The organism is Paraburkholderia hayleyella (assembly GCF_009455685.1).
Lineage (GTDB): Bacteria > Pseudomonadota > Gammaproteobacteria > Burkholderiales > Burkholderiaceae > Paraburkholderia > Paraburkholderia hayleyella.
Genome location: NZ_QPES01000001.1, coordinates 1,498,904 through 1,729,589, shown reverse-complemented (window position 1 = coordinate 1,729,589; position 230,686 = coordinate 1,498,904). Strand labels below are relative to the sequence as shown.

At 60.5% G+C, this 230,686-nt stretch carries 188 protein-coding genes, 5 tRNA genes and 3 pseudogenes (2 of these 196 cut by a window edge); 58 read left to right on the top strand and 138 right to left on the bottom strand.

Annotated elements, in window-relative coordinates; genetic code table 11:
- A protein-coding gene (locus GH657_RS07840; protein WP_153100182.1) for a ketopantoate reductase family protein crosses the window boundary here: on the top strand, positions 1-481 show its 3' portion. Its footprint begins 452 nt before the window's first position; 481 of the gene's 933 nt are visible here — the last part of the coding sequence; its start codon lies beyond the left edge, outside the window; the stop codon is at positions 479-481.
- Here the strand turns inward: GH657_RS07840 and GH657_RS07835 are convergent.
- On the bottom strand, positions 478-999 hold the full coding sequence (locus GH657_RS07835) for a GNAT family N-acetyltransferase (protein ID WP_153100181.1): 522 nt from the start codon (positions 997-999) through the stop codon (positions 478-480). The genes GH657_RS07840 and GH657_RS07835 overlap by 4 nt on opposite strands.
- Before the next feature lie 180 nt (positions 1,000-1,179).
- Positions 1,180-1,515 carry a YcgJ family protein gene (locus GH657_RS07830; RefSeq protein ID WP_220094859.1) on the bottom strand — a complete coding sequence of 112 codons (336 nt, stop codon included), beginning with the start codon at positions 1,513-1,515 and terminating at the stop codon, positions 1,180-1,182.
- Positions 1,516-1,520: 5 nt separating this feature from the next.
- On the opposite strand from GH657_RS07830, the gene GH657_RS07825 reads away from it, so the two are divergent.
- Together GH657_RS07825 and GH657_RS07820 are read left to right on the top strand one after the other, a co-directional pair.
- Entirely contained in the window at positions 1,521-1,772 is a 252-nt protein-coding gene (locus GH657_RS07825) for a hypothetical protein (protein WP_246174028.1), read from the top strand.
- On the top strand, positions 1,769-2,062 hold the full coding sequence (locus GH657_RS07820; RefSeq protein WP_153100180.1) for a type II toxin-antitoxin system RelE/ParE family toxin: 294 nt from the start codon (positions 1,769-1,771) through the stop codon (positions 2,060-2,062). Before GH657_RS07825 ends, GH657_RS07820 begins: the two co-directional genes overlap by 4 nt.
- Positions 2,063-2,324: 262 nt before the next feature.
- Here GH657_RS07820 and GH657_RS07815 read toward each other — a convergent pair whose 3' ends face one another.
- Together GH657_RS07815 and GH657_RS07810 are read right to left on the bottom strand one after the other, a co-directional pair.
- The gene (locus GH657_RS07815) at positions 2,325-2,606 is read right to left on the bottom strand and encodes a helix-turn-helix domain-containing protein (RefSeq protein ID WP_153100179.1); all 282 of its coding nucleotides are present in this window, start codon (positions 2,604-2,606) and stop codon (positions 2,325-2,327) included.
- Positions 2,603-2,941, bottom strand: coding sequence for a type II toxin-antitoxin system RelE/ParE family toxin (locus GH657_RS07810; protein ID WP_153100178.1), 339 nt, complete (start codon positions 2,939-2,941; stop codon positions 2,603-2,605). Before GH657_RS07810 ends, GH657_RS07815 begins: the two co-directional genes overlap by 4 nt.
- A 145-nt stretch (positions 2,942-3,086) precedes the next feature.
- Here GH657_RS07810 and GH657_RS07805 point away from each other — a divergent pair, with 145 nt between their 5' ends.
- The 3 genes from GH657_RS07805 (at position 3,087) to GH657_RS07795 (ending at position 5,598) form a co-directional block, all read left to right on the top strand.
- Entirely contained in the window at positions 3,087-3,437 is a 351-nt protein-coding gene (locus GH657_RS07805) for a hypothetical protein (protein ID WP_220094837.1), read from the top strand.
- Positions 3,434-4,102, top strand: coding sequence for a recombinase family protein (locus GH657_RS07800; protein WP_246174027.1), 669 nt, complete (start codon positions 3,434-3,436; stop codon positions 4,100-4,102). The genes GH657_RS07805 and GH657_RS07800 overlap by 4 nt, the downstream gene beginning before the upstream one ends.
- 317 nt (positions 4,103-4,419) lie before the next feature.
- A complete protein-coding gene (locus GH657_RS07795; RefSeq protein WP_153100176.1) occupies positions 4,420-5,598 on the top strand; it encodes a hypothetical protein in 1,179 nt (392 codons plus the stop codon).
- Positions 5,599-5,677: 79 nt separating this feature from the next.
- Here the strand turns inward: GH657_RS07795 and GH657_RS07790 are convergent, their stop codons facing one another.
- Together GH657_RS07790 and trbL (GH657_RS07785) are read right to left on the bottom strand one after the other, a co-directional pair.
- Positions 5,678-6,331, bottom strand: a complete 654-nt coding sequence (locus tag GH657_RS07790) for a hypothetical protein (RefSeq protein WP_153100175.1) — start codon at positions 6,329-6,331, stop codon at positions 5,678-5,680.
- A 425-nt stretch (positions 6,332-6,756) separates the two neighbouring features.
- Positions 6,757-7,515: a P-type conjugative transfer protein TrbL gene (trbL, locus tag GH657_RS07785; protein WP_246174026.1), complete on the bottom strand. Its 759-nt coding sequence runs from the start codon at positions 7,513-7,515 to the stop codon at positions 6,757-6,759.
- 85 nt (positions 7,516-7,600) lie between these two features.
- Here trbL (GH657_RS07785) and GH657_RS07780 point away from each other — a divergent pair, with 85 nt between their 5' ends.
- From GH657_RS07780 to GH657_RS07770, 3 genes are read left to right on the top strand one after another with little or no spacing between them, the layout of a single operon-like run.
- Positions 7,601-7,756, top strand: a complete 156-nt coding sequence (locus tag GH657_RS07780; protein WP_153100174.1) for a hypothetical protein — start codon at positions 7,601-7,603, stop codon at positions 7,754-7,756.
- Entirely contained in the window at positions 7,746-7,922 is a 177-nt protein-coding gene (locus GH657_RS07775) for a hypothetical protein (RefSeq protein WP_153100173.1), read from the top strand. Before GH657_RS07780 ends, GH657_RS07775 begins: the two co-directional genes overlap by 11 nt.
- 17 nt (positions 7,923-7,939) lie before the next feature.
- On the top strand, positions 7,940-8,110 hold the full coding sequence (locus GH657_RS07770; protein ID WP_153100172.1) for a hypothetical protein: 171 nt from the start codon (positions 7,940-7,942) through the stop codon (positions 8,108-8,110).
- Between the two features lie 57 nt (positions 8,111-8,167).
- Here the strand turns inward: GH657_RS07770 and GH657_RS18265 are convergent, their stop codons facing one another.
- The 15 genes from GH657_RS18265 to GH657_RS07700 form a co-directional block, all read right to left on the bottom strand.
- On the bottom strand, positions 8,168-8,356 hold the full coding sequence (locus GH657_RS18265) for a hypothetical protein (protein ID WP_246174024.1): 189 nt from the start codon (positions 8,354-8,356) through the stop codon (positions 8,168-8,170).
- A gap of 229 nt (positions 8,357-8,585) precedes the next feature.
- Positions 8,586-9,035, bottom strand: coding sequence for a hypothetical protein (locus tag GH657_RS18520; protein WP_425495733.1), 450 nt, complete (start codon positions 9,033-9,035; stop codon positions 8,586-8,588).
- 40 nt (positions 9,036-9,075) lie between these two features.
- Complete coding sequence (locus GH657_RS07755; RefSeq protein ID WP_153100171.1) at positions 9,076-10,797, bottom strand: ABC-three component system protein; 1,722 nt, start codon at positions 10,795-10,797, stop codon at positions 9,076-9,078.
- A complete protein-coding gene (locus tag GH657_RS18465) occupies positions 10,794-11,045 on the bottom strand; it encodes an ABC-three component system middle component 6 (protein WP_343031264.1) in 252 nt (83 codons plus the stop codon). The genes GH657_RS07755 and GH657_RS18465 overlap by 4 nt, the downstream gene beginning before the upstream one ends.
- Entirely contained in the window at positions 11,042-11,962 is a 921-nt protein-coding gene (locus GH657_RS07750) for an ABC-three component system protein (protein ID WP_153100170.1), read from the bottom strand. Before GH657_RS07750 ends, GH657_RS18465 begins: the two co-directional genes overlap by 4 nt.
- Positions 11,963-12,008: 46 nt before the next feature.
- On the bottom strand, positions 12,009-12,200 hold the full coding sequence (locus GH657_RS07745; RefSeq protein ID WP_153101685.1) for a type II toxin-antitoxin system RelB/DinJ family antitoxin: 192 nt from the start codon (positions 12,198-12,200) through the stop codon (positions 12,009-12,011).
- 130 nt (positions 12,201-12,330) lie between these two features.
- Positions 12,331-12,591 carry a hypothetical protein gene (locus GH657_RS07740; RefSeq protein ID WP_153100169.1) on the bottom strand — a complete coding sequence of 87 codons (261 nt, stop codon included), beginning with the start codon at positions 12,589-12,591 and terminating at the stop codon, positions 12,331-12,333.
- 17 nt (positions 12,592-12,608) lie between these two features.
- Complete coding sequence (gene trbL, locus GH657_RS07735; RefSeq protein WP_153100168.1) at positions 12,609-14,135, bottom strand: P-type conjugative transfer protein TrbL; 1,527 nt, start codon at positions 14,133-14,135, stop codon at positions 12,609-12,611.
- A 5-nt stretch (positions 14,136-14,140) separates the two neighbouring features.
- Positions 14,141-14,317, bottom strand: coding sequence for a hypothetical protein (locus GH657_RS07730; RefSeq protein WP_153100167.1), 177 nt, complete (start codon positions 14,315-14,317; stop codon positions 14,141-14,143).
- A gap of 14 nt (positions 14,318-14,331) precedes the next feature.
- Complete coding sequence (gene trbJ / locus GH657_RS07725) at positions 14,332-15,066, bottom strand: P-type conjugative transfer protein TrbJ (RefSeq protein ID WP_281349408.1); 735 nt, start codon at positions 15,064-15,066, stop codon at positions 14,332-14,334.
- Between the two features lie 433 nt (positions 15,067-15,499).
- Positions 15,500-16,225 (bottom strand): nucleotide-binding protein, encoded by a 726-nt coding sequence (locus GH657_RS07720; RefSeq protein ID WP_153100165.1) that lies wholly within the window; start codon positions 16,223-16,225, stop codon positions 15,500-15,502.
- On the bottom strand, positions 16,225-16,635 hold the full coding sequence (locus GH657_RS07715) for a TraK family protein (protein ID WP_153100164.1): 411 nt from the start codon (positions 16,633-16,635) through the stop codon (positions 16,225-16,227). Before GH657_RS07715 ends, GH657_RS07720 begins: the two co-directional genes overlap by 1 nt.
- A gap of 4 nt (positions 16,636-16,639) precedes the next feature.
- A complete protein-coding gene (locus tag GH657_RS07710) occupies positions 16,640-16,876 on the bottom strand; it encodes a hypothetical protein (RefSeq protein WP_153100163.1) in 237 nt (78 codons plus the stop codon).
- Positions 16,877-16,891: 15 nt separating this feature from the next.
- Positions 16,892-17,173, bottom strand: a complete 282-nt coding sequence (locus GH657_RS07705) for a helix-turn-helix transcriptional regulator (protein ID WP_174769907.1) — start codon at positions 17,171-17,173, stop codon at positions 16,892-16,894.
- A gap of 838 nt (positions 17,174-18,011) precedes the next feature.
- A complete protein-coding gene (locus GH657_RS07700; RefSeq protein WP_153100162.1) occupies positions 18,012-19,004 on the bottom strand; it encodes a replication initiator protein A in 993 nt (330 codons plus the stop codon).
- A gap of 115 nt (positions 19,005-19,119) precedes the next feature.
- Between GH657_RS07700 and GH657_RS07695 the strand changes: the two genes are divergently transcribed.
- The gene (locus tag GH657_RS07695; protein ID WP_153101683.1) at positions 19,120-20,091 is read left to right on the top strand and encodes a LuxR family transcriptional regulator; all 972 of its coding nucleotides are present in this window, start codon (positions 19,120-19,122) and stop codon (positions 20,089-20,091) included.
- 36 nt (positions 20,092-20,127) lie between these two features.
- Here the strand turns inward: GH657_RS07695 and GH657_RS07690 are convergent, their stop codons facing one another.
- From GH657_RS07690 to guaB, 4 genes are all read right to left on the bottom strand, one after another.
- Entirely contained in the window at positions 20,128-21,327 is a 1,200-nt protein-coding gene (locus tag GH657_RS07690) for a tyrosine-type recombinase/integrase (protein WP_153100161.1), read from the bottom strand.
- A gap of 307 nt (positions 21,328-21,634) precedes the next feature.
- On the bottom strand, positions 21,635-23,218 hold the full coding sequence (guaA, locus tag GH657_RS07685) for a glutamine-hydrolyzing GMP synthase (RefSeq protein WP_153100160.1): 1,584 nt from the start codon (positions 23,216-23,218) through the stop codon (positions 21,635-21,637).
- A 202-nt stretch (positions 23,219-23,420) separates the two neighbouring features.
- Positions 23,421-24,053, bottom strand: coding sequence for a hypothetical protein (locus tag GH657_RS07680; RefSeq protein ID WP_153100159.1), 633 nt, complete (start codon positions 24,051-24,053; stop codon positions 23,421-23,423).
- A gap of 5 nt (positions 24,054-24,058) precedes the next feature.
- Complete coding sequence (gene guaB, locus GH657_RS07675; RefSeq protein ID WP_153100158.1) at positions 24,059-25,519, bottom strand: IMP dehydrogenase; 1,461 nt, start codon at positions 25,517-25,519, stop codon at positions 24,059-24,061.
- A gap of 269 nt (positions 25,520-25,788) precedes the next feature.
- On the opposite strand from guaB, the gene GH657_RS07670 reads away from it, so the two are divergent.
- Complete coding sequence (locus GH657_RS07670; RefSeq protein ID WP_153101682.1) at positions 25,789-26,781, top strand: DMT family transporter; 993 nt, start codon at positions 25,789-25,791, stop codon at positions 26,779-26,781.
- A 73-nt stretch (positions 26,782-26,854) separates the two neighbouring features.
- On the opposite strand, the gene GH657_RS07665 is transcribed toward GH657_RS07670, so the two are convergent.
- A complete protein-coding gene (locus GH657_RS07665) occupies positions 26,855-27,187 on the bottom strand; it encodes an RnfH family protein (RefSeq protein ID WP_153100157.1) in 333 nt (110 codons plus the stop codon).
- A gap of 7 nt (positions 27,188-27,194) precedes the next feature.
- Positions 27,195-27,632: a type II toxin-antitoxin system RatA family toxin gene (locus GH657_RS07660; RefSeq protein WP_153100156.1), complete on the bottom strand. Its 438-nt coding sequence runs from the start codon at positions 27,630-27,632 to the stop codon at positions 27,195-27,197.
- Between the two features lie 100 nt (positions 27,633-27,732).
- Between GH657_RS07660 and smpB the strand changes: the two genes are divergently transcribed.
- A complete protein-coding gene (gene smpB, locus GH657_RS07655; RefSeq protein WP_153100155.1) occupies positions 27,733-28,179 on the top strand; it encodes an SsrA-binding protein SmpB in 447 nt (148 codons plus the stop codon).
- 146 nt (positions 28,180-28,325) lie between these two features.
- Here smpB and GH657_RS07650 read toward each other — a convergent pair whose 3' ends face one another.
- From GH657_RS07650 to ppsA, 3 genes are all read right to left on the bottom strand, one after another.
- Positions 28,326-29,252: an SPFH domain-containing protein gene (locus GH657_RS07650; protein WP_425495732.1), complete on the bottom strand. Its 927-nt coding sequence runs from the start codon at positions 29,250-29,252 to the stop codon at positions 28,326-28,328.
- 81 nt (positions 29,253-29,333) lie between these two features.
- Complete coding sequence (locus tag GH657_RS07645; RefSeq protein WP_153100153.1) at positions 29,334-29,771, bottom strand: NfeD family protein; 438 nt, start codon at positions 29,769-29,771, stop codon at positions 29,334-29,336.
- Positions 29,772-29,863: 92 nt separating this feature from the next.
- Positions 29,864-32,281 (bottom strand): phosphoenolpyruvate synthase, encoded by a 2,418-nt coding sequence (gene ppsA / locus GH657_RS07640; protein ID WP_153100152.1) that lies wholly within the window; start codon positions 32,279-32,281, stop codon positions 29,864-29,866.
- Positions 32,282-32,705: 424 nt separating this feature from the next.
- Between ppsA and ppsR the strand changes: the two genes are divergently transcribed.
- Entirely contained in the window at positions 32,706-33,521 is an 816-nt protein-coding gene (gene ppsR, locus GH657_RS07635; RefSeq protein WP_153100151.1) for a posphoenolpyruvate synthetase regulatory kinase/phosphorylase PpsR, read from the top strand.
- Between the two features lie 81 nt (positions 33,522-33,602).
- Here the strand turns inward: ppsR and GH657_RS07630 are convergent, their stop codons facing one another.
- From GH657_RS07630 to rpsB, 16 genes are all read right to left on the bottom strand, one after another.
- On the bottom strand, positions 33,603-34,385 hold the full coding sequence (locus GH657_RS07630; protein ID WP_153100150.1) for a TrmH family RNA methyltransferase: 783 nt from the start codon (positions 34,383-34,385) through the stop codon (positions 33,603-33,605).
- Between the two features lie 76 nt (positions 34,386-34,461).
- Entirely contained in the window at positions 34,462-35,151 is a 690-nt protein-coding gene (gene rnhB, locus GH657_RS07625) for a ribonuclease HII (protein WP_174769906.1), read from the bottom strand.
- On the bottom strand, positions 35,151-36,320 hold the full coding sequence (gene lpxB / locus GH657_RS07620) for a lipid-A-disaccharide synthase (protein WP_153100149.1): 1,170 nt from the start codon (positions 36,318-36,320) through the stop codon (positions 35,151-35,153). Before lpxB ends, rnhB begins: the two co-directional genes overlap by 1 nt.
- A gap of 3 nt (positions 36,321-36,323) precedes the next feature.
- Positions 36,324-37,112 (bottom strand): acyl-ACP--UDP-N-acetylglucosamine O-acyltransferase, encoded by a 789-nt coding sequence (lpxA, locus tag GH657_RS07615; RefSeq protein ID WP_153100148.1) that lies wholly within the window; start codon positions 37,110-37,112, stop codon positions 36,324-36,326.
- A gap of 56 nt (positions 37,113-37,168) precedes the next feature.
- Positions 37,169-37,630, bottom strand: coding sequence for a 3-hydroxyacyl-ACP dehydratase FabZ (gene fabZ / locus GH657_RS07610; protein WP_153100147.1), 462 nt, complete (start codon positions 37,628-37,630; stop codon positions 37,169-37,171).
- Between the two features lie 153 nt (positions 37,631-37,783).
- The gene (gene lpxD, locus GH657_RS07605) at positions 37,784-38,863 is read right to left on the bottom strand and encodes a UDP-3-O-(3-hydroxymyristoyl)glucosamine N-acyltransferase (RefSeq protein ID WP_153100146.1); all 1,080 of its coding nucleotides are present in this window, start codon (positions 38,861-38,863) and stop codon (positions 37,784-37,786) included.
- Between the two features lie 28 nt (positions 38,864-38,891).
- Positions 38,892-39,425 carry an OmpH/Skp family outer membrane protein gene (locus GH657_RS07600; RefSeq protein ID WP_425495731.1) on the bottom strand — a complete coding sequence of 178 codons (534 nt, stop codon included), beginning with the start codon at positions 39,423-39,425 and terminating at the stop codon, positions 38,892-38,894.
- Between the two features lie 47 nt (positions 39,426-39,472).
- Positions 39,473-41,788, bottom strand: a complete 2,316-nt coding sequence (gene bamA / locus GH657_RS07595; protein ID WP_153100144.1) for an outer membrane protein assembly factor BamA — start codon at positions 41,786-41,788, stop codon at positions 39,473-39,475.
- A gap of 70 nt (positions 41,789-41,858) precedes the next feature.
- Positions 41,859-43,247 (bottom strand): RIP metalloprotease RseP, encoded by a 1,389-nt coding sequence (gene rseP / locus GH657_RS07590; RefSeq protein WP_153100143.1) that lies wholly within the window; start codon positions 43,245-43,247, stop codon positions 41,859-41,861.
- A gap of 7 nt (positions 43,248-43,254) precedes the next feature.
- Entirely contained in the window at positions 43,255-44,466 is a 1,212-nt protein-coding gene (locus tag GH657_RS07585; protein WP_153100142.1) for a 1-deoxy-D-xylulose-5-phosphate reductoisomerase, read from the bottom strand.
- A gap of 8 nt (positions 44,467-44,474) precedes the next feature.
- Complete coding sequence (locus GH657_RS07580) at positions 44,475-45,296, bottom strand: phosphatidate cytidylyltransferase (RefSeq protein ID WP_153100141.1); 822 nt, start codon at positions 45,294-45,296, stop codon at positions 44,475-44,477.
- Positions 45,290-46,072: a polyprenyl diphosphate synthase gene (gene uppS / locus GH657_RS07575; RefSeq protein WP_153100140.1), complete on the bottom strand. Its 783-nt coding sequence runs from the start codon at positions 46,070-46,072 to the stop codon at positions 45,290-45,292. The genes GH657_RS07580 and uppS overlap by 7 nt, the downstream gene beginning before the upstream one ends.
- 75 nt (positions 46,073-46,147) lie before the next feature.
- Complete coding sequence (gene frr, locus GH657_RS07570) at positions 46,148-46,708, bottom strand: ribosome recycling factor (protein ID WP_153101680.1); 561 nt, start codon at positions 46,706-46,708, stop codon at positions 46,148-46,150.
- Between the two features lie 93 nt (positions 46,709-46,801).
- Positions 46,802-47,515 carry a UMP kinase gene (pyrH, locus tag GH657_RS07565; protein WP_153100139.1) on the bottom strand — a complete coding sequence of 238 codons (714 nt, stop codon included), beginning with the start codon at positions 47,513-47,515 and terminating at the stop codon, positions 46,802-46,804.
- A 204-nt stretch (positions 47,516-47,719) separates the two neighbouring features.
- A complete protein-coding gene (tsf, locus tag GH657_RS07560) occupies positions 47,720-48,601 on the bottom strand; it encodes a translation elongation factor Ts (RefSeq protein WP_153100138.1) in 882 nt (293 codons plus the stop codon).
- A 234-nt stretch (positions 48,602-48,835) separates the two neighbouring features.
- Positions 48,836-49,588 (bottom strand): 30S ribosomal protein S2, encoded by a 753-nt coding sequence (gene rpsB / locus GH657_RS07555; protein ID WP_153100137.1) that lies wholly within the window; start codon positions 49,586-49,588, stop codon positions 48,836-48,838.
- 451 nt (positions 49,589-50,039) lie between these two features.
- On the opposite strand from rpsB, the gene map reads away from it, so the two are divergent.
- The 4 genes from map to GH657_RS18455 all read left to right on the top strand — a co-directional run bounded on the left by map (position 50,040) and on the right by GH657_RS18455 (position 55,764).
- The gene (map, locus tag GH657_RS07550; protein ID WP_281349407.1) at positions 50,040-50,870 is read left to right on the top strand and encodes a type I methionyl aminopeptidase; all 831 of its coding nucleotides are present in this window, start codon (positions 50,040-50,042) and stop codon (positions 50,868-50,870) included.
- 97 nt (positions 50,871-50,967) lie between these two features.
- Positions 50,968-53,526 carry a [protein-PII] uridylyltransferase gene (locus GH657_RS07545; RefSeq protein WP_153100135.1) on the top strand — a complete coding sequence of 853 codons (2,559 nt, stop codon included), beginning with the start codon at positions 50,968-50,970 and terminating at the stop codon, positions 53,524-53,526.
- Between the two features lie 400 nt (positions 53,527-53,926).
- Positions 53,927-55,033 (top strand): hypothetical protein, encoded by a 1,107-nt coding sequence (locus tag GH657_RS18460; protein WP_343031263.1) that lies wholly within the window; start codon positions 53,927-53,929, stop codon positions 55,031-55,033.
- The gene (locus tag GH657_RS18455) at positions 54,976-55,764 is read left to right on the top strand and encodes a pseudouridine synthase (RefSeq protein ID WP_343031262.1); all 789 of its coding nucleotides are present in this window, start codon (positions 54,976-54,978) and stop codon (positions 55,762-55,764) included. The genes GH657_RS18460 and GH657_RS18455 overlap by 58 nt, the downstream gene beginning before the upstream one ends.
- A 223-nt stretch (positions 55,765-55,987) precedes the next feature.
- On the opposite strand, the gene def is transcribed toward GH657_RS18455, so the two are convergent.
- From def to smc, 4 genes are all read right to left on the bottom strand, one after another.
- Complete coding sequence (def, locus tag GH657_RS07535) at positions 55,988-56,521, bottom strand: peptide deformylase (protein WP_153100133.1); 534 nt, start codon at positions 56,519-56,521, stop codon at positions 55,988-55,990.
- Positions 56,518-58,569 (bottom strand): NAD-dependent DNA ligase LigA, encoded by a 2,052-nt coding sequence (gene ligA / locus GH657_RS07530; RefSeq protein ID WP_153100132.1) that lies wholly within the window; start codon positions 58,567-58,569, stop codon positions 56,518-56,520. Before ligA ends, def begins: the two co-directional genes overlap by 4 nt.
- Positions 58,570-58,807: 238 nt before the next feature.
- A complete protein-coding gene (locus GH657_RS07525; RefSeq protein WP_153100131.1) occupies positions 58,808-60,064 on the bottom strand; it encodes a cell division protein ZipA C-terminal FtsZ-binding domain-containing protein in 1,257 nt (418 codons plus the stop codon).
- A gap of 97 nt (positions 60,065-60,161) precedes the next feature.
- The gene (gene smc / locus GH657_RS07520) at positions 60,162-63,683 is read right to left on the bottom strand and encodes a chromosome segregation protein SMC (RefSeq protein ID WP_153100130.1); all 3,522 of its coding nucleotides are present in this window, start codon (positions 63,681-63,683) and stop codon (positions 60,162-60,164) included.
- A gap of 570 nt (positions 63,684-64,253) precedes the next feature.
- Between smc and dapC the strand changes: the two genes are divergently transcribed.
- The 6 genes from dapC to cls all read left to right on the top strand — a co-directional run bounded on the left by dapC (position 64,254) and on the right by cls (position 70,510).
- Positions 64,254-65,480 carry a succinyldiaminopimelate transaminase gene (gene dapC / locus GH657_RS07515; RefSeq protein WP_153100129.1) on the top strand — a complete coding sequence of 409 codons (1,227 nt, stop codon included), beginning with the start codon at positions 64,254-64,256 and terminating at the stop codon, positions 65,478-65,480.
- 67 nt (positions 65,481-65,547) lie between these two features.
- Positions 65,548-66,378, top strand: coding sequence for a 2,3,4,5-tetrahydropyridine-2,6-dicarboxylate N-succinyltransferase (dapD, locus tag GH657_RS07510; protein WP_153100128.1), 831 nt, complete (start codon positions 65,548-65,550; stop codon positions 66,376-66,378).
- On the top strand, positions 66,378-66,740 hold the full coding sequence (locus tag GH657_RS07505) for an ArsC family reductase (protein WP_153100127.1): 363 nt from the start codon (positions 66,378-66,380) through the stop codon (positions 66,738-66,740). The genes dapD and GH657_RS07505 overlap by 1 nt, the downstream gene beginning before the upstream one ends.
- Before the next feature lie 125 nt (positions 66,741-66,865).
- Positions 66,866-68,017 carry a succinyl-diaminopimelate desuccinylase gene (gene dapE / locus GH657_RS07500; protein ID WP_153100126.1) on the top strand — a complete coding sequence of 384 codons (1,152 nt, stop codon included), beginning with the start codon at positions 66,866-66,868 and terminating at the stop codon, positions 68,015-68,017.
- A gap of 43 nt (positions 68,018-68,060) precedes the next feature.
- On the top strand, positions 68,061-68,945 hold the full coding sequence (gene prmB, locus GH657_RS07495; RefSeq protein WP_153100125.1) for a 50S ribosomal protein L3 N(5)-glutamine methyltransferase: 885 nt from the start codon (positions 68,061-68,063) through the stop codon (positions 68,943-68,945).
- Between the two features lie 128 nt (positions 68,946-69,073).
- Entirely contained in the window at positions 69,074-70,510 is a 1,437-nt protein-coding gene (gene cls, locus GH657_RS07490; RefSeq protein WP_153100124.1) for a cardiolipin synthase, read from the top strand.
- A gap of 112 nt (positions 70,511-70,622) precedes the next feature.
- On the opposite strand, the gene GH657_RS07485 is transcribed toward cls, so the two are convergent.
- Positions 70,623-71,123: a glutathione peroxidase gene (locus GH657_RS07485; protein ID WP_153101679.1), complete on the bottom strand. Its 501-nt coding sequence runs from the start codon at positions 71,121-71,123 to the stop codon at positions 70,623-70,625.
- 143 nt (positions 71,124-71,266) lie between these two features.
- Here GH657_RS07485 and GH657_RS07480 point away from each other — a divergent pair, with 143 nt between their 5' ends.
- Entirely contained in the window at positions 71,267-73,210 is a 1,944-nt protein-coding gene (locus tag GH657_RS07480; protein WP_153100123.1) for an ATP-binding cassette domain-containing protein, read from the top strand.
- Between the two features lie 92 nt (positions 73,211-73,302).
- Here GH657_RS07480 and radA read toward each other — a convergent pair whose 3' ends face one another.
- Together radA and alr are read right to left on the bottom strand one after the other, a co-directional pair.
- The gene (gene radA, locus GH657_RS07475; RefSeq protein ID WP_153100122.1) at positions 73,303-74,679 is read right to left on the bottom strand and encodes a DNA repair protein RadA; all 1,377 of its coding nucleotides are present in this window, start codon (positions 74,677-74,679) and stop codon (positions 73,303-73,305) included.
- A gap of 137 nt (positions 74,680-74,816) precedes the next feature.
- Positions 74,817-75,887 (bottom strand): alanine racemase, encoded by a 1,071-nt coding sequence (gene alr / locus GH657_RS07470; RefSeq protein WP_153100121.1) that lies wholly within the window; start codon positions 75,885-75,887, stop codon positions 74,817-74,819.
- Positions 75,888-76,233: 346 nt separating this feature from the next.
- Here alr and lplT point away from each other — a divergent pair, with 346 nt between their 5' ends.
- Positions 76,234-77,541: a lysophospholipid transporter LplT gene (gene lplT / locus GH657_RS07465; protein ID WP_153100120.1), complete on the top strand. Its 1,308-nt coding sequence runs from the start codon at positions 76,234-76,236 to the stop codon at positions 77,539-77,541.
- Between the two features lie 16 nt (positions 77,542-77,557).
- Positions 77,558-78,364, top strand: coding sequence for a bifunctional hydroxymethylpyrimidine kinase/phosphomethylpyrimidine kinase (gene thiD, locus GH657_RS07460; protein WP_153100119.1), 807 nt, complete (start codon positions 77,558-77,560; stop codon positions 78,362-78,364).
- A 34-nt stretch (positions 78,365-78,398) separates the two neighbouring features.
- Here the strand turns inward: thiD and GH657_RS07455 are convergent, their stop codons facing one another.
- The 4 genes from GH657_RS07455 to tsaB are packed head-to-tail and all read right to left on the bottom strand — an operon-like array spanning position 78,399 to position 81,767.
- Positions 78,399-79,448, bottom strand: a complete 1,050-nt coding sequence (locus GH657_RS07455) for a DUF1853 family protein (RefSeq protein WP_153100118.1) — start codon at positions 79,446-79,448, stop codon at positions 78,399-78,401.
- Positions 79,449-79,460: 12 nt separating this feature from the next.
- On the bottom strand, positions 79,461-80,486 hold the full coding sequence (locus tag GH657_RS07450) for a uracil-DNA glycosylase (protein ID WP_153100117.1): 1,026 nt from the start codon (positions 80,484-80,486) through the stop codon (positions 79,461-79,463).
- Positions 80,473-80,976 carry a ribosomal protein S18-alanine N-acetyltransferase gene (gene rimI / locus GH657_RS07445; protein WP_174769905.1) on the bottom strand — a complete coding sequence of 168 codons (504 nt, stop codon included), beginning with the start codon at positions 80,974-80,976 and terminating at the stop codon, positions 80,473-80,475. The genes GH657_RS07450 and rimI overlap by 14 nt, the downstream gene beginning before the upstream one ends.
- Positions 80,973-81,767, bottom strand: coding sequence for a tRNA (adenosine(37)-N6)-threonylcarbamoyltransferase complex dimerization subunit type 1 TsaB (tsaB, locus tag GH657_RS07440; protein ID WP_153100116.1), 795 nt, complete (start codon positions 81,765-81,767; stop codon positions 80,973-80,975). Before tsaB ends, rimI begins: the two co-directional genes overlap by 4 nt.
- 253 nt (positions 81,768-82,020) lie before the next feature.
- On the opposite strand from tsaB, the gene GH657_RS07435 reads away from it, so the two are divergent.
- The 3 genes from GH657_RS07435 (at position 82,021) to aceA (ending at position 86,180) form a co-directional block, all read left to right on the top strand.
- Positions 82,021-82,290, top strand: a complete 270-nt coding sequence (locus tag GH657_RS07435; protein WP_153100115.1) for an acyl-CoA-binding protein — start codon at positions 82,021-82,023, stop codon at positions 82,288-82,290.
- Between the two features lie 513 nt (positions 82,291-82,803).
- Positions 82,804-84,405, top strand: coding sequence for a DEAD/DEAH box helicase (locus tag GH657_RS07430; protein WP_153100114.1), 1,602 nt, complete (start codon positions 82,804-82,806; stop codon positions 84,403-84,405).
- 470 nt (positions 84,406-84,875) lie between these two features.
- Complete coding sequence (gene aceA, locus GH657_RS07425; RefSeq protein WP_153100113.1) at positions 84,876-86,180, top strand: isocitrate lyase; 1,305 nt, start codon at positions 84,876-84,878, stop codon at positions 86,178-86,180.
- A 50-nt stretch (positions 86,181-86,230) separates the two neighbouring features.
- On the opposite strand, the gene GH657_RS07420 is transcribed toward aceA, so the two are convergent.
- Positions 86,231-86,665 carry a universal stress protein gene (locus GH657_RS07420; protein WP_153100112.1) on the bottom strand — a complete coding sequence of 145 codons (435 nt, stop codon included), beginning with the start codon at positions 86,663-86,665 and terminating at the stop codon, positions 86,231-86,233.
- 129 nt (positions 86,666-86,794) lie between these two features.
- Positions 86,795-87,697 carry a LysR family transcriptional regulator gene (locus GH657_RS07415; protein ID WP_153100111.1) on the bottom strand — a complete coding sequence of 301 codons (903 nt, stop codon included), beginning with the start codon at positions 87,695-87,697 and terminating at the stop codon, positions 86,795-86,797.
- 149 nt (positions 87,698-87,846) lie between these two features.
- Between GH657_RS07415 and GH657_RS07410 the strand changes: the two genes are divergently transcribed.
- Together GH657_RS07410 and aceB are read left to right on the top strand one after the other, a co-directional pair.
- Positions 87,847-88,659, top strand: a complete 813-nt coding sequence (locus GH657_RS07410) for a haloacid dehalogenase type II (RefSeq protein WP_153100110.1) — start codon at positions 87,847-87,849, stop codon at positions 88,657-88,659.
- A gap of 85 nt (positions 88,660-88,744) precedes the next feature.
- Positions 88,745-90,331, top strand: coding sequence for a malate synthase A (gene aceB, locus GH657_RS07405; RefSeq protein WP_153100109.1), 1,587 nt, complete (start codon positions 88,745-88,747; stop codon positions 90,329-90,331).
- 236 nt (positions 90,332-90,567) lie between these two features.
- Here aceB and GH657_RS07400 read toward each other — a convergent pair whose 3' ends face one another.
- From GH657_RS07400 to GH657_RS07390, 3 genes and pseudogenes are all read right to left on the bottom strand, one after another.
- On the bottom strand, positions 90,568-91,302 hold the full coding sequence (locus GH657_RS07400) for a hypothetical protein (protein ID WP_153100108.1): 735 nt from the start codon (positions 91,300-91,302) through the stop codon (positions 90,568-90,570).
- Positions 91,303-91,720: 418 nt separating this feature from the next.
- Positions 91,721-92,191 carry a GNAT family N-acetyltransferase gene (locus GH657_RS07395; protein ID WP_153100107.1) on the bottom strand — a complete coding sequence of 157 codons (471 nt, stop codon included), beginning with the start codon at positions 92,189-92,191 and terminating at the stop codon, positions 91,721-91,723.
- Positions 92,192-92,331: 140 nt separating this feature from the next.
- Positions 92,332-92,421: pseudogene (locus GH657_RS07390) on the bottom strand (IS3 family transposase); the annotation flags it as partial.
- A 161-nt stretch (positions 92,422-92,582) separates the two neighbouring features.
- Here GH657_RS07390 and GH657_RS07385 point away from each other — a divergent pair.
- Positions 92,583-93,209 (top strand): hypothetical protein, encoded by a 627-nt coding sequence (locus GH657_RS07385; protein WP_153100106.1) that lies wholly within the window; start codon positions 92,583-92,585, stop codon positions 93,207-93,209.
- Positions 93,210-93,877: 668 nt separating this feature from the next.
- Here GH657_RS07385 and GH657_RS07380 read toward each other — a convergent pair.
- The 14 genes and pseudogenes from GH657_RS07380 to GH657_RS07315 form a co-directional block, all read right to left on the bottom strand.
- Positions 93,878-94,597 (bottom strand): annotated as a pseudogene (locus GH657_RS07380) (IS3 family transposase); the annotation flags it as partial.
- Between the two features lie 304 nt (positions 94,598-94,901).
- Positions 94,902-94,978, bottom strand: a tRNA-Asp gene (locus GH657_RS07375).
- Between the two features lie 89 nt (positions 94,979-95,067).
- A tRNA-Glu gene (locus tag GH657_RS07370) sits at positions 95,068-95,143 on the bottom strand.
- Positions 95,144-95,205: 62 nt separating this feature from the next.
- Positions 95,206-95,282: transfer RNA gene (locus GH657_RS07365), tRNA-Asp, on the bottom strand.
- An 80-nt stretch (positions 95,283-95,362) separates the two neighbouring features.
- Positions 95,363-95,438, bottom strand: a tRNA-Glu gene (locus GH657_RS07360).
- A 277-nt stretch (positions 95,439-95,715) separates the two neighbouring features.
- Positions 95,716-95,791, bottom strand: a tRNA-Ala gene (locus GH657_RS07355).
- A 114-nt stretch (positions 95,792-95,905) separates the two neighbouring features.
- Complete coding sequence (gene gltX, locus GH657_RS07350; RefSeq protein ID WP_153100105.1) at positions 95,906-97,315, bottom strand: glutamate--tRNA ligase; 1,410 nt, start codon at positions 97,313-97,315, stop codon at positions 95,906-95,908.
- Positions 97,316-97,821: 506 nt separating this feature from the next.
- Entirely contained in the window at positions 97,822-99,519 is a 1,698-nt protein-coding gene (gene aspT / locus GH657_RS07345; protein ID WP_153101677.1) for an aspartate-alanine antiporter, read from the bottom strand.
- A 153-nt stretch (positions 99,520-99,672) separates the two neighbouring features.
- On the bottom strand, positions 99,673-99,936 hold the full coding sequence (locus tag GH657_RS07340; protein ID WP_153100104.1) for a hypothetical protein: 264 nt from the start codon (positions 99,934-99,936) through the stop codon (positions 99,673-99,675).
- Between the two features lie 432 nt (positions 99,937-100,368).
- Entirely contained in the window at positions 100,369-101,067 is a 699-nt protein-coding gene (locus GH657_RS07335; RefSeq protein ID WP_153100103.1) for a C40 family peptidase, read from the bottom strand.
- A 126-nt stretch (positions 101,068-101,193) separates the two neighbouring features.
- A complete protein-coding gene (locus GH657_RS07330; protein WP_153100102.1) occupies positions 101,194-102,834 on the bottom strand; it encodes an ABC transporter ATP-binding protein in 1,641 nt (546 codons plus the stop codon).
- A complete protein-coding gene (locus GH657_RS07325; protein WP_153100101.1) occupies positions 102,831-103,928 on the bottom strand; it encodes an ABC transporter permease in 1,098 nt (365 codons plus the stop codon). The genes GH657_RS07330 and GH657_RS07325 overlap by 4 nt, the downstream gene beginning before the upstream one ends.
- The gene (locus tag GH657_RS07320) at positions 103,925-104,965 is read right to left on the bottom strand and encodes a microcin C ABC transporter permease YejB (RefSeq protein ID WP_153100100.1); all 1,041 of its coding nucleotides are present in this window, start codon (positions 104,963-104,965) and stop codon (positions 103,925-103,927) included. Before GH657_RS07320 ends, GH657_RS07325 begins: the two co-directional genes overlap by 4 nt.
- A gap of 113 nt (positions 104,966-105,078) precedes the next feature.
- Complete coding sequence (locus tag GH657_RS07315) at positions 105,079-106,881, bottom strand: extracellular solute-binding protein (protein ID WP_246174134.1); 1,803 nt, start codon at positions 106,879-106,881, stop codon at positions 105,079-105,081.
- Positions 106,882-107,065: 184 nt separating this feature from the next.
- On the opposite strand from GH657_RS07315, the gene fabI reads away from it, so the two are divergent.
- Entirely contained in the window at positions 107,066-107,860 is a 795-nt protein-coding gene (gene fabI / locus GH657_RS07310; protein WP_153100098.1) for an enoyl-ACP reductase FabI, read from the top strand.
- 94 nt (positions 107,861-107,954) lie between these two features.
- Here fabI and GH657_RS07305 read toward each other — a convergent pair whose 3' ends face one another.
- Complete coding sequence (locus GH657_RS07305) at positions 107,955-108,326, bottom strand: PXPV repeat protein (protein WP_153100097.1); 372 nt, start codon at positions 108,324-108,326, stop codon at positions 107,955-107,957.
- 502 nt (positions 108,327-108,828) lie between these two features.
- Between GH657_RS07305 and GH657_RS07300 the strand changes: the two genes are divergently transcribed.
- The gene (locus GH657_RS07300) at positions 108,829-110,589 is read left to right on the top strand and encodes an ankyrin repeat domain-containing protein (RefSeq protein ID WP_153100096.1); all 1,761 of its coding nucleotides are present in this window, start codon (positions 108,829-108,831) and stop codon (positions 110,587-110,589) included.
- A gap of 56 nt (positions 110,590-110,645) precedes the next feature.
- On the opposite strand, the gene GH657_RS07295 is transcribed toward GH657_RS07300, so the two are convergent.
- From GH657_RS07295 to GH657_RS07230, 14 genes and pseudogenes are all read right to left on the bottom strand, one after another.
- Positions 110,646-111,110, bottom strand: a complete 465-nt coding sequence (locus GH657_RS07295) for a hypothetical protein (protein ID WP_153100095.1) — start codon at positions 111,108-111,110, stop codon at positions 110,646-110,648.
- A 59-nt stretch (positions 111,111-111,169) separates the two neighbouring features.
- A complete protein-coding gene (locus GH657_RS07290) occupies positions 111,170-111,733 on the bottom strand; it encodes a peroxiredoxin (RefSeq protein WP_153100094.1) in 564 nt (187 codons plus the stop codon).
- A gap of 219 nt (positions 111,734-111,952) precedes the next feature.
- Positions 111,953-112,747 carry an ABC transporter substrate-binding protein gene (locus GH657_RS07285; RefSeq protein WP_153100093.1) on the bottom strand — a complete coding sequence of 265 codons (795 nt, stop codon included), beginning with the start codon at positions 112,745-112,747 and terminating at the stop codon, positions 111,953-111,955.
- 245 nt (positions 112,748-112,992) lie between these two features.
- Positions 112,993-114,111: a succinylglutamate desuccinylase gene (astE, locus tag GH657_RS07280; protein ID WP_153100092.1), complete on the bottom strand. Its 1,119-nt coding sequence runs from the start codon at positions 114,109-114,111 to the stop codon at positions 112,993-112,995.
- Complete coding sequence (gene astB, locus GH657_RS07275; RefSeq protein WP_153100091.1) at positions 114,095-115,435, bottom strand: N-succinylarginine dihydrolase; 1,341 nt, start codon at positions 115,433-115,435, stop codon at positions 114,095-114,097. Before astB ends, astE begins: the two co-directional genes overlap by 17 nt.
- A gap of 25 nt (positions 115,436-115,460) precedes the next feature.
- The gene (gene astD, locus GH657_RS07270) at positions 115,461-116,924 is read right to left on the bottom strand and encodes a succinylglutamate-semialdehyde dehydrogenase (protein WP_153100090.1); all 1,464 of its coding nucleotides are present in this window, start codon (positions 116,922-116,924) and stop codon (positions 115,461-115,463) included.
- A 36-nt stretch (positions 116,925-116,960) separates the two neighbouring features.
- On the bottom strand, positions 116,961-118,001 hold the full coding sequence (gene astA / locus GH657_RS07265; protein ID WP_153100089.1) for an arginine N-succinyltransferase: 1,041 nt from the start codon (positions 117,999-118,001) through the stop codon (positions 116,961-116,963).
- Positions 117,998-119,128 (bottom strand): arginine N-succinyltransferase, encoded by a 1,131-nt coding sequence (locus GH657_RS07260; protein WP_153100088.1) that lies wholly within the window; start codon positions 119,126-119,128, stop codon positions 117,998-118,000. The genes astA and GH657_RS07260 overlap by 4 nt, the downstream gene beginning before the upstream one ends.
- A gap of 142 nt (positions 119,129-119,270) precedes the next feature.
- Positions 119,271-120,497: an aspartate aminotransferase family protein gene (locus tag GH657_RS07255; RefSeq protein ID WP_153100087.1), complete on the bottom strand. Its 1,227-nt coding sequence runs from the start codon at positions 120,495-120,497 to the stop codon at positions 119,271-119,273.
- Between the two features lie 145 nt (positions 120,498-120,642).
- Positions 120,643-120,966 (bottom strand): annotated as a pseudogene (locus GH657_RS07250) (helix-turn-helix domain-containing protein); the annotation flags it as partial.
- 257 nt (positions 120,967-121,223) lie between these two features.
- Positions 121,224-123,860, bottom strand: a complete 2,637-nt coding sequence (locus GH657_RS07245) for a hypothetical protein (protein WP_153100085.1) — start codon at positions 123,858-123,860, stop codon at positions 121,224-121,226.
- Positions 123,861-123,976: 116 nt separating this feature from the next.
- On the bottom strand, positions 123,977-125,746 hold the full coding sequence (locus GH657_RS07240; protein WP_153100084.1) for a hypothetical protein: 1,770 nt from the start codon (positions 125,744-125,746) through the stop codon (positions 123,977-123,979).
- A 204-nt stretch (positions 125,747-125,950) separates the two neighbouring features.
- Complete coding sequence (locus GH657_RS07235) at positions 125,951-126,904, bottom strand: patatin-like phospholipase family protein (RefSeq protein WP_153100083.1); 954 nt, start codon at positions 126,902-126,904, stop codon at positions 125,951-125,953.
- A 73-nt stretch (positions 126,905-126,977) separates the two neighbouring features.
- Entirely contained in the window at positions 126,978-127,544 is a 567-nt protein-coding gene (locus GH657_RS07230; RefSeq protein ID WP_153100082.1) for a hypothetical protein, read from the bottom strand.
- A 266-nt stretch (positions 127,545-127,810) separates the two neighbouring features.
- Here GH657_RS07230 and pdxY point away from each other — a divergent pair, with 266 nt between their 5' ends.
- The gene (pdxY, locus tag GH657_RS07225) at positions 127,811-128,680 is read left to right on the top strand and encodes a pyridoxal kinase PdxY (RefSeq protein WP_153100081.1); all 870 of its coding nucleotides are present in this window, start codon (positions 127,811-127,813) and stop codon (positions 128,678-128,680) included.
- Between the two features lie 114 nt (positions 128,681-128,794).
- Positions 128,795-129,256, top strand: a complete 462-nt coding sequence (locus tag GH657_RS07220; protein ID WP_153101676.1) for a hypothetical protein — start codon at positions 128,795-128,797, stop codon at positions 129,254-129,256.
- A 40-nt stretch (positions 129,257-129,296) separates the two neighbouring features.
- On the opposite strand, the gene hutG is transcribed toward GH657_RS07220, so the two are convergent.
- The 3 genes from hutG to hutH form a co-directional block, all read right to left on the bottom strand.
- Complete coding sequence (hutG, locus tag GH657_RS07215) at positions 129,297-130,109, bottom strand: N-formylglutamate deformylase (RefSeq protein WP_153100080.1); 813 nt, start codon at positions 130,107-130,109, stop codon at positions 129,297-129,299.
- A 179-nt stretch (positions 130,110-130,288) separates the two neighbouring features.
- The gene (hutC, locus tag GH657_RS07210; protein ID WP_153100079.1) at positions 130,289-130,984 is read right to left on the bottom strand and encodes a histidine utilization transcriptional repressor HutC; all 696 of its coding nucleotides are present in this window, start codon (positions 130,982-130,984) and stop codon (positions 130,289-130,291) included.
- Positions 130,981-132,552 carry a histidine ammonia-lyase gene (gene hutH, locus GH657_RS07205; protein WP_153101675.1) on the bottom strand — a complete coding sequence of 524 codons (1,572 nt, stop codon included), beginning with the start codon at positions 132,550-132,552 and terminating at the stop codon, positions 130,981-130,983. Before hutH ends, hutC begins: the two co-directional genes overlap by 4 nt.
- Positions 132,553-132,936: 384 nt before the next feature.
- Between hutH and GH657_RS07200 the strand changes: the two genes are divergently transcribed.
- Positions 132,937-133,701 (top strand): CDP-diacylglycerol diphosphatase, encoded by a 765-nt coding sequence (locus tag GH657_RS07200; RefSeq protein WP_174769904.1) that lies wholly within the window; start codon positions 132,937-132,939, stop codon positions 133,699-133,701.
- A 71-nt stretch (positions 133,702-133,772) separates the two neighbouring features.
- Here the strand turns inward: GH657_RS07200 and GH657_RS07195 are convergent, their stop codons facing one another.
- Positions 133,773-134,660 (bottom strand): LysR family transcriptional regulator, encoded by an 888-nt coding sequence (locus GH657_RS07195; protein WP_153100077.1) that lies wholly within the window; start codon positions 134,658-134,660, stop codon positions 133,773-133,775.
- Positions 134,661-134,839: 179 nt separating this feature from the next.
- On the opposite strand from GH657_RS07195, the gene GH657_RS07190 reads away from it, so the two are divergent.
- Positions 134,840-135,751 carry an NAD-dependent epimerase/dehydratase family protein gene (locus tag GH657_RS07190; protein ID WP_153100076.1) on the top strand — a complete coding sequence of 304 codons (912 nt, stop codon included), beginning with the start codon at positions 134,840-134,842 and terminating at the stop codon, positions 135,749-135,751.
- Positions 135,752-135,797: 46 nt separating this feature from the next.
- On the opposite strand, the gene GH657_RS07185 is transcribed toward GH657_RS07190, so the two are convergent.
- Positions 135,798-136,787, bottom strand: a complete 990-nt coding sequence (locus tag GH657_RS07185; RefSeq protein WP_153100075.1) for an ankyrin repeat domain-containing protein — start codon at positions 136,785-136,787, stop codon at positions 135,798-135,800.
- A gap of 357 nt (positions 136,788-137,144) precedes the next feature.
- On the opposite strand from GH657_RS07185, the gene GH657_RS07180 reads away from it, so the two are divergent.
- Positions 137,145-138,116: a YdgH/BhsA/McbA family protein gene (locus GH657_RS07180; protein ID WP_153100074.1), complete on the top strand. Its 972-nt coding sequence runs from the start codon at positions 137,145-137,147 to the stop codon at positions 138,114-138,116.
- Positions 138,113-139,372: an MFS transporter gene (locus GH657_RS07175; RefSeq protein WP_153100073.1), complete on the top strand. Its 1,260-nt coding sequence runs from the start codon at positions 138,113-138,115 to the stop codon at positions 139,370-139,372. Before GH657_RS07180 ends, GH657_RS07175 begins: the two co-directional genes overlap by 4 nt.
- A gap of 152 nt (positions 139,373-139,524) precedes the next feature.
- Here the strand turns inward: GH657_RS07175 and GH657_RS07170 are convergent, their stop codons facing one another.
- Entirely contained in the window at positions 139,525-141,009 is a 1,485-nt protein-coding gene (locus GH657_RS07170; RefSeq protein ID WP_153100072.1) for a hypothetical protein, read from the bottom strand.
- Positions 140,966-141,343, bottom strand: a complete 378-nt coding sequence (locus GH657_RS07165; RefSeq protein ID WP_153100071.1) for a hypothetical protein — start codon at positions 141,341-141,343, stop codon at positions 140,966-140,968. The genes GH657_RS07170 and GH657_RS07165 overlap by 44 nt, the downstream gene beginning before the upstream one ends.
- A 169-nt stretch (positions 141,344-141,512) precedes the next feature.
- Between GH657_RS07165 and GH657_RS07160 the strand changes: the two genes are divergently transcribed.
- Complete coding sequence (locus tag GH657_RS07160) at positions 141,513-141,905, top strand: hypothetical protein (protein ID WP_153100070.1); 393 nt, start codon at positions 141,513-141,515, stop codon at positions 141,903-141,905.
- 394 nt (positions 141,906-142,299) lie between these two features.
- Here GH657_RS07160 and GH657_RS07155 read toward each other — a convergent pair whose 3' ends face one another.
- Positions 142,300-143,193 (bottom strand): LysR family transcriptional regulator ArgP, encoded by an 894-nt coding sequence (locus tag GH657_RS07155; RefSeq protein WP_153100069.1) that lies wholly within the window; start codon positions 143,191-143,193, stop codon positions 142,300-142,302.
- 108 nt (positions 143,194-143,301) lie between these two features.
- On the opposite strand from GH657_RS07155, the gene GH657_RS07150 reads away from it, so the two are divergent.
- Positions 143,302-143,937 (top strand): LysE/ArgO family amino acid transporter, encoded by a 636-nt coding sequence (locus GH657_RS07150; protein ID WP_153100068.1) that lies wholly within the window; start codon positions 143,302-143,304, stop codon positions 143,935-143,937.
- A gap of 32 nt (positions 143,938-143,969) precedes the next feature.
- Here the strand turns inward: GH657_RS07150 and GH657_RS07145 are convergent, their stop codons facing one another.
- From GH657_RS07145 to GH657_RS07125, 5 genes are all read right to left on the bottom strand, one after another.
- Positions 143,970-144,788: a 5'-methylthioadenosine/adenosylhomocysteine nucleosidase gene (locus tag GH657_RS07145; protein WP_153100067.1), complete on the bottom strand. Its 819-nt coding sequence runs from the start codon at positions 144,786-144,788 to the stop codon at positions 143,970-143,972.
- On the bottom strand, positions 144,785-147,148 hold the full coding sequence (locus tag GH657_RS07140) for a UvrD-helicase domain-containing protein (protein WP_153100066.1): 2,364 nt from the start codon (positions 147,146-147,148) through the stop codon (positions 144,785-144,787). Before GH657_RS07140 ends, GH657_RS07145 begins: the two co-directional genes overlap by 4 nt.
- Before the next feature lie 248 nt (positions 147,149-147,396).
- Positions 147,397-152,730, bottom strand: coding sequence for a YadA-like family protein (locus tag GH657_RS18380; RefSeq protein ID WP_174769902.1), 5,334 nt, complete (start codon positions 152,728-152,730; stop codon positions 147,397-147,399).
- 86 nt (positions 152,731-152,816) lie between these two features.
- Positions 152,817-154,085, bottom strand: coding sequence for an ESPR-type extended signal peptide-containing protein (locus tag GH657_RS07130; RefSeq protein WP_153100064.1), 1,269 nt, complete (start codon positions 154,083-154,085; stop codon positions 152,817-152,819).
- Between the two features lie 540 nt (positions 154,086-154,625).
- The gene (locus tag GH657_RS07125; RefSeq protein WP_153100063.1) at positions 154,626-162,542 is read right to left on the bottom strand and encodes an ESPR-type extended signal peptide-containing protein; all 7,917 of its coding nucleotides are present in this window, start codon (positions 162,540-162,542) and stop codon (positions 154,626-154,628) included.
- Between GH657_RS07125 and GH657_RS07120 the strand changes: the two genes are divergently transcribed.
- A complete protein-coding gene (locus GH657_RS07120) occupies positions 162,541-162,831 on the top strand; it encodes a hypothetical protein (protein WP_153100062.1) in 291 nt (96 codons plus the stop codon). The two genes, GH657_RS07125 and GH657_RS07120, sit on opposite strands and share 2 nt — an antisense overlap.
- Positions 162,832-163,134: 303 nt before the next feature.
- Here GH657_RS07120 and GH657_RS07115 read toward each other — a convergent pair whose 3' ends face one another.
- Positions 163,135-171,012 (bottom strand): ESPR-type extended signal peptide-containing protein, encoded by a 7,878-nt coding sequence (locus tag GH657_RS07115; protein ID WP_153100061.1) that lies wholly within the window; start codon positions 171,010-171,012, stop codon positions 163,135-163,137.
- Positions 171,013-171,715: 703 nt separating this feature from the next.
- Between GH657_RS07115 and GH657_RS07110 the strand changes: the two genes are divergently transcribed.
- Positions 171,716-174,616, top strand: coding sequence for a valine--tRNA ligase (locus GH657_RS07110; RefSeq protein WP_153100060.1), 2,901 nt, complete (start codon positions 171,716-171,718; stop codon positions 174,614-174,616).
- Between the two features lie 28 nt (positions 174,617-174,644).
- Complete coding sequence (galU, locus tag GH657_RS07105; RefSeq protein WP_153100059.1) at positions 174,645-175,526, top strand: UTP--glucose-1-phosphate uridylyltransferase GalU; 882 nt, start codon at positions 174,645-174,647, stop codon at positions 175,524-175,526.
- A gap of 135 nt (positions 175,527-175,661) precedes the next feature.
- On the opposite strand, the gene GH657_RS07100 is transcribed toward galU, so the two are convergent.
- The 6 genes from GH657_RS07100 to GH657_RS07075 form a co-directional block, all read right to left on the bottom strand.
- Positions 175,662-176,771 carry a hypothetical protein gene (locus GH657_RS07100; protein ID WP_153100058.1) on the bottom strand — a complete coding sequence of 370 codons (1,110 nt, stop codon included), beginning with the start codon at positions 176,769-176,771 and terminating at the stop codon, positions 175,662-175,664.
- Positions 176,772-176,941: 170 nt separating this feature from the next.
- Entirely contained in the window at positions 176,942-177,955 is a 1,014-nt protein-coding gene (locus GH657_RS07095) for a proline racemase family protein (protein ID WP_153100057.1), read from the bottom strand.
- 82 nt (positions 177,956-178,037) lie between these two features.
- Positions 178,038-178,826 carry an ABC transporter permease gene (locus tag GH657_RS07090; RefSeq protein ID WP_153100056.1) on the bottom strand — a complete coding sequence of 263 codons (789 nt, stop codon included), beginning with the start codon at positions 178,824-178,826 and terminating at the stop codon, positions 178,038-178,040.
- Entirely contained in the window at positions 178,823-179,665 is an 843-nt protein-coding gene (locus tag GH657_RS07085) for an ABC transporter permease (RefSeq protein ID WP_153100055.1), read from the bottom strand. The genes GH657_RS07090 and GH657_RS07085 overlap by 4 nt, the downstream gene beginning before the upstream one ends.
- Positions 179,662-180,780 carry an ABC transporter ATP-binding protein gene (locus GH657_RS07080; protein ID WP_153100054.1) on the bottom strand — a complete coding sequence of 373 codons (1,119 nt, stop codon included), beginning with the start codon at positions 180,778-180,780 and terminating at the stop codon, positions 179,662-179,664. The genes GH657_RS07085 and GH657_RS07080 overlap by 4 nt, the downstream gene beginning before the upstream one ends.
- Before the next feature lie 14 nt (positions 180,781-180,794).
- The gene (locus GH657_RS07075) at positions 180,795-181,871 is read right to left on the bottom strand and encodes an ABC transporter substrate-binding protein (protein WP_153100053.1); all 1,077 of its coding nucleotides are present in this window, start codon (positions 181,869-181,871) and stop codon (positions 180,795-180,797) included.
- Between the two features lie 186 nt (positions 181,872-182,057).
- Here GH657_RS07075 and GH657_RS07070 point away from each other — a divergent pair, with 186 nt between their 5' ends.
- From GH657_RS07070 to GH657_RS07060, 3 genes are all read left to right on the top strand, one after another.
- A complete protein-coding gene (locus GH657_RS07070) occupies positions 182,058-183,059 on the top strand; it encodes a GlxA family transcriptional regulator (RefSeq protein WP_246174020.1) in 1,002 nt (333 codons plus the stop codon).
- Positions 183,060-183,602: 543 nt separating this feature from the next.
- The gene (locus GH657_RS07065) at positions 183,603-184,178 is read left to right on the top strand and encodes a hypothetical protein (protein ID WP_153100051.1); all 576 of its coding nucleotides are present in this window, start codon (positions 183,603-183,605) and stop codon (positions 184,176-184,178) included.
- 226 nt (positions 184,179-184,404) lie between these two features.
- Positions 184,405-185,049: a glycine zipper family protein gene (locus tag GH657_RS07060; protein WP_153100050.1), complete on the top strand. Its 645-nt coding sequence runs from the start codon at positions 184,405-184,407 to the stop codon at positions 185,047-185,049.
- Between the two features lie 108 nt (positions 185,050-185,157).
- On the opposite strand, the gene GH657_RS07055 is transcribed toward GH657_RS07060, so the two are convergent.
- Positions 185,158-187,137 (bottom strand): PhoX family protein, encoded by a 1,980-nt coding sequence (locus tag GH657_RS07055; protein ID WP_153100049.1) that lies wholly within the window; start codon positions 187,135-187,137, stop codon positions 185,158-185,160.
- A gap of 373 nt (positions 187,138-187,510) precedes the next feature.
- Between GH657_RS07055 and GH657_RS07050 the strand changes: the two genes are divergently transcribed.
- Positions 187,511-188,215 carry a hypothetical protein gene (locus tag GH657_RS07050; protein ID WP_153100048.1) on the top strand — a complete coding sequence of 235 codons (705 nt, stop codon included), beginning with the start codon at positions 187,511-187,513 and terminating at the stop codon, positions 188,213-188,215.
- Between the two features lie 259 nt (positions 188,216-188,474).
- Entirely contained in the window at positions 188,475-188,945 is a 471-nt protein-coding gene (locus GH657_RS07045) for a hypothetical protein (protein WP_153100047.1), read from the top strand.
- Positions 188,946-189,056: 111 nt separating this feature from the next.
- Here the strand turns inward: GH657_RS07045 and GH657_RS07040 are convergent, their stop codons facing one another.
- Positions 189,057-189,581, bottom strand: coding sequence for a hypothetical protein (locus tag GH657_RS07040; RefSeq protein ID WP_153100046.1), 525 nt, complete (start codon positions 189,579-189,581; stop codon positions 189,057-189,059).
- 175 nt (positions 189,582-189,756) lie between these two features.
- Here GH657_RS07040 and GH657_RS07035 point away from each other — a divergent pair, with 175 nt between their 5' ends.
- The gene (locus GH657_RS07035) at positions 189,757-190,137 is read left to right on the top strand and encodes a sugar ABC transporter ATPase (RefSeq protein WP_153100045.1); all 381 of its coding nucleotides are present in this window, start codon (positions 189,757-189,759) and stop codon (positions 190,135-190,137) included.
- Positions 190,138-190,224: 87 nt separating this feature from the next.
- Here GH657_RS07035 and amaB read toward each other — a convergent pair whose 3' ends face one another.
- Both amaB and GH657_RS07025 read right to left on the bottom strand, forming a co-directional pair.
- Positions 190,225-191,799, bottom strand: coding sequence for an L-piperidine-6-carboxylate dehydrogenase (gene amaB, locus GH657_RS07030; protein WP_153100044.1), 1,575 nt, complete (start codon positions 191,797-191,799; stop codon positions 190,225-190,227).
- Between the two features lie 179 nt (positions 191,800-191,978).
- Positions 191,979-193,292: a serine hydrolase domain-containing protein gene (locus tag GH657_RS07025; RefSeq protein ID WP_153100043.1), complete on the bottom strand. Its 1,314-nt coding sequence runs from the start codon at positions 193,290-193,292 to the stop codon at positions 191,979-191,981.
- A gap of 420 nt (positions 193,293-193,712) precedes the next feature.
- On the opposite strand from GH657_RS07025, the gene GH657_RS07020 reads away from it, so the two are divergent.
- Together GH657_RS07020 and GH657_RS07015 are read left to right on the top strand one after the other, a co-directional pair.
- On the top strand, positions 193,713-194,996 hold the full coding sequence (locus GH657_RS07020) for a serine hydrolase domain-containing protein (RefSeq protein WP_174769901.1): 1,284 nt from the start codon (positions 193,713-193,715) through the stop codon (positions 194,994-194,996).
- 275 nt (positions 194,997-195,271) lie between these two features.
- A complete protein-coding gene (locus GH657_RS07015) occupies positions 195,272-195,874 on the top strand; it encodes a hypothetical protein (protein ID WP_153100041.1) in 603 nt (200 codons plus the stop codon).
- Here GH657_RS07015 and GH657_RS18120 read toward each other — a convergent pair.
- Positions 195,858-196,073 carry a hypothetical protein gene (locus tag GH657_RS18120; RefSeq protein WP_220094836.1) on the bottom strand — a complete coding sequence of 72 codons (216 nt, stop codon included), beginning with the start codon at positions 196,071-196,073 and terminating at the stop codon, positions 195,858-195,860. The genes GH657_RS07015 and GH657_RS18120 overlap by 17 nt on opposite strands.
- 146 nt (positions 196,074-196,219) lie before the next feature.
- On the opposite strand from GH657_RS18120, the gene GH657_RS07010 reads away from it, so the two are divergent.
- Entirely contained in the window at positions 196,220-196,816 is a 597-nt protein-coding gene (locus GH657_RS07010) for a hypothetical protein (RefSeq protein ID WP_153100040.1), read from the top strand.
- A gap of 175 nt (positions 196,817-196,991) precedes the next feature.
- Here GH657_RS07010 and GH657_RS07005 read toward each other — a convergent pair whose 3' ends face one another.
- The 20 genes from GH657_RS07005 to GH657_RS06910 all read right to left on the bottom strand — a co-directional run bounded on the left by GH657_RS07005 (position 196,992) and on the right by GH657_RS06910 (position 226,212).
- Complete coding sequence (locus GH657_RS07005; protein ID WP_153100039.1) at positions 196,992-201,326, bottom strand: type VI secretion protein IcmF/TssM N-terminal domain-containing protein; 4,335 nt, start codon at positions 201,324-201,326, stop codon at positions 196,992-196,994.
- Position 201,327: 1 nt separating this feature from the next.
- Positions 201,328-202,038, bottom strand: a complete 711-nt coding sequence (locus tag GH657_RS07000) for a DotU family type IV/VI secretion system protein (RefSeq protein WP_153100038.1) — start codon at positions 202,036-202,038, stop codon at positions 201,328-201,330.
- Between the two features lie 4 nt (positions 202,039-202,042).
- On the bottom strand, positions 202,043-203,425 hold the full coding sequence (tssK, locus tag GH657_RS06995) for a type VI secretion system baseplate subunit TssK (RefSeq protein WP_174769900.1): 1,383 nt from the start codon (positions 203,423-203,425) through the stop codon (positions 202,043-202,045).
- Positions 203,426-203,607: 182 nt separating this feature from the next.
- Positions 203,608-204,474 carry a type VI secretion lipoprotein TssJ gene (locus GH657_RS06990; RefSeq protein ID WP_174769899.1) on the bottom strand — a complete coding sequence of 289 codons (867 nt, stop codon included), beginning with the start codon at positions 204,472-204,474 and terminating at the stop codon, positions 203,608-203,610.
- A gap of 54 nt (positions 204,475-204,528) precedes the next feature.
- Positions 204,529-204,933, bottom strand: a complete 405-nt coding sequence (locus tag GH657_RS06985; RefSeq protein WP_153100035.1) for a DUF4150 domain-containing protein — start codon at positions 204,931-204,933, stop codon at positions 204,529-204,531.
- Positions 204,934-205,037: 104 nt separating this feature from the next.
- The gene (locus tag GH657_RS06980) at positions 205,038-205,652 is read right to left on the bottom strand and encodes a DUF3540 domain-containing protein (protein WP_153100034.1); all 615 of its coding nucleotides are present in this window, start codon (positions 205,650-205,652) and stop codon (positions 205,038-205,040) included.
- A gap of 108 nt (positions 205,653-205,760) precedes the next feature.
- Positions 205,761-206,765: a pentapeptide repeat-containing protein gene (locus tag GH657_RS06975; RefSeq protein ID WP_153100033.1), complete on the bottom strand. Its 1,005-nt coding sequence runs from the start codon at positions 206,763-206,765 to the stop codon at positions 205,761-205,763.
- Positions 206,762-209,434: a DUF2169 family type VI secretion system accessory protein gene (locus tag GH657_RS06970; RefSeq protein ID WP_174769898.1), complete on the bottom strand. Its 2,673-nt coding sequence runs from the start codon at positions 209,432-209,434 to the stop codon at positions 206,762-206,764. The genes GH657_RS06975 and GH657_RS06970 overlap by 4 nt, the downstream gene beginning before the upstream one ends.
- Positions 209,435-209,529: 95 nt before the next feature.
- A complete protein-coding gene (locus GH657_RS06965) occupies positions 209,530-212,253 on the bottom strand; it encodes a type VI secretion system Vgr family protein (protein ID WP_153100031.1) in 2,724 nt (907 codons plus the stop codon).
- Positions 212,250-215,054, bottom strand: coding sequence for a type VI secretion system ATPase TssH (gene tssH / locus GH657_RS06960; protein WP_153100030.1), 2,805 nt, complete (start codon positions 215,052-215,054; stop codon positions 212,250-212,252). Before tssH ends, GH657_RS06965 begins: the two co-directional genes overlap by 4 nt.
- Positions 215,051-216,088 carry a type VI secretion system baseplate subunit TssG gene (tssG, locus tag GH657_RS06955; protein ID WP_153100029.1) on the bottom strand — a complete coding sequence of 346 codons (1,038 nt, stop codon included), beginning with the start codon at positions 216,086-216,088 and terminating at the stop codon, positions 215,051-215,053. The genes tssH and tssG overlap by 4 nt, the downstream gene beginning before the upstream one ends.
- Positions 216,052-217,803 (bottom strand): type VI secretion system baseplate subunit TssF, encoded by a 1,752-nt coding sequence (gene tssF, locus GH657_RS06950; protein ID WP_153100028.1) that lies wholly within the window; start codon positions 217,801-217,803, stop codon positions 216,052-216,054. Before tssF ends, tssG begins: the two co-directional genes overlap by 37 nt.
- Complete coding sequence (gene tssE / locus GH657_RS06945) at positions 217,784-218,236, bottom strand: type VI secretion system baseplate subunit TssE (RefSeq protein ID WP_153100027.1); 453 nt, start codon at positions 218,234-218,236, stop codon at positions 217,784-217,786. The genes tssF and tssE overlap by 20 nt, the downstream gene beginning before the upstream one ends.
- Positions 218,237-218,459: 223 nt before the next feature.
- On the bottom strand, positions 218,460-218,945 hold the full coding sequence (locus GH657_RS06940; protein ID WP_153100026.1) for an Hcp family type VI secretion system effector: 486 nt from the start codon (positions 218,943-218,945) through the stop codon (positions 218,460-218,462).
- 96 nt (positions 218,946-219,041) lie between these two features.
- On the bottom strand, positions 219,042-220,535 hold the full coding sequence (gene tssC, locus GH657_RS06935; protein WP_153100025.1) for a type VI secretion system contractile sheath large subunit: 1,494 nt from the start codon (positions 220,533-220,535) through the stop codon (positions 219,042-219,044).
- On the bottom strand, positions 220,532-221,074 hold the full coding sequence (gene tssB / locus GH657_RS06930; protein WP_153100024.1) for a type VI secretion system contractile sheath small subunit: 543 nt from the start codon (positions 221,072-221,074) through the stop codon (positions 220,532-220,534). Before tssB ends, tssC begins: the two co-directional genes overlap by 4 nt.
- Positions 221,075-221,096: 22 nt before the next feature.
- Complete coding sequence (tssA, locus tag GH657_RS06925; RefSeq protein WP_153100023.1) at positions 221,097-222,896, bottom strand: type VI secretion system protein TssA; 1,800 nt, start codon at positions 222,894-222,896, stop codon at positions 221,097-221,099.
- 276 nt (positions 222,897-223,172) lie between these two features.
- A complete protein-coding gene (locus GH657_RS06920; protein WP_174769897.1) occupies positions 223,173-224,594 on the bottom strand; it encodes a serine hydrolase domain-containing protein in 1,422 nt (473 codons plus the stop codon).
- Positions 224,581-225,375 carry a lytic transglycosylase domain-containing protein gene (locus tag GH657_RS06915; protein WP_246174019.1) on the bottom strand — a complete coding sequence of 265 codons (795 nt, stop codon included), beginning with the start codon at positions 225,373-225,375 and terminating at the stop codon, positions 224,581-224,583. Before GH657_RS06915 ends, GH657_RS06920 begins: the two co-directional genes overlap by 14 nt.
- Positions 225,376-225,462: 87 nt before the next feature.
- The gene (locus tag GH657_RS06910; protein WP_246174131.1) at positions 225,463-226,212 is read right to left on the bottom strand and encodes an RNA polymerase sigma factor; all 750 of its coding nucleotides are present in this window, start codon (positions 226,210-226,212) and stop codon (positions 225,463-225,465) included.
- 400 nt (positions 226,213-226,612) lie between these two features.
- Between GH657_RS06910 and GH657_RS06905 the strand changes: the two genes are divergently transcribed.
- On the top strand, positions 226,613-228,460 hold the full coding sequence (locus GH657_RS06905) for an ATP-binding response regulator (protein WP_153100021.1): 1,848 nt from the start codon (positions 226,613-226,615) through the stop codon (positions 228,458-228,460).
- Between the two features lie 309 nt (positions 228,461-228,769).
- Here the strand turns inward: GH657_RS06905 and GH657_RS18005 are convergent, their stop codons facing one another.
- Positions 228,770-228,988, bottom strand: a complete 219-nt coding sequence (locus tag GH657_RS18005) for a hypothetical protein (RefSeq protein WP_174769896.1) — start codon at positions 228,986-228,988, stop codon at positions 228,770-228,772.
- On the opposite strand from GH657_RS18005, the gene GH657_RS18000 reads away from it, so the two are divergent.
- Complete coding sequence (locus tag GH657_RS18000) at positions 228,977-229,306, top strand: antitoxin PaaA2 family protein (RefSeq protein ID WP_174769895.1); 330 nt, start codon at positions 228,977-228,979, stop codon at positions 229,304-229,306. The two genes, GH657_RS18005 and GH657_RS18000, sit on opposite strands and share 12 nt — an antisense overlap.
- Positions 229,303-229,596 carry a type II toxin-antitoxin system RelE/ParE family toxin gene (locus GH657_RS06895; protein WP_153100020.1) on the top strand — a complete coding sequence of 98 codons (294 nt, stop codon included), beginning with the start codon at positions 229,303-229,305 and terminating at the stop codon, positions 229,594-229,596. The genes GH657_RS18000 and GH657_RS06895 overlap by 4 nt, the downstream gene beginning before the upstream one ends.
- Before the next feature lie 92 nt (positions 229,597-229,688).
- Here the strand turns inward: GH657_RS06895 and GH657_RS06890 are convergent, their stop codons facing one another.
- Positions 229,689-230,333, bottom strand: coding sequence for a response regulator transcription factor (locus GH657_RS06890; RefSeq protein WP_153100019.1), 645 nt, complete (start codon positions 230,331-230,333; stop codon positions 229,689-229,691).
- A 263-nt stretch (positions 230,334-230,596) separates the two neighbouring features.
- On the opposite strand from GH657_RS06890, the gene GH657_RS06885 reads away from it, so the two are divergent.
- Positions 230,597-230,686, top strand: the 5' end (the start) of a protein-coding gene (locus GH657_RS06885; RefSeq protein ID WP_153100018.1) for a hypothetical protein. Its footprint extends 258 nt past the window's final position; the window shows 90 of its 348 coding nt (coding positions 1-90); the start codon lies at positions 230,597-230,599; its stop codon lies beyond the right edge, outside the window.

Here is a 230,686-nt window from a genome sequence, read left to right as displayed (position 1 = left end):
TGATGGCATTGCGCGACCAGGCGTGGAGGCCATCGCGGCGTTGCTGAATGCCGCCGGATTGCAGTGCAGCGTCGACCCCAACGTCTGGTCAGCCATTTGGGAAAAGGTTGCGTTCAACGCGGCATTGAACAGCCTGTGCGCCGTCACGGGCTGCTCCGTTGACGGCATTGCGGCCGTGCCAGGCGGGCTGATACTGGCCCGGGCCATCGTCGGGGAGGTGCTCGCTGTCGCTCAAGCCAAAGGGATCGACACCGATCGCGCGAGCTGCATGGAGAACGTGACTCAGGCCATCGCAAAGCATGTCGGACATCAACCGTCGATGCTGCAAGACGTGCTGGCTGGCCGTCGCACGGAAATCGAGGGCATCAATGGCGCCGTTGTCCGCGCCGCCCGGGAAGAAAACCTGCAGGTTACGCATACTGAAACGCTGCTTGAACTCGTTCGGCTCGTACAAGCCCGGGTAAGCGGCTTTGCTGGCTAACCTGTGTTTATTTCTGTTTTTGATGCTGGGCAAGGCCGAGCCTTGATAAGGTTTTTCGGTCGCGGAACCGTCTCTCCGTTTCTCCGTTTCTCGAAACGAAGATCTCCGTTGTCATATGACCTCACGGAATTCCAGCCCAGTTTCGTGCAGAAACCGCTGGCCCGGCTTCGTCCGTCCGTCTCCAGCCAAATCGTTTCATGCCGTTCGAACAGAAACGCCTCGGCTTTTTCCATGAGCAAACGGCCCAACCCACGGCCTTCCCAGGCGGGTTGAACAAAAACAGCGAATACGCTGCCTTCATCCGCATCCGCCATCGCAAACCCAACCGGAACACCCTCCGCTTCCGCCATCCAGATGCAGTCATCAGACGCGATGGCATTCTGTATGGCTTCGTGAGTAATCCCTCGCTCCGACAGCTCGGCCAGCGACAAATGGTTTTCCTTAACACTCGTGCGAATCTCGAAGATGTAATCGATATCCGCAGCGCGGGCGAGCCTGATACGGGTAGTCGTTGTCATGCGTGCTCTCGTCCTGGTGATCCTGCAGGGCTATTTGCCCGCCAAGGTGGTCAGAACGAAAGTCACACGTTCAGAAACGACCACGACATGATCAGGCTCAAGTTCTTTGCAAAATGCCATGTTTAACCATGCCGGATCCTGATGCTTTCCCAGTGCCTAATGACCTGATGGCCTGATGGTCTAGTGACCAAAAAGCAGTTTTGTGTATTTCCTGGAAATGGTTCCGCTGCGTTTGCCGTCTTCGCCGTAATACCGGTCACTACGACACAAGCGCTCTTTGACATCACAGAAAATGCCATTGGCAAAGGTGAATCCGGTCGGGTCGAAGTCACCTTGCGAGTACAGCCTGGCCGCAGCCTTCTTGCCGAGATATTTTTCAGTCAGTTCGCGGGAAACCCCGCCCGCACGGCTCGCACATAAATAGCGGTCGCACAGCACGCCCGGCGCTGGCGCATAGAGGGCGGCGCGCGGCGCCGCCTGCACAGGCAGCGCAGACACGGCCAGCAGCGCGGCCAGGAAGAATGGAGAAAATGTTTTATTCAATGGGATCACTTCGTTTTATCGAGATCACAAACAGGGATAAACGGCTGATATCGTTAATCAAGCAATACGCCCTCGAACGCCTGTTCCCCGGCGATACTGATGCCGGTCAGGCATGGCAGGAACTGAAAGCTTTGCTGGGGAACCGCATCAACGATGGACTTGCGGGGAAGGTGTCCACCAAGAGCATCGGCGAAATTCTTGATGAAGAACTCGCCGGGGATCGTACTTGACGGCCTACGTCCTCTCGGCGGAGGCCGAAGACGATCTACGCGGCATCATCCGCTACAAGCGCAAGCGCAAGCAATGGGGCGCTGCGCAGGTACGCCGTTACATCGCCAAGCTGGAACAGGGTATTGCCGGCCTCGCCGCCGGCCAGGGTTCTTTCAAGGATATGACCGAACTCTTTCCAGCGTTGCGGATGGCACGTTGTGAACATCACTACGTTTTCTGCCTACCGCGTGAGAGTGTGTCCGCGTTGATCGTAGCAATTTTTCATGAACGCATGGGCCTCATGACGTGACTGACAGACAGACAGGCTCAATGAGTCAAGGTAGACGATGGCAAAGCTAGTCAATATGCCCCAATCACTCCCACTCAATCGTCAATGATGAGGAAAAAGATCAGTATTTTCAAGGTACTTCTCTATTTTCATTCGAATGATGCCATGAAAAATACCAAGCTACTTTTGGCCCAAGCAGCTCAGATCAGGCATGTTGCGCTGGACGGTACTGTGCGCGCCGGTTCCCCCGCTGCCAAAGCGAGGGGCCAAAACTTCTTTGAGCTCACGCGGCTTCCAGCACGCGCATTTCCACGTGCATACCGGCAGCAGCAGCCATGTTGACCAGCGCATCCAGACCGAACAGACTAATTTTGCCGCGCATTAAATCTGACACACGAGGCTGCGTGACGCCGAACACCTTAGCGGCTTGAGACTGGCTCAGGGCAGCCGTTTCGATGTGCTTTTTCAAGGCCATCATCAGCGCGGAACGCAACTTCATGTTTTCCGCTTCTTCGGGGGTGTCCTCGATGGCATCCCACACGCTTGCGAATCGTTCGTTGCTCATTGCCCTACCTCCTTCAACAAGTCACGGTAGCGTTTAGCCGCTAAATCAAGGTCGCCTTTGGCTGTCTTCTCAGTTTTCTTCTGGAAGCAGTGCAGAACATAGACGGCATCGGACAGCTTGGCGACATAGATCACGCGGAAAGCGCCCGCCGCGTCTCGGATGCGAATCTCGCGGACTCCCTGCCCCACCGTGGGCATGGGCTTCCAGTCGTCAGGGTCGCGGCCGCTCTGCACTTGATCGAGTTGATGCCCGGCTTCACGTCGCGCGGCCGCTGGAAAAGCTCGTAAGTCGTCAAGGGCGCTGCCTCTGAATTCAAGCGGCTTGGGTCCTGTCATGGCGTAATTATACAAAATTTTGTATGGATGGCAAGCCCAACCTCACCGGCTTTCAGAGACTAAGCTCAGCGAGGTTGGCAAAATTGGCCTAGCCAAGATAGGTCGCTATTTCAATTTCCGAGCCTGTTGGGTGCGATAGGCCAAATTGACCATACCCAAATTAACCATGGTTGACCACATGCTAAGAAGACGTAAGCAAGAATTGGTTGTCTGTGAGCTGGACATCGACGTAGCCCTTGATCACCTAAGAGCGCTGCCGCACAGGGTACCGCTGCCGGTAAGTTGGGACCGCAAGCACCTGTTGAACCTACTACGTGAAGCGATTGGTGATAGGCCTAAGATCAACGAATACTGCGGCGTAGCGCCGGGCGTGTTTGCCATCATCAAACCATTTGGAGTTGACCTTGTTTCGTGCGGTGAGCCTGATGGCCGTTTGCAGGTCTGGCTGTTGATTCGGCCATGTGGCACTGATCCGACCCGGATCACGACGCTATGACAACGAAAGAGAAGGGGCTGGTTGCTGCGCCGTCCATGAAAGTTGCGCGCATCTACTTGCGCGTCAGTACCGACGAACAGGATTTGAGCCGCCAGGTGGCCATCGTGGAAAGTACACGCGATGCCGGTTGCTATGTCGCTGGTATTTACCGTGAGAAGGCATCGGGCGCACGCGCCGACCGGCCCGAGTTGCTGCGCATGATTGCCGACTTGCAGCCAGGCGAAATTGTGGTGGCCGAGAAGATCGACCGCATTAGCCGCTTGCCGCTGGCCGAGGCCGAACGTCTGGTGGCGTCGATCCGTGCCAAAGGTGCCCATTTGGCCGTGCCCGGCGTGGTTGACTTGTCCGATCTTGCGGCCGAGGCCCAAGGCGTGGCAAAGATCGTGTTGGAGTCTGTCCAAGAGCTGCTATTGAAGCTGGCATTGCAGATGGCCCGCGAAGACTATGAGGATCGGCGCGAGCGGCAGCGCCAGGGCGTCGAGCTTGCCAAGCAGGCTGGTAAGTACGCCGGCCGTCAGGCCAACACCACGATGCACGAAAGGATCATTGCGTTGCGTAGCGGCGGCCGTAGCATCGCGGAGACGGCCAAGCTGGCCGGATTCAGCGAGAGCCAGGTCAAACGAATTTGGTCGATGCGAGCGGCGATCTCACCATCAGAAAGTTAAAGGCCGTGTCATTTTCAGAAGACGACTGCACCTGTCATTTTCAGAAGACGACTGCACCAATTTGCGGATCGCCGGCCTCGACCCGCTTCTGGTTTTCCAGTCCCCGATATGAAGGCGTCTCTAAATTATTTGATAAAGTAAAAATGGAATTGAGTGAATCTAGAACTCTTGATTTTTGAGATGAAAATGACACGTTGCCATATAAGAAATAATATAAATGGCTACAATGGTGGCTTATGAGCAAGCTAATAATTTTTACGACTTGAAATCCAGAATTCTAGAAGTGTTGTTAACTACCTGATCCAGTAAGGAATTAAATGAATCTTTTCAAAGTAATTCAAACAGAAGCCCCTCTTTGTGACGAATTCAAATCAATACTTGCAGACCCATACTACCAACCTGTCCATAAAGTTCTGCAGGGATGGGGAGAAGGCCTATTGGAAAGGGCCGGGGAGCAGCGTAAATTTGTTGTCGAATTCCAGACCACATTTAACTCATCATTCTGGGAACTGTATCTTAACAAAGTATTCATGGAACTGGGATATTCAGTCGATTATACAAAGGACAGACCTGATTTCTGCATAACTACACCTGAGGGTCATCAGTTCAATGTCGAAGCAGTAATATCTGATAGAAGTAAGGTTTTAACTAAAGACGAGGAGAAAATGGATAAGGAAACCTATGCTCAGCATTCCACCATCAAACTAATAGGCAAGTTGAAAGATAAGAAGGATCTTTTTACAGGCAGTGAGAAGAAAAAGAATTCTTACTCTTCACTGGAGCATGTGAAAGATAAGCCTTTTGTTATCGCCATCGCCCCGTTTGATAGCAAGATGTCCTTGTTCCAAAATAACACGATGATTAATCGGGTGTTGTTTGGAATAGAGGTTCCTGACTTGGATGATTTTATTGTAGGTAAACAGAGAACGGTCAGTTCAATTTACAAGCCCAATGGTGCAAAGATTGAAGTCGGTATCTTTACGAATGACTCATATAAAGAGATCAGCGCGGTAATATTCTCCACTACTGGTACGCTTGGTAAAGCCATTATCGAAAGTGGTACAGCGCGGCTAGTGAGATCTACCCGTTTTAAAACGATGGGAATGAACGAATTCATATCTAAGGAAGGTATGGGAAATGAAGGTCGGCAGGTCCATAGGCTGAGCCGCTATAATTATCTCATCATCAATCGGATATTCGATGGTGACCTAGTATTCGGCTTAGATACAAGTGTTTGCCATTCCTCAGAGTGGACAGAAACGCATTTAGACGGTTTGCATATCTACTACAACCCATTCGCCACAACTCCATTAGACCCCAAAATATTCAAAGCTAAAGAAATTACTCATAACTTTTACGATATCGATCGACAAGAACCAGACATGCAACATCCTGACGGGGCTTTAGTCTCTAGGCAGGTATATGAACCCTCAAAGCAATGGTTGGACTTTTTAGTGGCTACAAACTGCCCTGAGTTTATTACTGATACCAAGTAGCCCGGCACCGAGCAGAAATCATCGGGCCACTGGCAGCGCTTGTTCTTATTGCACATACTTACTTTTGAGCGTAGTGCACTCACTTCTGATCATCCATGCACTTGTCTTCTGACAATGACAGGCCGACTTTAACCGAAATCATGAGCTGGGCGTGCTTGGCATCAACACGGCATTGCATTTCTTCCACCGAGTTGACTATTTCAAGAATATTTAAGGGTGTTCCTTGGAAGCGGAAGATTTGTGTGCCCGGATCAAAATGGCGCATCACGTTCTGCTCCTTTGCGCCATGTTGCGTAATCACAGACCATGGGCTGATGTAATTTTGCCAGTAGTCAGGCGGCATATCGACGTCGGCTATCCATTTGGCCAAGCGTTCATCGAAATGTTCAAGATCGTTACGCAATGTGCGCTCGCACAAGGGGTGACCATTTGCGGGCAGATCAAGCAGCTCGCGTAGTTTTTCAGAAGCACTCTTGTCTTCAGAAGCACTCTTGCTTTGAGCTGATTTCTGAGTGTTGCCTGGCCATAGTAGACGCGAAATAACCCCGGTGTGGGTGAGGATGCTGTGCACATTGCGAAACACCTCCGCAGTCTGCATCTCACCTTTTTCAATGGTTTGAATGGTTCGGGTGGGTTCTGAGTTCTTCAGGGAGTTGAATGCATTTCGTGCCATGCGGCATTGCGTACCGATCTCCTCCAGGTAAAACAACTGAAGCAAAAATGAAGAATCCATCGTATCGACTCCCGTGTGCTGAACCTTGGGAAAACCGATTCCCTTGGCTTTATATTGGAACAGGTTAATTAACGCCGCAGCGAATCCGCTAGACCGAAGCCAGCGGCCTACGTAAAGAACAGGTATCGCGCCTTGCTCATCGGGATACGGATGTGCCCGCGGCGATCTGGCCAGCCTTCGTTAACATGCTGCCAGCCGACTTCTGTTTGCCTGGGGCATCGCTGTCCTTGGTGTCAGAACCGGCACCTTTGCTTCCACTGCCGCTGCTCGAGCTGGCGGCCTTATCGCTACCATCAGAACCGCTGTTGCTGCCGAAGCCTTTTCCGCCAGCGTTGTCTCCGCCGCCGAAACTATCACTGCCCGAGCTACTGTCGTCCATTGCAGAGGCAAGGGCGCTGCCGCTACCGCTACTGGCATCTCCACTGCTACCTCCCCCCAGAGGCCGCGCTCATAACGTCGCTCATGCAGCTGCCCTCATTCGCTGCAGCTGATGCCTTTGAAAAGGCCGCCATCAGCGCCTGTGAGCCACCGGTTGCACTAGCAGCGCCGGCCATCGCAGCCGCACCCATCACCGCGCCTGCGCCAAAACCGCTCCCTAGGGAGTGTGCGCCGCCACCCATTGCTAGGCCGCCAATCATCGGCGGTGCAGTCTTGACCAGAGCCAGCAAGCAAATAGAGGCGACGAGCATTACGCCCAATTCCTTGAGACTGATGCCTACGCTCATGCTCGCGTAATATTCGTCAACGAACGACTTGCCGATGCCGACAAGTAGCACCATCGTGAAAAGTTGGGCGGCGATGTTTAGGACGGTTTTGTAGTAGTTGATCGCCATGTCCGAAGTCCAGCGCGTCCCACCGAAACCGAGAAAGAAAACGCCGGCATAGGTCAATATCCAGCCGCTCACTAGGAGTAACAGCATGTTCACGCCGGTTAACGCTAGGATAACGAGGATTACTGCGCTGAGCGTGATGCCAGTAGCACTATCGACTGGCGACCACACTGAGGACTGATCGAGCACCTTAAAGAAAATGTCGAACCCAATATCCACTATTCCAGAGGGTGCCAGCGTTGAGCCTAAGCCGCTGGCACTAGCCGCAATTTGGCGCATGGAATTCATGACACGACTGACAGACAGGCTCAATGAGTAAAGGTAGACGATGGCAAAGCTAGTCAACATGTCCATTCGGGTCGATGCCGAGCTGAAAGCCGCTTTTCTGGCAGTATGCCGAGATGATGGATGCAACGGCGCAGAAGTGATCCGCTTCGCCATGCAAACGATTGTTGATGCCTCTCGCAATCTCGATACCTTCCGCGCCCAGCTCGTGACCGACACGGCGGAACCTGCGCCGTTTCACACGCGCGAATGGATGCGCCAGACGGTGCGCCGCTCCGTGGTCGAGATTTTCAGGCAGCATGATGGATGAACACGCCCGCCGCCGCCAGGCCCGGGAGAGCTTCAAGAATGACGCGCTGCGGGCCTGGAAGGATTACCAGCTCAACGGCCGGCATTTGACGCTGACAGAAGTCGATGCATGGCTAAAAACTTTGGGTACGCCAGGGGAAACAGCGATGCCGACCCAACACACCTGACAAACCGGGGACAGGCTATGCCCGAACTCGATCCTGAAGTTGCTGACGAAGTGCCGTGGTCCGACAGGATCGCCCCTGACGATGAGACCCATTTTGTCACCTATATGCGGCTTCTCGATGCTGAGGCAGACAGCGCGGACTGGCAGGGTATTCCCCCCGTTCTAACCGTCGAGAGAGGTAGAGGCTAAGCCGCTATGGCCGATCGCTGTTTCGGGGTTATGCCACCGAGCGCCATGTTTGGGCGTTCATGATTGTAAGACCAAAGCCATTAAGTCACGCAGATGCTGATAGGAGCGTTGCAGCTCGATCACGATGGTGAGGCCAAGAACTGAGAAGAGAACATCGGCTTCCCACTTGCCACCGCTCGGTGATCGGCCCGGCACCTCATCACCGCCCTGGATACCCATACCGACCAAGGCGGCCAGCACGGCCACCTTGCCAACCTTGTCGCAGTGGCGCACTCGTCCGATAGATGGGCGAAGAATGGCAGGCCGTTGATGCTAGTCTTGAGCACCGCCGGTGCCTTGCAGCAAGGCATCATGAAGTCGCCGAACTGGGCGGCCTGCTTCAAAGCATCCCATTCGGCGCCGGGGATCGCGGCCGCGTCCACCGGCCGACCATCACAAGTCCATGCTTATTGCGTCATCTGTCTCCCAACAACGTTTAGCGATTCTGCGCCCTGCGCCGTTCTCGCTCCTGGTCGGCCAGTTCGCCCGGCCAAGCAGCCAACTCGTCATTGGTGAGGTCAGCCAGGATTTCGGCCAAACTGGTTGTTCTGACGTGGCTAGGCGGTTCAAACAGGTACCCTGTAGCCTTCATCTTTGCCTCGATTTCTTCGGTGATGAAGAACGGTTCATCGCTCTGATGCTCGTACATGCGTTTTTCCTGGTCGTCGCTGACACTGATGCCAAAGCGCAGGCGGGTCCATTCGTCGCTTTCCGCCCGTGGCATCCATACCGAAATGCCACGTCTCACGGTACGGCCCTGTTCGTCGCCCTCATCCTGGAAACTCAAAATCCATTGATCGGCATCGAGCGGTTGGTCATAGCGCCGCTTCGCCGTCATCGTCTCTTGAAGTTCGCGCAGCCGTTGCCAGCGTTCTTCTTCGGTCATGGATGAGCCTCCTCCCAGTTGGTGGCCACCACCATGTCGTTCAGCCGAACCGAATGCCAAACAGCCCGCCGTCTTCAGTGGCATCGGTCAAGCGCGTGGGAAGTACATAGTCGTTGAGATCGAAGCCCTCTATGGTTTCCTTGAAAGCGTCGTCTTCATTCATCGTCACGATGTATTGAAAACCAAGCTCCTGCGCAATCTCTGATCCAAGACGCAACGCACTGATAACCTGACGCCCATCAACGCCATCGAACAGATGGCTGTCATGGATCAGAAATCCGGGGCCGATCTGACGCTTGGCGCACAAACGCATGAGCATCATGTCGAAGCAGAAAATCTGCATATTCTTGATGCCCTTGCTGCGTTCACCCTGCATCGGAAACTTAAACATTGGACCGTTGGAAGTTTCATCGACCGTCATACTGCCGGCCGATTCGTACAGCCGTTCTGATGTTTCCTCGAATGCGACGATGGCTTCGGCCAGTCTGTCCTTCTGTTCGGCGAAGTCGCGCCGTAGACGGATCGTGAGGCGGTTGCGCTCGATCTCCAACTCATTCTTTGTGCCTTCGAGTTGCTCTGCGGCTTCGAAGCGCTGCCGCAGCGATTCCACATCGGACTCTAGCCGCCCCAGTTCTCCTTGAAGCTTTAGAAATTGCTCGAGCGCACCATGACTTCTGAGGACGCCGAGGATTTCACCGCGCCGCTGGTCGAGCTGCGCCTTTTCCCCGTCGCGCAGCTCGATGCGCAGCTTGGCGGCTTCGAGTTCGCTGGACAGGTAGTCCTTGCGATTGCGCACCACCGATTCATGGAAACTCTTCACATCTTCGTAGCGGCGCTTGACCAGCCCAGGAAGCGCGATGCCTGCTTCTTGATAGACGGCCTGAAGGTCTTCAAGGTCGGGAGGAATCTCGGAAGCCAGCGCGCCTTCCAGGTCGCGGATAGCGGAGAAGTCGATGGTGTTGGCATTAGCCAACTCATTGAGCTGGCGTGTCAGTGTCGAGCTTTCAACTTCCAGTTCCCGGTATTCCGGTAGCACTTGGAAGGACTCGATTTCTGCGTGGAGCTTCTTGAGACGCGCTTCTTTCAAGGTCAGTTGCGTGCGCAAGTCTGCGGCCTTGCCAATGATTGAACCAAACGCGCCGGTTCCGGCTGCCTTCTTCAGCTCTTCCAGGGTCTTTTCACGATCACGAACAGCTTGCCAATCGCGTGCGATCTGCCAATCCAATCCGAGCAGAAACATTAGCGCCATTTGCATGTCACCAGTTCCTTGCATCGTGGCCTGCTTTTCTGGCGTCATGAACGCGCCACTCGCCTGCCGGCGCACGAAGTAGGCAAACAATGACCGAAACGAAGGCGGCTTGCTGCCTGTAGCTTCGAGGCTGCTCAAGCCGAACATTTGCTCGCCGAGAAAAGCACACCACTCGGTTGCTGAAAATTTGACCTTGGCGTCCGGCGGGGTTGTTACGAAGATTTTGGCTTTGGCGCTGCCACTGCGCTCAACGACAGTGCGCCCAGCCTTCAAATCGAAATCCATGCCGAAGAGATATTCGGCTAGTTCCTGGGTGCGAAAAATAGATTTCGGACCGGCTTCCGAGCCTGTCAAGAAATGCACAAGCTCGACGAAACTACTTTTACCTGCGCGATTGCGCGTTTGCTTGGTGCTCGCTCCCTCTGTTTTTTGGGCGAGCAATACATTCAGGCCAGGCTTCAGATCATCGAGATTCTTGAAAGTGGGCAGCGTGCTGAAAATGTGGTGAATCAAGCTGTCCTCCGTGCCACCAGGCCACTGTTGAGTTCGATGGTCCCAAGGGCGTACAAAAGATCAAGTGCTAGCAAGAACCAGTCGTAGGTGATACGCCGAGGCGTTGTGGCAGTTAAACCCGTCTCGTGCCTGTTCAATTCCTCCCATAGCGCAGAAACGGTCTTGGGGCGTGCAAGGAAAGTCAGAACATGACCGCCGACGGTCAGCAGCGCGCGGTCCTGTGGAAGATGTTTGGATGGCAGGATCATGCTACCCCCACTGCTTGGGCATCTTCGAAAATCTCGCACTTATCGAACAGGTAGGCCATGACAGCCAGCACCGCCGCCTTGTGCGTGGGCGTGGTATTCGCCATTCCTCCGGCCCAGACTTCGAGTCGGCCGAAGATTTCATCGGGATGGAGGTGGGGCGTCGCGTCCCTCAGCGCCACGTATTCGTTCTTGAACGCTAGAGCAATCTGCTCGCCGTAGGTGGGGTCCTTCCAGTTGTTGAAGAACTGCGTGACGAGTGGCGATTTCTGCATACCGATCTTCAGGAAATCGGCGACAGCCTGAGACAGAAGATTTGCCTCGATCTTCCCGCGTGACACGTCCTTTACTTCACTCGTCATCGGTATGGGAGTGATGCTGATGTGAGTGAGCACGGCTACCAAATCGCTGTAACCAAGATTGATGTTCGCTTCCATCGTCAGTGAGGGGCCAAACCAAGATTCAAGATCGTGCAGACTCAACTGGCGGAACTTCGCCAGCATCTCCTCGTATCCACAGTGGCCGATCTTGATCTTCGGATTTTCTTGCCCGAGCTTGGCCAGCACTTCGATGATGTGCGGCCCCAAGCGGCCATCGGGTGCATTGTGGACGAAGGTCCACTCATCGAAGTATTTCTCCCAGTGCTCTTTGGCACCCTCGAAATCTTCGTTGATCTTCCTGATGGCTTCAGCGGCGCTCAATTCATTGGGAGCGTAGCTCTGGAACAGGATTCGCTCCGAGGGCAGATATCCATCGTTCTTCCGATCTCCAACGTTGCCCCAAGGGCGACAAGCCATGAAATCGTTGGGGTGGGCCTTCGACATCAGCTTTTCGAACAGGCGTTGAAACCCGTCCCCTTTGGACTCCAAGAAAGCAATGCGAAAGTCTTTCTCGTAATTCAGTTGCTGTATGCGATCCATACGGTTCAGGCCCTTGATCGGATAAAGTTGTCATGCATCTGTAGGCTCATGGCTTCTTTCGATCAAGCTGAGGTAGGCCGCAGTTAACGTCAAAGGGAAGTGCCTTGTCAGCGGCGATTCGAGTGAGCAATATCCTTATTGCATCCGAAACGGACAAGCCCATTTGGGCCAAGACGTTGGCGGCCTCCTCTTTGATATGCCCGTCAATTCGGGCGCGGACGACATCTGAATTTGCCATCAAAATAGCTCGCATAGCGGATGTAGCCACATTGTGGCTCGTTTGGGCTATGAAGTCCACTTGGCGTACCAGGCAAACACGGAGTGCGTCAACGACACGCTCCGAGAGCACTTCAGCAAAGAAGGTATCGTCATGCCAAACGCCTGGCGAACTCCATCGCTCGGGCGGCCTGTTGTTTGATGGCCTCTATGTCGTGATGTTTTGGCTGTGGGCCACCCATCACCTGACAGTTCAACATGACGCAGACGTTCGTCATTGCGTCAAGAAGATCCACGATCTCCCGGCACGGCCGGCGCACACGGTGTTGCGCCTGGATCTCGGCCACGGTCAGCAAGTCATTCAAGACGTTGACGTAGCGCTTGATGCGGTTGTGGGTGATGACGGTGTTCATTCGCGGCTCCTCTGGCATCAATCCAAAATGGATTTGGTGTTGGCCGTGGCAGTGTTTGGCTTCGCGCTGAATGCGCCGTGTGCTGATTCGCTCCCGTCCTCGGCGCTGTTGCTATTCGCCCGGCTCATGAAGTCGGCAACTTCGTCGCTTGCGCTTGTGCTGCTATCGCCCGCCCCTGCCCCGAGACTGTTTCCGCCGAATGCCGGCTCCTGGCCGCCGCCACTAGCCTTGATGGCTGAGGCAACCTTGCCGCCCACTGTTTCGCTGACTCGCTCCTTGAAGGTCTCGGCGAGCTGACCCGCCTTGGTTTTTGCCACGTCCCAGGAACCTTGCGCCAGGTTGGCGGCGGTCCCTCCAGCGATCTTTCCGGCCTTCCCCATCAAGCCATCCGACTTTTGTTCACCAAGTACGCCCCCACTGTCACCCATAGCCGATGCCAAGCCGCTACCGCTGCCCGCATCACCACCACCGCCAGTGGCCGCGCTCATGATGTCGCCCATGCCTCCGCTACCGCCATCGCTGGCTGCCGCCGATGCCTTCGAGAAGGCCGTCATCAGGGCCTGCGCCCCGCCAGCCGCACCGGTTGCTCCGGCGGTGATGGCCGCGCCGGCCATGCTAGCCGCCGTCGCTGCGGTGCCAGCGGCGCCAAGCGCCGCGCCGGCGATTGCTCCTGCACCGAAATTTCCGATGCCGCTGGATGCGCCCACACCGCCGCCAGTGATGATTCCGGCCAGCAGTGGCGGAATACGGCTGACCAGCATCAGCAGGGCGAAGCACACCACAAGCATAGTGGCGAGTTCTTCGTATTTCAGGCCACCGCTCATCTTGGCGTAAAAAGTGTTCAGCAGGTCAAGGCCGATGCCCACCAGCAGGATCATCACGAAGAGCTGCACGGCCACGCCAAGCACCGTCTTGTAGTAGTTGATCGCCATGTCCGATGTCCACCGCGATCCACCAAAGCCAAGGAAGAAGATTCCCGCGTACATCATGATCCAGGCCGAGACCAGGAGCAGCAGCATGTTCACGGCAATGGCCGCGAGCAGGAGCAGGATTGCCAGACTCATGACCAGGCCAGCGGCGCTATCGACCGGACTGAGGGCCGACATATTCTCGATGGCTCGTTTAAGTACCAGGAAGCCAACATCGACAATCTTTGTGGGCGACAGGCCGGACGTTCCGGCAGCACTCTCACCGAGTTGCCGCAGTGAGCGGATGATCGAATCAGCAAAATTCGGCCCGTTCTGGAGCAGCCAGTAGAAGAAGCCGAAGAACAGAGTGAAGCGGATGAATTCCGCGAAAAAATCCCCCGTATCGGCCTTCCTCAAGGCCAGCATGCCCATTGTCCAGGTAAAGCTGATGGTGCCCAGCGTCCAGAATAGCCATGACGCAGCATTCATCACGACGGCTTGCCAGCTCGATGCGCGGATACTGAACTCTGTCACGACCTGATCGAGCACGCCCTGGTTCGTCAGTTGGGCCGATGCATTCATCGAGTAGATCAGTAGAAGGACGGCCAGGAAAGCCATCGGTTTGATTCCCTGCATAGTGGTCACCATTTCTTCGGGTTGGGTGTACGTCCGATGGCGTTGTCCGTCATCGCGTCGTGCGCGCATTTCTGCTGCTCTTGCTGGGTACGCGGGTTCTTGCAGTCGGCTTCCTTCTCACCACAGCCGACAAGGCTTACAACGAGGACGGCCATCGCAATTTCGATCAGATTGGTTTTCATAGAGAGGTGCTTTCTCACCAAGCCCGAGGGTTGCTGGTGCGGCCGATGGCATTGCGAGTCATTGCTTCATGGGCAGCCGTTTCTTGAGCTTCGCGGTCGACGATTGCCTGCTGGCGCGTAGCGACTGCGCTCTGCTGAGCGATCAAGAGGCCGCGAATCTGTAGGAGCTGATTCGACTGGTTGCTGGCGAGCTGGTTGGCATAGCCAATGGCTTCCATCTGGCCTTGCGCGCCTTGGGCGCTGGATTGCAGGCGCTGCAACTGCTGGGCATCCCCCTTGAGCGCGTCCTGCTGCTTTTTTAGGCTTTGAAAAAGCGCGTCGTTCGCCTTCTTCTGCGACTCCGACACAAGGCGGCGGTTTTGCTCCATCGCGGCGCGTTCGGTATCTGAGCACCCGGCCGACGAGAAGCACGGCGAGCTGCGGTAGTAGGAAACATCCTGAAATTTCGCCAGGTAGGCGTCCAAGCTGCCGAGCTGGTTTTGGTAGTACGAGAGAGTGTCTTGCGCGGCGAGCAGGCTATTGATCGTCGATTGCGCCTGATCCCAGATATACGCGGCCGGCGCGGCGGTGTTCTGGATCATGTTTTCGTATTGCTGGAGCTGGGTCTTGTACTGCTCAATTTGCTTGAGCGTCTGCGCGACGCTCTCCATCGCCGTCATGACGTTTTGTGAGAGGTTACCGGCGTCGATAACAGGGATGCCGGCCTGTGCCGTATGCATGCCGACTACAGCCGCGAAGGTCAGGGTCAGTCCAACTTTTGCTCGTCATCGTCATATCTCCTTGGTCGATTGTGAAAATCAGCTTGGGTATTTCGCCGCTTTTTAGCGGCTAAAAATTCATCTCTCGCTTCGCGGGGTAACTGCTTTGACGGCGGTAACCGTCTGGCCTCGCAGAGCAGGATGCCCCGTTGAGCACGAAGTGCGAATAAGGGGAAGTGAAGAAAGCCCCCCCCTTTGGGGTGGGCCTACTTCACATATCCTGCCCGCATCACGGCGTTGATTACTCCACGGAAAGCACCTCAAATCTGTCGCTGTGCATGTGCTGTTGATGCGCCATCGATGTGCAATAGCGCGCCGGCAGTGCAGTAATGGCCGGAAAGGGCCAAGAACAGCGCGGCGACAGTGCTAGGGTTGCGTATCAGCAGCGCATCAACTGCACGCTGACAGCGATGCAATGCGATCATCAGAGCACCGCCGCGTTGTCGAGCTGCTGGAAGATTTGGGTCTTCACGATCTTGAGGCGCTGCCGCGTCATGATCGTGAGCGCCGGATCAGCCAAGGCCTCGTCGAAGGTGCGGCGCTCCTGGAGCATTTCAGAGAAGTCGCGCCCGTAGGTTTCAGCCTTGAGGGTCGGAATCTGGATGATGGCCGACACGCGAGCCTTGTTGTCCGTGTACGCCTTCATCTTCTCGAAGCCCTTGCCTTCGCTTTCAATCGGCCCCCAATAGGGATTGAGCCAGACGACGAACGTGCATTCCGCCGGGAACTGCGCCGCGAGCTGGGCAAGGCCCATCAGCGTGTCTTTGAATGCCTGACCGCCGGTGACGACCGTATGCACCACGAGTTCGTGGCCCATGTCCTGGAGCATCGCGGGAACCTGATTTCCAATGAGGTAGCTGGACAGCGGAACGAACGAGCTGGCCCCGTTGTCGATGATGACCTCGCCGTCCGCCGACGCGATCATTTCGACCAATGCATCGAAGGTGCGTGTATTGATTTCGTCGCCATTCATGATGTCGAGCCGGCGCACGCTCAGGGCTTTATACCCCTCGAACGTCGAATTGACCGGATCGGTATCGATGCAAAGCGGCTTCGCGCCCTTGCCCGCTTTGTACTGCGCAAGAGTCGCGGCAATCATCGATTTACCGACACCGCCCTTGCCTTGAAGAACCATGTGAATTTTGGTCATTAGATCAAGTCCTTATCTTCCATTCTTGGGTTGTAGTGAAAACTGGGAATTCCAACGGGCTCGATTTTTCTAGGTTCGTGGATCGGCTTGTTCGGGCGCTCATTGCTTCGCTTCACCGGCACCGGCTTGCTCTGCTTGGTCGGCGGGTTCGTGATGTGTCGGCGAACGTGCTTAAGAAATGTCTCGTATCGAAACGACACGCGCCCGGCTTCGCGCAGATGCTCCCAGATGGTCTTGAGCGCGTAGCCGGCGGCGGTCGCCTCGATCACATCGGCACGCACGGCAAGAAAGGCCACTAGGGCCTCCTGGCGCTTGGACCTTGCTACCTGGTCGCGCTGTGCAACCCACGCGGCCAGCTCTTCCCGAAAGCTCTGCGTCACCTCGCCGCCTGCCTTTGATTCATCGGCCATCGCGTCACACCTCATAGCCGTGGGAACTGAAGACCTGCGCCATGTTCGCGCCCTCCCAGCTTCCGGGACGGGTGATGACCATGCCGGCATCTTCGGCCAGCATCGCCAGAAACGACGCGACAGTGAGGGGGCCGTGGCTGGTGAAGCCGCCAGAACAGGCGTTCGCAGCGGTGCACCTCTTGACGAGTTCGCGCAGGCTTGCCGCCGTGGCCTCGCTGACCTGAATCGTTATCCGCTTCATCAGTCTTTCCCCACGTCACAACGAAGGGGAATCCTCGCCCACGGCCAGAGGACCGGGGCGGCGAGCCAGTTCGCCCGACGACTTGCGCGCTTCGATCCACTGCTCGACCTCGGCCAAGTCCCAAGCCACATTGCGGCTGGTGAGGGTGATGCGATGTGGAAACTCTCCCCGCAGCTCCATGTTGTAGATGGTGCGGTCTGAGAGCGGGATCATCGCCAGCAGCTTCTTGCGATTGATGAGGGTCTTGCCCTTCACCACCTCGGCAATGGGTTGGCGTGGTTTTTCTGTTGCGTGCATCTTCTGGCGTATTCAGTCACTTGCGAACGAGTGCCTGATGTTGCCCGGACAAGCCTAACGCTTCAGCAACTTAATTATCCAATTAGGTTGACATTAAGATTCTGCTGATTCTGCGTTGTATGTTGTAGCGCGATACAACATACAACACGCTACAACGAACCAAATCCATCTGGCGGCCACCATCGTCGGAAGCGGCGATGCTGGCCAGCTCGTCGGCCTGGTCAGCGTGGACTCGCTGCCTCCCTTTCTTGGCGTTCAACCTGCGACCGTTCCGACAGCGCGGCAATCTGTTCGTGGCGCTGCCGTCGGTCTGCCTGGCCGCGTCCAGGAAGCCCGCGAGAGCGTTTTCAGGAATAGGAGCGCTCGGCCTCGCCTTGCCGATTTTTTTCGTCCGGAGCGTTTCTGGCGCGTTCGGCGCGGCTTGTGCCGCGCCCCTCTCAGCTCACCGGCCGGAGGCCGGCACGATTTGCCGGAGGGGGGAGCCACCGCATAGCGGTGGGGGAACCCCGCAGGGGTGCCCCGGCGAAGCCGCCAGCGCACGAACTGTCAAGTTTTCCACAGCCCCGCCGGCGTTAAAGATCTTTAAGTTAAAAAGACTGTTAAAGGCGCGCGCGCGTTACAGGTTTCAAAAACCCTTGCGCGACAATGCTTTGTGGGGTGGGTACGCAGGTAAAAGCACGAAATTGGGTGCAGGTGAAAGCACGATGCGAGTGCAGGTAAAGGCACGCTCCCATCCACAGATGGCGCAGGTGAACGCACGTACCAATCCACAGAAGGCATCCCTGGAAGCCCGAAGTCAAGTGCAGGTAAAAGTACGTGCCCTGCGTGGAGGCACGTGTCAGCCGGATCGCTTCCCGATTTTCCGGGCGTGGACCTTCTCATGGGCCAGCAGCGAAGCATGCGGCCTCCCAGCCAGTATGTCCTTGGCCTCGGCGACGCGGCCCTTGGGGCCGTTGGCGTAGAACGTCACCATGTCGCGGCTGCCGTCGAACGCCATGAGGAAGTCGGGCAGCGCGCCAGATTCGGCCAGCGAGCGCATTGCCGCACGGAAATTCCGCAGCGCATCGGTGCTGCCGCTCTTCTGGTACAGGACGGCCAGCGACACACGCCAGCTTGGTTGACGGCCGCAGTGCTTTCGCGCCAGTTCGTAGATGCGCCGGTCAAGCGGTTTGCGCAGTCGGTAATAGTTGCGCGAGAGCGTGAGGAATTCGCCGGCGTCGATGGCTCGGAACAGCCATTCCGGCAAGGTCACTTCTAGTGACACCATGCGACCGTCGTTGGGTGACTTCTCGATGATCTTGGCCGATTCCACCAGGCCCCAAAACGCACGAGTGCGCCGCCCGCCGGTCTCGATGTTCGTTTCCACCCGCGTGCCGGTGAGCCGCCCAAGCATCTCGCCCGCGCGCTCGTAGGCGCGACCGCTGGTGTCGCGGTTGGTGGCCGTGAGGAAGTCGTACATGGTGAGGCGCACCGTGCGCGAGATTCTTGCCCCACGGTTCTTCGCCTCGACGAGCTGGCCGGCGCAGTAGAGCCACAAATCCTTGTCGTGGATCGTTGCACGACCGTCCGGGCCGGGCTTCACCGTCACGGTATTGCCGTTGCGCTCGTAGGTACGCACGCGAGTGTCGCCAGCCTTCAATGCGAACAACGGATGTTCCATGCTGGCGAGGTCATCTTTCGGCGCGGCATCGGGGATGCCGAGCGCGAAGAAATCGCCCTGCCTGCCACGGTCAGGCGCAAGGTGTGTTGTGGGCTCAGAGGCTGCGCGCTCGTCCTTCTCATCACGGGGCGAGCGGAGCGGCCCCGGCGATAAAAAAAACGAGTCCGGCATTCGTGGTCTTCAATTGAAAACCACGAGGCTAGCCGCCATACCGATCGACTGTCAGCGACTTAATTATCCATTTTGGTTGACACCATCAGCGAATTAGCTGTACGCTTTGATTGATATGGAAACGGAAGAGCAAGCAAGAGAACGCCTAGGGCAATACTACATCCATATCTGGGATGGATGCGCGCCGATCGTTTCTCAAGCGATCAAGGAGTTCCGAGAACGCTGGAAACCCTACTCCGCATCCTCGCGCCAGTACCCCATCGTCCGACTGATAGAGGAACACATCGATCCTGCCGTGGCAGCGTACATGGCGACTCTTCCGGCGCGCTACTCCAACTTTCTGCCAGGAGCCAGTGCCCTGATTCGCCAATTAGGACTTGATGAAAAGGTTCGGTGGCATCGCTTTTTGCTGCGTCGGTTCCTCGAACGAAAGGACAAGCCCACTCCCAAGAATCAACGCTTCATCGCGACCGCCGAATCCTTGATCGAGCTGTTTTGGGACTGCGCCTGCAAAAGGCCGGCACGATCCAAGATACCCGGTGACAAACCACGCCTCTTGAACATGCAGCGCCGTCGGGGCTTTTGCAGGTTCTGCGGCGCGCTGACGGAACTAGCCTCGTTCTTCGAACACGGAAATTGGCCCCAGGGAGATCAAGAGAAACTGCGCTTGAGCCACCGCTACTGTGCCGAACATCGGCCAATGCTATCGGATGGCACCCAGAATCCAGCCTATCGACGTGCCATGCGTTCGGCGAATCACTTCGACGTGGAACTGCTACGACTGAGCAAGCAGAGCGCCAAACCGGAGAAGCTGCGAGCAGACTCAGGGGATCGAGCGGTTGATCGATACATTCAAGGCCATGTGGCCCAAAAATCTCTACAGCCCGCCGACAAGGCCGAGTTGAGGAACCAGGCACGCCAGATGGCCAACCAGCGACTGACCGACCGCAAGAAGGCGATCATCACGATGATCGCCTCTGGACAAAATCAATCGCAAGTCGCTAAGGCACTCGGAATCAGCCGACAAGCCGTGTCCAAGGCGCTTGCGGCGATCCCGAAGGACTTCCGCCTCGATGAAGTACCGTGACGGCCGTCTGCGTCGACGGGCCTCTTTTTTTAGCGGCTAAAACGCCTTCCTGACTGTCCATTCGTCGATCATGTCAGCCCAGTCCTGCAACATCGCCGTCCGCTGCTCGCGGTACTCGGCCTTGTTGTAGACGGCCCTGACACCTCGCTGCTCGTGCGCGAGGCACTTCTCGATCCAGTCTGTGTTGTAGCCGGCCTCATGTAGCAACGTGCTGGCCGTGCGCCGCAAGTCATGCGGCCCGAACTTAGCGAGCGACTTCCCTTCCTTTTGCGCCAGCCGATACGTCAGCGTCAGCACCTGGTTGAGCGTGGCGCTGCTCATGGGTAGGTCCGAGTCATACCGCGACGGCAGCACGTAGTCCGACCCGCCGGCAAAGGTCTTGAGGGCAATGAAGATATCCAGCACCTGCCGGGAAAGGAACACCAGGTGCGGATTGCGCCGCTTCATCCGCTCCTTGGGAATCGTCCAAAGCGCCTCGCTGAAATTGATCTCGCTCCAGGTCGCATTGGTCAGCTCGCTCTTGCGCACCATCGTCAGCAGCAACAGCTTGGCGGCTGCCCGGATGGATGGCGTCGTTCCGATGCGCTCCATGTACTGGTACATCAGGCCGATCTCGTCCGGCGTCAGCGCACGGTCGCGCGGTTCGAACTTGGCAATGCTCGTTGGGCGCACCAGCTCGGCCGGATTCTCTACCTTCTGGCCGCGCTCGATGGCCCACCGGTAGACCTGCGAAACGACTTCGCGCACGTGCACGGCGGTCGCCGGCGCCCCGCGCGCCACGATGGCGTCGGTGAGGATGCGTAGATCCTCGTGCGTGATTTCCGTGAGCTTCTGGTTACCGAAGTTGGCCTTCAGGTCGCGCTCGTAGATAGAACGGCGCATGTCGCGCGTCGAGTCCGCCATCTGGTAGCCGCGCAGCCACTTCTCAGCCCACGCGCCGAACGTCTCGGCATCCTTCACACGCGCCTTGTCACGCGCCTTTTCCTTCGCTGGCGACTTGCCCGCCGCAACCATCTTCTTCGCTTCGTTGAGCCGCTCGCGGGCCTCCGACAGCGTGATACCGCCGACACCGTACCGCCCGAACGTCAGTGTCTCCTGTCGCCCGTTGATCGAGTAGTTGTAGCGGAAGGAGACCGAACCGGCGGCCGTGACCGCGACGTATAGGCCATCGCGGTCATTGACCTTGTAGAGTTTTTCCTGCGGCTTGAGGTTTCGCAGCTTGGTATCGGTCAGCATGGGTTCCGTCCTGTGGGGGCGAAAATACCATGCTCGAAAATACGCCCGAGAGACGCTCGAATCGCCTTTAAAAACAGAGTTTTGCTGGGATTCGATACCATGTAAACCCTGCAAAGGCGTCCATGGTATCAAGCGCAGCACATGGTATTCGGGCGAATCATACCATTGGAAATGCCACGCAAAACTGTTGCTTGCCGGTGCTTAAACATGCCAGATGTTGCCAAGCAAAAAACGAAAAAAGCCCGCAATGACGCGGGCTTAGGTGTGTTCTGCTGCTAGGCCATGCCGGTACGTGCCAGACCTCCAATCACTCCCACTCAATCGTCGCAGGCGGTTTGCCCGAAATATCGTAAACCACCCGGTTAATCCCCCGGACTTCGTTAATAATCCGGTTCGACACGTGGCCCAGCAGTTCATGTGGCAAATGAGCCCAATGCGCTGTCATGAAATCCTGTGTTTGCACCGCGCGCAACGCGACAACATATTCGTAAGTCCGCCCATCGCCCATCACGCCAACGCTCTTGACCGGCAAAAACACCGCGAATGCCTGACTGGTCAGGTCGTACCATGACTTGCCAGTTTCAGCATCAATAAACGTGCGCAGCGTTTCGATGAAAATCGCGTCCGCACGGCGTAGCAAATCGGCAAAATCGCGTCGTACCTCTCCCAGAATCCGCACGCCCAGCCCTGGGCCCGGAAACGGATGGCGATAAACCATCGCCGCAGGCAAGCCCAGCTTCACGCCCAGCTCACGCACCTCGTCCTTGAACAGCTCACGCAGCGGCTCAAGCAACTTCAGGTTTAATGTTTCGGGCAAACCACCGACGTTATGGTGGCTTTTAATCGTCTGCGTGGCCTTCTTGCCTTTGCCGGCAGATTCGATCACATCCGGGTAAATCGTGCCTTGCGCCAGCCACCGCGCATCAGGCAGCTTGCCCGCTTGCGCCTGGAAAACTTCAACAAATTCAGCGCCAATAATCTTGCGTTTGGCTTCAGGGTCCGTCACGCCCGCCAGCTTCGAGAGAAATACCTCGCTGGCATCGACATGAATCACCTTCACGCCAAGATGGTCGGCAAAGGTCGCCATCACCTGTTCGGCTTCATTGAGCCGCAACAAACCGTGGTCGACAAAAACGCATGTCAGTTGCGGGCCAATTGCCCGATGCAATAATGCGGCGGCTACTGATGAATCCACGCCGCCCGACAGCCCCAGAATGACCTGCTCGTCACCCACCTGCTGGCGAATGGTGGCCACGGCTTCATCGATGTAATGACCCATCTCCCAGTCGGGCCGCGCGCCGCAGATCGTCAGCACAAAGCGCTCGAGCATCGCGCGCCCTTGCGCGGTATGCGTGACTTCCGGATGCCATTGCACGCCGTAGAAATGGCGCGTCTCGTCAGCCATCGCGGCAATCGGGCAGGAATCAGTCGATGCCATCAACTGGAACCCGGCAGGCATCTCAAGCACCTTGTCGCCATGGCTCATCCAGACCTTCAGCATGCCGTGGCCTTGCTCCGTGCGGAAGTCTTCAATGCCCTCGAGAAAGCGTGTGTGGCTGCGTGCGCGTACTTCGGCGTAGCCAAACTCGCGCAGATGTCCGATATCCACCCTGCCACCCAGTTGCTCGGCCATCGTCTGCATGCCATAGCAAATGCCCAGCACCGGAACGCCCAGCTCAAACACCGCCTGAGGTGCGCGTGGCGTGTCGTTGTCGGTGACGGAGCTGGGCCCGCCCGACAAAATCACGCCTTTGGGCGCAAAGTCGCGGATAAACGCATCGTCGACATCGTAGGGATGGATCTCCGAATACACGTGCGCTTCACGAATGCGACGGGCAATCAGTTGGGTAACTTGCGAACCGAAGTCGAGAATCAGGATCTTGTCATGCATGGCGTCGGACGGCATCAAGAGTGAACGAAAAGGAAACGCCGCGTGATAGGCGCGGCGTTGAATTTATACAGCGCAGCCTGAAGCGGGCTGGCAAAGCGGGACACCGGAATACAGGAATACAGGGACATGAAGGCAGCCACTACAGAACCTTGAACGCCCACACGGCCCCGGAGGAGCCTTGGCTGAACAGGGCCGTGGCTCATCAACCGTGAAACGGCGGACGTGGCATCGCGGGCGCATCCGCGGCGGCATCCCGGGCTTCATTGCGCATACTGGCTGCGTGCGCGTCATCTGCAACCCCTTCAGCGGCAACAGCCGATGGCACGGCGCCCGCCGTGTGAGAAGCCGTCAACGCCGGGTCTTGGGCCATCCCAGTAACAGGCTTGGGCCTTGCCGTGACCTCGGCATGAGCCTCGCGGGTGGCGGCGTGGACTTTCTCCCGCCGCCGCACCGCTCCGCACAAGCGCACGCCCCCAAGGCCGACGATGATCAGCACCGCCCCCACCAGCCCAGCTACAAGCTGCCCAAACCCCGTGAGATCAGGGGTATGCAAACCAATCAGCCAGACCAGCATCAATAAACCGGTCAGCCAGTTGACATGTCCCACCACCCGGGCCACCGGCACGGTCAGCGCACCATTGAACGAGGCATGCAACGCCAGCCAGGCGAGGCCCACCAGCGCGACACCAAACCCCTGGCCCACCAGCGCGGGTTCGGCCTGTACGAGTTGCAGTGCGTCATACAAACCACGCCATGGCGTCAGCACAAACAGCAAGCCGAACATGAGCAACAACAGGGCATCAAGCAACAGTACCGCGCGCAGAAGGGGCTTCATTAGCTTTAGTCCACGTGATAGTTAGGGGCTTCCTTCGTGATCTGCACATCATGCACATGAGATTCGCGCATGCCTGCCGAGGTGATTTCGACAAATGAGGCCTTATCGTGCAATTCATTAATCGTGCGGCAACCGCAGTAACCCATGCTGGCACGAACGCCCCCGATCAACTGGTACAGGATCGCGTTGACCGAGCCCTTATAAGCCACCCGGCCTTCGATTCCTTCGGGCACCAGTTTGTCGATATTGGCTGAATTGTCCTGGAAGTAGCGGTCCGCCGCGCCGTCCTTCATCGCGCCAACAGAGCCCATGCCACGATAGGACTTGTACTGGCGGCCCTGATACAGGAACACATCGCCAGGGCCTTCTTCTGTGCCAGCCAGCAGGCTGCCCATCATCACGGAATTGGCGCCAGCGGCGAGCGCCTTGCTGACATCGCCCGAGTAACGCACCCCTCCGTCGGCCACGACGGGCACGCCGGTGCCTTTCAGGGCATCGGAAACATTGGCGATCGCGCTGATTTGCGGCACGCCCACGCCTGCGACGATGCGGGTCGTGCAGATCGAACCTGGACCGATGCCGACCTTGACGCCATCCGCGCCATGCTCAAGCAACGCTTTTGCCGCTGCCGCCGTGGCGATATTGCCGCCGATCACTTCGACATGGGGAAAACTGTTTTTTACCCAGCGCACCCGATCCAGCACGCCCTTGCTGTGGCCGTGCGCGGTATCGACGACGATCACGTCAACACCCGCTTGCACCAGCAGCGTGACGCGCTCTTCGTTGTCGGCGCCCACGCCCACCGCCGCGCCCACGCGCAGCTTGCCGTGTTCGTCCTTGCAGGCTTCCGGGTGTTCAGTCTGTTTGGTGATGTCTTTCACGGTCATCAAGCCACGCAGCTCGAAAGCATCGTTGATGACCAGCACACGTTCGAGGCGGTGGCTGTGCATCAGCGCCTTGGCTTCGGCCAGCGAGGTGCCTTCGCGCACCGTCACGAGCCGCTCGCGGGGCGTCATGATGGAGCTGACCGGCTCATCGAAACGGGTTTCAAAACGCAAATCGCGGTTGGTCACAATGCCCACCAGACGCGCGCCTTCCACCACGGGAAAGCCCGAAATGCCATGATGCTGCGACAGTGCGATCACATCGCGCACCTTCAGATCCGGCGGCACGGTAATGGGATCGCGCACCACACCCGACTCGAAACGCTTGACCTTGGCGACTTCGCTGGCCTGGGCGGTGGGCGTCATGTTTTTGTGAACGATGCCGATACCGCCTAACTGGGCGATGGCAATGGCAAGGCGGGCTTCGGTGACGGTGTCCATGGCGGCGGACACGAGGGGGATATTCAGGGAGATGTTGCGGGTCAGCTGAGTTTTCAGGCTGGTATCGCGCGGCAAAACGTCGGAAAAGTCGGGAACAAGGAGCACGTCATCGAACGTGAGTGCTTTCTGGATCAGACGCATGGCAAATCCTATAGGCGCAAAAGCGGATTATACGCGATACATCCTCTGGTTTTCACTGCACGAACAGCCGCTTCGTGAATTTTTGATATTTCCCTCAAGCACGCGTATCAAGCCGCCGAAGCCCGCCCTGCGTTCCCGCGTTCCAGGTTTCGCGGCGCCTGGCCGATCCTCTTTTTTGCAGAATCAAACAAGACAGACGGCCCATGGCTCGTTATCGTTCGGGCTCGATTGTTCAGTGCAGTGAGTGTTTTTTTGTCGCGGAGTATGAAATGCAGCGTGGTGTGATCTACGGCGTGCTAGCTGGCGCGTTATGGGGCGTCGTGTTTATCGTGCCCCACTGGTTGTCTGATGTGTCGCCGCTGCTGCTCAGTGCCGGGCGCTACACGATGTATGGCGCGGTCTCGCTCGTGCTCGCCCTGCCGATCGCGCGTTCGCTGCTGCAACGCCTGACCCGGGCTGATCTGCGCGCCCTGATCTTGCTCGCGCTGGCGGGCAACCTGTTGTATTACATCCTGCTGACTCGCGCCGTGCAGATGATCGGGGTCGCCCCGACTTCGCTCATCATTGGCGTGTTGCCTGTCACCGTCACGTTGCTAGGTCGCCGCGACGCGCATGCCGTTCCCCTGCGACGCCTCGCCTTCCCGCTCACACTGGTGGCCGCCGGCATCCTGTGTATCAATATCGACGTCCTGCCCATCGGCGGCCACCGTCCGGGGAGCATTGCCACCTGGCTAGGCGGCCTCCTCTGCGCCACGGGGGCCTTAGCCTGCTGGTCATGGTTTGCCGTCGCCAATAGCCGTTATCTGCAACGCAATACACGTTTCAATGGCAATGAATGGTCCGTGTTATGGGGCATTGTGACGGGCGCCCTCGGCCTCATGCTGTGGCTGGGGCTCGCGTTATTGCCCTCCGGCATGTCGCAGATGGCGCTCTCGCATGAACGCTGGCAAACGTTCTGGCTCCTGAACCTGGTGCTGGCGGTCGGCGCATCGTGGCTTGGCAACGGGCTCTGGAACGCCGCATCAAAGCGGCTGCCACTCACGCTTTCCGGACAGTTGATTGTGTTTGAAACGCTGTTCGCGTTGCTCTATGGATTTGTCTACGACCACCGCATGCCGCGCCCACTTGAAGTCGCTGCGATCGTCCTGCTCATGGCAGGAGTGAGCTGGTCGGTGCGGCAGCATGCGAATCAGGGTGCGGCCCGCCGCGCGACAAACGCCACGGGTCAAACTCAGGAGCCTGTGCCCACCCCTATTCTTTGACCGGCCGGCAGCGGTACTGGCAACACGCCGCCCCACGCGGGCGAGGCTGAGGCAGGATGCCTCAGGCCCCGCCCTAGCCCGGATCGCGTGGCCGCCAGCGGCGGCCTTCGGTAGAGCCCGCCTTGCGGGTTTTATCCACGCGGCGGGCACGGGCGGCTTTCGGATCAACTTTTAACGGCCGGTAAATTTCCACCCTGTCGTGATCGGACAGCACGGTATCAAGTGGCTTGAGCTTGCCAAAAACCCCCACTTTTTGCTGTTCAAGATCGATCCCGGGATGGCGCTGGAGGATTCCGCTCGCGTCCAGTGCCTGTTGCAGCGTTGCACCGGGCGGCAGCATCAGCGCAATGCGCGTTTGCTGCTCTGGTAGCGCGTAGCAAACCTCGATGGCCAATAGCGTGCTCATGTGCGGCTCATGTCTTGCCATAGCGCTGGTCAGCGCGCTTCACGAAGGACTCGACAAACGTGTTGGCGATGTGGCTAAACACCGGCCCGATCAATTTTTCGAGAATAATGCTGGAAAATTCATAATGAAGCGCGAACTCGATCTTGCAGGCATCCGCACGTAACGGCGTAAAACACCAGTAACCCGTGAACTTGCGAAACGGGCCGTCGGTAAACTCCATATCGATCCGGCTGGGGCGCTGCTGCGTATTGCGAGTGGCGAAATGTTGCCGGATACCCTTGAAATTGATATCGATCCTCGCCTCCATGCCGGTTTCATCCTGGCGCCGGATTTCGACGCCACCGCACCAGGGCAGGAAATTGGGGTAATCGGCGACATCCGTGACGAGGTCGAACATTTGCTCCGCCGAATGGCGAATCAGTACGGTTTTTTGGACATCCGCCATAAATTGGAGAGCTCGCGGCAAGAGTGGACAAGCTCTGCGGGCTTTATTGGCCCCGCTTTGCTAAAATCGCGATTTTAAACGAGTTGGGCGCTTTCCATTCATGAGCATCACCGACAACAGAAAAGCCTTCTTCGACTATTTCATCGAAGACCGCTACGAAGCAGGGCTTGTGCTCGAAGGGTGGGAGGTCAAAGCCCTACGCGCTGGGCGCGGCCAGATCAAGGAAGGCTACGTCATCATCCGCAATGGCGAGCTGTTCCTGATTGGCGCGCACATCAGCCCGCTGCTAGCCGCCTCCACCCACATCACGCCGGACCCGGTGCGCACGCGCAAGCTGCTGTTGCACAACGAAGAAATCAGCAAACTGATCGGCAAGGTCGAGCGGCGCGGCTACACCATCGTGCCGCTTAACTTTCATTACAAGGGTGGCCTGATCAAATGCGAAATTGGTCTCGCCAAGGGCAAAAAGATGCATGACAAACGCGAAACCGAGAAAAAACGCGACTGGGAGCGCGAAAAAGCACGGCTGATGCGCTCACCGTCCTGACGCGGTGCGCGGCTGGCTGGGCCTTCATGGCTTATCCGGCCAGCCTGTTTGAAGCCTGGCTTCGCCCGTACAACAAATAGCCCGCGGTTCAAATTGAACCGCGGGCTATTTTGTGTCCCACTTTTGGGCCGCACCCGCCATGGCAATCAGCGGTTAAGCGGTAAATCAGCGCCTTTATTTTTGTTCACGATCGTCAGCGCCGACGCGATCATCGTGCTCATATCCGCAAGGTTACCGGGAACGATCAGTGTCGTGCCCTGCTTCGCCAGATTGCCGAAGGCGCTCACGTATTGCTCCGCAACCTTCAGGTTGACCGCTTCCATCCCGCCCGTTGACTGGATCGCGGCAGCAATCTTCTGAATGGCCTGGGCGTTGGCTTCCGCCACGGCCAGAATCGCTGAAGCCTGCCCCTGCGCCTGATTGATTGCCGCCTGGCGCTCACCCTCGGATTTCTGGATCGCGGCTTCCCGCCCCCCGGAAGCGATATTGATTTGCTCCTGTTTGCGCCCTTCCGAGGCAGCGATCAGCGCACGTTTTTCGCGTTCGGCCGTAATTTGTGCCTGCATCGCATGCAAGATTTCTTTCGGCGGTGTCAGATCCTTGATCTCGTAACGCAACACTTTGACGCCCCAGTTCAGTGCGGCTTCGTCGAGCGACGACACAATGCTGTGGTTGATGAAATCACGTTCCTCAAACGTCTTGTCGAGTTCGAGCTTGCCAATGACCGAGCGCAGGGTCGTTTGCGATAGCTGGGTAATAGCGAACATGAAATCGCTCGAGCCATACGACGCCTTCATTGGGTCAGTCACCTGAAAATACAGCACGCCATCCACCTGCAACTGCGTGTTATCGCGGGTAATACACACCTGGCTTGGTACATCGAGCGGTGTTTCTTTCAGAACATGCTTGTAGGCCACCCGGTCCATGAACGGAACGACAAAATTCAAGCCCGGCGCGAGCGTCCGGCGATAACGGCCAAAGCGCTCGAGCACCCATGCATGCTGCTGCGGCACGATCTTGATGCTTTGCGCGATCACCGCGACGATGACAACAAACACCACTGCTGTAATCACAATTTTCACTCCCGTAGTTGGTACAAACCGTTGCTACAAACCGCCGATATAACCCGTGGCTATAAACCTGGCCGCCAGCCCTCAACCGCGCGGCCTGTGCGCCACGACGACAAGACAGTTGCCGCGTAACGCGACGATCTCGTAAAGACCTGCATCCTCAGGCTCGCCAGGCTCGAGCTCGACATCCCAGGCCGCGCCGCGGTACGCCGTTCGCGTGCGCCGCTCGCGCCATGCCGGGATATCGAGTGTTTGCCCGATATCGAGATTCATATCAGGATTGTGCGTGGCGTCCCCTGAAGCCTTACGGCCAAGCCTGGAGCGGTTCAACAGCAGCATGGCGACAAGTGCCACGCCCCCGGCCAGCGCAAACTGCAACGCGATACTGCCACCCGCCCAGTGAGCAAACGCGGCAGCAATAAAACCGAGGGCAACCATCAGCAAATACAACGTCCCGCTAAACAACTCCAGCACGATCAGCATGCCCGCCCCGATCCACCAGAACAATCCACCAGACATCACATTGCTCTCCATAAAAAAACACCCCGGACAGACCGGGGTGTTATAGCACGGACACGCTATTTCTTACAAAAATTAATGCGCTATCCCGCTCATCAAGCCACTGCCGGTCTCGCGTTCGAATGAGCCAGGGCTTGCCAGGTATCGATGATCGTGTCGGGATTGAGCGAGATCGACGCGATGCCCTCCTGCGTCAGCCACTGCGCAAAGTCAGGATGATCGGACGGGCCCTGGCCGCAAATGCCAACGTACTTGTTCAGCCGCAAGCAGGTCGAAATCGCACGTTGCAGCAAGAACTTGACCGCCGCATCACGCTCGTCAAAGTCCACCGCGAGCAGCTCCATGCCCGAATCGCGGTCAAGACCCAGCGTAAGCTGCGTCAGATCGTTCGAACCAATCGAAAAACCGTCGAAGTACTGCAGGAACTCTTCGGCGAGGATCGCGTTCGAGGGGACTTCGCACATCATGATCAGGCGCAGCCCGTTGTCGCCACGCTTTAAGCCGAACTTTGCCAGCAAGCCCACCACACGCTCCGCCTGCTTCAGGGTCCGCACGAACGGCACCATGATTTCGACGTTATCGAGCCCCATCTCTTCGCGCACGCGCTTGAGCGCGATACATTCCATTTCGAACGCCTGGGCAAAATCGTCCGAAATATAACGTGATGCACCACGGAAGCCGAGCATCGGGTTTTCTTCATCCGGCTCATAGCGCGAGCCGCCGATCAGCTTCTTGTATTCGTTCGATTTGAAATCCGACAGACGCACGATCACGGGCTTCGGATAAAACGCCGCCGCAATCGTGGCAATACCTTCCGTCAGCTTGTCAACGTAAAACGCGCGCGGCGAGGCGTGGCCACGCGCGACGCTCTCGACGGCTTTTTTCAGATCCTGGGCGATATTCGGGTACTCGAGAATGGCGCGCGGATGAACCCCAATGTTGTTGTTGATGATGAACTCGAGCCGCGCGAGACCCACACCGCCGTTTGGCAACTGCGAGAAATCGAACGCTAGCTGGGGATTGCCCACGTTCATCATGATTTTCACGGGAATGGGCGGCAACTCGCCGCGCTGCACGTCGGTGACCTCGGTTTCAAGCAGACCATCGTAAATCTTGCCTTCGTCACCCTCGGCGCACGACACCGTCACCAGCGCGCCGTCTTTCAGCAGATCGGTCGCATCGCCGCAGCCCACCACCGCTGGCACACCCAGTTCACGCGCAATGATGGCCGCGTGACAAGTCCGGCCACCCCGGTTCGTGACAATCGCCGCGGCGCGCTTCATCACGGGTTCCCAGTTTGGATCGGTCATGTCGGCCACCAGCACGTCACCGGGCTGCACGCGGTCCATTTCAGACGGATCGTGAATCACCCGCACCGGCCCCGCGCCAATTTTTTGCCCAATCGCGCGGCCCGTGGCGATGACTTGCGACTGCCCCTTGAGCTTGAAGCGCTGCTCGGCCTTGCCCGCCGCCTGGCTTTTCACGGTTTCGGGACGTGCCTGCAAGATGAAAATTTTGCCATCACGGCCATCCTTGCCCCATTCGATATCCATCGGCCGCTGATAGTGGCGCTCGATGATGACGGCGTACTTTGCCAGTTCGATCACGTCGTCATCGGTGATCGAAAAGCGGTTGCGCTGCTCGTGGGGCACATCGACGGTTTTCACCCGGCCAGGCTCGCCCTGGCCAGTGAACTCCATGCGCACCAGTTTGGAGCCGATCGAGCGGCGAATAATCGGATATTTGCCTTGCGCCAGTGTTGTCTTGAAGACGTAGAACTCATCCGGGTTCACCGCCCCCTGCACCACGGTTTCGCCCAGGCCATAGCTTGAGGTGATGAACACCGCTTCGCGGAAACCCGACTCGGTATCGAGCGTAAACATGACGCCTGCGGCACCCACGTCCGAGCGCACCATGCGCTGCACACCCGCCGACAGCGCGACTTCAGCATGCGTGAAGCCCTTGTGCACCCGGTAGGAAATCGCGCGGTCGTTATACAGCGAGGCAAACACATGCTTCATGCGATCCAGCACGTCGTCGATCCCGACCACGTTCAGATAGCTTTCCTGTTGCCCGGCGAAGGACGCATCAGGCAAATCTTCCGCCGTGGCAGACGAGCGCACGGCAAATGAAAGCTCCTCTGGGGAGCTTTTTTGCAATATCTCAAAACCTGCGCGAATCTCGTTTTCCAGGCGCGGCTGTAGCGGCGCGCCAATGATCCACTGGCGAATGTCCTTGCCCGCTTCGGCGAGCGCCTTGACGTCGTCGATATCGAGCTTTTCAAGACGCTGCGCAATCCGTTCGGCCAGGTTGTTGTGCGCGAGGAAATCGCGGAACGCCAGCGCGGTGGTAGCAAAGCCTGTCGGCACGCGAACCCCTGCTTCAGCGAGCTGGCTAATCATTTCACCCAGCGACGCATTCTTGCCGCCGACAATTTCGACGTCAGTCATGCGCAGCTGTTCAAACGGCACTACATACGCCTGGTCCTTTGCAAAGGTGTTGGATTGAGTCATACAAGCCCCTAAGTGAGAAAAAATAGACGGTTATGCAAGTGGGCTTGAACACGGCACGGCATCGGGAACCGGTCAGTAATCGCGTCACGGATGTCACGTCACTGATTCACGCCACTGATGCTGTGGTGTCTTGCATAACCTGTTGGAGAAACAATCGTGGAGCGCGTCTGGAAGATATTTCGTCCAGTGCTAAAAAGAAGGTAATTGACGAAAATTAAATGAATAACTCGCAAAAAACTGCGAATCACAGCCAATCACCGCAATAAACGACCGTCACAATTGCTTATCCAACAGGTTGCCGCTATTCTACCGTGCCGACCATGCCAAATGGGGCGGCCGAACGCGAATTACGTCTTAAGTCTTAGGTTTAAGTCTTAAAATCACGCCTCAAACCGCTCCCTTCAAATTCACTTTCTTGCCGCTGATGCCGCCCACCGTATTTATCGTCTCCGACGGAACGGGGATCACTGCCGAAACCTTCGCGCATTCGATCCTCTCCCAGTTCGACCAGAAATTCCGTCTGGTCCGCGTGCCGTTTGTCGATTCAACCGAGAAAGCCTACGCCACGCTCGAAAAAATCAATGAGGCCGTGCAGCAGGAAGGCCGCCGCCCAATCGTGTTCACTACGCTCGTCAACAGCGCGTCGAATCAGATCGTCAAGGGCTCGAACGCGCTAGTACTGGACATGTTCCAGACCTTTGTCGAACCTCTTGAGCAGGAGCTTGAGCTCAAATCGACCCATGCGATTGGCCGCGGGCACCAGAACGCCGATACCGACGAATACAAAAGCCGCATCGAGGCCATCAATTTTTCGCTAGCCCACGACGATGGACAATCGAACCGCAATCTGGCCGAGGCCGATGTGATTCTGGTGGGTGTGTCGCGCAGCGGCAAAACGCCAACCAGCCTGTATCTGGCGATGCAATACGGCGTCAAGGCAGCCAACTATCCGCTGATTCCCGAAGATTTCGAGCGGGGCAAGCTGCCTACCTCGCTGCTGCCTCATCGGCAAAAAATGTTCGGGCTGTCGATTGATCCGCAACGGCTCTCGGAGATTCGCAATGAAAGGCGTCCAGGCAGCAAATATGCCGCGCTCGAAAACTGCCGCTACGAGATCAACGAAGCCGAAGCGATGATGCGCCGCGAAGGGGTGAACTGGCTGTCTTCAACGCATAAGTCAATCGAGGAAATCGCCACCACGATTCTGCAAGAGCTCCGGCTAGAGCGGCCAGGATACTGATCCGGCCCAGCGGCAGACGCCACAACCGGCCCGGCCGCCATCGCGGCGACGTCAATGCCACGCCCCCACGTCGCACAACCCTCAATGCCGCCGCTGCTGGCGGCACTGCTCAAAGAGACAAATCGCAGCCGCTGCTGCAACGTTCAACGATTCCATGCCGCCGGGCTGGGGAATCGTGACCCGCTGCGTCACCGCCTCCCGCCACACGGCGGAAACACCCGCGCCTTCATTACCCAGCACCCACGCACACGGCCCTGTCAGATCGCAATCGTAAAGCGCCGCGGCGCCATGCGAATCAGTAATCACGACGGGCAGCGCGAGCCGCTCGATCAACATCGGCGAATCAACGTTTTCGTATAGGTGCAGCAGAAAATGGGCCCCCATGGCGGAGCGCAATACCTTCGACGACCAAGCCCCGGCCGTGCCCGGCGCGCAAAAAACATGGCCAATACCCGCCGCTGCCGCGCTGCGCAAAATCGACCCGACGTTGCCCGCATCCTGAACGCCATCCAGCACCACACAGGTTTGCGTGACCTGTTGCGGCAGTGGCGCGCTGGGCTTGCTCACCTCGAGCACGAGCCCGATGCCCTGCACCACATTCGACAACTGGGTAAATAACGCATCGGGCAAAGTCACGATCCGATGGTCGTCAATCCGCGCGATGATGGCTCGCGTTTCGGCATGACGCAATGCGCCTTCAGTGACGAGGCAAGTCTGCGGCTGACCCACGGTGTCCAGATAGGCGCTCGCCAGGTGCAGCCCTTCGAGCAAGGCATGCGGGCTGCGGCGCTGCTGTTGCGGCGAGCCGGCTAGCGCCTTCAAACGCTTGTAGAGCGGGTTATCGCGCGAGGTGATGGCTTTCACAGGCAGCGGGAATCATTGAAGGAGAAAAAACACAAACGCGAAATAGCTGCAAGCCGTAAACCGCAAGGCATCGCCGTTACGTCTGGATATCAGCAGCATCACGGCCGGGCGGTGCGAGTGACTCGCGCTGCCGCCAGGCTTCGCGCACCGGTGCAAACGAACGCCTGTGATGCTCGCATGGCCCATGCTCACGCAAGGCCGCCAGATGGCGTGCCGTGCCATACCCGGCATGGGCATCAAAGCCATACAGCGGAAAGCGCTGATGCAAGTCGAGCAACATTCGGTCACGTGTGACCTTGGCCAGGATCGAAGCCGCCGAAATACAGGGCACCAGCGCATCGCCACCGATAATCGCCTCGCACCGCACGCTCAACAGCGGGCAACGGTTGCCGTCGATTTGGGCCAGCGTCGGTATCAGCGACAGGCCCTCAACCGCGCGCTTCATCGCCAGCATCGTGGCGTGCAGGATATTCAGCGTGTCGATTTCTTCTACGGAAGCCGATGCGACGCAATACGCCAGCGAGCGTTCGGTGATCTGTTCGAAGAGTATTTCGCGCTTTTTGGCACTCAGCGCCTTCGAGTCATCAAGACCTGCGATGGGCCGTGCCGGGTCGAGAATCACCGCCGCAGCCACGACGGGGCCCGCCAGTGGCCCGCGCCCGGCTTCATCGACGCCACAGATGATTTCACCGGGCACAGCAAAGCTGAAACTCATCGAGCCTGCCGCCGTGGCAGCGCCAGGCTTGCGTATTGTTCGGGGCGCCATCAGGAGCGGGGCTTGCGTGCGTGAATCACCTGCGCCACCGCATCCGCCGCCCGCTCGGCGGTGTTTTGCTTCAGCGTGTGATGCATTTGCGTGAAAATTTCCGTCAGCGCGCGACGGTTGGCGTCATCGTGCAACTGCTTGAGCGTGGCATCGGCGAGCGCTTCGGGCGTGGCGAAATGCTGGAGGATTTCAGGCACGACAAACCGTCCCGCGAGAATGTTCGGCAAACCCACATACGGCAAATAGCCCTGGCGCTGCATGATTTGTCCCGTCAGCCATGGCACCTTGTAGGAAATCACCATGGGTTTTTTCAAAAGCGCGGCTTCAAGCGTCACCGTGCCGCTTTTGACGAGAATCGCATCGGCGGCTGTCATGGCCATTTGCGCCTGGCCATCAGTCAGCGTCAGCGCGAGTTGCGGGTGGGCGTCAACCAGAGGTTGCAGCAACTCGCGCAATGCGGGCGTTGCTGCGGGCATGACAAAGCGCACGCCTGGCTCGCGTTGCTGCATCAGCGCCATCGCAGCGAAAAACGTTGGCCCGATCAGGTTAATTTCAGAACGACGGCTACCCGGCAACACGGCAATCACGGGTGCACTGTCGGGCAACCCCAGCAGACGGCGCGCACCCAGCGTATCGGGCACAAACGGGATATCGTCAGCCAGCGGATGGCCGACATAGGTTGCCGCTACGCCTGAGCGTTCAAGCAGCGCAATCTCGAACGGAAACACGCACAGCATGTGATCGACCGCCTTGACGATCTTTTTGATCCGCCCGCCACGCCATGCCCAGATCGATGGGCACACGAAATGAATCGTAGGTATGCCCGCATCGCGCAATGCATGTTCGAGCCCAAAGTTGAAATCAGGGGCATCCACACCGATAAACGCGTCAGGCGGCTCCGCCAGCAACTGGCGTTTTAGCTCGTTGCGAATGCGCAAAATACCCGGCACATGGCGCAATGCTTCGACGTAACCTCGCACCGACAGTTTTTCCATCGGCCAGTGCGCCTCGAAACCGCCCGCAATCATGCGCGGACCGCCAATGCCATCGTAGCGGGTCGTAGCGGGCAAGCGTTTGGACAAACCTTTGAGCAGCGCGGCGGCCAGCAGATCGCCGGATGGCTCGCCGGCCACCAGTGCAAGCCGCAGCGAGCGGGAAGAAAGTGTCATGGGCTAGCGGATGATGCCGCGCTGCGAGGTTTCAATAAAACCCAGCAGCGTGCTCACCGGCTCGTCGCCCTCGCCCCCGGCCGCGGCGAGTTCGCGGATCTGCGCCTTGGCCTCCTCAAGGGACAGGCTATTTTTGTAGAGCAGCCGGTAAGCCGCGCGCAGCGCCGAAATGGCATCTGCCGAGAACCCTCGCCGGCGCAAGCCTTCCACATTGATGCCGTGCGGTTCGGCCTTGTTGCCAGCGGCAATCACAAACGGCGGAATATCCTGGACCAGCGCCGAGGCACCACCCAACATCGCATGGGCGCCAATTCGCACAAACTGATGCACACCAGACATGCCGCCAATGATCGCGTAATCGCCGATGATCACGTGGCCCGCCATCTGGGCGTTGCTCGACAAAATCACATGGTTGCCAATCTGGCAGTCATGGCCGACATGCACGTAAGCCATGATCCAGTTGTCATCGCCGAGCGTCGTCACGCCCCGATCCTGCACTGTGCCCGTGTGGATCGTGGTGAATTCACGGATGGCGTTGCGATCCCCGATAACAAGACGCGTCGGCTCATCGCGGTACTTCATGTCCTGCGGCCGGCCGCCTACTGCCGCGTAATGGCCAATCCGGTTGTCCGTGCCAATCGTGGTATGGCCCTCGATCACACTGTGCGAACCAATTGTGGTGCGCGCACCGATGACCACATGCGCGCCAATGATCGCGTAGGGCCCGATTTCTACCGTTTCATCAATCTGTGCGCCCGGCTCGACAAGTGCCGTTGGATGAATCCTGCTCATGCGCCCTCACTTCTGACTCTGTTTAACGTGTGCCCGATTGTGCCTCAGGCATGACCTTACTCGCTATCAGCCGAACGGGTAGCGCACATCAGATCCGCTTCTGCCGCCACCACGCCATCGACCTCCGCGCGCGCCTTGAACTTCCAGATACCGCGCATGTGACGCTCGAAGGTTGCGTGCAGCATCAACTGGTCGCCGGGCTCGACAATGCGCTTGAAGCGGGCGTTATCGATGCCGACGAACAGGTACAGCGTATTGTCCCGTTCGTGGGGCTCTTCCGAGAACGTCAAAAGTGCGGCGGTTTGCGCCAGCGCTTCAAGAATCAGCACCCCAGGCATGACGGGGCGCGTCGGAAAATGTCCCATGAAATACGGTTCATTGACCGTGACGTTTTTCAGCGCCTTGATACTCTTGTGCGGTTCGAGTTCCAGAACACGATCCACCAGCAAAATCGGATAGCGATGCGGCAGCAGCGTCAGAATCTTATGGATATTCAGATTGATTTTTTCAGTGCTCATGGTATTTCTGCTCACGCAGGGATAACGTGAAGATGGCTGCGGATACTAACGCAGACAGATTGAAAGGCTTGTGGCGCACATGGCGCATGGCATGTACGCGCTATCAGTATGCGAATGGGCTGCTAAAGCGATGCTATGTGTTGAGAGGCCACGTCAATTTTCATGGGCCACCGAAGTTTCGTGAACAGCCGCTTCAAGCGCCTTGATGCGCTCGCGCAGTTTGTCCAGATTACGCATTAACGCCGCGTTTTTGTTCCAGTCGGCGTTGTTGATCGCCGGAAAAGCGCTGGTGTAGACACCCGGCTTCGGCAACGACTTCGAAACCCCGGATTTGGCCGTGACAATGACATGATCAGCCAGCGTGACGTGCCCGGCGATACCCACGGCCCCACCGATCATGCAATGCCGCCCGATCGTGGTACTGCCCGCAATGCCCGCGCAACCGGCGATCACGGTGTAGGCGCCAATCCGGCAGTTATGTCCAATTTGCACCTGGTTGTCGATTTTCACGCAGGTTTCAATCACGGTATCCGCCATCGCACCGCGATCGATCGTCGTGTTAGCGCCAATTTCCACATCCGGCCCCAGCACGACACCGCCGACCTGCGGAATCTTGACCCAGCTTCCCGTGCGCGCGTCACCCTCGCCGGTGAAATCTGGTGCAAAGCCAAAACCATCGGAACCAATGACCGCACCCGCATGAATGATCGCGCGCTCGCCCACCTTGCAGCCGTGGTACACGGTCACGTTGGGATAAAGATGCGAGCCCGCACCGATATGGGTGCCCCGGCCAATAAACACATTGGCGTCGAGCCGGACCTGTTCGCCGATCACCGCGCCGGCTTCCACCGTCACATTGGGGCCAAGCAACGCGCTGGATGCGATTTGCGCCGAAGGATCGACCGTTGCACGGGGATGAATGCCCGGCACCATCGGAGGTGCCGCGAGATCGAGAAATGCCTGTGCAACCCGTGCGAAATACGCGTAAGGGTTGGGCGTGACAATGAAAGTGCGCGACACACTGGATGGCAGGCGCGCCAGATCGGCGGCATTGATCAGCACGGCCCCGGCCTGGGTCGTTTCGACCTGCGACAAATATTTGGGATTGGCAAGAAACGCCAGTTGCTCAGGGCCGGCCCGATCGAGTGGCGCCAGGCCGCGAATCGGTTGGGAACGCTCCCCGGTAATTTCACCGCCGAAACGCCGCACAATTTCCTCAAGCGTCAATGCCATGTAGATAAAACTCCCGCTGTTGATTTATTTAGTTGGGCGCGGCCGCAAGTGCCTTCAGAACCTGATCGGTGATGTCAATACGAGGGCTGACATACACCGCCTCCTGCACGATCAGATCGTAATGTTGCTGCTCGGCAATCTGTTTAATCACCTTGTTCGCCCGATCCAGCACCGCAGCCAGCTCCTCGTTGCGGCGCTGGTTCAGGTCTTCACGAAATTCGCGCTGTTTACGCTGGAAATCGGTATCCAGTTGCGACAGGTCGCGCTGTTTTTGCGCACGGTCAGCGGCAGACATCGACGCCCCGTTTTTGTCGAGCGAATCAGACGTCGACTTCAGCTTTTGCGCCATCTCCTGCAAGTTCTTGTCGCGCCGGGCAAACTCGGCTTCAAGTTTGGTCTGGGCCACTTTAGCCGCTGAAGATTCACGCAGAATCCGGTCTGAATTGACCGCTGCAATTTTAGCTTCCTGGGCCTGCACTGCGTCTGTCACCAGAGTCAGGGTCAATGCCAGGGCCAATGTCAGGGCACCCGTGAAACGATTCGAAAACATACCAGTGATCAAGGTGATCCTCTCGATGCTGTATAGGGTCAGGGCTAGCCACTAGCCCATCAGAATGCGGTCCCAATCTGGAACTGGAATTTTTGATATTGGTCGCCGGTATGCTTCGTCAGCGGGAAACCGAGGCTCAGCTTAAGTGGACCGATTGGCGAAATCCACGCCAGACCGACTCCATAGCCATAACGCAGGCCATTCGCCCCGATCGTTGTATTGCCGCCTTGCGCCGAATCGCCCCAGACGTTACCCGCATCAAGGAAGGTGAAAACCCGCAATGTCCGGTCATAGCCGGTACCGGGCAGCGGGAAGGTCAGCTCGATATTGCCGACGACCATCTTCGAGCCGCCAATCGGGTCGCCCGTTTTCAGATCGCGTGGCCCAAGCGAGCTTGGCTCGTAGCCGCGGACCGAACCAATACCGCCCGCATAGTAGTTCTTGAAAATCGGGTAGGGTTTGTTGCCAATGCCCTGACCATACCCCCCCTGGAGGTTGAAGCCCAGCACGAAACCACGCGAAAAGGAGTAGTAGTACTGCGCCTGAACGTCGGCCTTGTAATACTGTGTGCCGCCAATGGGCGTGCCGTACTCGGCGTTAGCCTGGGTAAAGTAACCGCGGCTTGGCACCAGTGCGCTATCCCGCGCATCGCGCGACCAGCCGATCGTGAGTGGTGCGTTGTTCGAAACACGACCGAAGTTCTGGACGTAATTCTGGTAAGCCTGGGGCGTATTGCTGTCAACGTCCAGCTTGTTTTGCTCCAGCCCCGCGCCGAAATACACCGTATCGACTTCAGAAAATGGAATGCCGAACTTCAGATCGCCGCCCATCGTCACGATCTTGAAGCTCGAATTGGTCGAATAATAAAGCGGCTGATACGTGCGGTAATACAGGTCGGTAATGCGCTTGATCCCATCCACCGTGAAGTACGGATCGACCTGGGTTACGGTCAGCGTGCGGTATGTCTTCGCTGTATTGATGTTAACAGCAAGGCTCGTGCCTGAGCCGAACACGTTGTCCTGCGACACCCCGGCGGACAGCACAACCTTGTCAGTCGAGGAGAAGCCCGCGCCCAGCGTGATCGCGCCAGTCGGCTTCTCGGCCACCTTGACATCCACGTCCACCTGATCCGGCGTGCCCTCGACCGGGATGGTGTTCACGTTGACATCGGTGAAATAGCCAAGACGGTTGATCCGGTCTTTGGATAACGAAAGCCGGTTTGAATCGAACCACGAGCTTTCGAGCTGGCGCATTTCGCGGCGCACCACTTCGTCCCGTGTGCGCGTATTGCCCACCACGTTGATCCGGCGCACATACACGCGGCGGCTTGGATCGACCTGAAGCGTCAGATCGACGGTCTGGTTGTCCTGGTTGATTTGCGGCAGCGCGTTCACGGTGGCGAAGGCATAACCGTACTCGCCGAGCTTGTCGACGATCGCCTTGGTGGTGGCCTGCAGCTTTTCGGCGGAGAAACGGTCGCCCGGCTTGATCTTGACGAGCTTGTTCAGCTCGTCCTCACGATCGAGCAGATTGCCCGACAAACGAATACCCGAAATCTTGTACGGCTCGCCTTCATGCAGCGTCACCGTCAGATACATGTCTTTCTTGTCAGGGGTGATCGACACCTGGGTCGACTCGATATTGAATTCGAGATAGCCGCGGTTCAGATAATACGAACGGATATTTTCGAGGTCGCCCGCGAGCTTTTCTTTTGCGTATAAATCGTTCTTCGTGTACCAGGAGAACCAGTTCGGCGTGGAAAGCTGCATTTCGTCGCGCAACGCGCTCGTGCTGAACGCCTTGTTGCCGATGAAGTTGATCTGGCGAATCTTCGCGTTCGGGCCTTCGATCACCGCGAACAGCACCGACACACGATTGCGGTCGATCGGCGTGACCGTGGTGGTCACTTCGGCAGCATAGAAGCCTTTAGTCAGATACTGACGCTTGAGCTCCTGTTCCGCCTTGTCAACCAGCGCCTTGTCGTAATAGCGGCCTTGCGACAGCCCAACCGCACGCAACGCCTTGATCAGATTGTCCTTGTCGAACTCCCTGATGCCCGAAAAGTCGATCGTGCCGATTGCCGGACGCTCCAACACCTGGACGACGACGACATTGCCTTCCGTCGCAATCCGCACGTCGTTGAAAAAACCCGTGGCATAGAGCGCGCGAATGACCTCGGATGCCCGCTCGTCAGTGAAGGTATCCCCTTGCCTGAGCGGCAGATAAGCAAAGACGGTACCGGGCTCGATACGTTGCAAACCTTCGATCCGGATGTCTTGCACCACAAAGGGCGCCGTTGCGTGCGCTGCCAGGCCATAGACGGCGATTGCTGTAGCGATAACCGTTTTAGGAACAATGCGATGAGGTCTAAACAACGTGCATCCCCAGTGTGTATAGCTGCATCAAATCAGGCAAACGCTATAAAAGGCGTTGTTGCCAGACGCATTAAAAATGGATTAAACGAGCCAGATCGTTGAAAAGCGCAATTGCCGACAGCGCGACAATACAAACAAGCCCAGCCCTTTGAAGGACAAGCTGCCAGCGCTCCGATATGGCCGTACCAGTTACAGCTTCAACCAAATAATATAACAGATGCCCCCCATCCAATACCGGAATTGGTAAGAGATTAAGCACGCCCAGACTAATACTCACCAACGCGAGAAACGACAGGAACGCCGATAAGCCAAGACGCGCGCTTTTTCCCGCGTAATCCGCAATCGTCACGGGCCCGGAAAGATTTTTCAGCGAAGCTTCGCCGATAATCATCCGGCCAAACATCCGCAGCGAATAAACCGATAACTCCCAGGTACGCTGGGCGCCCAGCCGCAGGCTTTCGAGCGGCCCATACCGGACCTTCACCGAGGGCACCCGGGTAGCGAGTTCAGCGCCAATGCGCCCGACCGTCTGTCCACTGGCCTCATCACGCTGGGCCAGCGGCACCAGCACCACGGGCAGCGATGTGGCTTGCGCCCCCGTGCCCCGCTGAATCTGCAAGGTCACTGGCTGGCCTGCATGCGACTTGATCACCGCGATCAACGCAGTGGCATTATCAGCGGGCTTGCCGTCAATGGCCTGCACGCGGTCACCCGCCACGAGACCCGCCTTTTGTGCCGCGCTACCCGGTGCCACCCCGACAACAGAGAGCGTCCCGCCACCCGGTTCAAAACCCAGCTTCGACATGAAATCGTCATCGACGTCCTGATTCTTTACCTGGCTCAGATCAAGCGGAAAATCGAACGTACCCTCGCCATCACGCGCGCTCAGCACGAGATGCTGCTGATCAAAAGCGCCTCCCAGCAACTGCCAGCGCAAGTCCGACCATGAGCGCACCGGGTGTGCCTCACTGGACTGCGCGCGGCGCAAGGCCACGATGGTCTCGTTGCCTTCGAACCCCGCTCGCGCGGCCAGCGTATTCGGCGCAGGCGTAGCGAGAATCGCCGCGGGCTCCATCACGCCACTCGCAAAAACCGCGGCAAAGAGCGCAATCGCCAGCAGAAAATTGGCGACCGGCCCGGCGGCGACGATAGCAATCCGGCGCGCAACCGGTTGCCGGTTAAAGGTATGCGGCAAATCGGCAGCGCGAATAGATTCCCCTTCGACTGTTTCCCGCTCGTCGAGCATCTTCACGTAGCCGCCCAGCGGCAGGGCAGCAATCGTCCAGACCGTGCCTGTCTTCGGGCTGACCCATTGCACAAGTGGCTTGCCAAAGCCAATTGAAAACCGTAGCACCTTGACGCCGCACAACCGGGCCACGCTGTAGTGGCCATACTCGTGAACCACCACCAGCACGCCAATGGCCACCACAAAAGCCAGTATTTCAGTCAGGAAACTCATCCGCGTCTCATGGCCTCACACCATGCCCAGCAGCATGGCGCAAGCCAGCAGGCAGATGGCGGATAGCTTGCGCTGCCGCCCGGCGTGCCGCGTCATCGGCTTCGATCACGTCATCCAGCCCCGACGCTTCGCGGTTCTGCAAGCCATCGAGTACCGCCTCCACCACCTGGGCTATGGCCGCAAAACCGATCTCGCGCGACAGGAAAGCCTCCACCGCCACTTCGTTCGCCGCATTGAGCGCAGCACTGGCCAGTCCACCTGCGGCGAGCGCCTGCATGGCCAGCGCGAGGCACGGAAAGCGTCTGTAATCCGGTTTTTCAAACGACAGCGTGGCAATTTGCACCAGATCCAGTGGCGTGACGCCCGAATCGACCCGCTCGGGAAAAGCCAGCGCATGCGCAATCGGCGTGCGCATGTCGGGGTTGCCCAACTGCGCGAGAACTGAACCATCGGAATACGACACCAGCGAATGAATCACGCTTTCCGGGTGAATCAGCACATCGATCCGCTCGCCAGGCAGGTCAAAAAGCCAGTGCGCCTCGATCACTTCGAGGCCCTTGTTCATCATCGTCGCGGAATCAACGGAAATTTTCCGCCCCATCACCCAGTTGGGATGCTTGCAGGCTTCTTCGGGCGTCACGCCTACCAGCGACTCGGGCTCTCGAGTGCGGAACGGCCCGCCCGACGCCGTCAAAATAATTTTCGAAACGCCGCCGTGAAGTTTGATCTCGCGCGGCAGGCACTGGAAAATCGCGTTGTGTTCGGAATCGACGGGAAGCAGGATTGCCTGGTGATCGCGCACGGCGTCCATGAAGATCGAGCCGGACATCACCAGCGCTTCCTTGTTCGCCAGCAAAATGCGCTTGCCCGCACGCGCGGCAGCCAGGCTCGGCGCCAACCCCGCAGCGCCGACAATCGCCGCCACCACGGTGTCGCACTGCGCATTTTGCGAAACCTCGACCAGCGCTTGCGGCCCATAGACGACTTCGGTTTTGCAAGCGGCGGCACGCAGCTTCGCGGCAACGTGTCCAGCCGTTACCGCATCACCGACGACCGCAACCGCAGGCGCAAAACGCAGGCATTGTTCAACCAGCTTGTCGCCGTTGCGATGCGCCGTCAGCGCGTAAATCGAAAACCGCTCGGGATGCCTTGCGACCACATCGAGCGTGCTCTCACCTATCGAGCCGGTTGAACCCAGCAGTGTCAGACTTTTTTGCATGTTTTTCTCTAGCTGGATAACAGCAACAGCGCCAGCGGCAGTACGGGCAAAAGCGCGTCAATCCGGTCCAGTACACCGCCGTGCCCGGGCAGCAAGCCGCTCGAATCCTTGACCCCCGCCTGACGCTTCAGGATCGACTCGAACAGATCGCCCACCACGCTGAATATCACCAGTACGGTGACAATCACCAGCGCACGAACCAGCCCCGTTTGCGCCAATGCGGAAAACAGCGTGGGCTCGAAAGCCTGGGTCAGGATCGCCACGACGGCCATGATCATGACGAGGAGCCAGCCGCCAACCGCGCCCTCCCATGTTTTACCCGGGCTGATCGTCGGGGCCAGCTTGTGCCGCCCCAGCGCCTTGCCCGCAAAATAAGCACCAATATCGGCAAGCCAAACCAATAACAGCAGCGACAAAACGAACGGCACGCCTAAGCGGCGGGCGACCACCAGCGCCTGCCAGCAGGCGCTCAGCAAAACCAGTCCGCTCAGCAGCAAAAAGATACGCCATGCCCCTTGCGCTAGCGCTGGCTTGCGCAACAGGACAAAAGGCGCGGCCAGCAGCCAAAAAATACCCGCCGCCCGAAAAAGCGGTTGCGCGGAAGGCGTCAGGGATGCGGCCGGCCAGCTGACGCCGAGCACGACAGCCGCAGCCAGGCCGTAGAGCACGGCGCCACGTGCACCCGTTTGCAGCAGACGGGCCCATTCCCACGCGGCCAGCACGACCACCAGGCCGATCAGCGCGGCAAAGGCATCGAGGGGTGCATAAAGTGTGACCGGCAAAAATACGGCCAGCAGGACGAGTGCCGTGATGACGCGGGTTTTTAGCATGGAAGCGGATCGACGTTTTGCGCTTGCGGCTCAAGTTGAGCGCTGGTCCGGCCAAAACGGCGCTCACGTCCGGTATAGGAGGCCAGTGCCTGCTCAAGCGCTGCGCCATCGAAATCTGGCCAGAAAATATCGGTGAAATAAAACTCGGTATAAGCCAGTTGCCACAGGAGGAAATTGCTGATCCGCTGCTCGCCGCCCGTGCGAATGAAAAGATCGGGCTCCGGCGCGTAGGCCATCGCCAGATGCTGGGCAAAGGCTGCTTCGCTGATGTCGGCGGCCTGCCCGGCAAACACGGACTGCTCGACCAGTTTGCGCGTCGCCTGCATGATGTCCCAACGGCCACCATAGTTGGCCGCAATTGTCAGCGTCAGACGGGTATTGCGCGCGGTTTTGGCTTCCGCACGCGCGATCAGGTCCTGGATGCGCTTGTCGAACATCGCCAGATCGCCCACGACGCGCAGGCGAATCCCGTTTGCATGCAGCTTGCCGACCTCGCGCTCAAGCGCCGTCACGAAAAGACGCATCAGAAACGACACTTCATCGTCCGGGCGCCGCCAGTTTTCAGAACTAAAAGCGAAAAGCGTCAGATATTCGACACCTGCGCGCGCGCACGCTTCAACAGTGGTCCGTACAGCATCCACGCCGCGCGCATGCCCGGCGACTCGCGGCAAACGGCGCTGCGTCGCCCAACGGCCATTGCCATCCATGATGATGGCGATATGCTGCGGTACTGTCGCAACATCAGGCACGCGGACGGTTGAACTGGTATAGGTCATGGCCGTTGAGACAGTGACTGCAAGGAAAAGAATTGGAGCGGCAAGCGCCCGGCACGGAAAAACATGACTATTGCGTCACACCGTCATGATCTCGACTTCTTTCGACTGAACCAGCTTGTCGATTTCGGCAACAGACTTATCCGTCAGTTTTTGCACATCATCGCCGCCACGACGCTCGTCATCTTCTGAGATCTCTTTGTCTTTCACGAGTTTTTTCAGTTGCTCATTGGCGTCGCGCCTCAAGCCGCGCACCGCGACTTTCGCTGTTTCGCCTTCGCTCCTGACCACTTTGGCCAGTTCACGACGGCGCTCTTCAGTCAAGGCGGGCATCGGAACGCGAATCATGTCGCCTTGAGTGGCCGGGTTCAGCCCGAGATCGGAATCACGAATCGCTTTTTCGACCACGGTCACCATCTTTTTTTCCCATGGCTGAACGCCGATTGTCCGGGCGTCGATCAGCGTCATGTTCGCTACTTGGGAAATAGGCACCGGCGAGCCGTAATAATCGACCTGAATATGATCGAGCAAACCGGTATGGGCGCGACCTGTGCGGATTTTCGACAGATCGTTTTTAAATGCTTCGATGGAGCGCTGCATTTTTTGCTCAGCGCCCTTTGTAATATCAGCCACAGACATTTTTAAACCTCCGAACCTGCAAAACGGTGCGAGCCACCGGCGCCCAAAATGGCAGTTGGGGCCCGCGTGAAAACCCACGCGATGGACAAGAGTTTACACGTGGACGAGCGTACCTTCGTCCACGCCTTGAATGATGCGCTTAAGCGCACCCGGCTTGACAATTGAAAACACCCGGATTGGCAGCTTCTGGTCGCGGCACAAGGCAAAAGCCGTGGCATCCATGACCTGAAGATTGCGACCGATCGCTTCGTCGAAGCTGATGGTCGTGTAACGCGTTGCGTTGGGGTCTTTTTTTGGATCGGCCGAATAAACGCCATCGACCTTGGTCGCTTTCAGCACGACTTCCGCGCCGATTTCGGAGCCACGCAAAGCAGCTGCGGTATCGGTCGTGAAAAAGGGATTGCCCGTGCCCGCGGCAAAAATGACGACCTTGCCCTCTTCGAGCTGACGAATCGCGCGCGGCCGGATATACGGCTCAACCACCTGATCCATTCTCAGCGCCGACTGCACACGGGCTTCGATGCCCGCGTGACGCATGGCATCCTGCAGCGCCAGCGCATTCATCATGGTGGCCAGCATACCCATGTAATCGGCTGTCGCGCGATCCATGCCGGCCGCACCGCCTGCCACGCCACGAAAAATATTGCCGCCACCGATCACGACCGCCAATTGCGTGCCAAGCTGCACGACCTCAGCGACATCAGCAACCATTCTCTCGATTGTCGCGCGATTAATGCCAAAGGCATCATCGCCCATTAATGCTTCGCCGGAGAGTTTAAGCAAAACGCGTTTATAGGCAGTGGGCATAGAGAATATCCAGATCGCGCAAAAAGGACGGTAGATAAAACTTCAGAATTCAAGGCAAGGACTGTCAGCCACCCGGCACGTGAAGCGTGTGCTCAAGTGTACGCACGAGTACGCACGACGTTGGCATGCTGGCTGCGACAGAAAGAACATCTGCCGCAGCCGCCGCGAAATGCAATTGGCGAAAAACTAAAATGATTTTAAAACTTACTGCTGTCTGGCCGCGGCAACCTGGGCTGCCACTTCGGCAGCAAAGTCGTCCTGGCGCTTTTCGATGCCTTCACCGACCACGAACAGCGCAAACTTTTGCACGCTGGCATTGGCCGCTTTCAACATCTGTTCGATCGTTTGCTTGTCGTTTTTCACGAAAGTCTGATCGAGCAGCGATACTTCTTTCAGGTACTTCTGCACGCTGCCTTCGACCATCTTCGCCACGATCTCGGCAGGTTTGCCGGATTCGGCCGCCTTTTGCTCCGCGATATTGCGCTCGGTGGCGATCAGTTCCGCCGGAACGTCTTTCGACGACAGCGCAACCGGTTTCATGGCTGCGATGTGCATGGCCACGTCCCGGCCAATCTGCTCATCGGCCGCGCTGTATTCGACCAGCACACCGATGCGGGTACCGTGCAGGTAAGCGGCCAGCTTGCCTGCCGTTTCGAAACGCACGAAGCGGCGGATCGACAGGTTTTCACCGATCTTGCCCACCAGCGCCAGACGGATCGCGTCAACGGTCGAGCCATCGAGCGGCAGCGCCGACAGCGCAGCGACATCGGCCGGATTGTGTGTTGCCACGAGTTCTGCGACGGTTTTTGCAAAAGCGTTGAAATCATCGTTTTTCGAAACGAAATCGGTTTCGCAATTCAGCTCGACAATCGCGCCCGCATTGCCGCCCATGAACGATGCGATCACGCCCTCGGCCGTCACGCGCGAAGCCGCCTTGCTAGCCTTGTTGCCCAGCTTCACGCGCAGCAGCTCTTCAGCACGCGCCATGTCGCCATCGGCTTCGGTCAGGGCTTTTTTGCATTCCATCATGGGCGCATCAGTTTTTGCGCGCAGCTCTGCAACCATGCTTGCGGTAATTGCCGCCATTATTTGCTCCTTGGGTCTGTCTGGGTTTGTCTTTCACACGCTGCCTGCATTGGATACAGACAGAAGAGACTGGTTTCGCCTTCGATCTGGCTTCGGCTTGCTACTTTAGTTCGCCGCTTCAGGGGTGTATGCCGCAGATCATGATCTGCGATGACTCACCCTAAACGCCAGATATCGCGGCTTAAAAAAAGGGGGCCTATAGAGAGCCCCCTTTTTTGCCGGAAACGGGCTGCTTTACGCCTCCGCGCTGACCTCGACGAACTCGTCGCCGTCACCGCCACGTGCCGCCTGCACCACTTCGTTCACTGCATTCGAGCGACCTTCGAGGATCGCATCCGCCACGCCTTGCGTGTACAGGGCAACAGCCTTGCTGGCGTCGTCGTTACCTGGGATCACGTAATCAATGCCTTCAGGCGAATGGTTCGTGTCGACCACGGCGATCACCGGGATGCCCAGCTTGTTCGCTTCAGTGACGGCAATTTTGTGGTAGCCCACGTCAACCACGAAAATCGCATCAGGAATGCCGCCCATGTCTTTCACGCCGCCAATCGACTTTTGCAGCTTGGCGATTTCGCGTTCGAACAGCAGCGCTTCTTTTTTGCTCATGCGCTCGAGATCGCCGGCTTCAACCGCGGTTTCCATTTCTTTCAGGCGCTTGATCGAAACTTTCAAGGTCTTGAAGTTGGTCAGCATGCCGCCGAGCCAGCGTGCGTTGACATAAGGCATGCCCGCGCGCTGTGCTTCTTCAGCAATGGTGTCGCGCGACTGGCGCTTGGTGCCGACAAACAGGATCGTGCCGCGATTGGCTGCCAGCTGACGCACATACTTGAGCGCGTCGTTGTACATCGGCAGCGTTTTTTCGAGGTTGATGATGTGAATCTTGTTGCGATGACCAAAGATGAAAGGGGCCATCTTGGGGTTCCAGAAGCGTGTCTGGTGACCAAAGTGGACACCCGCTTCCAGCATTTGACGCATGGTAACTGCCATGAAAAACTCCACAAGGGTTAGGTCTTAAGCTGGCTGCCGTATTTGTGACTGTGGCGCCCGGGCTTGCACCGTGCACCGGTTATTTATTCACCACACAAACACCCTGGATGCGCCAGCTTGCGAATGTACTGCCGTACTGCCGTATTACCGTACTCGTACTACCTGCTACGCTCAGCCGCCGTTTTTCGCTCCCGGCCCCGCACCACCCCGCATCACCCCGCACCACATAACCCGCACACAACCTTTCCACGGATTACAAACACAGGATTCGCCCAAGAGCATAGACGACCTAGCCAAAGATTATAGCATGTGGCTATACCCACACTCAACCGGTATAGCCAGGACATGTCTTGGCTCCAAGGCCTCAAACCCGGTCTCATCCCTTCCCCAGGCCGCAAGGCCAATCGCGCAAAAGCCGGCGGAGGCAGGCGGATAGTGCGATAATCGACAAATATTTGCATCCCAAATTCCAATCATGTCGATTACCCTCAAAAACGAACACGATATCGCCCAGATGCGCATCGCCTGCCGCCTGGCGAGCGAGGTGCTCGACTACATCACCCCTTTTATCGCCGCAGGTATCACCACGGCCGAGCTCGACCGCTTATGCCACGAGTACATGCTGCAGCAGCAAGGCACGATTCCCGCGCCGCTCAACTACCAGCCGCCAGGCTATCCGCCCTACCCCAAAGCCACCTGTATTTCAGTCAATGATGTGATCTGCCATGGCATTCCCGGCGACAAAATCCTGAAAAACGGCGATGCGCTCAATATCGACGTCACCGTCATCAAAGACGGCTATTTCGGCGATACAAGCCGCATGTTCATTGTCGGCGAGGGCTCCATTCTGGCGCGCCGGCTGGCCCAGACCACCTACGAATGCATGTGGCTCGGCATCGTCCAGGTCCGCCCGGGCGCGCATCTCGGCGATATCGGCCACGCGATCCAGCGCCATGCCGAAGCCCAGGGCTATAGCGTGGTGCGCGAGTACTGCGGTCACGGCATCGGCACGGTTTTTCACGAAGATCCGCAAATTCTCCATTACGGCCGCCCCGGCACCGGGCTTGAACTGCAAGCAGGCATGATCTTCACCATCGAACCCATGATCAATGCGGGGCGGCGCGATATCCGCACCATGCCCGATCAATGGACCGTCAAAACCCGGGATCGCAGTCTCTCGGCACAGTGGGAGCACACCGTGCTGGTCACCCCGACCGGTTACGACGTGCTCACCGTGTCCGCGGGTACGCCCGAGCGCCCCGCCCTCGTCGCCGCGGCTTGAGCGGCGGCTTCGAGCGCCCCCCTGGCACCCACGTCAACCCGCCCCTCTTTTGCCCTCATTGCCCCCTCGCTCCATCAAGAACCACGCGTCAGCTTGCATGCCGCCCGCTGCCGCGTCGCTCAAGGCGGATTACCGGGCAGCCAAGGCGCAATTGCTGGCGCGCGCGGAAACCTCCACGCGCATCGACAGCGTGATGCAGGCGCTCGCCCGCCTCACCGATGACACCCTGCGACAAGCCTGGGACGCCTGCCAGCTTCCCGAGGAACCCGCGCTACTGGCGGTCGGCGGCTACGGACGCAATGAACTGGCGCCTTATTCCGACGTCGATATTCTGGTGTTGCTGCCCGATACGCCAGTGGCAGGTCTCGAAGCCTGCGTCGAGCAGTTCATTGGTTTTGCCTGGGATCTGGGGCTGGAGCTGGGCAGCAGCGTGCGCACCGTCTCCCAATGTCTCGAGGAATCAGCCCAGGACATCACGGTGCGCACCTCACTGCTCGAAGCGCGGCGCATTACCGGCAACGCGCAACTGGTCGAACGCTTTACCCGGCAGTACCGGACAACGCTCGAACCACGCGCGTTTTTTCAGGCCAAGGTACTTGAGATGCGCCAGCGGCATGCCCGCTTCCAGGATACGCCCTACGCGCTCGAACCCAATATCAAGGAAAGTCCGGGTGGGCTGCGCGACCTTCAACTGATTCTCTGGGTCACCCAGGCGGCGGGCTTTGGCAGCAGCTGGCGCGAACTCGACGCGCTCGGGCTGATCACCCACCGCGAAGCCCGCGAGCTACATCGCAACGAAGCCTTTCTGAAAACGCTGCGCGCTCACTTGCATATCATCGCCAGGCGCCGCCAGGACATCCTCGTGTTCGACTTGCAAGACCGTGTCGCCGCCAGCTTCGGTTATCGCTCCAGTACCGCCCGGCGCGCCAGCGAGCAGCTCATGCGGCGCTATTACTGGGCCGCCAAGGCGGTCACGCAGCTTGCCACCATCCTGATCCAGAACATCGAAGCCCAGCTCTTTCCCAGCACGAGCGGCATCACGCGGGTGCTGAACGAACGTTTCGTCGAAAAACAGGGCATGCTCGAAATCGCCCACGACGATGTTTTCGAACGCGAGCCCAAGGCCATTCTCGAAGCCTTCCTGCTGTACGAACAGACACCGGGCATCAAGGGTTTGTCAGCGCGGACCTTGCGTGCGCTCTACAACGCCCGCGAGATGATGAATCATCACTGGCGGCGCGATCCTGAAAACCGGCGCTTGTTTCTGGCGATCCTGCAGCAGCCCGACGGCATCACCCACGCGCTGCGCCTGATGAACCAGACCAGCGTGCTCGGACGGTATTTGCTGAATTTCCGCCGCATCGTCGGACAAATGCAGCATGACCTGTACCACGTCTATACCGTCGACCAGCACATCCTGATGGTGGTGCGCAACCTGCGCCGCTTCGCCATCGCGGAACACGCCCACGAATATCCGTTTTGCAGCCAGCTCAGCGCCAGCTTCGAGCGGCCGTGGGTGCTCTATGTCGCGGCACTGTTTCACGATATCGCCAAAGGCCGGGGGGGTGACCATTCGACGCTGGGCATGGCCGACGCCCGGCGTTTTTGCCAGGCCCATGGCATCGGGGGCGACGATGGTGCGCTGGTGGTCTGGCTGGTGCAGCATCATCTGAGCATGAGCCAGGTCGCGCAAAAGCAGGATACGAGCGACCCGGACGTCATCAAGCGCTTTGCGCAACAAGTAGGCGACGAACGTCACCTGAGCGCGCTGTATCTGCTGACAGTCGCCGATATCCGCGGCACCAGCCCCAAGGTCTGGAACGCCTGGAAAGGCAAGCTGCTCGAAGACCTGTACCGGGCCACGCTGGCCGTGCTGGACGGCGCCAGGCTCGATACCCATTCGGCGCTGCAAACCCGGCAACAGGAGGCGCTGGCGCTGCTGCGCCTCGGGGCCGTGCCGGAGCAAGCCCATCAGACGCTGTGGAGCAAGCTCGATGTGGCGTACTTCCTGCGCCACGATGCCGCCGATATCGCCTGGCAAACGCGCATGCTGTATCGCCATACCGACACACCGCTGCCGGTTGTGCGGGCGCGCCCCGCGCCCATTGGCGAAGCGTTGCAGGTGCTGGTGTACGTCAAGGACCGCGCGGATCTTTTCGCCAGCATTTGCGCCTATTTCGACCGCAGCGCGCTGTCCGTGCTCGACGCCCGCATCACGACCACCCAGCACGGCTACGCGCTCGATAATTTTCTCGTCGCTTATACCGGGCAAGACATCCATTACCGCGATATCGCCAATCTCGTCGAGCAGGAACTCAGCCAGCGGCTTGTCGCCGATGGCCCGCTTTTGCCCGAGCCCTCAAGGGGACGTCTGTCACGCCTGTCGCGGACGTTCCCGGTCATTCCGCGCGTCGACCTCCGGGCCGACGAGCGTGGCCAGTACTACATCCTGTCCGTTTCGACAAACGACCGGCCAGGCCTTCTTTATTCGATCGCGCGCGTGCTAGCCGAGCATCAGGTCGGCGTCCATGCGGCGCGGATCAATACGCTTGGCGAACGTGTAGAGGATGTGTTTCTGCTGGATGGAAACAGCCTTTCGGACAACCGCCTGCAAATTCAGGTCGAGACCGAGCTGCTGCGCGCGATCGCCGTATGACTGTGTGATGTGTGAGACCCCATGCGAACAAAACTAACCGCCAAGCACCCGCGACCGGCGTCATCCCAACGCGCCCCAGTTCGTACCGGCAGCACCGCTGGGCGTAAGCCAGTACGGCCCGCCGGAGCGCGCCCGGCATCCGGGGATGCGCCACGCAAAACCCTGCCTGCGCGCGGTGCGCCAGGTTCGGGAACGCGCCCGGCATCCGGCGCGAGCCCGCGCAGCTTTACCGAGCGGCCTTTGCGCCGCGAAGGCGCACCGGCCCGTCCGCCTCGGGCAGAGGGTGAGCGTAGCCGGGGAGAATATTCGCGGGATTCGCGCGCGCCACGTGAAGAAGGCGCGCGTCGCTCCTACAGTAGCGGTCCCGCTGCTGCAGCCGGTGTAAAGCGTGGCGAACGTTTTGAACGTCCTGCACGTGATGGCGCTCCGCGTGGCGAACGCTTTGAACGCCCTGCCCGTGATGGTGCTCCGCGTGGCGAACGTTTTGAGCGTCCTGCCCGTGATGGTGCTCCGCGTGGCGAACGTTTTGAACGCCCTGCACGTGATGGCGCTCCGCGTGGCGAACGTTTTGAGCGTCCTGCTCGTGATGCCGCTCCGCGTGGCGAACGTTTTGAACGTCCTGCACGTGATGGTGCTCCGCGTGGCGAACGCTTTGAACGCCCTGCCCATGATGCCGCTCCGCGCGGCGAACGTTTTGAACGTCCTGCACGTGATGGTGCTCCGCGTGGCGAACGCTTTGAACGCCCTGCCCGTGATGGTGCTCCGCGTGGCGAACGCTTCGAGCGTCCTGCTCGTGATGGTGCTCCGCGTGGCGAACGTTTTGAGCGTCCTGCACGTGATGCCGCTCCGCGCGGCGAACGTTTTGAGCGTCCTGCACGTGATGGTGCTCCGCGTGGCGAACGTTTTGAACGTCCTGCTCGTGATGCCGCTCCGCGTGGCGAACGTTTTGAGCGTCCTGCTCGTGATGCCGCTCCGCGTGGCGAACGCTTCGAGCGCCCTGCCCGTGATGCCGCTCCGCGTGGCGAACGCTTCGAGCGTCCTGCCCGTGATGCCGCTCCGCGTGGCGAACGCTTCGAGCGCCCTGCCCGTGATGCCGCTCCGCGTGGCGAACGTTTTGAACGTCCTGCACGTGATGGTGCTCCGCGTGGCGAACGCTTCGAACGTCCTGCCCGTGATGCCGCTCCGCGTGGCGAACGCTTCGAACGCCCTGCCCGTGATGCCGCTCCGCGTGGCGAACGCTTCGAGCGCCCTGCCCGTGATGCCGCTCCGCGTGGCGAACGCTTCGAGCGTCCTGCCCGTGATGCCGCTCCGCGTGGCGAACGCTTCGAGCGTCCTGCCCGCGCAGCGCCATCCTCACAGGCAAGAGATACCGCCAAACCACGCGCGCATCACAAATCGCGCGACTCGCGCGAATCAGGCGATCCCCTCAGCTCGCGTCCAGACCCAGCCATGCGGCCACAACGCGATTACAGCGACACACCAGGCATGCTGCGCCTGTCGAAACTGATGTCGGAACTCGGCCTGTGCTCGCGCCGGGAAGCGGATGAATGGATAGAAAACGGCTGGGTACTCGTCGATGGCGTACGCATCGACACGCTGGGCACCAAGGTGCGGCCAGACCAGCGCATCGAGCTCGACCCCGCGGCCCAGGCGATGCAGCAAAAGCAGGTCACCATCCTCATACACAAAACGGTGGGCTACGTCTCCGGCCAGGCTGAAGATGGCTATCAACCGGCCGTGACCCTGGTCACGCCCGAAAACCGTTGGGAAGGCGATGCGTCCGGCATCGCGTTTTCCATTGCCCACTTGCGCACGCTCGCGCCTGCGGGCCGGCTGGATATCGATTCAACCGGGCTACTCGTACTGACTCAGGATGGACGCGTCGCCAAGCAACTGGTCGGCGGACATTCAGGCGTGGACAAGGAATATCTGGTGCGTGTGACGTATGGCGGCATCTCGACCGATGTTGAACAGCACTTCCCGGCTGCCAGCCTCGCGCTGCTCTGTCACGGTCTGGAACTCGACGACGTGCCATTAAAGCCCGCCAGCGTCACCTGGCAAAATGGCGAGCAGTTGCGCTTCGTCTTGCGCGAAGGCAAAAAACGGCAAATCCGTCGCATGTGCGAGCTGGTCGGGCTGCATGTGGTTGGCTTGAAGCGTGTACGGATCGGACAGGTCTCGCTGGGCGCGCTGCCCGCGGGGCAATGGCGTTATCTGGCCGCCGACGAAGCCTTCTGACCTTTCCGGGGCCTGCTTTGCCCGGGCTCTGCTTCACCCGGGCTCACGAGGCAACCCAACCGGCTCCGTGCCGATAAGCCGCCCAGTTTGCGGCTCATCGGCACGGAGCGGCTTGTCATGCCGCCCCGTCCCCGTCTTCCGCATCGAAACACCGCCTCGCAAAGCCCGGCGAACCCAGCCAGGTTCATCAGCCTCGCGTAATGGGTCCGCCATCTGTCACCTGTCATTCACCCGGCTCAGGATCCATATCGGGGAATAGCACGCTGGCAAAGCCAAACTTGGCGAAATCGGTGATCCGCATGGGATACAGCTTGCCAATCAGGTGATCGCACTCATGCTGCACCACCCGGGCATGAAACCCTTGTGCGACGCACTCAAGCGGTTGGCCGTACTGGTCAAAGCCCTTGTAGCGAACCATCGAAAAGCGGTTAACCGCCCCCCTCAACCCATGGACTGACAGGCACCCTTCCCAGCCCTCTTCCATATCCTGCGACAGCGGCGTGAGCAGCGGATTAATCAGCACGGTCTCGGGCACCGGTGCGGCATCGGGATAGCGCGCGTTGTGACTAAAGCCAAACACCACGACCTGCAGATCGACGCCAATTTGTGGCGCGGCAAGACCCGCGCCATCCGCAGCGCGCATCGTGTCGAACATGTCCGCGATCAGCTGGTGCAGCTCTGGCGTATCAAAACGGTCTACGGGCCTGGCCACACGCAACAGCCGTGTATCGCCCATTCTGAGAATTTCACGAATCATGTTGGCTCCTGCTCCAAAAGCTTTTGCATTCCTTCTTCATCGAGAACTGGAATATCGAGCGCCTCGGCTTTTTCAAGTTTGCTGCCAGCCTCCGCCCCCGCCACGACATAATCGGTTTTCTTCGAGACCGACCCCGTCACCTTAGCGCCTGCCGCCTCAAGCAACGCCTTGGCTTCTTCACGTGAAAGCGTTGGCAACGTGCCGGTCAGCACAATCGTTTTGCCCGCCAGCACGCCGCGCGGCGCCCTGGGTGCGGGTGGCCCCTCGGGCCATGTCACCCGGCCAGGCGCGCGCAACTGTTCGATCACCGTGCGGTTATGGCTTTCGGCAAAAAACTGGTGCAGCGATTCCGCGACAATCGGCCCCACATCGTTGACCTGCAACAGCTCATCCACGGGCGCCGCCATGAGCGCATCGAGCGAGCCGAAATAACGGGCAAGATCTTTCGCGGTCGATTCACCCACGTGACGAATGCCGAGCGCGTAAATAAAACGCGCGAGCGTGGTGTGCCGCGCCTTTTCTAACGAATCAATCAGGTTTTGCGCGGATTTTTCCGCAAAGCGGTCCAGCGCGGCGAGCGTGGCAAAGCCCAGATTAAAAAGATCAGCCGGTGTGCGTACCAGGCCTTGCTCGACCAGTTGCTCGATCAGCTTCTCGCCCAGCCCGTCGATATTCAGCGCCCGGCGCTGGGCAAAATGCCAGAGCGCCTGCTTGCGTTGCGCCGGACAAAAAAGTCCGCCACTGCAACGGGCAATCACTTCATCAGGCAGGCGCTCAATCGCCGAACCGCATTCGGGGCACTGCAGCGGCATGACGAACTCGCGTGCATCGGCCGGACGGCGCTCGGGTAGCGCGCTCACGACTTCGGGAATCACGTCGCCCGCCCGGCGCACGATCACCGTGTCACCCAGACGAATATCCTTGCGCCGGATTTCGTCTTCGTTATGCAGCGTGGCATTGGTTACCGTGGCCCCGCCGACGAAGACCGGCTCAAGCCGCGCAACCGGGGTAATCGCCCCCGTTCGTCCGACTTGCACGTCGATGGCCAGCACGCGGGTGAGGGCTTCCTGCGCGGGGAACTTGTGCGCCAGCGCAAAGCGCGGCGCGCGGGAAACAAAGCCCAGCGCTTCTTGCTCCTCGCGCCGGTTCACCTTGTAGACCACGCCGTCGATGTCGTAAGGCAGTTGCTCGCGCTTTGCGCCCACCCGGTTAAAAAATCCCAGCAGCCCCTCCGCGCCCATCACCACCGCGCGCTCCGGATTGACCGGCAAACCCAGGGCGTCGTACCAGTCAAGCAGCACGTCATGAGCCGGTGGTGGCGGCGCGCCTTCGAGCACCCCCATGCCATAAGCAAAAAACGATAGGGGCCGTTGCGCGGAAATGTGGGAATCGAGCTGGCGCAGGCTGCCTGCCGCCGCATTGCGCGGATTGGCGAACTCGCGCTGACCGGCTTCGCGCTGGCGCAGGTTAAGGCGCTCGAAATCGCGCTTGAACATCAGCACTTCACCGCGCACCTCCAGCACCTGGGGCAGGTTGCTGCCCTTGAGCGTCAACGGAATGGAGCGAATGGTACGGATGTTATGCGTGACATCTTCGCCGGTAGCGCCGTCGCCCCGCGTGGCGGCCTGGACCAACTGGCCATTCTGGTAGCGCAACGAAACCGCAAGGCCGTCGAACTTCAGCTCGCAGGCGTACTCGATGGGCGTTTTGCCCAGCGCCTCGGACACGCGTTTATCGAACGCGACGATATCCTGGTCGGCAAAGCCGTTATTGAGCGAAAGCATCGGCAGCGCGTGCGCGACGGACAAAAAGCCGCTGGCGACCTCGCCACCCACACGCTGGGTGGGGGAATCAGGGGTGATCAGAGCGGGATACGCCTGCTCAAGTTGCTGCAACTCGGCAAACAGCCGGTCGTATTCGGCGTCGGGCAACTCCGGCTGATCGAAGACGTAATACGCACGGTTGGCGCGTTCAAGCTCGGTGCGCAGCGCCGTCAGGCGCTCGGCGGGACTGCTGGGGAAAGCGTCTGGAAGGCGGGGGTGGGCCATGAGAAGAGCCCCAAGTGGGCCAGTGAAATTCAGACGCCAGATTATCTCAGGAAGCGCTCGCCGCGACATCGGCCAGATGGCAGGGATTGAACGGGGATCACGCCAAACTCATCCCCCAAGCCCCAATCAGCGTCCGAAGAAAAAAGAGAAAATCAGGCGCACCCCTTATGCGGCACGCCTGACAGTGGCTTGAATCTGGCCGGGGTCCGGCTAGAGCCGGGCCCCGGCTCGCTCGATCCTACTGGCTAAAAAGCCGCCGGGTCGCGGGCGAGCCCGCCGGAATACCCGCCTGCTCCAGCCTGGCGTAGAGCGCCATCAACTGTTTTTCAATCGCCAGCAGCGAGGGTTCGGGCAGCGCCCGCCGCTGCTCATCCACCACCCGGCCGCCAATGCGCTCAGCGAGCGATTTCGCGTAATCGCAAATCAGGCGAAACGGCAGGATGTCTTCATCGGCGACGGGCACATCGAGCACCAGCGCGATCATCTGGCCGCCCTTGTAGGTCAGGTCATCGCGCAGGAAATTGGTGTCGCCGAACTGCAGCATGAAGGCCGGATTTTGCTTGGCATCGAGCTTGACAAAGCGCGTGCCATCGCGCGAGAGCAGCAAGCCGTCTTGCGATGCCACGGCCTGAACATAATTGGCCGACCATGGCGCGCCATCGGAAAGCACGTTGATCGACAACTGCGCGTCGCATTGCGCGGCGAACGCATCGAGCTCGCGCGCCATCGACACGGTTTCCATCATGTCGGGAAACTCCGGCGCGGCGTCGATCGCATCCGCGAACTGCTGCACGCCGGTGACGAACTCGGAGAATTCGAGTTCATTGAGCGCTCCGCTGCGGTTAGCCAGCTGGACGGCGGCGCGCAGCATCGCATAGCGCACGCCATTTTGCAGCGGCTCCCAGACGCTCGAGCCTTCGGCCTGACCTTCGATATGAACCGGCTTGCTGCCCGCCCGGCGCAGACGCTGCGCCAGCATCAGCGCCTTGTCGCCCGCGACTAGCGTGGCAGGTGTCAGCGGCACGATGCAGTCGATCCGGCGATCGACCACGGCAACCGCTGACGCCGCCCCCCTGACCTGAGCCGCGGCCGAATCTTCGGACGTGGCTTCGAAAAGCGGCTCCACGCCTCCCGGATCACTGTCCTGCGTTGCGTCTGACGCCCCTTCCACGCCCTCCGCTGCATCGTGGGAGAAAGAGGAGAAAGCCGCTTGCGCCGGCACCCCGCTTCCGGCTTCGGCGCCAAACATCGGTTCAAAGCGCGCATGATCGGCCGTGGCCTCATCCGGCGCTGCCTCGCGGCGCGGCGCGGCGCGCGTGGATTCGATAAACGGACTGGGCTCCGGCTCTTCCCGCGCGGCGTTCTCCGCGATCTCGTCGGGTGCCGGCTGTGGCAGCTTGCGGCGCACTTTCGCGCCCTGCCAAGCGTTGTACAGCACCACTCCACCCACTACCACGGCGCCTGCGCCGATCAAACCGAGTGTCAACTCGTCCATGCCCGCTCCATCAACAAAGCTTGTCATTGCGGTGCGCGTCACCTGGATCGGGCAGCTAGGCAGCTGCGGCAGCGACTCGCGCACCCCCTCTTCTGGTTCACATAGTGTTATGGGCGAAACTGCTTGCCATTTCCATGTCAACTGCGACGATGCGGGATACGCCCTGCTCTTGCATCGTCACGCCAATCAGTTGCTGTGCCATTTCCATTGCAATCTTGTTGTGGGAAATGAACAGGAACTGGGTCTTGTCCGACATCGCCCGCACCAGGTTGGCGAAACGCTCGGTATTCGCGTCGTCAAGCGGCGCGTCCACTTCGTCGAGCAGACAAAACGGCGCCGGATTGAGCTGGAACATCGCAAACACCAGCGCCGTCGCGGTTAGCGCTTTCTCGCCCCCCGACAACAAATGAATTGTCGAATTTTTCTTGCCGGGCGGCTGGGCCATCACTTGCACCCCGGCATCGAGAATTTCATCGCCCGTCATGATAAGCCGGGCCTGGCCGCCCCCGAACAGCCGCGGGAAAAGCTCGCCAAAATGCCGGTTCACTTCATCGAAGGTTCCTTGCAGCAACGTGCGGGTTTCCTGGTCGATCTTGTGAATCGCGTCTTCGAGGGTTTCAATCGCGCGCGTCAGGTCGGCCGACTGGGCATCGAGGAAGGTCTTGCGCTCGCTCGCGCTCTTCAGTTCGTCCAGCGCCGCCATGTTCACCGCGCCCAGCGCGGCGATGGCGTTGTTCAACCGTGTGACTTCGCCTTGCAGATACGACGGCTTCATCTCGGGCGTGAGCTTGAGCTGGAGTTCGGCCTCATCGACACCCGCGGCGGCAAGCTGCTCGATGAACTGCTCGCCGCTCAGGCGTGCGGCCTGCTCTTTCAGCTGGAGTTCGGTGATGCGCTCGCGTAACGGCTGCAAGGCGCGCTCGGCGCTCAGACGAGTTTCGTCGGCGTGGCGCAGCTTCGTGCCCAGATCGTCCAGTTCGAGCCGTGCAGCACGCAGGATCTCGTCTTTTTGCGCACGGATTTCGAGCGCCTCCTGCAAGCCCGTATGGGCCGTTTGCCCGTTGATGGTTTCCAGTTCGGCGCGAGCGTCTTCCAGCGCCAGCGCCACGCGCTCGCCTTGCTCATGCGCGACCTGAATGCTGCGCTTTAACTCATCGATCCGGTTCGCGCCATGGCGTGCGGCAAAACGCGCATCGGTGGCGGCGCGGTCGAGATCGCGCGCTTCGTTGCGCGCCGCGCTCAACGCGGCATCGTGCGCTTCAAACGCTTGCTGGTGATCTTCGAAACAGGCCTGGAGCTCCGCCAGCTGGAGATCGTGGCGCTCAAAATTCGCTTCGGATTCGCTCCGCCGGGCGCGCTGCTCTTCAAGCTGGGCAGCGATTTCGTCGAGTTCTTCGCCGATTTGCGTGTTGCGCTGCGTATAGCGCTCGTGCGCCTGGGCCAGTTTCAGCACGTCCATTTGCAGCGCATGTACCCGTTGCGTGGCGCGCTCAGCTTGCTGGCGCACCTCCGTCAAGGCCTCCGCGGCCTGGGTGTGGGCCGCTTCAGCGCGAATCGACGCGCTCCGGGCCTCATCGGCAAGCAACCCCTGGGCACGCACCTGACGCGTCAGATTGTCGATTTCCTGCTGCCGTGCGAGCATCCCGGCCTGCTCGGAATCGGCGGCGTAAAGCTGCACACCCACGCGCGTCACGACATGCCCGGCCTTGACAACGAACGCGCCGCCTTCGGGCAACTGCCCACGCAGGGCCAGCGCTTCGGCCAGATCGTCCGCGACGAACACGCGGCCCAACCAGTCGTGCAGCACGGCGCGCAAGCCCGCATCATCGATGCGCACCCGCGTCAGCAGCGGATGCAATCCAGTCACCGTAGCCGGCGCGGCCAGCGCGGCGGAGGGCGGCGCGTAGAACGCCAGCTTGGCGGGCGGGGCATCCGAGGCGAAGGCCTTGACCCAGTCGAGGTTCGACACTTCCAGCGCCGCCAGACGCTCGCGCAGCACGGCTTCGAGCGCCGCTTCCCAGCCAGCTTCGACGTGCAGCTTTTTCCACAGACGCGGCAGCGCGCTGAGTTCATGCCGCGCAAGCCAGGGCTGAACCTTGCCTTCGGTCTGCACGCTTTCCTGCAATTGCCGCAGCGCGACCAGCCGCGCCTCGAACTGGTGAATCTGCGCGCTTTCCGCCTGCACCCGCTCCTGGGCGCGGCGCCGCTCGCCGTCCAGGCGCGGCAGCGTATCTTGTGCGTCGGCCAGCCGCGCTTGCGCCTCGGCGAGAACCGCCTCGTGCTCGGCAAGTTGCATGCGTGACGCTTCGAGCTGCGCTTCATCCGGGGCATCGAGGCCGCCCGCTTCGGCTTTCAGGCGCTCATGGCGTTGCTGCAACTGTTGCAACTGCAAATCGGCGTTGCGCTGATGCGCGGCTTCGAGCTTGAGCGCCTGCTCCGTTTGCGCAATGCTCGCGCGCTCGGCGTTGAGTTGCGCTTGCGCATCGCGCCAGCGGCTTTCAAGGGCGGGCATGGCGTCGTGTCTGGCGGCGGCGGTGTCTTCCGCGAGCGCGGCTTTTTCTTCCGCAACGGCGAGCTGTTCTTCGGCATCCTGCAAATCGTCGCCGGCTTTTTGCGCCTGGGCCTGCCACTGCTCGTGCTGCGCATTGAGCGCGGCGATTTGCGCCTGGGCCCGGTTGCGCGATTCGACGATGAACTTGATTTCCGCCTCGAGCCGACTGACTTCGGCATTCGCCTCGTACAGCGCGCCCTGGGTGCCTTGCAGCGCATCGCTGGCGGCGTAGTGGGCTACGCGCAGCGTTTCCAGCTCCACTTCGACTTCGCGCAGTTGCGCGGTATGCGCTTCGAGGTCGATCTGCGCCTGTTCGATCCCGCGTTGCTGGCGCTGCTGCTCGTTCGCGGCTTCGTTCTTGCGCAAGAGCCACAGCAGGCGCTGCTTTTCTTCGCCGTCGGCCTGCAAATCCCTGAACTTCGTCGCCACGATCGCCTGGGCTTCGAGCTTTTCGAGGTTCGCCCCCAGCTCGCGCACGATGTCTTCGACACGCGTCAGGTTCTCGCGCGTGTCGCTCAGACGGCTTTCGGTTTCGCGGCGGCGCTCCTTGTACTTGGAGACGCCCGCGGCTTCTTCGAGAAACACGCGCAGCTCTTCAGGCTTGGCCTCGATGAGGCGCGCAATCATGCCCTGCCCGATGATCGCGTAAGCGCGCGGCCCAAGGCCCGTGCCGAGGAAAATGTCCTGGATGTCGCGGCGTCGGGCAGGCAGGTTGTTGATGTAGTAACTGGAGGTGCCATCGCGGGTCAGCACGCGCTTCACGGCGATTTCGGCGTACTGGCTCCACTGGCCCGCCGCGCGGCCATCGGGGTTGTCGAACACCAGCTCGACGCTGGCCCGGCTGCCCGGTTTGCGCGCGGTCGAGCCGTTGAAGATCACGTCCTGCATGGATTCGCCACGCAGTTCGGAGGCCCGCGATTCGCCGAGCACCCAGCGCACGGCGTCAATGATGTTGGATTTGCCACAGCCGTTCGGACCCACCACGCCCACCAGCTGGCCCGGAACCTGGAAATGGGTGGGATCGACGAAGGACTTGAAGCCAGCGAGTTTGATCGAGGTCAGACGCACGGCGATATCGCTGGTTAAATTGAAGACGGTGAATGGGAACTCACGAACTGCCCACGGCTCAGAGCCCAAGTTTGGGGCCCATGACACAGCGCGGCACGCGGCTAAAGGCCCGGGACTGGCCGCCGAGCCTTAAAAATAGCGGCAATCATACCATCGAGCGTGAGCCCTTCCCGCGTTCTGGCCCGACTTGCGTTCACGCCCGCGTGCGGCACGCGTACGACACGTGCGGCACACCCGATTTGGCCCAGGCGAAGCTTGCATGAAACACGCTACCCGCCGCGTCCCGCATCCGGCGGAACGCCAAGACGCCGAAGAGCGCCACGCTATAATCGCCGCAGCTTAAATAAGCACGCGGCAACGGCACATGGAACGACTACCGCGCAGCGGCCACTCAAAGTGGGCCTCATGGTCGGCATCAGGTCTCGTGTCTCGCGTCGCGCCCCCAGGCCATCAACAGAATCAACCGCTTCGTTCGCCGCCTGACGCTTCGCCTCTACCTGAGTTTTTGCCTCCTTCTCTCTTTCTCTTTCTCTTTTTGCCTCTTCCCTCTTCTTTTTCCCGGTAAACCCCGTGAATCCACGACTCGACGCTCTCCAGCCTTACCCCTTCGAAAAGCTTCGCGCGCTGTTCCAGGGCATCGTGCCGCCCGCCCATCTGACGCCGGTCAGCTTCGGCATTGGCGAGCCCAAGCACCCCACTCCGGCGCTGATCCGCGAGGCCGTGGTAGCGTCGCTCGACGGCCTCGCGGCCTATCCCGCCACGGCAGGTTCAGCGCCGCTGCGCGAAGCCATCGCGCGCTGGCTCAAGCAGCGCTATCACCTGAGCGCGCTTGATCCGCTCACCGAAGTCCTGCCCGTCGCGGGTTCGCGCGAAGCACTGTTCTCGCTGGCGCAAACGGTGGTCGATCCGACGCGAGGCGCGCTCAATCCGCCGGTCGTCCTCTGTCCGAACCCGTTCTATCAAATCTACGAAGGCGCCGCGTTGCTGGCCGGCGCCGAGCCCTATTTCGTCAACAGCGACCCGACGCGCAATTTCGCCTGCGATTACACCGCGGTGCCCGCGGCTATCTGGGCGCGCACGCAACTGCTCTACGTCTGCTCGCCGGGCAATCCGACGGGAGCCGTGCTGACACTGGATGACTGGCGCGAACTCTTCGCGCTGTCGGACCAGCACGGCTTTGTTATCGCCTCCGACGAGTGTTATTCCGAAATCTACTTCGACGAAGCCGCGCCGCCGCTCGGCGCCCTGCAGGCCGCGCAGCAGCTTGGGCGGAACTTTGAGCGTCTGGTGATCCTCTCCAGCCTGTCCAAGCGCTCGAACGTGCCAGGCATGCGCTCCGGCTTTGTCGCGGGCGATGCTGCGCTGCTCAAGCGTTTTTTGCTGTACCGCACCTATCATGGCGCGGCGCTGTCGCCGGTCTACCAGGCGGCCAGCACCGCGGCCTGGGGCGATGAAACCCACGTGCGCGACAACCGCGCGCAGTACCTGCACAAGTTCAACACCGTCACGCCGATGCTGGCCGAGGTACTGGACGTGCGTTGGCCCGACGCCGCGTTTTACCTGTGGGCCGATGTGTCGCGCACCGGGCTCACCGATACGGCCTTCGCCCAGCGTTTGTTCGCCGACTATAATGTGACGGTTTTGCCCGGCTCTTATCTGGCGCGCATGGCCCACGGCACCAATCCTGGCAGCCAGTTCGTGCGGCTGGCGCTGGTCGCGGGCAGCGACGAATGCCAGAGCGGCGCGCAACGCATCGTCGATTTCTGCCGCGCGTTACCGGCGCGGACAATCGCCTGAACCGCGCCGCCCCCGACGCGCCCGGTTCATCCTCTTTCCCTTTTACATGCCCATGCAAGCCACCTCTATGTCGCAATCTTCCCTGCAGCTCATCATCGACACCGCCTGGGACAACCGTGCCGAACTCTCGCCGAAAGCCGCGCCCGCCGAAGTGCGCGAAGCCGTCGCCCATGTGCTTGAAGCGCTCGATCAAGGCACGCTGCGCGTCGCCGAAAAGCAAAACGGCGAATGGATCGTGCATCAATGGCTGAAAAAAGCGGTGTTGCTGTCGTTTCGTCTGGAAGACAACGCTGTCATGCCCGCAGGCGGCTACACGCAGTTCTACGACAAGGTGCCCTCCAAGTTCGCCCATTACAGCGCCGCCGATTTCGCCGCGGGCGGCTTTCGCGTCGTGCCGCCCGCGATAGCGCGCCGGGGTGCTTTCATTGGTAAAAACGTGGTGCTGATGCCGTCTTACACCAACATCGGCGCTTACGTCGACGAAGGCACGATGGTCGACACCTGGGCTACGGTCGGGTCATGTGCGCAGATCGGCAAGAACGTGCACCTGTCGGGCGGCGTGGGCATTGGCGGCGTGCTGGAGCCGCTGCAAGCCAACCCCGTCATCATCGAAGACAACTGCTTTATCGGTGCGCGCTCCGAAGTGGTCGAAGGCGTGATCGTCGAAGAAAACTCGGTGATTTCGATGGGCGTGTATCTCGGCCAGAGCACGAAGATTTACGACCGCGCCACCGGCTCGGTCACCTATGGCCGCATTCCGGCCGGCTCGGTGGTGGTGGCGGGCAACCTGCCGTCCCAGGATGGTTCGTACAGCCTCTATTGCGCGGTGATCGTCAAGAAGGTCGATGCCCAAACCCGGGCCAAGGTCAGCCTCAACGAACTGCTGCGAGGCGACTGATGGTCGCGCCCAAAACGGTCGTCTATGGCATTCCGAACTGCGACACCGTGAAAAAAGCCCGTGTCTGGCTGGAAGAACACGGTGTCGAGTTCGAGTTTCACGATTTCAAAAAGGCCGGAGTCACCGCCCCGCTCGTGCAGGACTGGCTCAAGGATGTCTCGCTTGAGGCGCTGCTGAACCGGCGCGGCACCACATGGCGGGGTTTGTCCGATGACCTGAAGGCTGCCGCCGATACCGAGGCCGGCGCGATCGCACTGATGATCCACAAACCGTCGGTCATCAAGCGGCCCGTGGTGGTGGTCAATGGCCGTGTCAAGGCATTGGGGTTTTCGGCGGAGCAATACGCCACGCTGTTTGCCTGAACGTGCTTCAGGCATTCCATGCAAGCTTCGGTTCAGTTCAGTACAGGGCGTGTCCGCACGCCATGCCGCCGCCGGCCCTGAGTGCCGGCATTTTTTCATTCCGCCCAGCGTTTTTCTCTCCATCCATGTCAGGCACACTCGCCCTCACCGAACAACTTATCGCCCGCGCCTCCGTCACGCCTGATGACCAGCATTGCCAGGCGCTGCTGGGCGAGCGCCTCGCGGCGCTCGGCTTTACCTGCGAGACCCTCGAATCGCACGGCGTGACCAACCTCTGGGCCGTCAAGCGCGGCACGGCGGGCACCGGTTCCGCCGCCCAGGGCAAGTTGCTCGTCTTTGCCGGACATACCGATGTCGTCCCCACCGGGCCGCTCGAACAATGGCGCTCGCCCCCCTTCGAACCCACGCACCGCGACGGCAAGCTCTACGGCCGCGGCGCCGCCGATATGAAAGCGTCGCTGGCAGCCTTCGTCGTTGCCAGCGAAGAGTTCGTCGCGGCTCATCCCGCGCATCGCGGCACGCTCGCGTTTCTCCTCACCAGCGACGAAGAAGGCCCGGCCACCGATGGCACGGTCAAGGTGGTCGAGGCCCTGCAGGCACGCGGCGAGCGCCTCGATTACTGCATCGTTGGCGAACCCACCTCCAGCGTCACGCTCGGCGACATGCTGAAAAACGGCCGGCGCGGGTCGATGTCGGGCAAGCTCACCGTCAAAGGCGTGCAAGGCCATATCGCGTACCCGCATCTGGCGCGCAACCCGGTGCACCTGCTCGCGCCCGCGCTCGCGGAACTGGTGGCTGAGCGCTGGGACGAAGGCAACGAATACTTTCCCCCCACCACCTGGCAAGTCTCGAACCTCCATGCGGGCACCGGCGCGACCAATGTCATCGCGGGCCATGCCGAGGTGCTGTTTAACTTCCGCTTTTCGACGGCCAGCACCGTGGAAGGCCTGCAACAACGCGTGGCCGCCATCCTCGCGCGCCACGGCCTCGAATACGACTTGCACTGGACCGTGAGCGGCCTGCCGTTCCTGACCCCGCGCGGCGAGCTCTCGGGTGCGCTGGAGCACGCCATTCACGCCGAAACCGGCCTCTATCCGGAACTCTCGACCACCGGCGGCACGTCGGACGGACGCTTTATCGCCCGCATCTGCCCCCAGGTGATCGAATTTGGTCCGCCTAACGGCAGCATTCACAAAATCGACGAACATATCGACGTCGCCTTTATCGAGCCACTGAAAAACATCTATCGCCGCGTGCTCGAACAACTTGTTGCCTGATTAGCCTGATTACCCTGATTACCCAGGAAGGACGCTGTCTGCCATGAATCAACCGTTTTCCACGATCCGCGACCTGCTGCGCTTCGCCGTGACCCGTTTCAACCAGGCGGAGCTGGCCTTCGGCCACGGCTGCGCCAACGCCTATGACGAGGCGGCGTATCTGATCTTGCATACGCTGCATCTACCGCTCGATTTGCTCGACCCCTTTCTGGACGCGCACCTGCGTCCCGAGGAAATCGACACCGTGCTCAACGTGATCGAGCGGCGCGCCACCGACCGCATACCCGCCGCTTACATCACCCAGGAGGCATGGATGCACGGCGTGCGGTTTTTCGTCGATGAACGCGTGATCGTGCCGCGCTCGTTTATCGGCGAACTGTTAAACGATGGCCTTCAGCCCTATGTCAGCGATCCGGACCATGTCAGCGCCGTGCTCGAGTTATGCACCGGCTCGGGGTGCCTGGCGATTCTCGCTGCCGAGGCTTTTCCAAACGCGGATATCGACGCCGTGGATCTGTCGCCCGCGGCACTCGAAGTCGCAGCGCTGAACGTCGAAACCTACGGGCTCGATGAACGGATTGCGCTTTTCGAAGGCGATCTGTTCGCCCCGCTCGCGCCTCGGCGCTATGACGTGATCTTGGCGAACCCGCCGTATGTCAATAGCGCCTCGATGCAGGTCTTGCCCGAGGAATACCGGCACGAGCCCGAAATGGCGCTGGCCGGCGGCGCGGATGGCATGGATGTGGTGCGGCGAATCATCACGCGCGCCCGCGACTGGCTCACGGAAGACGGTATTTTGGTCATCGAGATCGGCAACGAGCGCGCCCATGTCGAAGCCGCGTTTGGCGGGCTCGATCTGGTCTGGCTGTCGACCAGCGCGGGCGACGACAACGTGTTTCTGCTTCAGGCGAGCGACCTGCCGCGCTAGGGGCTGACGCCGCGGGGCCTTCATGGCGGGTGCCGCGCGCGCGTCAATCCTGCGGGGCATTCGGTAAGATGCGCGATGTGCTCCGAGCGCCCTGCCGGCGGCATGTTTCTGGAGGTTCCGGCACGCCTATGAAATACGATTTGCTTCATCTCGCCCCGCTTGTGGCACTCGCGCATCTGCTTGGGATGCTCGCCGCCTGCCACGCCATCTTGCACACCCGCACCTCGCAGGGCGCTGTCGCCTGGGCCGTGTCACTGGTCGCCATGCCTTACCTGACGCTGGTGCCGTATCTGTTTCTCGGACGCAGCCGCTTCACCGGTTATGACGACGTGCCGCACGCCGGACGCGAAACCTTACGCTGGCAGCAGCATCAGGACGAATGGAGCGCGCATACCTCCACCTTCGGCCAGCCCGCCGCCGATCTCGGCCACTCGCTGGTACGTTCGCTCACCCGCCTGGCGGGCATGCCCTTTTTGAGCGGCAATTCAGTGCGCACGCTCGTAAACGGCGAAGCCACATTCAGCGCGATCTTCGAGGCCATTGCCGAGGCGCGCCGCTACATCATCGTGCAGTTTTTTATCGTGCGCGACGATGCGCTCGGCGCGATGCTCAAGGATGCGCTGCTGGCACGTGCCGCGGAGGGCGTGCGGGTTTACTTCCTGTACGACAGCATCGGCAGTTTCGATCTGCCGCATAGCTATATCGCGGCGTTGCGCGCAGGCGGCGTGGAAACCCATCCGTTTTCGACGCGGCGCTTCGTCAACCGCTTCCAGCTCAACTTTCGCAATCACCGCAAGATTGTCGTGGTGGACGGCAAGCGGGGTTTCGTTGGCGGGTTGAATGTCGGCGTCGAGTATCTCGGCGCCAAACCACCGCTCTCTCCCTGGCGCGATACCCATATTGAAGTGCGCGGCCCAGCCGTCGCGGCGATCCAGGTGATTTTCAGCGAGGACTGGCATTGGGCGACACGCCAGCAGTTGTCATTCGAGCCGAGTGCGCCCGATGACGTGAGCGGCCCGATGCACTGTCTCGTGATGGCCAGTGGCCCGGCGGACCAGCAAGAAACCGGCTCGCTCTTTCTGGTCGAAGCGATCAGCGCCGCCCGTGAACGGATCTGGCTCACCACGCCTTACCTGGTGCCGGATGAGGCGGTGTTTGCCGCGCTCCGGCTGGCGGTATTGCGTGGCGTGGACGTGCGCATCCTGATTCCGTGCCGCCGTGACCATCGGGTGGTATTCGAGGCATCGAAGCTCTATGCCTTCGATTCCGTCTGTGCAGGGGTACGGATTTTTCGCTATCAGCCAGGCTTTTTGCACCAAAAAGTGATCCTGATCGACAGCGTGGCGGCGGCTATCGGCAGCGCCAATCTCGACAACCGCTCGCTGCGGCTGAACTTCGAAATCATGGTGCTCACGGTGGACCGGCATTTTGCCGCTGAAGTCGAAACGATGCTGCTGCATGACTTCAGCCAGGCGCTTGAAATCAATTCAGATGAATATCGCAAAGCCCCTGGCTGGCGGCGCATGGCGATGCATCTGGCGCGGCTGTTTGCGCCGCTGTTGTGAGGGCACCGGGATGATGAGGGCCAAGGGCGGCCGGACTTGGGCTCCCCTGGCTGTCTACCCTGATTGTCTGACTGGGCGGTGACGCCAACCCTCTCATGCCCCCCACCTTCTCCTACAAGCATTGCTCAATATCCACCGCCAGCGCCTCCGGTTTGGTCAGCGGCGCATAGCGCGTAATCACCGTCGCATCGCGGTTAACCAGAAACTTGGTGAAATTCCACTTGATGGCTTCGAGCCCCAGCAAGCCGGGGGCTTCTTGCGTCAGATAGCGGTACAACGGATGCGCATGGGCCCCATTGACCTCGATTTTGTCGAACAGCGCAAACGACACGCCATAGTTCTTGGCGCAAAAGCTGCCGATTTGCGCGGCGTCACCCGGCTCCTGTTTGCCGAACTGGTTGCAGGGAAAAGCCAAAACCGCCAGACCGCGCGCCGCGTAGGTGTCGTGCAGTTTTTGCAGCCCCGCGTACTGGGGCGTAAAACCACACTCGCTCGCGGTGTTGACAATCAGCAGCACCTTGCCGCGGTACTGCTCGAGGTTGACCGTCTCGCCGCCCAGCGTGCGGGCGCTAAAAGAATAAATGGGCGAATCAGCAGAAGATGTAGGGGGCATAGGGGACATAGGGGCTCCGGAAAAACGTCAGTCTAGGGTAAAAAAACATGTACGACATTCGGCCGGATGGACGAGACCCAATGGCTAGTCGCGGCCTGTTGCCGCGCAGTCTAAAATAGCGCTTTTTCCAAGTCGGCCTTCCTGTGATCCGTTTTAGCCAGTTCAGCCTTGCACGCGGCACCAAGCCGCTCTTCGAGCACACCACATTTGCGCTCAATCCTGGCGAAAAAGCCGGTCTTATCGGCGCCAACGGCGCGGGCAAATCCACACTCTTTAGCGTGCTGCTAGGTGAGCTGCACGCCGATGCGGGCGATTTTTCACTCCCTCCCTCGTGGCAAATCGCCCACGTCGCGCAAGAAACCCCAGCCGTCGAACAAACCGCGTTGGCCTATACGCTCGACGGCGATGCCGCATTGCGCGCAATCGAGGCGCGCATCGCGGCGGCCGCCGCCGCGCACGATGGCGCGGCCGAGGCCGAAGCCCACACGGCCTTCGCCGATGCCGACGGCTACACCGCCCCCGCCCGCGCGCAAACCTTGCTGCTGGGCCTCGGCTTCACGCTCGAGCAAACCCTTGAAAACGTGAGCCAGTTTTCCGGTGGCTGGCGCATGCGGCTCAATCTGGCGCAGGCGCTCATGTGCCGCTCGGATTTGCTGCTGCTCGACGAACCCACCAACCACCTGGATCTCGACGCCATCGTCTGGCTGGAAGATTGGTTGCATCGCTATCCCGGCACGCTGATCGTGATCTCACACGACCGCGAATTCCTCGATTCGGTCTGCAATGTGACGCTGCATCTGGAACAACAGCAGATCAAACGCTACGGCGGCAACTACTCACAGTTCGAAATCCTGCGTGCGCAGCATCTGGCGCTCCAGCAAAGCGCTTATCAAAAGCAGCAAAAAACCGTCGCTCATCTGCAAAGCTTTATCGACCGCTTCAAGGCCAAGGCTTCCAAAGCCCGCCAGGCGCAAAGCCGGATGAAGGCGCTCGAAAAAATGGAACTGATCGCGCCCGCCCACGCGGCCTCGCCCTTCACCTTCGAGTTCCGCACGCCCGACGCCGCGCCCAATCCGATGCTGGTGCTGGAAGATGTCCGCTGCGGCTATCGCACCGAAGACGGCGAGGTGCCGATCGTCGAACAGGTCACGCTGTCTATTCAGAACGGTCAACGGATCGGCCTGCTGGGCGCCAACGGTCAAGGTAAATCGACCCTCATCAAAACGCTGGCGGGCACGCTTGCGCCGCTCGGTGGCGAGGTGCGCGCAGGCCGTGGCCTGCGCATCGGCTACTTTGCCCAGCACCAGCTCGAAACCCTGCGCCCGGCCGAATCCCCGCTGCAACATCTGGTGCGGCTCGCGCCGGATACGCGGGAGCAGGAACTGCGCGACTTTCTCGGCAGCTTTAATTTCTCCGGCGAAATGGCCACCAGCGCCATCGCGCCTTTTTCAGGCGGAGAGAAAGCCCGGCTCGCCCTCGCGCTGATCATCTGGCAAAAGCCCAACCTGCTTTTGCTCGACGAGCCGACCAATCACCTCGATCTCGAAACGCGGCACGCCTTGACCATGGCGCTGGCGCAGTTCGAAGGCACGCTGATCCTGGTGTCCCATGACCGCCATCTGCTGCGCGCCACGACCGATCAGTTCATGCTGGTCGCCCAGCACCGCCTGCAGCCGTTCGACGGCGATCTCGACGATTATCGTGACTGGCTGCTGCAACACGCGGCAGCACAGCGGGCGGCGCTCAAGGCGAGCGGCAGCGGCTTGAGCGCCGCGAACGCAAACGACGTGGAGACGGGCCCGAAGCGCAAGGAGCAACGGCGTCAGGACGCTCAAACGCGGCAAAAACTGGCGCACCTGAAAAAACCCTTGCAAAACCGGATCGGCAAAATCGAAAAAGAAATGGACGCGCTCAATAGCGAGAAAACGATACTCGACGGCATCGTGGCCGATCCCGCCAGTTATGAGGCGGAGCAGAAAACCCGTCTGACCGAAACCATCCGGCGCCAGGCGGACATCGCCTCGCGGCTGGAAACGCTCGAAGCTGAGTGGCTTGAGATCCACGAGGAACTGGAACAAATCGGCTAACGAGCAGGCGGCCAGGACGGCCCGGGCTTGCCCCCTGCGGTACCCTGCCAGCCGAAGGCCAAACCCAAGCAGGCCCCAAGCGGGCCGCCACGCTATTCGAGCGCCCGAACCCGGTCGATCGCCTGCTCGATGCGCTCCACGGCGATCACCTGCAAGCCCTCGATCGGCTGCTTCGGGGCATTCGCCTTTGGAATCAGCGCCTGCGAAAACCCCAGCTTGGCGGCTTCCTTCAGACGCTCCTGGCCGCGCGGCGAGGGCCGGATCTCGCCCGCCAGCCCGACCTCGCCAAACACCACCAGCCCTTTGGGCAGCGGCTTGTTGCGCATTGATGAATGGATCGCCAGCAGCACCGCGAGATCGGCGGCGGGCTCGGTGATCTTGACACCGCCCACGGCGTTCAGAAACACGTCCTGATCGAAGCAGGCGATACCCGCATGCCGGTGCAGCACCGCGAGCAGCAGCGCCAGACGGTTTTGCTCCAGCCCCACCGCGAGACGCCGCGGGTTCGGCACATGAGCCGTATCGACCAGCGCCTGAACCTCGACCAGCAAGGGCCGCGAACCCTCCTGGGTCACCAGCACGCAAGAGCCCGGCACCGGCTGCTCATGCTGCGACAAAAAAAGCGCCGAGGGGTTGGTCACGCCGCGCAAACCGCGCTCGGTCATCGCAAACACGCCCAGTTCGTTGACCGCGCCAAAACGGTTCTTGAACGCACGCACCAGGCGAAACGACGAATGCGTATCGCCCTCGAAGTACAGCACGGTATCGACGATATGCTCGAGCACGCGCGGGCCCGCGAGATGCCCTTCCTTCGTCACATGGCCAACCATGATGATCGCCGTGCCGGTTTGCTTGGCGATGCGCGTCAGTTGCGCCGCGCATTCGCGGACCTGGGCCACCGAGCCTGGCGCCGAAGTCAGGGCTTCGGAATAAATGGTCTGGATCGAATCCACCACTGCCACGTCGGGGCGTTCGGCCACGAGGGTCGCCTGGATTTTCTCGAGTTGAATCTCGGCCAGCAGTTTGAGTTCGCTGGCTCCCGAACCCGGATCGAGCAGCGCCAGCCGCTGGGCGCGCAAGGCAATCTGCGCCGCCGATTCTTCGCCGCTGATATAAAGCGCGCGGCGTTCATGGGCGATTTCACCGAGCGCCTGCAGCAGCAGGGTTGATTTGCCAATACCGGGGTCGCCGCCGATCAGCACGACGCCGCCTGCTACCAGGCCGCCGCCTAGCACCCGGTCGAACTCGCCGACCCCCGTCGAAAAGCGCGGCACATCGGAAGCCTCGATATCGGCCAGCCGCTGCACCGGCGCGCTTTTGGCGAGCGACTGGAAGCGATGCGCCGCGGGCGATTCCGCCACGCCTTCGAGCAGCGTGTTCCACGCGCCGCAGGCCGCGCACTGGCCTTGCCACTTCGGCGCCTGGGCGCCGCATTCACTACAGGTATACAAAGTCTTCGGTTTGGCCACGCATCCGTCCTGTTACTGCTTGCTGTCTATTAATAATTGCGATTAATTGCGGCCTGGTACTGATTGCCTGCCAATATCAGGTGAATACCAGGCCAATACCTGCCAACCCTTTCCATGCTGGCGATGCCCGTGCGCGCTTACGCTCCCCGCATCGGCACCCGCGGCGCGACAGCGCACATCAGCTCGTAGCCCACCGTGCCGCACGTGTTCGCTACTGTATCGATGGGCAGCGACGGCCCCCACAGCTCAACCGGCGTGCCGACATTGGCCGCCGGACACGGCGTCAGATCCACCGTCAGCATATCCATCGACACCCGGCCCACGATCCGGGTCAGCACGCCATCGACCATCACCGGCGTGCCCTCTGGCGCCATGCGCGGGTAACCATCGGCATAACCGCAAGCAACCACGCCAAGGCGCATCGGCCCCCGCGCCGTGAAGACCGAGCCATAACCCACTGTCTGGCCCGCGGCCAGGGTCTGGATCGCAATCAGCTCGGAGGCCAGCGTCATCGCCGGTTGCAGCCCGGTGTCCCTGATCGCCGCGTGAAGACCCGAAGGCGAGGCGCCATACAGCATGATGCCTGGGCGCACCCAGTCGAAATGCGACTCGGGATGCCACAGCGTCGCCGCCGAATTGGCGAGACTGCGCGCCCCGGCAATACCTTGCGCGCCGCGCTCGAACACCGCCAACTGCCCGGCGATGCCGCGCTCGCCATCCGCATCGGAAAAGTGACTCATCAACGTGATCTGCCCCACCCCCTGCGCCGCGCGAGCCCGCTCCCAGGCGGCGCGGAAACGCTCCGGCGTATAGCCAAGGCGGTTCATGCCGCTATTCATCTTCAACTGGATATTGACCGGCTTCGACAGCCGCGCCAGCTCAAGCATGCGCAGCTGTTCATCCGAATGGAGCGTGGTGGTCAGGCTGTAGCGGTCGATCACGTCGAGATCGGTCGTGCGGAAAAAGCCTTCGAGCAACAGGATCGGCCCGGCCCAACCGAGTTCGCGCAGTTTCACGGCTTCGTCGAGATCGAGCAGGCCGAAGCCATCGGTGGCGCGCAAGCCAGGAAAGACACGCGCTACGCCATGCCCGTAAGCATTGGCTTTGACGACTGCCCAGATTTTCGAGTTCGGCGCAAAGCGGCGGGCGACAGTGAGGTTGTGGGCCAGTGCGGCTGTATGGATCGTGGCGGAGAGCGGGCGAGGCATGAGGTGGACGGGTCAGAAAGGTAGAAAAACAATAAAGAGAAAAACAAAAGACAGGAAACACGAAACAACGCACAAAACAACGCACAAAACAGCGCGCGAAACAACGGCATCAAGCTAAAGCACTCAATAAAGACACTTGTGAATCAGGAACTTATCTGACCCCAAGCGGGTGCCGGGACGCCTGGCGCCTGGCAGAAGGCAATCTGCCGAGGCAAGACAGCGGGCCGAGCCCGCCTATTTTCATGATATAAAGCCGTGCGCACAACCCATTTCGAACGGAATACGCCCCGACGCCTGGCTCTCTGGCCAGCGCCGACGAGCCGTAGCGAGGACAGCATCGCATCAGATGAAAAAAGGTTTTTACACCATCATGGCCGCGCAGTTTTTTTCGTCGCTGGCCGACAATGCGCTTCTGATCGCCGCCATTGCCCTGCTGAAAGATCTTCACGCGCCGAACTGGATGACGCCGTTGCTGAAGCTGTTCTTCGTGCTCTCCTACGTCGTGCTGGCGGCCTTTGTCGGCGCTTTCGCCGACTCTCGCCCGAAAGGGCACGTGATGTTCATCACCAACACGATCAAGATCGCTGGCTGCCTGACCATGCTGTTCGGCGCCCACCCCCTGATCGCTTATGGCATCGTCGGTTTTGGCGCAGCAGCCTATTCGCCCGCCAAGTACGGCATTCTCACCGAGCTGCTGCCACCTGACCGGCTGGTCGCGGCCAACGGCTGGATCGAGGGCACCACGGTCAGTTCGATCATTCTCGGCACCGTGCTGGGCGGCGCGCTCATCAACCCGCATATCGCCGCGCCTATCCTCAAGCACCACATTCCATCGGTGAACTCGCCCGCCGAAGCCGCGATGCTCGTCATCATGGCCATTTACATCATCGCGGCGCTCTTCAACCTGCGCATTCCCGATACCGGCGCGCGCTACCCGAAACAGGAACGCGGCCCGATCAAGCTCATCACCGATTTCGCCGACTGCTTTACTGTGTTGTGGCATGACAAGCTCGGGCAGATCTCGCTGGCGGTGACCACGCTGTTCTGGGGCGCGGGGGCCACGCTTCAGTTCATTGTGCTGAAGTGGGCGGAGGTTTCGCTAGGCATGTCGCTCTCCGAGGCGGCCATTTTGCAGGCCGTCGTGGCCATCGGCGTGGCGGCGGGCGCGATCATCGCCGCCGCGCGCATTCCCCTGAAAAAATCCCTGAGCGTGCTGCCCGTTGGCATTGCGATGGGGGTCTCGGTGATGCTGATGGCGTTCTATACCCGCGACCTGTTCCCCGTGCATTGGGGCGTCTACTATGGCCGCATTCATGTGCCCGGCTATCTGATCCTCGCCTATTTTTTCCTGATGATCGTGGGCGGGCTCTCGGGCTTTTTTGTCGTGCCCATGAATGCGCTGCTGCAGCATCGCGGCCATGTGCTGCTGTCAGCGGGACATTCGATCGCGGTGCAAAACTTCAACGAAAACCTCTCCGTGCTCGTGATGCTGTGCCTGTATGCGGTACTGGTCTGGCTGGAGGTGCCGGTCTCGCTGGTCATCGTGCTGTTCGGCACCTTCGTGTGTCTGATGATGTGGCTCGTGATGCGGCGTCATCAGGCCAACCAGCGGCTGCACGATTCCGTGGCGCTCATCGGCGAAGCCAAACATTGACCGGGTTGTCCTTCTCATGAGGCAAGCGCTTCCCCACGTCCTGACCATCGCCGGCTCGGATTCCGGTGGTGGCGCGGGCATTCAGGCCGACCTGAAAACCTTCTCCGCGCTCGGCGCTTACGGCGCGAGCGTGATTACCGCGCTCACCGCGCAAAACACGCGCGGTGTCAGTGCGATCCATACGCCCGATGCGGCTTTTATCAGCGCGCAGATCGACGCGGTGTTCGACGACATTCGCATTGATGCGGTCAAGATCGGCATGCTGGCTAACGCGTCAATCGTGCGGGCGGTGGCCCGCGCGCTCGAGCGCTACCGGCCCGCGCATGTGGTGCTCGACACCGTGATGATTGCGAAAAGCCAGCATGCGCTGCTCGCACCCGACGCCGTCGCGGCATTGCGTGACGAGCTGCTGCCGCTGGCGACCCTGCTGACCCCCAACCTGCCCGAAGCCGCCGCCCTGTTAGGCACGCTCAGCGCCACCGACGAAGCCGCCATGCGGGATCAGGGCGAGGCGCTGCGTGCGCTTGGCGCGCAAGCGGTACTGATGAAAGGCGGGCATCTGCCTGCCCCCGACAGCCCTGACTGGCTCATCGAGGCGCACGGCACATTGCGCGTGGGCGGGCCGCGCGTTCCGGTGCGCAACACGCATGGCACCGGCTGTACCTTGTCCGCTGCCATCGCCGCGCTGGCGCTCCAGCACGAAACGTTGGCAGAGGCCGTGAGCGCGGCCAAAACGTATCTGACCGGTGCGCTGGAACACAGCACGCGGCTGGAGGTCGGCCATGGCGTCGGCCCGGTGCATCATTTCTACCGGTGGTGGTAACAGGTAGCGGCGGGCCCGTGGGCGCCGTGGTGATTTACGCCAGCGCAAATGCCAGCGCCTGCTGCGGCCAATCATTGGCCACCACAAAACCTCTTGAGATTTCGCGCTGACACCCCGCCTCATCGACACTGAATAGCGCCACCAGCACGGGGCTGTTCTGCTGGGTGAAGAACGCGGCCAGCGCGTCAATTGTCATGAAAGCCGTTGCGCTCGCAGGATCGGAGGCGAACACATCCGCCGCCTCACGGCGCGGCGCGAGCCATTCCAGACGCCGCAACATGCGCCACCGGCCGCTCTGGCCTGAATGGCTGACCTGTTCCGCCAGGCCCATCGCCCATGCATGCCATTCGGCGCGCGTCACCCACCAGCCGCGCGCATGCGCGGGCTCGAGCGGCTCCGGATCAGCGGCCGCCTCGCCACGGCGATAAAACAGCCAGCCTTTCACCAGCATCTGTTGCCGCCACGGCCCGGCGTAGCCCAGCGCCCTGAAAGCTTCATGCTCGCTGAGCGGCAACTGATGTCCGAGCAAATGGGCCAGCTTGCGATCAAAGCGGTCCTGCAAGTTCGGGCCGACATAATCCATCAACTGCAAACGGCCGGTTTCGACGTGGAGATAGCACTTGACGGCCAGCTCCCAGTGCAACGGCTCGCCGCGCGGCGAATGCAGCAGGAAGTCGCATTCGCCGAGGGTCACGCCGCCACGGCGCAGCGTCACGTTGGCGGCCACGAGGCGCAGGCCCGGCCCATGCTGGAAATACCAGGCGAGCAGGTTTTCCGCGTAATGACCTAAACGCGGACCTAAACGCGGCCCCAACCGCGGCCCCAACCGCGGACCCAGGCGCCGACCCGGCAGCGAACCACGGGTCTGATCCATCGCTTCATGCAAGGCGGGGACGCCCGTTGCATCGAGGGCATGCAGCCAGTCCAGCGTACCGGCGGCAGCAGCGGGTGTTTCGAATAGCGTAGCGAGGCTGACAGCCGGAGCGCGCAGCAAGCCTGGGCTAAACAGCAGCCACGCCAGATCGCGCAGCAGCGGATCACGCAGGGTATCCAGCGTGTCGGGCGCGACGGGTACGTTGGGCATGCCCGGCGGCTATCAGGGGTTGGATGCGGTGGCGATACGCCGCCAGGTCTCGCGCGCCAGGCACAAATCCTGCCAGGCGCGTGCTTTCTCGGGCAAGCTGCGCAACAGGTAGGCCGGGTGATAGGTCACGATCACGGGCACACCTTCGTAGTCGTGCACCCGGCCGCGTAGCGAGGCAATGCTCGCCGTGCTGCGCAAGAGCGTTTGCGCCGCGAAACGGCCAAAGGCGACGATCAGCTTCGGCTGGACCAGCGTCAGTTGGCGCTGCAAATACGGCTCGCAGCGCGCAACCTCATCGGGCTCGGGGTTGCGGTTGCCAGGCGGGCGGCATTTGATCACGTTGGTGATGTAGACGTTGGTGTCGCGCGCGAGCGCCAGCGAGTGCAGCATGCTGTCGAGCAGCTTGCCCGCCTGGCCGACGAAGGGCTCGCCGAGACGATCTTCATTTTCGCCAGGCGCTTCACCGACCAGCATCCAGTCCGCGTTGCGGTCGCCCACGCCAAATACGGTATGGCGGCGTTTTTCGCACAACCGGCAGGCTTCGCAGTTGGCCACGCGTGCGCCGAGTGCATCCCAATCGAGCCGCGCCACCAGGTCTCGCCCGGTTTCCGTGGCAAGCGGCGCTTCGCGGCGAATATCGGGCGTTGCGGGCGTTGCGGGCGTCGCGGGTGTCGCGGGTGTCCTCGGCGTCGGCGGTGTTGCGGGCAAATCATCGAACCACGCGTAAGCATCGCTGTCGTCAGGCGGCGGCGCGATGACCGGCCCAGGCGGCGCGGCGCGTGTCGGGCGAGCGGCGCTGCGGGCAAGTGGCACGCCGTCCATCGTGGATAGCACGTCGGCCACAGTGGCCACTGTGGCCGCAGATGATGGCGGCGCTAGCGGCCCAGCCATGGCGTCACCTCCGGCAGCACGGGCGACAGAGGCTTCAGCGGACACCTCCGCCACACGCGGCTCATGCCCCCTTAGGCGCCAGCATGGCGCGAGCCCTAACTCTTCCAGCGCGAATTCAGCGAATTCAGCACATTCATGCAGCGCCATCTGCGCCCTCTTCTGTCTGTGAAATCAGTGAATAACGCATCACAATCGCATCCTCCCGGCCAGGGGGGCGGGCCGGATAATAGTTTTTACGGCGGCCAATCGAGACAAAACCAAAACGCTCATAAAGCCGGATCGCCGCCTGATTGGAAGGCCGCACCTCGAGCAACAGGCTGGCGAGCTGCTCGCTGCGCGTCACGCGGACCGCCTCAAGCAGCAGCGCGAGCCCGAGCCCCCCGCGCTGCGCCGTGGGCGCGACACAGAGGTTGAGCAGATGCATCTCGTCCACCACCGGCATCAGCACGCAATACCCCAGCAAGGTTCCCGTGACGTGACGCAGGCAAATTCCGCGATGGCCACTGCGCAGTGAATCCGTGAAATTGCCCCGGCTCCACGGAAATTCATAAGCAGCGGTTTCGATGGCCACCACTTCGTCCAGATCAGCCAGTGTCATGGACAACAGGTAGCGCTCCATGAGCCGTGCCTCGCTCACGCGTCACCCGGCCGCGCCTGCCCGGCTTTGGCTGCCGCGCGTTCGGCGCTGGTCTGTGCCACCTTGTTGCGAATGTAGTCGGGCCTCGCTTCGGCGGCGGGTACGCTGCGCCCCGCTTGCCAGGCGCGTAGCGCGGCGAGCGCGAGTGGCTGCGCATGCGGCAGCGCGGCGTGATCCACCTCGCGGGCCTGTGCTGCCGCCGCCAGACGCGCGCCGAACACCGCCGCGGCATTCCCTGCCAGCGTGAACGGTACCTCGGGCAGGCTCAGGTGCCCTGGCGCATCGAGCGCGGCCGGATGCACGGTGAGCCACTCGCCAGAAGGATCGTCCCACGCGTAGTCGGCCCAATAGACCTCGTCCATCCGGGCATCAAGCGCCACCAGCACGCGCGTGGCGGCCGGATCGCGCAAACGTGCGCTTTCGGCACAGACCAGCAAGGTGCTCACGGGCACCACGGGGCAGTTCAGGCCAAAGGCCAGCCCCTGGGCCACGCCGGTCGCGGTCCGCAAGCCCGTGAACGAACCCGGGCCGGCCCCCAACGCAATCGCCTGGCACGCCGCGAGTGGCAACTGGGCTTCGTCGAAGAGTTCGCGGATGGCGGGCAATAGACGGGCGCTAGACACGGCGCCGGTGGCCTCGTGGCGTAACCACAAACGCGGTGGCGGCGAAGCCTGGCCCGCCGCGCCGGAGCGGGCGGATTCGACAGACCCGGTGGACAAAAGAGCGACCGAACAAAATTCGGTCGAGGTATCGAGTGCGAGTAGCACGGTTTGAGTCGGGTTTTGCTTCATGGGCGGTATTGTAATGCGAGGTTTCGTCCCGCTCGCGGGCTTCTTCAGGGGGGCAAGCACATCTCGCTGCACTGTTTGGCTGGGCTAGAGGGTGGGCCTAAACGAGCATGCCGGACATGCCGGACATGCCGGACATGCGGCAGCAGCGAATCAGCATCCAGATGATGGATTGACCTCAAACCAGGCCGTGCTTGCTATGATCGGCCGCTCTTCTTCTCTATCCTCAACCCTCAACTTGTACGACACACTTTTTATGAGCGACCTCCACACCCAGTTCACCCAGGCCCAGGACGATGTCAAACAGCTCTCCGAGCGCCCGGGCAACCTGACCTTGCTGCGGCTTTACGCGCTCTTCAAGCAGGCCACCGATGGCGATGTACAAGGCGACAAGCCGGGTTTCACCGATATCGTCGGCAAATACAAATACGACGCCTGGACTGCGCTCAAGGGCACCGCACCGGACACAGCGAAACAGCAATACGTCGAACTGGTTGAATCACTGAAAAATGGCACGGCGGCTTAAAAAGCGAGTCATTCAACCACCATTTACCTTGATTTCGCCCGGGTCGAGCGGACACAAATCGAACACAAACCGGACACAGACCGGGCGCTGACCGGGCTCACAGCCCGGTCAGCATCGAATTATCCAGGAATTGTCTTAAAAAGTGGCGCAGCGCAGCAAAAGCCCGCTATAATGCGGGCTTAGCGCTTTTCCTGTTTGTGCCGCTTGGTACTTCGCGGCCTCTGCAGCGCGGCGCTTCGTAGCGTTTTGCTCCAATCCAGTTCAGAAACTGTCCCCTCCTGCCCAGGCCTTTACGGTCAGTCCTATCCCAGGCACCCGGCTGGCGACACGCCAGGTTGGCATGTTGCACCCGATACAGCTTCTAACTAAACACTCGCCCGCATCGCAAGCGAGTTGCCCCCGTTTTTCGATTTGTTCGCGGTTATTTTGCTCGCGGAATCCGACGACTTGGGTATGCCGATTGGCGCCGACGTTTTATTCCGACGTTTTATTCCCTGTGTTTCAAGGATTCTCATGACTTCGAGCAATACCCCCAGCCCCATGAACAGCATCGCCGATCAGGTTCTCGGCCTCGATACGCCAGCCACAACGCCTGCCGCCAGCCCCGTGGTTGCCGCTCCCACCCCGATTTCCGCCATTGCGCCCGAGGCGCAAATGGCCGCTGCACCGGCCGAAGCCGAAGGCCCATCGTTTGCCTCGCTCGGCCTGTCGCCAGAAATTGTCTCGGCGCTGACGGCCGCCGGCTATCAAAACCCCACCCCTGTGCAACAACGCGCCATCCCTGCTGCCATCGCTGGCCGCGACCTGCTGGTTTCGAGCCCGACCGGTTCGGGCAAAACCGCCGCGTTCATGCTGCCGGCCATCGAACGTTTCGCCCAGTTGCAAAAAACTCAAGCCAGCCAGCCGCGCGAACCCCGTGACGCTGCGGCCGGTGGCCGTACCCGCCGGCCGCAGCCGGTGGCACGCCCCAGCCTGCTGGTGCTAACCCCCACCCGTGAGCTGGCGATGCAAGTCACCAGCGCCGCATCAACCTACGGCAAGCACCTCAAGCGCCTGCGCACGGTGAGCATTCTCGGGGGCGTCGCTTATGGCCAGCAACTGATGCTGCTGGCAAAAAACCCTGAAATCCTGGTGGCCACGCCGGGCCGTCTGCTCGATCACCTCGAACGCGGCCGGATTGACCTGTCGCAGTTGCAAATCCTCGTGCTCGACGAAGCCGACCGCATGCTCGACATGGGCTTTATCGACGATATCGAAACCATCGTGGCCGCCACGCCGACATCGCGTCAAACCATGCTGTTTTCGGCCACGCTCGACGGCAAGATCAGCTCCCTGACCGGCCGTTTGCTGAAAAACCCGGAACGCATCGAAATCGTCCAGCGTCTTGAACAGCGCGCCAATATCGCGCAAACGGTGCATTACGTGGATGACCGCGATCACAAGGATCGTTTGCTCGATCACCTGCTGCGCGATGCAGGCCTCGATCAGGCCATCGTGTTTACCGCAACCAAAAACGATGCGGACCAGCTCGCGGGCCGTCTGGCGGATGCCGGTTTTGAATCAGCGGCCTTGCATGGCGATCTGCCTCAAGGTGCGCGCAACCGGACCATCCGTGCGTTGCGTGAGCGCAAGGTACGAGTACTCGTCGCCACCGATGTCGCGGCACGTGGCATTGATATTCCGGGCATCACGCACGTGTTCAACTACGATCTGCCGAAGTTCGCCGAAGATTACGTTCACCGCATCGGCCGTACCGGCCGTGCTGGACGCTCAGGTATTGCTGTCAGCCTCGTGCATCACGCCGAGCAAGGTGCGCTCAAGCGCATCGAACGCTTTGTCCGCACACCGCTGGCCGTGAACGTCGTGGCCGGCTTCGAGCCGCGCAAGACGGCTTCCAGTGGCGGCCGCGGTGGTTTCGCTGGCGGCCGTGGCCGTCCGGGCGGCGGCGGCGGTGGTGGCCGTCGCTTTGGCGGCGGCGGCAGTGGCGGCGGTAGCAAGCCAGCCGGTGGTGGTGGCTGGAGCGGCAAGTCTTCGGCGGGCACGGGCGGTTCGCGTGACGGCTACGGCGCACGCCGCAGCGAAGGCACACGCAGCAGCTCGCGTCGCGGCGGCTAAACGCCATAACGGGTGCGGTAGCACCAGCACGGGCGCATGCATCGAGCCCGTGCGGCTCGAAAAAACCGTCTGATCAGGATTTCCCGGTCAGGCGGTTTTTTTTCGCCTGATTTTTCCGCAATTTTTCGCGTGAACAGGACATCCCTGGCTTTATCGAATTTCATGATGTGAAAAATTCTTTTGCCTCGTAAAAAGTCATGCTGCGTGGCACAAGAGTCTCTTTGCAACAGAGGAAATGGCATTTCTCATTATAAAAAATAGATTTTATCTACATGATTTAAAACGATTAAAAATATAAATAAAATTCATGAAAGACACGTTTTCGGCACTTTTGCGCCCCTAGACTCTTATACAAGACTTCACGAAGCGGGCCGTCTCGGGCCGCACCCGCCACCGAGACCCCACCCGCGTTACGCCAGGCTCACCCTCCTCTTCGTTTTTGACCTTCACCACCATCCACGGAGCACACCATGTCACGTCAACAGCAAGCCGGGCAACTTCAGCAGGAATGGGCCACCGATCCACGCTGGAAAGGGGTCACACGCAGTTACAGCGCCGCCGATGTGGTCCGGCTGCGCGGTTCGGTGAGCGTCGAACACACGCTGGCCAAACGCGGTGCGCAAAAATTGTGGAGCCTCCTCAACCACGAACCCTTCGTCAATGCGCTCGGCGCGCTAACCGGCAACCAGGCCATGCAGCAGGTCAAGGCTGGGCTCAAGGCGATTTATCTCTCTGGCTGGCAGGTCGCGGGCGATGCCAACGTGGCCGGTGAGATGTATCCCGACCAGTCGCTGTATCCGGCCAATTCAGTCCCCCTTGTCGTCAAGCGGATCAACAATACGCTGACCCGTGCCGACCAGATTCAGTGGTCTGAAGACAAGAATCCCGGCGACGAGGGCTACACCGATTTCTTCGCGCCCATCGTCGCCGATGCCGAAGCAGGGTTTGGCGGCGTGCTGAATGCGTTTGAACTCATGAAAGCGATGATCGAGGCGGGGGCGTCGGGCGTGCATTTCGAAGACCAACTGGCCTCCGTGAAAAAATGCGGCCACATGGGCGGCAAGGTGCTCGTGCCCACCCGCGAGAACATCGCCAAGCTGACCGCGGCCCGGCTCGCGGCGGATGTTTGCGGCACCCCCACGCTTCTGATCGCGCGCACCGATGCCGAAGCCGCCGATCTGATCACCTCCGATATCGACGACAACGACCGTCCCTTTTTAACCGGCGAGCGCACCGTCGAAGGCTTTTATCGCACGAAGCCCGGCCTTGCGCAGGCAATTTCACGTGGCCTCGCCTATGCGCCGTATGCCGATCTGGTCTGGTGCGAAACCGGCAAACCGGATCTCGAATACGCCCGGCACTTCGCCGAAGCGATCCACAAACAGTTCCCCGGCAAGATGCTGTCGTACAACTGTTCGCCGTCGTTCAACTGGAAAAAGAATCTCGATGACGCCACCATCGCCCGCTTCCAGAAAGAACTGGGTGCGATGGGCTACAAGTTCCAGTTCATCACGCTGGCGGGCTTCCATGCGCTGAACTATTCGATGTTCAATCTGGCGCACGGCTATGCCCGCACGCAGATGAGCGCCTTCGTGGAAATGCAGCAAGCGGAATTCGCCGCGGCCGAACAAGGTTTTACGGCCGTCAAGCACCAGCGCGAAGTCGGCACCGGTTACTTCGATGCCGTGACGCAGACCGTGGAACGCGATGCCTCGACCACGGCGTTGCATGGCTCGACCGAGGACGCGCAGTTCTTCGATAAAAAGGTCGCCTGACAGCCGCGCAGGGAAACCGGTATGGCCAGGCGCGCTTGGGCTCGAGGCGCCTAGCGATACACGATGACGGGAACTTTGGTGTGCGTCAGCACGCGCTGGGTTTCACTGCCGATCAGCAGGCTGCCCAGCCCGCGCCGTCCATGCGAGGCCATGAAAATCAGATCGCAGCCGCCATGCTCGGCCGCCTCGATAATCCCCAGATAAGGCGCGGGATGCACGCTGGTCTGGCTCTCGCAGGCAATACCCGCGAGCCGCGCGGCGTCTTCGATCTGGCGCAGATGCAAACGGGCCTCGTGCTCGCTACGCACCTGAAAATCGACCGGCGGCTCGATCACGACCTCGGAGAACGAGGCATACGGATATTGCGGCAGGCAGGCATAGGCCGTCAGCCGTGCGCCGAGTGAGCGCGCCAGGCCAATCGCGCCATCAATGGCTTTTTGTGACAGATCAGAGCCATCTGTCGGAACCAGAATGTGTTTGAACATGATGTTTCCCCTGTGAGTAGAACGGCAAAGCGGCAAAGCGGCAGAGCGCCGGTACCGCAGGTGCGGCCGGCATGGCCTGTTTCATGAATGCCGGGATGAATGCGCGCTGAAGCGCCATGCCCTGCGAGTCTAGCCCCAGTACTCCTGGCGACCATACGTATGCTTCACAAAATCGAGAAAGAGCCGCACGCGCAGTGGCAAATGACGGCGTTGCGGAAATACGGCGTGAATCCCCACAGGCGGTGCTTCGAACGCTTCCAGCACGTTCACGAGGCGCCCTGCCACGATATCGCTGCCCACTTCCCACCACGAACGCCAGGCGAGGCCATACCCGCCGAGACACCACTCATGCAAAACCGCTCCATCGGAGCATTCCATCGTGCCGGAAACCTTGATCGACACCGTCTTGCCTTCTTGCTGGAAGGTCCAGCCGCGCTGCTGGTTCGCGCTTGCTCCCAGCGCCAGACAGTTGTGCCGTGCCAGATCCGCGAGCGTCGCAGGCGCCCCACGCCGCGCCAGATAATCAGGCGAGGCCACGCAGACGCGCCGGTTTTCTCCGAGCCGCAGCGACACCAGCGACGAATCCGGCAACGCGCCAAGGCGCACCGCACAATCGAAACCTTCATTGACCAGATCAACCGTGCGATCGGACAGATCCAGCGTGATCGAAACATCAGGATGAGCCGCGGTAAAAGCCGGCACGAGGGGCGCCACGTGGCGCCGGCCAAAACCAGCGGGCGCCGACACCCGCAGATGGCCGCTCGCCTTCACCCCGCCGGCCGACACGCTGGCTTCGGCATTTTGCATGTCGTGAATGATGCGCTGGCAATCCTCAAGAAACGCCGAGCCTTCGAAGGTCAGCGTCAGCTTGCGTGTCGTGCGCAGCAGCAGCTTGACGCCGAGCCGCTCCTCCAGCGCATCAATCCGGCGCCCGATGATGGCCGGTGCCACCCCTTCCGCCTGGGCCGCGGCAGACAGGCTGCCACGCGCCGCCACTGCAACGAAAGTCTCGATTTGCCGGAAACGGGCCATGACAGGGCATCCAGGAGAAAAGCCGCAAGGGAAATTTCGCCAGCCAGATTAGGTTGATGAAAGTAAAAGATCAAGTGATGATTAGGGACTTTTTTAGCATATGCGAACACTAATACAATCCGCAGAACTTTCTTCGGGAGCGTATGGCCATGTCCGCCATCCCGGCACTCGTGCCCAAAGCCGTGATTTTCGATGCCTATGGCACGCTCTTCGACGTGCATTCGGTAGTCGCCGCGGCCGAGCAGATGTTTCCCGGCCACGGCGACAGCCTGTCCCAGCTATGGCGGCAAAAGCAGATCGAATACACCCATTTGCGCACGCTCGCCGATCCGGCTGGCACGCATTACCAGCCCTTCTGGAATATCACGCTCGATGCGCTGCGCTATGCAGCGCACTGCCTCGGCCTGACGCTCGAGCGCCAGGCCGAAAAACGCTTAATGGACGAATATGCCTGCCTCTCCGCGTTTCCTGATGCGCTCCCTGCGCTACGCCAGTTGCGTCAGCTGGGCCAGTTGGGCCAGTCGCGGCACCCAGGCGCTACCGGCCCGGTGCCGGGCCTCGCGGTGCTATCCAATGGCAACCCGCAAATGCTCGACATCGCACTCAAAAGCGCGGGCATGACAGGCCTCTTCGACCATGTGCTGTCCGTCGAGGCCGTCCGTGCCTACAAACCCGCGCCCGCCGCCTATGCACTGGGCACCCGTGCGTTCGGCAATGCCCCGGCGCGCGACATCGTTTTTGTTTCAGCGAATGGCTGGGATGCCGTGGGCGCCTGCTGGTTCGGCTACACCACGTTCTGGCTCAACCGGCAACACGCCCGCGCCGACGAACTGGGCGTGACGTTTCATGGCACGGGTCAAGGCATGAACGACCTGGCACACTTTCTTCAAACCTTCGCGCCGTCCAGCCGTGGCCCTGGCCGTGCCCGCCCTGGCCACACTTCCCGCACTTCCCGCGCCTGATGTACATGAAACGTGACGGCCCCTTTCCCCACTCACCACACCCCGCAATCCACCTCATTACCATCCGACCGACCAAGGAGAAATCATGACAAGCACACTGCCACAAGGCATGGAAATAACCGGCGAGATCAAGCCCGGCTTCGAAGCCATCCTCACGCCTGAGGCGCTGGCATTCGTCGCCAGGCTGCATCGCACGTTCGAGCCACGCCGCCAGGCGCTACTCACGGCCCGCGCCGAACGCACGAAACGCCTCGATGCAGGCGAGCGCCCCGATTTTCTGCCGCAAACGCAGGCCATCCGCGCCGGCGACTGGAGCATCGCCCCGCTCCCGGCTGACCTGCGCTGCCGCCGTGTCGAGATCACCGGCCCCGTCGAGCGCAAGATGATCATCAACGCGCTGAACTCCGGCGCGGATTCCTACATGAGCGACTTCGAAGATTCGAATACGCCGAACTGGGACAACCAGATCAACGGCCAGATCAATCTGAAAGACGCCGTGCGCCGCACGATCGCGCTGGAACAAAACGGCAAGTCCTATCGCCTGAACGACATCATCGCCACGCTGATCGTTCGCCCGCGCGGCTGGCATCTTGACGAAAAGCACGTCCTGATCGACAGCCAGCGCGTCTCGGGCGGCCTCTTCGACTTCGCGCTGTACCTGTTTCATAACGCTAAAGAACTGCTCGCACGCGGCTCGGGGCCGTACTTTTATCTGCCCAAGATGGAAAACCATCTTGAGGCGCGTCTGTGGAACGATATTTTCATTGCCGCGCAAGACGTGCTCGGCCTGCCGCGCGGCACCATTCGCGCCACCGTGCTCATCGAAACCATTCTCGCCGCCTTCGAAATGGATGAGATCCTGTACGAGCTGCGTGAACACAGTTCGGGGTTGAACGCAGGCCGCTGGGACTACATTTTCTCGGCCATCAAGAAGTTCAGGAACGACAAGAATTTTTGCCTCGCCGACCGCTCGCAAATCACGATGACCGTACCGTTCATGCGTGCCTATGCGCTGCAATTGCTCAAAACCTGCCATCGTCGTGGAGCACCCGCGATTGGCGGCATGAGCGCGCTGATTCCGATCAAGAACGATCCGGTGGCCAACGAACGGGCGATGAACGGTGTGCGCTCGGACAAGGCCCGCGATGCGGGCGATGGCTACGACGGCGGCTGGGTGGCACACCCAGGCCTCGTGCCGGTCGCCATGGAAGAGTTCGTCAAGGTGCTGGGCACCCAACCCAACCAGATCGGCAAGCAGCGCGACGATGTGCAGGTAAGCGCACATGATCTGCTCGATTTCCGCCCGGAAGCGCCCATCACCGAAGCGGGCCTGCGCAATAACATCAACGTCGGGGTGCATTACCTGGGATCGTGGCTGACAGGCAATGGCTGCGTGCCGATTCACAACCTGATGGAAGATGCGGCAACCGCCGAAATCTCCCGCTCGCAGGTGTGGCAGTGGATTCGCTCACCGAAAGGCAAGCTCGACGATGGCCGCAAGGTCACAGCGGAACTGGTGCGCGATTTGACGGGGCAGGAACTGAAGAAAATCCTGGTAGAGGTCGGCGGCGACAGCCGCCCTTATGAGCGGGCCGCACAAATCTTCGAGGCGATGTCGACGTCGGAAAATTTTGCGGACTTCCTCACGCTGCCTTTGTACGAAGAGATTTAAAACGTGACTTGAAGGCTGCCGCAAGAGGCTGAACGGCCCCCCAAACGTTGGATGCCCGTCTGGCGATTTGGGGGGCCGTTCAGCCTCTTGCGGCAAAAGCGGCGCAATTTCGGTTACCGCCCAATGTCCGGGATGAATTGACCACGACAACCGGGCGGCATGGAAACAGCGCACAACTCAATTCGTTACATGGCGTGAATTCGCCAGACTCACGCCGGCTTTAAACATCCAAATTTTTAAGCGTCTTGATGAGTCATTGAGTAATTGAGCAATTGAATAATTTTTGTCATCTCTAATATTTTTTCTAATTCGTCGAGCTCCTGCATGACAATTTTCATTGCAGGTTCATTGGAAAAATCACGCCATAATTTATCGAGCATGGGTTCCAATTCTATTTTTTCACTGAGCAACTTGTTTATTTTTCCATCGGCTTCGAACAACTGCTTTGCCGCAGGCACAAACTTTTCACTAGCTTTAATTATGCTATCAAATTTTTCATAAATCACGGGATTATTTTTATTTCCGTAAGCTACATCTTTAATACCATCTGGAAAAGGATTTTTTTCTTGAAAATTTTTAAATTTTTCCATACAATATTTAATAAAGTATTGATCTTTCAATACACCCATACTTTCAGAATCATGAGATTTTATCAGGATTTCAAAATCCCTCTTCGAAAATACTAATTTTTTAAATATATTTGAAAAATTAGTGTTTATTTTTGTTAATTCTTTACTCTGCTTCACTATCAGATCGACATAATCAATGGCATCCTTGAGATCCACGGCACCCAAATTGATATTATTCGTGGGAAATAATTGCGGCCCAATAGTCGCAGCAGGATTTCCGGCAGGGGCAAGCGTACAGTTATTTCCCCCAATACCTCGAGGCACCGTATCATCTCCCTGATTTTGTTCATTTAACTGATTGAAACCGTTAACATTCTGTTTACCTACCGAGCTGGTTTGCATTTTTCAAGTAATTCCTGTGAATAAATCGTGGATATTGCCAGGCGCGACGAGTAAACAGCGATAGCCGCAATCGTTATTGATCTCTCGAAAATCGTTTCAAATCCTGTAACGGGTAGATTCGCGCCTGGTGGAATAATCATGTTTCGTTTTTTTAAAGATCACTCAAAGCCTCTTTAGGTAACACCGTGCTAGCAAACGTTCCTGCTAGCCTGATGGAGACGGAAACGCCGAACCGGGCGCGGCGGCGGCTTGTGCGCGTCCCGGTATCGCGGCAAACGAAAGACAGGTGTTCGTGCAAGATGAAGCGATGGCGCAAACGAAATCGCTGTGTCACGGCGAGTGCCTCCCCGCGATGAGCCCCAGCCACCGTGGCATTTCATTCGCGGAACGTTACAGGGCCGTTAGTGCCCGTTACGTGTCAAACGCGACGCGACATGTGCCAGAGCACGCCCAATCGCGCCAGCCTTGGGCCCACGGGCCGGTAACCTTTGCGGCAATACAGGTTCATGGCGGGATTATCGACGAACACCCGCAGTTGCAGCGTCTGCACCCCTCTTTCGCGCGCCCATTGATGCACGACATCGAGCAGGTAAGTCCCCGCGCCTTGCGAACGATGTGTCTTTGCAATTTGCAGGTCACGCACATGGAGCGAATTGTGTTCTTCGGTGAGGCGCAGCAAGCCGATCGGCTGGCCGCTGGCTTCGAGAATGTAATTTTCCGACTCACGCCAGCTGGCAAAAAACAGGTCGGCACGCCACAGCAGCCGATGCCGCCGGTAATAGCCGCCCATGTTGTCGAACGTCAGCGCTTCGGCAAACACGAAATCGTCCGCCGTGGCTTCACGCAAAAATAAGCCCAAAGGATAGGAGTCGCCGTTCGGATCGGCCATGCGCGGCACAAGGAAAATAGAATTCGTCCAAGTTAAAGCAGCCCGCATGGGCTGACAACCGCTATTTTTCGTTGCTGGTTTCTCTGGGAAAACGAAAAGCCCGCTTCAGAACTGCACCCACGAAGTTGGACAGTGAGAGTCTAGCGGGCTACCAAGGCCTGAGTCCTGTATTGCACGGGACTCAGGCTTTTTAATTTGCTCCTGATGCGTTCGTGGTTGTAGTAGTGGATGGGCATTACCCCCGTATTTCAGCTTGATTCTCATGCTGCAAGGTGCACATGAGCCTGCAAACGTACACACGACCGCAGGAATGAGCCCTTGTCTTACCTGATCAGACCAGACACAATATGGCCCAGGCGTCCTCAACATATCAAAAAAAGCGCAAATATCGATGATTGACTCCATTCAAACCACACTCGCTTCTGTCATCGCAACGATCAATTTTTCTCAGATATTACCTGTCTCTGTCATTGCGGCAGTCCTACTTTTCATATTTAAGGAATGCCTGGAAGGTAAAAGGAAGAGGAGAGCGAGAAGGTCGAGAAAAAATGCATTCGCCCGAGTTATAGGGAGTGAGATCAAGCAAAATTACGCATCCATTGATTCATTTTTCAAAATTTTGGATTTTTTACGCGAACATCGTGACTGCGCTAATCTTAAATTTCAATTCATATGCCTGAGACATGGCTATGAGTCATGCGTGATTTCAGCAGACAGAGACAGTCTGGAAATGACGCTACCTGAGTTCAAGACGAAATGGTATGAAAAACTCCTTATAGAGCTTTCAGAGCAAGAACCAGAAATCGCAGAAAAGGCGGAGAGGGCGTACGATTCTTTATATTTTCTATCTGAAAAAAGAAATTTACTCGCTTCGCTCATGGAGGGAGAACTTAGCGCATTTCTCAGAATGTGTGCTACAGCCCTCCTTGATCTCTTGCCACCAGAAAGAGACAGAATTGAAAACGAGCTAAAAGAGGCCTATGAGGCTCTTACTGGAAAGGACCGGATCTTTCCTTAGCCTTCTCAACTTTTCCGATCCACTGACCATCTTTGTCACGGGTAAATTCTGTACATGAAGGATAGTCCCTGCCTACAGTACGAAAAATGTGAAGTATGTGTTCAATTTCGACAAAATAGCACTTGGAGTTTCTATCTCTATCAGACGACACGAAAAAGCCGTCTAATCGTCCTGCTGCCTCCGATACAACGAAGACATAGCTATGGATAAATTGATTGCACAAAAATCGGATATCTCGGATTTCCGATTGGTGAACCGACAGATCATAATTCTCGTCCAAGCGATGCCAATTTAAGTAATCAACGTTTCGAATAGCAGAATGCACCATGAGATCAAACTTCATCTCCTTAGTGCTGTCGGAAACTTTGAATGTATCGAGTAGCTTGCGAACTGCGTAGAAGTCTAGAAATAGCTCCTTTTCAATTCGCACAAAAGTGCGTTCGGACGTCCTGTCGCTCAGATTAACTCGCCGAAGATATTCGGCAGACTTAATGAGCGGCATTTTCCAATATTCTGATTCCCAGATCATATTTTCCCTGATACATGGAACTTGGTCCCTTGCCCCAATTCCGATTGTCAAAACAAAATCCTGCGCAAGGCAGGATTTTGTTTTGACAATCGGCTGTTTCGGTAATACCCCCGTTTTCCAAGGCAGGCAGAAGTAGAAACTAAGCGGCCATGGCCAGCCGCTGCTTCGGGGTAAAACCGCCCAATGCCCTATTCGGGCGCTCGTGATTGTAAGTCCACATCCAGTCGGCCGCCGCTTCGCGCACCTGCTCCAAGTCTTCCCACAGATACTGCGACAGCCATTCGTATCGCGCACTCCGGTTGAACCGCTCGATATACGCGTTCTGCTGCGGCTTGCCCGGCTGGATGTATTCCAGCCGGATGCCTTGCCTTTGCGTCCACGTCACGATAGCCGCGCTCAGATATTCCGGACCGTTGTCGCACCGGATAACCTTCGGCTTGCCTCGTCATTCCAGATGCTGCTTCAGCGTGCGAATCACCCGCTCGGATGGCAACGAGAAATCCACCTCGATGCCCAGCGCCTCGCGGTTGAAATCATCAATTACGTTTAGCGTCCGGATACTGCGCCCGTCCGCCAGTTGGTCATGCATGAAGTCCATCGACCACACTTCATTGATGGCCTGCGGCACCGACAGCGGCTGTGGCGTCTCCCGCACCAGGCGCTTCTTCGGCTTGATACGCAGGTTCAGTTCCAGCTCGCGGTAAATCCGGTAAATGCGCTTGTGGTTCCAGCCCAATCCCTTCACGTTGCGCAGGTAGAAGTAGCACAGCAGAAAGCCCCAGTTGCGATGGCAGCCCGTGATACGCAGCAGCCAGTCGCCAATCTCTTCGTTCTCCGTGTTCAACTTCGCCTCGTACCGGTTTTCAGGACCATCAGCGCGTGCAACGCCTCTCGATAGGTCAAGCTTATATTTCCTGACCCTGGACAAATCAATTGCCATCGCACACGTTTTCAAGAGTTCCAGTGCCCGATGATAGCGACACTCTTATCTGTTGTACCAAGGGAGCGTTTGAACTGCTTCCCTGCGATGCGGGTATGCAGGTAGTACGTGCGACCACGTACATAGACGGGCAAATTCAGCATGCATTGCTACAAAATTTACTACCAGCCCTGAAATGCAAAAACCCTGCTAAATACATGATTTAGCAGGGTTTTTCAATCTTTGGCGGAGCGGACGGGACTCGAACCCGCGACCCCCGGCGTGACAGGCCGGTATTCTAACCAACTGAACTACCGCTCCAGTTTTTACATCGTGGCCTGCAAGCGTTGGTTGGCTCTTGCGAAGCTGCTGCGCCCCGTTCAACCCATTACCCTGGCGCGGCGGATGTCTGGCGTCCCCTAGGGGATTCGAACCCCTGTACTCACCGTGAAAGGGTGATGTCCTAGGCCTCTAGACGAAGGGGACAAAAAATGTGTGCGACTTCTTAATGAAAAAGCCCGCTCAGACAATCATGAACGGGCTTAGTCTGGCGGAGCGGACGGGACTCGAACCCGCGACCCCCGGCGTGACAGGCCGGTATTCTAACCAACTGAACTACCGCTCCAGTTTTTACATCATGGCTTGCAAGCGTTGGTTGGCTCTTGCGAAGCTGCTGCGACCGGTTACCCTGATGCAGCGGATGTTTGGCGTCCCCTAGGGGATTCGAACCCCTGTACTCACCGTGAAAGGGTGATGTCCTAGGCCTCTAGACGAAGGGGACATAATCTTTTCAGCGCCTGAAACTCAGGCTTTTGCCTAAATTTCTGCTTAAGCGCCTGCCGGATATATATCGTCAAATTAACTGACTGGCTTGTTAGCTTGTTAATTAGCTTGCAGGTTAAAACTTAATAAAACCTGAAAGATAAAACCGCCAGCAGTAAAGAACGCTATTCTAGCTTTCCTACCCTAGTTTGTGAAGTGTTTTTTACTTAAAAGTTTAGGGCTTACTTAACCTTGCTTAACTTCAACACTTCATCAACCGTTACAACCTGTTCTGATGGTGGAGGTAAGCGGGATCGAACCGCTGACCTCTTGCATGCCATGCAAGCGCTCTCCCAGCTGAGCTATACCCCCTTGCAGAACAGAAACGAGATTCTAGTGAGCAATTTGCGCTTTGTAAATACCCTTTGAGACCGCACACGTAAATTTTTCAGCATTCCGTGCGCGGGGCTCGTCCTGATGACAAATTCAGGCCAGCGCTTTTTCGATCCGGTCCACCACAACATCGCGGCCAAACAGCTGCAACACACTGTCGATTGAAGGCGTATGGGTCGTCCCGGCCACCACCAGCCGCACAGGCATCGCCAACTGGGGCATCTTCAGCTTGTGCGCGCTCAGGGTCGACTTCAGTGCCGCGGCAATCCCTTCCTTGCTCCATTCCGCTGCACGAAGTGCGGCCGCCAGATCAGCCAGCGCCGGACGCACAGCCGCAGTCAAATGCTGCGCTAGCAGCTCAGCATCCGGCTCTGGCGTGCGATAAAACATCACGGCGCTTTCGGCGATTTCCTTAAGCGTCGATGCGCGGTCTTTCAGCAAAGCGACCACCGCAGCCAGCTCGGGCCCCTGCTCTATCGCTGCGGAGTCCAGCGCCAGGGCAACGAAGAACGGCCGGACCAGTTCCGCCAGGCGCGCGTTATCCGCCACTTTGATGTAGTGATTGTTCAGCCAGTTGAGTTTGTCGTGATCGTACTGGGCCGGTGATTTGCCCAGATGATCCAGATCGAACCATTCGACAAACTGCTCGCGCGAGAAAATTTCCGCGTCGCCATGCGACCAGCCAAGGCGCGCCAGATAGTTCAGCACCGCCTCCGGCAAATAGCCCGCATCCCGGTAACCCGTGACGCTCATCGCGCCATGACGTTTGCTCATCTTCTCGCCCTGCTCATTGAGCACCGTCGGCAAGTGAGCGTAGACCGGTGGCTGGACGCCGAGCGCACGCAAGATGTTGATCTGGCGCGGCGTGTTGTTGACGTGATCATCGCCACGAATCACATGCGTGATGCGCATGTCGAGATCGTCCACGACGACGCAAAAGTTATAGGTCGGCGTGCCATCCGGACGTGCGATGACGAGGTCATCCAGCTCCTCGTTGGCAATCTCCACGCGGCCTTTTACCGCATCGTCCCAGCCCACCACGCCGCTCAGTGGATTGCGAAAACGCAGCACCGGTTCCACGCCAGGCGGCACCTCGGGTAACGTCTTGCCCGGCTCAGGACGCCATGTGCCGTCATAACGGGGCTTCTCGCCCGCTTCGCGCTGACGCTCGCGCAGCGCATCCAGCGCTTCGGTCGACATGTAGCACGGATAAGCCAGCCCGCTTTCGATCATCTGCTGCAACACTTCGCGGTAACGCTCCATGCGTTGCATCTGATAAAACGGGCCCTCGTCGAAATCCAGACCTAGCCACGCCATGCCCTCAAGAATCGCATCCACCGAAACCGCGCTAGAGCGCTCGACATCGGTATCTTCGATCCGCAATACGAAGGTGCCTTTCATCTTGCGCGCGAACGCCCATGGGTACAGCGCGGAGCGAATATTGCCAAGGTGGATGAAGCCCGTAGGGCTCGGGGCAAAGCGGGTGCGAACAGGGGTGGTCATGGACAGTTACTCGAAGGCTATTTCACGAAAAATGCGGGAAAAGAAGAAGGAGGATGTTTATCCGCGCACTCGCCCGGGCTCACCGCGCATCAGGTCAAACAATGACCGATACAGGCGCGGCAAGGATAGACGGCCGCATGCAATCCATACAACCCATGGCCAGGCACAGCGCAAAGCCCCAAACAGCGGGACGGATAAGGACCAGACAAGGGCCAGACAAAGGCCGGATTATACCTGCCCAGCCCTCTCGAACAGGCCCTTCGTGCATGAGTGAATGCGAGCGTCCGGTGCGCTTTGCCTGATTGACCTGTCCGGGAAATTTCGTGCCAACCCAATCTGAAAATAAGGGTTCCTCTGATCCGGGAAACCCGGGCGATTCACGGGGCCACGACTCTCCAGGCACCCGTGGTACGAAAAAAAACAGTCAGGTCACTTTTGAAACACGGAACACGTTTGCGGGCATTTGACGTTGCTCGTGGGTCTGGCATCTGGCCTTCAGGCATGGCCTATCGTATGACGTGCGCCAATCCGACGATAACCGGGCCCAGTACCGGGAGCATCACGTTGGCTATCGCGTAGGTCACCGTGTAGCCGAGCAACGGCACTGAACTCTGACTCTTCGCCATGATGGCGCTGATCGCCGGCGTGCTGACATGCTGACCTGCGATAGCACCAATGAGCAGCGGGCCTTCGATTTTGAGGACCTTATGGCCGATCCATAGCGATAGGCAAGCAGGGCCGAGTGATACGGCCAGCCCAATCAGTGGGATGACAGCCCCGTGCTCACGGATCAGCACGATCGCATCAGGTCCGGCGGATAAGCCGACGCAAGCGACGAAGGTGGCGAGGCCCAAATCTTTCAGCAGTTGCACGGAAGCCTGCGGTATCGCTCCGATGGCGGGCCGCCTGAAATTGATCCAGCCGAACACGAGCCCGCTGAGCAGTGCACCTCCACCACTGCCAAGTGACAGAGGGATACCCCCGACTTTCAATGTCAGGCTTCCTACAGCGAGCCCGAGCAGGATGCCGACACACAGAAAGACGAGGTCGGTCACATCGGTTGTTGTCGCTTCTTTTCCAAGTTGTCGCACTACCGCGCTCAACATAGGTTCTACGCCCACCAGGGTGACATGGTCACCATATTGAAGGCGCGTGCCGGGCGTGATCGGAAGGCTGAGATGCGAGCGCGTGACGCGCTGGATCCACACGGCTCGCAAATGCATCGATGTCCCAGTCCGGAACAGCTCGCTCAAAGTGAAGCCATTGACGGCTCGCTCACCCACGATAACCTCGCGCTGAGCCAGTTGGAGGGCATCAGAGTGCCCTTCGGGAAGCAGTGTTTCGGGGCCGATCAGTCCGCCCGCCTTCACGAGGCGATCACGCCGCCCGATCAGCGCAATAACATCACCCGCGACCAGAACTTGCCCCGGGGTCGGCTCTGCGGCAACGCCATGGCGGAACAAACCAATCACCAAGGTGCGCCCGCCTATCTCATGTTCAAGCGCTTCGATTGCCAGCCCCACCGCTTTTTCAACACGAAATGCCCGGCCGACAATCCGTGGTAATGCCGGCTGGCTGGCCACGTCGTCCTCAGTCGCGGCCTCCATGCTGGCGGCCATTTCTTTCGACGCTGTGCGCAGGTTGATGCCTAATAGAACCGGCGCAATCTGGCTCGTGAAAAACACGATGCTGATCAAGCCCACCAGATAAGTGAGGGTATACGCAGTGGCAATGTTTGCTTCCAGCCGGGCCATCCCGGAGGGCTCCAGACCGAGATGCCGGAGTGCCTCTGCGGCAGTCCCGACAACCGCCGATTCGGTCGCTGCGCCGGCAGCGAGACCGGCAGCGGTCCCTGCATCGAGGCCGAGCAGCGATACCGCCGCCAGCACGACTGCCAGCACGACGACAGCCTCAATCAGCGGCAACACCATATACCGTAGAGTCGAGCGATTGAGATTGGCAAAAAATTGCGGCCCGCCTGAATAGCCCATCGCAAAGATGAACAGCGCGAACGCAACCTCTTTCAGCTCGCCATGCAACTGACAGCCCGTCTGGCCTAGCACAAGCGCGACAATCAAGGTTCCGCAGACACCGCCGAGTTGAATGGGGCCCACTCGTAGCTTGCCGAAAAGGTAGCCCAGTCCCACCGTGACAAATAAAACTGCCATAGGTATGGTGGCAAAAAACCCGATGGAACATTTCATAAGGACGGCCCCCACTCGCAGATTATCGCTAACCGGTTGGATAGCGATGCCCAACCTGACACAGGTACGCTCCCGGTGCACGTATCAACCTGCGCGACACGCCCAATACTGCACAGACCGATTCGACCGATTCATCTCCACCAATCTGATCGATTACTTCGTCCGTTCGCACCCTTCCGACATCAAGAACGCGGTCGCTTTTTTAAAAATGGTCTTCTCACGCTCGGGGTGCCCGATGCGCGCCTCAAGTTCTTTAATGCGTTGCTGATCCGGCGTGAGCACCCTGGACGTAGCACGGTCTCGCCGTGCGCCGGCCGAACGGCTCGCCTCAATATGGCTATAGCCCTCTTGCTGTTTGAACTCCAGGGAAAACGTACGCCGTTGTCTGGTCATCAGACACCTCTTCATGGCGAGCATTCTCTCCTAAATCAGGGTCCGGGAGCATTAGGCTGCTACACAGCAAGTAAAGCCTCGCGGTGGCCCCTGAATACGATGTGGCCGTCAGGTGAAGCGCGCCGGGAATCGTGGTCGCGTGTTTTTCAGGTGCGGCGATGAATCAGTTCGGCTTGTACAAACATGTAGCCTCGGCTCGCGTAGTCAGGCATCGAAGCGGGCGGAGCCTGCCGACAGGTCGGCGAGTGCTATCTGGTCAAGTGGAACAACGGTTGTATCGACAACTGGCTGGCGTGGAAGAGGTGTGCCGGGAAGACTCGCCATTCACCGTCGAATAAACGAAGAAAGGGCCGCACAACGCACTGTGCCCCAAACGTTGAATTGATATTCAACGTTTGGGGCACAGTTCACAACGACGCAGAGGTCAAGTCTCAAGTCATACCCACTTGCGCGGGATTACTGCATGTTCCCGCGCCGGATCGTGACATTCACACGCTGACGCATATCTTGCGCGTCGGGAAACGCGGTCTCGATGCGACGTGCGCCGGTAAAACGCTTTTCCCAGTAACCGCTATCGAGGTCATCAACGCGGATCGTGCTGCCCGTCGAGGGCGAATGCACGAACTTGTTGCCGCCGATATAAATACCGACATGTGAAAACGTGCGGCGCATCGTGTTGAAAAACACCAGATCACCCGGCTGAAGCTCGCTCATGCGTACTTTTTCGCCCACGCGACTCATTTCTTCAGCACGGCGTGGCAAGGCCATGCCCAAGGTGTCCTGAAATACATAGCGAACAAAGCCGCTGCAATCCAGCCCGGATTCAGGTGTATTGCCGCCCCAGCGATAGCGCACGCCAATCATGCCCAATGCGCCCACCACGACATCGCCTGCCTTGCCGGCCATGCCCGAGAGAAATGAACGCGCACCACCGCTGCTCGACTGGCCTGCTGATGCAGCACTGCCGGACAAGGTAGATGAACTGGAGGACGGGGATGAATCAGGATTCCACCCGGCGGAGGGGGAATATGAGGCGTTCTGGTTATAAGTGCCGATATCGTCGGCGAAAACACTTGAATTTGCTGCGATCAGCACGCCAAAAACCATTCCGGCAATAGCGCGCGAGCAAGCTTTGGGTAGATATTTATACTGCATCGGCGGGTATATTTTCCCTAAAAATCATTAGTCTATGGAAAAGTTTGGTCGATACTAGCCAGTAAGTATTTATCTGTCAAAACAAATAGAAAAATACAATCGGTCTCCCCTTGCAATTAACCAGAGTCAGGCGCCAAGGCCCGCTGCGAGAAGTTTCCGGGTGTAAGGATGGCTTGGGCAGGAAAAAATCTGTTCGACCTCACCGGTTTCGACGATGACGCCGTTTTGCATCACCGCTACGCGATGCGCCATTGCGCCAATCACGGCCAGGTCGTGGCTGATAAAAACGTAAGCCAGGTTGTATTTCTGTTGCAGCCCTTGCAGCAGTTGGAGCACCTGCTGCTGCACCGAAACATCAAGCGCACTCGTGGGTTCGTCGAGAATCAGCATGCGCGGCTCCAGCACGAGCGAGCGGGCGATCGCAATGCGCTGGCGCTGGCCGCCCGAAAACTCATGGGCATAGCGCGACAATACGGCGGAATCGAGCCCCACCTCGGCCAGCACACTCACCACCCGGGCGCGGCGCGCTCGCGCATCGAGCTGCGGACGGTGCAAGGCAAGCCCTTCGCCCACGATCTGTTCGATGGTCTGGCGCGGCGACAGCGAACTATACGGGTCCTGAAACACCACCTGCAAATTAGAGCGCAGCGCCGTTTTTTGCCGTCCCTGGTAGCTCGCCAGCGGACGCCCCTGAAACTCGATCACGCCTTGCGCCGTGCGTTGCAAACCCAGCAAGGCAAACGCCAGGGTCGATTTGCCCGAGCCCGATTCGCCCACCACGCCTAGCGTCTCGCCTTCGCGCACCGTCATGCTGACCTGCCGCAACACCCGTGAGTATCCCGAACGAAACCAGCCGCGCACGCCGCCCAGGCGGCAGCGAAAATCGACCGAGACATCACGGGCAGCCAGCAGCACCGGTGCGGCAACCGGTACCGGCTGCACCGCGCGCTCCGGGCGGCTACGCAACAGCCGCTGGGTATAAGGATGCTGCGGCGTGGCAAACACCTGCTCCACCGTGCCGCTTTCGACCAGCACGCCCTGCTCCATCACGGCGACACGTTGCGCGAAACGGCGCACGAGATTCAGGTCATGGGTAATCAAAAGCACCGCCATCCCACGCTTTTGCGCTTCGTCGCGTTGCAGTTCAAGCAACAGATCAACGATCTGCGCGCGAATCGTGACATCGAGCGCGGTCGTCGGCTCATCGGCGATCAGCAAGCGCGGGCGGCAAGCCAGCGCCATGGCGATCATCGCTCGCTGACGCTGGCCACCCGAGAGCTGATGAGGATAGCTGTTGACCCGCTGGCCAGGCTCGGCAATCCCCGTGCGCGCCAGCAAGGCCACGGCGCGACGGCGCGCTTCGGCCTGCGACACGGCATCGTGCAGGACGATCGTCTCCGCGATCTGGTCGCCAATCGTATAGAGCGGATTAAGCGCGCTCATCGGCTCCTGAAAGATCATGGCGATCTCAGCGCCGCGCAGGCCGCGCATCGCGCGTTCGCTTTGGCGCAGCAAATCCACGCCATTGAAACGGATCGCCCCCTGAACCCGCGCGTCATGTAACAGCCGCAGAATCGACAGCGCGGTCACGCTTTTGCCCGAACCGGATTCGCCCACCAGCGCCATCCGTTCGCCTTGACCCAGGGTGAGCGTCACATCGCGGACTGCCCGCGTCTCACCAAAACTGACCTGCAAATGCTCAAGCTCCAGCAACGGCTGCGACACCGTATCCGCCGTCGCCCTGTCTTCAACCCGGTCGAAACTCACAGGCGGCCTCCCCCACCCGTCACCGCGGACATGCGCGTGTCGAGCGCATTGCGCAGCGCATCGCCCATGAAGGTCAGCAGCAAGAGGGTCATCACGAGCACGCCAAACGTCGACAGCGAGATCCACCAGGCATCGAGATTCGCCTTGCCCTGAGCCAGCAGCTCACCGAGGCTGGGCGTGGGCGATGGCACCCCAAGCCCGAGAAAATCCAGGCTGGTCAGCGCCAGGATCGAGCCGCTCATGCGAAACGGCAAGAAAGTAATGACCGGTGTCAGGCTGTTGGGCAGCACATGACGCCAGATGATCTGCGCGCTCGACAGGCCCATCGCGCGCGCAGCGCGCACGTAGTCTTGCTGGCGATTGCGCAAAAACTCGGCGCGCACGTAATCGGACAGGCCAATCCAGCCAAACAGCGAAAGCAGCACGATCAGCAGGATGAAACCCGGCTCGAAGATCGAGGCAAAAATAATCAGCAGATACAGCTCCGGCAAGGCACTCCAGATTTCGATCAGGCGTTGCCCGACGATATCGGTTCGCCCCCCGAAGTAACCTTGCAGTGCGCCCGCCAGCATACCGATCACGGTGCCAATCAGCGTCAGCACAAGGCCAAACATCACCGACACGCGAAAGCCATAAAGCAGCCGGGCGAACAGGTCACGGCCACGGTCGTCGGTACCGAGCCAGTTCTCCCGCGATGGCGGCGCAGGATTGGGCGTGGCCGAAAAATAATTGAGCGTGTCGTAGTAATACGGATTGAGCGGATACAGCGCGAAATTGCCCGGCGCAGAAAAACGCTGGCGAATGTACGGGTCCAGATAATCGGCTGGCGCCGGAAAATCGCCGCCAAAGGTGGTTTCTGGATACGTTTTGAACAGGGGAAAATACAGATGGCCGTCATAGCGCACCACCAGCGGCCGGTCATTGGACCAGAGTGGCCCAGCCAGACTCAGCACAAACGCGACGGTAAAGACGATCAGGCTCCAGTAGCCCAGCCGCTGCTGGCGAAAGCGCCGCCAGACACGGCGCCCCGGCGAGCATGAAGCGCTGGTGGCACGACCGGCGGCGGCCTCCGGTGCGGAAAACGTAGAGGTCATTTCGACTCCATCTGCTCGAACTGGATACGCGGATCGACCCAGACATAGCAAAGGTCGGAGAGCAGCTTGGTGGCCAGTCCAATCAGCGTAAACAGATAGAGCGTGCCCAGCACAACCGGGTAATCGCGCCGCACTACGGATTCATACGACAGCAAGCCGAGACCATCGAGCGAAAACAGCGTTTCGAGCAGCAGGCTGCCCGTGAAAAACGCGCCGATAAACGCGGCGGGAAAGCCCACGATCAACGGCAGCAAGGCATTGCGCAAGATGTGCTTCCACAGCACACGCCGCTCGGACAGCCCTTTGGCGCGCGCGGTCAGCACATACTGTTTGCGGATTTCATCGAGAAAGGCGTTTTTCGTCAGCATCGTGACCACCGCGAAACTGCCCACGAGCGATGCCACGACCGGCAGCGTGATGTGCCACAGATAATCGGTGATCTTGTGCATGAGGCTGAATTGCGCCCAGTCGTCCGAGGTCAGGTTGCGCAATGGAAACAGCTGCAAAAACGTCCCGCCACCGAACAGCACCAGCAGCAGCACGCCCAGCACAAAACCGGGAATCGCGTAGCCCACCAGTACGATCAGGCTCGTTGCCATATCGAAGCGCGAGCCGTGGCGCACCGCCTTCGCAATGCCTAGCGGCACCGAAATCAGATAAGTCAGAAAAAACGTCCAGAGCCCGAGACTAAGCGACACGGGCAGCTTCGAGACGATCAGCGCCCACACACTCTCATGGCGAAAGTAGCTCTGGCCCAGATCGAAGCGCGCGAAACGCTTGAGCATGAGCCCATAGCGTTCGAGCGGCGGCTTGTCAAAGCCATACAGCGCCTTGAGCTGCGCGACTTGCTGGGCGTCGACGCCATTGTGCGCACGCAGGCCAAACGGCATGCCGTGCTCGCTGTTCTTGCGCAAATCATGCAGCGCCTGCTCAACCGGCCCACCGGGCACAAACTGGATCACCACGAACGTCAGCGTCAACACGCCGAGCAGCGTCGGGATCATCAGCAACACGCGTTTCAGGACATAGCTCCACATAAGCGGCAGTTCGGTAGGGAAATAAACGGTTAGAAGCGGTTAGGCGGTTAGGCGGTTAGGCGGTTAGGCGGTTAGGCGGTTAGGCGGTTAGGCGGTTAAAAAAACGAAAACGCTCAGGGCTGCGATGTGAACCACCAGGTCGAGGTGATCCAGTCGCTGGCCGCATAGTACAGCGGCAGAGTCTGCGGCCACGCCATACCACGCCGGTACGCCACCCGGTGAATCGCGCTGTACCAATGCGGCACGACATAGTAGCCATGCAGCAGCACACGGTCGAGCGCATGAGTGGCATCGAGCAGTTGTTCACGCGTTTGCGCCTGTGCCAGCGCTTGCAACAGCGCATCGACCACGGGCGACTTCAGGCCGATCAGGTTGCCCGAGCCAATTTCGCTCGCGGCCTTGCTGCCATAGCGGTCCATTTGCTCCGTGCCGGGAATCTGGACATCCGGAAACCGGATCGAGGTGACATCGAAATCAAAATTATCGAGCCGCTTCTGATAAAGCGCGAAATCGGCAACGCGATAGCTCGCCTCGATGCCCAGCTTCTTCAGGTTGCGGATGTAGGGTGCGACGACGGGCTCCATATTGGATGCGGAACCCGAATCATCCAGAATCTCAAAGCGGAACGGCTCGCCTTTGGCATTGCGCAGCGCGCCATCGCGGTAGGTCCAGCCGGCTTGTGCCAGCAATGCACGCGCTTGCAGCAGGTTGGCGCGCAATGAGCCTGGCGCATCCGTGTCCGGCTGCGTGGGCGGCAGGCCAAACACCGCGGGATCGAGCTGGGCGCGCCACGGCTGCAGCAAGGCGCGCTCGCCGTCCGAAGGCAGGCCGCTCGCCTGGAAATCGGTATTGGCAAAGAAGCTGTCCAGCCGCGTGTACTGGCCATAAAACAGTTGCCGGTTGAGCCATTCAAAATCGAACGCGAGATCGAGTGCACGGCGCACCCGCACATCCTGAAACAGGGGCCGGCGCTGATTCAGGATGTAGCCCTGCATGCTCGAACCATTGCGCTGCGGAAACTCCCGCTTGATGAGCTCGCCGCGATCGAAGGGCCGCCCCACGTCGCGCCTGATCCAGCTGCGTGCGACGTATTCGACCATGGCGTCGTACTCGCCTGCCTTGAACGCTTCGCGCCGCGCGACTTCATCGGAATACAGCTTGTAGGTGATGCGCTCGAAGTTATAAGTGCCTACGCGTACCGGTAAATCGCTTCCCCAGTAATGGGGATCGCGCCGGTAAGTGATCGTGCGTCCATTGCGGTATTGCTCGATCAGATAAGGACCGCTTCCCACCGGCTGCTCGAACGCCAGTTGATCGAAGGCGATCCGGCTGCCATCCGGGCGCATGCCCCACTTGCGCGAGAACACCGGCATGCCGCCCGCAAGCAGCGGCAACTCACGATTGCGCTGGCGAAAATCGAAGCGGACCGTCGCGGCGTCGAGCACGACCGCCCGCGTAATCTCGCTGAAATACGCCGAGTATTGCGGTGCCGCCTGCGGGCTTTTCAGCGTATCGAGTGAGAACTTGACATCGTCGGCCGTGACGCGATCGCCATTGGAAAAGCGTGCACGCGGGTGAAGATGAAACACCACCGACAAGCCATCCGGGGCAACCTGCACGTCATCGGCCAGCAAACCATAAACCGTCGCCGCTTCATCCGAGCTGCCCGTCATCAGACTCTCGAACATCAGGCCGATGCCCGGTGCCGAGCTGCCGCGCATCGTAAACGGATTGAACTTGTCGAAGCTCGTATAGCGGTTCGGATTGGCCAGCACCAGCGTGCCGCCACGTGGCGCCGATGGATTGACGTAATCGAAATGCTTAAAGCCAGGCGGATATTTTGGGCTGCCATATTGTGCGATCGCGTGCGCGGCCTGGGCGTCCGGTGCGCTCAGCGGCAAACTGGCCAGCAGCATCGCCCCAGCGAGCGCCAGCGTGCGCCCCAAAAACGCAAAGCCGCGCCTGACGCGCAGCAGGAAAATCCATCGCAAACCAATAGTCATGGGAGTCTTGTGAGTCAGAGGGCAAAAGCAATGTGAGAGAATTCTACCCACCCCGCGCACCGCACCTCATGACGCGCTGACTTTATCCGGAGATTTCATGGGTTTTCTTGCTGGCAAACGTATCCTGCTGACTGGCTTGCTGTCGAACCGGTCCATCGCTTATGGCATTGCACAAGCGTGCAAACGTGAAGGCGCCGAACTGGCATTCACCTATGTGGGCGAGCGTTTTAAAGACCGTATTAACGAATTTGCTGCCGAGTTCGACAGCACGCTCGTCTTTCCTTGCGACGTCGCCGACGATGCACAAATCGATGCGCTCTTCGCCTCGTTGCAACAGCACTGGGATGGCCTCGACGGGCTCGTGCACTCCATCGGTTTTGCACCGCGCGAGGCCATCGCCGGCGATTTTCTCGAGGGCATGACACGCGAAAACTTCCGCATCGCGCATGACATTTCCGCTTACAGTTTTGCCGCACTGGCGAAAGCCGCCCAGCCCATGCTCAACCAGGATGCGGCGCTACTCACGCTCAGTTATCTGGGTGCTGAGCGCGCCATTCCGAACTACAACACGATGGGCCTCGCCAAGGCCTCGCTGGAAGCCAGCGTGCGTTATCTGGCCGTGTCGCTCGGCACGAAGGGAATCCGCGTCAATGGCATCTCGGCGGGCCCCATCAAGACCCTCGCGGCCAGTGGCATCAAAGGCTTCAGCAAAATTCTGGAGTTTGTCGAACACAATGCGCCGCTCAAACGCAATGTGACCATCGAACAGGTCGGCAATACCGCGGCATTTCTGCTCTCGAACCTGGCAGGCGGCGTCAGCGCCGAGATCATTCACGTCGATAGCGGCTTTAATGCCGTAGTGGGCGGCATGGCCACCGCCGCTGCGGAATAACTCATCGAACGATCAGCCATCAGGGTTGAACAGAAAAAAGCCGTTGCTCAAAATTTGAGCAACGGCTTTTTTCATGGGCACATGATCCGGCGCATCAATGATGGCCGTTATCGTGACCGTTATGCCTGCCGCGATTGTCATGACGATTGTCATGGCGGTCCTCATAGCGCCTGTACTCATGCTCCCTGCGATTGTTATGGCGATACCAGTCATTGCGGCTCCAGTAACGGCGGCCATCCCAGTAGCGGTCGCCGTGCCAGCCCAGAACGATCGTCGGTGCCCCGCCATAAACCGGTGCGGCATAAACCGGCGCAGGCTGGTAATAAACCGGTGGTGACGGCGCGACATAAACCGGCGGCGGCACACCGATGTTGATCCCGACATTAAGCCCATCGGCCATGGCGGCGCCCGTCATACTCAGCGTCAGCCCCGCGAGCAGCCATGAAACAAGATGCGTTGCCTTCATGTGTTCCCCCTTTGCAGCAATGTGTTGTGAAGTGTGAAGTTGTGGGCTGCAATATAGCTTGCGCAAAGCCCGAGCGTATTTCCACTTTGTAATAAATGATGCATGACGGCATGACGGATGCCTTTGCCTTACTTCTGCTTACATCAGAGGCTTTTGCCCAGCGATGCCCAACCTCAGGCGTGCCGACGCTTGCTACAGACAATCCTTGCGCATCCCGCCTCGCACAACCTGCTTCATGCATAGTGGTTAGCCAAAATGGAACCAACGTGAAAAACCCGTTACCAAGAGGCCTGAATTCTAATCATTTACTGGGAAAGAAAAATGGTTGCAAATATAAAAATATCATCCAGAAATATTTGATTTAAATTCAGCAGGCTGACAGGGTTAATATTCGAATTTTATCGCATAAAACCTGACAAAAACATATACATGCTTTATCTTAATGCACAGAAAAATATAAAGCATTATTAAAACATTTACTCGCAAACTATTTTAATAAATCATGAAAACCAACAACAGCAATTCGATATCATCTGACATAACCCATTTTACGTTTCATAACCAGTCTGACCAGACTTGCCCCACGACCGGCAATCTTTCCCCCCGGGCGCAGAACTCTTTTATTCCGCCAGGCATCGCCCATCCCCCTCACATTAATATTGCTGGAGTGAGTTCTACCGAGGCAGACCAGATTATCGGCTACAACCCATGTCCTGACAAAGACACGAATCCAGATAAACAGCCCACCTTAAGGTATTCGCCGTATTCTGCAGAAAAAAATCAGAAAAGCAAAGAAAAACAAATAACTCAACATAGACTCTTAAAAAACGATATTAAAATAATTGAAAAAATAGCCGATGCCATCGAACAAAAAAATATAAAAAAGATAAATTATTATATATCGAAAGAAGAATACAAACCATTATTCGGAACAAATTACCATGCAAAAAACAAAAGATTACCGCTGGGGTCCAGTCTTGTTTTTCTAGCAGTAAAACACAGCGTCCACTATGACAATTCTGATCCAGAAGGCATGAAAATTCTGGAGAAAATTCTAGCAAGTGTAGATAACCTACTCCTACGGGCTCAAAATGACCTCACCCTGTTTCATTATTCCGTGATCAATGGAAATTTAGAAACTGTAAAACTAGTCGCACATTACATCAAAGATCGCCACCCCAATAATTTCATAGACGAAATCAACACACCCAATAAATCAAAGACCACTCCTTTTGCTTTTGCGACGAGGCGAAGTCTTCTGGAAATCAAACAGGCAATACTCGACTGGAATAACGAGATGTCGCAACAGCAGGGCATTGAAACGGCACCGAATCTGGATCAGGCCACACCATCTGCGCCCAGCCGACACTCGGAATTTACAATTAAACAGGAAGATAAAGAAAAATTTACACATATCATCGCTGCCATTATAAAAAAAGATCTCTCCGCAATAAATAATTACCTGTCACAGCCCGGCTATCCAGGCGTACTCGGAATTAATTATGTTAAAAATAACCAATCTTGCCCTGAAGCATTCAATCCCTGTTTTCTGGCAACGCAACTCAGCATCTCCGATTCGACCAGCCTAGAAATTCTTGAAAAAATTCTTGAAAAAATTCTTGAAACCGAGGGCAAACTTTTAATTATGAATAAAAACAATCTCTCTCTATTTCACTATGCAGTCACGCTTAACCACTTACCCACGGTAGAACTGATCGCAAAATATATCAAGCTGTGCCATCCAGTTGATTTCATTAATGAAATCAACAAACAAAACATGTCAAATAGTTCCCCATTCATGACTGCAATAAAAAATAAAAACCTGGCATTAATTCTAAAACTACTCGAATGGGGCGTGGACCTGTCACAACGGCAAGGCAAGCGTCAAATATCGAATCTTGATATAGCTTTAAATATGAAAAATAAATATTTAAATAAATATCTGAAAAATATACGCAGCAATAAAAATAACCAGAATCCTCCTGCTGATAATACTGCGTTAAATCGCGCGCGATCATACCCGCCAACCATGCCCGATGAGGCAAGTGCAATGCATGAAATGGATGAAGCATTTTTTAGCCAGTCCCCAACCAGCCTGAATTTATCCAGGAATTTCCCGCTCAATTCCACAAGCACCACAAGCACCACAAGCACCACGCAAGACAGGACAAAAGCTATCTCGCCCGCGCACTCGGGTGAAACACCTGCGATAGTGCCCAGGCCTCACGCCATGTCATTAGATTTCCTGCTCAACAACGATTGAGGCAAACCTGCATCACGCTAAAAACGGATTGCCTGCCTGCCCAAGGCAGGCTCTCGTCAAAGCCGTTGCGCCACCGCCAGCCGGATAATCCGCTGCCACTGCCGTGCCTGGCGTTTACCCTTTACCGGTAAACGCCAAACCGGCCGCGCCGCATCATTCACCTGCAACTCGACCCGCCAGCCCTCTCCTTCACGTTCGATGGCCGCGCCGCGTAAATCGGCAAAGATATACGCACCCTCATCCCCGGCCAGCTTCACCTTGCACAAACGTTTGTCCGCCGCGAACCGGAGTTCCCCCCAGGGGCCACTCAACGCATGGGTCCAGTTGCCATCGTGCACGTTCGGTGCGACGGCACGCTGGCGCCGCCAGAACCCAATCGCACCCAGCAACAGGAGTGCGGCGGCCAGCACCGCCACGCCTACGGCCAGCGCCAGGCCAAACTGTGCGGCCAGTGTCTCGAAGCTCCAGAGAGCGCCATACGCCAGCGCGGCAAGTACTACCAGTAACAGCAGAATCGGCATTGGCCCAGCTCCTCAAACTGTCAAACGCATCATCAATTGCCTTCATTGCCTTGAATCCATCAAGGCCGTTTGTGCACCGCCGCCCATTCCTGCACCGCGCGCAACGTGTTGGCGACGTGCTGCTCCGGCGACATGCTGGTGTACTCGTACAGTACGTGGCCATCAGGCGCGATCACATATGACACCCGGTTCGCCATCGAGGCATGCATCGGCAGCGCCGCGTCGTAAGCGCGAATCACCTTCGAATCCTGATCGGCGGCGACCGGAAACTTGCTGCGGCACTCGCTGACAGAAAACTTCGTGAGCGTGTCGATGTTGTCGTGCGACACGCCGATGACGCTCGCGCCATATTTTTTGTATTCATCGGTGGCATCGGCAAACTGGTGCGCCTCGATCGTGCAGCCCTTGGTGAAGGCGGCCGGATAGAAGTACAGCACGACAGGCCCCTGCTTTAACGCTTGCGCTAGCGAATACGTATACGTCTTGCCGCCGAGCGAAGCCTGAAGCGTAAAATCCGGCGCCGTATCGCCAGGCTTGAGCGTAGCGGTGGCAAGCGGTGCATACAGCAGCATGCCAAGCGAGACCGCCACGGCCAGCAGCGGTGACCTCAGGGTGCGTTTCATGAACGGTTGCATAACGATTCTCCTGTTCTTTTGTTTTCCTGTCCGTCATACCGTACCAGGCACAACGATCCGGCCCGATCCAGCGCGAGAGCGGGATGCATTGAACCACGTTTTGCCTTGCGCCACGTGCCAAAACCGCTGGCCCAAAACGCCACTGGCCGCAACAACGCGGCCAGTGGCACAACAGCATGCGGGGGCGTCAGCGCGCAAGCATCGCGCTTACTTCAGCACCACCTTGACGTCGAAGTACTTCGCGGCAAAACCGTCAATCGTGCCATCGGCCTTGAGTTCCTTGAGCGCCTGGTTGAGCGCCTTCCGCAGTTCGGTGTCTTCCTTGCGCACGCCAAAGCCAATGCCCACGCCCAGCAGCTTCTCATCGTTCACCACCGGTCCGGCAAAAGCGAAACCGGCGCCCTGAGGCTGCTTCAAAAAGCCTTTCGATGCGGCTTCGGCATCCTGGAACGCAGCGTCCAGACGGCCCGACGTGAGATCCGCATAGATCAGGTCCTGGGTCTGGTAAGGCACGACGTTGACGCCAGCCGGTGTCCAGCGCGTCTGCGCATAGGTTTCCTGGATCGTGCCTTGCAGCACGCCTATCCGGTGACCTTTAAGCGACAGCGCGGTCGGCTGCAGACGGCTGCCTTTTTTTGCAATCATCTGGCTGGGAATGGTGTAGATCGGATCGGTGAAATCAATCACCGCCCGGCGCTGGTCGGTAATCGACATGTCCGAGTTGATCACGTTGAACTTGCGTGCCTTCAGGGCCGGGATCAGGCCATCGAAGGCGTTCTCGACCCACACGCATTTCGCCTTGAGCTTGGCGCACACAGCGTTACCGATGTCGATATCAAAGCCGATCAACTCGCCGCTGGGCGACTTGTATTCAAACGGCGCGTAAGACGCTTCGACGCCAAAGCGGATTTCCTTGATCTCCGCCGCCGACGCAGAGCCGGTCATAAGCGTTGCTGCTGCACAGAAAGCCGCGATGGCATTTTTTCGCCAATTCATTTTCATCAGGGTCATCCTCAATGGAAACCAAACGGAAATAAAACAGAAATAAAACAAAACCACACAGAAACAGAAACCGGGTGGCCTTGAACCGGCCTTGAGCCGGTTCACCCAGCAGCCCAGACAGCCTGGGCCCGTTGCGTACAGCAGGCAGCTCAAACCGGTGTAACGCAACACCCACCGGGCCGCCACCATGCGGGCTGATTGTACAGCGTCAGCCGCTGCGGCAAGCCCGCGAGCCATGTCGCGGCTCAGGCGGAAACGGCTGGCCCTGGCAGCGCGAACAGCGCCTCGCGTGGCGCTTCGATCACGAGCAAGCCCGCGCGCAAACCCGGCTTGACGCCCGGATTCGGAAACACCAGGCGTTCCTGCTCATGTTGCACCACATAACGATATGCCCCATCGCGGGCTAGCACGGTGCCCTGGGGAAAGGGCGTGAAGTTGGGAACGTCCGCCGCCACGAGCAGTTCGAATGCTTCGCTATGCTTCGTGATCTGGTCGATCACGGTAAACACACGAGGCACACGAGGTGAACCCTCGGCCCCGGCAGCAGGCGAATAGCCCGCCAGCAGATCGCGCAGCGCGGTATCGGTCGCGGCAAAGTGCGTCAGATCGTTTTGCCCAAAGGGGCGGACCTGGCCCAGTTCAAGCGTGCAGGCACGCGCCTGGCAGGTCTGCGCGCTGAAATGCGAATACGTGCGGCTTTTTGTTGTGTGCAGCAGCACGGCGGCAATGCGCGCCGCGCCCAGCCAGGCGACCAGCGCCGGCGCCACCGGCGTACGGGTATGCGGCAGCAGGGCGAACTGCTCGAATACCGAGGGGCGAATCGCGGTGTGCAGATCCAGATGCCAGCGCGAGCCGCGCGGGTGTGCCACCTGTGCCGCGGTGAAAAACTGGCGGGCGGCTTCTTCAAGCGCGGCAGCGCGGCTCGCCTCGCGGCTCGCGGGAACCTCCGCGTAGCCACCGCTAAAAAGCCGGTTCAGATCATCGTCGAGATAACGCCGCGCAGCCCGCATCGCCCCGATGTTGCCCAGCACCACCAGCAGACGGCAGGCGAGCGTGGCACGCCCAGCGGCCAGATCGCTCACCAGCCGCGAGAGCAATTCGAGCGGTGCGGTTTCGTCACCGTGGATGCCCGCCGAGAGCAAAACGCTGGGCGTGGTGCAGGTGGTGTGCACGGGCCCAAGCTGCAACACGCCATCGTCGAGCCAGACCCAGCGCAACTGCCCTTGCGCACATGAACCCTGGGCCGCGGCCCCGGTATGCGCGGGTTGCTGCAGCGCCAGCGTGTAGGCGAGGAAATCGTCGAGCAAGACGTTGGGCTGAGCGTCTGCTCCATGGGCTTCGGTTGAACTAGCGTTGGAAATCATAGAGCGAACCCAGATCCAGAATTTGTGTCAGCTCATCGAGCGCGGTGCGTGATTCGAGCAACAACTGCGGATCGGCCAGATCGGCAGGAGCCAGCGCCTCACGATAATGCCGCTCGATCCAGCCATCCAGCCGCGCAAACAGCGCATCGTCGATCCAGATGCCAGGCCGCACCGCAGCGCGCTCGGCTTCGTTCAGCACGACGCGCAAACGCAGGCAAGCCGGGCCGCCGCCATTTTTCATGCTTTCACGCAAATCGAACACGAGGACCTCATCGATCGGCCCCGTGCCCGCCGTCAGCCCATCGAGCCACGCGGCCACCGCAGGCCGCTCGCGGCACTCCTGCGGCACGACCAGCACTTGCCGCCCATCGGGGCGCAGTAGCAACTGGCTGTTGAACAGATACGACGACACGGCATCGGCCACGCTCACCTGCGCCTCGGGCACCTCGATCACCTCGAGCCGCGCGCCGAGCCCTGCCATGTGCTCGCGCAAGCTGTCATAAACCTGCGCTTGCTCAACGAACGCTTTCTCATGGCAGAAAAGTGTTTGCAGGTTACCGACGGCGATCACATCGTTATGGAACACCCCCGCGTCGATCATGTCCGGGTTTTGCTGCGCGTACACCGTCGCGCTTTCGCGCAAGCCGTGGTGCTGCGCCACGGCGCGGCTCGCCTCGAAGGTCTGGCGCGCCGGATAGCGCTGCGGTTGCAGCCCGGGCCGGTATTCACTGCGGCCATAAACAAAAAATTCGACGCCAGGCATGCCGTATCCGGCACAAAAACGCGTGTGATTCGCCGCACCTTCATCGCCCAGCGCGGGGGTGCCCGGCAGCGCCTCATGCACGACGAAATGTTCGGGCGCCGAAAAAATGGTGCGTAGCGTGCGGCGTGTCGCTTCGTGTTCGATCGCCCGATGCAGCTTGCTGCACAGGTTGGCGGGCGTGAAATGCACGCGCGCGTCCGGCGTGTCGGCCGAAGGGCTGACCGTCGCCGCGTTGGCCGTCCACATCGCCGAGGCGGAACTGGCCGCCGCCAGCAGCTCAGGCGCCTCCTTCGCGGCGCGCGCGATGACGCGGGCGTCATCGCCGGAAAACCCAAGATCGCGCAAGAGCCGCAGTGATGGCCGCTCCTGCGGCGGCAGCACGCCCTGCGCGAGGCCCAGATCGGCGAGCTGCTTCATCTTGCGCAAACCCTGTTTCGCGGCCGCACGCGGATTGGCCACGGATTTTTCGTTGCTGCGCGAGGCGACGTTGCCAAACGACAACCCCGCGTAGTTATGCGTCGGACCGACTAGTCCGTCGAAATTGGCTTCAATGGCGGCCATCGCTGATCCCTAAAAATTCAGTCATTTAAAAATGAAGGCCCGGCGCAACGCTCGCGGGCATTTGCAGGTGTTCGCTTTCGACCGAGGCCATTGGGTATGCGCAGTAATCGGCCGCATAGTAGGCGCTGGGCCGCTGGTTGCCCGAGCGCCCGATGCCGCCGAACGGTGCCGCTGACGAGGCACCGTTGGTGGGCCGGTTCCAGTTGACGATGCCCGCGCGAATGTGTTGCTGGAACGCTTGCCAAAGTGCCGCGTCGTCAGCCAGGAGGCCCGCGGACAGGCCGAAGGCGGTGTCGTTGGCGCGTGCGATGGCTTCGTCGAAAGTGGCATAACGGCTGATTTGCAGCAACGGGCCGAAAAATTCCTCATCGGGTAAATCATGGGCCGCGCTGACCTCGATCAGCGCCGGGCTGACGAAGCCCAGATGCGCGGCACGCTGGGTCATGGGCAACAGCGCGCGGGCGCCGCGGGCGAGCAGGCTCGCCTGGGCCGTGAGCAACTGCGCGGCGGCCTTGGCCGACACCACCGCGCCCATGAACGGCTGTGGCGTGGCGTCATAGGCCCCGACCTCGAGGCGCGCCGTCACCTCGGTCAAACACTCGATAAAACGCGTGCCAAATGCATCGTCCGGCACGAACAGACGACGTGCGCAGGTGCAACGCTGCCCCGCCGACAAAAACGCGGACTGGATCGTGTGATGCACGGCGGCATCGAGATCAGCCACCGGTGCCACGACCAGCGGATTATTACCGCCCATCTCGAGCGCCAGGACGATTTCCGGCCGCCCACCGAACTGCCGGTGCAGCAACGTGCCGGTGCTGGAGCTACCGGTAAAAAACAGGCCGTCGATCTGCGCATGCTGCGCCAGCGCCACGCCCGTGTCTTTCTCGCCTTGCACAAGATTGAGCACACCGGCGGGCAAGCCCGCCGCGTGCCACAGCTCAAGCGTGGCCCGCGCCACGCCAGGGGCCAGCTCGGAGGGCTTGAACACCACCGTATTGCCCGCCAGCAGCGCCGGCACGATATGTCCGTTCGGCAAATGTCCCGGAAAGTTATATGGCCCGAACACCGCCACCACGCCATGCGGCCGGTGACGCAACACCGCCATACCATCGGCCAGCGCGGTGCGTTTTTCGCCAGTCCGCTCGTGATACGCCGCGATCGAGATGTTCACTTTCGCCGCCATCGACGCGACTTCCTGACGCGCCTCCCACAGCGGCTTGCCGGTCTCGCGGCCAATCGCATGCGCCAGCGCGTCGCTGTGCTGCGTGAGCTGTGTGGCAAAGCGCTGCACGAGTGCGCTCCGCGCCTCGAACGATTCCGCCTGCCATGCCACGCTCGCGCGCCGCGCCGCGCGCACAGCCTGATCGACCTCGCTGGCCGCCGCGCTCGCGCCTTGCCACACCACCGCGCCGCTGCCCGGATCATGCGAGGCAAACACCGGCCCCGTGCCAGCGCACCATGCACCGTCGATAAAAAGCTCACTCATGATCTGATCGCTCCTGTTGAAATGCTCACGCTGCTTTCAGCGAGGTTTGAGCGGCAGCACGCGCACCGTGTCGCCCGCCGTGACCGCGAGGGCGGCAGCAGCGTGCGCACTGAGCCGGAAGACACCCGCCTGCGGCGCGCCTGGCACCACGCTCACGCGAAAATCGTCCAGCGCGGTATTCGCCACCAGCGCTTGCGGGTGAGCCGCACTGGCCTCGTTCGCCGATGTCGCGGGCCCGGCGATCTCGACTGTCGCCAGCACGCTCTCGCGGACCGTGCGCAGATCGGCGATATGGCATTCAAGCACCGGCCCGGCATCGAAGATATCGACGTGGTTTTCGTAACGCAGCCCTTCGGCTTCGAGCATGCGGCGCGCCGGCACCGTGTCATGGTGCGTCAGCCCAACGCACGCTTGCGCCTCAGGGGGCAACAGGTCGACATACACCGGATAGCGCGGCATCAGCTCCGCCAGAAACGCGCGGCGGCCATGTGAGCTCAGATAATCGGCGGCGTTGAAATCGATCTGATAAAAGTGCGAGCCGACCGCGCGCCAGAACGGCGAGGTGCCCGCCTCATCGAAATGCCCGCGCAGCTCGGCGCACAGACGCTGCGGAAAACGCTCGCGGAACTGCGCGATAAACATGAAGCGCGAGCGCGACAGCAAGCCGCCCACCCCGCTCGCGCGATAGCGTGGGCTGAGAAACAGCGAACACACCTCGGCATAGCCGGTCAGGTCGTGCGAGATATTGAGCGCGCGCATCCGGGTCCAGATGCCCAGCTCCTGGCTGGCATGCACGACCGTGCTCACGCGGTAGTTATAGAACGGCTGGGCCAGCCCGACCTCGGCCTCGATGCCGCACACGCCCGCGATATCGCCGCTCTCGCTGTCTTCCATGACGAAGAAATAGCCCGCTTCATGCGCCTCGGCTTCGCCTGCGAGCGTGCGGCGGGTGCGCGCGATGCGGACGGCGAGCGCATCAGGATCGGGTTTGAAGGTCGTGAGGCCAGGGCCCGTTTCGCCCGCCAGCCGGACAAGCGCATCGACATCGCCGGTTTGTACAACGCGCACGACGATCATGAAGCGTCTCCGGTTGTCACGCGGACACGCTCCCCGCCGGACCCTGGCGGCTGCAACGTGTGCAAGGGCACGCAGCGCACGGACTCGCCCGCGACGACGCCGAGCGCCGCACAGGCGGCGGCGTCAAGCGGCGCGCCAACGGCAGGCAGCTCCGCCAGCACGCAGCGAAAAGCGTCTTCGGCATGGCTGGCCACCAGGCAGGTGGTGCTCGCGGTTGTCGCTACGGTTGTCGCTGCGGTTGTCGCTGCGGTTGTCGCTGCGGTTTCTGGCGCGGGTGTGGCCGCCCGCTCTTGCACCGTGCGCGTTTCGTTGCGCGCCACGCAGGCGCTGCGATCGACCTGCACGGTCAGCACGGGGCCCGCATCGAAGATATCCACATAACGGTCGGTCTCGAAACCTTCTTCCTGATGAATGTCGTAGGCCAGCAGCGAGCGCGCATCGGGCTCGCCCAGCACGCGCTGGGCTGCCTCGGGCAACAGCGGCACATAGATCGGATAGCTCGGCATCACTTCGGCGATAAAACGATGGCTGCGACCGCCTGAAGCCATCTCGATGCCCGCGAAATCGCGGCCGAAAAATTTGCGTCCCACCGCTTCCCAGAACGGCGAGACGCCTGCGTCATCGGTCACGCCGAGCAGCAGTGTGAAGATCTCCGACGTGAAGCGCTGGCGCTGCGCCGCGATGTACATCATGCGCGCGCGCGACAGCAGATGCGCCGCCGCGTCGCCACGCAGCGAGGGCTCAATGTAAAACCCCGCGAGACGGCTTTTGCCCGTCAATTCGTGAGACATCGTCAGCGCGTGGATCTTGCGGCTCACATGCAGCTCACGCGAGGCGTGAATCAGCGCGTCGTTGCGAAACGCGTAAAACGGCTCGTCATAGCCTGCCGCGGCGATGATGCTCGCGGTACCCAGCAGCGCGCCGCTCATCCCGTCTTCAAGGACGAACAGATAAAACTCTTCACCGGGAAAATCGACTTCGGCGCCAAACGAATCTTCGGAAAGCGCGATGCGGGCTTCGAGCGCGGCACGCTCGTGGGGCAACGAATGCAGCACGGGCCAGGCGCTGCGCGCCATCTGCGCGAGCGCATCGAGATCGGCAAGACGGGCAGGACGAACGAAATACATCGGAACTCCTCGGCCTGGATGGAAACGGCGCCGCTCAACGACGCCGATGAAAAGCACGGCAAACGGCAAACAAAAACGGCAAACCAGCCCGCGCGCCGCCCGTTCAAGTCACAGCGGCCACAGCGCGCGCCGCCATCAAGGTTCAGGCCGTGCCCGCCAGCACTTGGGTCAGCGCCCGCTCCAGCCGGACGAAACCCTCTTCGAGATCGGCCAGCGGCACGATCAGCGAGGGCGCAAAACGCAGCACGTCGGGCCCCGCCATCAGCATGATCACGCCCGCTTGCCCCGCCGCCGTGACGATATCCTTCGCCCGGCCCTTGAGGGCATCGCCCAGTTCAGCGCCAATCAGCAAACCCTTGCCTCGCACTTCACGAAACACGCCCAGCCGTTCATTGAGCCGGGCCAGGTGGGCTTTCAACGCCTCGCCGCGCTGCCGCACGCCTTGTAGCAATTGCGGCTCGCTCACCAGTTCGACGACTTTCGAGGCAATGGCCGACGCCATCGGATTGCCGCCGTAGGTCGTGCCATGCACGCCTACCTTGAAATGCTCCGCGATCGATGCGGTGGTCAGCATCGCGCCGATCGGAAAGCCGTTGCCCAAGGCCTTCGCGGTAGTCAGGATGTCGGGCGTGACGCCCGTGTCTTCATACGCGTAAAAATAGCCTGTGCGTCCCACGCCGGTTTGCACTTCATCGAATATCAGCAACGCGCCGTGGGCATCACAAGCCGCGCGCAGCGCCTGCAAAAAAGCGGGATCAGCGGGAATCACACCGCCCTCCCCCTGGATCGGCTCGACCATCACCGCGCACGTGTCCGCTCCGATCGCCGCCTCAGCGGCAGCGATGTCGTTGTAGGGCAGATGCACGATATCCGCCGGCACCGGGCCAAAACCTTCCGAATACTTCGGCTGGCCGCCGACGCTGACCGTAAACAGGGTACGTCCATGGAAGGACTGGTTGAACGACACGATCTGTGTCTTGCGCGCGCCGTAGCGCTCAAAACCCGCGCGGCGGGCCAGCTTGAGCGCAGCCTCGTTGGCCTCGGCGCCTGAATTGGCGAAAAACGCCCGCTCGGCGAAGGTCAGCGCCTCAAGCTGGCGCGCCAGCCGCAGCACCGGCTCGTTGGTGTAGCCATTGCCGATATGCCAGAGCTTCGCGCCTTGTTCATGCAACACCTGGAGCAAGGCCGGATGCGCATGGCCCAGCCCGGTCACCGCGATGCCACCGGCGAAATCAATGTATTCACGCCCTTCGGTATCCCAGACCCGTGAGCCCACGCCCCGGTCTGGAATGAAAGCAGCGGGTGCAAAGAGCGGCACCATGACTTCATCAAAGGTCTGCCGCGTGATGGGTGGGTCGAAAGCGTTCATGGCGAATTCCTGTTCAGGTTCGGATTGACGTTGGACGTTGGGCGCGTGCGCAATGAACGCCAGTGTAGGAAATCGCCCGCCGCGCGTCTTGCGCATACGCGACATGACACGCCATGCCTCAGGCGCGCTCAGCGTATCAGCCTTGCCAGCGGCGACGCTCCTCGCGGGGTGTGAGGCCAAAGCGCTGACGATAAGTATTGGAAAAATGCGCTGCCGAGACAAAACCGCAGGCCAGGCTGATCTGCACCACCGAATGCCCGGTATGACGCAACTGCTCGCGCGCCTGGTGCAAGCGCAGGTTCAGATAATGGCGCGAGGGCATGGTGTCGAGATACTGGCGAAACCAGCGTTCGAGTTGCCGCCGCGACACGCCCACCCGCGCCGCGAGGTGATCTGTGGTCAAGGGTTCTTCGAGATTGGCCTGCATCAGCCGCAGCACCTCGCTCAGGCGAGGATGGGACGCATCGGGCAACGGCGGACTGGCGGCAAGGAGGGGGTTCATGATCGGACACGAAAGGCGTGCGGCAGCGGTGAGCCTATGCCGTGCGCTACTTTACACGTCCGTGCGGGGCCGGTCTAAACGATGGCGGAAAAACCAGGTCTGGCCGAACCGGCCAGCGCGGGCCGACAGCAATGAAAACGTCCGGGAAGACGAACGCCGGCCGCATGTCAGGCACAGCATGCGGCCGGAATCGATCCCGTTTGTCGTGTCCTGTTCGAGGACAGTTACTTAACGGTCACTATTTTTTTAAACAAGGAAAAAACCCCGCCATTAAAAACACTGTCCGATGTCGCCGCCTTACCCACAAATTGATGCGTCTTGCTCGGGACAATCACATTCGCGCCGTTTTTCTGCTCAACGGAAAAACCCAGCTTGTCGGCAACGAGTTCTTTCTCACTCACCATAAACTGCGGAAGCGGTTTGTCCTGATAGCGCTCCGCTGTCTCGCCCAGATACTGGCGCAGCGTCTCTATATAGGTCTCCACCCACTTGCGCCTAATTTGGACAATCGCACTGTCTTCTTTCAGCGCCTTGTGGTTCATCGCCTGGCTCAACAGATTCATGCGCGAGGCCCAATGTCCCCAAATATCCGTCAACGCCAGGGGCCGTATACCGTTCGACTCAATCGGGTACGCCTCCTTGAAATAGCGTTCCAAATCCGCCGCAAAATTCTCGGCAAGCTTGTCTATCCTGTCGAAGGTAAGCCGACCTGATCCGGCCTCCTCATACCGGGCCAGCAATTCGAACAGCTCTTCGGTAATGGCGGCTCCGAATAAGCGCGGAGTCATCTGAGCCATATCATTCGACTTTCTCAGTGGGACGGCGCGCGAGTAATCCCTCAGCTTGAACAAGGCGCGTAACGCTCTGAGTTCGTTCCTTTGATCGAGACCGACCTGGCGCCAGTTATTTTCCGCCTGAGTTAAAAGCGTAGCGGTCAACGCGTCAAAACTCTTCCGTTCAGTTTCAAGCCGTTGCTGCGCGTCCGGATCGAGTTCTTGCTGTGTTCTGGCGTTGATAGATTGCCGAATGGCTTCCAGTTGGGGCAAAACCTCCTCCAGCCGTTTTCTGATCATGCTGGAGCTGTCGGGAGCCAATGGAGACAAGCTCCAGAGTGCGGCAAGATCACGCTCAAGTTTTTCCAGAACGATTTCGGAAAGGCTTTTCAGGCTTTTCAGCCGGCTTTGCAATGCCTCGACTTTCTCGCTATCGACCCACGTCAGTTTGTTGAGGATAGCCTCAAGCTCATCGAAATGAGCCAGCTTGCGCCCGGCTTCCGGACGGCCAAACCCGCCGCGCTCGCCCGTCCAGGTAACAAGACTTGTGAGTAGTGCCTGCGCGCCTAGCGTTTTGATCGATAGCGTTTTGATCGATTCAGAGTCGTAGCTGTTTAATTCGTCAACGTAGGCATGCGTGTTTTTAAGTAACGTAGCAATCTCTTTGTTATTCGCATCGGCAAGATTCACACACGACTGAGCCAATTTTTGGAGCAGCCTTTCAAACAGGCCGTTTAATTTTTTTGCTTCCTCGCTATCGGCCCAGGTGGGTACCATCGCCGTCAGTGTTGAGATGAGGGCTTCAATCTCCACGAAATGAGCCAGCTTGCGCCCGGCCTCCGGACGGCCAAACCCGCCGCGCTCGCCCATCCAGGATGAGAGGTTTTCAAGCAGCGTGCGCGCGGCTTTTTCCTTGAACGAGGCCTGACCGTATGTCGATAATTCTTCAACATATGTCAGCGTTTTTTTAATTAACGTATCGATGTTCGGGTTATTTTTCTCGATCAAGCCTTCAGGCGACTGAATCAGTTTTCTGGATGATTCGGCAATATCACCCAGACGCTCGCTTGCATCAAGACGTAACCCGGGCTCGGTTAAAGCGCTCATCAAGCTTGCGAAAGCTTCCCGGATTCCGGCACAGCCCGCTGCGCCCGGCATATTTTTATCCAGCAGGAAATATTCAGAGTCCGGCACGCTGGATTGTTCGCTCGCCGGGGTCACCAGCCTGACCGTTTGCTCCATGCGGGCAGCAAACGCTGACCATGCCGGATCGGCTGCCTCGTGCTTGGCGACAGCCTGCAAAGCATGGCTCAAGCCACGTAGCGTCGCGGCAGGAGGCGAATCGGCGGGTGGTATCTTGAGCGCGGACTTTTGCAGTTCAACCATGAACAGCCTGGCAGGCTCCTCGCCTAACGCGTGCGCCAGCTCGTCATGAAGTTTTGTCAGCGCGACCAGACGTTCTGCCTGCTGCTTCTTCGCCTGATTGCCCTCACCATCGGGAAGGCAGCTTTCTTCCAACAGCCTCATGGCGTTGATGGAGCGGTTCAACAACCGGTCTTTTTCGATCAGCGCCAGCCCGTCGCCTAGCGCCTGCCACAGGATGGCATCGGCCTCTTCTCTGGTCGTGCTGTCCGTTTCCTGTGTCACGTGTGCACCTATTTGCGCCAGCAGCTCGCGGGTTCTGCGCGCAATCTTTTCCAGCGCTATTTCTGCTGTTTTCTCTTGCGGCAGCTTGTCCATTGCAATTTTGGACTCAAGGGCTTGCTTAATCTCGAGCGCCTTCGCTTTAAGCCTGCCCATATTCGATGACGCGGCACAATTGGACGAAGTGCCTATCACGTAAGCGTCGAGCCGACCCTTCGATTTCAGCCTGATTGCGTCGTTTTTTCTATTAGACGCCCGTGGCTCGGCCGGTGACACCGCACACTTATTCCGCGAGAAAATACTGAGAAAAAACGATATAGCTTCAACGAAACGCGCACGCAAAGAAGAGGCTGACTGGGCATTGCTTTCGGCAGGCTTATTTCCAGAACATGGCGCGACAGAATTAATCTGGTTATTTGTTTTAATGGAACCAGCATTACTCATAAACCCTCCTCTCCAGAAAATATTTTTCAAATTTCATCACAAGATAATTTTAATGCAATCCGGAACATACGAATATTTTAGCCATGACAATACCCCAGCTTAAATCGGGGAATAACTTAAAGGGTATGCGCAACCATGCTAATACTACTGCGCCGCGAAAAACTCGCGCCTTTCAATAGCGGGGATCCCTTGGGCGGGGAAACCCCATCCGCCCCATCCGCCCCATCCGCCCCATCCGCCCCATCCGGAATCAAGCTAGCATCATTCACCATGGCGCCATCTGCCTCAATGTCTTTTGCAGAGACAGGCACAGGTATGCTCGAAGGTTCCGTTTTAGCCAGTTGCCTGTTGAGTATTTGAGCATTTTCAGTGTCCTTCCAGGAAGGCGCCATCTCAAATAAGGTTTCAACGATGAGCTTCAGTATAGTGAGATCAGCCTCGGTACGTTTTCCAGACTGATAGCCTAATTTACCCGTGTCTTGTGTCCAGACAACCAGTTTGTTTAACAACTCATGCGCGAATATGGTCTTGATTTGTGTGTCCCGGCCGCGCTCAAGCGCCTTGATAAAGATAGCCGTTTTTTCAAATAAATCCCGAACCCGGCTCTCTGGGCGCTTAAACATCTGATTCAGATCAGCATATTTATTATAGCTTCGCATAAAATCAGGTGCTTTCTCAGAAAAAGATCTCGCCCCATAAAAACCGTAGGGCTTATCTACTGAATCACGCAGCATTTTTTTGAATTCCACACGATATATTTCATATGAAAATTCGGCGATCAGATTTTTATTTTTCGTATTGAATAAATTAACTTCAGCCGAACCTTCCCTACTGTCGTCCAGCAGCAGGAAATACATTGTCTCAGGCAAGCGATCCGCTACTTTTTTCAGTTCGGGGTCAGGCGAATCCACGTTGGTCACGCGTTGCATGATTTTACTCAAACTACACAGCTTGTTTCCGACCACCGAATTCATGGCGGGGATCCCCGGATGGGCGCAATGCAATTCAAACAGCAGCCGGCCAGCTGGTCCATCGCCAATCACTTGCGCCAGTTCGTCATGCAACTCGCCCAGCGTGATCAGACATTGGGCCAACATCACCTCGTTGTCCCTATCTATCTGACACCGGGTCTCCAGATGTCGCATGGCGCTGGCGAGTTTCGGCAACAAGGCATCCTGCCCCATCAGGACAAGCGCATTGGCAATCGCTTTCAATTGGGTATGGTGGTCTTTCTCCTGCTGCTCCGACGACACGCCATCGATATATTCTGGTGTTGCCGCGGCGTCGTGCATTTTTTGCAAGAATTCGAACGTTCTTGACCTGATCTCTCTTTCAGCTTTTTTTCGGGGGAAATTTTTGCCCCATGTCTCAGGTGCGCCAAAGCGGGACAGCCGCTCAATTTCCGTCTTGAACTGACACGCCTTTTCTATATTGAAAGCAATTAATTCGACTTCATTCAGTTTTGACGATGCGCCATAGTCGACCGCGTCGGGGGATTCACTGGAGTAGTGCCGGAGACAGCCCCAGAGCTCTTTTTTCAGACGGGGCACATCCCTGGCTGCAGCAGGCGTGACATTTTGCGCGGCAGCGGACAACTCCTTGAGAAATATCTTTCGGCGGACGTGTTCGACTTTGCGGTTAGCATGCCGCTGCTCGGCGCTCAGGCTTTTCGTCACCGTGGCGCGCAACTTCGCGGGTAACACCGGGTGCTTGTCGCGCTCGAAAAGATTGATAAAAAATTTCCGGATGTTCGCAAGGCCAACCCGGATAGAGCATTTTTTTGAGGACGTTCCAGCGCGGAGGGGTACTTTAGGCTCAATTTTTATATGTTTGTAATAGTTACCATATGAGGCTAAAAGTTTTTTGTTTAGCGCCGCGCTGTCCATCACTCACCCTCCGCATTTAGCGATCCCAATTCGCAGTTATGTAACCGGAATTGTTTGAGCGTTCCCACTAAAAGTCATTTTTTTGGAAAATAACGGGCAAGTAACGAACGTTTTTCCTGCTTGCGGCAACTTATATCTTTTTGTCCGGACCGGCCTAAAAATCTAAATAGCTAAAAACCCAAAGGCCGGCGCCGCCTTGAGCACTCACTCCCCCCCGCCTAGCCGGGCTCGCAGCGCAGGCAGCATGTATTCGACGGCGGCCCGGCCTTCTTCGATCGCCTGCTGCGCACGATGGAAATCGAAAATACCCATTCCGCCCAGGCGCGGCTGAATCAGGATATCGGCGGGCTCGCCCGCAAGACGGCTGCGTGTAATGCGCACTTGCATGATGTCGATGCTTTGTGCCACCGAGCTCAGTATCGACGGCACCCGCGCACTCGGCTTGGGATTGATGCGGACATCCGCCGCAAGACTCCCGGGCATGGGCTGCAACCATTTCGGCCAGGGTTTGCCATTGCGCCGTAGCGTGCCGGGGGCAGGCGCGTTGGGATCGAATGGCAAGGGCTCGGGAAGCCCGCCGAAATCGCGGCCATTCAAAATGTCGCTGTTCAGGTCGATCGCAATCACGCAATCGGCCCGCATGCCACGCGCGACCGAGACCGGTACCGGGTTAGCCAGCCCTCCATCGACCAGCCAGACGCCGTCATGCCAGACCGGCGTAAAAATGCCGGGGATCGCAATCGAGGCCCGCACGGCATGCGCCACGCTGCCGTCTTGCAACCAGATCTCACGACCGGAATCCAGCTCCGTCGCCACTGCGGCGAAAGGCATTTGCAACTGTCCGATCTCGTAGCCATTGAAGCGCTCGGCAAACACCTGAATGACCTTGCGCCCGCCTAAAATTCCGCCGCTCAAGCGCAAATCGAGCAGCCGGACCACGGTTTGCCAGGTCAGCCGCGAAACCCATGCTTCAAGCCAGTCGAGATCGCCATTGGCATAAACCGCGCCGACCAGCGCGCCAATCGACGTGCCGCACACCACGTCCGGCTTGATGCCGGCCGCTTGCAGCGCGCGAATCGCACCGATATGCGCCCAGCCTCGCGCGGCGCCGCCACCCAGTACCAGGCCTATGCGTTTGTCACGGCGTCGGCGTATCACGTCAATCTCTCCCTGCTGCTTACTACTGCCTAGTACTGCCTATTAGCCCGGACGGGCCATCCAGTTAATCGGCCTAACGGCCGCGAAGCACGTCGGAACGCGAGGTGGTCACGACCCGGTGATCCGGGCCGAAATGCACGTTGAACATGCCCTCGGCGGTTACCCCGCCTTCGCGCCATTTCCAGCTCCAGACGGTTTCAGCTTTCAGCGGAAACACCGCGACCTCGCCAGGCTTGCCCAGTAGCCGCCGCACGTCGTCTTCACTCATGCCGAGACGCACCTGGGCGAAGTTCTCCGCGGTGAGTACCTGGCTAATCGAGCGCAGGATACCGTTGGGGTCGAGATCGACCATATAGGTATTCAAGCCTTGCGGGCCGCGCGGATACTCCAGCCGGCGCGAGCCATCCGCGAACACGCGTTCGGTTTCCGGGTGACCCATCTGCTGGCGGATCTGCGCTTCGGTCGTGACTCCCGGCGTCAGGCCTTTGAGTAGCATGGCATCCGGTTTAACGCTGTCGAAAAACCCCTTGATATGCTTCACGGCGTCATCCTGTTGAGCATCGCAGCCGCTGAGGGCCGCGCTGAGGGCAAGACAGGCACCCGGCGCGACAGCAGCCAACAATCTGAAAAAAGTCGTCATATTCCACCCGATGGATGAATGCAGAGATCCGCTAACCAACCAGGCCGCCAGGCGTTACTGCGGCCGTGCAAAAACTGCTGTATCTTTCCGCGAATCCGCCACGGCCTGAAGGCCGGAGGCAAAATGCAAGAGCATAGCGTAGCGGCACGTCAAAACGCGTCAAGACGCGTCAAAATGCAGGGCATCTGCCACGCCGTGTCACAACCCAGCCTGGATTTCACCGCTACATCGCTACATCGCGCCCCCATCCTCGCGCCAGATCACTTATGAAAAACGTCCTCAGTATTCAGTCGCACGTGGTTTTTGGGCATGCCGGCAATAGCGCCGCGGTGTTTCCGATGCAACGCCTCGGCGTCAACGTCTGGCCGCTGAATACCGTGCAATTCTCCAATCACACGCAATACGGGCACTGGAGCGGCAGCGTGCTCGAGACCTCGCAGATGCCCGCGCTGGTGGAGGGCATCGGTGCGATCGGCATGCTGCCACGCTGCGATGCCGTGCTCTCGGGCTATCTGGGCGCCACCGAACAGGCGCAGGCGGTGGTCGATATCGTGCGCACAGTCAAAAGCGCCAATCCGCACGCGCGTTACTTTTGCGATCCGGTGATGGGCTCGCAAACGCGTTCAGGCTGCCAGGTCGAGCCCGGCATTCAAACGTTTCTGGTACAAACCATGCCCGCCATCGCTGACGTGATGATGCCCAATCACAGCGAACTACAACGGCTCGCCGGACGCGAACTCGAAACCGTCGACGAAGCGCTTGCCGCTTGCCACGAACTGATCCAGCGCGGGCCGGCCGTTGTACTCGTCAAGCATCTGCTGGATCGCAACAGCCCTGCCGACTGCTTCAACATGCTAGTGGTCACCGCCGATGAGGCCTGGCTCGGCCAACGTCCGCTCTACCCCTTTACGCGCCACCCCGTAGGCGTGGGCGACCTGACCAGCGCGGTATTCGTGGCACGCACGCTGCTGGGCGACTCCGTGCGCCATGCCTTCGAACATGCGCTGGCCGCCGTTCATTCGGTGGTCAGGCGGACATGGGAAGCCAACCGCTACGAACTCGAGCTGGTTGCCGCGCAGCACGATATCGCGCATCCGCCCGACTGGTTCGAAGCCACGGCCGTCCGCGCGGTCTGAGTGCCCTGCGCGGGCTTTGAGCCGCGACGTGCCAGCGCACTTCAGGACTTCAGGACTTCAGGATGCAGGATGCAAAATTCACCCTTTACCCCACACGATGAAATGAGGCAGCAGATGGACGGTTATATCCGCAGCGAGCGGGAAGAGCAGTTTGAACAGTTATGCATCAGCGTCGATGCGGATGAGCTGCACGAGCAGGAAGCCATTGAATACTTCGAAAGCCAGATCGGCGAAACCGGCTTTGATGCCGCGCAATGGCTGGATATCGCGCTGTATTACGCGCCCGGGGTAGCGGGCGGAATCATCGACATGATCGCGCCCGACGATCGGGCCCGCAGCCGTATCGACGAGGTGATCGCGGATAACCTCGATATTGCCTATGGCGCGGGCGAATGCCAGCAGTTCGCCGAAACCCTGCACTTCGCACGCGCCAATGGCGTGCCGGTGGATCTGGATGTCGTGCTCGACGGCTGCCAGCGAGCCCTCGACGATCTCGAAACCTGGGCCGATGAAGACACCCAAGCCCCGCTGTTACGGCTGCGCGAAGAACTGCTGCGGCTACAAGGCGAGCAGTAAGCCGTCCTTGCTACGCTACGCCACGCCCGGCTCCCGCCACTCAGCCCGTCGCAATGCGCACCATCGCGGTTTGCACGAGCGCCTCCAGCAGCGTGCTGACTTCTTCGGCACGCGTCTCATCGAAGGTATAGGGACGCTTCTCTTCCATATAGGTGGCCTGCGATAACTCGAGTTGCACCGCATGCACACCTTGTTCTGGCCGGCCGTAATGGCGCGTGATATAGCCGCCCTTGAAGCGCTGGTTATCGACCGCCGAATAGCCGCCATGCCAGTCGATCACCGCTTCCAGATCGGCGGCAAGCCCGGGTAAGGCGCTCGCGCCATCGGCGGTGCCCAGATTGAAATCCGGCAGCTTGCCCTCGAACAGGCGTGGCACGTGCGAGCGGATCGAGTGCGCTTCCCATAACAGGACCTGGCTATGCTGCAACTGCAGCACCGCGAGCTCGCGCGCGAGCGCATCGTGATAAGGACGCCAGTACGCCGTGCGGCGCCGCGCGTAATCGGCGGCGACAGGCTCCTTGCCTGGCTGGTAAAGCGGCACGCGCGCAAAGGTGTCGAACGGCACCAGGCCCGTGGTATCCATCCCGGGATAGAGGCTGGCGTCATCGGGCGAACGGTTCAGATCGATGACATAACGCGCATGCGTGGCCGCGAGCATCGTGGCGCCAATGCGCTTGCCAAAAGCGTAAAGCCGTTCGAGATGCCAGTCGCAATCGTCGACGAACGCGGCCTCGGGGGTCATGTTCGCGGCAATGTCAGGAGGAATATAGGTGCCGACATGCGGCATGGAGATGATGAGTGGGTTTTTACCGCGATGGACGGTATAGAGCGGTGGAGGACTCAAAGCAGTCATAACGATATCGCCTAAAGAATTAGACCCGGGCGCCATTCTAGCGCCCCCGTGGCCTGTTGTGCCTATCTGTGTTATCTGGCATGAGGCTGTGCGCTTGCCCGGCAGCGCACGCCCGGCCAACCCCTGATCACCGCTTTATTCCGTAGCGCCAGGCAATATCTGGCATATCTGGAACGCGCCTAGAAATGACCGGTAAAGCGATAGCGGCTACCTGGATGCCACAGATGCACCACCGACGCCACCTGCCCTTGCGACCACGTACGCCGCTGCAACACGAGGCATGGCTCGCGCTCAGCCATCGCCAGCCTCTCACGCACCCGCGCCTCAGGCATGCAGGCCTCGATGCGGTATTCGACGCGCTGCAAGGGCGCAACGCGCACCAGATACTGGTTCGGGGTGATCTGGGTGAAATCCTGGGCGATGTAGTCCGGCGCCAGCGCCGGTCTGACCCAGCGCTCTTCCAGTTGCACGGGCTGCTCGTTCTCGGCATGGAGCAAGCGCGAATGAAACAGCAGACTGCCCACTTCAAGCTGCATTTCGGCCGCGAGCGTTTCATCGGCGCACACCGTATCCAGCACCAGCACACTGGCGTGGTGACGATGACCGCGCGCGACGATCTCATCCGAAATGCTGCGGATGGCCACCAGTGTCGATTCATACCGGGGCCGCGCAACAAAAGTGCCCGAGCCCTGCACGCGAGTCAGCACTTGCTCCGCGCTCAGCTCGCGCAAGGCCCGGTTGACGGTCATGCGCGCGACGCCAAACTCGCGCGCCAGCTCATGCTCCGTCGGCACCTGATCGCCCTCGCCCCACACGCCGCGATGAATCTGCTCAAGGATGAAATCCTTGATTTCCTGATAGGCGGGCGTGCTCATGCCGAACGTGGCATGCCGGGTGCCGGCTCGCCTGCCGCGGCGTCGTGGGCCTCTTCCGAAGCCAGGCGCAGCGGGCTATGCGCGGCGATCACGCCGCGCTGCACGAGGCGCGCCATGGCCTCGATATCCGGCGCGAAGTAATGATCCAGCGCGTAATGCGCGACCTCGGCGCGGATCGTCTTCATCACCTCGCCCAGCCGTGGGCTCGTCTGATGCGGCGCACGCAAGTCCACGCCCTGGGCGGCCGCGAGCAACTCAATGGCAAGAATGCAAGCCACGTTTTCGGCGATATCGCCCAGCTTGCGCGCGGCGAAGGTCGCCATCGACACGTGATCTTCCTGGTTGGCCGACGTCGGCAAGGAATCGACCGATGCCGGATGCGCCAGCGTTTTGTTCTCCGACGCGAGGGCCGCCGCGGTGACATGCGCGATCATGAAGCCTGAATTCACCCCACCGTCTTTCACCAGAAAAGGCGGCAATCCGGACAGCGTGGTATCGATCAGCAAGGCGATGCGGCGCTCGGCCAGCGCCCCGATCTCGGCTACGGCCAGCGCCAGGTTATCCGCCGCGAATGCAACCGGCTCCGCATGAAAATTGCCGCCGGAGAGCACCTCGCCAGTATCAGGAAAAATCAGCGGGTTATCCGAGACCGCATTGGCTTCGAGCAGCAGCACCCCGGCTGCATGGCGCATCTGGTCGAGGCATGCGCCCATCACCTGCGGTTGGCAACGCAGGCTATACGGGTCTTGCACCTTGTCGCAGCCGCGATGCGACAGATTGATCTGCGAGCCCTCGAGCAGCGTGCGATACGCGCTGGCCGCCGCGATTTGCCCCGCATGGCCGCGCAAGGCGTGAATCCGCTCGTCGAAAGGCGCCACCGACCCAGCGGCGGCATCCACCGAGAGCGCCCCCGCAACCAGCCCGGTGCGGTACAGGTCTTCGATAGCAAACAGGTGATAGAGCGCCAGCGCCGTCGAAGCCTGCGTACCGTTGAGCAACGCCAGGCCTTCCTTGGCCTGCAACGTCAGCGGTTCGAGCCCAGCGGCGCGCAGGCCCTCCAGCGCGCTCGCGCGCTTGCCCTGCAGCAGCACCTCGCCCACTCCCAGCAACACCGCGGACATATGGGCCAGCGGCGCCAGATCGCCGGAGGCCCCCACCGAGCCCTTCATGGGAATGAGCGGCAGCACATCGGCATTGAACAGCGTGAGCAGCGCCTGCATGACTTCGCGGCGAATCCCGGAATGCCCCCGGCCAAGGCTGGAGAGCTTGAGCGCCAGCATGAGCCGCACAACGGGCGCGGCCATCGGCGCACCCACGCCGACGGCATGCGAGAGCACCAGATTGCGTTGCAAAAGTTCAAGCTGGTCATGCGGAATATGCGTGCTGGCGAGGCGGCCAAAACCCGTGTTGATGCCGTAAGCCGGCTCGCCCCGGGCGGCGATAGCGGCGACGGCCCCGGCACAGGCGTCGATGGCCGGAAAGCTTTGTGGATCGAGTTCGAGCGTGAGCCGCTCGCGGGCAATCTGGCGCAGTTGCGGCAGGCTAAGGTGGCCAGGCGTGAGCAGCATGGTGAGCGCATCCTTGCGAGGGTCGATTTTGGGCATCCGTCAGTTCGGGCGTTTTTTTGTTGTTCGGTTGTTCGATTGTTCGGGCGGGCACGAGCCAAAACGTGCGCGAAAGTGTAGCGGCGCAAATTTGTACAAACAACTTGTTTTTGTGCTGATTTTTCCTGGGATTTTGCTCATCGGGAAGGCGGAATCGGAGGAATCCGGGGCATATCCGTGAGGCAGGGAACAAGCTGGCATAACATGGAGACCGCATGGAGACCGCCCGGGTTCACCCGGACGTTTGCTTTAAGCATTGCAATGCCCATCACGGGGTTTTCGCCACAAGCTCGGCCAGTAGTTTGCTAGTACATGGCCCGTCAAAATAATAGAAAGGAGATTTTTTATATGCACCACCCAGGCAAAAATTTAACACCCGCTGTTCTCTTGTCGCTGCCGCTATTACTCGGCCAGCAGGCCTGTGGAGCAAACGGAGCAAGCGGAGCAGACAGCGATTTTTTGTGGCAGAAACTGAATCAGCAATGCGTCCCCAACTATCTTGCTGACGATATCTACCGGCCATGTGCGCTAGTCGATCTGGATAGCCGGTACGTTATATACAAGGTAGACAACGACAAATATCAATATCTGCTGTTACCTACCGACAAGATAAGCGGCATCGAGGATCCGCAATTATTAAACGATCAAACTTCAAAATATTTTTACCATGCGTGGCAAGCACGTTCATTCCTGACTGAAAAATTAAATAAAACATTAAAAGAGAAGGACATCGCCTTAACGCTCAACGCCGCGAATACTCGCACGCAAAATCAGTTGCACTTCCATATTTCTTGTCTCGCCCCGGCCGTCCGAACATTATTGAATGGCCTGGATACAGCTAACCTGGGAAACGAATGGTCAGCGCTCGCAGAAAAAATCAGGCAACACACTTACTACGTTAAAAAAATTTCCCTGTCCGACCTGAAGACAATCAATCTTTTCCCGCTCATCAAAGACAAGGTCACGGCTGATCACGGGCAAATGGCTTATAGCGGAGCCGCGCTGGTCAATGTCAACAAAGATACGTTTTTGTTGCTCGTCTCTTCCGGTACCGCCGAGCGGGGCGTAGCGGCAGAGGAAATTCAGGATCACCAGTGCCGCATGGCCTATTGACCACCACTTGACCCCCGCTTGACCACCACTTAAAGATCGCCGCCTAAAGATCGCCGCCTAAAGATCGCCGCTTAAAGCCGCAAACGCCCCGCGAGAAAATCCAGAAAACACTGCACCCGCTCCGCCAGCGCCGCGCTCTGGTAATACACCGCATTCACCGGCTGACGCTCTTCCAGCAACAGCGTATCCAGCAGAGGCACCAGCCGGCCCGCGGCAATATCGGCGGCAATCATGAAGTCGGCCAGGCGGGCAATCCCCCAGCCCGCTAGCGCCAGTTGTCGCAAGGTCTCGCCGCTCGAGGCGGTGATCCCCGGGTTGATCTTCATCGAGGCCTGCCCGCCATCGGGCAGCGGCCAGCGGTTCAGGCGCTCCGGCGCGGTAAAGCCGATCAGCCGGTGCGCCAGCAAATCCGCCGGGACCCGCGGCTCGCCCTGTTCAGCCAGATATGCCGGGCTGGCGACGATCCGGACCTTGCTCGTGCCCAGCGCCCGGGCGTGCAGCGTGGAATCCTGCAACGCGCCAATGCGGATCGCAATGTCGATCTTCTGCTCCAGCAAGTCGACGATGCGCTCGCTGCTCGTCAGCTCCAGCGCAATCTCCGGATACAGCGCCGAAAACGCTGTCATATGCGGCGCCACGCAATGCAGCATGAAGGGCGATGCGGCATCGACCCGCAAGCGCCCGGAAGGCCGCTGCCGGTGGTGTTTGACCGAGGCTTCCGCGTCTTCCATCGCCGCCAGAATCACTCGCGCACGCGCCAGAAACAGCTCACCCTCGTCGGTCAGGTGCAAGCGCCGTGTGGTGCGCCGCACCAGCGCGGTGTCGAGCTTGGATTCCAGCCGCGAAAGCGCGCGGCTCACGCCCGAGACGGTCTGCTGCAGCTTTTCGGCGGCGGCTGTCATGGAACCGCAGTCGATCACCGTGACCAGCACCAGCAATTCATCGGTGGAAGTTTTCATAGAGGCTTTTCATGTGATTGTTGATTTTCAATCAAAAGTAATTTGAGGACAACACGCTTTTTGCGAAGATCCCAGGCGCCGATACTAGCGTCCTGATCACGGTAGCAACGATCTCGTTAGCGTCCAATGTCGTCACGAGAAGCCATTTTTCTATTTTTTCTATTTCCAGGGAGAACGTCTTGAACATCTTCATCACAGGAGCAAGCGGTTTTATTGGCGGCTCGATTGCAGCGGGTCTGGCCCGGGCGGGCCATCAGGTCAGCGGACTGATTCGTCAGCCCAGCCAGGCGGCCGAACTGGAGCGGCTAGGCATCCGCCCGGTGAGCGGCACGCTCGACGACCACGCGCTACTGGTGGCGCAAGCGCAAGCCGCCGATGCGGTCATCAACGCCGCGAGCAGCGATCATCGCGGTGCGGTCGAAGCCCTGCTGGAAGGCCTGGCAGGCTCGAACAAAACGTTTTTGCACACCAGCGGCTCAAGCATTGTGGGCGACGCGTCAGGCGGCGAAGCAGGCACCGCGGCGGTGTATCACGAAGATGCGCTACCTACGCCTACCGCTGACAAAGCCGCTCGCGTCGCACTCGACCAGCGCGTGCTCGACGCCGCGCAGCAATCTATCCGTTCGGCGGTGTTGTGTAACACGCTGATTTATGGTCATGGCACGGTCGCCGGCAGCGAGAGCGTGCAATTGCCGCGCCTCGTCCACGAAGCGCAAAAAAGTGGCGTGGTGCGCCATGTCGGCAGCGGCGCGAATATCTGGTCGAACGTGCATATCGACGATGTCGTCGAGCTGTATCGCCTCGCCCTGGAAAAAAGCCCGGCGGGAACGTTTTATTTCGTCGAAAGCGGCGAGGCATCGTTCAGGGAGATGGCGCAAGCCGTCGCCGAGGTGCTAGGTCTGGGCGCGCCCCAAAGCTGGCCGCTCGCCGAGGCGCAAAAAGCCTGGGGGGACGAAATGGCCGCCTATGCGATGGGCTCGAACAGCCGGGTACGCGGGGAACGTGCGCGGCGGCTGCTAGGCTGGAAGCCGGTGCGGACTTCGGTGACGGACTGGATTCGGCAGGAAATGCTGCCGCGCACGAAGGGTTGATCGGGGTTTGATCGAAGTTTGGTTAAGCCTTGACGAGGCCGCTGCCTCAATCGAAGCCAGGGTTTAGACGGGCTGTCCGGCCTGGGCCCTGGCTCAGGTTGCCGCCTGCGGGGTGCGGGTTGCTGATTGGCCCGCTCTCAGCCGCTTCTTCCTCCCGTTCGCGTGACCACGTGTGAATAGCGGCCACGATCTCTGCCGCCCCTAGCCTGGATGCCAACCTCAGGCAATTTTCATTGAAGGCCCCCGATTTGTGATACGGATTCGCTTTTTTTACAGTTACCGCACCATAATAATTAACCGTAATGCCATTCAATAGCAGTAATGCAATTTTTTTCTGGCCCAGCAAAATTGCCCGGTATAACGGCGACATAAAACCAAACGATTTCCTCTCCTGAGCTTTACCCATCGCCTTGTCCCCGTCAATCTCGGCGCCATATTTAATCAGCAAAATCACCGCCCCGATATTATTTTCCTTGATCGCCAGATCCAGCAACCGCAAATTATATTGAGCACCTGGAATAACATCATCAATATTCGTCCAGTTAATCACTCTTTCCTGTAAAAGCCTCGACAGCGCCGCACAGGTATCCTGCTGGCTCTCAATCAAGGCAATCGCTGTTGTTACGGCCGTTACATAAACCGGATCTTCCTTGATGGGCAACGTCTGAAATTCATTCTGCCTTGTTCCGCCTGCCGTAAATAGCAGCCTGTCATTATTTTTAACCTGTGGTTTATGGCTGAAATTATCCGGTAGCAATAAAATAGTTGCGCTCAATGATTTATTAAAAAAAAGCGGCGCTTCATGATGCTGCCGCGGGATCCCGGGCGGGCTCACGGCAGACAAAGAAAAATTACCTGGCCCCGCCCCACATTCCGGCGAGCCCTGAAGCAGCAGATTCGGCGATTTATATTTTCCGCTGACGAAATTTTCCTCGATTTTGACAAACTGCTCTTCAATATCTGGATCGTCACGATGAGGATGCTGAAAAACCGGGGGAGTAAATGAAGAGGGGGAAGAAGAAACTTGACGCACCATGTTTTACATCCGCTTCAATTGAATATTATTAGTGAATAAAAAACAGTCGCCATGCGATCCGGATTGCATTGTTGAACGCCCGGGTTAGGTAACCTCACGCGAGGAACCGTTCCCGCCATCCGTCAACCGGCGCGTCCACAACATCGCTTACAATCGACCCCCCGTGAATCGCCCTCCGTACCGGCCGGCTCCATGTCATGCCGCCGTGCTGCATGTCGTGCTTCATGCCTTGCATCGCCTCGCCTCGTTCATGCATCTGACAAGGCATGCCTCGAAGGGCGTCCCGCACAGCCGGTCCTGCTCCGATGCTCGCGGGTTTGCGCCCGTAATTTTTATTCTCGCCCCTGGAGATTTTCGATGAGTGGCGGTGTCTTGCCCCCCGTTTCGCGTTTGCCTTTCTGGGTCTTGCTGATGGTGCTGGTTCTGTCAGGGTGCAGCGCGTTCGGCCCCCCGCAGCAGGCGCCCGCACCGATCAGCGAAGCCATTGCGGTGTCCGTCGAGCCACCCGCGCCGCCGCCGCCCGTCAAGGCTCCGCCGCCGCCCATCGCCGTCCCCCCCAAGCCCGTCAAACGCCCCGTCGTCAAACCGCGTCCGGTCAAACCGCAACCGGCGCCCCCGCCGCCACCGGCCACCCCGACGCCGCTCATCACGCTGCGCACGATCGGGCATGGTCTGGTGCGTGGCTTGCTCGATAGCGAAGTCCAGCGCCCCGATGGCCGGGTGATCGGGCACGCCGTCGATCTGATCGCCGACGCCAGTGGCCGGCCGCATGAGATGGTGGTCAACCTGCAAGGCTTCATGGGCGTCGGGGACCGCAAGGTGAATTTTCCGTGGAGCGCGTTTAGCTTCAAGCCCGACGCCGCGCCGAAAATGGCGGCGATCACGTTGCAGCGCCTGCCCAACCCGCCCCCCGTGCCCATCCAGAACAGCACACGGCTCAGCGCCACGGCCACCCAGTTACCGCTGCTAGACAGCATCGTCGAGCGGCCCAACCATACCACCGTGGGGCGCGTCATCGATGCGCTCATCGATAGCCGGGCGCAGCCTCAGGCGTTGGTGCTCGACGTCAACGACATTGTCGCGCCCGGCCGCCACAGCATCGCCGTCGACTGGAACGCCTTGCATTTCGTCACCCGTAACAAGGTGCTGCAACTCCAGCTCGATCTCGATGACGCGCAGCTCAAGGCCTCGCCGCCGTACCTCGTCAACCAGCCCGTCGTGCATGCCATCTCTCCTGCGGTCCCTGCTCCTGTCACCGTCACGAAGCCTGCTTCGGCCGCTTCTTCAGCCGCTACCCGCGCGGCGAGCCGAAGCCGGGGCCACCGATGAGCGGCCGGTATTCAATCCAGGTTCGTAGCCTGCTTGCCCTCGACTGGCTGAATTTTTTCGTCGCTAACGTACAAACCGGCTTTGGGCCGTTCATTGCGTCGTATCTCGCCTCGCACAAATGGACCCAGGGCGAAATTGGCATGGCGCTGTCCGTCGGCACGATCAGTGCGATGGTCAGCCAGGTGCCGGCCGGTGCGGCCGTCGATGCAATGCGCAACAAGAAAGCCGCGGCGTTCTGGGCGATCGTCGCCATCATTCTCAGCGCCGTGTTGCTGGCCGTCAGCCCGACGATGCTCGCGGTGATGGCCGCCGAGGTGTTCCACGGTTTCGCCAGTTGCATGCTGGTGCCCGCGATGGCGGCGCTCTCGTTTGCGCTCGTCGGACGCCAGAACCTCGGCGACCGGCTCGGGCGCAACGCGCGCTGGGCCTCGATCGGCAGCGCGGTAGCCGCGGGGCTGATGGGGTTGTGCGGCGAGTATGTGTCGCCGCGCGCCGTGTTCTGGCTCACTGCCGTGCTGGCGCTGCCTGCGCTGTTCGCGCTGAGCATGATTCACCAGGCCAACCAGGCCAGCGCGAAGCCCGCCAGCGCGTCTGGCGGCAAGAAGGCCATCACGTCATCCGAAAAGGAAGACCGCGAAACCCTGCGTGAGCTGCTGCGCGACCGGCGCATGCTGACCTTCGCCGCCTGCATCGTGCTGTTCCATCTGTCGAACGCCGCCATGCTCAATCTGGCGGCAGGCGAAGTCACCGCCAGCATGGGCGACCACGTGCAACTGATCATCGCCGCGTGCATCGTCGTGCCGCAAGCGATCGTCGCCATGATGTCGCCGTGGGTGGGGCGCTCGGCGCAACGCTGGGGACGCCGGCCGATCCTGCTGCTCGGCTTTAGCGCGCTGCCACTGCGCGCGCTGCTGTTTGCCGGCGTGAGTAGCCCTTACCTGCTCGTGCCCGTGCAAATGCTCGATGGTTTAAGCGCGGCTGTTTTCGGCGTGATGCTGCCGCTGATCGCCGCCGATGTCGCGGGCGACAAGGGGCGCTACAACCTGTGCATCGGGCTCTTTGGCTTGTCAGCCGGGATCGGCGCAACGCTCAGCACGGCGGCGGCGGGCTTTATCGCCGATCACTTTGGCAATACCGTGAGCTTCTTTGGCCTTGCCGCGGCGGGTGCGCTGGCGGTGCTGCTGGTGTGGGCCGCCATGCCGGAAACACGCGATCCAGCACCCGCCGATGCGGTGCCCGTGCCTGAGACGCCGTAGGCGAGCCTGGGGCGCATGGGTTGAGGCCAAAAACGGCTCGCCAGGCAAGAAGGTATGTCTGGCGAGCCGCATCACAGGCTCCGTTCAGCCACATTGGAGCGCCATGAAACCGCGTCCTCTGGCGTCGGCATCAAACATCAGATATCAGACCATCAACCCACCGTGCCGGAAGTGGAAGGTTGAGGCGCCTGGGCTGCGGTTGCCGGCGACTTGTGCCATTCGCCTCGCAATACTTGAGGCAGCGTATAACCATCCTTGCCCACGGTTTTCTCGATTAACCCCGGCTGAAACTTTCTTAAAGTCACGGTTCTATCTGAAAATTTTGTGACATCCTCCGGGTGATAATACCTGGGGGCTAAAGTCTGGAAGAATTTCTGCAATCGTCTACTACCATCCAGTTTGAATACACCATGATCTGCGTCAACCACGACATATGAATTCTGCATGGTGTAGGGAAGCGAATGGCGTGAAATGGAGATCTCATGGTTCGGCACCGACAAAAATAAAGTTTCGCCATTTTTCAGATTTGATTTAGCGGCTTCACCAATTCGATCCCAGCTTGTCTCATACGTACCTTCGTTAAACCTGTCTGGCCCTTTGACTACACCGCCCCCTTTCATTTTTTGACTGTCCATATAACCCTTATTATTCAGTTTCAAGCCTATCTGCTGATTTTTTGTAAAATCCAGAAGCCAGTCTGTCAGACGACTACTGGTTTTGCCATCACCTTTCGTGTCCGCAGTTTTATCAAATAGATTGTTCATTTTTTCAGCAAAGCTCCGACCCGGGAAATCTTTAGGCGATTGATTGACGATTTGTGCCGCCGCGCTAGCGGAAAAACAAAATCCATTGACCCCAGAACCGCCCTGTCCGGCCCGTGCGATGGGTATAGCCTGCAGATATGAAAAAGCCTCGCTGGCTTGTCCACCTTGAATTTTTCTATACTCACGATTCAAATCATCGAAGTTATTCTTTTCTGTCAATCTTAATTTTTCGATATTGCGCATCCTCGCTGCCGCACCAAGATAAGCCAGCTCATTCGAGTTAAGTGGCTGATTAAGCGGCGGGCTCTTCGGATTTGACAGATAACTATAAACAGTATTCAGTTTTTCCGAATCGTTTGCGAGAGGCGCTAATTCTTGCGGCACCTTCCTCAATAGCTGAGCAACAGATTCATCCAGCGGTTTATTACGCTCATCATATAATTTCAGCATCTCTTTATTTGCTGCCTGATAGATCTCCGGATGTTTATTACGTTCCGTCTCCCATTCAGTCGCAACCGATTTTTTGCTAGCTTCTTTTATACTCCCACTACTCACTTGCTCTAATACAGAATGTAAATCCTGGGGTGGCGCACCACCTTCTAGCCCAACTTTCACGACCTGTTTATTTTTTTGCATGAAATTACCCGGTTCATATTTATCTGTCTCGACATTTTTTAACCTGACATGATCTGGCGAGGCCTCCGGCACGACCTCGTATTGTTTATCCCCGATTGTGACGGTATTTTTACCGTTATGTTGCTCTATTGGATAGAGATTCTTGTTTTTCGTATTTTTATCGCCTTTATCGCCTTTATTAACTTTTTCCGTCTCACGTGAAGCCGCAGCGTTTGCTGCAGATTCTGATACCGCCATGCTTGCGAGGGTACCAGCTGCTTCGCCTGCTATAGAGCCTGGCGGCGTTGGTGGCGTTGGTGGCGTTGGTGGCGTTGGTGGCGTTGGCGGCGTTGGCGGCGTTGGCGGCGTTGGCGGCGTTGGTGACGTTGGTGACGTTGGTGACGTTGGTGACGTTGGCGGCGTTGGTGGCGTTGGTGGCGTTGGTGACGTTGGTGACGTTGGTGACGTTGGTGACGTTGGTGACGTTGGTGACGTTGGTGACGTTGGCGACGTTGGCGGCGTTGGCGGCGTTGGCGACGTTGGCGACGTTGGCGACGTTGGCGACGTTGGCGACGTTGGCGACGTTGGCCACGTTGGTGACGTTGGTGACGTTGGTGACGTTGGTGACGTTGGTGACGTTGGTGACGTTGGTGACGTTGGTGACGTTGGTGACGTTGGCGACGTTGGTGACGTTGGTGACGTTGGCGTAGTGGTCCTACCTGAATCCGGGGCATTCGGCCGTTGTTCTGGCCGCTCAGCTGGTGTCTGCCCTGGTAGCTGACCCGGTAACCGGCCTGGTAGCTGGCCTGGCGACGCAGACCCTACCGGGTTCGGTGATTTTGCTGGAATTAGCGGGCCTTTTTTATCTTTATTCTTATCCGATGAGGATATTGGCGCTCCTGAAACCTGCCCCTTCTTACTATTGGGATATAACAAAGGATCAAATTCTGAATAAAGTGGAGGATCTATATTTAAATCGCCGCTCTTCCTGGGCGGCTCCTGGATATAAGCTTCAGGCGGCGCAGGTTCTCCCAGGCCTGTCGGTTTTTCTGGATCTGACTGCTCGTGCCCAACTTTACCCGTGTTTTTATCTGATGACGAAGAAGTACCTCCGCCCTGCTTTTTTTCACCCCTGGAATATAAACCCCGATTAATATCGGGATAATTTTTGTTTAATTTCGGCTCCTGTCCATGAGCCTCACCATTATTTTCACGACGGACTCTCACGCTCTCGTGCAACCCAGGCGCAGGCGGATTTTTTATTTGTGGATTTTCTTTCCTTATTTTTGACTGCTGCCCGGATAAACCCATTAACCGTGATTTCTCATCACGCTTACGCGCGGAAGATTTTTTCTCGTTCTCCGACAAATAATCAGGCGCGGAGTAATTTCTATTGACTGAAGTAATTTCCATGATCAGTTAACCTCAAAATGATGTGAGATCACAGAATATGGAAAAACCATCAAGCCATGCGGCAAAAAATTACTCCAATCTTTCTAATTAATTACATACAATTCACATTTTAAATAAATTGTAAAGCCACAGAATTTAATCCAGCCAGGCCTTACAGCGCGTGCGCAGCATCACACCAAAATCATCGAGCCAGCCAATCGACAGCCGCCAGCTCTGCCAGTACAGATCGACATCGAGCGGCCGTCCTGGCATCAAGGCCACCAGCTCGCCGCGCGCCAGATGCGGCGCGATCATCCGCTCCGGGCACATGCCCCAGCCCAGCCCCATGACACACGCGCGCAAGAACCCGGCGACATGCGGAATCCAGTGCAGCGGCGGCTCCAGTTCAGCACGCGTAATACGGCGTATAAAGCGCTGCTGTAACTGGTCTTTCGGATTGAAGACAACACAAGGAGCATGACGCAGCGTTTCACGCGTCACACCAGAAGCAAAGTGCTGCGCCAGAAATTCAGGCGAACACACCGCGTGATAACGCATACGCCCCAGACGCGTGGCACGGCAACCCTGCACCGGTTCGGCCTGGGTGGTGACCGCGCCTTGCACGCTGCCATCGCGGATACGTTGCGCGGTGTGGTCCTGGTCATCGACCACGAGATCGAGCAGCACGCCGCGCTCGACGCAAAACGGCGCGACCGCGTCGACAAACCAGGTGGCGGCGCTATCGTCATTCACGGCCACGCGCAAGGTGGGACGCTGGCCAGAACGCTCACCGGGCCAAGTGGGCAACTGCCCGCCAAGATCGGCCTCAAGCAGTTGCACCCGTTCGGTATGACGGCATAACAGCGCACCGGAAGCGGTCGCCACGCACGGCTGGCCACGTTTGACCAGCACGCTGCCCAGCCGCTCTTCCAGCAGCTTGATGCGTTGCGAGACCGCCGATGGCGTGACATTCAATCCCGCCGCAGCGCGCTCGAACGAACCCTGGCGCACCACGGCGGCCAGCGCTTCCAGCAAGGCATAGTCGAGCATTAAAAATCCTTAATCCAGATTAGATCAATTAGCTTTTCTTATGTAAGGCCGCCACGCAGACTAGCGTTATTCAACTTCGACTTCAACATCTACAACCACGGAAACGGTATGCAAGAGGCGCAGTGGCTGGCTTTTTCTCATGGGGTGCTGTTATGCGCCTCGCTCATTGCGACGATTGGCGCGCAAAACGCCTTCGTGCTGCGGCAAGGCATCTTGCGCTCGCATGTGGGCAAGATCGTCGCACTGTGCGCGCTATCGGATGCACTGCTCATTGGTGCGGGGGTGGGAGGCGCGGCGGTGCTGGTGGAGCGGTATCCGGTCTTCGTGCACACCGTGCTGTATGTCGGGCTGGCGTATCTGGCGTGGTTTGGTTTCAATGCGCTGCGGCGGGCGCTACGTCCCCAGCACGCAGGGCTTGAGGCCCAGGCCGCCGTGCCGGGGCCGAACCCGTCCGCGCAACGGGCGCTGCCCGTGGTCCTGATGACCCTCGCCTTCACTTGGCTCAATCCGCATGTTTATCTGGATACGTTTCTGCTGATCGGTACGGCGGGCGCGCGCGAGCCGCAAGGCGCACGCATGGCGTTCGCCCTGGGCGCGATCGCGGTCAGCTTTGTCTGGTTCATCGCGCTCGGGTTTGGGGCGCGGCTGCTCGCGCCGCTCTTCAAACGCGCCATGGCGTGGCGCGTGCTGGATGGCGCCATCGGCACCATGGTGCTCACCATCGCCGCGCTGCAGTTGCGTTAGACGCGTCGAGGCACTCGGGCGGCACGCGCCATTCAGGCCCACGCCTGCAAGAAGCGCTGCAAGATGCCGTTCGAATAAGCCCCCGCCAGCGCCCCAAGAAACGTTTCGAATGAGTCAGGCGCGGCGGCATCGGCGCGATCGGACACCGTCCGCAGCACCGCGCAGCGCACCCCATGCTCGTAACACACCTGGGCGATCGCCGCGCCTTCCATCTCGACGGCCAGCGCGTCCGGCAGCGCCTCACGTAACAGCGCCTGGGCATGGGCGCTGGCGATGAACTGGTCGCCGCTGAGTATCAACCCCCGATGCAGTTGCGGCCGCCGCATCGTGCCAGACAGCTCAGATGGACCCGCCGTGCCGAAGCGCAGCGCAAGCGCGGCGCCCTCCTGCGCCAGAAACTGCTCGCAAGCAGCGGCGAGTTGCGCCGTCAATCCAGGATCGGCGGCAAAACGTGCCTGGCCGAGCAGCGGCACCTCAAAGCGCGCGAACAGCGGCGAGGCGTCCAGATCGTGTTGCAGCAATGCTTCGGCAAGCACCACGTCCCCCACCTGGACGCCGTCTCCCACCCCTCCGGCGACGCCCGTCAAGACTACGGCATCGACCTCGAACACATGAATCAGCGCGCTCACGGTGGCCGCCGCCGCGACCTTGCCGATACGCACCAGCGCGACGACGCAAGGCACGCCGGACAGCGTGCCGAGGTGGTACACGCGCTGTCCCAGCGTGACGGATTCCACGCCACCGCTGGCATGCATCGCGGCCACCAGGTCGCCCAACTCTTCAGGCAGCGCAGCCAGCAGCCCCAGACGGCGCGGCCGCGTGGGCTGTGCGGACGAAGCGTCCGCGCTCATTCCACCGCCTGGAGTTTGGCCACCGCCAGCGCCAGCCATTTCTCGCCGTGCCGCTTGAACTTGACCTGGGCCTTGGCATCGGTGCCGCCGCCTTCGAGCGCCGTAATCGTGCCCTCACCGAACTTCGTATGGAAGACCGCCTGGCCGACACGAAAGCCGCTTTCCGCCGCGCGCTGCGCATGGGCGAAAGCGGGCAAAGGCGCATTGACTTCCGCGCTGCCCGCGTAGGCCTCCTGACGCGGATTGGACCGGGTGAACCAGTCGCGGCCGTAGCCCGCGTTACCCGGGCGGCCGCCCCAGCGTGAGCCCGCTTCGACTTTCGTCGTGAGCCATTTGAGCGTCTCGCTGGGGAGTTCATCGAAAAAGCGCGAGCGGATGTTGTAGCGTGTCTGGCCATGCAGCATCCGGCTTTGCGCAAACGACAGATACAAGCGCTCCTTGGCCCGCGTGATCGCCACGTACATCAGGCGCCGCTCCTCTTCCAGGCCATCGCTTTCAAGTGCGCTGTTTTCGTGAGGAAAGAGCCCCTCTTCCAGCCCGGTGATAAACACAGCCGTAAATTCGAGCCCTTTGGCCGCGTGCACCGTCATCAGTTGCACCGCGTCCTGGCCCGCCTGCGCCTGGTTGTCGCCCGCCTCAAGCGAGGCATGCGACAAAAAACCGGCGAGCGGCGTCATCGTGTCGGGGTTTTGCGCCGGGTCGCCGGGGCCGGCCGCCGCGAACACTTCCACTTCGGCATCCGTACTGAGCGCCGTGAGTTCAGGCGCGGCACTCGCACCTGGGCGCAGCGGAATCGAACGCGCGGGCGTCTCGCGGCCATAGCCTTCTTCGCTGACGAAAGCCGTCGCGGCCGTTACCAGCTCCTGCAAGTTTTCCAGCCGGTCCTGGCCTTCGCGTTCGTTCTGATAAAACACCTCGAGCCCGCTGGCGCGCACCACGTATTCAACGGTCTGCGGCAAGCTCATCGCCTGGGTTTCGGCGCGCATGTGCGCAATCAGGCCCGCGAAGCCGCCCAGGCTCGTCCCCGCTTTGCCCATCACATAGGGAATGGCTGCGGCCAGCGCGCAGTTATGCAAGCGTGCGGCGTCCGCGAGTTGCTCGACCGAACGCGCGCCAATGCCGCGCGTCGGAAAATTGACGACGCGCAGAAACGCGGTGTCATCGTTCGGGTTATCGATCAGACGCAGATACGCCAGCGCGTGCTTGATTTCCTGGCGCTCGAAAAAACGCAGCCCGCCATACACGCGATAGGCGATGCCCGCACTCATCAGGGCATGCTCGATCGCGCGCGATTGCGCGTTACTGCGATACAGCACCGCGATCTCGCTGCGCGAGGCGCCCGAGTGAATCAGCGCCTTGATCTCTTCGGTGATCCAGCCCGCTTCTTCCGAATCGCTCGCGGCTTCGTACACGCGCACCGGCTCGCCATGCCCGGCATCGGTGCGCAAATTTTTACCGAGCCGCCGGGCGTTGTGCGCGATCAGGTGATTAGCGGTATCGAGAATATGGCCGTGCGAGCGGTAGTTCTGTTCGAGCTTGATCAGATGCCGCACGCTGAATTCGTGTTCGAAGTCGCGCATGTTGCCGACGTTGGCACCGCGAAACGCGTAGATCGACTGATCGTCATCGCCCACGGCAAATACCGGGCTGTTTTGCCCCGCCAGCATTTTGAGCCAGGCGTATTGCAGCTTGTTGGTGTCCTGGAACTCGTCGACGAGAATGTGCGTAAAACGCGCCTGGTAATGGGCGCGCAGCGGCGGATTGTGTGCCAGCAGTTCGTAGCAGCGCAGCAGCAGTTCGGCGAAATCGACCACGCCTTCGCGCTGGCATTGCTGCTCGTAAGCTTCGTAGAGCTCGACGAACTTGCGGTTGAAGGCATCGTTGGCCTCGACGTTGGGCGGCCGCAGGCCCTGCTCCTTGGCGTTGTTGATGAAGTACTGGAGCTGCTTCGCGGGATATTTTTCGTCATCGACATTCAGGCCCTTCAGCAGGCGTTTGAGCGCGGAGAGCTGATCGGCGGTATCGAGAATCTGGAAGGTGGAGGGCAACCCGGCATCGCGGTAATGCGCGCGCAGCATGCGGTTGCACAGGCCGTGGAAGGTGCCAATCCACATCCCGCGCGGATCGAGCGGCAGCAGCGCCGAGAGGCGCGCGAGCATTTCGCGGGCCGCCTTGTTGGTGAATGTCACCGCGAGAATCGTGCCAGGCGATGCGAGCCGCTGCTGGATCAGCCACGCGATGCGTGTAATTAGCACGCGGGTCTTGCCGCTGCCCGCGCCCGCCAGGATCAGCGCGGGCTCATTGGGCAAGGTGACAGCGGCGTGTTGTTCGGGGTTCAGGTTGGCGAGCAGATCGGGCATGGGGCGGGAGAAAAACAGCAGGAGAACAGCCAGGTGGAGAGCGAAAATCGCTCGCCATTATATGTCCGTGCTCCGGCCACAGGCTGCACGCTGACTGATGCACCACCTCGTGCATGGCCTCCGCAACGGCGACCCTGGCGAAATCGCTGCGAAAACCATGCAGGTAATGCCACATTTCCACATTTCCGGCCCCGATGAAACCGGGTGTCACCTGGCGCTACAGGCCAGGCAACGTGCAGGCAACGTGTTTACCACTGGTACGAGGCCCCCGCCCCCATGACCGTGCCGCCCGCACTCGCTCCCGCGCCGATCCTGGCTCTCAGGTTGGGCGTAAAGCGCATCGAAGCGCCAAGCGCCGTAGCCTGATAGCCCCGGTAATTCGCCATGGCAATCCCAATGGAGAAATTCTTACCCGGCTCGGCGTCGGGAATCATCGTCAATGCGGCAGCGGCAGCCACCCCGGCATACGCATGGCGCGCCACCTGGTTCATGTCGCCGCGCATGCTGCTCAACCCCTGCTGCATCTGGTTCATGTTGACCGCATCCGTGCCATGACTGCCCGGCGCGACGTTAGTCAGACGCCGCTCATGGCCCTCCGAGCCCAGCGACACGACATTCGCCTCATCGGCTATCGAGCCCTGGCCCAGCGCGACGGAATTCGCTCCACTGGCCTGTGCGCCCGCGCCCATCGCCAAGGCCTGATCGCCTGAAGCCGAGGAGCCGCTATCGGTCGGGCTCAGCACGATGCTGTTGTTGCCCGTGCCGGCTCTCACCAGGTTCGAACCCGTGCCCGTACCACCTTGGCCCGGCTGGTTCTGGATATGGGTAACCCGGCCGTTGAGCTCGTTGTATTGCGCATCGAACGACTGCTGCATCGCGTAGAGCTGACTACCATTGACCGCTTCCCGGCTGCTCGCCTCCACCTTGCCATTCGCCACGTTGCCCAGCACCGTGCCGTTCGTGCCGCCCAGCGTGGCATGCCCGAGGCTCAGATCATCGTAGACCACCGCGCCCAACGTCTTGCCGGACGGATCGACCAGCCCTACCGCCTTGAGCTGGGCAATCGTGACCGCATCGCGGTCATTCGTGCCATTGGCCACTCCGGTCAGCACCCGTGCGCCGCCGCTGCCGCTCACGTTCACCAGGCTGCCGCCCAGGTTGCTGGCCACCATGATGTTGCCTGTCTGCTTGTCCTGGGTCACCAGGCCCAACCCGCCGTTTTTGATGTCGTTCGACATCTGCGTCAGTGTCGTGTTCAGCGTCGTGATGTCGCCGCTGTTCTTCGTCACGCTGGTGTTCGTCGCGTACAGTTGCGCGCCATTCACCGCGTCGTGGCTGGCCGCCGACAGCTCGCCGGCTTTCACCCCGGTCAGCGCCCGCACGCCTGCCGTGCCCGCGATGTCCACCTTGTTGCCGCCGCTCGTTTTGGCTACCGTCACGTCGAGGCTCTTCGCATCCTGCTGCACCAGGCCCGTCGTGCCTGCGTTGAGGTTGTTGACCGTCGTCGCCAGGTTCGTGATGTCGCCGGTGTTTTTGGTGATGTCACCGGTGTTTTTCGTCGTCGCCGTGTCGAGCTTGCCGAGTGCGCTGCCCACCGTGGTGTACGTGCTGCCCTGGATGGCGTACGACGGGCCGGTGACTGCGCCAGTCTTGGCATCCATCGTCGCGCCGCCGCCGAGAGCATCGACCATCGGCTTGAGTTGCGATACGTTCACCGCGTCGTTGCTGGCGATGCCTGCTTTCACGTTGCCTAACGCTACCGTGCCGGTCGTGCCCGCACCGCCCAGTGTCACCCGGTCTTTTGACGTGCTGTCGTAGGCCACGAAGGCGTTCGTGACATTGCCTGCCGTGTCCGTGGTCAAACCCATGCCCTTGAGCTGCTTCAGGTTCACGCCATCGGTGTCGGCGGTGCCTGCGGCCATGCCCTTCAACTGGCGCTCGCCTGCCGTGCCCGCGATATTCACCGTCGTGCCTGCCTTGTCACTGGCCACCGTGATCGCCTTGGTCGTCGCGTCCTGTTGTACCAGGCCTGCTGTGCCGCTGGTAATGTTGCTCAGCGTGCTGTTGATCGTGGTGATGTCGCCAGTGTTTTTCGTCGTGATGGTGTCCAGCTTGCCGAGTGCGCTGCCCACCGTGGTGAAGGTGCTGCCCTGGATTGCGTATGACGGGCCGCTCACCGCGCCGGTCTTGGCATCCATCGTCGCACCGCCGCCGAGGGCATCGACCATCGGCTTGAGTTGCGATACGTTCACCGCGTCATTGCTGGCGATGCCTGCCTTGACGTTGCCCAGTGTCACCGTGCCGCTCGTGCCTGCGCCACCCAATGTCACCCGGTCTTTCGACGTGCTGTCGTATTTCACGGCCAGGCCATCGAGCGTGTCGAGCCCTGACTTTGCCGCGTCCGCGGCCGTTTGTGCTTTCGTTGCCGCTGTGTTTACCGTATCGAGCTGACCCTTGTTCACCGCGTCTTTCGCCTGCGTGCCGTCGGCCACATTCGTGATCTGACGTGTGATCTCCGTCTGCGTCACCGTACCGGTGCCGTCCTTGATTTCCGCGCGGCCCACCGAGAGGCTGTTGTCACGCTCAGCCACGGAGTTCGCGCCTATTGCGATGCTGTTCTTGCCGCTTGCCTTCGCCTCATCCGTGTCGTCGTTCTTGCCCGCTGCCTTGAAGTAGCGGCTGCCGCCGTTTTGGAGCGTGTTCACCGCCGTCGACAGGTTCGTGATGTCGCCCGTGTTTTTGGTGATGTCCGTGGTGTTTTTCGTCGTGGCCGTGTCCAGCTTGCCCAGCGCATCGCCTACCGTGGTGTAGGTGCTGCCCTGGATGCCATAAGAGGGGCCGCTCACCGCACCGGTTTTGGCGTCTATTGCCGCGCCGCCGCCCAGGGCATCGACCATGGGCTTCAGTTGCGCTACGTTCACTGCGTCGTTGCTGGTGAGGCCTGCTTTGACGTTGCCCAGTGCTACCGTGCCGGTTGTGCCTGCACCGCCCAGCGTCACCTTGTCTTTCGACGTGCTGTCGTATTTCACGGCCAGGCCGTCGAGCGTGTCGAGCCCTGTCTGGGCTTTTGTCGCCGCCGTTTGTACCGTATCGAGCTGACCCTTGTTCACTGCGTCAGTGTCAGCCGTGCCTGCCTTGACGTTGCTGAGTGTCACCGTGCCGGTCGTGCCTGCACCGCCCAGTGTCACCTTGTCTTTCGACGTGCTGTCGTAGGCTACGAAGGCATTCGTGACATTGCCTGCCGTGTCGGTGGTCAACCCCATGTCCTTGAGCTGCTTCAGGTTCACGCCATCGGTGTCGGCGGTGCCTGCGGCCATGCCCTTCAACTGGCGGTCTCCCGCCGTGCCCGCGATATTCACCGTCGTGCCTGCCGTGCCGCTGGCCACCGTAATCGCCTTGGTCGTCGCATCCTGCTGCACCAGGCCTGCTGTGCCGCCAGTGATGTTGCTCAGCGTGCTGTTGATCGTGGTGATGTCGCCGGTGTTTTTGGTTGTGGCCGTGTCCAGCTTGCCCAGCGCATCGCCTACCGTGGTGTAGGTGCCGCCCTGGATGGCATACGACGGGCCGCTCACGGCACCTGTCTTGGTATCCATCGTCGCGCCGCCACCCAGGGCATCGACCATCGGCTTGAGTTGCGATACGTTCACTGCGTCATTGCTGGTGAGGCCTGCCTTGACGTTGCCCAGTGCTACCGTGCCGGTCGTGCCTGCGCCGCCCAGTGTCACCTTGTCTTTCGACGTGCTGTCGTATTTCACGGCCAGGCCATCGAGCGTGTTCAGTCCGGCCTGCGCCTTGTCGGCAGCCGTTTGTACTGTATCGAGCTGGCCCTTGTTCACTGCGTCAGTGTCAGCCGTGCCTGCCTTGACGTTGCTGAGTGTCGCCGTGCCGGTCGTGCCTGCGCCGCCCAGTGTCACCTTGTCTTTCGACGTGCTGTCGTATTTCACGGCCAGGCCATCCAGCGTGTCGAGCCCTGTCTGGACTTTCGTCGCCGCCGTTTGTACCGTATCGAGCTGGCCCTTGTTCACTGCGTCGGTATCAGCCGTGCCCGCCTTGACGTTGCTGAGTGTCACCGTGCCGGTCGTGCCTGCACCGCCCAGTGTCACCTTGTCTTTCAAGGTGCTGTCGTATTTCACGGCCAGGCCGTCGAGCGTGTTGAGCCCTGTCTGGGCTTTGTCCGCTGTCGTTTGGGCTTTCGTCACCGCCGTATTCAACGCCGTGTTCACTCCATCAAGCTGACCCTTGTTCACTGCGTCGGTGTCAGCCGTGCCCGCCTTGACGTTGCTGAGTGTCACGGTGCCGGTCGTGCCTGCGCCGCCCAGCGTCACCTTGTCTTTCGACGTGCTGTCGTATTTCACGGCCAGACCATCGAGCGTGTTCAGTCCGGCCTGCGCCTTGTCGGCAGCCGTTTGTACCGTATTGAGCTGGCCCTTGTTCACCGCGTCGGTGTCAGCCGTGCCAGCCTTGACGTTGCTGAGTGTCACCGTGCCGGTCGTGCCTGCGCCGCCCAGCGTCACCTTGTCTTTCGAGGTGCTGTCGTAGGCCACGAAGGCGTTCGTGACCTTGCCTGCCGTGTCAGTGGTCAAACCCATGCCCTTGAGCTGCTTCAGGTTCACGCCATCCGTGTCAGCGGTGCCTGCAGCCATGCCCTTCAACTGGCGGTCTCCCGCCGTGCCCGCGATGTTCACCGTCGTGCCTGCCGTGCCGCTGGCCACCGTGATCGCCTTGGTCGTCGCGTCCTGCTGCACCAGGCCTGCTGTGCCGCTGGTGAGGTTGTTCAGCGTGCCGTTGATCGTGGTGATGTCGCCGGTGTTTTTGGTTGTGATGGTGTCCAGCTTGCCCAGCGCATCGCCTACCGTGGTGTAGGTGCCGCCCTGGATGGCGTACGACGGGCCGCTCACCGCGCCGGTCTTGGCATCCATCGTCGCGCCGCCGCCCAGAGCATCGACCATCGGCTTGAGTTGCGATACGTTCACTGCGTCATTGCTGCTGATACCCGCCTTCACGTTGCCCAGTGCTACCGTGCCGGTCGTGCCTGTGCCGCCCAGTGTCACCCTGTCTTTCAACGTGCTGTCGTATTTCACGGCCAGGCCGTCGAGCGTGTTGAGCCCTGTCTGGGCTTTCGTCGCCGCCGTTTGTACCGTATCGAGCTGACCCTTGTTCACCGCATCGGTGTCAGCCGTGCCCGCCTTGACGTTGCCCAGTGTCACCGTGCCGGTCGTGCCTGCACCGCCCAGCGTCACCCTGTCTTTCGACGTGCTGTCGTATTTCACGGCCAGGCCATCCAGCGTGCTGAGTTTTGTCTTCGCATCATCCGCTGTGGCTTGCGCCTTCGTCGTCGCGGCGGTCAGCGCTGTATTTATTGCATCGAGCTGGCCCTTGTTCACCGCATCCGTCGCTTCCGTGCCTGCGGCCAGATTGACGAGCTGGCGTTGTTGGGTGCTTGAGCCGAGCGACACCGAATTGTCACGGCTTGCAACGGAATTGGCACCGATTGCGACGGAATTCGCTGCCGAGGCGGTCGTTCCCCCACCCAGTGCAATTGCATATTTGCCACTTGATGTGGACGTGGCGCCTAATGCCATACCGAATCCATCAGTATGACTGGCTATCGCTTGTCGTCCCATGGCAATGCTATCGGAACCCGTAGCACTCGACGCATTTCCGAGCGCTATCGCACTGGATGCCGTAGCACTCGACCACCCCCCAGCGCTATCGCACTGGACCCCGTAGCACTCGACCGATTCCCGAGCGCTATCGCACTGGTCACCGTAGCCGTAGCGCCATAACCTACCGCCACAGTGCGGTTTGAACCTGCACTCGCTGTTGCGCCAAGCGCAATGGCACCGGTATTCCCCTCAACGCCTGCCGAGGCATTCAGACCAATGGCAATGGCACCTTCGCCTGAACCCGCTTTGGCGCTTGCTCCCGAGCCAATCGCGATGTCTCCTGAGCCAGTCGCCGTGGCACTACCACCGCCGTTCGCCACGAAGCGGGACGCGAGTTCTTTGATATTGCCGGCGTTGGTATTGGTCGCGGTGTTCAGGCTGGCAAGGGCCGCGCCGACATTGCCAAAGGTGCCGCCTTGAACAGCATAGGACGGCGCCGTGATCGAGCCATCGGCGGCAACGGCGGCACCGCCGCCCAGCGCCGTGGTGATGCCCTTGAGCTGGCCAACGTTGACCGCGTCGTTATCAGCGGTGCCTGCGGCCAGGTTGACGAGCTGGCGCTTCAGGGTGGACGAACCAATCGATACCGTATTGTCGCGGTCCGCGGTGGCCGCATTGCCCAGGGCAACGGCACTGGCGCCCGTCGCGTTCGCGTTATACCCAATAGCCGCGGAACTGACCCCCGAAGCCTTGGCACTGCGCCCGAACGCCATTGCATTATCCGCAGTGGCATTGGCAAGCGCCCCAACAGCGGTGCTGGCGACGCCTGATGCCGCCGCTGATTCCCCGAGCGCAACGGCCGAGTTCGCAGAGGCAGCCACGTTATACCCAATCCCAACAGCAGCAACGCCTGCAGTTTTGACTCCGACACCCAGTGCCATCGAGGATGCACCAGAAGCGGTAGACCTAACGCCAATGGAAAGCTGATTCCAGTCGCCCGCTCCTACTCCTCCAATAGATGTGCCGCTTCCGCCTCCACCAGCCGTCGAACCGTGGCCGATGGCAATCGAAGTTACTCCATTCGCGCTCGTACAGTCAGCCGTACCCGTAGCAATTGCGATACTGCTGATATCCGGCGCTTTGGCGCAGGTACCCAGTTGCGTGCCGACCGCGTACACCTCGGCCGGAAGACCAAGTACACCCATGACCAACGATAAAGAAGAAGCAAGATGAACCACTGCTTTCGTCTTACGATTGCCGGTCGCAGTTTCAGGCGCGACCATCCACACACCAGTCTTCTTGTTGCGAACGACACGATAGACCTTATTCATGCCTTATCCCGGAAAAGAGTCTTTATTCAATGCCTTGAATATCATGCTTTATGGAATAAGAATGAATAGGACCAATCTTAATAAAAGGCCTTGTCAATCATTCGCTGACATTTCTTCACATAGCAGAAAACACTTTCAATACAATAACTTACACTCATGAAATAGAAGATTAATATCCTCAACGCCCAATCTCAGAGCAATTTATTCTGCAAAATTTGAGATTGCGCAACAAAATAGCCTGCCACCCTTGCCGTCTGGCAACAGCCCGGGCCAATCAAAACCACGATATTTTTAAGATTTGTCTTATCCCGATTTTTCGGGGAGATAGTGCAGCGAAGAATTTAGCAGGCCTGCAAACAAGTCTGAAAACAGGCCTGAAACACGTGCTGCCTGCACGCCTTTCGCTACCTTCAGATCATCCCTCGACAGAGCAACTCATCGCCGTCTGGCCGGGGAAGGTTCATGTGCCAGGTATGGCAAGAATCAAACGCGTAAAGACCCTTCATCCATAATCCGGAAGGCCGCGCGCCAACGGAAGGCTCAGAACGCGTAATCGACCTGTACCCGCGACGAGGTTGAGCCCGTCGAGGTCAGCGATACCGCGCCTTGCACTCGCCATTTGTTGTTGAGCGTCCGGTATGCAAGGCCAACGCCGACCGCATTGCCGCCCCGGTAATTCGCAATGCCGCCGCCCACCGATGTTTTGCCAGGGCCCGACGGTGACAGGTTCGGCATTGCCATCGCGGCGGCCACCCCGGCATAGGCGTGGCGCGCCATCTGGTTCATGTCGCCGCGCAGGCCATCCAACCCCTGCTGCAACTGACCCACATTGACCACATCCGTCTCTCGGACGCCCGGCGCGATGTTGCCCAGGCGCCGCTCATGGCCCTCCGAGCCCAGCGACACGACATTCGCCTCATCGGCTATCGAGCCCTGGCCCAGCGCGACCGAATTCGCTCCGCTGGCCTGTGCGCCCGCCCCCAGCGCCAAGGCCTGATCGCCTGAAGCCAGGGCACTGCTATCGGGTGGGCTCAGCACGATGCCGTTGTTGCCCGTGCCGGCTCTCACCAGGTCCGTATCCGTACCCGTATCTGTACCCGTGCCACCGGATGCTGGCCGGTTCTGGGTATCGTCAACCGGGCCGTCAAACGTGCCGATCTTGCCGCTGAGCGCGTTGTATTGCGCCTCGTACGACTGCTGCAGCGCGTAAAACTGACTGCCATTGACCGCTTCCCGGCTGCCCTCGGCCACCCGGCCGTTCGCCACGTTGTCCAGTTTCGTGCCACCTGCGCCGCCCAGCGTGGCTTGCCCGTGACTCAAGTCGTCGTAGACCACCGCGCCCATCGTCTTGCCCGACGGATCGACCCACCCCACCGCCTTGAGCTGCGCAATCGTGGCTACGTCCCGATTGTTCACGCCATTGGCCACGCCGGTCAGCACCCGTGGGCCGCCACTGCCGCCGATGTCCACCATGCTGCCGCCCAGGTTTTGGGCCACCATGATGTCGCCCGTCTGGCGGTCCTGGATCACGAGGCCCAGCCCGCGGCTCTTGATGTCGTTCGCAATCTGCGTCACCGTCGTGTTCAGCGCCGTGATGTCGCCGCTGTTCTTCGTCACGTTGGTGTTCGTCGCGTACAGTTGCGCGCCATTCACCGCGTCGTGGCTGGCCGCCGACAGCTCGCCTGCTTGCACCCCGGTCAGCACCCGCATGCCCGCCGTGCCCGTGAAATCCACCTTGTTGCCGCCGCTCGCTTTGGCGACCGTCAGGTCGAGACTCGTCGCGTCCTGCTGCACCAGGCCCGTCGTGCCCGTGTTGAGGTTGTTCAGCGTCGTCGACAGGCTCGTGATGTCGCCGGTGTTTTTTGTCGTCGCCGTGTCCAGTTTGCCCAGCGCGCTGCCTACCGTGGTGTAGGTGTTGCCCTGGATCGTGTACGACGGGCCCGTGACCGCGCCCGTCTTGGCATCCAGCGCCGCGCCACCGCCCAGCGCTTCAACCACCGGCTTCAGTTGCGATACGTTCACCGCGTCGTTGCCGGTAAGGCCCGCCTTGATGTTGCCCAGTGCTACCGTGTTAGTCACGCCCGCGCCGCCCAGTGTCGCCCTGTCTTTCGACGTGCTGTCGTAGGCCATGAAGGCGTTCGTGACATTGCCTGCCGCATCGATGCTCAGCCCTATGCTCTGGAGCTGCTTCAGGTTCACGCCGTCCGTATCCGCCGTGCCTGCGGCCACACCCTTCAACTGGCGCTCGCCTGCCGTGCCCGCGATATTCACCGACGTGCCTGCCGTGCCGCTGGCCACCGTGATCGCCTTGGTCGTCGCGTCCTGCTGCACCAGGCCTGCTGTGCCGCTGGTGAGGTTGCTCAGCGTGCTGTTGATCGTGGTGATGTCACCGGTGTTTTTGGTCGTCGCCGTGTCCAGCTTGCCCAAAGCACCGCCTACCGTGGTGTACGTGCCGCCCTGGATCGCATACGACGGGCCGCTCACCGCACCCGTCTTGGCATCCATCGTCGCACCGCCGCCCAGCGCTTCAACCATGGGCTTGAGTTGCGATACGTTCACTGCGTCATTGCTGGTGAGGCCTGCCTTGACGTTGCCCAGTGTCACTGTGCCGGTGGTACCTGCGCCGCCCAGCGTCACCCGGTCTTTCGACGTGCTGTCGTACTTCACCGCCAGGCCTTCCAGCGTATTCAGACCCGACTGCGCGGTATCCGCTGCGGTCTGCGCTTTCGTCACTGCCGTGGTCAGCGCCGTGTTCACTCCATCGAGCTGGCCACGGTTCACCGCGTCTTTCGCCTGCGTGCCGTCGGCTACATTCGTGATCTGACGCGTGATCTCTGTCTGCGTCACCTTGCCCGTGACGCCGTCCTTGATTTCCGCTCGCCCCACCGAGAGGCTGTTGTCCCGGTCAGCCACCGAGTTCGCACCTACTGCGATGCTGTTCTTGCCGCTCGCCTTCGCGTCATCGGTGCCGTCGTTCAGACCTGCCGTCCTGAAATAGCGGCTGCCGCCGTTGTTGACCGTATTGACCGTTGTGTTCAGTGTCGTGATGTCGCTTGCGTTTTTCGCCGCCACCGCGCTCACTACATCGAGCTGGCCGCGATTCACCGCGTCTGTCGCCGCTACGCCATCCTTGACGTTGCCCAGCGTCACCGTGCCGGTGGTACCTGTGCCACCCAGCGTCACCCGGTCTTTCGACGTGCTGTCGTAGGCCACGAAAGCGTTCGTGACATTGCCTGCCGTATCGGTGGTCACACCCATGCCCTTGAGCTGTTTCAGGTTCACGCCGTCCGTATCCGCCGTGCCTGCGGCCACACCCTTCAACTGGCGCTCGCCTGCCGTGCCCGCAATATTCACCGATGTGCCTGCCGTGCCGCTGGCCACCGTGATCGCCTTGGTCGTCGCGTCCTGCTGCACCAGGCCTGCTGTGCCGCTGGTGAGGTTGTTCAGTGTGCTGTTGACCGTGGTGATGTCACCGGTGTTTTTCGTCGTCGCCGTGTCGAGTTTGCCGAGTGCGCTGCCCACCGTGGTGAAGGTGCTGCCCTGGATCGCATACGACGGGCCGCTCACCGCGCCCGTCTTCGCATCCATCGTCGCACCGCCGCCCAGCGCCTCAACCACCGGCTTCAGTTGCGATACGTTCACTGCGTCATTGCTGGCGAGGCCCGCTTTGACGTTGCCCAGCGTCACCGTACCGGTGGTACCTGCGCCGCCCAGCGTTACCTGGTCCTTCGACGTGCTGTCGTATTTCACCGCCAGACCTTCCAGCGTATTCAGACCCGACTGCGCGGTATCTGCTGCGGCCTGCGCTTTCGTCACCGCCGTGGTCAGCGTCGTGCTCACCCCGTCGAGCTGGCCACGGTTCACCGCGTCTTTCGCCTGCGTGCCGTCGGCCACATTCGTGATCTGACGCGTGATCTCCGTCTGCGTCACCTTGCCCGTGACGCCGTCCTTGATTTCCGCTCGCCCCACCGAGAGGCTGTTGTCACGCTCGGCCACCGAGTTCGCGCCCAACGCCACCGCATTCTTGCCGCTCGCCAGCGTGCCCATGCCCAGCGCTACCGCATCGGCTCCACTAGCGCTTGCCAGCGCCCCTGTCGAATTGAACGCCGCGTATTTCGAAACCCCACCCGTAATCGAGTTCACCGTTGAATTCAGTGTCGTGATGTCGCCGGTGTTTTTGGTTGTCGCCGTATCCAGCTTGCCCAGCGCGCCGCCTACCGTGGTGAAGGTGCTGCCCTGGATGGCGTATGACGGACCGCTCACTGCGCCGGTCTTCGCATCCATCGTCGCACCGCCGCCCAGCGCTTCAACCACCGGCTTCAGTTGCGATACGTTCACTGCGTCATTGCTGGCGAGGCCCGCCTTGACGTTGCCCAGTGTCACCGTGCCGCTCGTGCCGGCTCCACCCAGCGTCACCCTGTCTTTCGACGTGCTGTCGTATTTCACGGCCAGGCCATCGAGCGTGTTCAGTCCGGCCTGGGCCTTGTCGGCAGCCGTTTGGGCTGTCGCCGCCGCCGTATTCACCGTATCGAGCTGACCCTTGTTCACCGCATCTTTCGCCTGCGTGCCATCGGCCACATTCGTGATCTGACGTGTGATCTCCGTCTGCGTCACATTGCCCGTGGCGCCGTCCTTCACTTCCGCTCGCCCCACCGAAACGCTGTCGTCACGCTCCGCCACCGAGTTCGCGCCCAGCGCCACTGCATTCTTGCCGCTCGCCAGCGTGCCCATGCCCAGCGCTACCGCATCGGCGCCGCTGGCGCTTGCCATCGTTCCCGTCGAGTTGAACGCCGCGTATTTCGAAACCCCACCCGTAATCGAGTTCACGGTTGAATTCAGTGTCGTGATATCGCCGCTGTTTTTGGTTGTCGCCGTGTCCAGCTTGTCCAGCGCGCTGCCCACCGTGGTGTACGTACTCCCCTGGATCGCATACGACGGGCCGCTCACCGCGCCCGTCTTCGCATCCAGCGTCGCACCGCCACCCAGCGCATCAACCACCGGCTTCAGTTGCGACACGTTCACTGCATCGTTGCTGGCGAGGCCCGCCTTGACATTGCCCAGCGTCACCGTGCCGCTCGTGCCTGTGCCGCCCAGCGTCACCTGGTCCTTCGACGTGCTGTCGTACTTCACCGCCAAACTATCCAGCGTGTTCAGACCCGATTGCGCGGTATCCGCCGCCGCCTGCGCTTTCGTCACCGCCGTGGTCTGCGCCACGGTCACTGCATCGAGCTGGCTCCAGTTCACCGCGTCTTTCGCCTGCGTGCCATCGGCTACATTCGTGATCTGACGCGTGATCTCCGTCTGCGTCACATTGCCCGTGACGCCATCCTTGATTTCCGCTCGCCCCACCGAAATGCTGTTGTCGCGCTCCGCCACCGAGTTCGCACCCAGCGCCACCGCATTCTTGCCGCTCGCCAGCGTGCCCATGCCCAGCGCTACCGCATCGGCTCCACTGGCGCTTGCCAGCGTGTCCGTCGAGTTGAACGCCGCGTATTTCGACACCCCGCCCTTGATCGAGTCCACGGCTGAATTCAGTGTCGTGATGTCGCCTGTGTTTTTGGTCGTCGCTGTGTCCAGCTTGCCCAGCGCGCTGCCTACCGTGGTGTACGTACTCCCCTGGATCGCATACGACGGACCGCTCACCGCGCCCGTCTTCGCATCCAGCGTGGCACCGCCGCCCAGCGCTTCAACCACCGGCTTCAGTTGCGATACGTTCACCGCATCGTTGCTGGCGAGGCCTGCCTTGACGTTACCCAGCGTCACCGTACCGGTAGTACCTGTGCCGCCCAGCGTTACCTGGTCCTTCGACGTGCTGTCGTACTTCACCGCAAGCCCATCCAGCGTGTTCAGGCCCGACTGCACGGTATCCGCTGCCGCCTGCGCTTTCGTCACCGCCGTGGTCTGCGCCGTGTTCACCCCATCGAGCTGGCCACGGTTCACCGCATCTGTCGCCGCTACACCATCCTTGACGTTGCCCAGCGTCACCGTGCCCGTGGTACCTGCGCCACCCAGCGTCAGCCTGTCCTTCGAGGTGCTGTCGTATTTCGCGGCAAGCCCGTCCAGCGTGTTCAGACCCGACTGCGCGGTATCCGCCGCCGCCTGCGCTTTCGTCACCGCCGTAGTCAGCGCCGTGTTCACCCCATCGAGCTGGCCACGGTTCACCGCGTCTTTCGCCTGTGTGCCGTCGGCCACATTCGTGATCTGACGTGTGATCTCTGTCTGCGTCACCGTGCCCGTAACGCCGTCTTTCACTTCCGCTCGCCCCACCGAGATGCTGTCGTCACGCTCCGCCACCGAGTTCGCACCCAGCGCCACCGCATTCTTGCCGCTCGCCAGCGTGCCCATGCCCAGCGCTACCGCATCGGCTCCACTGGCGCTTGCCATCGTCCCCGCCGAGTTGAACACCGCGTATTTCGACACCCCGCCCTTGATCGAGTCCACAGCTGAATTCAGTGTCGTGATGTCGCCGGTGTTTTTGGTCGTCGCCGTGTCCAGCTTGCCCAATGCGCCACCTACCGTCGTGTACGTACCCTCCTGGATCGCATACGACGGGCCGCTCACTGCGCCCGTCTTCGCATCCAGCGTCGCGCCACCGCCCAATGCCTCGACCACCGGCTTCAGTTGCGATACGTTCACTGCGTCATTGCTGGTGAGGCCCGCCTTGACGTTGCCCAGCGTCACCGTGCCGGTGGTACCTGCGCCGCCCAGCGTCACCCTGTCTTTCGACGTGCTGTCGTATTTCACCGCCAGACCGTCCAGCGTGTTCAGACCCGACTGCGCGGTATCCGCTGCCGTTTGCGCTTTCGCTGCCGCCGTACTCACCCCATCGAGCTGGCCACGGTTCACCGCGTCTGTCGCCGCGACGCCATCCCTGACGTTGCCCAGCGTCACCGTGCCGGTGGTACCTGCACCGCCCAGCGTCATCCTGTCTTTCGACGTGCTGTCGTATTTCGCGGCAAGCCCATCCAGCGTGTTCAGACCCGACTGCGCCTTGTCCGCCGCGGCCTGCGCTTTCGTCACCGCCGTGTTCAGCGCCACGTTCACCGCGTCGAGCTGGCCACGGTTCACCGCGTCTGTCGCCGCTACGCCATCCTTGACGTTACCCAGCGTCACCGTGCCGCTCGTACCGGCTCCGCCCAGCGTCAGCTTGTCTTTCAACGTGCTGTCGTATTTCGCTGCAAGCCCGTCCAGCGTGTTCAGACCCGACTGCGTCTTGTCCGCCGCTGTCTGCGCTTTCGCCGCCGCCGTATTCACCCCATCGAGCTGGCCCCGGTTCACCGCATCCTTCGCCTGCGTGCCATCGGCCACATTCGTGATCTGACGCGTGATCCCGGATTGCGTCACCGCGCCGGTGCCATCCTTGATTTCCGCTCGCCCCACCGAAACGCTGTTGTCACGCTCCGCCACCGAGTTCGCGCCCAGCGCCACCGCATTCTTGCCGCTCGCCTTCGCGTCATCGGTGCCGTCGTTCAGACCCGCCGTCTTGAAATAGCGGCTGCCGCCGTTGTTGATCGTATTGACCGTTGTGCCGGTGTTCAGCGTCGTGATGTCGCCGGTGTTTTTCGTCGTCGCCGTATTCAGGCTGGCGAGGGCCGCGCCGACGTTGCCGAACGTGGAACCCTGCACGACGTAGGACGGCGCGGTGACCGTGCCATCCGCGGCAACCGTTGCGCCGCCGCCCAGCGCCGTGGTAACGCCCTTGAGCTGGCTGACGTTGACCGCGTCGGTATCCTGCGTACCGGCTGCCATATTGATGATCTGGCGCGCCTTCGGCGCCAGGTTGGCGTTGGGGACGCTTCCACTAGCACCCGGCGGTTTCTGCAGGATCTCGTTGCCGAGACCCACCGAAACGACATTGTCACGCCCGCCATCCGAAGACCCCGAGCCCAGCGCCACGCTGCGGCTGCCTTTAGCGATGGTGTTGACGCCGAATGCCAGCGAGTCCGCACCGCTCGCATACGCCTGGTATCCCAATGCCAGTCCACCCGATAGCGCCTGTGCATTCGAACCTATCGCAATCGACGACCAGCCCCATTGAATACTTGAGGCGCCGGTAGCAGCAGAAGTGCATGACAAGCGAGCTTTGGCACCACTACCAATTGCAATACCTTCATTGAAGGCACTCGCTGTTCCACCCACCGTAAAAATGCCTCCCGATCCCCCAGGACAAGCCTCATTAGATAACTCCAGGGTAGATGCCCCCGCCGTACCCGCTCCTGTCAGGCCCAGCACCATCGCCAGCGAAGTCACCATGGTATTGGCCGTGGGCGGCTTCAATCTTGTCTGCGCCTGCCCGGGAACGGTGACCCACGTTCCTGTCACCCCATTCCATACAGTGCGGCCAGTTTTATCCGTTTTTTTGCACGAACGGCCTTTGCTTCGCCCGCGCGCCAGTTCCGACGCAACTGTCCAGCAGTTTGCCGAGGCGTTCCAGATGATGCGATAGACCTTGTTCATGCCTTATCCCGGAAAAGAGTCTTTATTCAATGCCTTGAATATCATGCTTTATGGAATAAGAATGAATAGGACTATTCCCAATGAAAGACCTCATCAATCATTCTTTGATATTTATTTACATAACGAAAAATATATTAAACACAAGCACTTACCTTCAAATCACCGAAGATTTATCGCCCCGAAACGCTACCTTCCAGAAATTTCTGCTAAAAAATTTGAGATTGCGCAACAAAATAGCCCGACACCCTTGCCTCATGGCAACAGTCTGGGCCAATCGAAATCACAATAATTTTAAGATTTTTCTTATCTCTATTTTAAGGAGGGGATTGCAACCAAAAATTAAACAGGTCTATTCCAACGAAAATCACCGGCCATGCCGCCGCATGAAAACATCGCCCAGCTTCAAGCCCGGCATTTCATCAGACTCGCCCATCCCCCCGGCGCAACAGATCAGGTCAGCTCTGGGCATCATGGCCATGCCGTGGGTTTCATCGTGTTCGATAGCCTCACCAATCAGCGCGAGTGGTTCAGGAACGCTCCTCCAAGGCGGGCCCTCCGTCCAACCCTGGAGGACCATGCGCCAACGGAAGGCTCAGAACTCGTAATCGACTTGCGCCCGCGATGCGGTTGACCCGGTCGAGGTCAGCGCTACCGCGCCCTGCACGCGCCATTTGTCGTTTAACGTCCGGTACGCAAGGCCAATGCCGAGCGCATTGCCGCCCCGGTAATTCGCCACACCACTGCCCACCGATGTCTTGCCCGGGCCAGACGGTGACAAACCCGGCATCGCCATTGCGGCAGCCACCCCGGCATAGGCGTGACGCGCCACCTGGTTCATGTCGCCGCGCAGGCCATTCAACCCCTGCTGCATCTGGCCCACATTGACCGCATCCGTGCTACGGCTGCCTGGCGCAACGTTAGTCAGACGCCGCTCATGGCCCTCCGAGCCCATCGACACGACATTCGCCTCATCGGCGACGGAGCCCTGGCCCAGCGCGACGGAATTCGCTCCACTGGCCTGTGCGCCCGCACCCAGCGCCAAGGCATGATCGCCTGAAGCCGAGGCACCGCTATCGACCGGGCTCAGCACGATGCTGTTGGTGCCCGTGCCGGCTCTCACCAGGTTCGAGCCCGTACCACCTTTACCCGGCTTGTTCTGGATCTCGCCGACCTTGCCGCTGAGCGCGTTGTATTGCGCCTCGAACGACTGCTGCATCGCGTAGAACTGCCCACCATTGACCGCTTCCCGGCTGCCTTCGGCCACCCGGCCGTTCGCCACGTTGTCCAGTTTCGTGCCGCTTGTGCCGCCCAGCGTGGCATGCCCAAGACTCAGGTCGTCGTAGACCACCGCGCCCAAGGTCTTGCTGGACGGACCACCGCCCTGCTTCAGCGACTTGAGCTGCTCAACCGTAGCCGCATCCCGATCGTTCACACCATTGGCCACGCCGGTCAGCACTCGTGGGCCGCCACTGCCGCCGATGTTCACCATGCCGCCGCCCAGGTTGCGGGCCACCATGATGTTGCCCGTCTGGCCGTCCTGGACCACGAGGCCCAGTCCGCTGTTCCTGATGTCGTTCGAAATCTGCGTCACCGTCGTGTTCAGCGTCGTGATGTCGCCGCTGTTCTTCGTCACGCTGGTATTCGTCGCGTACAGTTGCGCGCCATTCACCGCGTCGTGGCTGGCCGCCGACAGCTCGCCTGCTTTCACCCCGGTCAGCACCCGCATGCCCGCCGTGCCCGTGAAATCGACCTTGTTGCCGCCGCTCGCTTTGGCTACCGTCAGGTCGAGACTCGCCGCGTCCTGCTGCACCAGGCCCGTCGTGCCCGTGTTGAGGTTGTTCACCGTCGTCGACAGGCTCGTGATGTCGCCAGTATTTTTCGTCGTCGCCGTGTCCAGTTTGCCCAACGCGCTGCCTACCGTGGTGTAGGTGTTGCCCTGGATCTTGTACGACGGGCCCGTGACGGCACCCGTCTTCGCGTCCAGCGCCGCACCGCCGCCCAGCGCTTCGACCACCGGCTTCAGTTGCGATACGTTCACCGCATCGTTGCTAGTGAGGCCCGCCTTGACATTGCCCAGCGTCACCGTGCCACTTGTGCCGGCTCCGCCCAGCGTCACCCGGTCTTTCGACGTGCTGTCGTAGGCCACGAAGGTGTTCGTGACATTGCCTGCCGTATCGGTGGTCACACCCATGCCCTTGAGCTGTTTCAGATTCACCGCATCCGTATCCGCCGTACCTGCGGCCACACCCTTCAACTGGCGCTCGCCTGCCGTGCCCGCGATATTCACAGTCGTGCCTGCCGTGCCGCTGGCCACCGTGATCGCCCTGGTCGTCGCATCCTGCTGCACCAGGCCTGCTGTGCCGCTGGTGATGTTGCTCAGCGTGCTGTTGATCGTGGTGATGTCGCCGGTGTTTTTCGTCGTCGCCGTGTCCAGCTTGCCCAAAGCACCGCCTACCGTCGTGTACGTGCCGCCCTGGATCGCATACGACGGGCCGCTCACCGCACCCGTCTTCGCGTCCAGCGTTGCACCGCCGCCCAGGGCTTCAACCATCGGCTTGAGTTGCGATACGTTCACTGCGTCATTGCTGGTGAGGCCTGCCTTGACGTTGCCCAGTGTCACCGTGCCGGTGGTACCTGCGCCGCCCAGCGTCACCCGGTCTTTCGACGTGCTGTCGTATTTCGCGGCAAGCCCGTCCAGCGTGTTCAGACCCGACTGCGCGGTATCCGCCGCCGCCTGCGCTTTCGTCACCGCCGTGGTCAGCGCCGTGTTCACTCCATCGAGCTGGCCACGGTTCACCGCGTCTTTCGCCTGCGTGCCGTCGGCTACATTCGTGATCTGACGCGTGATCTCTGTCTGCGTCACCTTGCCCGTGACGCCGTCCTTGATTTCCGCGCGCCCCACCGAGAGGCTGTTGTCCCGGTCAGCCACCGAGTTCGCGCCTACTGCGATGCTGTTCTTGCCGCTCGCCTTCGCGTCATCGGTGCCGTCGTTCAGACCTGCCGTCCTGAAGTAGCGGCTGCCGCCGTTGTTGACCGTATTGACCGTTGTGTTCAGTGTCGTGATGTCACTTGCGTTTTTCGCCGCCACCGCGCTCACTACGTCGAGCTGGCCACGGTTCACCGCGTCTGTCGCCGCGACGCCATCCTTGACGTTGCCCAGCGTCACCGTGCCCGTGGTACCTGCGCCGCCCAGCGTCACCCGGTCTTTCGACGTGCTGTCGTAGGCCACGAAGGCGTTCGTGACATTGCCCGAGGTGTCGGTGCTCAAACCCATGCCCTTGAGCTGCTTCAGATTCACCGCATCCGTATCCGCCGTGCCTGCGGCCACACCCTTCAACTGGCGCTCGCCTGCCGTGCCCGCGATATTCACCGTCGTACCTGCCTTGTCGCTGGCCACCGTGATCGCCTTGGTCGTCGCGTCCTGCTTCACCAGGCCTGCTGTGCCGCTAGTGAGGTTGTTCAGCGTGCCGTTGATCGTGGTGATGTCGCCGGTGTTTTTCGTCGTCGCCGTGTCGAGTTTGCCGAGTGCGCTGCCCACCGTGGTGAAGGTGCTGCCCTGGATCGCATACGACGGGCCACTCACCGCGCCCGTCTTCGCATCCAGCGTCGCGCCGCCGCCCAGGGCATCGACCATCGGCTTCAGTTGCGATACGTTCACTGCATCCGTTGTGGCAACACCTGCCTTGACGTTGCCCAGCGTCACCGTACCGGTGGTACCTGCGCCGCCCAGCGTTACCTGGTCCTTCGACGTGCTGTCGTATTTCACCGCCAGACCTTCCAGCGTATTCAGACCCGACTGCGCGGTATCTGCTGCGGCCTGCGCTTTCGTCACCGCCGTGGTCAGCGTCGTGCTCACCCCGTCGAGCTGGCCACGGTTCACCGCGTCTTTCGCCTGCGTGCCGTCGGCCACATTCGTGATCTGACGCGTGATCTCCGTCTGCGTCACCTTGCCCGTGACGCCGTCCTTGATTTCCGCTCGCCCCACCGAGAGGCTGTTGTCACGCTCGGCCACCGAGTTCGCGCCCAACGCCACCGCATTCTTGCCGCTCGCCAGCGTGCCCATGCCCAGCGCTACCGCATCGGCTCCACTAGCGCTTGCCAGCGCCCCTGTCGAATTGAACGCCGCGTATTTCGAAACCCCACCCGTAATCGAGTTCACCGTTGAATTCAGTGTCGTGATGTCGCCGGTGTTTTTGGTTGTCGCCGTATCCAGCTTGCCCAGCGCGCCGCCTACCGTGGTGAAGGTGCTGCCCTGGATGGCGTATGACGGACCGCTCACTGCGCCGGTCTTCGCATCCATCGTCGCACCGCCGCCCAGCGCTTCAACCACCGGCTTCAGTTGCGATACGTTCACTGCGTCATTGCTGGCGAGGCCCGCCTTGACGTTGCCCAGTGTCACCGTGCCGCTCGTGCCGGCTCCACCCAGCGTCACCCTGTCTTTCGACGTGCTGTCGTATTTCACGGCCAGGCCATCGAGCGTGTTCAGTCCGGCCTGGGCCTTGTCGGCAGCCGTTTGGGCTGTCGCCGCCGCCGTATTCACCGTATCGAGCTGACCCTTGTTCACCGCATCTTTCGCCTGCGTGCCATCGGCTACATTCGTGATCTGACGCGTGATCTCCGTCTGCGTCACATTGCCCGTGACGCCATCCTTCACCTCCGCTCGCCCCACCGAGATGCTGTTGTCACGCTCCGCCACCGAGTTCGCGCCCAGCGCCACTGCATTCTTGCCGCTCGCCAGCGTGCCCATGCCCAGCGCTACCGCATCGGCGCCGCTGGCGCTTGCCATCGTTCCCGTCGAGTTGAACGCCGCGTATTTCGAAACCCCACCCGTAATCGAGTTCACGGTTGAATTCAGTGTCGTGATATCGCCGCTGTTTTTGGTTGTCGCCGTGTCCAGCTTGTCCAGCGCGCTGCCCACCGTGGTGTACGTACTCCCCTGGATCGCATACGACGGGCCGCTCACCGCGCCCGTCTTCGCATCCAGCGTGGCGCCACCGCCCAGGGCATCGACCACCGGCTTCAGTTGCGACACGTTCACTGCATCGTTGCTGGCAACACCTGCCTTGACGTTGCCCAGCGTCACCGTACCGGTGCTACCTGCGCCGCCCAGCGTCACCTGGTCCTTCGACGTGCTGTCGTACTTCACCGCCAGACCTTCCAGCGTGTTCAAACCTGACTGCGCGGTATCCGCCGCTGCCTGCGCTTTCGTCACCGCCGTAGTCAGCGCCGTGTTCACCCCATCGAGCTGGCCACGGTTCACCGCGTCTTTCGCCTGCGTGCCATCGGCTACATTCGTGATCTGACGCGTGATCTCCGTCTGCGTCACCGCACCGGCGCCGTCCTTCACTTCCGCTCGCCCCACCGAAACGCTGTTATCACGCTCCGCCACCGAGTTCGCGCCCAGCGCCACCGCATTCTTGCCGCTCGCCAGCGTGCCCATGCCCAGCGCCACCGCATCGGCTCCACTTGCGCTTGCCATCGTCCCCGCCGAGTTGAACACCGCGTATTTCGACACCCCGCCCTTGATCGAATCCACTGCTGAATTCAGTGTCGTGATGTCGCCGGTGTTTTTGGTCGTCGCCGTGTCCAGCTTGCCCAACGCGCCGCCTACCGTCGTGTACGTGCCGCCCTGGATCGCATACGACGGGCCGCTCACCGCGCCCGTCTTCGCATCCAGCGTCGCGCCACCACCCAGCGCTTCGACCACCGGCTTCAGTTGCGATACGTTCACTGCATCCGTCGTAGCAACGCCTGCCTTGACATTGCCCAGTGTCACCGTGCCGCTCGTGCCTGTGCCGCCCAGCGTCACCTGGTCCTTCGACGTGCTGTCGTATTTCACCGCCAGACCTTCCAGCGTGTTCAGACCCGACTGCGCTGTATCCGCCGCAGCCTGCGCTTTCGTCACCGCCGTGGTCTGCGCCGTGTTCACCCCATCAAGCTGGCCACGGTTCACCGCATCTGTCGCGGCTACACCATCCTTGACGTTGCCCAGCGTCACCGTGCCGGTGGTACCTACGCCACCCAGTGTCAGCTTGTCCTTCGACGTGCTGTCATATTTCGCGGCAAGCCCGTCCAGCGTGTTCAGACCCGACTGCGCTGTATCTGCTGCGGTCTGCGCTTTCGTCACCGCCGTGGTCAGCACCGTGTTCACCCCATCGAGCTGGCCACGGTTCACCGCGTCTTTCGCCTGTGTGCCGTCGGCCACATTCGTGATCTGACGTGTGATCTCTGTCTGCGTCACCGTGCCCGTAACGCCGTCTTTCACTTCCGCTCGCCCCACCGAGATGCTGTCGTCACGCTCCGCCACCGAGTTCGCACCCAGCGCCACCGCATTCTTGCCGCTCGCCAGCGTGCCCATGCCCAGCGCTACCGCATCGGCTCCACTGGCGCTTGCCATCGTCCCCGCCGAGTTGAACACCGCGTATTTCGACACCCCGCCCTTGATCGAGTCCACGGCTGAATTCAGTGTCGTGATGTCGCCGGTGTTTTTGGTTGTAGCCGTGTCCAGCTTGCCCAAAGCGCTGCCTACCGTCGTGTACGTACTTCCCTGGATCGCATACGACGGGCCGCTCACCGCGCCCGTCTTGGCATCCATCGTCGCGCCGCCGCCCAGGGCATCGACCATCGGCTTCAGTTGCGATACGTTCACTGCATCGTTGCTGGTGAGGCCCGCCTTGACGTTGCCCAGCGTCACCGTGCCGGTGGTACCTGTGCCGCCCAGCGTCACCTGGTCTTTCGACGTGCTGTCGTACTTCACCGCCAGACCGTCCAGCGTGTTCAGACCCGACTGCGCGGTATCCGCTGCCGTTTGCGCTTTGGCCGCCGCCGTATTCACCGCATCGAGCTGGCCACGGTTCACCGCGTCTGTCGCCGCTACGCCATCCCTGACGTTGCCCAGCGTCACCGTGCCGGTGGTACCTGCACCGCCTAGCGTGAGCTTGTCCTTCGACGTGCTGTCGTATTTCGCGGCAAGCCCGTCCAGCGTGTTCAGGCCCGACTGCGCGGTATCCGCCGCGGCCTGCGCTTTCGTCACCGCCGTGTTCAGCGCCACGTTCACCGCGTCGAGCTGGCCACGGTTCACCGCGTCTGTCGCCGCTACGCCATCCTTGACGTTACCCAGCGTCACCGTGCCGCTGGTACCGGCTCCGCCCAGCGTCAGCTTGTCCTTCGACGTGCTGTCGTATTTCGCGGCAAGCCCATCTAGCGTGTTCAGACCCGACTGCGCGGTATCCGCTGCCGTTTGCGCTTTCGCCGCCGCCGTATTCACCGTATCAAGCTGGCCACGGTTCACCGCATCCTTCGCCTGCGTGCCATCGGCCACATTCGTGATCTGACGCGTGATCCCGGATTGCGTCACCGTGCCGGTGCCATCCTTGATTTCCGCTCGCCCCACCGAAACGCTGTTGTCTCGCTCCGCCACCGAGTTCGCGCCCAGCGCCACCGCGTTCTTGCCGCTCGCCTTCGCGTCATCGGTGCCGTCGTTCAGACCCGCCGTCTTGAAATAGCGGCTGCCGCCGTTGTTGATCGTATTGACCGTTGTGTTCAGCGTCGTGATGTCGCCGGTGTTTTTCGTCGTCGCCGTATTCAGGCTGGTGAGGGCCGCGCCGACGTTGCCGAACGTGGAACCCTGCACGACGTAGGACGGCGCGGTGACCGTGCCATCCGCGGCAACCGTTGCACCGCCGCCCAGCGCCGTGGTAACGCCCTTGAGCTGGCTAACGTTGACCGCGTCGGTATCCTGCGTACCGGCTGCCATATTGATGATCTGGCGCGCCTTCGGCGCCAGGTTGGCGGTGGGGACGCCTCCTGCAGAACCCGGCGGTTTCTGCAGGGTCTCGTTGCCGAGACCCACCGAAACGACATTGTCACGCCCGCCATCCGAAGACCCCGAGCCCAGCGCCACGCTGCTACTGCCTTTAGCGACGGAGTTGACGCCGAATGCCAGCGAGTCCATGCCGGTCGAATATGCCTGGTATCCCAATGCCAGTCCACCCGATAGCGCCTGTGCGCCGGTGCCTATCGCAATCGACGACGCGCCATTCTGAATACCCGAGGTGGAACTGCATGCCACATTAGCTTTAGCACCCACACCAATGGCAATACCTTCCTTGGATGCACTCGCTACTGCTGTAGGTGTCGTAGCGGGTCCACCTACCGTAAAAACACCCCCATACCCAGCACAGCTATCAGGCGATAACTCTACGGTAGCCGCCCCAGCCGCACCCGCTCCTGTCAGGCCCAGCACCATCGCCAGCGAAGTCACCATGGTATTGGCCGTGGGCGGCTTCAATCTTGTCCGGGCCTGCCCGGGAACGGTGACCCACGTTCCTGTCGCCCCATTCCATACAGTGCGGCCAGTTTTGTCCGTTTTTTTGCACGAACGGCTTTTGCTTCGCCCGCGCGCCAGTTCCGACGCAACTGTCCAGCAGTTTGCCGAGGCGTTCCAGATGATGCGATAGACCTTGTTCATGACTTATCCCGGAAAAGAATCATTATTCAAGGCCTCGAATATCATGCTTTATGGAATAAGAATGAATAGGACCATTCCCAATAAAAGATCTCATCAATCATTCTTTGACATTTTTTTACATAAATAAAAATACATTAAGCGCAAGCACTTAGCCTCAAATCACAGAAGATTTATCGCCCCAAAACGCTGTCTTCCAGAAATTTCTGCTAAAAAATTTGAGATTGCGCAACAAAATAGCCCGCCACCCTTGCCGCCTGACAACAGTCTGGGCCAATCGAAATCACGATATTTTTAAGATTTTTCTTATCCCGATTTTTCGGGGAGATAGTGCAGCGAAGAATCTAACGGACTTGCAAACGGACCTGAAAACGGGCCTAACGCACATGCTGCATTCAAGCTTTCGATACCTTCAGATCATTCATGGACCGATAAAAACCATCCAGCGATGCCTGATTCCAGGCTGCTTCCAGGCTGCTTCCAGGTTGTTGCCGAGGCATGTCAAAAGCATGCCAAACCAACCGCCCACTGCTCTCCACAGACATTCCCGTCAAGCACACCGGCCTGCTCCGTGCCCGCCATTCCTCAGCAGAAACAGCCAGCCACCTCCAGGCAACACTCGGCCACAAACACAATCCCTTTATAATCCGACCTTCCGCGCTTTTTCCACGCTTTCCTCCACGTTTTTTCAGCAGACTTCCGACCCATGAGCGACAGCACGCTTGCCAAAAGTTTCGAGCCCCAAACCATTGAATCCCACTGGGGCCCCGAATGGGAAAAACGCGGCTACGCCGCCCCCTCGTTCAACCCCGAACGCAAGAACTTTTCGATTCAACTGCCGCCGCCCAATGTCACCGGCACGCTGCACATGGGCCATGCCTTTAACCAGACCATCATGGATGCCCTCACGCGCTATCACCGCATGCTCGGTGACAACACGCTGTGGGTGCCGGGCACCGATCACGCGGGCATCGCCACCCAGATCGTGGTCGAGCGCCAGCTCGATGCCGAGGGCGTGTCGCGTCATGATCTCGGGCGCGAGGCTTTTGTCGAGCGCATCTGGCAATGGAAGCAGCACTCCGGCTCGACCATCACGGGCCAGGTACGCCGCCTCGGCGCTTCCATCGATTGGTCGCGTGAATACTTCACGATGAACGACACGATGTCGGCCGCCGTGCGCGATGTGTTCGTGCGCTTGCATGAGCAGGGGCTGATTTATCGCGGCAAGCGTCTCGTCAACTGGGACCCGGTGCTGCTCACCGCCGTGTCCGATCTCGAGGTGGTCAGCGAAGAAGAAAACGGCCATCTGTGGCATATCCAGTACCCGCTGGCCGATGGTTCGGGCGCTTTGACCGTGGCCACGACGCGTCCCGAAACCATGCTCGGCGACGTCGCCGTGATGGTTCATCCGGAGGACGAACGTTACGCCCACCTGATCGGCCAGTCGGTCATCCTGCCGCTTACGGACCGTGAAATCCCCGTGATCGCCGACGATTACGTCGACCGCGAATTCGGCACCGGCGTGGTCAAGGTCACGCCCGCGCACGATTTCAACGACTACCAGGTCGGCCAGCGCCACCGGCTCGCCTCGATCGAGATTCTCACGCTCGACGCCAGGATCAACGACAACGCCCCCGAGGCCTATCGCGGGCTCGATCGCTTCGAAGCGCGCCAGCGCGTGGTGGCCGATCTCGAAGCGCTGGGCCGGCTCGAATCCGTCAAGCCGCACAAGCTGATGGTGCCGCGCGGCGACCGTACCGGCGTGGTGATCGAGCCGATGCTGACCGACCAGTGGTTCGTGGCGATGAGCCAGCCTGCCCCCGAGGGCACGTTTCACCCCGGCAAGTCCATCGCGCAAACGGCGCTCGATGTCGTGCGCGATGGCCAGATCCGTTTCGTGCCGGAAAACTGGAGCACCACGTATTACCAGTGGCTGGAAAACATCCAGGACTGGTGCATCTCGCGCCAGCTCTGGTGGGGCCATCAGATTCCCGCGTGGTATGGCGTGAACGGCGAGATCTTCGTCGCCCGCAGCGAAGCCGAAGCCCAGGCCCAGGCCCGGGCCCAAGGCTATGACGGCGCGCTGCGGCAAGACGATGACGTGCTCGATACCTGGTTCTCGTCGGCGCTGGTGCCGTTTTCCTCGCTGGGCTGGCCGAACGATACCGAGGAGCTGCAGCACTTCCTGCCTTCGTCGGTGCTGGTCACGGGCTTCGACATCATCTTCTTCTGGGTCGCGCGGATGGTCATGATGACCACCCACTTCACGGGCAAGGTGCCCTTCGATACGGTCTACGTGCATGGTCTCGTGCGCGATGCCGAAGGCCAGAAGATGTCGAAGAGCAAGGGCAATACGCTCGACCCGATCGATATCGTCGATGGCATCGGGCTCGATGCGCTGGTCGCCAAACGCACCACCGGCCTGATGAACCCCAAGCAGGCCAGCACCATCGAAAAGAAAACCCGCAAGGAATTCCCCGACGGCATCGCGGCCTTCGGCACGGATGCGCTGCGCTTCACGATGGCGTCGATGGCCACGCTGGGGCGCAACATCAACTTCGATCTGGCGCGCTGCGAGGGCTATCGCAACTTCTGCAACAAGCTGTGGAACGCCACGCGCTTCGTGCTGATGAACTGCGAAGGCCATGATTGCGGGCTCGATCCGGCCAAAGGCTGCCACAACGATGCCACGGCTACGGGCGCGTCAAGCGGCGCGAACGGCTGTGGCGCGGGCGGCTATCTCGACTTCTCGCAGGCGGACCGCTGGATCGTCTCGCATCTGCAGCGCACCGAAGCCGAGATCGCCAAGGGCTTCGCCGATTACCGCTTCGACAACGTCGCCAGCGCGCTCTACAAGTTTGTCTGGGACGAGTACTGCGACTGGTATCTCGAACTCGCCAAGGTGCAGATCCAGCTCGGCACGCCCGAGCAGCAGCGCGCCACGCGCCGCACGCTGTTGCGCGTGCTCGAAACCGTGCTGCGTCTGGCTCACCCCATCATTCCGTTCATCACCGAAGCGCTCTGGCAAAAAGTCGCGCCGCTCGCGGGCCGCTATCCCGCTGCTCAGGCCGAAGGCGCGGTATCGCTGATGACCCAGCCCTATCCTCAGCCGGAGGCGCAAAAAATCGACGAGGCCGCCGAGCAATGGGTGGCGGGCCTGAAAGCGCTGATCGATGCCTGCCGCAACCTGCGCGGCGAAATGGGCCTCTCGCCGGCCACGCGCGTGCCGCTTCTGGCCACGGGCAATGCCGAACGGCTGCGCAGCTTCGCGCCTTATGTCCAGGCGCTGGCGCGGCTCGCGGAGGTGCAGATCATCGCCGACGAAGCCACGCTCGATGCGCAAGCCGAAGGTGCGCCGATTGCCATCGTCGGTCAGGACAAGCTGGTGCTGAAAGTCGAGATCGATGTTGCCGCCGAGCGCGAGCGGCTCACGCGCGAAATCGACCGCCTCAGCGCTGAAATCACCAAATGTCAGGCCAAGCTGAAAAACGAGGCCTTTGTCGCCAAAGCCCCGGCTGCTGTTGTCGGGCAGGAGCAAAAGCGGCTGGCTGAATTCGAAGCGACCCTCGGCAAACTCAACGCACAACTCGCGCGCCTACCTACCTGAATTCCGCGCGCCCCAAGGAGACAACGCCATGCTCAAAGTCACCAAAGCCGTATTTCCGGTCGCGGGCCTGGGTACCCGGTTTTTACCGGCTACCAAGGCCAGCCCGAAGGAAATGCTGCCCATCGTCGACAAGCCGCTGATCCAGTACGCCGTCGAGGAAGCGATGGCCGCCGGGATCACCGAAATGATCTTCGTCACCGGGCGCAGCAAGCGCGCGATTGAAGATCACTTCGACAAATCGTATGAGATCGAAGCCGAACTCGAGGCGCGCGGCAAAACCCAGCTGCTGGAACTGGTGCGCAGCATCAAGCCGAGCCACGTCGACTGCTTTTACGTGCGTCAGCCCGAAGCGCTGGGCCTCGGGCATGCGGTACTGTGCGCGGAAAAACTCGTGGGCGATCATCCGTTCGCGGTGATCCTCGCGGACGATCTGCTGTATGGCGAGCCGCCTGTGATGAAGCAGATGATCGACGTGTTCGACCACTATCACAGCTCGCTCATTGGCGTCGAAGAAATCCCGCCTGCGGACACCCGCTCCTACGGCGTGATCGAGGGCAAGGAATGGGAGGACTCGATCATCAAGCTCTCGGGCATCGTCGAGAAACCCGCGCCCGAAGTCGCGCCGTCCAATCTGGGCGTGGTCGGCCGCTATGTGCTCAAGCCGCGCATCTTCCACCATATCCGTGCGCTCAAGCCGGGCGCGGGCGGCGAATTGCAGCTCACCGATGCAATCCAGTCGCTGCTGGCCGATGAGCAAGTGCTGGCCTACAAGTACCACGGCACCCGCTTCGATTGCGGCAGCAAGCTCGGCTATCTGAAGGCGACGGTCGAGTTCGCGCTGCGCCACCCGGAAGTCGCGGCGGATTTCGCCCACTATCTGCGCACGCGTTCGCCGGTGCTGGAAGGGTAAAGCAGGACCCGGCCTCTACACGGCGCGCGGCGTTGTTGCCGCTTCAAGCCTGGCCGCAAAAATAACCGCTGCCCACAGCACAGTGAGCGGCGGTTATTTTTTGGCGCGATTGACCGGTTAGCGCGAAAACATGTGTTAGCCCGGTGTTTCGTCAAAGTAGAACTGGTTTTGCAAAATAGTCAGTTCCGGCAAACTCTTTTTCAATGCATGAAATGCCGTAGCGATCCGATTCCGCATCTCTGGATTGACTTCAAAATTATTTCGCCACAATATGTCATACCTTCCAAATTTCAGGAATGTCATATTTAATACTTTTAAAGACTTATACCGGGAAAGATTGTTCAAAAAACAATAAAGCTTCATGGAATCAAAGGTAGATTCGCTAAAATTCAGCTCCACGATATGCGAAACCGGGTTTTTATTTAAAAAAACATAATCGCATATATTTTTCATTTCTTTTGCTGAAGAGCCCGGCTGATTCAGATTGACCGACTTACCCCCCAATTCATTACCGTGTAAAAACAGCAAATCTGCCAGCGCGGTTTTTACAAACAATTCGAGGCCATACTGACTCTCAGGATTTTCATCACGATAATCACCCTTGAATAACGCAGGGGTCATATTCAAGTCAATACTGGATGTGTCACGTGCTTCAATGGTCTCTTTGATGATCTCGTAAACTTCTTCTGGCTTAGGCATTTTCGTGCCATCACTGAGCCTGGAAAATTTTAACCATCTGCTTTGCGTGACATTCTTTCTTACTTCACTAACAATTTGCTCAGCCAGTTTCCAGCTTGTGCCTTTCATTTTTTTATTTCTTTCTTCTTTTACAAGCTTGCTGAATTCGTGGGAAACCGGGGCGAAATTATACAAGATGCCGCCACCATTTCCTCCGATTATTTTTCGAATCAGTACTTTATCCTCTATTACCACTGGAACAGCCTGGCGGTTTTTTATGTTAGAGCTCAACTTCCCTTCTTTAACATCCGGACCATGAACCTCATCAATATCGTAAACTTCAAGCCTGGCAGGCGAAAATACTCGCACCTCCTGGGGCCTGGCTATTTCAGGTGAAATTGTTTTTAATAAATTATCAATTTTCCCTAATCCACCGCACTGAACCCTGGGTTCAGGGGAAATTGATGATTTATTCTTACCTGGTTTAACAACATGGGCAGATGCTGACGAATTACCTACGGATGATTTAACATCCGTTTTTAAGTTATTTAACTTTACAGGAAGCATGGCCTTGATCAGAAAATAAAAATTTTAAGTAACTCACCTTTAAAATTCGTTCCATTTTCTGCTGCCTTGTGTCCTGGCTTTCTGATTTCCCGATGCAATCCAGCAAGGCATCTTCACGGATAAGCGTGAAGATGCCTTCTGCATCAGGCGATGCGTTTCCGCCCTGCGCCCTAGCGCACCAGAAACCCCGCGCCCACCGGATCATCGCGGTCGATCGTCCAGCGCGCCGTGCCCAGAATGCTCGCGGTCCCCTTCACCGAAGTCCGCACCGCGTGCGTGCCGTTCAGATCGACATCGCCCAGCAGGCAGCCTTCGAAGGTGCCACTGCCCAGCAGCCCTTCCGAGAGGATCGGCTGGTTCTGCTTGAGCTTGCCGCGCGCCTCGAACATCGCCAGCATCGCGCTCGTCCCCGTGCCACCCGGCGAGCGGTCCAGTTGCCCCGCGCTGAACACGTGCACGTTCTTGTAGTACGCGCCTTCAATCGTCGGCGCGTGCCAGAACGTGATGAAGTTCAGGTTGTTGATGTGCGCTTCGGTCGGATGCTGGATGCGCAGTTGTTCCTTGATCTGGTCGCGCACCAGCAAGCCGAGGCGAGACAGTTCGCTGCCGTTGTCCGGCGAAATACGCAGCGCGCAACCGTTCAGGTCGACGATGCCGAAATAATTGCCGCCCCACGCCAGATCGGCTTTCAGGTCGCCATAGCCCGGCAGATGCACCGGAATATCCTGCGCCGCGACATACGCGGGGACGTTTTCGAAACGCGTCCACAGTACCTTGTCGCCCTCCGAGGCCACCTCGGCTTGCACCAGCCCGGCCGTGGTTTCGAAGCGGATCTTCGTCAAGCCATTGGCGCCGCGCGGCACCAGCCCTAAGGCCACCATCGTCATCGCCACCGCAATCGTGCCGTGACCGCACATATGCGAGTACTCGGTGCCGTCGATATAAATCAGCCCCGCGTCGAACGCCTGACTGGACGGCGGCGTCAGGAACACGCCGAACATGTCCTTGTGGCCGCGTGGCTCGCGCATCAGCGACTGGCGCAGCCAGTCGTAATGGGTTTCGAGAAACGCGCGCTTTTCCAGAATCGTCGAGCCTGCCGGGTACGGAATCCCGCTGTGCACGATGCAAAGGGGCTCGCCTTCGGTGTGGGTATAAATAACGTCGAACGTGTCCTGCTTGCGCATGATTACAACTCCTCGCTGGAAAGTGAATGCGACTTCACGAATGGATGAACGGATAAAGGGATGAACGGATGAAGGGATGAGCTCATTGACGCTCGGACAGCATGTCGAGACCGACCGTCAAATCAAGAATCGTGATCGCCACCACCGCCACCAGAATGGTCGCGCCGGATACCGCGGCGATGGTCGGATCGATCGTGTACTGCACGTAGTTGAAAAGCTTCACGGGGATCGTGTTGAGGCTGGCGGTGGTGTTGAAGATCGACAGCTCGACGTTGATCCAGGACGAGATGAAGGCGAAGATCGAGCCCGTCACGATGCCAGGCCGGATACGGGGCAACACCACGAGGAAAAACGTCGTCCACGGGTTGGCGCCGAGATCGGCGGAGGCTTCTTCGAGAGCGCGCTGCTCGGGCGTCATCATCGACAGCGCCGAGCGCAGCACGAAGGGCGCGACGATCACCGCATGTCCGATCAGTAGCGAAGTAAAACTGCGGGTCAGGCCAAAGTAGCCGCCGAACTGCAGCAGCGCCGCGCCCAGCACGATATGCGGCAGCACCAGCGGCGCCATCAGCAGCGCACTCAGCGCACGCTTGCCCGGAAACGGATAGCGCGCCAGCGCCAGCGCGGCGGGAACGGTCAGCACCAGCGCCGCCGCCGTGGCCGCGAGCGCCAGCAACGTGCTGGTGGTGAAGGCCGAAACGTAACTCGGGTCGGCCAGCATCACGTGGTACCAGTGCAGGCTCCAGCCTTGCGGCGGGAAGGCGAGGAACTCGGTGGCAGTCAGCGAGCTGCCCAGAATCACCCCCAGTGGCAGCACCACATAGCCCAGCACCAGCCATGACACCAGACGAAGCGACAGGCGCGCGATCATCGTGTTCCTCCGCGAAGCTCTCCGACCCGGCCCGCCAGGGCGACCATGGCCAGGGTGAACAGCAGCAGCACGATGCTCAGTGCGCCGCCATAGTTGAAATCGAACGTCGTGCTGTACTGCTGGAAGATCAGCATCGACAGCACCGTGACCCGTCCTCCGGAGAGCAGCGCCGGGGTCACGTAGGCGCTCACCGCCAGCGTGAACACCATGATCGAACCCGCCACCACGCCGGGCAGCGTCAACGGCAAGGTGACGTGGCGGAAGGTGGCGGCGGGGCTCGCGCCGAGATCGGCCGAGGCCTGTTCGACGGCCGGATCGACCTGCGCCAGCGCATTGCCCACCGCCAGCACCACGAAGGGCAGCAGCACATAGACCATGCCGATCAGAATCCCCAGCTCGGTGCCGAGAAAACGCACGGGCTTCTCCACCGCGCCGCTGGCGAGCAGCGTCTGGTTCACGAGGCCATTGCGGCCCAGCAGGATCATCCAGCCGAACGAGCGCACGATATTGCTGGTCAGCATCGGCACCACCAGCAAGATCACGCACACGCGCCGCCAGGCGGCCCAGCGCACGATGCGCACCAGATACCAGGCGAGCGGATAGCCCAGCACGAGACACACCACGGTACTCAGGCAGGCGAGGCGAAACGTGACGAGAATCACGTCCCAGTGATACTGGTCGGCCAGCACGTGCAGGTAGTTCACCAGCGATAAACCCGCCGTATCGGGACGCGTCAAACTCGCCAGCAGCACCACCGCGAGGGGTGCGACAAAGAACGCGGCGAAAAACGCCAGCGGCGCGGCGAGCATCAGCAACGGGGTGAGCGTGGCCGGTTTCATGCGGGCTCTCCCAGCAGATGCAGCGCGGCGGGCGCGAAGCCGAGTTCAAGCGTGGCGCCCTTGCGCGCACTCGCCGCCGGCAAACCCGCCACGCGCGCGACGAGACGCTGGCTGCCCGCCTCGACATGCAGCAGCGTATGGCTGCCGACGCTCACCACTTCGGTCAGCGTGGCGCTAAAGCGGCACAGCGTGGGGGGGCTGTCAGGATGCGCGCTGCCTGCGGGAGTGTCCGGGGCGATCCTCGCGGCGCCGTGCTCGCCCAGCACGAGCAGTTGCTCCGGCCGCAGCACCGCGGTGCCCCGGGCGGGCAGCGCCGCGCCCACTGAGTTCAGATGGCAGGCCGCCAAACCGGGCAAGGCCAGCGACAGCACACCGGCCTGCGCGGTAAACGGCAACAGGTTGGCATCGCCAATGAATTCGGTGACGAAGCGTGTCGCCGGAGCCTGGTAAATCTCCGTGCCCGTGCCCACCTGCTCGATGCGTCCGGCGTTCATCACGACGATGCGGTCCGCCATCGTCATCGCCTCTTCCTGATCGTGCGTGACGAAGATGAAAGCAATCCCGAGCTTTTCCTGCAAATGCTTGAGTTCGAGCTGCATGCGCCGACGCAGCTTCATATCCAGCGCCGAGAGCGGTTCATCGAGCAGCAGCAGCTTCGGCCGGTTCACGATTGCCCGCGCCAGCGCCACGCGCTGCTGCTGGCCCCCGGACATCTCGCGCGGATAACGCGCGCCCAGGGCTTCGAGCCCCACCATCTCCAGTGCGGCCTGGGCTCGCGTTGCCGCCTCGCGGCGCGGCGTGCCCTGACGCCTGGGCCCATACGCCACGTTCTCCAGCACGCTCATATGCGGAAACAGCGCGTAGTTCTGGAACACCGTATTCAGCGGCCGGCGATAAGGCGGCAACGACGTCACATCCTCGCCATCGATCGCAATGCGCCCGCTGTCCGGCGTCATGAAGCCCGCGATCGCCCGCAACAGGGTCGTCTTGCCGCAGCCGCTCGGGCCCAGCAGCGCGATGAACTCGCCCTGGCGGATCTCGAGGCTGATCTGGTCGAGCGCCGTGTACGCGCCAAAACGCTTGCACACGGCCTCAAGGGTCAATAGAGCTGGCATCGCTAGAGTCCGGTTCAACGCTTGTTAGCCACTTGGCGGTTCCACGCAGAGGTGATTTCCGCGCGGCGTGCATTGATCGCGCTCCAGTCGAACAGCTTCAGGCTGTCCACCGAGCCGTTCGCGCCCCAGGGCAGCTTGCGCGCCACGTCAGCGGGCACGCTCACCCCCGCCACGGCTGGCCCGAGATAGAGTTTCGCGGCCAGACAGGTCGCGGCCGCCGGAGTCAGCGCCGAGTTGATGAACTTCTCCGCTGCCGCCTTGTTGCGCGAGCCCTTGACCAGATGCAGCCGGGCGTCGGTAGCCCAGGCGCCTTCCTTCGGCACCACGAAGCCAAGCGGCACGCCCTTGTCGATCAAATCCCACGCGCCGACGTTGAAATGCGCGCCGATCACGGCTTCGCCGCTCTGGAACGCATTGGAAGCCGCGCCCGAGCTATCGAAGAACAGCGCGGTATCGAGCGCGGCCAGCTTGGCGTAGACCGGTTCGAGGCTGGCGGGGTTGACGCCCCACACCTGGGCGAGGAACACGACAAACGGCACGCCTGCGGAATTGGCCGGCGACGGCAGCGTCACCGCGCCAGCGTAGGCGGGGTTCCACAGGTCTTTCCAGCTAGTGGGTGCAGGCTTGACCGAGCGGGTGCTGTAGGTCAGGCCCAGTGAGTAGTAGCCCGACCCCGCCGCATACGTGGTCGTGCCGCTGCGGTACAGCGCTTTCGGGATCAGGTTCTTCAGATTGGGAATCGCTGTGGCATCGAGGTGATCGAGCACCCCGGCCTGGAACGCCAGCTCACTGATGCCACCGTCCATCCACGCCACATCGACACTGGGCGCGGCTTTTTGCTGTTGCAGCTTGGCCAGCGTCGTGGTGGAAGTGCCCAGCTCGGGCGTCACGGCAATGCCGGTGGCGCGGGTGAAAGGCTCGGCCACGCAACTGCGAAACGCATCGCCCCAGTTGCCGCCGTACATGGCAACCGTCAGACGTGGCGTCTGGGCGTGGGCGCTCAACGCAGCCAGCGTGCCCGCCAGCGCGATGGCGGCCGTGATCGTGTTGCGCTTCATGCTGCGCTTCGTATTGCGGTCTCCGAGCTTCATGTCTTCCCCCTGATAGAAGTGGCTCAAATCGTGAGCACCCCCGCATCTTGCGCGCCGCGGCGCGCGCCAGGCTTGCAAGTCACGGTCAAAAAATTGAATAATTGCGTCATGTCGCCAACACCCCCTACCCCCGCCAAAACCCTTACTCCATCAGCCTTAGAGGTTATCCCTAAAAACCTGAAGCCTGTGCTGTCTGTCGGTTTTATTCTGTTGCACCAGTTCACCCTCGCGGCCTTCGCGGGGCTGCTGGATGTGCTGCGGCTAGCGGCGGACCACGGCGGCCGCAGCCGCCAGATTCACACCCGCTGGCGCGTGATGAGCATGGATGGCCTGCCGCGCACATCGAGCGCGGGCGCCACGTTGAGCGTCGATAGCGCCCTGCCCGACGACCCGGCGCAGTTCGCGCAGTTCGATTACATCGCGGTATGCGGTGGCAACGATTACCCCAACACCTACCTCGCGCCGCCCTTGCGCGACTGGCTGCGCGAAGCCAGCGCGCACCACGTGCGGATGCTGGGCATTTGCACCGGCACCTTTGTGCTGGCGCAAGCCGGGCTGATCGGCAAGCGCGCGGTGTGCATCCACTGGAACGTGCTGGATGCGTTTCGCGCGCGTTATCCGGAAGCCCGCGCGGTGGTGGACCATCTGTTCGTCGATGAAGGGGATGTGATTACCTGCGCCGGATCGACCGCCGCGATCGATCTCGGGCTGTATCTGGTGACGCGTCATTGCGGCCGCGCCGAAGCGCAGCAGGTGGTGCGGCACATGATGCTGCAAGGCATCCGGCCGGCGAAGCTGCCGCAAGCGCACTTCTACGCCGACCTGACGCAAATCAAGGACATCCGCGTGCGCCAGGCGGCGCATTTCATCGAGCAGCGCATCGACAACCCGCCGACGCTGGACGCTATCGCGCGCTATGTCGGTGTGGGCCGACGCCAGCTTGAGCGGGCTTTTCGTGAAGCGCTGGGGGTATCGCCCATGGCGTTCTTGCGTTCGCTGCGGCTCGAATACGGCCGCTGGCTGCTGTTAAACAACCCATCGGGGATTACGCAGATCACGCAAATCGCGCTCGATTGCGGCTTTGCCGATGGCGCGCATTTTTCGCGGGATTTTCGTGCGAAGTTTGGCGTCTCGCCGCGGGAATTTCAGCGTGAGGCGGGCGGCCAGGCGCAGGGGGATGACAGCTAGAAGCGGGCTATGGCCGCCTGGCGCGAGGTACACGCCTCAACATTAAAACGGAGGGCACCGGGCCGTTTTACGCTTCTTGCGCATCATTGCGCGGCAAACGATGGAACGAAACAATTAAGCCGGTTACCAATGTCACGAATATTTTTACTGTTGTCACGAATATTTTTACTGTACAGGGCGGCTAGCCTGGTTCTCTGGTTCATTTTTCATGTTTATTGCCGCAATCATTAATCGGCAAAATTGAGCCATAGATATTCAGAGCCAGCCGGTTTCAATCATATTAAAGCGCGCCCTCGCGGGCGACTGTCTGTATAACCCGGACGCTGGAACCAAATAATTTCCCCGGTTACCAAGCCGGCAAGATTATTTTTATAGTCGAAATAGAATCTGGCGATCAAACAGGCTGGCGGCCCAATTAAATTTTATTGGCACAGCCATTTTCTTCTGGAAAATTTTATGTGTCAAGCAATGGAGCTATAAATCCATCCCATTGCCAGGAAAGACACATACCTTAACATTAACCTTTAAAAATAGTTTGATACCATGACATCACATAACGTTGCGACAAAACCCACGCAATCTAGTCAAGCCACATCAAGCCATCATGCTGGCATCGTTGACGAAAACACGGGCATCGTTAATGGCAAACAAGCCAAACAGGTTTCCACCGACGGCATCTCTTTACGTGGCATTGCGATTTGGACCGGTGCGGGCGCATGGGGCGGCGGGATAATCGGAGTATTGGCTGGAACGATAGCGCAGGCGATAATGAGTCCATCTGAATGTAACCATCGGGCGAGCGCTTATTCTCATTCATCGAATAGCGCTCCTGCTTTTGACACATCAATTTGTGAAAAAATCAGTACAGAAACAGACAACATCATGTTTACGCTTATAGGAGCTGGCGCCACTCTATCCGCAACGGTATATTTGGGATATCACGCGTATAAACGATTTACCAAAGCTTCAAATGAGATTCCTCAAAACAATCATTCCAACCCTATTAGCCATGATCGCTCAAGCAATCGGGACGGTCACGTTGCACTGGATATAAATGAAACAATCCCGTTGCTAGAAGAAAATAAAAATTTAACGCTTCATTCCGTAGACAGTCAGTAAATTTATTCAACTATGTAAAGCCGCTGGTACCCATCGTTCATGCTGCATGCCGGGCTTCTGAACCAGCGTCTTTTGTCTTTTTTGTCTTGCATACGACTGGCAAAGCCATTTGCCGAAAAATATTGATGCGCAGTAGCTGATGTAATCAAAAAATCCATCCCGTCACCCTAAAGTGCGGATATTTTTTATTTAATTAACCAGCACTCAACCATAAAAGCGAGCTAACATGACGAATCCAATTGCACGTTCTACCACAAGCTGCTTTTCCCCCAAACAAAATAATGACCAAAAACAAAATAAATATTCATGCATGACTCCCGCGCAAGAAGGAAGGTCCTTGGGTTATGCTCTAGGGGGCATGTTTGGGTTCATTAGCGGTGTAGTTTTTGGTGGTCTTGCAGGCTTATTTTCCGTGTCAATGGACGAACTAACAGAACGCTGCAAAGCCAGTCATGATCCTTCGAGAGGAGTAGATGCGGTTGACCATTTCACGAACACATCATCCATCAGTTTAAATTCATCCTCTGAAGCTGACACTGAAATTTGCCTAACCGGCCATGCGGTCAAGAACATCCTAATTGGCGTTGCAGTGGGTGCTGTTACTGGAGCCGCTATCGGTATAGGCATCAAAGCCTTGAGTAATCGTATTAACAGTTATAAAAATCCCCAAAGAGATCACGAAAAACTCCTCCAGGATGATAAAAATATAAAATATGAAAATATGAATATCAATGGCGATAAAATTCAGGACAATGATGAAAATAACATTCAAATTCAAATTCAGATTAATGATGTAAACAACAATGAAATTCCGCCCGTTGCTCCTGGCGTCAATAACGACACGGTGAACGACCCCAATCCGTTTGCCTAAACCCGCGCAGAGCAAAAAACCATCCCAGGGGCTTGCGCCCCACGGCGAGCGGGCCGTAACGGCCCGCTCGCCCTTTCCTGCATCGCACCCGAACCGAATACCGCGCCTCTACAGCCTGAGCCCCACCGGTTCCGCCGTCAGATACCCCACCGCCGCGCCAAAGCGGTCTTTATAACGCGCGCGCACCAGCGGATCGAGCGTTGCCTTGACCTTGTCATGCAACGGGCTTTCCCAGTCGCCCACGTGCTGGAAGTTGCTCATCACGTAAGTCCAGCCGTTGAGCTCATCCACCGCATGCAGCCCCGTCGATTCCGCGCCCGCCGGGCACGACAGCACGCGTGTGAGCGTCTTCGTCTCGACGTTATAGGCCCAGAGAAAATTGTTCACGTGAGCACTGCTGTCTTCGCCGATAAAAAGCGTGCGCAGCTTCTCCGAAAACTTCAGGTTATCGGGGTTGGCGATCCGCTCCGGGTTTGCCAGATTGCCCAGCGCGTCGGCCACCGCCAGGTCCTCGCCCACCAGCGCTGCGGGCGCGCTCATGTCGAGCGGCACCCAGGCGCTGTCGATGGCCGCGCCCTCCGTGTCGCGCTGGCCCTCGCCCAGGTTCAGCGCATACACCGCACCCGCGCTGATCGCCCGCTCCAGCGCCACGTCGCTCGATGCCGGATGGCCGCGCACCATGGATTTCTCGATGCGCGACATCGCTGAATACAACACCTTGTCGCGCACGTTGAGCGTCGTGCCTTCGAGCTTGGTGAAGCCCATGCTGCCGCCCGCCAGCGCGGCGTAACGGTGTGTCTCCAGAAACGCCGCCGCCTGGGTCATGCCAGGCTTGAGGCGAATCCAGTTGAAGGTGCCGTTGAAGTGAATCTTCGTGAAGCCTGGCTCGGTGGGTTCCTTGAGCGCGAGGTCCATGATGTCGGCAAAGTTCAGCCGGTCGGCCAGCGCTTCGATTTCGGCGCTGCTCGCGTGGCCCAGGCGAAGCCATGCCAGACGCGCGGACCCGGCCCCGGCGGATGACTGCTGCTGCCAGCGCGCGACATATAGCGTGCCCGTCGACAGATCAGCAGGCCGATCGGCGATAAACATGAACAACCCGCCATTGGTCGCATCGTCGCCCATCAGGACCGTGCGCTGGTCGGGCATCACCTGCACCAGTTCATGCGAAATCCGCCCGAGACAATAATGCTTGGTCACGCGGCCCGAGCCATCCGGGTTCACCGTGATTTCTGGCAGATGGCCGTAGTGATAAGGGCGCGCCGTGGTTTCGTCACCGAACAGGTTGCGGCTGAACGCCTTGAACTGGCTATTGCTGGCGATGCTGCTGGCGTCCGGCTCGTATTCCTCGCTGGACAGATGCGTGTTCCAGGGCGAGAGGCTCGCGCCGCAGGTAATCCACAGGCCGTGCGCGCCCGAGGTATCGACGTTGCGATAAGCAACCAGTTTTAACGCGCCCGTGGCCGGATTCTGGTCGAGCGTCAGCACCGCGACCGGCGACGGCAACTGGCCATACACCGAGGCGGCGCTTTGATCGCGTGTGGCGTATTCGAACTGCACCACGGCGAATACCGGGTTGCCGCTGACCCTTTTGACCGTGGTGTGTTCCAGCCGCAGCAGCGAGCTGCCATCCGGGCAATCGGAAAAAAACTGGCGCGCCTGGCCGGGTACCGAGCGGTCGATGATCGGCTGTTGATGGATATCGAAGTAGCCGCCCGTGAGGATCGTGCCGCCCTGGCCATCGGGCGCCTCATCGCCGGTGACAAAGAACGGCTGATACGCCAGTTGGCACACGCGTTGGCTGCCATCGCTCAAACGCAGCGTGAGGCTTGAAGCCACGGTGGTTTGCGCCATCGCTTGCGGGTCATCGAGCGTGGGCGCGGCCATACCGGCAAACGAGGCCGACACAAACTGCGCGAGCGGCTGGGGCGGTGCGCCCGCGCTCACGTCATGAGCACCGCAACTGGCCAGCGCCGCGCTGCTGGCCAGGCCGCCTAGTGGTAACAATGAAGGCAACCATGAAGGCAGCAACGGCGCGCCAGCGAGGAATTTGAGCGTTTTACGGCGGGAGAAATCGGGCTGTTCAGCCATGTTCCGGAAATCCTGGGTAAGGGGGAAAAGGGAAAAGGGAAAGGAGCGTGACGGCTGTTGCGCGGGGTGCGGGGTGCCGTTACCTGCTGCGTATCGTGTGTCGTGTGTTGCCTTCCGCGCTCCAGCAGCGCCACGTGGGCCATTCTACGAAGCGCAGATGAAAGTTTTTTGACAGAGCGCGGACAGCCCGCCGTACGCTGGCGCGGCCTGTGACAAAGTTCGCCTTAAATGGAACCAGAACGCATCGCGCGTCACCAAGAAGATGCACAACCGGAACGTCATGTCCGATCGAGTCAGGCCGGGCACGTGTTCATGACTTCATGAACGCGGCAAACCGGGTTTCACATAAAAATCAATTCCATGAGAGAGACCTATGTATAACCTCGCCACGGGCCAATATTCCCCTTTGCGCGGCCCGACTCCGACCAGTTCACCCAAAATCAGTGAAACAACGCCCCTAAATCAAACCCCACCAAAAACATATTCCATCGTTATTCAAAGCAATGATCCAAAAACCGTTTCCCCGCCGTTTCCACCCACCGAAACAAATATTTCCTTCGAGATAAAAACCCTTTCCCTTGTCGAAGAAACCCATCTCCAGAATATTAACTCCCCAGATCCGCAGGATATTTACCCTCCATCCGAGCCATGTACGGTAGCAGAAAATATTTCAGCCGTTTCATTTTTAAAAAAAACCGCGCCAATCATGATAGGTGTTACGGCACTGACGGCAGGCAGCCTGTGTCTTCGATCCTGCCCGCTCCCCGACTCAGATAACGATTCACCGTCTTGCAGTAAAAAAACGTTTGTCCCGATTATTCTCTGCATGGCGTTAGGCTTTTTCAGCATTATTTTTGGCCTAACCCGATTGTTTAGTCAGCGCAAGAACCATGACGCCCTGCCTGCCGCGATTTCACCATCAGAAAACGCCTTCGCACCAGACAAGCCTGAATTCCACTTTCCTCCGAAGAGCGCGCCCATCGACATCCCCGGCCGATCGAGAGATGAAGAATATGACTATGACGACGTCTCCGACGTCTCTGACGTCTCCCCCGATTTGAGTAGCGGGGCGATTTAGAGTCCAATCACGTAGTGACCTCCCCCTGACCTCCCCCCGGATAACCGAGCACTTTGGCCTAGAGAGTTCCGGCCAAGCCTATGTCTTACTGGCCTACCCGCAATGGAACCATTGCATGCCCTGCGTTACATAACCGTCGCCGGTGATTGCCTGCGGCAGGTATCGATTGATTCAATAGATGAAATGCACACGGCCCGCATGGCGGGCCTCCTTCAATACGCTGAATGGATAGTTATATTTATCTCAAAGGATCTGAATCATGTTCAAATTATTTTGTTTTCCAACGCACAAAAATAATTTTATTGATTTAGAAATAAATCAGCAAGAAAACCCGGCAACAGAAAAAACCTCACTGACTCAATATCATTCATCGTTTATTAAAAAAGCGACATTAGCCGAAGCTTATCGAAGCCGCGCGTTTCTGCATACCATGATGACTTTTACCAGTACATTTTTTCTTGTCCTTACCATTATTTCCCTGGAAAGCCCCGAAAAAATCATGGAATCCACCGAAGACGAGCACGCCTTCTCAGATACAAGTTCCAGCGAAATAAAAACCCATTCTTCCAATCAGTTTTTTCTTGATTTTATTAGAGCCCTCTCTCCGCTGGTCGCGCTGACCCTAATTTCCGCGCTCATTTTCTCGCTGCGTAAAGCCCAAAATGAAGCTTATCTTGAACATGTGCCGCCCAAGGCGGCCATGACATCCCATAAAACCAGGAGCACTTAAATTTCAGCCCTGAAACCCTGAAATACTGAAACGCGCGCCTGACAGAACCATGGCCGCCCGCTTCAGGCCTGATGCTTGCAAGCCGCATCCGGCTTTGGCACGGCGCTTGCGTTAATCCATGCGGGCAAAATCATTTTCGATCCACGCCGCCGCACTAGCCTGATTCAGTTTGAACCCCGGCGTCACGCGAATCTGCGCCAACGTCTCGTCCAGGGCATCGATGGCACTCAACAGCGCATAGGGGTCATCGTCATTGGGCACGATCTGCAACGTCACAACGATCTCGCCCAGCGTCTCGGTATTCACACGCACCCGTTTATGCAGCAGCGCATGTAACTGCTGTTCGTGGCGCCGCCGCACCTCGGAGGCGGTTTTAACCAGCGTGTTGAACGCGCTGGTATCCAGAGGCTTGGGGTTTTTCTTGTCCCGCCCCATCGTCCAGGGGCCCACCAGCGCAGGTTCGGGCTCGCCATCCCGGACCATGGCGACAGCCCAGCCATCGTCGTCTTCGTTTTTCATCACGTATGCCGTCCAGCCTCCATCGCGCCATAAACGGGGTTCATGCAAGACCGTGGCCGCTTCTGTTTCTGTTTCTGTGCCGGGAGTCTGGGAGGGATCGGGGATAGCAGTTGTCATGGCGGGGGCATTCATTGTTTCGGGATTAAGTCAGGCGCTGGATTCTACCCGCCACGGGCCAATGCGGGGCCTTCGCCCGATCCATGCCAGCCAGCCGGACAAGCCACGCGCCGCTATACTCCTGAGCGCGATGCCCCTGGTTGCCCCGATCGTCCGCTCAAGCGAGCCTCCGGCCATGACATTCCCTCTTCTGCATTCTTTCCGCTTGTCGGTCTTGTCCTGCGCAGCGCTGCTGGCGCTCGGCGCGTGCGGCGCCTCAGGGGATGCCCACCGCGCGGCACTCGATGGGCAGGCCCGCCCGATGATGTATATCAGCTCAGCGACCCCACCGGCGGCGATTGCCGCGTGCCTGACGAGCCGCCTGTCGCTAGCCCGCGCGCTCAAGCGCGGCAGCGTGACGGAAGTCACCGTGGGCGAGCGGTCGAACCCGGCGTATCGCGTCACGCTCACGCCATCGGGCTCGCGCACGACCGTCAAGGTCGAGCATCCGGCCGACGCCCCCGACAATCCGCCCGAGCCCGAAATGCGCTTCCATATCGCGCGCTGCACGACTTGAAAACGCCCGCGCAAACCACAAACCACAAACCACAAAGCGCAAAGCGCTAAACCCGGGCCCGGGCTAGCGCCGCGAACGGCCTGCTGGCTAACCCAGATTGAAGTCGATCCCCTGAGCCAGCGGTAGCGCCGTCGAATAGTTGATCGTGTTGGTCGCGCGGCGCATATAGGCCTTCCACGCATCCGAGCCCGATTCGCGGCCGCCGCCGGTTTCCTTCTCGCCGCCAAACGCGCCGCCAATCTCCGCGCCGCTCGGCCCAAGATTGACGTTGGCGATGCCGCAATCACTCCCCGAGGCCGACATGAAGCGCTCCGCTTCGCGCAAATCGAGCGTGAAAACACACGACGACAAGCCATGCGCCGCTGCGTTATTCGCCGCCAGCGCCGCATCGAACTGCTGATAGCGCAGCACATACAGGATCGGCGCGAAAGTCTCGGTGAGCACCACCGCCGTTTGCGCGGGCATCTCGACCAGCGCGGGACGCACGTAATAGCCGCCTTCCAGCCCCGGCAAGATCAGTCGCTCGCCGCCGAAGACCGTGCCGCCTTCGGCGCGCGCCTGCGCCAGCGCCGCCTGCATGCGCTCAAACGAAGCCGCGTCGATCAGCGGCCCCATCAGCGTGCCCGCTTCCAGCGGATGGCCAACCGGCACCTGGGCATAGGCCTCCTTGAGGCGCGCCACGGTGTCGTCATAAACGCGCTCATGAACCAGCAAGCGGCGCAGCGAGGTACAGCGCTGCCCCGCGGTCCCGACAGCGGAAAACACCACGCCGCGCAACACCAGGGCCGGATCGGCGCTTGGCGTGACGATGCCCGCGTTATTGCCGCCCAGCTCCAGCAGCGAGCGGCCAAAGCGCCGCGCCACCTCGACCCCCACCGTGCGCCCCATCGCCGTGCTGCCGGTGGCGCTGACCAGCGCCACGCGCGGCTCGGCCACCAGTTGCGCGCCGACGTCGCGGCCGCCGTTGAGCAAGGCTGTCAGCCCAGCTGGCGCAGCGCCAAAAACGTCGAGGGCTTCGCGCAGGATCTGCTCGACCGCGAGCGCGGTCAGCATGGCTTTTTCCGAGGGCTTCCAGATCACGGCATTGCCGCACACCAGCGCCAGCGCGGCATTCCATGACCACACCGCCGCCGGAAAGTTAAACGCCGAAATCACCGCGCACACCCCCAGCGGGTGCCAGGTTTCGGCCATGCGATGGCCGGGGCGCTCGGAGACGATGGTCAGGCCATAAAGCTGACGCGACAGGCCAACGGCGAAATCGCAGATGTCGATCATCTCCTGCACTTCGCCCAGGCCTTCCTGAAGAATCTTTCCGGTTTCGAGCGAGATCAGGCTGCCTAGCGCCTGCTTCTGCTCGCGCAAGCGCTGGCCGAGCAAGCGCACCAGCTCGCCACGGCGCGGCGCGGGCACCTCGCGCCAGAGGGCGAAAGCCTGCTGCGCGGCGGCGACAGCGTCTTCGACCTGCGCGGGGGTGGCGAGACTCACGTGTCCGAGGCATGCCCCATCGACGGGCGAATACACCGGCTCGCCGCCGGGTGTTTGGGTCAGATGAGCGATGCCGAGTTCGGCGAGTAGAGCGGCGGCAGACTGTGCCACCGGGCGGGAGGAAGTTGTCGAAGCGGTTGTCGAAGCGGTTGTCGAAGCGGTTGCCGGAGCGTTCATGCGTGATCCTTTCAGGGTTCGGTCGCGGTCGGAGTCGAAAACAAAAAACAGGACACGGAGCCGAAAACTATACAGGGGGCACATTTTGGCGACAAGCGAAGCCGGCGCCGCCGCTTCGCTGGCGGCAGGCAGACGTGTTTTCGCGCTTGAGCGGCGGGCAGGAGGCGCGCGTTAGCGCATTAAAACGCGAGGCTCGGGTCGTAAATCACCGCCGTATTTTCCGCGAGCTGATCGGCCATCGTATCGTTCCCGTTCAGCCAGCCTTCGGCGTTGCACAGCACGATCACCGCATAACCCGAATCCGGAAAACGGTAGAACGCCGAATTAAACCCCAGCGCGATGCCGTCATGCCAGATCGCGGGCAGCCCATTGGCGGTCTGCCCCAGGCTCCAGCCGAAGCCATACGGCGAAGTCAAGCCATTCGATAACGGCGCGGGCCACCACATCTGCGATTTGCTCGCGTTCGTCAGCACGTCATTGCCCAGCAGCGCCCGCTCCCACAAGATCATGTCGGAGAGCAAGGTCTTCAGAAACGTCGCGCCGATCGGATAGGCCGCAGGCGTGGCGGGCACCCATGCCGAGCCATTCCATTGATAGCCGCTCGCCAGGTTCGGATCGCGCTGGGCCCCGGTGGTCTGGAAATCAACCGAGGTGCCCGTCATGCCCGCCTTGCTGGTCAGGAGCGTATGGATGATGTCGCCATACGACGGCTGAAAGCCCTTGGGATTGGGCGGAAACATCCCCGCGGGCGCGGCTGCCGCGGCCACGCGCAACACCATCGCCAGCAAGCCATAACCCGCGTTGCTGTACTGGTAAGCGGAACCTGGCGTGCTGACGAAATCGACCTGGGTCAGGGTGTTGATCAACACGTTGGCGTCGCCCGTGTTTTGCTCGGCGGTTTCCGGCGGTCCGGGCGGATAGCGCTGGTCGTGCGCCAGCCCGGCGGTATGCGTGAGCAGGCGCGACAGCGTGACGTTCTTCCAGTTCGGGTCCGAGGGCAAGGCACGGAAAAAATCGGAGAGCGGCTGCGCTACCGAGAGCAGGCCGTTTTGTTGCAGCACCATGATCGCCGACGCCGTGAACTGCTTGGTGATCGAATCCAGCAGATACGTCGTCGAAAAATCCGCAACCACGTCGGGATCGCGCGAGCGCAAGCCATATGTGGACTGTTGCAGCAACACGCCATTTTTCAGCACCGCGACCTGGGCTGAAGGGATGTTCCATTGCCGCAGCATTTTCGTCACGTAGGCATCCACTTTCAGCGACTGCACCGTGGGCGCGGGGAGCGGCGTGGGCGTGGGCGTAGGTGTGGGAGTGGGAGTCGGCGTCGGCGTCGGGGTGGGTGTAGGTGTGGGGGTCGGCGCAGGCGCCGGGGTGGGCCCCGGCGTGGGCGTCAATCCTAGCCCATCGACATTCGTGCCGCCACACGCAGCCAGTGCGGAAGCGCCCGCGAGCGCGATGAAGTTGCGACGGCTAACGAACTGTCTGGTCATGGCGATGCCTTTTTTATCTGATGACGGATGAACGATGTCCGCGAATCTGCGTGAATCCCCGTGAACCTTTACCGTTCCTGCTCCTTGTGCGGCGGTGAACACTCGAGCTCATGGGCCCCCGTCACCGCATACACACACGTAAGCACACGTAAGCACATGCGTTCCGATGCGTCTTGCATCGCACGCTGGCTCTCAGTAACAAAATGGAAAATTTCGTTCCACGCCGCGCGAAAAAACGGCGCGAGGCATCGGTTCGCCCTGGTTTTTCTCTTCTGTCCGCTCCCCGGCTCACGTCCCATTCGAGGCGTCGCTTCTCGCGCATGAGATAAAAAAACCGGGCTGCAATGGAACCAGACCAAATCGGGCTGTTACTTAACAAGCGGAATGCATCACCCCATCGGGCTTAAAGGAGATTCGGTCATGAGCATGAGCATGAGCAGGCGCACCTTCATGGCGCTCGCAGGGCTTTCAGCACTCGCGGCATGCGGTGGCGGTGGCAGCGATGGCAGTTCGCCCCCTGTCGCGCCTGATGCGATCGACCAGCTCGTCGCCAACCTGATGCAATCGTGGGGCCGCCCCTCGCCCTCCGTCGTGGTCGCGGTGCTGCAAGGCTCGGGTCAGGTACTCAAGCAAGCTGCGTATGGCTACGCCAATATCGCTAACGCGTCTGTCGCCACGCTCTCGAACCATTACATGATTGCGTCCCTGACGCAGCAGTTCACCGCGGCCACGCTGGCGGTGTTCGTGCAACGTGGCCTTGCCAGCTTCGATAACCTGCTGAGCCAGTACTACCCTAGCCTGCCCACCGATCCGCGCTGGAACAAGATCACGCTGCGCCATCTGCTCACCCATACGGCGGGCCTGCCGGCCCAGCCTGTCGCCACCCAGCTGGGCAGCGCCCAGCAAGACCAGGGCGACCCACATCTGGCGATGACGTCCTACACCAGCGGCGTGGTGCTGAGCGGCAACCCCGGCGATGCCTATTTCTACAGCACGCTGGGCTACGGCATGCTGGCGCAAGTCCTGCGGCAGATCGCGGCTAGCGCGCAAACCAGCGGCTTGATCAATTTCCCGGCGAACGCCGCGATCAATCCCGCGACGCAACAACCGTTCGCTCCGGCTTATATCGACATCGTCACGACCTTGCTCAGCAACCCGGCGGGAATGAGCAATACCTCGATCGACTATCAGGATCCGAACCCGGCCGCCGATCCCGCACGGGCCACGGGTTATGTGCAGACGCCATCGGGCCAGTGGGCTGTGGCTACGCCAGCGCTCTATCCGGTAGGTTCGGTGCTGCTGAAATCGACGATCAATGACCTGATCCAGTGGGAGCAGGCGCTGCTGGCCCAGAGCGTTGTCAATAGCGGCCTGCAAGCGCAGATGGCCACGCCCTACACGCTGAACAATGGCGTGCCGATTCCGGTGGGCTTGGGCTGGATCTTGACCACGGCGGCAGGCGGTGGCCGGGTCGAATGCCAGTCCGGCCATGCCGTGGGTTTTAGTGCGGCGTACTACCGCTTTCTCGATGCGGGCTACAGCGTGATCGTGCTGTGCAATGGCGACACCTCCAGCCGCGGCAACCCGGTCAATGTGGCTGATACCTTGGCGCAGCAGATCGCCATGAGCTACAGCAGCACGATGCAAATCGCCCCCAACCAGGCACCGTCGGCGGCGCCAACGACATCTGCGCTGGGTTCGTAATTCGTCTCATTCGTCATTCGTCATTCGTCATATCCGGCGCGCCGGTGCTGTTTTATCCGTTCTATCTGTTTTCTAGCGGGTCAGGTTATCTGCTGTTAAACGCAGTCAATGAGTGATCCCCCTTTGGCCCATGTTCGTTCGGGCCTTTTTTTTCTGCCTGTCTGATCGCCAGGCGTTCCGGGAAGCCTTCCGGAAAACTCGTAACGCAGAAACCCTGTATTCCAGGTTCCGTCTGGCACCTTCATTTCCCGTAATTCAAGAACATCAAGAACATCATGACTAAAATTCGAAATAGCAACCCGGGTTCAGCCCTCGTTGCCAATAACTCCAGCGGTAAAAAAAACAATTCTAAAAATAAAAATATTCAAGCCGCCAATAACCGTTCGGGCCAGGCTTCTTTTTCAGCGGCATTCAATATGAGCCCCCAACAACTGGATGGGATGATCAAGGGATATGAAAAACGGATTGCCACCATCGAACAGCGTACTGGCAGCCTGAGGGTCATTATGGTGAAGTATTTTGTTTGTCTGGCAGGTATTTTTGCTTATAACAAAATATCCATGGCTTCCTGCGACAGGCAGCTTCCGAGATGCCAAAGCCATGAGGCCTCTATTGCCTGCGTCGAGCAATATGAAACATGCGAAAATCAGGTTTCTAAAATTACTGCGCTGTTCATGATTCTCATCATGATCCGCCTGTTCATTCCCTGCAGAAATGCTAATTTCATTCCATTCAGACTGGCTGACATCCATCATTTTTTTCTCAAACTGGTTAATCTCAACCTGCCAGCGCTGCTGTCTGCCAAAACAGATTCACAGCAAGCCGGGGAGACTGACGAAAACGTTCCGATTAATATCAACATTAACGCTCAAGAATAATTAAAACCTCGAGCACAACCACAATCGTCTGAATCCGAAGCGCATTAATGGCCCTCCTGGGAATGCCGGGCAGATCGCGGCGGCAACCTAGCCTCAGCCTCAGCCTCAGCCTCAGCCTCAGCCTCAGCCTCAGCCTCAGCCTCAGCCTCAGCCTCAGCCTCAGCCTCAGCCTCAGCCTCAGTCTGTTAATCTCTGGCAAAAATACATCACATCGTCCTGGCACGCGAACATTCGCTGCCACCCTGTTAGCGCGACAAAGCATTCCAGGGGTTACGGAGGCCTCCCGGCAAACAGCACTATCAAGTGCCTCCTTTGTTTATTTATTTTATGGAGTTAATTTAAATCATGACCAGGAAAATTTCAGGCTTAAACAAGGATCGTAATAAAACTCGATCCCACACCATTAAATTAGGAAACGCTGATATTGATGGCGTGATGGAGATCAATCCAAACCATCCCAACCATGGTAAAAAGCTACGCGGAAAAAAAGAAACATTGGGCACCCTACTTAATCGCCGTATTGAAAATAATAAGTCTAGAGCCCAAAAATATGCTGATACCATAACAGATGGGCTGGAAAACCGACTGAATCACCCGTATGCTAAGCCATTCATCTATACGGTAGGCATTCTTGCACTGAGACAGATTGCGCTGTTTCTGGTCGATGACCAGGTGAAACCCTTGATTAACCGTGCGGCCATTGCGTTCGCGTTCGCGGCAGGCCTGGAGCTATTAATTGACAGAAAAACGGGGCGTCGCTTTACCGAAGCGCTTCATAAAAAAATAATCTCACCCCCATCTTCCCAAAGTGAATCTGATGAATATCATGAACCTGAGGTTTTTATGTCTTTGCCAAGACCAGAAAACCTGGAAGCCAATCAGGAAGTTTTCCCTGCCAGTGTGAATCAATCCGGCACAACTGCCGCGGGTCAATCGTCTTAATCACTCAACTCAACGCAGAAAACCTGGATTAACCAGGAGCAGATTCTGCAAAGTGTTGGGCAGGCTGCCCTGGAAACAGGGCTATTCAATGTTCAATGCGGCGGATCGAAGCCGATGTCTTCAACGCCAGGCATGGCAAGGGTATCGGCAATAGTCCGGCGTGGCGGCGTCAGCCTCACGCGGCCGTGTGCCGCACCGCCCGCACCAGGGGCGTGAGCTTGAGCCGTGCGGCCACACGCTCCGCAGCCGCTTGTGCGGCTTCGCGTTGCGCGAAGCCTGTCGCGCGCACGTCGTATTGCGTCGAGCCATCGGCTAGCGTCACGGCCCGGCTGTCGCAGGGCAAATGCAGTTCGCGCAAGGTTTTTTCCGCGGCCTCAGGGCTGGCGAAGCGCCCAACCTGAACGATGTAGTTGCCCAGCGCATGAGGAGCGGTTGGCACGGCCGCTTTGAGCGCCGGGGTTTTCAACGCCTTCGCATGGTCCAGCCGCGCAGCCTTCGGCGTTTCCGGCACGAGCGGTTTCGCCGCCGGTGGCGCGGCCTTCGGTTCGATACGGGTCAGCGCGGTGGTGGCGGTGGCCCCGACTGTTACCGCAGCGGCGGTGGTGGCGGCCGTGGCGGCCGTCGCGGCCAGGGCCTCGCCGCCCCACGGCCCGGTGCGCTCCAGGTTCGCGGTCGGCGCAGCCTTCGCGGGCTGGGTCTTGACCGCCCCTTCCGCTGAGCGCCCCGGCACCGCTGGCGGCAAGCCCGCCCCCGCCGGCAGTCCGCTACGGCCGGCCCCCGCCGGCCCCACCGCCGCCGATCCCGGCAGTTGCGTTGCCGACACCCCGGCTTCATTCCACGCATCCGCGATATGCAACGGCACCGTGAGCTGTAAATCCCACGGCAGCACGGCTTGCCCCGCCACCGCGCTGCTCGGGTTCGCCAGCGCCGAGGTGAGCGTGGCGCGCCGCGCCAGCAAGGTCTCCATTTGCGCGTTGAGCCGGTCGGCTTCATCGAAGCTCGACAGCAGCACTTCTTGCCCTTGCATGGCAAACCCGAGCGTCACGGCACTCACGCCCGCGCCCTGCATCGCGCGTTGCGCGCTCGGGAAATCCTGCGGCCCAAACGTGTGCTGTCCATCGCGGAAAGTCCGCAGAAAATCGATGAAGCCGGTCGGCCCTTTCCATTGCCGCGTCAGCGTCATCGAAGGGAAATTCAGCGCCAGCGTGGTGTCGCCGCAATTCGCCAGCGACCACGCGAAGGCCTGGCTCACCGGGAAGTTCAGGTTCTCCAGCACGATCGGCCCGGCGGTGCAGCGCAAGGTCAACGTGGTCTTTTGCGGCACCCGCAGCGCGCCGGGGTTGAGTGTCGGCGGCATGGCGTTCAGCACCACCGTGGCTGTCACCCCGTGCAACTTGGCGATACGCGTTTGCAAGCCATTCACCTGCTGCGCGATATCGGCCAGCTCGGCTTGCTGCGCGGCGCGCAAGGCTTGCTCGGCGCTCTTGTCCTCTGCGTTGCGCTGCGCGGTTTCAACCATGTCGTTGCGCTGGCGCTGCGCCCGGCTGACAAAGGCATAGAACAGCCCATTGAGCGGCACGTTTTGCCCCCACAGCAGACGCGGCACATACGCGCTGGTGGTGCGCAGCACGAACGCTTTGACCGGCCCGTTCATATACGTCGGCACCAGCCCGGTATCGCCATAGAGCAGTTGCTGCGTGTGCGTGGGGTCGGAGACGCCTTGCAGCGGCGCCAGCACCTGGGCATCCCAGTCTTGCTGCAAGCTGTTGGCGGCCACGCGGCTGACATATTGCAGCGTGAAATCAAGCGGCCCGCGCACCAGGTTCCAGATGGGCAAATCGCCCGGCGCGGCGGCGATCGCCGCCGCGCTCGCCTGATCGAAGGCCACGCCCGTCGCAATCAGCGGCGTGCTTTTGATGTCCGCGCTGGCGCTGAACTGGTAGGCGTCGGCGGCCAGCTTGAGCGCATGGCCGTCGCCCTTGGCAAGGATGTCGCCCATGCCGTTCAACTGCCGCCGATAAGCCAGCAGCGCCTGGGCCAGCGCGAAATCATTGCGTTTGAGCGCCTCCAGCACATCGTTGCCGTCGTTTTGCAGCACGCTGCGGCCCACGCCGTTCGACAGCTTGAGCAGCTCGACAATCTTCGAGCCCGCCTGACTTGGGCCGTTGTAGGCCACTGCTTGCAAGCGGTCCAGGCGGATCGCGGTGTTCACCCACGAGGGCTGGTCCGAGAGCGCGCGGTGGTCCAGATCGGAGGCTTGCTCAAAGGTACGGGCCAGCTCATGCAGCAACTGGCGGTACGGGCTTTGTCCGGAGAGCACCAACGGCATCGCGCTGCGCCAGGCGTCCTCGCCGTGCAGCAGCGACGGCGCCGCGGCAAACGCCGTGACAAAGCCGTACCAGGCGCTGCGCAACGCGTCCTGATACTGCTCATCGAAGCTCGCCGCGCGGCGGGTCCAGCCTTCGCTGTACTGGCCGGTGCGGGCGACTTCCGCGATGAACTGGTCAATCGCGGCATGGCCATCGGGCGTATAAGCCGCCGAAATGCGCGGCAATTCAGGGCGATCGGAAATACCCCAGAACTGCGCCAGCGTCACGGGCGCCAGATCGCCTTGCATATCGGCCCAGGCGAGCAGCCAGCCAATCGGGCGGCGTGGCAGCGCCAGTTCGTCGAGCATGTCGCGCAGCCGCGAACGCTCCGCGATCAGCGCCATGCGTTTAGGCTGCCAGTGCAGGTAATCGACATAGAGAAAACCGAAACGGCTGCTGGCGAGCGGATCGAACATCGCGCTGCGATCGGCATCGGCCTGGATCGCCACGAGGTCCGCGCCGACGCGTGGCAAGCCAAACAGCGGCTTGCCCGCGAGCGCGGCGTCGAGCAGGTTGATACGGCGTACCAGATGCTGCGCGTAAGCGGCCACCAGCACATCGCTGCCATTCTTCGAGACGTCCTGGATGCGGCTTTCGAGCATCCGGTCGATGCCTTGCTGCAACGCCTGCTGCTGGAACTCGGCGCTAAAGCGTTGCGCGAGCCGCGCTTGCACCTGCAGCACGGAACGATGAAACGGAAACACATCGAGCAGCCCGTTATTGGCGCGCTGATGCACCCAGCGCAGCGTCTGGATATGCCGCAGCAGGATATCCATGCGCGTGGCGAAATCGCCCGTCGAGCTCAGCTTGTGCTCGGGGTGTTCCACCAGATGCACGAGCGTGGCGCGATCGCGCACGAAACTCGCTGTCATCAATGCGCCGAGCGTGAAGCAGGCAATCAGCCAGGCCAGCACCGCCGCGTGGCGCATGAAGCGCCGCCAGGCGCCGAAATGACCCGTGGGCCGCCAGCCCGAGCGGCGCGCAGGCAAAAGCGTGTCGAACAGCACGCGGGAAAACCAGCCGAGCGGCGCGTGCGCCCCATCCCTGTCGTTCTTGCCATCCTTGCTGCCCTGGACCTCGGCCGTGACGAACACGCCTTGCAACAACGGGGTTTCGCCATACGGGTTGTGATCGAAGGCGGGCTCCAGATAAGCCTTGAGCGGCACGGCCAGCGCCTGCACCCGTTCGGGCACCAGCAGCTCGACGCTCTGGTTATCGCGCATGCCCTGGGCGATGCGGATGTCGGCAAGACGCTGGCTGATCTGCGCGAAGGCCTCCTCGAGAAACTGCGAGGCACTCGGCGCTTGCGTGACCAGCGCGCCAAATGGCTGCTCGCGCAAGGCTTCAGGCAACAGACGGCCCCATTCGACGAAACCTTCGATGGCGTCGCCATGCGTCAGCACCAGATACACCGGCACGCGCACGTCGTAGACGCGCGTCAGCGTGTCGATGCGGCTGCGGGCCTCACGGCCCTGGTCGGCGAGCTGTTGCCCGGAGGTCTGCAGCAAGGTCTCGATCGACAGCGTCAGCACGATCCCGTTGAGCGGCTCGCGCCGCCGTGTGCGGCCCAGCCAGTAGAGCAGCCGTGCCCACAGGCTGCGGCTATCCGTCGCGCTCGTGTCCGTGTGTTCGAAAAGCCGCCCGGCTGGATCGAGCACCACGCTGTGATCGAAATACCACCAGTCGAAAAGCGCGGTCGGCTCAACCGGATCTTCCTGGCGCACACGGCGCAGTGTCGAGGCTAAACGCGTGCGTGTCAGCAGCGCGGACTTGCCGCTGCCGGGTGCGCCGAGCATCAGCAACCAGGGCAGCGCATACAGCGGCCCGCCGACGCTGCCCTGGCGCTTCAGGCGTGATTGCCGCAGACGTTTGAGGCCGGCGCGCCAGGCGGCATCGAAGGCTTTCAGCGGCGCTTGCGTACCCGCCACGGCCATGCCCGCCGCCATCTGGCGCAAACCGCGCCAGCGCAGCCACTGGCGCCGCAGCGCCAGCACGCCCCAGCCGCATCCCAGCGCCAGCACGAACAGCCCAGGCGCGGCCCACAACGGCCAGTCCAGATACAGCACCAGCGTCCAGCAAGCCAGCGCCAGCAACACGAGCCCGAGTACCACGCCCGTCATGCGAAGCAGTTTGCGTAGCATCTCAGCCCCCCACCAGCAAAGGCTGGGCCAGATCCAGCAGGAGCCAGTCGTAAGCCAAGCCCAGACCCAGCAGCACGGCCAGCGGCAGCACGATCAGCAACACCAGCGCCAGCGTCACGCGCCGCCGCGAACGGGTGTTGGCCTCTGGCGCGGGCGGCGCGGGCAAGACGAATAACGGCTCATGGAGATTGAACGGCGCCATCTGCAACTCACGCGCGAGACGCTCGAACAGCGCCTGGCGATAGCCGAAAAACTCGGCGGCTGGACGTGCGGCGAAGCGTCCGCGAAAGCCCCACAGCAACATCAGCGCATAGACTTCGCGGACTTCAGTGGCGTCGTCGGGTAGCGCTTCGAGCCGCTCGAAAAACTCCGTCCCGGCGCGCGAGGTGCCGAAATAATGCCGTTGCAACGGTGCGGCGCGCCAGGCCGTGCGGCCCGGCCAGTCGCTGCTGAGCGCCCGCTCATCGAGCCACGCCACCACCGCGAACAAAGCCTCGCGCACGGCCGCCGGGCCGTGGCCTTCGTTACCGGCGCGCGTCTGCGCTGCCTGCAACAAATCATGCAAATCGTTCACCGCCTGCGCCGCGCGGCTCGCCGCGAGGCCCGAGGCCGCCGCGCTCTCGTGCTCGAAGGCCACCGTCACCGGCGCATGGCCCGTGAAAGCGGCAGCGGCATATTCCAGCACCGGGGTCCAGCAACTTGCCTGACGCATTGCCTTATCTCCGGATCATCACGATTTCGACCGCTAACGGCTGGGTCTGCGCGCCATGGAACAACGCCACGCCGCGCTCGCGCACCACGGAGGCCCAGGCGTCGCTAACGGTTTCGATGCGAAAGTACGCGGACTGCTGACGCCGGGGCATCCCCGCGGGCGGCACCGCCAGCGGCAGCAACTCAAGGCCCGGCAGCGCATGCGAGACCAGATTGGCCAGTTCGCTGGCCGCGCCGAGTTTGGCTTCGGCGGCAAAGCGCGCGACGGCTTCGGCCTCGGTCAGCCCCGCCACGATCAGGTAATAGCGATTGCGCCCGCTCAGGAAACTCTCGGGCAAATCGGCCACCCAGAGATCGTCGGCGCGCTCGAAGCGCACCACCTGATCGGGGCCGAACGTGATCTCGTTGAGCAGGCGGGCAATCAGCGTGCCGATCGAGGCGATCTGCATCCCGGCTTCCTCATGGCGGTACGGCGCGACCGCGACGCGGTCATCGGTGCCACGGCCCAGCATGTCGTAACGCGTCGAGAACATGCTGAGTTCGCCCACCAGTTGGCGCAGCGCGCCGTAGACCGGCCACGGATGGGTTTGCGGTGTCTCGAGGAAATGACACAGCAGCGGGCCGTAGCGGCCCAGCACGTTGAGCGCCATCAGCACGCGCAACTGGCCGCTGTCGATGCCGACGTTGAGCGCATCGGCGGCGATCTTGCTGGTTTCGAGCTGATGCGCGCGGCCCAGCAGTTCGTCGCGGATATCGCGCACGGCTTGCATCAGCGCCGCGCTGGCGCCGAGGCTGGCCACCAGCGGCATGAAACCGGGCGCCAGACGCACGCTGTCGCCGTCGAGTTCGAGCCGCGCCAATGGCAGCAGTTCGTACTGGCTCGCCGCTTCGAGCTCGTCCTCCCAGAACAGGCGCAGCACGTAATGCATGCCGCGCACCTGCGCGGCGTTACCGCCGCTTAAGTAATCGGTGACGGTTTCGGGATCGGTCAGCGCGGCAAAGCGCGTGGGCGCCGTGGCGGCGGCATCGAGCGTATCGTGCACGGTGCAGTTGGCGCTGCCCGGCACAACGCGGCGCACGCCCAGATGCAGCGTGCGCGGCCAGTTGGCGTCCCCCGTGCGCGCCAGGCTGCGGGCTTCGAGCAGCGCATTGCCGGGATAGCGCACGAAGGTGCCGTCCTGAAAACGGGCGCTCAGCGTATTCACCATGAACTGCCCTGCCGCCAGCGCGGCTTCGTTGATCTGCAAGGCTTCGAGGCCCCAGCAGTACGGCAGCGCCAGATCGGCCAGGCGTTCGAGGCGGCTCGCGTGATACGCGTCGGCGTGCTGCAAGTGCTGTGGCTGGAGCAGTTGCCCCTGGTGCCAGTAAAGCGGCTGTTCGAAATTCATCTGCGTTTCCCCTGCGGCGGCGCATCCGGTGTGCCTCTCGCCTCTGTTGGGCCGGGCACTGGACGCACGTTGCGCGTTTTTACGGTCCATGGCGGCGGTACGGCTCGCGCGCTCGTGTTATGCGGTTATGGCGTGTTCGGTTTGCTACGTGTATCGGTATTCGGTACGACTCGCTGCCCGCTTCATTTTTGCAGCGCTTTTTTCGCCTCGGCTTCCACTCCTGTTCCCAAACCGGGGATCTCCCCCAGAGCGGACACGCCCGGCCAGTCCGAGCCCGCTTTCACCGCCGCCTCGGGAGGAGCGGCCTCGGGAGGGGCCGGAACGGCCGGTACCGGTGCAGCCGGTGCCGGAACGGCCGGGGCCCCCGGCGCGCCCGGCAGCGCGGGCGCCACCACGGGCGCCGCGGGTGCGCCCGTGGGCAGCGGCACTTCGCCTGCAGCAGGCGGCTTCGTCAGCGCCGGTGGCTTCGCCGCGATGCCCTGCTGCGTCCCGTCGAGCCCGTCGCGCCCCAGCACCAGCGTGACCTGCAACGGCACGGGCGCGGCCGAGCGGGTTTTCACGACCCAGCCGTGGGTATCCACCTGTACCCCAATGCGATACAGCCGCACGATGCGCGCCGGATCGAAGCCGTAATAGCCCGCGACAATGCCGACGTACTGGGCTTTCTCCATCCGCGGCAGCGTGATGCTGCCTTGCGCGCCGGGCTGGACAAAAAACGGCGTCAGCGACAAAAAGCCCGGCGGCGGCACACTGGCCGCCAACAGTTCCGCCAGCTTGTCGGTCGCCCCCGCGTAGGCCGTGAAGGCCGCGGGGTCTTCCATCTGCACCGCCACCAGCGCCAGCGCATGCGGCTGGCCTTCGGCTTCGTTCAGATGGGCATCGGCCTGCCAGACGATTTTCAGGCCGTCAGCGGCGTAGGCCCATTTCAGCTGCGACAGGGCTTTTGTCTCAGAATTACCGCCTAGCATGCCATTGACTGCGCCACATCCGCCCAGTAACAGCGTTGTGGCCAGGGTCAAGGCAAGCATCGCACCGGCGGGTAATCTCATTAAGGTCCGGGGGCGTAGGGTAGCGGTCTTTTGCGCGTTATGCCATTTCATCTTTCAGGCTCCAACCATAACGGTCACCTGGCTCGGTGTGATGGCAGCGCCTGGGGCGTTGTCGAGGTTCTGGGAGGTCAGGCCGCACAGCGTCACGACCGGCATGCCCCCTGCCGCCACGTTCGGGATGCCCTCGACGAAGCTGATCTTGGCGCCGAACAACAGGGACACCACGCCACCGTAGGTGCCCGCCTCATCGCCCGAGCTCACCGGAATCTCGCTCATCTGGTTCAGCGCAGGCGCGCCCCCGACGAGAATGTTCATCAACGCCGCGACAGCCGCACCCGTATCGCCAAAGTTGGGATAAGGCAGCGGCGTCGGAACCGGGCCCGCAGGCGTCGCCACCGGGGTCAGGCAAACATCCAGCTCCGCCAGCAGCATCGCTCCAGCCATCGTTAACCAAAACATCGTGTTCTCTCCTGGTCAGTCTGTGTCATTCATGGCGTCTGGCCTGGGCTCATCCACTGCGCCACGTGGCATGCCGGGCTTGGCGTTCCCGGGCTTGGCTTCCGTTACCCCAGTTGAATCTCGCCCTCGGTATCGACCTTGACACGCCCCTCGCCAAAGAGCGAAACGTCCTGCGCATACGCCTCCCACTCCGCTGCGATACGCTGGCGCATCGAATGGGCGCTGGTTTCTTCGTGACCGGCGATGCGCCGCACGCTCTCGCCGAGGCACTCTTCAGCCGTGCCCGCGGCCTCGAAACGGCGCTCGCTCCAGTCGCTGCGCTCGCGCCAGACCGAACGCGCTTCGTCGCCATGCCAATGCAGCGTGCCGCTGTGCCAATCGCAGCTCGTAAAACGCAGCGCGGCATGACGCGCTTCGAGGCTCAGCGTGCCGGCTTCGGTGGCCAGTTGCACCTCGTCGCCCAAGCGCAGCACGCGCCGTGCGCCCGCGGCTGCGGCCTGCTCCAGCACATTCAGCACGTAGCCCGTCTCGCCCGCCACGGTGACCAGCACCGTGTCGCCTACCGCGGGCTGCAGCAGGCAGCCCGCCGCCAGCCGGACCTCGAAGGCAAAGCCGTCGCAGCTCACCGCGAGCGTGTCGTCGGCGTGCAGAGCCGTCACCTCAGCGTGATAGAACGCCGCTACATGGGCCTGAAGGGTAGGTTTTCTGATCGCCTGCATGAAATCGACTCCGGTTGATTCGCTAATCGGTGGTTGCTGCGGCCTGGTTGCGGCCTGGTTGCGGCCTGGTGGCGGCCTGATGACTGCCTGATTACGGGGCTAGATGGCTCACACCGGCGGCCGCCACGCCAGCGCTTCGTGCAGCAACAGGTCTGGGGCGCGCGCGGCCGCGCGGTTGCAGCGCTCCCAGATCGCGCCGTCCAGATCGGCGTCATCGAAGCTCGCGTTCTCCACCTCAGCGTCCGTAAAATCCGCGCCGGGTAGCGCCGCACGTGAAAAATCCGCGCGCACCAGTTGCGCGCGGCACAGCTTCAGCCCGGCCCCTTGCGCCTCGACGAAGCGCGCCAGCGTCAGGTCGGCCTCCGAACAATCCGTGCCTTCCAGTTGCGCCTGATCGAACTTCGCCCCCTTGAGCTGTGCTCCCACGAAACGCGCGCCACGCAAATCACTACGTTCGAATGCCAGATACGGCGCTTCGATGCCGCGAAAATCCGTCGCATGGGCCTTCACGCCGCTCATCGCGCTGTGCGCGAAGCGCGCTCCGGCGAACTGGCTGCCGCTCAAGTCGCAATCGCGGATTTGCACCAGACGCCAGGACACCCGTTGCAGATCCATGGCGCGCAGATCGCAGTTCTTCAGCAACGCGATATCGAGCGTGGCTCGCGCCAGCGCCGCCCCGCTTGCCACGCAGTCGAACCACGAGAGACGCGTCAGGTTGGCGCCATCGAATTGCGCCTGGGTCAGCGTGCAGCGCTGCCACGTCGAGCGCAACAGGTTGGCGCCGCGCCACGCGCTCTGGCTCGCCTGGCAGGCCTCGAAACGCGCTTGCGGCAGTTGCGCCTGGTTGAACTGCGCACCGTCGAGCAGACAGTTTTTCCAGTGCGTTTGCGCCAGTTGCGCGTCGTCGAAACGCGCCCCGCGCGCATCGACCCCGTCGAAGCGCGCGGCCTTGGCCGCTAGCCCCCGATAATCGCCTCCGGCCAGCTTCAGGCCGCGCAGCACCTTGCCCCGTGCGATCTGTTCCAGCAACGCGGCACGCGTGAGCGGTGCAGCCGCAGACGTTGAGACAGGGCCAGGGCCAGGACTAGGGATAGAGGTTGGCGTCATCGTCATGAGCTGTGCTCCTCGAGCAAACGGCAGCGCGTCAGCAGCGCCTGATAGAGCTTCACGCCTGACACCACGGCGCCGCGCGTTTGTACGCTATACAGGTTCGCGCCGGTTAAATCGACGTCGCACAACTGCACCTTGCGCAACGAGGCACCCAGCAGATTCGCGCCGCGCCATTGCGCGTGGTTCAAACGTGAATCGGTGAACTGCGCGCCCCGCGCGCTGAGGTGGTAGCCCTCGCTGCTGCTGAGATCGCAGGCCAGCAGCAGCGCGCCATCGAGCCGCGCCTCGCGCAAGCAGGCGCGCCTGAGACTGCTATTGCGCAAGCAAGCCTGGCTCAGGTTGGCCTGGGTGAAATCGCCCTCCTCGAACACGCATTGCGAGAACACGCGCCAGTTCGTGAGATTGGCTTCGCGCCATTGCACGCCGTTGCCGCTCACGGTCTGCCACTGCGCCTTGACGAGCCGCGCATGGTCGAACACGGCATGCCCGATAGCGCACTGGGCGAAAGTCGAGCGTTCGAGGTTGGCCCGGGTGAAATCGGCCCGCAACAAGGAACATTGCCGCCACGTCGCTTGCGTGGCGCTGCATTGCGCCGCGCGCAGGCCATCGAACGTGCATTCGGTGAAGCTCGCCTGATTCAGGCTCGCGCCGCTCAGATCAGCACCGGCCGCCTGGCAGCGCGTCCAGCGCATGGCGCGGCCGTTGCAGGCGGCAAGGCGAGCCGCGCTGAGATCGCAGCCGGTGAACGCCGTGCCGCTTAGGTCAGCGGCATCGAGCCGGGCTTCGTTCAAGGTGCAGCCGGCAAACGTGCTGCGCGGCAATCGCGCGCGTTGCAGCGAAGCGCGCGTGAAATTGCAGTCGATGAATTCGCTATCGCTGAGATCGATGCCGTCGAAATTCAGTGCGCTCAGGTCTTGCTGCTTAACGTGGATACGCGTGAGCGGCTGGTGTGCCGCGAGCCGCGCAACGATGGCGGCGACGTCCAGCGTGGTGCGGGCGCTGCGCACCGCGGGCGCGGGGGCGGCTGTAGTGGCCGCCGTAGCGGCAGCTGAAGCAGCATTCGGTACCGCATCCTGGCCTGGTGCACCCGATGCCGCCAGCGCCTCCGGCCACTTCGCCGCACGGGCCTCGGCCAGCGCGCCAAATGCTGTCAGATGGCCCAGCACGTGCCCCTTTTGCGCGCCATCGAGCGGCCCCGCCGTAATCTGTGCGCGGGCCGCCTCTAACGCCTCGGTGAGCGCTTGCGGCGTGGCAGGCGGCGCACGCAGAAAATGTTCGATCTGCACCTCGGGCACCCCCGCTTGCGTCATGATCTCGCGCATCTTCGCAGGCACATCGACGCTCGTCGCGCCGCTCAACACCGGCGGATTCATCCGTGCCGCGTCGAACGCGGCACGCTGCGGCGCCGGAATTTGCGCCACCGCGTCGATGCCGCCTGGCTGCTGCATCAGGGTCGCCATCAGCGTCTGGTGGCGCTGCTCAATCCCGGCCCAAACCGCCTCCGCCTGGGCTTCACGCAAGGCGACCTGTTGCGCCCGCAACGCGGGCGGCAGGCCTGCCGCTGGCGCTGGCGCTTTGAGCGCAGCGGCAGGCGCGGCGGCCCCCATCTTCTTCGCCGTGGCCGCCGCGCCTTCTTCACGCCAGCGCGCCACCAGCGCCGCGCTGCTGGCAGGGGTGTCCGACAAACGCTCGGTGTAGATGCGCAACGCGGCTACGTCGGTCGCATCCAGTTCGTTCACGCGCCAGGTCGTGCGGTACAGCACCAGCACGCGCTCGTCGTTGGGAAAGAGCCAGACCGTATCGAGATCGAGCGGGCTCTCCATCACCGGGCCGTCCTCGCGCCGTATGCCGTTTTCGTCGAGGCGCGCCTCGCGCCACAGCAGGCGCGGCCGCAGGCCGGGCAAGCGGCCACCCACCGTGGGCCACAACGCATGCATGCCCATCACTTCGAAGGGCTCATCACCCGTGAAATAACGGTCGAGGCATTGATCTTCCGCGACGGCATCGAAAAAGCGCGGATCGGTGTCATCGGGGTAATCGGGAAAGCGCGTCTTGCGCCAGCGCTCATCGAGTGCGCCGAGCCACTGCGCGCGCGCCGGGGCATCGGAAGGTAACGGCAGATAGGTCGCGGCCAGCGGGCGGTCAGCCGGGGAGAGGCAGGGTGAGCCAGGCAGTTCGAGATTGGGCAACGCCACCCTGGCCCAGTCCGCGCCCTCGGCGCGATGGCCCAGCCCGTGCGGATTGTCGCGCCACAGCGGGCCGCCATAGGCATGGGCGAAATCCAGCGGCATCGTGGCAAACGGTTTGGGCTCGCCCGGAATCCAGCCCGGCAGCGCGGCGGACAGCCCGTGACGCCAATAGCGCTCGCCGTAGACGTGCAGGGTTTTTTCGCGCCCGGCGCAGCGCGCCGAGACGGTCATCGCCAGCACCTGATGGCCCTCGGGCGCACGCGCCTCGCCCGCCACGGCGAACACACCGCGCGCTTTTTTCTCGCCGCTATCGAACGGCTGTGATTTGAACTGCGCCAGCAATGCGCCCCAGGCCGCCTGCTCGGTCAGCAACGTGCCATCGACGTGCGCCATATAACCCAGCGTCACCGTCAGGCACGGTTTGCCAAAACGGGCGCCGTGTTTCAGCAGAATCAGCGTTTCAGCAGGTTTGTGGATTTTCATCAAATCAGCCCGTGAGGGATTGCAGCAAAACATCAGGACGCGTCCGGAAACCCGCTGGATTTCCGGGCGCGGTGGCCACGCTGGCCGCGCTAGCTTTAGCCAATGTTGATCAGCGTGCCATTGAGCGTCAGCATCTCGGCCTGCACACCGATCTCATCGCCACTCACGAGAATCAGGCTGGCGGGGCTCCCGTCTGGCCCTGCGACGTCGATCTCCTCGCCGAAAACCCCCATCATGCCGTCGCTGCCCACCATCGTGGATTCGATCGATTGCAGCACGACATCCTCCGGTGACAGATCCAGAACACTGGTGCCGGACTCAAGTGTCACGCCGGTCGGGCTCTTGAACACTGTCTCGTCCAGGCTGCTGAAATTGACCACCCCGCCCACGGATACCGACATCGCATCGGCGTAGGTGTCCCAGGTGCCAAAGCCAAAGTTGACGCCACCCACCGCCGACATCTGCAACGTGTTCGTCGTGAAATCGGTCAGGCCCGCCACGGTGACGGAACGCGTGGCCTCGTTGACCAGCGTGTCCTCGGCGTAGATCGCGCGTCCGATCGGATGACGTACGAGATGCCAGCCCATATAGATCTCCGTTGCCAGACCTTCATAGAACTCGGTGCAAAAGCCCGTCACGTTTTGCGTCAGGCTCACGGCATAGTTCTGGATTGACGCGCCGATGTAGTTCTGGACTATGACGCCCATGTTTTGCGCACCGCTAAAAAACTTGCCGGGCCCGAGAGCGAAGTTGTTGGAAATGAATGCCGGCGCCGGCGCCGCCGTCGGAGTCGGAGTCGGAGTCGGAGTCGGAGTCGGAGTCGGTGTCGGAGTCGGAGTCGGTGTCGGTGTAGGCGTCGGCGTCGGTGTCGGTGTCGGTGTCGGTGTCGGAGTCGGTGTCGGTGTCGGAGTCGGTGTCGGAGTCGGTGTAGGCGTCGGTGTAGGCGTCGGGCCATCACCGCCACCACCACCACCGCCACCACCACCGCCACCACCGCCACCACCACCACCACCACCGCCACCGCCACCACCACCACCGCCACCGCCACCGCCACCGCCACCGCCACCGCCACCGCCACCACCACCACCACCACCGCCACCGCCACCACCGCCACCGCCACCGCCACCGCCACCACCACCGTAGTTGATGGTCTCGCTATACACATTGCCAACGGTGCGCGCGGAGCTGCTCGACGTCATGGCGATATGCCCTTGCGAACTCAGCGCCATGCCAGGCGTTTTGGCCGCGCCCAGCACGAGATTCGTGCCCGCCACCGGCGAGGCCATCGTCAGGCTCTGGTGGCCATCGCTGTCGTCCATCAGCATGCGGTTGCCGCCCGCGCTTTGCAGCGTGTTTTGCGTCGGGTTCTTCAGCGTCACCAGGTTCGGATGCTCGGAGTTCGGCACCGCTGCCGCGATCACCGGCCGGTCCGGATCACCATTGATAAATGCGATCAGCACTTCCGAGCCCTTATGCAGCGGGAAATGCATGCCATGCCCCGCGCCCGCGTAAGGCGCGGCCAGCCGCAACCAGGCCGAGCCGCGTCCAGCCTGCTTGTCCGAACGGTCGAAGAGAAACTGCACCTTGTAGCAACCGTTTTCATCGAGTTCGGGCAACTGGCCATCGCCTTCGGCGTCGATCGTCGCGCTGATATAGCCCGCGATATGCGGCCAGGGCACGTTCGGCGAAGGCCGGTATTGCACCGCGAAAGGCAGCGCGACGAACTCGTTGTGATAGCTGCGCGTCAGGTTCTCCTGGCGCGTAGCGACAAGCGGCAAGGGCTGCACCCCGGAATGCGTGACCTCGGTCACGTAGTAGCGGGTATTGCAGCTTTCACGAAAATGCTTTTGCAACACGAACGGATAACCCGCGCTCACCCCGGCCGAACGCGTCGCGCCGCTAAAGCGTGTGGCGCGGCAGGCCAGCGCCTCGGCGCGTAGCCCGGCCAGGCGTGCACCCTGGCGTTCACTATCGAAATGCTCGCCGTAGCGGGTCCATTCGCCGACGTTGCCGCCGCTCACGCTTTGCCCGACGCTGAGTTCGAGCATCGCGCGGGTCGCGGCGAAGTCCTTCAGCGTCACTTGCTGCGCCGTATCGAACGCCGTTTCGCTAAAACGCTCGACGATGGCCGCGCCCTGGTCCGACAGCAGCCCGCCTGCGGGCCGGTAATACAGCTCGAGTGGCGGCGTGGGCTGCTGCTCGCGGCTGGCGCAAAACACCACGGCTTCGCCGTCTTCGAGCTGCTCGAAGTAGTAGTACCAGCCTTCGTGCGCGAGACGCCGCGTCAAAAATGCGAGACAGCTTTCCTCGAACTGGCAGATAAAGTTGGCCTGGGTCGGCGCACTGTCATCGGGCCCGGCGGCGATGCGGAAATCGTAACTGGCCGGGCCGGGCTCGGTGGTCAGCGCACCTTGCCGCAACACCTGGCGAATCAGGTCCGGCAGCGCCAGGTTCAGATAGATCTCGCTGTAAATCCATTCGCGCAGCCGCGCCAGACGCGGCTCCAGCACCACGCGGTAATACGCGAAGTGATCGTCGGAATCGAGCTGCGTGGCCTGGGTCAGCACGCCATGGCGCAACGCGGTGACGCCGCTGGCGTCGACGATCGTCAGCGTGGCGCGGCTGCCACGCAGCGCTTGCGGCTCAACGGTGTCCAGCGTCGAGGCCAGCAGGATCTCGAAGCGGTAGGGCTCACAGACGCGCTCGGTGCCCGCCCACTGCGAAACCCAAAACGTCCCGCTGGCATAGCCCTCGCATTCGAAGCGGTATTTCAGCGCCGTCTCAGTGGCAAGCTGCGCGGCAAGATTGTCTGCACTCATGAAGCGACCTCGGTGGGCAACGTTGCAACCTCAACCACAGCGTTGGCGTTGGCTTCGGCATCGCTGTCAGCGTCTTGTGCCGTCACCGCAAAACTTCCATCGGGCGCGACGCTCACCTGCACCGCGCGCAACACACGGCCATCGCATTGCGCGGCCAGCAGCACGTCCGAGAGGCGCGGCAAAACATGTTTGCGCACGATGAAATCGATATTGCGGGCACCGCTTTCCACCTCATGGCAGCGCTGCGTGATCGCCTGCACCACCTCGGGCGCGAAGCTCAGCGCGATATGGCTGCCGCTTTGCAGACGCTCACTGATGCGCGCGAGCTTGAGCCGCACGATGCCTTCGAGCGCGCTGGCGGGCAGCGTCACATACGGAATCACGGTCATGCGCGCCAGCAGCGCGGGCTTGAAATGCTTCGCCAGCGCGGGCGTGATCTGCGCCACCAGCGCGTCGAGATCAGGCGCGACACCAGCGGCTTCGGCCTTGGCGCAGGCATCGACAATCTGTTCGCTGGCGAGATTCGCAGTGAGAAACACCACGGTGTTGCTGAAATCGACATCGCGTCCTTCGCCATCGGAGAGCGTGCCTTTATCGAAGATCTGGTAACAGATGTTGACCACGTCCAGATGGGCTTTTTCGACTTCGTCGAGCAGCACCACCGAATATGGCCGCTGCCGCACGGCTTCGGTCAGCAGGCCGCCTTCGCCATAGCCGACATAGCCGGGGGGCGAGCCCACCAGGCGGCTCACGGTGTGGCGTTCCTGGAACTCGCTCATGTTGATCGTGACCAGCGCGGCTTCGCCGCCGAACAGATGGTCGGCAATCGAGAGCGCGGTTTCGGTTTTGCCGACGCCGCTGGGGCCGGTCAGCAGGAAAACGCCGAGCGGCTGGAGCGGGTCCTTGAGGCCCGACGAGGCGGATTTGACGATATCGACGATGCGCTCGAGCGCGCCCTCCTGGCCCCGGATGCGCGCCTTGAGCGTGTCAGCCAGCGCCATCACGGTGGCGGCGCGGTCGCGCTGCAGGCGGCCGAGCGGAATGCCGGTCCAGTCGGCGACGACCTTGGCCACCGTTTCGGGGCCAACGTCGGTGAAGAGCAGCGGGTCGTCGCCCTGGAGCGCTTCGAGCGCGGCACGGGCCGCCTGGAGGGTGAGCGCGGCGGCGGGGGCCGCGCCGGTCTGCGCCTCGGCCACGGCGGCCGTGGCCTCATCCGCAGCCGCACCCGAGGCCTCATCCGCAGCCGCCGCCTGTTCCGCGCCAGGCGCTGGCCCGCGTTGTGCCAGCAAGGCCAGCGCCGCCTGACGCTCGGCCTGCCAGCGCGCCGTCAACGTGGCCTGCTGCGCTTTGAGCGCGGCGCACGCCTCCTCGATCTGCAACAGCCGCGCGGCCTGGTCGCCATAGCCAAACGACGCATCGCGCGAGAGCGCCGCGCGCTCGCGCGAGAGCGCCAGCAGCGTGCGCTCGACTTGCTCCAGCTCAGCGGGCTTCACGTTCTGGCTGATGCGCACCCGCGCCGCCGCGGTATCGAGCAAATCCACCGCCTTGTCCGGCAACTGCCGCCCGGTGATATAGCGATGCGACAACTCCGCCGCGGCCACCAGCGCGTCATCGCGGATCGTCACGCCATGGCTTTTCTCGTAGGCGTCTTTCAGGCCGCGCAGAATGTGGATCGTCGCCGCGACATCGGGCGCATCGAGTTTGACCAGCTGAAACCGGCGCGCTAGCGCCGCGTCTTTTTCGAAGTACTTCTTGTATTCGCTCCACGTCGTGGCCGCGATGGTGCGCAACTCGCCGCGTGCCAGCGCAGGCTTGAGCAGGTTGGCGGCATCGCCACCTCCGGCCTGGCCACCCGCGCCGATCAGCATGTGGGCTTCGTCGATAAAGAGAATGACCGGTTGCGCCGAGGCCTTCACTTCGTCGATCACCTGGCGCAAGCGCCGCTCGAATTCGCCCTTGACGCTCGCCCCAGCTTCCAGCAAGCCGAGATCGAGCCCGAGCAGACGCGTGCCCAGCATGCTCTCAGGCACATCGCCCTCGGCGATGCGTAGCGCGAGGCCCTCAACCAGCGCGGTCTTGCCCACACCCGGCTCACCGACGCAAATCGGATTGTTCTTGCGCCGCCTGGCGAGAATGTCGATGATCTGACGGATTTCGGCATCGCGGCCAAACACCGGATCAATCTTGCCCGCCACGGCCTTGGCCGTGAAATCCTCGCAAAAACGCATCAGCGCGGATTCCCCTGCGGGGCCGGTGGCCTGGCCGCCCATCGCACTGCCCGCCCCTCCCACTCCGCCGGCCTCTGGCGCGTCCTGCGCCGGGCCTTCCAGCGAAGCTTCGCAGACGCTGGCGAACGCCTCGCGCAGCGCGCTCGCCTGCACCGGCCGCAGAATCTGCGCGTAAGCCATGCCCGCGACGTAATAACCGCTGCGCTCCAGCAACGCCAGCAACAGCGCCGCGCTACGAATCCGCGTTTGCCCCAGCGTCACCGAACTCACCATCCACGCGTCCTGCACCCACTCGGTCAGGAGCGGCGCGAACACTGGACGGCCCGCATTGCCGCTCTTGAGTTCGGCCAGCGCCGTATCCACGGCATGACGCAGGCGCGCGACATCGATTTGCGCATGCGCCAGCAACAGCGGCACATCGCCTGCGGGCTCATCGAGCAGCTTGCGCAGCAGATGCTCCACGCCAATTTCGTAATGACTGCGCGCGAGCGCGAGTCCCGCGCCATCTTCGAGCGCCTGGCGCACAAACGGGTTGAGTCGGGCGAAGAGCGCCTTGAGGTCGAGCTGGATCATGCGAAGGCTCCTTGCGCAAAAGCTTGTTGAGATTCATCGCCCGCGAGCAGCGTGAGCTCTACGCGTTCGTCGGCTTCGATGCCGGGCTGGGGATAGTCGAGGAAAGCCTCTCCCAGCCAGGCATCGAGGCCGAGCCGGGCGTGGCCCGACGCGCCGAGCGTCATGCCGCGGCGAGCAGGTGGATCGGGATACAGAATCAGACGGCAGCACACCGGTTCATGCAGATACAGCGCGAGCTGGCGCACGAGGCGCTGCCACACGCGGCCACCGGGCAGCAACTGGGCGAAACGCTCGGCGTTGAGCTGATGCACATGCAGCTTGACCACGCCGCTGCGGCGCGCCACTTCGGTGCCGAGCAAGGTGCTGCCGAGTCGTGCGCTGGGGGCGCCGAGTTCGCAGCGGGCGTTGTCCGGCACCGGGATCACATTCAGCACACACGGCTCGACGCGCACCCGGCCAAAGCCGATCAGCCCGCGCACCAGGGTTTGCAACCCCAGCGCCGAGCGCGGCATATGCGTCATCAGGCCGGCGAAGCGCAGCAGTTCCGCCTCGCGCGGCAAACGGCGCTCGGCGTCCATGCGGCCGATCAGCGCCAGCAGCAAGTCGTAGCGCTCGCGCTCGCGCCCTTCCGCGACACTCAACCAGAGCCGGTATTTCTCCCAGACCTGGAACAGCATCGGATACAGCGCGTTGTGCACGATGTCGATGAAGTCGCGCATCGCGCTGCGGCCATTGCGCGCTTCGTCGATCAGGTCTTCGGTGTAAAACGTCGGCAGCGGCGAGGACACGCCATACAGGCCAAAGAAATTCACCCCGATGCGGATCTTGCCCTCGGCATCGCGCCCAATGCGCTCGATGTCGTGACCGGCGAAGCCCAGGCCCAGCGTCGGCTGAAAGCGCAGCGCGGCTTCGAACGCCGCACGGTCCGGATAGTCACGCCGCAACAGCCGCAGCGCCTGGAAAAAACCATAGCGTGGGCCATCCGCCTCGAGTCGGCTCAGAGCAGTTGTTGCTGCCCGATCTTCGCTGGCCATTGCAGTATTTCTCCGGTAACCGGATCGGTAATCGATAGCATCGAAAAAGCGTTCAGCCCAACGATGCCGGCAAAGAACTCGTCGAGCATCGCGCCAAACAGAAACAGCCCGCCGAGGTTGACGAAGGCATCGCTGCGGCACACCAGCGCGATCTCGCAGCCGGTCACGGGGATGCCGCCCATCAGGCGTTGCGCCGGGGTCACGGTGTAGGCCTCGATGGCGTCGATGCGGCGCTGTTGCGCGACATCCGCCACGCCTGCGCGTGCCCCCGCCAGTTGCAGGCTCAATAACTGGCGCAACTGCTTGACGCTGGACAGGCGCAAATGGTTCGCGCTCAGATGCGACACCATGCGCCAGAGCAGGCGGTCATCCAGCACCGGCAAGCGGTAGGACGTGACCGGGCGGATGTTATGAAAGCTCATGCGCGACGGCGAGTTGTCGGTGGGCAAGCAGATATCGCCCAGACGCAGCACCTCGGGCAGCGCGCCATGGGTGCAGAGCGCTTCGATCGACAGCGTTGGGCGGGTGGGGTGCGCGGCAAGCGCGGTGCCGCTCAACGTGCTGGGCCCGGCGGTTTGCGGCGCGTGGGCCACGCTTAAGAAACAGTCGACGCCTTCTTTCAGCGGCGATTCGCGCAGCCGCAAATGGTAGGTGTTCGGTCCGCCCGCAAACGCGGCGAAGGGCAGATAGTCGATCTCTTCGCCTGCGGCATAACCGCTGACCCGTTCGAGCGAAAAAATCTGCCCGACGCGGCGCCCGTCTTTTTCCTGCAGTTGCACGGGATATTCCGCCTGGCGCTCATCGAGGCTCACGGGATGCGCCTGGGCTTCGTACAGGTTCACAGCGGGCGTGGTATTGAGCTGGAAGCTGGTCTCGCCTAGCGCCGGGGCCCAGTCGGGGCATTCGTTGAGCACGAAGCGCACGCTGAACGCCCCGCTCGTGCCGCGCTCGCTCCAGCGCTCGAAGCCGCTCAAATCGAGGTAGAGGAATTTTTCAGGGAAGACAAAATACTCGCGCAAGAGCGCATGCGCGGGGTGCGTGTTGTCGTTATGTGGCACCAGCGTGGCATCGGGGTTCAGCCCCGCCATGCTGATCGCCGAGGGCGGCAGCACCGTCAGCGCGCCGCCCGGCGCGCTGAGATGGATTTCGCGCACATAGCGAATCATCAGCAACAGCAAGCGCGAGGCATCCGCCACCGCATCGCCCAGATAGAGCCGCACACGCTGGGCGCGCCAGGCGTTCGCCTCAATTCCCTCGAAGACGAACTCGAGACGCAGGCTGCGCTGCGCACCTTCGCCCTCCCAGCGCGCCGCGCGCAACGAAAGCGGCTCGACGGCCACCGGAAACGAAGTGCGAAACGTCGTGCGCACGCCATCCACCGGCACCGAGGCCACCTCGGCCCCGGCAGGAATGCGCACCGTGCCGCCCAGCGGGCCTTTAGGCTGGAACTGCATGATCGTCATGCACGGCCACGGCTGCAAAAAATGCGGAAACAGCATCTGCGCGAGCGACTGGACAAACTCGGGGAATTCGTCATCGAGCCGCTGGCGCATCAGCCCGGTGAGAAACGCCACGCCTTCGAGCAGGCGTTCGACATCCGGATCCGGCGCGACATCGGCGCCAAGCAGCGGCGCGAGCGCCGGGTTCAGCGCGGCGAATTCGCTCGCCAGGCCGCGCAGGCGGCCCAGTTCCTGTTCAAAGTAGGTATTCAGCACGATGGCCTCGCTTGAGTTGCACCCGGCCTTCCGGCGACACCTGGGTCATCACGCTGACCGGCACATCCTGCGAATCAATATTCAGGCTGCCTTCAATGGCAAAGCTCAGGCTAAGACGGTGGCCCAGATCGGCCACGTAGGTCACTTTCGGCTGCTTGAGACGCGGCTCGTAACGACGCAGCAACTGCGTCATGTCATCCACGGCGCGCTGCAGGCTGCCGGCTTCCAGCGACCCGGCGAGGTTGGTGATATCCGGCACGCCCAGGCCCGGCGCGCTGGGCACACTGCCACGGCGCGTATTGAGCAGGCGTGTCAGATGATCGAGGATCGACTGCATCAGCACGTCGAAACGGGTCGAATGCGAGCGCTCCTGAGCGCTCTCCGAGGCCGCCTCCGAAGCCGCGATACGCTCCAGCAATCTTTGCTCTCTCATGGCTTGGCGTGTGTCCGGGTAAGGCTTGATGCTTGAAGCTTGAAACGCGAGGCCTGGAACTCGAGGCTCACGGCTTCGAAGCCTCGAAGCCTGGATGCGGCTTGCGTTCCAGGCCTCATCCCTTGTAGCGATGCTGCCGGGACGCCACGGCCACGCCGGATTGCCTGGCCTGGCGGCGTCACGGGGTTACATCGACGGGGTTACATCGACGGGGTTACATCGTTTAGGCCTTCGGATTGAGCCAGTCGTCTTCGGCCTCGATGCCATCCTTGACCCAGGTCACCACGATTTTTTCGTAGGTCAGGCTGACGGTTTCCATATGGCCCATCTGCTTGTTTTCCGGATCGAGGCAATTGGGCACCCAGTCGCGCACCGACACCACCGCCGCATTCGACACCTTGATGGTGTAGTACTTCTCTTCCTTGCCTTGCGGGCTGGTGCGGTAAAACTCGAGCAAGCCGCTTTTCATCTGCTGCCCGGAACACAGGGCCTGGAAAATCTTCGGCGATGATTTGTCGATCACCTTCGTGATGCTCAAGCCCAGATGCTGGCGCTTGCCTGCGGGCAAACCGGTCTGCGGGTTGCGCGGCAGCTCGACGGCCATTTCAGCGGCCTGGACTTCGATCTTGCCTTTATGGGGTTCGACTTCGCAAGAGCCGTCGATTTTCCCGTTCGGGCCTTCCAGCGTGAGGTAACAAGGCATTGGCATAACAAATCTCCAGCAATAAATGTGAGTGCTACGGCGACAACAGGGTTAATGCATGTCCGACCGATACGTAACCCTTCTTTCCTCAAATCTGGCAAATCAAGCCTTGTCGAGCTTGCCCACCAGCGACAACGTGAACGATGCGCCCATGTATTTGAAATGCGGCCGCACCTTCATGTTCACGCGATACCAGCCCGGATCGCCTTCGACGTCCGAGACAGCAATTTCCGCCTGACGCAGCGGACGGCGGCCGCGCACACCGGAGGTGGCATCGTCCATGTCCGCCACGTACTGGCGAATCCAGTTGTTCAGCTCGGTTTCAAGATCGCCGCGCTCTTTCCACGTCCCGATGTTTTCGCGCTGGATCACCTTGATGTAGTGCGCGAGGCGGCTAACGATGAAGATGTACGGCAGTTGCGTGCCCAGCTTGAAGTTGGTTTCGGCTTCGCGGCCCTCGGCGGTCTTGCCGAAAAACTTTGGCTTCTGGCACGAGTTGGCGGAGAAAAACGCGGCGTTGTCGGTGTTCTTGCGCATCGTCAGCGCAATAAACCCCTGCTCGGCCAGCTCGAACTCGCGGCGCTCCGACACCAGGACTTCGGTCGGAATCTTGGTCTGGGTCTCGCCCATGGCCTCGTAGTTGTAGATCGGCAGATCGCCCACCGTACCGCCGCCTTGCGGCCCGATGATGTTGGCGCACCAGCGGTACTTGGCGAAGCTGTCCGACAGGCGGCTGGCGAAGGCAAACGCGGCATTGCCCCACAAAAAGCGCGAGTTGTTATCCGAGACGTCTTCTTCGTACTGAAACTTTTTCGCCGGCACCGTGGTTTCGCCGTAGGGCACGCGCAGCAAAAAATGCGGCACGGTGAGGCCGACGAAACGCGCGTCCTCGCTTTGGCGAAAGGCGTTCCATTTGGTGAACTGCGGCATTTCGAACACCGCGCTCAGGTCTTTCAGGTTCGGCAGCTCGGAGAAGGATTCGACGCCGAAAAACGCCGGGCCTGCCGCCGAGATGAACGGCGCATGCGCCATCGCCGAAACACTGGCAATGGATTGCAGCAGCTTGATATCCTGGCCGCCAGGGCCGAATTCGTAATTGCCGATGATCGCGGCAATCGGCTGGCCGCCGAACTGGCCGAACTCGGTGGTGTACACCGCCTTGTAGAGCGCTGAGCGCGTGACGTCGGGCGCATCTTCGAAGTCCTGCAGCAGCGCGTCTTTCGACACGTTCAGGATTTCGATCTTGTTGTTTTCGCGGAAATCGGTGCGATCCACGAGAAACTTCAGCGAACGCCAGGACGACTCCATCTTCTGCACGTCAGGGTGATGCAGGATCGCATCCACCTGGCGGCACAGCTTGCGGTCCAGCGCGACGATCATGTCATCGATCATCAACTGGCTGACTTTTTCATTGCTGCGCGCAGGCTCCAGCAACTCCGCGACAAAGGCCTCGAGACCACGCCGCGTCACGCCATAGGCGTCGTCGCCGGGCTTCACGCGTGTGACTTCGATCAGCTCGTCCAGCAGCGAGCCCGGCTGCGCTTCGGACGACGGTGCGGCCCCCCCGGCTACTTTCTGTTGTTGTTCATCGCTCATGGCTTGTCCTCCTCGTTGCTGCTGTCCTTGCCATCGCCTTCATGGCTCGCGCCCAGTTCGGCCAGCAAACGCGTGCGCGTCCCCTCGTCTTTCACCAGATCCTGCAAGCGCCGGCGAAACTCCGGCAGGTTGCCCAGCGGCCCCTTGAGCGCCTTGAGCGCCTCGCGCAGCAACACCAGTTGCTGCAACTCGGGCACTTGCTCGACGATGGCGTCGGGCTCGAAATCGCGGATGTTGTCGAACGCCAGATGCACGTTCAGCAGTTCTTCTTCCGCGCCTGGCTCAGGCGTGCCCGCGAGGCGGTTCGGCACGGCGACATCGAGCGTCAGGCCCTGGCCGCGCAGCACTTCGTTGAAGTTGTTTTTGTCAACCGAGACCGTCTTGCGCTGATCGAGCGGCGTGCTGTCCTCGCGCAAGGTGAAGTCGCCCAGCACGAGCTGCTTGAGCGGCAGTTCGACGTCTTCCTTGGCCCCACCTGTCTCGCTCTTGTAGACGATATTGACGCGCTCTTTTGGAGCGACTGATCCGTCATCTGCCATTTCTTCCCCCTACAGTGGCCGATCAAACATCGGCGTTGAATATCAGATGCCAGGCGCAGGCCAGATCGACCGACGCCAGTTGCGCCACCCAACGGTCCTGCTCAATCTGCGGCGGGCGTCGTGACGTGTCCGCCAGGCCCGCTACATGTGCTGCATGTGCCGTACTTGCCGTATTGCTGGCACGGGCGGCAAGCACCAGCGCGCGGCGTGTTAATTCAGGTTCCCAGTGCGCGAGCCCCTGCGCTTCGATCTGCGCCACGAGCGGCGCGGCGAAGCAGCTCAGGGCCTCGTGCTGTGCGTGTTCGCCGAGCAATTCGCACTGCACGAGGCGCGTGCGAAAGCGTTCGCGGCCCGAGGTTTGTGCCTGGGCGTAGCCCTCCAGCGCGCTGAGCGCTTCGCCTAACTGGCCGCTGGCAGCGGTGGCGTACGCGCTTTGCGTGAGGGCGTCGAGGCTATCGGGGCCGCTGGCGTTGTCAGGAAGCGGGCTGCGCGCAAGCGCCGTCAAGGCCGTCCGCGGCGCGGTGCGCCCCGCGGCAAGCCAGCGCTGGGTCGTGGTATCGGCAAACGGCTGGCCATCGGCGAATTGCAAGCCCAGCAAACCAGACAAGCGCGCGGCGAAAGCCCGTGTGTCCTGCGCCACGGCTTCGGCGGCCTGGGTCGCGCCCAGACGCAGCAGCGCCTCATGGCTGTAGCGGCACAAGTCGAGCCAGAAAGGAAATTGCGCGAGGCGGCTTTCGCTGAATTCGACCAGCGCGGCGGCATCGCCGCCAGCCAGGAGGGTGTCGAGGACGCTGCGCACGGCATCGGGCGGAGCCGGTACACGTGTCAACCCAGCTTCGGGGGTCGTGGTCGCGGGCACGGTGTCGATCAGGGCCCAGGCGCAGACGCGATTCAGGCGATAGGCAAAAGCGGCATCGGGCGCGGCCTGCTGGCAGGCCAGCAGATAAGCGGACCAGCCACCCAGTGCGGCCTCGATGGCCTGGCGGGCTTCCTCGGCATGGCCTGTCATGCTGCTCGCCAGCGGCGCGGCGGAAAACGCCGCAGGCAAAGCGGAGGCCGCCGGGCCCGAAGAAGCGAGTGAAGAGGAAGAGACCGTTGAAGAGACCGTTGCCGTTGCCGATGACGCAGTGGCCGCATCGGTACGGCTAGCGGGTTCGAGACTGGAGCCGGGATCGGTATCAGTCTCGGCATTGGACGTGGCAGCCGCGCTGCCCTCGGCAGGCACGGCTGCATCAGGCGCCTCCTGCACCGGCAGGTTCTGCAACAGCCGACGCGCGGCGAAAAGCGCGGGGCCATCGCTGTGATGTCCGCTCCAGAACACTTCGAGCGCATCCCAGTCGGCCAGCAGCGCCTCGTGCAACGCCGCCTCGAGCGGCTGCCAGGCCGTTTGCTGAGCCCCGGGGGCAAGGCAGGCTTCGAGCTGGTCGAGCAGCCATTGCATCTGGTTGTCACGGGCGCGCACCCGGTTCACGGGCGGCGTCATCACGTCCCAGTAAGCGCTGACCATCTGCCGCAAGCCACGCACGCCTTCGGCCAGGCCCGTCAGGCCCGTGGTGCGCAACAGCGCGACGCTCAGCCAGACCGCCGCTGATAAATCCTTGCCCTGCTGCGTCAGCACCTGGGTCGTGGCACGGGCGACCAGGCCCCAGTCGGTCGAGCGGCTCGCGCTCACAGCGACGAGCAACTCGATCTCCGCTTCGGCCTGGGCGAAGGGCTCGCAGTCACGGCTGTACGCCGCGATGAGCGCGGCAGAAAGCGGCGTGCCGCCCGCTGTCTGGGGCCACGCTGTGTCCTGCACTCCATCATCCGCCTGTTGCTGCATGTGACCGCCTGTGCTTGCCTGCTTGCCTGCCTGCTCTTGCCTCTTGCCGTTCGCCGTTCGCCGTTCGTTGTTCGTTGTTCGCACTGCGCGCTGCGCGCTGAAAACAACCGCTTCACACGCGCTGTAACGAGTTCCAATGCTTCAAACGGCTCCGGGCCACCCCAAAACAGTCGGTAAAAATGCCCGCGTCGAGCGCCGAACCCAGACCACGGCATCCCCACGCATCATTAATTTCCCGCTGAGTAACAAATCAGCGGAAAAGGTTCACGCGCGGCATCAATCATTTTTGTTTCCGGTGCCGAGATCACCGCCTGCCGCAACATCCGCTTCGTCGTTTTCAGCGCGCTCAGCGCCTAAACCGCGTCCTGCCCCGCCCGGGTCATCGCGTTCGCCCTCCTGACGGGCGAAGGGCGAGCCGAGTGCGGACGTGGCTTGTTTCGGTGGTTTCTTGCGCAAGGCGAGCCTGGGCTCGTAGGCCAGGGCAATCTGTCCGGCGAGGCGATCGGCCACCGAATCGCGGGCGCTGGTGTTGCTCAGCACCAGCACCGTGTAGCCCGCCTGCGGATAGCGATAGAAGGCCGAGTTGTAGCCCCAGCCGACGCCGTCATGATTGATCCGCACGCCGTCGCCGGTCATGTAGATGAACCAGCCCAAGCCATATGCCGAGAAGCGTCCGTTGTTGAGCCGGGTGCGCGACCACATGCGCTGCTTGCTCTGTTCGCTGAGGATCGTGTTGCCTTCGAGCGCACGCTCCCAGGCGGCCAGATCGCCCAGCGTGGTTTTGATCGCGCCCGCCCCCATCGCCGACGGCAATTGCGGCACACGGCGCCAGCCCATGTCGAACGCATCGCGCTGATAACCGATGGCCAGATTGGGGTCGGCGTACTGCAGCATGTCGAGCGAGGTGTGCCTCAGGCCTGCGGGCTTGAATAGCAGGCCGTCGAGCAGCTCGGCATAGCAGCGCCCCGTCACCCGGCGCAGCACGGCGGTGAGCACGGCGTAACCCGCATTGCTGTAATGAAACGCGTCACCGGGCCTGAAGCCCTCGGGCACGCGCATGGCGTAAAGCGGGCGTAGCGAGCGCTCAACCTCGCCGCAGTTTTGCACGCCAATCGGCGGAAAACGCTCCGGGCTGTCGTGCGGAAAACCCGACGTGTGATTCAGCAGATGAACGATGCGCACGTCGCGCCAGTTTTCGGGTGCGTCCGGCAGATAACGGCTGAGCGGCGCGTCGAGATCAATCACGCCACGCTGGGACAGCACCATCGTCGCGGCGGCGGTGAACTGCTTGGTCAGCGAATCAATGCGGTAAACCGTATCCAGCGTCGCGGGCTGCGCGCGTTCGATATTGGCCATGCCGATGGCGTAGCGCTTGATGATCTGGCCGTGGCGCAGCACCGCCACCGCCACCGAAGCCAGCGGCGTCGTGCGGGCGGCGTGCTGCACCAGGCGCTCGACTTCAGCACCGGGATCAGCCGGGCCATCCGCCGCATCCTGCCAGGTCTGCCCCGGAATCAGCGTGCCCACCGGCTGGGCCAGCACCGCTGTCACGCAGCCGAGCCACAACAACACCAGCACGAGTACCAGCAGCCCAGGGCTCGCCTGCGTGGCACGACGGACCTCGCGCGCGGTCTTCCATGTCGCGGCCCACGCGGCTAGCCGTCCCCGCACGAGTGACGCCGTTTCACTGAATCTCATGACGCCCACTGCCTTGAGGGAGATCCACGAGTTGCTGGTAATGGCCCAGCACTCGCACGACATACGCGCGGGTTTCTTCATAAGGCGGGATTTGTTCGTTGTATTTCTGCACGGCGCCTTCGCCCGCGTTATAGGCGGCCAGCACCAGTTTCAGATTGCCGGGGTAGCGCCGCAGCAAGTCGCTTAGATAACGCGCGCCCGCCTGGATATTGGCGGCGGGGTCGGCGAGCTTTTGCGCCACGCTGCCACCGTTGTCGCCCGCCACGCCATAGCGCATGCCGGTGGCCGGAATCAGCTGCATCAGCCCGACCGCGCCCTTGGGCGAGACGGCGAGCGGGTTAAAGCCGGATTCCACCGAAATCACAGCGGTCAGCAAATAAGGATCGACACCGTAGGCTTGGGCCGCCTCGGCAATCAGTGCGCCATAGGCCGAGGCGCGCTGCCAGGTAGTGCGCACGTTCGGCAAGGGGCTGGGGGGGCGCAAGGGTTTCACGGCATTGATGGCATTGGTGGCGGCATTGGCGGCGCGCAGGTTCAACGTCACCGGGCTCACGCGGGGCGCACGGCTAGACGTCAGCTTCGCGCCGCGCACGGCCGGCCGCGCGCTGGCCTGCCCGGCGCCAGCGCCCACCACCAGCGCATAGCAGTCGTCGTTCTGGCGGTTCGACATGTAGCGCGTGCCGTCGCCCGCGATGCAGGCGTACACCTCGGCGCGGGCCGAAGGCATCGCCACGGCAAACAGCACCGTCAGCACGGCAGCCAGCGTCACGGGTGAAATCATGGTGGTCTTCCTGAGAAGCAAGATCCGGCGTACGGACCAGGGCGCGAGGCCCCAAGGCATGCTGCGCGCGCGGAGCCTGCCGCAACACTATTCGCTGAGATCCCAGCCACTGCCCGCCAGCTTGGTGCGCAGCGTCGAGCGCGCCCGCGACAGGCGGCTGCGTACGGTGCCCACCGGGATGCTGAGCATCACGCTGGCTTCTTCGTAGCTCATCTCTTTCACGCCGACGAGCATCAGCACCTCGCGCATTTCAGCGGGCAGATCGCCCAGTTCCTGCCACAGCAGCTTGAACTGCTGCTTGCGGCCAACGGTGCTCTCGAGGCTCTCGCTTTCATGACCGCTGCCGTCGAACAGGCTCTCATCAGCGCTTTCGAACTTGTAGCGGCGCTCCGGGCAGCGGTTCAGGTGATTGCGCACGAGGTTCATGGCGATGCCGTAGAGCCAGGTGGACAGCTTGGCTTCGCCGCGATAGGTCTCGTAGGCCTTGGCGGCTTCGACGAAGGCTTGCTGGGTCAGCTCTTCCGCGTCGAACACGCTGCCGATCCGGCGCAGCACGAAGTGATACAGGCGCTTGCCATGCTGCCCCACGAGTTCGCGGAACAGCTCTTCGCGTTCAGCGGCATTGCAGGTGCGGGCTTCGCCGTCGGCTACCGCGCTCAAGTCAAGCTCATCGCCCAGCGCCTCCAGGCCGCTGAGTTCGCCGATGCCGTCCATCTCACCGATGTCGTCCATGTCATCCATATCGTCCATCTGCTCAAAGCCCTCAATGCCGTCCATGCTGTCCATGGATTCAGGCCGCGACAGCGCTGGGTTCAGGAATGCCTCGGTTTCGATCATGACTTGCACTTCCCCGTTATCCTTCACAGTTGAAAAGGCGTTTCGCCTCTGGAGCACGGTCGTCTTGCCAGTCAGGCTGGTGAGCCTTGCTTGCCGTGGCCATCTCTCGTTGCAACAGCACGGTGGTCATGCGCTGTTTCAGATCCCGTCGCTTCCCGTTCTGGCTGGCCGGTTTCATGCCAAACCAGAACTGAAACCGATACTAAGGGGCAAAAATGCGCGGCGCATCGGACTAAAGTCCTAGTTGTGCACAATTTGTCAAATCCCTTGCTGCACGGGCCACCAGCGCGTAAAACGCACTCTTGGAGGCTGGCTGCGACGGGTCTTGCCGAAGCGCTAAAGCGCTCAAGCACTAAAGAACCCAGGAACCGGATGCCCGAGGTCACGAGGAGAAGAGGTCATGCGTTTTCTGTCGCGCGAAGCGATCCCGTCATCGTGCGCTGCCCAAGTGCAGGCGCAGCAGATGCAGATCCTGCGCAACAACATTCCGTTCGCGCTGACGTGCGGCTTTGTCTCGTGCGTGATCTTCGCCATCGTTCTGCTGCAGGCATTTGGCACGTCCGTGCTGCTTTGGCTGGGCGCGCAACTGTTGCTGGCGCTCGGGCGCGCAGTGCTGTGCCAGCGCTATGAACGCTGCCGCCACGACGCCCTGGCGCTACGCCGCTGGCAAATCCTGATGTGCGCCAGCACGGTGGCCGCCGGGCTGCTCTGGGGCGTGCCGTCGGGCTACTGGATGCTGCATGCGGCCCAGCCCATGCAGATGTTCATCATCGTCGCGCTGCTCGCGCTCTCTACCGGCGCGATGTCCGCCTACAGCATCTGGCTGCCTGTGCTGTACGGTTTCCAGTTGCCGTTTTTCGTGCCACCGCTCACTGCGCTGGTGCTGCTCTCGGGCACTGTCGACAACATTCTCGCGGCGGTTTGCATGCTTTATCTGCTCGGCACGCTGGTGTTTTCGTACCGGATTCACCGCACCCAGATCGATTCGCTGGTGCTGCGCTTCGAAAACCTCGTGCTGCTGGAAAACCTGAAACTCGAAAAAGACGCCGCCGAGCGCAGCGATCAGGCCAAATCGCGTTTTCTCGCGGCCGCGAGCCACGATCTGCGCCAGCCGGTGCATGCGCTGAGCCTGTATCTGGGCGTGCTGCGCGAGCAAACCCTCAACGCCAAAAGCCGCCACCTGGTGGAAAGCATTTCGCGCGCGGTGAGTGCGATGGGCTCACTGTTCGACGCGCTGCTCAATATCTCGCGCCTCGACGCCGGCGTGGTGCAGCCGGTGTTGCGGCACTTCCCGCTTTCGGCGTTATTCGACGACATCAAGCTCGAGTTCGCCGTGCGCGCTGCCGATAAAAACCTGATCCTGCGCGTGCGTCCGGGCGCCCCGGTGGCCTGGTCGGACCCGGTGCTGGTGGGGCAGATCGTGCGCAACCTGGTGGATAACGCGATTCGCCATACCCAGGACGGCGGCATCCTGCTGGCCTGGCGCCATCGTGGTGCGGCGCTGTGCATCGAAATCTGGGATACCGGGCCGGGCATTGCCGAGCTGGACCGGGAAAAAATCTTCTGGGAGTTCCACCAGTTGGGCAACCCTGAGCGCGACCGCAACAAGGGGTTGGGGCTGGGGCTGGCGATTGTCCAGCGCGCCGCGCACCTGCTTGGCCACCCGCTCACGCTGCGCTCGATACCGGGGCGCGGCAGCGTATTCGCGCTGCGTCTGCCCGCGGGCGAAGCCAGCCAGGTCGTGCCCATCGACCAGCCTTCGCACGAGGCGCATCAGCCGCGCGGGCGGGGCATGCACGGCAAGCTGGTGTATGTCATCGAAGATGATCTGGAAAACCGCGAAGGCCTGCGCCTGCTGTTCGAGACATGGGGCTTTCGCGCGCTGGCGGCGGACGGCATCGACGAGATGCTCGAATTGACTCGCTCCTGCACGGCCAAGCCGGATCTGGTGGTGAGCGATTACCGGCTGCGCCGGCACGACACGGGTATCGACGTGATCGAGCGCTTGCATGAGGAATACAACGATGACCGGATTCCGGCGATCCTGATCAGCGCGGACAACACGCCGCTGCGTCTGGCGGAAGCCGAAGCGCGCGGCTGGCCGCTGCTGCACAAGCCGATCGATCCGGGACAATTGCATGCGCTGGCGACGTCGCTGCTGGCGGCGCGCGCGGCGGCTGACGAAGCCGCAACCGGGGCCACGCCGCTCACGCCGGCCAGCACGATTGCGACGGGCGCAGACGGCTAGGCTGCCGCGCGAAGACGGGCGCGCCCTGCACGCCGGGCCTTCTTTCTTTTTCCCGTCTCTTCGCCTCCTGCGCCTCCTGCGCCCCCTTCGCCCCCTTTTTGCCCCTTCCCTCTTTCTCCTTCCCTGCTGCATCCCTGCCTGCAAGTGCCGGGCTGTCACCGCCTCCCACGCTCACGTCCCGCCTTGTGACCCAGGTCCGCATTCGCACCCAATCAATAGATATACGACAACCAGACAATAGATATCCGGTAAAATTCCAGCTCAACAAACAGTGCCTGAAAACACCCCTCGGGACACACCATGACACCCTCACTCGACACCCTCGATCAAGCCACCCTCGAACAACTCGCCGAAGCACACAGCGTGCGCGGTGCAAGAGTCATAGCCCAAGCCGGGGGTTGGGCCCTGGCCATTCAGTACGGTTCGTCCGAAAAGACCCTGGCCGTAAGGCGAGGGCATGTCCGAATCTGGCCAAAGTTTGATACTTTGATCGTTTTCCTCCACCGGCTCGGCATCATGCAATTTCACGTTGACACCACCGCTTACGATCCCACCACCCGGCCCCAGCGCCCCCGCGGCGACGCCGCCGCACGCCTGCGCCAGGCGCACGAGGCCGCCGCTTACGACGCCTGGCTGTGCCAGCAGGTGCAAACCTCACTGGACGACCCGCGCCCCAACGTGACGCAAGCCGCCGTCACGCGCGACATGAACGAGCGCAAAGCCGCCCTGCGCGCGGCCCTGCCGGATTCAGCGCCTGACACCGCATCAGGCACCGCATCCAGCACCGCACGCGGCCGCTCATCTTCCCGACCTGGCGCCGCCCGCCCAGCGGCGAAAAAATCTTGAGCGTCGAATGGCGCGCACGCGCGCATGAAGACCGCATCAAGCTGTTCGACTACATCGCCGCCCACAACCCAGGCGCGGCCATCGCCTTCGATGACTCCATCGAAGCGCTGACCCGCGCCCTGCCCAGCCATCCCGAGCTGTACCGGCTCGGCCGCGTCAAGGGCACGCGCGAAATGGTGCTGGGCAGCGGCTATGTGTTGATCTATCGCGTGCTCAGGACAAACCTCATCGAAATCGTGAGGATCATGGGCGCCCGGCAGCACTATCCCGGACGGCCCTGGAAAAAATAAGCGGAAGGCCAAGGGGCCGCCAGAAGTCTCGCAAGCCCTGAAGCACCGCTTCACGCATCGCCGCATGGCGCGCCTTGCCAGCGCCGCGCGGCTCACCGGTCCTTGCGGTCCCGGTACACCTGCGAGCGCATCGCCACCAGCACCGCCTGGGTCCGGCTCGGCACATCGAGCGTCGTGAAAATCGCCGACACATGGGCTTTCACCGTTTTTTCGGTCATGTTCAGGCGCTCGGCGATATCGCCATTGCGCAGCCCTTCGCACAGCAAGCCCAACACTTCGCGCTGACGTTGCGTCAGCTTCAGCACCACCGCATCGGCATCGTTTTGCACGCGCAGCGCCGCGCGTGGAAACGGCTGGGCCGTCAAGATCTCGCCGCGCAGCACGCGCCGCACCGCATCCAGCAGCACCGCGCTATCCGACGATTTATGAATAAAACCGCAAGCGCCCGCCGCCAGCGCGCTGCGGTAGTCCTCGGGGTCATCCGAGGCCGAGAGCACCAGCACCGGCGCATCCGGCCGCGTGCGCCGCAGCCGCTCCACCAGCGCCGCCCCGGTCATGTCCGGCAAGTAATAATCCATCAGCACAATCGACAGATCCGCAATCGTCCCCAGCGAGCGCACCGCCTCCTCGCCACTCGATACCGTCTGAATCCGCAGCGCCGGTTCGCCTTGCTCCAGCGCCAGCGCCAGTCCTTCCCTGAACATCGCGTGGTCGTCCACCAATAACGCGGTTGCCATGTTGTTTTTGTCCTTCGTTTCCGGGCTTTCGCCCCGCTCCTGCCCATGACAGCCTGTGAGTGAGCAGGCGTAACTGCTGGCGAAAGCCGTGTTAATGCCATGGCGCGTCCTGCGCGCCATCTCAATAAAGCCCCGGCACGATATCACCGCGACCGGCCAGATGCGAGCCTGCCGGTTCAGATCGGACTTTTTGCAGCGGGCATGGAACTCAAACAGCGTAAGCGTTACTTAGCCTGCACATTCAACCTTAGATGTCGACGACCATGCCTACTGCACAGACTCAACCGCTGTCACCCGGCCAGATTGCGATTGCCGAGACTGAAAAATCCCTGGCCGAGGTCCATGCCCGGATC

What these genes read in the sequence shown, in the direction of transcription:
- GH657_RS07835 (WP_153100181.1), bottom strand. Translation starts at nt 999, where the DNA reads ATGACAACGACTACCCGTATCAGGCTCGCCCGCGCTGCGGATATCGAT.
- GH657_RS07825 (WP_246174028.1), top strand. Translation starts at nt 1,521, where the DNA reads ATGGAGAAAATGTTTTATTCAATGGGATCACTTCGTTTTATCGAGATC.
- GH657_RS07815 (WP_153100179.1), bottom strand. Translation starts at nt 2,606, where the DNA reads ATGAGCAACGAACGATTCGCAAGCGTGTGGGATGCCATCGAGGACACC.
- GH657_RS07810 (WP_153100178.1), bottom strand. Translation starts at nt 2,941, where the DNA reads ATGACAGGACCCAAGCCGCTTGAATTCAGAGGCAGCGCCCTTGACGAC.
- GH657_RS07800 (WP_246174027.1), top strand. Translation starts at nt 3,434, where the DNA reads ATGACAACGAAAGAGAAGGGGCTGGTTGCTGCGCCGTCCATGAAAGTT.
- GH657_RS07795 (WP_153100176.1), top strand. Translation starts at nt 4,420, where the DNA reads ATGAATCTTTTCAAAGTAATTCAAACAGAAGCCCCTCTTTGTGACGAA.
- GH657_RS07790 (WP_153100175.1), bottom strand. Translation starts at nt 6,331, where the DNA reads ATGGATTCTTCATTTTTGCTTCAGTTGTTTTACCTGGAGGAGATCGGT.
- trbL (WP_246174026.1), bottom strand. Translation starts at nt 7,515, where the DNA reads ATGGACATGTTGACTAGCTTTGCCATCGTCTACCTTTACTCATTGAGC.
- GH657_RS07780 (WP_153100174.1), top strand. Translation starts at nt 7,601, where the DNA reads ATGCAAACGATTGTTGATGCCTCTCGCAATCTCGATACCTTCCGCGCC.
- GH657_RS07775 (WP_153100173.1), top strand. Translation starts at nt 7,746, where the DNA reads ATGATGGATGAACACGCCCGCCGCCGCCAGGCCCGGGAGAGCTTCAAG.
- GH657_RS07770 (WP_153100172.1), top strand. Translation starts at nt 7,940, where the DNA reads ATGCCCGAACTCGATCCTGAAGTTGCTGACGAAGTGCCGTGGTCCGAC.
- GH657_RS18520 (WP_425495733.1), bottom strand. Translation starts at nt 9,035, where the DNA reads ATGACCGAAGAAGAACGCTGGCAACGGCTGCGCGAACTTCAAGAGACG.
- GH657_RS18465 (WP_343031264.1), bottom strand. Translation starts at nt 11,045, where the DNA reads ATGATCCTGCCATCCAAACATCTTCCACAGGACCGCGCGCTGCTGACC.
- GH657_RS07750 (WP_153100170.1), bottom strand. Translation starts at nt 11,962, where the DNA reads ATGGATCGCATACAGCAACTGAATTACGAGAAAGACTTTCGCATTGCT.
- GH657_RS07745 (WP_153101685.1), bottom strand. Translation starts at nt 12,200, where the DNA reads ATGGCAAATTCAGATGTCGTCCGCGCCCGAATTGACGGGCATATCAAA.
- GH657_RS07740 (WP_153100169.1), bottom strand. Translation starts at nt 12,591, where the DNA reads ATGAACACCGTCATCACCCACAACCGCATCAAGCGCTACGTCAACGTC.
- trbL (WP_153100168.1), bottom strand. Translation starts at nt 14,135, where the DNA reads ATGCAGGGAATCAAACCGATGGCTTTCCTGGCCGTCCTTCTACTGATC.
- GH657_RS07730 (WP_153100167.1), bottom strand. Translation starts at nt 14,317, where the DNA reads ATGAAAACCAATCTGATCGAAATTGCGATGGCCGTCCTCGTTGTAAGC.
- GH657_RS07720 (WP_153100165.1), bottom strand. Translation starts at nt 16,225, where the DNA reads ATGACCAAAATTCACATGGTTCTTCAAGGCAAGGGCGGTGTCGGTAAA.
- GH657_RS07715 (WP_153100164.1), bottom strand. Translation starts at nt 16,635, where the DNA reads ATGGCCGATGAATCAAAGGCAGGCGGCGAGGTGACGCAGAGCTTTCGG.
- GH657_RS07710 (WP_153100163.1), bottom strand. Translation starts at nt 16,876, where the DNA reads ATGAAGCGGATAACGATTCAGGTCAGCGAGGCCACGGCGGCAAGCCTG.
- GH657_RS07705 (WP_174769907.1), bottom strand. Translation starts at nt 17,173, where the DNA reads ATGCACGCAACAGAAAAACCACGCCAACCCATTGCCGAGGTGGTGAAG.
- GH657_RS07700 (WP_153100162.1), bottom strand. Translation starts at nt 19,004, where the DNA reads ATGCCGGACTCGTTTTTTTTATCGCCGGGGCCGCTCCGCTCGCCCCGT.
- GH657_RS07695 (WP_153101683.1), top strand. Translation starts at nt 19,120, where the DNA reads ATGGAAACGGAAGAGCAAGCAAGAGAACGCCTAGGGCAATACTACATC.
- GH657_RS07690 (WP_153100161.1), bottom strand. Translation starts at nt 21,327, where the DNA reads ATGCTGACCGATACCAAGCTGCGAAACCTCAAGCCGCAGGAAAAACTC.
- guaA (WP_153100160.1), bottom strand. Translation starts at nt 23,218, where the DNA reads ATGCATGACAAGATCCTGATTCTCGACTTCGGTTCGCAAGTTACCCAA.
- GH657_RS07680 (WP_153100159.1), bottom strand. Translation starts at nt 24,053, where the DNA reads ATGAAGCCCCTTCTGCGCGCGGTACTGTTGCTTGATGCCCTGTTGTTG.
- guaB (WP_153100158.1), bottom strand. Translation starts at nt 25,519, where the DNA reads ATGCGTCTGATCCAGAAAGCACTCACGTTCGATGACGTGCTCCTTGTT.
- GH657_RS07670 (WP_153101682.1), top strand. Translation starts at nt 25,789, where the DNA reads ATGCAGCGTGGTGTGATCTACGGCGTGCTAGCTGGCGCGTTATGGGGC.
- GH657_RS07665 (WP_153100157.1), bottom strand. Translation starts at nt 27,187, where the DNA reads ATGAGCACGCTATTGGCCATCGAGGTTTGCTACGCGCTACCAGAGCAG.
- GH657_RS07660 (WP_153100156.1), bottom strand. Translation starts at nt 27,632, where the DNA reads ATGGCGGATGTCCAAAAAACCGTACTGATTCGCCATTCGGCGGAGCAA.
- smpB (WP_153100155.1), top strand. Translation starts at nt 27,733, where the DNA reads ATGAGCATCACCGACAACAGAAAAGCCTTCTTCGACTATTTCATCGAA.
- ppsA (WP_153100152.1), bottom strand. Translation starts at nt 32,281, where the DNA reads ATGACTCAATCCAACACCTTTGCAAAGGACCAGGCGTATGTAGTGCCG.
- ppsR (WP_153100151.1), top strand. Translation starts at nt 32,706, where the DNA reads ATGCCGCCCACCGTATTTATCGTCTCCGACGGAACGGGGATCACTGCC.
- rnhB (WP_174769906.1), bottom strand. Translation starts at nt 35,151, where the DNA reads ATGGCGCCCCGAACAATACGCAAGCCTGGCGCTGCCACGGCGGCAGGC.
- lpxB (WP_153100149.1), bottom strand. Translation starts at nt 36,320, where the DNA reads ATGACACTTTCTTCCCGCTCGCTGCGGCTTGCACTGGTGGCCGGCGAG.
- lpxA (WP_153100148.1), bottom strand. Translation starts at nt 37,112, where the DNA reads ATGAGCAGGATTCATCCAACGGCACTTGTCGAGCCGGGCGCACAGATT.
- fabZ (WP_153100147.1), bottom strand. Translation starts at nt 37,630, where the DNA reads ATGAGCACTGAAAAAATCAATCTGAATATCCATAAGATTCTGACGCTG.
- lpxD (WP_153100146.1), bottom strand. Translation starts at nt 38,863, where the DNA reads ATGGCATTGACGCTTGAGGAAATTGTGCGGCGTTTCGGCGGTGAAATT.
- rseP (WP_153100143.1), bottom strand. Translation starts at nt 43,247, where the DNA reads ATGAGTTTCCTGACTGAAATACTGGCTTTTGTGGTGGCCATTGGCGTG.
- GH657_RS07585 (WP_153100142.1), bottom strand. Translation starts at nt 44,466, where the DNA reads ATGCAAAAAAGTCTGACACTGCTGGGTTCAACCGGCTCGATAGGTGAG.
- GH657_RS07580 (WP_153100141.1), bottom strand. Translation starts at nt 45,296, where the DNA reads ATGCTAAAAACCCGCGTCATCACGGCACTCGTCCTGCTGGCCGTATTT.
- uppS (WP_153100140.1), bottom strand. Translation starts at nt 46,072, where the DNA reads ATGACCTATACCAGTTCAACCGTCCGCGTGCCTGATGTTGCGACAGTA.
- frr (WP_153101680.1), bottom strand. Translation starts at nt 46,708, where the DNA reads ATGTCTGTGGCTGATATTACAAAGGGCGCTGAGCAAAAAATGCAGCGC.
- pyrH (WP_153100139.1), bottom strand. Translation starts at nt 47,515, where the DNA reads ATGCCCACTGCCTATAAACGCGTTTTGCTTAAACTCTCCGGCGAAGCA.
- tsf (WP_153100138.1), bottom strand. Translation starts at nt 48,601, where the DNA reads ATGGCGGCAATTACCGCAAGCATGGTTGCAGAGCTGCGCGCAAAAACT.
- rpsB (WP_153100137.1), bottom strand. Translation starts at nt 49,588, where the DNA reads ATGGCAGTTACCATGCGTCAAATGCTGGAAGCGGGTGTCCACTTTGGT.
- GH657_RS07545 (WP_153100135.1), top strand. Translation starts at nt 50,968, where the DNA reads ATGCCGCCCGCTGCCGCGTCGCTCAAGGCGGATTACCGGGCAGCCAAG.
- GH657_RS18455 (WP_343031262.1), top strand. Translation starts at nt 54,976, where the DNA reads ATGCGGCCACAACGCGATTACAGCGACACACCAGGCATGCTGCGCCTG.
- def (WP_153100133.1), bottom strand. Translation starts at nt 56,521, where the DNA reads ATGATTCGTGAAATTCTCAGAATGGGCGATACACGGCTGTTGCGTGTG.
- ligA (WP_153100132.1), bottom strand. Translation starts at nt 58,569, where the DNA reads ATGGCCCACCCCCGCCTTCCAGACGCTTTCCCCAGCAGTCCCGCCGAG.
- GH657_RS07525 (WP_153100131.1), bottom strand. Translation starts at nt 60,064, where the DNA reads ATGGACGAGTTGACACTCGGTTTGATCGGCGCAGGCGCCGTGGTAGTG.
- dapD (WP_153100128.1), top strand. Translation starts at nt 65,548, where the DNA reads ATGTCGCAATCTTCCCTGCAGCTCATCATCGACACCGCCTGGGACAAC.
- GH657_RS07505 (WP_153100127.1), top strand. Translation starts at nt 66,378, where the DNA reads ATGGTCGCGCCCAAAACGGTCGTCTATGGCATTCCGAACTGCGACACC.
- dapE (WP_153100126.1), top strand. Translation starts at nt 66,866, where the DNA reads ATGTCAGGCACACTCGCCCTCACCGAACAACTTATCGCCCGCGCCTCC.
- prmB (WP_153100125.1), top strand. Translation starts at nt 68,061, where the DNA reads ATGAATCAACCGTTTTCCACGATCCGCGACCTGCTGCGCTTCGCCGTG.
- cls (WP_153100124.1), top strand. Translation starts at nt 69,074, where the DNA reads ATGAAATACGATTTGCTTCATCTCGCCCCGCTTGTGGCACTCGCGCAT.
- GH657_RS07485 (WP_153101679.1), bottom strand. Translation starts at nt 71,123, where the DNA reads ATGCCCCCTACATCTTCTGCTGATTCGCCCATTTATTCTTTTAGCGCC.
- alr (WP_153100121.1), bottom strand. Translation starts at nt 75,887, where the DNA reads ATGCCTCGCCCGCTCTCCGCCACGATCCATACAGCCGCACTGGCCCAC.
- lplT (WP_153100120.1), top strand. Translation starts at nt 76,234, where the DNA reads ATGAAAAAAGGTTTTTACACCATCATGGCCGCGCAGTTTTTTTCGTCG.
- thiD (WP_153100119.1), top strand. Translation starts at nt 77,558, where the DNA reads ATGAGGCAAGCGCTTCCCCACGTCCTGACCATCGCCGGCTCGGATTCC.
- GH657_RS07455 (WP_153100118.1), bottom strand. Translation starts at nt 79,448, where the DNA reads ATGCCCAACGTACCCGTCGCGCCCGACACGCTGGATACCCTGCGTGAT.
- GH657_RS07450 (WP_153100117.1), bottom strand. Translation starts at nt 80,486, where the DNA reads ATGGCGCTGCATGAATGTGCTGAATTCGCTGAATTCGCGCTGGAAGAG.
- tsaB (WP_153100116.1), bottom strand. Translation starts at nt 81,767, where the DNA reads ATGAAGCAAAACCCGACTCAAACCGTGCTACTCGCACTCGATACCTCG.
- GH657_RS07435 (WP_153100115.1), top strand. Translation starts at nt 82,021, where the DNA reads ATGAGCGACCTCCACACCCAGTTCACCCAGGCCCAGGACGATGTCAAA.
- GH657_RS07430 (WP_153100114.1), top strand. Translation starts at nt 82,804, where the DNA reads ATGACTTCGAGCAATACCCCCAGCCCCATGAACAGCATCGCCGATCAG.
- aceA (WP_153100113.1), top strand. Translation starts at nt 84,876, where the DNA reads ATGTCACGTCAACAGCAAGCCGGGCAACTTCAGCAGGAATGGGCCACC.
- GH657_RS07420 (WP_153100112.1), bottom strand. Translation starts at nt 86,665, where the DNA reads ATGTTCAAACACATTCTGGTTCCGACAGATGGCTCTGATCTGTCACAA.
- GH657_RS07415 (WP_153100111.1), bottom strand. Translation starts at nt 87,697, where the DNA reads ATGGCCCGTTTCCGGCAAATCGAGACTTTCGTTGCAGTGGCGGCGCGT.
- GH657_RS07410 (WP_153100110.1), top strand. Translation starts at nt 87,847, where the DNA reads ATGTCCGCCATCCCGGCACTCGTGCCCAAAGCCGTGATTTTCGATGCC.
- aceB (WP_153100109.1), top strand. Translation starts at nt 88,745, where the DNA reads ATGACAAGCACACTGCCACAAGGCATGGAAATAACCGGCGAGATCAAG.
- GH657_RS07400 (WP_153100108.1), bottom strand. Translation starts at nt 91,302, where the DNA reads ATGCAAACCAGCTCGGTAGGTAAACAGAATGTTAACGGTTTCAATCAG.
- GH657_RS07395 (WP_153100107.1), bottom strand. Translation starts at nt 92,191, where the DNA reads ATGGCCGATCCGAACGGCGACTCCTATCCTTTGGGCTTATTTTTGCGT.
- GH657_RS07385 (WP_153100106.1), top strand. Translation starts at nt 92,583, where the DNA reads ATGATTGACTCCATTCAAACCACACTCGCTTCTGTCATCGCAACGATC.
- gltX (WP_153100105.1), bottom strand. Translation starts at nt 97,315, where the DNA reads ATGACCACCCCTGTTCGCACCCGCTTTGCCCCGAGCCCTACGGGCTTC.
- aspT (WP_153101677.1), bottom strand. Translation starts at nt 99,519, where the DNA reads ATGAAATGTTCCATCGGGTTTTTTGCCACCATACCTATGGCAGTTTTA.
- GH657_RS07340 (WP_153100104.1), bottom strand. Translation starts at nt 99,936, where the DNA reads ATGCTCGCCATGAAGAGGTGTCTGATGACCAGACAACGGCGTACGTTT.
- GH657_RS07335 (WP_153100103.1), bottom strand. Translation starts at nt 101,067, where the DNA reads ATGCAGTATAAATATCTACCCAAAGCTTGCTCGCGCGCTATTGCCGGA.
- GH657_RS07325 (WP_153100101.1), bottom strand. Translation starts at nt 103,928, where the DNA reads ATGACCTCTACGTTTTCCGCACCGGAGGCCGCCGCCGGTCGTGCCACC.
- GH657_RS07320 (WP_153100100.1), bottom strand. Translation starts at nt 104,965, where the DNA reads ATGTGGAGCTATGTCCTGAAACGCGTGTTGCTGATGATCCCGACGCTG.
- GH657_RS07315 (WP_246174134.1), bottom strand. Translation starts at nt 106,881, where the DNA reads ATGCTGCTGGCCAGTTTGCCGCTGAGCGCACCGGACGCCCAGGCCGCG.
- fabI (WP_153100098.1), top strand. Translation starts at nt 107,066, where the DNA reads ATGGGTTTTCTTGCTGGCAAACGTATCCTGCTGACTGGCTTGCTGTCG.
- GH657_RS07305 (WP_153100097.1), bottom strand. Translation starts at nt 108,326, where the DNA reads ATGAAGGCAACGCATCTTGTTTCATGGCTGCTCGCGGGGCTGACGCTG.
- GH657_RS07300 (WP_153100096.1), top strand. Translation starts at nt 108,829, where the DNA reads ATGAAAACCAACAACAGCAATTCGATATCATCTGACATAACCCATTTT.
- GH657_RS07295 (WP_153100095.1), bottom strand. Translation starts at nt 111,110, where the DNA reads ATGCCGATTCTGCTGTTACTGGTAGTACTTGCCGCGCTGGCGTATGGC.
- GH657_RS07290 (WP_153100094.1), bottom strand. Translation starts at nt 111,733, where the DNA reads ATGAAACGCACCCTGAGGTCACCGCTGCTGGCCGTGGCGGTCTCGCTT.
- GH657_RS07285 (WP_153100093.1), bottom strand. Translation starts at nt 112,747, where the DNA reads ATGAAAATGAATTGGCGAAAAAATGCCATCGCGGCTTTCTGTGCAGCA.
- astE (WP_153100092.1), bottom strand. Translation starts at nt 114,111, where the DNA reads ATGATTTCCAACGCTAGTTCAACCGAAGCCCATGGAGCAGACGCTCAG.
- astB (WP_153100091.1), bottom strand. Translation starts at nt 115,435, where the DNA reads ATGGCCGCCATTGAAGCCAATTTCGACGGACTAGTCGGTCCGACGCAT.
- astD (WP_153100090.1), bottom strand. Translation starts at nt 116,924, where the DNA reads ATGAGTGAGCTTTTTATCGACGGTGCATGGTGCGCTGGCACGGGGCCG.
- astA (WP_153100089.1), bottom strand. Translation starts at nt 118,001, where the DNA reads ATGATCGTCGTGCGCGTTGTACAAACCGGCGATGTCGATGCGCTTGTC.
- GH657_RS07260 (WP_153100088.1), bottom strand. Translation starts at nt 119,128, where the DNA reads ATGTATTTCGTTCGTCCTGCCCGTCTTGCCGATCTCGATGCGCTCGCG.
- GH657_RS07255 (WP_153100087.1), bottom strand. Translation starts at nt 120,497, where the DNA reads ATGAACGCTTTCGACCCACCCATCACGCGGCAGACCTTTGATGAAGTC.
- GH657_RS07245 (WP_153100085.1), bottom strand. Translation starts at nt 123,860, where the DNA reads ATGAGTAATGCTGGTTCCATTAAAACAAATAACCAGATTAATTCTGTC.
- GH657_RS07240 (WP_153100084.1), bottom strand. Translation starts at nt 125,746, where the DNA reads ATGGACAGCGCGGCGCTAAACAAAAAACTTTTAGCCTCATATGGTAAC.
- GH657_RS07230 (WP_153100082.1), bottom strand. Translation starts at nt 127,544, where the DNA reads ATGACGACTTTTTTCAGATTGTTGGCTGCTGTCGCGCCGGGTGCCTGT.
- pdxY (WP_153100081.1), top strand. Translation starts at nt 127,811, where the DNA reads ATGAAAAACGTCCTCAGTATTCAGTCGCACGTGGTTTTTGGGCATGCC.
- GH657_RS07220 (WP_153101676.1), top strand. Translation starts at nt 128,795, where the DNA reads ATGGACGGTTATATCCGCAGCGAGCGGGAAGAGCAGTTTGAACAGTTA.
- hutG (WP_153100080.1), bottom strand. Translation starts at nt 130,109, where the DNA reads ATGACTGCTTTGAGTCCTCCACCGCTCTATACCGTCCATCGCGGTAAA.
- hutC (WP_153100079.1), bottom strand. Translation starts at nt 130,984, where the DNA reads ATGAGCACGCCCGCCTATCAGGAAATCAAGGATTTCATCCTTGAGCAG.
- hutH (WP_153101675.1), bottom strand. Translation starts at nt 132,552, where the DNA reads ATGCTGCTCACGCCTGGCCACCTTAGCCTGCCGCAACTGCGCCAGATT.
- GH657_RS07200 (WP_174769904.1), top strand. Translation starts at nt 132,937, where the DNA reads ATGCACCACCCAGGCAAAAATTTAACACCCGCTGTTCTCTTGTCGCTG.
- GH657_RS07195 (WP_153100077.1), bottom strand. Translation starts at nt 134,660, where the DNA reads ATGAAAACTTCCACCGATGAATTGCTGGTGCTGGTCACGGTGATCGAC.
- GH657_RS07185 (WP_153100075.1), bottom strand. Translation starts at nt 136,787, where the DNA reads ATGGTGCGTCAAGTTTCTTCTTCCCCCTCTTCATTTACTCCCCCGGTT.
- GH657_RS07180 (WP_153100074.1), top strand. Translation starts at nt 137,145, where the DNA reads ATGAGTGGCGGTGTCTTGCCCCCCGTTTCGCGTTTGCCTTTCTGGGTC.
- GH657_RS07175 (WP_153100073.1), top strand. Translation starts at nt 138,113, where the DNA reads ATGAGCGGCCGGTATTCAATCCAGGTTCGTAGCCTGCTTGCCCTCGAC.
- GH657_RS07170 (WP_153100072.1), bottom strand. Translation starts at nt 141,009, where the DNA reads ATGGCGGTATCAGAATCTGCAGCAAACGCTGCGGCTTCACGTGAGACG.
- GH657_RS07155 (WP_153100069.1), bottom strand. Translation starts at nt 143,193, where the DNA reads ATGCTCGACTATGCCTTGCTGGAAGCGCTGGCCGCCGTGGTGCGCCAG.
- GH657_RS07150 (WP_153100068.1), top strand. Translation starts at nt 143,302, where the DNA reads ATGCAAGAGGCGCAGTGGCTGGCTTTTTCTCATGGGGTGCTGTTATGC.
- GH657_RS07145 (WP_153100067.1), bottom strand. Translation starts at nt 144,788, where the DNA reads ATGAGCGCGGACGCTTCGTCCGCACAGCCCACGCGGCCGCGCCGTCTG.
- GH657_RS07140 (WP_153100066.1), bottom strand. Translation starts at nt 147,148, where the DNA reads ATGCCCGATCTGCTCGCCAACCTGAACCCCGAACAACACGCCGCTGTC.
- GH657_RS18380 (WP_174769902.1), bottom strand. Translation starts at nt 152,730, where the DNA reads ATGGCATTAGGCGCCACGTCCACATCAAGTGGCAAATATGCAATTGCA.
- GH657_RS07130 (WP_153100064.1), bottom strand. Translation starts at nt 154,085, where the DNA reads ATGAATAAGGTCTATCGTGTCGTTCGCAACAAGAAGACTGGTGTGTGG.
- GH657_RS07120 (WP_153100062.1), top strand. Translation starts at nt 162,541, where the DNA reads ATGCCTTATCCCGGAAAAGAGTCTTTATTCAATGCCTTGAATATCATG.
- GH657_RS07125 (WP_153100063.1), bottom strand. Translation starts at nt 162,542, where the DNA reads ATGAACAAGGTCTATCGCATCATCTGGAACGCCTCGGCAAACTGCTGG.
- GH657_RS07115 (WP_153100061.1), bottom strand. Translation starts at nt 171,012, where the DNA reads ATGAACAAGGTCTATCGCATCATCTGGAACGCCTCGGCAAACTGCTGG.
- GH657_RS07110 (WP_153100060.1), top strand. Translation starts at nt 171,716, where the DNA reads ATGAGCGACAGCACGCTTGCCAAAAGTTTCGAGCCCCAAACCATTGAA.
- galU (WP_153100059.1), top strand. Translation starts at nt 174,645, where the DNA reads ATGCTCAAAGTCACCAAAGCCGTATTTCCGGTCGCGGGCCTGGGTACC.
- GH657_RS07100 (WP_153100058.1), bottom strand. Translation starts at nt 176,771, where the DNA reads ATGCTTCCTGTAAAGTTAAATAACTTAAAAACGGATGTTAAATCATCC.
- GH657_RS07095 (WP_153100057.1), bottom strand. Translation starts at nt 177,955, where the DNA reads ATGCGCAAGCAGGACACGTTCGACGTTATTTATACCCACACCGAAGGC.
- GH657_RS07090 (WP_153100056.1), bottom strand. Translation starts at nt 178,826, where the DNA reads ATGATCGCGCGCCTGTCGCTTCGTCTGGTGTCATGGCTGGTGCTGGGC.
- GH657_RS07085 (WP_153100055.1), bottom strand. Translation starts at nt 179,665, where the DNA reads ATGAAACCGGCCACGCTCACCCCGTTGCTGATGCTCGCCGCGCCGCTG.
- GH657_RS07080 (WP_153100054.1), bottom strand. Translation starts at nt 180,780, where the DNA reads ATGCCAGCTCTATTGACCCTTGAGGCCGTGTGCAAGCGTTTTGGCGCG.
- GH657_RS07075 (WP_153100053.1), bottom strand. Translation starts at nt 181,871, where the DNA reads ATGAAGCTCGGAGACCGCAATACGAAGCGCAGCATGAAGCGCAACACG.
- GH657_RS07065 (WP_153100051.1), top strand. Translation starts at nt 183,603, where the DNA reads ATGACATCACATAACGTTGCGACAAAACCCACGCAATCTAGTCAAGCC.
- GH657_RS07060 (WP_153100050.1), top strand. Translation starts at nt 184,405, where the DNA reads ATGACGAATCCAATTGCACGTTCTACCACAAGCTGCTTTTCCCCCAAA.
- GH657_RS07055 (WP_153100049.1), bottom strand. Translation starts at nt 187,137, where the DNA reads ATGGCTGAACAGCCCGATTTCTCCCGCCGTAAAACGCTCAAATTCCTC.
- GH657_RS07050 (WP_153100048.1), top strand. Translation starts at nt 187,511, where the DNA reads ATGTATAACCTCGCCACGGGCCAATATTCCCCTTTGCGCGGCCCGACT.
- GH657_RS07045 (WP_153100047.1), top strand. Translation starts at nt 188,475, where the DNA reads ATGTTCAAATTATTTTGTTTTCCAACGCACAAAAATAATTTTATTGAT.
- GH657_RS07040 (WP_153100046.1), bottom strand. Translation starts at nt 189,581, where the DNA reads ATGACAACTGCTATCCCCGATCCCTCCCAGACTCCCGGCACAGAAACA.
- GH657_RS07035 (WP_153100045.1), top strand. Translation starts at nt 189,757, where the DNA reads ATGACATTCCCTCTTCTGCATTCTTTCCGCTTGTCGGTCTTGTCCTGC.
- amaB (WP_153100044.1), bottom strand. Translation starts at nt 191,799, where the DNA reads ATGAACGCTCCGGCAACCGCTTCGACAACCGCTTCGACAACCGCTTCG.
- GH657_RS07025 (WP_153100043.1), bottom strand. Translation starts at nt 193,292, where the DNA reads ATGACCAGACAGTTCGTTAGCCGTCGCAACTTCATCGCGCTCGCGGGC.
- GH657_RS07020 (WP_174769901.1), top strand. Translation starts at nt 193,713, where the DNA reads ATGAGCATGAGCATGAGCAGGCGCACCTTCATGGCGCTCGCAGGGCTT.
- GH657_RS07015 (WP_153100041.1), top strand. Translation starts at nt 195,272, where the DNA reads ATGACTAAAATTCGAAATAGCAACCCGGGTTCAGCCCTCGTTGCCAAT.
- GH657_RS07010 (WP_153100040.1), top strand. Translation starts at nt 196,220, where the DNA reads ATGACCAGGAAAATTTCAGGCTTAAACAAGGATCGTAATAAAACTCGA.
- GH657_RS07005 (WP_153100039.1), bottom strand. Translation starts at nt 201,326, where the DNA reads ATGCTACGCAAACTGCTTCGCATGACGGGCGTGGTACTCGGGCTCGTG.
- GH657_RS07000 (WP_153100038.1), bottom strand. Translation starts at nt 202,038, where the DNA reads ATGCGTCAGGCAAGTTGCTGGACCCCGGTGCTGGAATATGCCGCTGCC.
- tssK (WP_174769900.1), bottom strand. Translation starts at nt 203,425, where the DNA reads ATGAATTTCGAACAGCCGCTTTACTGGCACCAGGGGCAACTGCTCCAG.
- GH657_RS06990 (WP_174769899.1), bottom strand. Translation starts at nt 204,474, where the DNA reads ATGAGATTACCCGCCGGTGCGATGCTTGCCTTGACCCTGGCCACAACG.
- GH657_RS06985 (WP_153100035.1), bottom strand. Translation starts at nt 204,933, where the DNA reads ATGTTTTGGTTAACGATGGCTGGAGCGATGCTGCTGGCGGAGCTGGAT.
- GH657_RS06980 (WP_153100034.1), bottom strand. Translation starts at nt 205,652, where the DNA reads ATGCAGGCGATCAGAAAACCTACCCTTCAGGCCCATGTAGCGGCGTTC.
- GH657_RS06975 (WP_153100033.1), bottom strand. Translation starts at nt 206,765, where the DNA reads ATGACGATGACGCCAACCTCTATCCCTAGTCCTGGCCCTGGCCCTGTC.
- GH657_RS06970 (WP_174769898.1), bottom strand. Translation starts at nt 209,434, where the DNA reads ATGAAAATCCACAAACCTGCTGAAACGCTGATTCTGCTGAAACACGGC.
- GH657_RS06965 (WP_153100031.1), bottom strand. Translation starts at nt 212,253, where the DNA reads ATGAGTGCAGACAATCTTGCCGCGCAGCTTGCCACTGAGACGGCGCTG.
- tssH (WP_153100030.1), bottom strand. Translation starts at nt 215,054, where the DNA reads ATGATCCAGCTCGACCTCAAGGCGCTCTTCGCCCGACTCAACCCGTTT.
- tssG (WP_153100029.1), bottom strand. Translation starts at nt 216,088, where the DNA reads ATGGCCAGCGAAGATCGGGCAGCAACAACTGCTCTGAGCCGACTCGAG.
- tssE (WP_153100027.1), bottom strand. Translation starts at nt 218,236, where the DNA reads ATGAGAGAGCAAAGATTGCTGGAGCGTATCGCGGCTTCGGAGGCGGCC.
- GH657_RS06940 (WP_153100026.1), bottom strand. Translation starts at nt 218,945, where the DNA reads ATGCCAATGCCTTGTTACCTCACGCTGGAAGGCCCGAACGGGAAAATC.
- tssC (WP_153100025.1), bottom strand. Translation starts at nt 220,535, where the DNA reads ATGAGCGATGAACAACAACAGAAAGTAGCCGGGGGGGCCGCACCGTCG.
- tssB (WP_153100024.1), bottom strand. Translation starts at nt 221,074, where the DNA reads ATGGCAGATGACGGATCAGTCGCTCCAAAAGAGCGCGTCAATATCGTC.
- tssA (WP_153100023.1), bottom strand. Translation starts at nt 222,896, where the DNA reads ATGCAGCAACAGGCGGATGATGGAGTGCAGGACACAGCGTGGCCCCAG.
- GH657_RS06920 (WP_174769897.1), bottom strand. Translation starts at nt 224,594, where the DNA reads ATGAGATTCAGTGAAACGGCGTCACTCGTGCGGGGACGGCTAGCCGCG.
- GH657_RS06915 (WP_246174019.1), bottom strand. Translation starts at nt 225,375, where the DNA reads ATGATTTCACCCGTGACGCTGGCTGCCGTGCTGACGGTGCTGTTTGCC.
- GH657_RS06910 (WP_246174131.1), bottom strand. Translation starts at nt 226,212, where the DNA reads ATGATCGAAACCGAGGCATTCCTGAACCCAGCGCTGTCGCGGCCTGAA.
- GH657_RS06905 (WP_153100021.1), top strand. Translation starts at nt 226,613, where the DNA reads ATGCGTTTTCTGTCGCGCGAAGCGATCCCGTCATCGTGCGCTGCCCAA.
- GH657_RS18000 (WP_174769895.1), top strand. Translation starts at nt 228,977, where the DNA reads ATGCAATTTCACGTTGACACCACCGCTTACGATCCCACCACCCGGCCC.
- GH657_RS06890 (WP_153100019.1), bottom strand. Translation starts at nt 230,333, where the DNA reads ATGGCAACCGCGTTATTGGTGGACGACCACGCGATGTTCAGGGAAGGA.